The 230,686-nt window shown below is 38.4% G+C and carries 180 protein-coding genes, 12 tRNA genes and 1 pseudogene (2 of these 193 only partly in view); 73 read left to right on the top strand and 120 right to left on the bottom strand.

Annotated features, from left to right (window positions below):
- The 25 genes from pepN to yceD all read right to left on the bottom strand — a co-directional run.
- On the bottom strand, window positions 1–1,427 hold the 5' portion of the coding sequence (pepN, locus tag H4J61_RS15465) for an aminopeptidase N (protein WP_404852070.1). 1,135 nt of this gene lie to the left of the window's left edge; the window shows 1,427 of its 2,562 coding nt (coding positions 1–1,427); it begins with the start codon at window positions 1,425–1,427; its stop codon lies off the left edge, out of view.
- 107 nt (window positions 1,428–1,534) lie between these two features.
- The gene (gene nhaC / locus H4J61_RS15460) at window positions 1,535–2,992 is read right to left on the bottom strand and encodes a Na+/H+ antiporter NhaC (RefSeq protein WP_182185977.1); all 1,458 of its coding nucleotides are present in this window, start codon (window positions 2,990–2,992) and stop codon (window positions 1,535–1,537) included.
- A 237-nt stretch (window positions 2,993–3,229) separates the two neighbouring features.
- A complete protein-coding gene (prc, locus tag H4J61_RS15455) occupies window positions 3,230–5,266 on the bottom strand; it encodes a carboxy terminal-processing peptidase (protein ID WP_182185975.1) in 2,037 nt (678 codons plus the stop codon).
- 15 nt (window positions 5,267–5,281) lie between these two features.
- Window positions 5,282–6,067 (bottom strand): RNA chaperone ProQ, encoded by a 786-nt coding sequence (proQ, locus tag H4J61_RS15450; RefSeq protein WP_182137794.1) that lies wholly within the window; start codon window positions 6,065–6,067, stop codon window positions 5,282–5,284.
- A 20-nt stretch (window positions 6,068–6,087) separates the two neighbouring features.
- Complete coding sequence (locus H4J61_RS15445) at window positions 6,088–6,375, bottom strand: hypothetical protein (RefSeq protein WP_182137793.1); 288 nt, start codon at window positions 6,373–6,375, stop codon at window positions 6,088–6,090.
- Window positions 6,375–6,851, bottom strand: coding sequence for a GAF domain-containing protein (locus H4J61_RS15440; protein WP_182137792.1), 477 nt, complete (start codon window positions 6,849–6,851; stop codon window positions 6,375–6,377). Before H4J61_RS15440 ends, H4J61_RS15445 begins: the two co-directional genes overlap by 1 nt.
- A gap of 542 nt (window positions 6,852–7,393) precedes the next feature.
- Window positions 7,394–8,587, bottom strand: a complete 1,194-nt coding sequence (gene prpF / locus H4J61_RS15435) for a 2-methylaconitate cis-trans isomerase PrpF (RefSeq protein WP_182185972.1) — start codon at window positions 8,585–8,587, stop codon at window positions 7,394–7,396.
- Window positions 8,588–8,963: 376 nt separating this feature from the next.
- Window positions 8,964–11,606 carry a Fe/S-dependent 2-methylisocitrate dehydratase AcnD gene (gene acnD / locus H4J61_RS15430; protein ID WP_182185969.1) on the bottom strand — a complete coding sequence of 881 codons (2,643 nt, stop codon included), beginning with the start codon at window positions 11,604–11,606 and terminating at the stop codon, window positions 8,964–8,966.
- Window positions 11,607–11,758: 152 nt separating this feature from the next.
- Window positions 11,759–12,883, bottom strand: coding sequence for a 2-methylcitrate synthase (gene prpC / locus H4J61_RS15425; protein ID WP_182137789.1), 1,125 nt, complete (start codon window positions 12,881–12,883; stop codon window positions 11,759–11,761).
- A 124-nt stretch (window positions 12,884–13,007) separates the two neighbouring features.
- Window positions 13,008–13,898, bottom strand: coding sequence for a methylisocitrate lyase (prpB, locus tag H4J61_RS15420; RefSeq protein WP_182137788.1), 891 nt, complete (start codon window positions 13,896–13,898; stop codon window positions 13,008–13,010).
- Between the two features lie 57 nt (window positions 13,899–13,955).
- Window positions 13,956–14,636 carry a GntR family transcriptional regulator gene (locus H4J61_RS15415; protein WP_182137787.1) on the bottom strand — a complete coding sequence of 227 codons (681 nt, stop codon included), beginning with the start codon at window positions 14,634–14,636 and terminating at the stop codon, window positions 13,956–13,958.
- Window positions 14,637–14,912: 276 nt separating this feature from the next.
- The gene (locus H4J61_RS15410) at window positions 14,913–16,142 is read right to left on the bottom strand and encodes a nucleoside recognition domain-containing protein (RefSeq protein WP_182137786.1); all 1,230 of its coding nucleotides are present in this window, start codon (window positions 16,140–16,142) and stop codon (window positions 14,913–14,915) included.
- A gap of 123 nt (window positions 16,143–16,265) precedes the next feature.
- Window positions 16,266–17,048, bottom strand: coding sequence for a TatD family hydrolase (locus H4J61_RS15405; protein WP_182137785.1), 783 nt, complete (start codon window positions 17,046–17,048; stop codon window positions 16,266–16,268).
- A gap of 143 nt (window positions 17,049–17,191) precedes the next feature.
- Complete coding sequence (locus tag H4J61_RS15400; RefSeq protein ID WP_259365560.1) at window positions 17,192–17,518, bottom strand: PilZ domain-containing protein; 327 nt, start codon at window positions 17,516–17,518, stop codon at window positions 17,192–17,194.
- Between the two features lie 40 nt (window positions 17,519–17,558).
- Window positions 17,559–18,590 (bottom strand): DNA polymerase III subunit, encoded by a 1,032-nt coding sequence (locus H4J61_RS15395; RefSeq protein WP_182185967.1) that lies wholly within the window; start codon window positions 18,588–18,590, stop codon window positions 17,559–17,561.
- A 3-nt stretch (window positions 18,591–18,593) separates the two neighbouring features.
- Entirely contained in the window at window positions 18,594–19,229 is a 636-nt protein-coding gene (tmk, locus tag H4J61_RS15390) for a dTMP kinase (RefSeq protein WP_182185964.1), read from the bottom strand.
- A gap of 38 nt (window positions 19,230–19,267) precedes the next feature.
- Entirely contained in the window at window positions 19,268–20,305 is a 1,038-nt protein-coding gene (gene mltG, locus H4J61_RS15385) for an endolytic transglycosylase MltG (RefSeq protein ID WP_259363375.1), read from the bottom strand.
- A 9-nt stretch (window positions 20,306–20,314) separates the two neighbouring features.
- Window positions 20,315–21,127 (bottom strand): aminodeoxychorismate lyase, encoded by an 813-nt coding sequence (gene pabC / locus H4J61_RS15380; RefSeq protein ID WP_182185962.1) that lies wholly within the window; start codon window positions 21,125–21,127, stop codon window positions 20,315–20,317.
- Between the two features lie 110 nt (window positions 21,128–21,237).
- Window positions 21,238–22,470 carry a beta-ketoacyl-ACP synthase II gene (fabF, locus tag H4J61_RS15375; protein ID WP_182137781.1) on the bottom strand — a complete coding sequence of 411 codons (1,233 nt, stop codon included), beginning with the start codon at window positions 22,468–22,470 and terminating at the stop codon, window positions 21,238–21,240.
- A gap of 165 nt (window positions 22,471–22,635) precedes the next feature.
- Entirely contained in the window at window positions 22,636–22,869 is a 234-nt protein-coding gene (gene acpP / locus H4J61_RS15370) for an acyl carrier protein (RefSeq protein ID WP_077286054.1), read from the bottom strand.
- A 164-nt stretch (window positions 22,870–23,033) separates the two neighbouring features.
- On the bottom strand, window positions 23,034–23,768 hold the full coding sequence (fabG, locus tag H4J61_RS15365) for a 3-oxoacyl-ACP reductase FabG (protein ID WP_182185960.1): 735 nt from the start codon (window positions 23,766–23,768) through the stop codon (window positions 23,034–23,036).
- 6 nt (window positions 23,769–23,774) lie between these two features.
- Window positions 23,775–24,710 (bottom strand): ACP S-malonyltransferase, encoded by a 936-nt coding sequence (fabD, locus tag H4J61_RS15360; protein ID WP_182185958.1) that lies wholly within the window; start codon window positions 24,708–24,710, stop codon window positions 23,775–23,777.
- Window positions 24,711–24,830: 120 nt separating this feature from the next.
- A complete protein-coding gene (gene plsX / locus H4J61_RS15355; RefSeq protein ID WP_220461285.1) occupies window positions 24,831–25,856 on the bottom strand; it encodes a phosphate acyltransferase PlsX in 1,026 nt (341 codons plus the stop codon).
- A gap of 15 nt (window positions 25,857–25,871) precedes the next feature.
- Window positions 25,872–26,042 carry a 50S ribosomal protein L32 gene (gene rpmF / locus H4J61_RS15350; protein ID WP_077286058.1) on the bottom strand — a complete coding sequence of 57 codons (171 nt, stop codon included), beginning with the start codon at window positions 26,040–26,042 and terminating at the stop codon, window positions 25,872–25,874.
- 39 nt (window positions 26,043–26,081) lie between these two features.
- The gene (yceD, locus tag H4J61_RS15345) at window positions 26,082–26,594 is read right to left on the bottom strand and encodes a 23S rRNA accumulation protein YceD (RefSeq protein ID WP_182137778.1); all 513 of its coding nucleotides are present in this window, start codon (window positions 26,592–26,594) and stop codon (window positions 26,082–26,084) included.
- A 119-nt stretch (window positions 26,595–26,713) separates the two neighbouring features.
- On the opposite strand from yceD, the gene H4J61_RS15340 reads away from it, so the two are divergent.
- The gene (locus H4J61_RS15340) at window positions 26,714–27,310 is read left to right on the top strand and encodes a nucleoside triphosphate pyrophosphatase (RefSeq protein WP_182185955.1); all 597 of its coding nucleotides are present in this window, start codon (window positions 26,714–26,716) and stop codon (window positions 27,308–27,310) included.
- 764 nt (window positions 27,311–28,074) lie between these two features.
- On the opposite strand, the gene H4J61_RS15335 is transcribed toward H4J61_RS15340, so the two are convergent.
- A complete protein-coding gene (locus tag H4J61_RS15335; protein WP_182185953.1) occupies window positions 28,075–28,317 on the bottom strand; it encodes a hypothetical protein in 243 nt (80 codons plus the stop codon).
- Between the two features lie 290 nt (window positions 28,318–28,607).
- On the opposite strand from H4J61_RS15335, the gene H4J61_RS15330 reads away from it, so the two are divergent.
- A complete protein-coding gene (locus H4J61_RS15330; protein WP_182137776.1) occupies window positions 28,608–29,183 on the top strand; it encodes a CBS domain-containing protein in 576 nt (191 codons plus the stop codon).
- Window positions 29,184–29,705: 522 nt separating this feature from the next.
- Here the strand turns inward: H4J61_RS15330 and rluC are convergent.
- A complete protein-coding gene (rluC, locus tag H4J61_RS15325) occupies window positions 29,706–30,704 on the bottom strand; it encodes a 23S rRNA pseudouridine(955/2504/2580) synthase RluC (RefSeq protein WP_182185951.1) in 999 nt (332 codons plus the stop codon).
- A 640-nt stretch (window positions 30,705–31,344) separates the two neighbouring features.
- Between rluC and rne the strand changes: the two genes are divergently transcribed.
- Window positions 31,345–34,554: a ribonuclease E gene (gene rne / locus H4J61_RS15320; RefSeq protein WP_182185949.1), complete on the top strand. Its 3,210-nt coding sequence runs from the start codon at window positions 31,345–31,347 to the stop codon at window positions 34,552–34,554.
- A gap of 344 nt (window positions 34,555–34,898) precedes the next feature.
- Here the strand turns inward: rne and H4J61_RS15315 are convergent, their stop codons facing one another.
- Window positions 34,899–35,384 carry a low molecular weight protein-tyrosine-phosphatase gene (locus tag H4J61_RS15315; RefSeq protein WP_259363371.1) on the bottom strand — a complete coding sequence of 162 codons (486 nt, stop codon included), beginning with the start codon at window positions 35,382–35,384 and terminating at the stop codon, window positions 34,899–34,901.
- A gap of 1,362 nt (window positions 35,385–36,746) precedes the next feature.
- On the opposite strand from H4J61_RS15315, the gene htpX reads away from it, so the two are divergent.
- Window positions 36,747–37,646 (top strand): protease HtpX, encoded by a 900-nt coding sequence (gene htpX / locus H4J61_RS15310; RefSeq protein ID WP_220461284.1) that lies wholly within the window; start codon window positions 36,747–36,749, stop codon window positions 37,644–37,646.
- Window positions 37,647–37,980: 334 nt separating this feature from the next.
- On the opposite strand, the gene glpD is transcribed toward htpX, so the two are convergent.
- Together glpD and H4J61_RS15300 are read right to left on the bottom strand one after the other, a co-directional pair.
- Window positions 37,981–39,519, bottom strand: coding sequence for a glycerol-3-phosphate dehydrogenase (glpD, locus tag H4J61_RS15305; protein ID WP_182185946.1), 1,539 nt, complete (start codon window positions 39,517–39,519; stop codon window positions 37,981–37,983).
- A gap of 664 nt (window positions 39,520–40,183) precedes the next feature.
- A complete protein-coding gene (locus tag H4J61_RS15300; protein ID WP_182137772.1) occupies window positions 40,184–40,942 on the bottom strand; it encodes a DeoR/GlpR family transcriptional regulator in 759 nt (252 codons plus the stop codon).
- A 262-nt stretch (window positions 40,943–41,204) separates the two neighbouring features.
- On the opposite strand from H4J61_RS15300, the gene H4J61_RS15295 reads away from it, so the two are divergent.
- Both H4J61_RS15295 and H4J61_RS15290 read left to right on the top strand, forming a co-directional pair.
- On the top strand, window positions 41,205–41,468 hold the full coding sequence (locus H4J61_RS15295) for an FGGY family carbohydrate kinase (protein ID WP_182185944.1): 264 nt from the start codon (window positions 41,205–41,207) through the stop codon (window positions 41,466–41,468).
- Window positions 41,469–41,630: 162 nt separating this feature from the next.
- Window positions 41,631–41,951: an FGGY family carbohydrate kinase gene (locus tag H4J61_RS15290; protein WP_182186068.1), complete on the top strand. Its 321-nt coding sequence runs from the start codon at window positions 41,631–41,633 to the stop codon at window positions 41,949–41,951.
- A 439-nt stretch (window positions 41,952–42,390) separates the two neighbouring features.
- Here the strand turns inward: H4J61_RS15290 and ilvD are convergent, their stop codons facing one another.
- The 7 genes from ilvD to H4J61_RS15255 all read right to left on the bottom strand — a co-directional run bounded on the left by ilvD (window position 42,391) and on the right by H4J61_RS15255 (window position 49,965).
- Window positions 42,391–44,070: a dihydroxy-acid dehydratase gene (gene ilvD, locus H4J61_RS15285; protein ID WP_182185941.1), complete on the bottom strand. Its 1,680-nt coding sequence runs from the start codon at window positions 44,068–44,070 to the stop codon at window positions 42,391–42,393.
- Window positions 44,071–44,816: 746 nt separating this feature from the next.
- On the bottom strand, window positions 44,817–45,179 hold the full coding sequence (locus H4J61_RS15280; RefSeq protein ID WP_182185939.1) for an antibiotic biosynthesis monooxygenase: 363 nt from the start codon (window positions 45,177–45,179) through the stop codon (window positions 44,817–44,819).
- 219 nt (window positions 45,180–45,398) lie between these two features.
- Window positions 45,399–46,289 (bottom strand): dienelactone hydrolase family protein, encoded by an 891-nt coding sequence (locus H4J61_RS15275; RefSeq protein WP_182185936.1) that lies wholly within the window; start codon window positions 46,287–46,289, stop codon window positions 45,399–45,401.
- 356 nt (window positions 46,290–46,645) lie between these two features.
- The gene (locus H4J61_RS15270) at window positions 46,646–46,975 is read right to left on the bottom strand and encodes a YnfA family protein (RefSeq protein ID WP_182185934.1); all 330 of its coding nucleotides are present in this window, start codon (window positions 46,973–46,975) and stop codon (window positions 46,646–46,648) included.
- 109 nt (window positions 46,976–47,084) lie between these two features.
- On the bottom strand, window positions 47,085–47,666 hold the full coding sequence (locus tag H4J61_RS15265; RefSeq protein WP_182185932.1) for an antibiotic biosynthesis monooxygenase: 582 nt from the start codon (window positions 47,664–47,666) through the stop codon (window positions 47,085–47,087).
- Between the two features lie 440 nt (window positions 47,667–48,106).
- Complete coding sequence (locus tag H4J61_RS15260; protein WP_182185930.1) at window positions 48,107–48,637, bottom strand: TetR/AcrR family transcriptional regulator; 531 nt, start codon at window positions 48,635–48,637, stop codon at window positions 48,107–48,109.
- A gap of 197 nt (window positions 48,638–48,834) precedes the next feature.
- The gene (locus H4J61_RS15255) at window positions 48,835–49,965 is read right to left on the bottom strand and encodes an FAD-dependent oxidoreductase (protein ID WP_182185927.1); all 1,131 of its coding nucleotides are present in this window, start codon (window positions 49,963–49,965) and stop codon (window positions 48,835–48,837) included.
- Between the two features lie 240 nt (window positions 49,966–50,205).
- Between H4J61_RS15255 and H4J61_RS15250 the strand changes: the two genes are divergently transcribed.
- Together H4J61_RS15250 and H4J61_RS15245 are read left to right on the top strand one after the other, a co-directional pair.
- A complete protein-coding gene (locus H4J61_RS15250; RefSeq protein WP_182185925.1) occupies window positions 50,206–50,823 on the top strand; it encodes a glutathione S-transferase in 618 nt (205 codons plus the stop codon).
- Between the two features lie 81 nt (window positions 50,824–50,904).
- Window positions 50,905–51,597 carry a cupin domain-containing protein gene (locus H4J61_RS15245; RefSeq protein ID WP_182185922.1) on the top strand — a complete coding sequence of 231 codons (693 nt, stop codon included), beginning with the start codon at window positions 50,905–50,907 and terminating at the stop codon, window positions 51,595–51,597.
- A 726-nt stretch (window positions 51,598–52,323) separates the two neighbouring features.
- On the opposite strand, the gene H4J61_RS15240 is transcribed toward H4J61_RS15245, so the two are convergent.
- Window positions 52,324–52,710: a YkvA family protein gene (locus H4J61_RS15240; protein ID WP_182185920.1), complete on the bottom strand. Its 387-nt coding sequence runs from the start codon at window positions 52,708–52,710 to the stop codon at window positions 52,324–52,326.
- A gap of 434 nt (window positions 52,711–53,144) precedes the next feature.
- On the opposite strand from H4J61_RS15240, the gene H4J61_RS15235 reads away from it, so the two are divergent.
- Window positions 53,145–53,720 carry a DNA-J related domain-containing protein gene (locus H4J61_RS15235; protein WP_182185918.1) on the top strand — a complete coding sequence of 192 codons (576 nt, stop codon included), beginning with the start codon at window positions 53,145–53,147 and terminating at the stop codon, window positions 53,718–53,720.
- A 366-nt stretch (window positions 53,721–54,086) separates the two neighbouring features.
- On the opposite strand, the gene H4J61_RS15230 is transcribed toward H4J61_RS15235, so the two are convergent.
- Complete coding sequence (locus H4J61_RS15230) at window positions 54,087–54,779, bottom strand: SOS response-associated peptidase family protein (RefSeq protein ID WP_182185915.1); 693 nt, start codon at window positions 54,777–54,779, stop codon at window positions 54,087–54,089.
- Window positions 54,780–55,324: 545 nt separating this feature from the next.
- On the opposite strand from H4J61_RS15230, the gene H4J61_RS15225 reads away from it, so the two are divergent.
- From H4J61_RS15225 to H4J61_RS15200, 6 genes are all read left to right on the top strand, one after another.
- Window positions 55,325–56,044, top strand: a complete 720-nt coding sequence (locus H4J61_RS15225) for a glycosyltransferase family 2 protein (protein WP_182185913.1) — start codon at window positions 55,325–55,327, stop codon at window positions 56,042–56,044.
- 12 nt (window positions 56,045–56,056) lie between these two features.
- The gene (locus tag H4J61_RS15220) at window positions 56,057–56,719 is read left to right on the top strand and encodes a TVP38/TMEM64 family protein (RefSeq protein ID WP_182185911.1); all 663 of its coding nucleotides are present in this window, start codon (window positions 56,057–56,059) and stop codon (window positions 56,717–56,719) included.
- Window positions 56,720–56,787: 68 nt separating this feature from the next.
- Complete coding sequence (locus tag H4J61_RS15215; RefSeq protein WP_182185908.1) at window positions 56,788–58,134, top strand: UDP-glucose/GDP-mannose dehydrogenase family protein; 1,347 nt, start codon at window positions 56,788–56,790, stop codon at window positions 58,132–58,134.
- A complete protein-coding gene (locus H4J61_RS15210) occupies window positions 58,131–59,117 on the top strand; it encodes an NAD-dependent epimerase (RefSeq protein ID WP_182185906.1) in 987 nt (328 codons plus the stop codon). The genes H4J61_RS15215 and H4J61_RS15210 overlap by 4 nt, the downstream gene beginning before the upstream one ends.
- Before the next feature lie 65 nt (window positions 59,118–59,182).
- Window positions 59,183–60,922, top strand: a complete 1,740-nt coding sequence (locus H4J61_RS15205; protein ID WP_182186065.1) for a glycosyltransferase family 39 protein — start codon at window positions 59,183–59,185, stop codon at window positions 60,920–60,922.
- A gap of 912 nt (window positions 60,923–61,834) precedes the next feature.
- A complete protein-coding gene (locus tag H4J61_RS15200) occupies window positions 61,835–64,447 on the top strand; it encodes an EAL domain-containing protein (RefSeq protein ID WP_182185903.1) in 2,613 nt (870 codons plus the stop codon).
- Between the two features lie 252 nt (window positions 64,448–64,699).
- Here the strand turns inward: H4J61_RS15200 and H4J61_RS15195 are convergent, their stop codons facing one another.
- A complete protein-coding gene (locus H4J61_RS15195) occupies window positions 64,700–65,599 on the bottom strand; it encodes an ABC transporter ATP-binding protein (RefSeq protein WP_182185901.1) in 900 nt (299 codons plus the stop codon).
- Window positions 65,596–66,411, bottom strand: a complete 816-nt coding sequence (locus H4J61_RS15190) for a hypothetical protein (RefSeq protein WP_182185899.1) — start codon at window positions 66,409–66,411, stop codon at window positions 65,596–65,598. The genes H4J61_RS15195 and H4J61_RS15190 overlap by 4 nt, the downstream gene beginning before the upstream one ends.
- A gap of 233 nt (window positions 66,412–66,644) precedes the next feature.
- Here H4J61_RS15190 and xdp1 point away from each other — a divergent pair, with 233 nt between their 5' ends.
- Together xdp1 and H4J61_RS15180 are read left to right on the top strand one after the other, a co-directional pair.
- Window positions 66,645–67,448, top strand: a complete 804-nt coding sequence (gene xdp1, locus H4J61_RS15185; RefSeq protein WP_182185897.1) for an exosortase-dependent surface protein XDP1 — start codon at window positions 66,645–66,647, stop codon at window positions 67,446–67,448.
- A 126-nt stretch (window positions 67,449–67,574) separates the two neighbouring features.
- A complete protein-coding gene (locus H4J61_RS15180; RefSeq protein ID WP_182185895.1) occupies window positions 67,575–70,382 on the top strand; it encodes a tetratricopeptide repeat protein in 2,808 nt (935 codons plus the stop codon).
- Window positions 70,383–70,685: 303 nt separating this feature from the next.
- Here the strand turns inward: H4J61_RS15180 and H4J61_RS15175 are convergent, their stop codons facing one another.
- The 6 genes from H4J61_RS15175 to H4J61_RS15150 form a co-directional block, all read right to left on the bottom strand.
- Window positions 70,686–73,094, bottom strand: coding sequence for a DUF748 domain-containing protein (locus tag H4J61_RS15175; RefSeq protein ID WP_182185893.1), 2,409 nt, complete (start codon window positions 73,092–73,094; stop codon window positions 70,686–70,688).
- A 154-nt stretch (window positions 73,095–73,248) separates the two neighbouring features.
- On the bottom strand, window positions 73,249–73,920 hold the full coding sequence (locus tag H4J61_RS15170) for a DUF2959 domain-containing protein (protein ID WP_259363366.1): 672 nt from the start codon (window positions 73,918–73,920) through the stop codon (window positions 73,249–73,251).
- Window positions 73,917–74,147 (bottom strand): hypothetical protein, encoded by a 231-nt coding sequence (locus H4J61_RS15165; protein WP_182137753.1) that lies wholly within the window; start codon window positions 74,145–74,147, stop codon window positions 73,917–73,919. The genes H4J61_RS15170 and H4J61_RS15165 overlap by 4 nt, the downstream gene beginning before the upstream one ends.
- 403 nt (window positions 74,148–74,550) lie before the next feature.
- Window positions 74,551–75,867 (bottom strand): outer membrane protein transport protein, encoded by a 1,317-nt coding sequence (locus H4J61_RS15160; RefSeq protein WP_182185890.1) that lies wholly within the window; start codon window positions 75,865–75,867, stop codon window positions 74,551–74,553.
- A gap of 408 nt (window positions 75,868–76,275) precedes the next feature.
- The gene (locus H4J61_RS15155) at window positions 76,276–78,075 is read right to left on the bottom strand and encodes an alpha-amylase family glycosyl hydrolase (protein WP_182185888.1); all 1,800 of its coding nucleotides are present in this window, start codon (window positions 78,073–78,075) and stop codon (window positions 76,276–76,278) included.
- A 19-nt stretch (window positions 78,076–78,094) separates the two neighbouring features.
- A complete protein-coding gene (locus H4J61_RS15150) occupies window positions 78,095–79,756 on the bottom strand; it encodes an alpha-glucosidase (RefSeq protein WP_182185886.1) in 1,662 nt (553 codons plus the stop codon).
- 523 nt (window positions 79,757–80,279) lie between these two features.
- Between H4J61_RS15150 and H4J61_RS15145 the strand changes: the two genes are divergently transcribed.
- Both H4J61_RS15145 and H4J61_RS15140 read left to right on the top strand, forming a co-directional pair.
- A complete protein-coding gene (locus tag H4J61_RS15145) occupies window positions 80,280–82,781 on the top strand; it encodes a TIM-barrel domain-containing protein (protein WP_182185883.1) in 2,502 nt (833 codons plus the stop codon).
- A 150-nt stretch (window positions 82,782–82,931) separates the two neighbouring features.
- Window positions 82,932–84,464 carry an MFS transporter gene (locus H4J61_RS15140; RefSeq protein WP_182185881.1) on the top strand — a complete coding sequence of 511 codons (1,533 nt, stop codon included), beginning with the start codon at window positions 82,932–82,934 and terminating at the stop codon, window positions 84,462–84,464.
- Window positions 84,465–84,529: 65 nt separating this feature from the next.
- Here H4J61_RS15140 and H4J61_RS15135 read toward each other — a convergent pair whose 3' ends face one another.
- Entirely contained in the window at window positions 84,530–85,552 is a 1,023-nt protein-coding gene (locus H4J61_RS15135; protein ID WP_182185879.1) for a LacI family DNA-binding transcriptional regulator, read from the bottom strand.
- An 857-nt stretch (window positions 85,553–86,409) separates the two neighbouring features.
- On the opposite strand from H4J61_RS15135, the gene H4J61_RS15130 reads away from it, so the two are divergent.
- The 6 genes from H4J61_RS15130 (at window position 86,410) to H4J61_RS15105 (ending at window position 90,042) form a co-directional block, all read left to right on the top strand.
- Window positions 86,410–87,552 (top strand): serine hydrolase, encoded by a 1,143-nt coding sequence (locus tag H4J61_RS15130; protein WP_182185877.1) that lies wholly within the window; start codon window positions 86,410–86,412, stop codon window positions 87,550–87,552.
- Between the two features lie 210 nt (window positions 87,553–87,762).
- Window positions 87,763–88,038 carry a hypothetical protein gene (locus H4J61_RS15125; protein ID WP_182185875.1) on the top strand — a complete coding sequence of 92 codons (276 nt, stop codon included), beginning with the start codon at window positions 87,763–87,765 and terminating at the stop codon, window positions 88,036–88,038.
- A 121-nt stretch (window positions 88,039–88,159) separates the two neighbouring features.
- Window positions 88,160–88,429 carry a hypothetical protein gene (locus tag H4J61_RS15120; RefSeq protein WP_259363364.1) on the top strand — a complete coding sequence of 90 codons (270 nt, stop codon included), beginning with the start codon at window positions 88,160–88,162 and terminating at the stop codon, window positions 88,427–88,429.
- A 39-nt stretch (window positions 88,430–88,468) separates the two neighbouring features.
- Window positions 88,469–88,855 (top strand): hypothetical protein, encoded by a 387-nt coding sequence (locus H4J61_RS15115; RefSeq protein ID WP_182185870.1) that lies wholly within the window; start codon window positions 88,469–88,471, stop codon window positions 88,853–88,855.
- Window positions 88,856–88,934: 79 nt separating this feature from the next.
- Window positions 88,935–89,393: a DUF4440 domain-containing protein gene (locus H4J61_RS15110; RefSeq protein ID WP_182185868.1), complete on the top strand. Its 459-nt coding sequence runs from the start codon at window positions 88,935–88,937 to the stop codon at window positions 89,391–89,393.
- A gap of 97 nt (window positions 89,394–89,490) precedes the next feature.
- Entirely contained in the window at window positions 89,491–90,042 is a 552-nt protein-coding gene (locus H4J61_RS15105) for a GNAT family N-acetyltransferase (RefSeq protein WP_182185866.1), read from the top strand.
- Between the two features lie 153 nt (window positions 90,043–90,195).
- Here H4J61_RS15105 and H4J61_RS15100 read toward each other — a convergent pair whose 3' ends face one another.
- The 16 genes from H4J61_RS15100 to H4J61_RS15025 all read right to left on the bottom strand — a co-directional run bounded on the left by H4J61_RS15100 (window position 90,196) and on the right by H4J61_RS15025 (window position 102,631).
- Window positions 90,196–90,885 (bottom strand): glycerophosphodiester phosphodiesterase family protein, encoded by a 690-nt coding sequence (locus tag H4J61_RS15100; RefSeq protein WP_220461283.1) that lies wholly within the window; start codon window positions 90,883–90,885, stop codon window positions 90,196–90,198.
- 156 nt (window positions 90,886–91,041) lie between these two features.
- Complete coding sequence (locus H4J61_RS15095) at window positions 91,042–93,018, bottom strand: tetratricopeptide repeat-containing sulfotransferase family protein (protein WP_182185864.1); 1,977 nt, start codon at window positions 93,016–93,018, stop codon at window positions 91,042–91,044.
- Window positions 93,019–93,169: 151 nt separating this feature from the next.
- On the bottom strand, window positions 93,170–95,569 hold the full coding sequence (locus H4J61_RS15090; protein ID WP_182185862.1) for a TonB-dependent receptor: 2,400 nt from the start codon (window positions 95,567–95,569) through the stop codon (window positions 93,170–93,172).
- Window positions 95,570–95,957: 388 nt separating this feature from the next.
- Entirely contained in the window at window positions 95,958–97,307 is a 1,350-nt protein-coding gene (locus H4J61_RS15085; protein ID WP_182137738.1) for an MFS transporter, read from the bottom strand.
- Window positions 97,308–97,925: 618 nt separating this feature from the next.
- Window positions 97,926–98,012, bottom strand: a tRNA-Leu gene (locus H4J61_RS15080).
- Window positions 98,013–98,074: 62 nt separating this feature from the next.
- Window positions 98,075–98,150, bottom strand: a tRNA-Gly gene (locus tag H4J61_RS15075).
- 40 nt (window positions 98,151–98,190) lie between these two features.
- Window positions 98,191–98,277, bottom strand: a tRNA-Leu gene (locus H4J61_RS15070).
- A 62-nt stretch (window positions 98,278–98,339) separates the two neighbouring features.
- Window positions 98,340–98,415, bottom strand: a tRNA-Gly gene (locus H4J61_RS15065).
- Window positions 98,416–98,484: 69 nt separating this feature from the next.
- Window positions 98,485–98,560, bottom strand: a tRNA-Gly gene (locus H4J61_RS15060).
- A gap of 64 nt (window positions 98,561–98,624) precedes the next feature.
- Window positions 98,625–98,711, bottom strand: a tRNA-Leu gene (locus H4J61_RS15055).
- Window positions 98,712–98,715: 4 nt separating this feature from the next.
- A tRNA-Cys gene (locus H4J61_RS15050) sits at window positions 98,716–98,789 on the bottom strand.
- Window positions 98,790–98,860: 71 nt separating this feature from the next.
- Window positions 98,861–98,936, bottom strand: a tRNA-Gly gene (locus tag H4J61_RS15045).
- A 142-nt stretch (window positions 98,937–99,078) separates the two neighbouring features.
- Window positions 99,079–99,663, bottom strand: a complete 585-nt coding sequence (gene pgsA, locus H4J61_RS15040; RefSeq protein WP_182137737.1) for a CDP-diacylglycerol--glycerol-3-phosphate 3-phosphatidyltransferase — start codon at window positions 99,661–99,663, stop codon at window positions 99,079–99,081.
- A gap of 74 nt (window positions 99,664–99,737) precedes the next feature.
- Window positions 99,738–101,591, bottom strand: a complete 1,854-nt coding sequence (uvrC, locus tag H4J61_RS15035) for an excinuclease ABC subunit UvrC (protein ID WP_259363361.1) — start codon at window positions 101,589–101,591, stop codon at window positions 99,738–99,740.
- Window positions 101,592–101,593: 2 nt separating this feature from the next.
- Complete coding sequence (gene uvrY, locus H4J61_RS15030; protein ID WP_182137736.1) at window positions 101,594–102,238, bottom strand: UvrY/SirA/GacA family response regulator transcription factor; 645 nt, start codon at window positions 102,236–102,238, stop codon at window positions 101,594–101,596.
- Between the two features lie 138 nt (window positions 102,239–102,376).
- Window positions 102,377–102,631 (bottom strand): hypothetical protein, encoded by a 255-nt coding sequence (locus H4J61_RS15025; protein WP_182137735.1) that lies wholly within the window; start codon window positions 102,629–102,631, stop codon window positions 102,377–102,379.
- A gap of 176 nt (window positions 102,632–102,807) precedes the next feature.
- Here H4J61_RS15025 and fabA point away from each other — a divergent pair, with 176 nt between their 5' ends.
- Window positions 102,808–103,323: a 3-hydroxyacyl-[acyl-carrier-protein] dehydratase FabA gene (gene fabA / locus H4J61_RS15020; protein ID WP_182137993.1), complete on the top strand. Its 516-nt coding sequence runs from the start codon at window positions 102,808–102,810 to the stop codon at window positions 103,321–103,323.
- A gap of 105 nt (window positions 103,324–103,428) precedes the next feature.
- Here fabA and gltX read toward each other — a convergent pair whose 3' ends face one another.
- Window positions 103,429–104,841 (bottom strand): glutamate--tRNA ligase, encoded by a 1,413-nt coding sequence (gltX, locus tag H4J61_RS15015; RefSeq protein ID WP_182137734.1) that lies wholly within the window; start codon window positions 104,839–104,841, stop codon window positions 103,429–103,431.
- Between the two features lie 277 nt (window positions 104,842–105,118).
- Here gltX and H4J61_RS15010 point away from each other — a divergent pair.
- From H4J61_RS15010 to H4J61_RS14995, 4 genes are all read left to right on the top strand, one after another.
- Window positions 105,119–105,194, top strand: a tRNA-Val gene (locus H4J61_RS15010).
- Between the two features lie 43 nt (window positions 105,195–105,237).
- Window positions 105,238–105,313 (top strand) — tRNA-Val (locus H4J61_RS15005).
- A 32-nt stretch (window positions 105,314–105,345) separates the two neighbouring features.
- Window positions 105,346–105,421 (top strand) — tRNA-Val (locus tag H4J61_RS15000).
- 32 nt (window positions 105,422–105,453) lie between these two features.
- Window positions 105,454–105,529, top strand: a tRNA-Val gene (locus H4J61_RS14995).
- A 372-nt stretch (window positions 105,530–105,901) separates the two neighbouring features.
- Here the strand turns inward: H4J61_RS14995 and H4J61_RS14990 are convergent.
- Both H4J61_RS14990 and H4J61_RS14985 read right to left on the bottom strand, forming a co-directional pair.
- Complete coding sequence (locus tag H4J61_RS14990; protein ID WP_182185860.1) at window positions 105,902–107,473, bottom strand: sulfotransferase; 1,572 nt, start codon at window positions 107,471–107,473, stop codon at window positions 105,902–105,904.
- A gap of 387 nt (window positions 107,474–107,860) precedes the next feature.
- Window positions 107,861–110,350, bottom strand: coding sequence for a TonB-dependent receptor (locus H4J61_RS14985; protein WP_182185857.1), 2,490 nt, complete (start codon window positions 110,348–110,350; stop codon window positions 107,861–107,863).
- 508 nt (window positions 110,351–110,858) lie between these two features.
- Here H4J61_RS14985 and H4J61_RS14980 point away from each other — a divergent pair.
- Window positions 110,859–111,254 (top strand): RNA-binding S4 domain-containing protein, encoded by a 396-nt coding sequence (locus H4J61_RS14980; protein ID WP_182185855.1) that lies wholly within the window; start codon window positions 110,859–110,861, stop codon window positions 111,252–111,254.
- A gap of 350 nt (window positions 111,255–111,604) precedes the next feature.
- Here H4J61_RS14980 and H4J61_RS14975 read toward each other — a convergent pair whose 3' ends face one another.
- Complete coding sequence (locus H4J61_RS14975; RefSeq protein ID WP_182185852.1) at window positions 111,605–114,505, bottom strand: TonB-dependent receptor domain-containing protein; 2,901 nt, start codon at window positions 114,503–114,505, stop codon at window positions 111,605–111,607.
- Between the two features lie 400 nt (window positions 114,506–114,905).
- Between H4J61_RS14975 and H4J61_RS14970 the strand changes: the two genes are divergently transcribed.
- From H4J61_RS14970 to H4J61_RS14945, 6 genes are all read left to right on the top strand, one after another.
- Window positions 114,906–115,988, top strand: a complete 1,083-nt coding sequence (locus H4J61_RS14970; protein ID WP_182185850.1) for a kelch repeat-containing protein — start codon at window positions 114,906–114,908, stop codon at window positions 115,986–115,988.
- A 117-nt stretch (window positions 115,989–116,105) separates the two neighbouring features.
- A complete protein-coding gene (locus tag H4J61_RS14965; RefSeq protein WP_182185848.1) occupies window positions 116,106–117,815 on the top strand; it encodes a proline--tRNA ligase in 1,710 nt (569 codons plus the stop codon).
- A 642-nt stretch (window positions 117,816–118,457) separates the two neighbouring features.
- On the top strand, window positions 118,458–119,684 hold the full coding sequence (locus H4J61_RS14960) for a pyridoxal phosphate-dependent aminotransferase (protein WP_182185845.1): 1,227 nt from the start codon (window positions 118,458–118,460) through the stop codon (window positions 119,682–119,684).
- 9 nt (window positions 119,685–119,693) lie between these two features.
- The gene (yfbR, locus tag H4J61_RS14955) at window positions 119,694–120,299 is read left to right on the top strand and encodes a 5'-deoxynucleotidase (protein ID WP_182185843.1); all 606 of its coding nucleotides are present in this window, start codon (window positions 119,694–119,696) and stop codon (window positions 120,297–120,299) included.
- A gap of 84 nt (window positions 120,300–120,383) precedes the next feature.
- On the top strand, window positions 120,384–120,992 hold the full coding sequence (locus tag H4J61_RS14950; RefSeq protein WP_220461291.1) for a paraquat-inducible protein A: 609 nt from the start codon (window positions 120,384–120,386) through the stop codon (window positions 120,990–120,992).
- Between the two features lie 69 nt (window positions 120,993–121,061).
- Window positions 121,062–121,295 (top strand): DUF2789 domain-containing protein, encoded by a 234-nt coding sequence (locus H4J61_RS14945; RefSeq protein ID WP_182185840.1) that lies wholly within the window; start codon window positions 121,062–121,064, stop codon window positions 121,293–121,295.
- A gap of 447 nt (window positions 121,296–121,742) precedes the next feature.
- On the opposite strand, the gene H4J61_RS14940 is transcribed toward H4J61_RS14945, so the two are convergent.
- From H4J61_RS14940 to H4J61_RS14925, 4 genes are all read right to left on the bottom strand, one after another.
- Entirely contained in the window at window positions 121,743–122,069 is a 327-nt protein-coding gene (locus H4J61_RS14940; protein WP_182185838.1) for a hypothetical protein, read from the bottom strand.
- Window positions 122,070–122,289: 220 nt separating this feature from the next.
- Window positions 122,290–123,180 (bottom strand): cation diffusion facilitator family transporter, encoded by an 891-nt coding sequence (locus tag H4J61_RS14935; protein WP_182137717.1) that lies wholly within the window; start codon window positions 123,178–123,180, stop codon window positions 122,290–122,292.
- A gap of 161 nt (window positions 123,181–123,341) precedes the next feature.
- On the bottom strand, window positions 123,342–124,646 hold the full coding sequence (locus H4J61_RS14930) for an inosine/guanosine kinase (RefSeq protein ID WP_182185836.1): 1,305 nt from the start codon (window positions 124,644–124,646) through the stop codon (window positions 123,342–123,344).
- 213 nt (window positions 124,647–124,859) lie between these two features.
- Window positions 124,860–125,036, bottom strand: coding sequence for a DUF3545 family protein (locus H4J61_RS14925; RefSeq protein WP_182137715.1), 177 nt, complete (start codon window positions 125,034–125,036; stop codon window positions 124,860–124,862).
- A gap of 388 nt (window positions 125,037–125,424) precedes the next feature.
- Between H4J61_RS14925 and H4J61_RS14920 the strand changes: the two genes are divergently transcribed.
- Complete coding sequence (locus H4J61_RS14920) at window positions 125,425–125,583, top strand: hypothetical protein (protein WP_182185834.1); 159 nt, start codon at window positions 125,425–125,427, stop codon at window positions 125,581–125,583.
- Window positions 125,584–125,847: 264 nt separating this feature from the next.
- Here the strand turns inward: H4J61_RS14920 and H4J61_RS14915 are convergent, their stop codons facing one another.
- The gene (locus H4J61_RS14915; RefSeq protein WP_182185832.1) at window positions 125,848–126,339 is read right to left on the bottom strand and encodes an EF-hand domain-containing protein; all 492 of its coding nucleotides are present in this window, start codon (window positions 126,337–126,339) and stop codon (window positions 125,848–125,850) included.
- A 469-nt stretch (window positions 126,340–126,808) separates the two neighbouring features.
- On the opposite strand from H4J61_RS14915, the pseudogene H4J61_RS17995 reads away from it, so the two are divergent.
- Both H4J61_RS17995 and H4J61_RS14910 read left to right on the top strand, forming a co-directional pair.
- A pseudogene (locus H4J61_RS17995) lies at window positions 126,809–127,044 on the top strand (exopolyphosphatase); the annotation flags it as partial.
- 20 nt (window positions 127,045–127,064) lie between these two features.
- Complete coding sequence (locus tag H4J61_RS14910) at window positions 127,065–127,238, top strand: hypothetical protein (RefSeq protein ID WP_182185829.1); 174 nt, start codon at window positions 127,065–127,067, stop codon at window positions 127,236–127,238.
- Window positions 127,239–127,747: 509 nt separating this feature from the next.
- On the opposite strand, the gene H4J61_RS14905 is transcribed toward H4J61_RS14910, so the two are convergent.
- Complete coding sequence (locus H4J61_RS14905; protein ID WP_182185827.1) at window positions 127,748–128,071, bottom strand: ribonuclease E inhibitor RraB; 324 nt, start codon at window positions 128,069–128,071, stop codon at window positions 127,748–127,750.
- 961 nt (window positions 128,072–129,032) lie between these two features.
- On the opposite strand from H4J61_RS14905, the gene H4J61_RS14900 reads away from it, so the two are divergent.
- On the top strand, window positions 129,033–129,593 hold the full coding sequence (locus tag H4J61_RS14900) for a DUF2971 domain-containing protein (RefSeq protein ID WP_182185824.1): 561 nt from the start codon (window positions 129,033–129,035) through the stop codon (window positions 129,591–129,593).
- A gap of 334 nt (window positions 129,594–129,927) precedes the next feature.
- On the opposite strand, the gene sucD is transcribed toward H4J61_RS14900, so the two are convergent.
- From sucD to sdhC, 8 genes are all read right to left on the bottom strand, one after another.
- The gene (sucD, locus tag H4J61_RS14895; protein WP_182137711.1) at window positions 129,928–130,800 is read right to left on the bottom strand and encodes a succinate--CoA ligase subunit alpha; all 873 of its coding nucleotides are present in this window, start codon (window positions 130,798–130,800) and stop codon (window positions 129,928–129,930) included.
- Window positions 130,800–131,966: an ADP-forming succinate--CoA ligase subunit beta gene (gene sucC, locus H4J61_RS14890; RefSeq protein WP_182137710.1), complete on the bottom strand. Its 1,167-nt coding sequence runs from the start codon at window positions 131,964–131,966 to the stop codon at window positions 130,800–130,802. Before sucC ends, sucD begins: the two co-directional genes overlap by 1 nt.
- A gap of 162 nt (window positions 131,967–132,128) precedes the next feature.
- Window positions 132,129–133,646 carry a 2-oxoglutarate dehydrogenase complex dihydrolipoyllysine-residue succinyltransferase gene (odhB, locus tag H4J61_RS14885; protein WP_182185821.1) on the bottom strand — a complete coding sequence of 506 codons (1,518 nt, stop codon included), beginning with the start codon at window positions 133,644–133,646 and terminating at the stop codon, window positions 132,129–132,131.
- A gap of 51 nt (window positions 133,647–133,697) precedes the next feature.
- Window positions 133,698–136,502, bottom strand: coding sequence for a 2-oxoglutarate dehydrogenase E1 component (locus H4J61_RS14880; protein ID WP_182185818.1), 2,805 nt, complete (start codon window positions 136,500–136,502; stop codon window positions 133,698–133,700).
- Between the two features lie 92 nt (window positions 136,503–136,594).
- Window positions 136,595–137,305: a succinate dehydrogenase iron-sulfur subunit gene (locus H4J61_RS14875; RefSeq protein ID WP_182137706.1), complete on the bottom strand. Its 711-nt coding sequence runs from the start codon at window positions 137,303–137,305 to the stop codon at window positions 136,595–136,597.
- A 12-nt stretch (window positions 137,306–137,317) separates the two neighbouring features.
- A complete protein-coding gene (sdhA, locus tag H4J61_RS14870) occupies window positions 137,318–139,087 on the bottom strand; it encodes a succinate dehydrogenase flavoprotein subunit (RefSeq protein WP_182137704.1) in 1,770 nt (589 codons plus the stop codon).
- Window positions 139,088–139,435: a succinate dehydrogenase, hydrophobic membrane anchor protein gene (gene sdhD / locus H4J61_RS14865; RefSeq protein WP_182137703.1), complete on the bottom strand. Its 348-nt coding sequence runs from the start codon at window positions 139,433–139,435 to the stop codon at window positions 139,088–139,090.
- The gene (gene sdhC / locus H4J61_RS14860; RefSeq protein ID WP_182137702.1) at window positions 139,429–139,803 is read right to left on the bottom strand and encodes a succinate dehydrogenase, cytochrome b556 subunit; all 375 of its coding nucleotides are present in this window, start codon (window positions 139,801–139,803) and stop codon (window positions 139,429–139,431) included. The genes sdhD and sdhC overlap by 7 nt, the downstream gene beginning before the upstream one ends.
- Before the next feature lie 421 nt (window positions 139,804–140,224).
- Here sdhC and H4J61_RS14855 point away from each other — a divergent pair, with 421 nt between their 5' ends.
- From H4J61_RS14855 to tcdA, 3 genes are all read left to right on the top strand, one after another.
- Complete coding sequence (locus tag H4J61_RS14855) at window positions 140,225–141,511, top strand: citrate synthase (protein ID WP_182137700.1); 1,287 nt, start codon at window positions 140,225–140,227, stop codon at window positions 141,509–141,511.
- A gap of 210 nt (window positions 141,512–141,721) precedes the next feature.
- Window positions 141,722–143,272, top strand: coding sequence for a hybrid sensor histidine kinase/response regulator (locus H4J61_RS14850; protein WP_182185816.1), 1,551 nt, complete (start codon window positions 141,722–141,724; stop codon window positions 143,270–143,272).
- Window positions 143,273–144,021: 749 nt separating this feature from the next.
- Window positions 144,022–144,807 (top strand): tRNA cyclic N6-threonylcarbamoyladenosine(37) synthase TcdA, encoded by a 786-nt coding sequence (tcdA, locus tag H4J61_RS14845; protein ID WP_182185814.1) that lies wholly within the window; start codon window positions 144,022–144,024, stop codon window positions 144,805–144,807.
- 37 nt (window positions 144,808–144,844) lie between these two features.
- On the opposite strand, the gene H4J61_RS14840 is transcribed toward tcdA, so the two are convergent.
- Window positions 144,845–146,536, bottom strand: coding sequence for a SufS family cysteine desulfurase (locus H4J61_RS14840; protein ID WP_182185811.1), 1,692 nt, complete (start codon window positions 146,534–146,536; stop codon window positions 144,845–144,847).
- 169 nt (window positions 146,537–146,705) lie between these two features.
- Between H4J61_RS14840 and H4J61_RS14835 the strand changes: the two genes are divergently transcribed.
- A complete protein-coding gene (locus H4J61_RS14835) occupies window positions 146,706–146,948 on the top strand; it encodes a hypothetical protein (protein WP_182185809.1) in 243 nt (80 codons plus the stop codon).
- A 150-nt stretch (window positions 146,949–147,098) separates the two neighbouring features.
- Here H4J61_RS14835 and H4J61_RS14830 read toward each other — a convergent pair whose 3' ends face one another.
- The 10 genes from H4J61_RS14830 to rimP form a co-directional block, all read right to left on the bottom strand.
- On the bottom strand, window positions 147,099–148,523 hold the full coding sequence (locus tag H4J61_RS14830) for a lipopolysaccharide assembly protein LapB (protein WP_182185807.1): 1,425 nt from the start codon (window positions 148,521–148,523) through the stop codon (window positions 147,099–147,101).
- Window positions 148,524–148,543: 20 nt separating this feature from the next.
- Window positions 148,544–149,461 carry a lipoprotein NlpI gene (gene nlpI, locus H4J61_RS14825; protein WP_182185804.1) on the bottom strand — a complete coding sequence of 306 codons (918 nt, stop codon included), beginning with the start codon at window positions 149,459–149,461 and terminating at the stop codon, window positions 148,544–148,546.
- A 134-nt stretch (window positions 149,462–149,595) separates the two neighbouring features.
- Window positions 149,596–151,716 (bottom strand): polyribonucleotide nucleotidyltransferase, encoded by a 2,121-nt coding sequence (gene pnp, locus H4J61_RS14820; protein WP_182137689.1) that lies wholly within the window; start codon window positions 151,714–151,716, stop codon window positions 149,596–149,598.
- Window positions 151,717–152,256: 540 nt separating this feature from the next.
- The gene (locus H4J61_RS14815; RefSeq protein ID WP_259363359.1) at window positions 152,257–153,174 is read right to left on the bottom strand and encodes an alpha/beta fold hydrolase; all 918 of its coding nucleotides are present in this window, start codon (window positions 153,172–153,174) and stop codon (window positions 152,257–152,259) included.
- Between the two features lie 534 nt (window positions 153,175–153,708).
- Window positions 153,709–153,978 carry a 30S ribosomal protein S15 gene (gene rpsO, locus H4J61_RS14810; RefSeq protein WP_182185802.1) on the bottom strand — a complete coding sequence of 90 codons (270 nt, stop codon included), beginning with the start codon at window positions 153,976–153,978 and terminating at the stop codon, window positions 153,709–153,711.
- Window positions 153,979–154,103: 125 nt separating this feature from the next.
- The gene (truB, locus tag H4J61_RS14805) at window positions 154,104–155,048 is read right to left on the bottom strand and encodes a tRNA pseudouridine(55) synthase TruB (RefSeq protein WP_182137686.1); all 945 of its coding nucleotides are present in this window, start codon (window positions 155,046–155,048) and stop codon (window positions 154,104–154,106) included.
- Window positions 155,049–155,050: 2 nt separating this feature from the next.
- Complete coding sequence (gene rbfA, locus H4J61_RS14800; protein ID WP_182185793.1) at window positions 155,051–155,458, bottom strand: 30S ribosome-binding factor RbfA; 408 nt, start codon at window positions 155,456–155,458, stop codon at window positions 155,051–155,053.
- 134 nt (window positions 155,459–155,592) lie between these two features.
- Window positions 155,593–158,280 carry a translation initiation factor IF-2 gene (gene infB, locus H4J61_RS14795; protein WP_182137683.1) on the bottom strand — a complete coding sequence of 896 codons (2,688 nt, stop codon included), beginning with the start codon at window positions 158,278–158,280 and terminating at the stop codon, window positions 155,593–155,595.
- Between the two features lie 21 nt (window positions 158,281–158,301).
- Entirely contained in the window at window positions 158,302–159,798 is a 1,497-nt protein-coding gene (gene nusA / locus H4J61_RS14790) for a transcription termination factor NusA (protein ID WP_182137681.1), read from the bottom strand.
- Between the two features lie 29 nt (window positions 159,799–159,827).
- Window positions 159,828–160,289 carry a ribosome maturation factor RimP gene (rimP, locus tag H4J61_RS14785; RefSeq protein ID WP_146878039.1) on the bottom strand — a complete coding sequence of 154 codons (462 nt, stop codon included), beginning with the start codon at window positions 160,287–160,289 and terminating at the stop codon, window positions 159,828–159,830.
- A 487-nt stretch (window positions 160,290–160,776) separates the two neighbouring features.
- On the opposite strand from rimP, the gene H4J61_RS14780 reads away from it, so the two are divergent.
- The 8 genes from H4J61_RS14780 to nth all read left to right on the top strand — a co-directional run bounded on the left by H4J61_RS14780 (window position 160,777) and on the right by nth (window position 169,416).
- Window positions 160,777–162,663 carry an EAL domain-containing protein gene (locus tag H4J61_RS14780; protein ID WP_182185791.1) on the top strand — a complete coding sequence of 629 codons (1,887 nt, stop codon included), beginning with the start codon at window positions 160,777–160,779 and terminating at the stop codon, window positions 162,661–162,663.
- Between the two features lie 227 nt (window positions 162,664–162,890).
- Window positions 162,891–163,472 (top strand): electron transport complex subunit RsxA, encoded by a 582-nt coding sequence (gene rsxA / locus H4J61_RS14775; RefSeq protein ID WP_081153075.1) that lies wholly within the window; start codon window positions 162,891–162,893, stop codon window positions 163,470–163,472.
- The gene (rsxB, locus tag H4J61_RS14770; RefSeq protein ID WP_182137679.1) at window positions 163,472–164,026 is read left to right on the top strand and encodes an electron transport complex subunit RsxB; all 555 of its coding nucleotides are present in this window, start codon (window positions 163,472–163,474) and stop codon (window positions 164,024–164,026) included. Before rsxA ends, rsxB begins: the two co-directional genes overlap by 1 nt.
- A 12-nt stretch (window positions 164,027–164,038) precedes the next feature.
- Entirely contained in the window at window positions 164,039–166,270 is a 2,232-nt protein-coding gene (gene rsxC, locus H4J61_RS14765) for an electron transport complex subunit RsxC (protein ID WP_182185788.1), read from the top strand.
- 9 nt (window positions 166,271–166,279) lie between these two features.
- Window positions 166,280–167,344 (top strand): electron transport complex subunit RsxD, encoded by a 1,065-nt coding sequence (gene rsxD, locus H4J61_RS14760; protein ID WP_182185786.1) that lies wholly within the window; start codon window positions 166,280–166,282, stop codon window positions 167,342–167,344.
- Window positions 167,344–167,985 (top strand): electron transport complex subunit RsxG, encoded by a 642-nt coding sequence (rsxG, locus tag H4J61_RS14755; RefSeq protein ID WP_182185784.1) that lies wholly within the window; start codon window positions 167,344–167,346, stop codon window positions 167,983–167,985. Before rsxD ends, rsxG begins: the two co-directional genes overlap by 1 nt.
- Complete coding sequence (locus H4J61_RS14750; RefSeq protein WP_182185782.1) at window positions 167,982–168,686, top strand: electron transport complex subunit E; 705 nt, start codon at window positions 167,982–167,984, stop codon at window positions 168,684–168,686. Before rsxG ends, H4J61_RS14750 begins: the two co-directional genes overlap by 4 nt.
- 67 nt (window positions 168,687–168,753) lie before the next feature.
- The gene (gene nth, locus H4J61_RS14745; RefSeq protein ID WP_182185780.1) at window positions 168,754–169,416 is read left to right on the top strand and encodes an endonuclease III; all 663 of its coding nucleotides are present in this window, start codon (window positions 168,754–168,756) and stop codon (window positions 169,414–169,416) included.
- Between the two features lie 188 nt (window positions 169,417–169,604).
- Here the strand turns inward: nth and H4J61_RS14740 are convergent, their stop codons facing one another.
- Window positions 169,605–170,531 carry a LysR family transcriptional regulator gene (locus H4J61_RS14740; protein WP_182185778.1) on the bottom strand — a complete coding sequence of 309 codons (927 nt, stop codon included), beginning with the start codon at window positions 170,529–170,531 and terminating at the stop codon, window positions 169,605–169,607.
- Window positions 170,532–170,646: 115 nt separating this feature from the next.
- Here H4J61_RS14740 and H4J61_RS14735 point away from each other — a divergent pair, with 115 nt between their 5' ends.
- Entirely contained in the window at window positions 170,647–171,288 is a 642-nt protein-coding gene (locus H4J61_RS14735; RefSeq protein ID WP_182185776.1) for a LysE family translocator, read from the top strand.
- A gap of 206 nt (window positions 171,289–171,494) precedes the next feature.
- On the opposite strand, the gene H4J61_RS14730 is transcribed toward H4J61_RS14735, so the two are convergent.
- Complete coding sequence (locus H4J61_RS14730; RefSeq protein WP_182185773.1) at window positions 171,495–172,403, bottom strand: homocysteine S-methyltransferase family protein; 909 nt, start codon at window positions 172,401–172,403, stop codon at window positions 171,495–171,497.
- 358 nt (window positions 172,404–172,761) lie between these two features.
- Here H4J61_RS14730 and H4J61_RS14725 point away from each other — a divergent pair, with 358 nt between their 5' ends.
- From H4J61_RS14725 to H4J61_RS18165, 9 genes are all read left to right on the top strand, one after another.
- Window positions 172,762–174,114: a GH1 family beta-glucosidase gene (locus H4J61_RS14725; protein ID WP_182185771.1), complete on the top strand. Its 1,353-nt coding sequence runs from the start codon at window positions 172,762–172,764 to the stop codon at window positions 174,112–174,114.
- A 68-nt stretch (window positions 174,115–174,182) separates the two neighbouring features.
- Window positions 174,183–175,511 (top strand): glycoside-pentoside-hexuronide (GPH):cation symporter, encoded by a 1,329-nt coding sequence (locus tag H4J61_RS14720; RefSeq protein ID WP_182185769.1) that lies wholly within the window; start codon window positions 174,183–174,185, stop codon window positions 175,509–175,511.
- 306 nt (window positions 175,512–175,817) lie between these two features.
- On the top strand, window positions 175,818–178,847 hold the full coding sequence (locus H4J61_RS14715; RefSeq protein WP_182185767.1) for a TonB-dependent receptor: 3,030 nt from the start codon (window positions 175,818–175,820) through the stop codon (window positions 178,845–178,847).
- Window positions 178,848–179,083: 236 nt separating this feature from the next.
- Window positions 179,084–180,640 carry a tryptophan halogenase family protein gene (locus tag H4J61_RS14710; RefSeq protein WP_182185764.1) on the top strand — a complete coding sequence of 519 codons (1,557 nt, stop codon included), beginning with the start codon at window positions 179,084–179,086 and terminating at the stop codon, window positions 180,638–180,640.
- A 63-nt stretch (window positions 180,641–180,703) separates the two neighbouring features.
- Window positions 180,704–181,432 (top strand): SapC family protein, encoded by a 729-nt coding sequence (locus tag H4J61_RS14705; protein ID WP_182185762.1) that lies wholly within the window; start codon window positions 180,704–180,706, stop codon window positions 181,430–181,432.
- 51 nt (window positions 181,433–181,483) lie between these two features.
- Window positions 181,484–182,500, top strand: a complete 1,017-nt coding sequence (locus H4J61_RS14700; RefSeq protein ID WP_182185760.1) for a cupin-like domain-containing protein — start codon at window positions 181,484–181,486, stop codon at window positions 182,498–182,500.
- A 53-nt stretch (window positions 182,501–182,553) separates the two neighbouring features.
- On the top strand, window positions 182,554–184,038 hold the full coding sequence (locus H4J61_RS14695) for a tryptophan halogenase family protein (protein ID WP_182185757.1): 1,485 nt from the start codon (window positions 182,554–182,556) through the stop codon (window positions 184,036–184,038).
- A gap of 436 nt (window positions 184,039–184,474) precedes the next feature.
- On the top strand, window positions 184,475–185,644 hold the full coding sequence (locus H4J61_RS14690; RefSeq protein ID WP_182185755.1) for a carbohydrate binding domain-containing protein: 1,170 nt from the start codon (window positions 184,475–184,477) through the stop codon (window positions 185,642–185,644).
- Window positions 185,645–186,186: 542 nt separating this feature from the next.
- Window positions 186,187–186,447: a polysaccharide deacetylase family protein gene (locus H4J61_RS18165; protein WP_182186050.1), complete on the top strand. Its 261-nt coding sequence runs from the start codon at window positions 186,187–186,189 to the stop codon at window positions 186,445–186,447.
- Between the two features lie 488 nt (window positions 186,448–186,935).
- On the opposite strand, the gene H4J61_RS14680 is transcribed toward H4J61_RS18165, so the two are convergent.
- The 3 genes from H4J61_RS14680 to H4J61_RS14670 form a co-directional block, all read right to left on the bottom strand.
- On the bottom strand, window positions 186,936–188,054 hold the full coding sequence (locus H4J61_RS14680) for a glycoside hydrolase family 16 protein (protein ID WP_259363357.1): 1,119 nt from the start codon (window positions 188,052–188,054) through the stop codon (window positions 186,936–186,938).
- A gap of 105 nt (window positions 188,055–188,159) precedes the next feature.
- Entirely contained in the window at window positions 188,160–190,754 is a 2,595-nt protein-coding gene (locus H4J61_RS14675; RefSeq protein WP_259363356.1) for an exo 1,3/1,4-beta-D-glucan glucohydrolase, read from the bottom strand.
- 8 nt (window positions 190,755–190,762) lie between these two features.
- Entirely contained in the window at window positions 190,763–192,025 is a 1,263-nt protein-coding gene (locus tag H4J61_RS14670; protein ID WP_182185753.1) for a sugar MFS transporter, read from the bottom strand.
- Window positions 192,026–192,331: 306 nt separating this feature from the next.
- Here H4J61_RS14670 and H4J61_RS14665 point away from each other — a divergent pair, with 306 nt between their 5' ends.
- The 4 genes from H4J61_RS14665 to H4J61_RS14650 all read left to right on the top strand — a co-directional run bounded on the left by H4J61_RS14665 (window position 192,332) and on the right by H4J61_RS14650 (window position 196,279).
- On the top strand, window positions 192,332–193,330 hold the full coding sequence (locus H4J61_RS14665; protein ID WP_182185751.1) for a LacI family DNA-binding transcriptional regulator: 999 nt from the start codon (window positions 192,332–192,334) through the stop codon (window positions 193,328–193,330).
- Window positions 193,331–193,690: 360 nt separating this feature from the next.
- Complete coding sequence (locus H4J61_RS14660; RefSeq protein WP_182185749.1) at window positions 193,691–194,110, top strand: VOC family protein; 420 nt, start codon at window positions 193,691–193,693, stop codon at window positions 194,108–194,110.
- Window positions 194,111–194,226: 116 nt separating this feature from the next.
- On the top strand, window positions 194,227–194,760 hold the full coding sequence (locus H4J61_RS14655) for a YaeQ family protein (protein ID WP_182185746.1): 534 nt from the start codon (window positions 194,227–194,229) through the stop codon (window positions 194,758–194,760).
- A 103-nt stretch (window positions 194,761–194,863) separates the two neighbouring features.
- Window positions 194,864–196,279 (top strand): M28 family metallopeptidase, encoded by a 1,416-nt coding sequence (locus H4J61_RS14650; protein WP_182185744.1) that lies wholly within the window; start codon window positions 194,864–194,866, stop codon window positions 196,277–196,279.
- Window positions 196,280–196,507: 228 nt separating this feature from the next.
- Here the strand turns inward: H4J61_RS14650 and H4J61_RS14645 are convergent, their stop codons facing one another.
- The gene (locus H4J61_RS14645; protein WP_259363354.1) at window positions 196,508–196,876 is read right to left on the bottom strand and encodes a GNAT family N-acetyltransferase; all 369 of its coding nucleotides are present in this window, start codon (window positions 196,874–196,876) and stop codon (window positions 196,508–196,510) included.
- Window positions 196,877–197,193: 317 nt separating this feature from the next.
- Between H4J61_RS14645 and H4J61_RS14640 the strand changes: the two genes are divergently transcribed.
- Window positions 197,194–199,053, top strand: a complete 1,860-nt coding sequence (locus tag H4J61_RS14640) for a DUF885 family protein (RefSeq protein WP_182185740.1) — start codon at window positions 197,194–197,196, stop codon at window positions 199,051–199,053.
- Window positions 199,054–199,280: 227 nt separating this feature from the next.
- Here H4J61_RS14640 and H4J61_RS14635 read toward each other — a convergent pair whose 3' ends face one another.
- From H4J61_RS14635 to rpsB, 21 genes are all read right to left on the bottom strand, one after another.
- Window positions 199,281–199,424 (bottom strand): hypothetical protein, encoded by a 144-nt coding sequence (locus H4J61_RS14635; RefSeq protein WP_182185738.1) that lies wholly within the window; start codon window positions 199,422–199,424, stop codon window positions 199,281–199,283.
- Between the two features lie 248 nt (window positions 199,425–199,672).
- Window positions 199,673–200,242: a PhnA domain-containing protein gene (locus tag H4J61_RS14630; protein WP_182185736.1), complete on the bottom strand. Its 570-nt coding sequence runs from the start codon at window positions 200,240–200,242 to the stop codon at window positions 199,673–199,675.
- A 271-nt stretch (window positions 200,243–200,513) separates the two neighbouring features.
- Window positions 200,514–201,749, bottom strand: a complete 1,236-nt coding sequence (gene sstT / locus H4J61_RS14625) for a serine/threonine transporter SstT (protein ID WP_182137654.1) — start codon at window positions 201,747–201,749, stop codon at window positions 200,514–200,516.
- Window positions 201,750–201,876: 127 nt separating this feature from the next.
- Complete coding sequence (gene tilS, locus H4J61_RS14620) at window positions 201,877–203,253, bottom strand: tRNA lysidine(34) synthetase TilS (protein ID WP_182185734.1); 1,377 nt, start codon at window positions 203,251–203,253, stop codon at window positions 201,877–201,879.
- A 95-nt stretch (window positions 203,254–203,348) separates the two neighbouring features.
- Window positions 203,349–204,305 (bottom strand): acetyl-CoA carboxylase carboxyl transferase subunit alpha, encoded by a 957-nt coding sequence (gene accA, locus H4J61_RS14615; protein WP_182137652.1) that lies wholly within the window; start codon window positions 204,303–204,305, stop codon window positions 203,349–203,351.
- A 52-nt stretch (window positions 204,306–204,357) separates the two neighbouring features.
- Window positions 204,358–207,912 (bottom strand): DNA polymerase III subunit alpha, encoded by a 3,555-nt coding sequence (gene dnaE, locus H4J61_RS14610; RefSeq protein WP_182185725.1) that lies wholly within the window; start codon window positions 207,910–207,912, stop codon window positions 204,358–204,360.
- Between the two features lie 8 nt (window positions 207,913–207,920).
- Window positions 207,921–208,571: a ribonuclease HII gene (gene rnhB / locus H4J61_RS14605; RefSeq protein WP_182185723.1), complete on the bottom strand. Its 651-nt coding sequence runs from the start codon at window positions 208,569–208,571 to the stop codon at window positions 207,921–207,923.
- Between the two features lie 18 nt (window positions 208,572–208,589).
- Window positions 208,590–209,738 (bottom strand): lipid-A-disaccharide synthase, encoded by a 1,149-nt coding sequence (gene lpxB / locus H4J61_RS14600; protein ID WP_182186043.1) that lies wholly within the window; start codon window positions 209,736–209,738, stop codon window positions 208,590–208,592.
- A 64-nt stretch (window positions 209,739–209,802) separates the two neighbouring features.
- Window positions 209,803–210,591 (bottom strand): acyl-ACP--UDP-N-acetylglucosamine O-acyltransferase, encoded by a 789-nt coding sequence (gene lpxA / locus H4J61_RS14595; RefSeq protein WP_182137649.1) that lies wholly within the window; start codon window positions 210,589–210,591, stop codon window positions 209,803–209,805.
- A 1-nt stretch (window position 210,592) separates the two neighbouring features.
- The gene (fabZ, locus tag H4J61_RS14590) at window positions 210,593–211,045 is read right to left on the bottom strand and encodes a 3-hydroxyacyl-ACP dehydratase FabZ (protein WP_182137648.1); all 453 of its coding nucleotides are present in this window, start codon (window positions 211,043–211,045) and stop codon (window positions 210,593–210,595) included.
- A 91-nt stretch (window positions 211,046–211,136) separates the two neighbouring features.
- Window positions 211,137–212,159, bottom strand: a complete 1,023-nt coding sequence (gene lpxD / locus H4J61_RS14585) for a UDP-3-O-(3-hydroxymyristoyl)glucosamine N-acyltransferase (RefSeq protein WP_182185720.1) — start codon at window positions 212,157–212,159, stop codon at window positions 211,137–211,139.
- 450 nt (window positions 212,160–212,609) lie between these two features.
- Entirely contained in the window at window positions 212,610–213,128 is a 519-nt protein-coding gene (locus H4J61_RS14580) for an OmpH family outer membrane protein (protein WP_182137646.1), read from the bottom strand.
- 141 nt (window positions 213,129–213,269) lie between these two features.
- Window positions 213,270–215,744: an outer membrane protein assembly factor BamA gene (bamA, locus tag H4J61_RS14575; RefSeq protein ID WP_182185718.1), complete on the bottom strand. Its 2,475-nt coding sequence runs from the start codon at window positions 215,742–215,744 to the stop codon at window positions 213,270–213,272.
- A 29-nt stretch (window positions 215,745–215,773) separates the two neighbouring features.
- Window positions 215,774–217,129 (bottom strand): sigma E protease regulator RseP, encoded by a 1,356-nt coding sequence (gene rseP / locus H4J61_RS14570; RefSeq protein ID WP_182185715.1) that lies wholly within the window; start codon window positions 217,127–217,129, stop codon window positions 215,774–215,776.
- Window positions 217,130–217,149: 20 nt separating this feature from the next.
- A complete protein-coding gene (gene ispC, locus H4J61_RS14565) occupies window positions 217,150–218,349 on the bottom strand; it encodes a 1-deoxy-D-xylulose-5-phosphate reductoisomerase (protein WP_182185712.1) in 1,200 nt (399 codons plus the stop codon).
- Between the two features lie 5 nt (window positions 218,350–218,354).
- Window positions 218,355–219,221 (bottom strand): phosphatidate cytidylyltransferase, encoded by an 867-nt coding sequence (locus tag H4J61_RS14560; protein WP_182137642.1) that lies wholly within the window; start codon window positions 219,219–219,221, stop codon window positions 218,355–218,357.
- 193 nt (window positions 219,222–219,414) lie between these two features.
- Window positions 219,415–220,182 (bottom strand): isoprenyl transferase, encoded by a 768-nt coding sequence (locus H4J61_RS14555; protein WP_182185710.1) that lies wholly within the window; start codon window positions 220,180–220,182, stop codon window positions 219,415–219,417.
- Between the two features lie 98 nt (window positions 220,183–220,280).
- Complete coding sequence (frr, locus tag H4J61_RS14550) at window positions 220,281–220,838, bottom strand: ribosome recycling factor (protein ID WP_182137640.1); 558 nt, start codon at window positions 220,836–220,838, stop codon at window positions 220,281–220,283.
- A 19-nt stretch (window positions 220,839–220,857) separates the two neighbouring features.
- A complete protein-coding gene (gene pyrH / locus H4J61_RS14545; protein WP_182137639.1) occupies window positions 220,858–221,598 on the bottom strand; it encodes a UMP kinase in 741 nt (246 codons plus the stop codon).
- Window positions 221,599–221,894: 296 nt separating this feature from the next.
- Complete coding sequence (tsf, locus tag H4J61_RS14540; RefSeq protein ID WP_182185707.1) at window positions 221,895–222,767, bottom strand: translation elongation factor Ts; 873 nt, start codon at window positions 222,765–222,767, stop codon at window positions 221,895–221,897.
- Between the two features lie 94 nt (window positions 222,768–222,861).
- Complete coding sequence (gene rpsB / locus H4J61_RS14535; protein WP_182137637.1) at window positions 222,862–223,590, bottom strand: 30S ribosomal protein S2; 729 nt, start codon at window positions 223,588–223,590, stop codon at window positions 222,862–222,864.
- Between the two features lie 373 nt (window positions 223,591–223,963).
- On the opposite strand from rpsB, the gene H4J61_RS14530 reads away from it, so the two are divergent.
- From H4J61_RS14530 to H4J61_RS14510, 5 genes are all read left to right on the top strand, one after another.
- Window positions 223,964–224,590 (top strand): hypothetical protein, encoded by a 627-nt coding sequence (locus tag H4J61_RS14530; RefSeq protein ID WP_182185705.1) that lies wholly within the window; start codon window positions 223,964–223,966, stop codon window positions 224,588–224,590.
- 371 nt (window positions 224,591–224,961) lie between these two features.
- Window positions 224,962–225,750: a type I methionyl aminopeptidase gene (gene map, locus H4J61_RS14525; protein ID WP_182185703.1), complete on the top strand. Its 789-nt coding sequence runs from the start codon at window positions 224,962–224,964 to the stop codon at window positions 225,748–225,750.
- Between the two features lie 112 nt (window positions 225,751–225,862).
- On the top strand, window positions 225,863–228,487 hold the full coding sequence (gene glnD, locus H4J61_RS14520; protein WP_259363351.1) for a [protein-PII] uridylyltransferase: 2,625 nt from the start codon (window positions 225,863–225,865) through the stop codon (window positions 228,485–228,487).
- 30 nt (window positions 228,488–228,517) lie between these two features.
- A complete protein-coding gene (gene dapD / locus H4J61_RS14515; protein ID WP_182137633.1) occupies window positions 228,518–229,348 on the top strand; it encodes a 2,3,4,5-tetrahydropyridine-2,6-dicarboxylate N-succinyltransferase in 831 nt (276 codons plus the stop codon).
- A 672-nt stretch (window positions 229,349–230,020) separates the two neighbouring features.
- Window positions 230,021–230,686 carry the start of a methyl-accepting chemotaxis protein gene (locus tag H4J61_RS14510; RefSeq protein ID WP_182185701.1) on the top strand. The gene runs 1,245 nt beyond the window's last position, so only the first 666 of its 1,911 coding nucleotides appear in the window; the start codon lies at window positions 230,021–230,023; its stop codon lies beyond the right edge, outside the window.

The raw sequence follows: 230,686 nt of genomic DNA, 5'->3' as shown, positions 1-230,686 counted from the left end.
GGATTTTCGCCATTAGTTTGCGCTATGGTTAAGTGATATTCAGACAAGTCTTCGTCAAAGCTTTCGCTAATCTGTAATACAGGCGTTCCTGCTTGGGTGTACCAGCGCTTAAATTGGCTAAAATCAACACCCGATGCATCTGCCATAGCACTAATAAAGTCATCACATGTCACCGCCATACCATCAAAGCGTTGAAAGTATAGGTCTAAACCTTTTCTAAATTTATCCACGCCAAGCAAGGTATGAATCATACGAATAACTTCAGCACCTTTTTCGTAAACCGTTAAGGTGTAAAAGTTATTCATTTCGATAACTTTTTCTGGTCGAATCGGATGGGCCATTGGGCCAGCATCTTCGGCAAATTGCAGCGAACGTAACACCCGCACATTTTGAATACGGTTAACTGAAGCTGAATGCATATCAGCACTAAATTGCTGATCTCTAAATACTGTCAGCCCTTCTTTTAAGCTCAGTTGAAACCAATCTCGGCAAGTAACGCGGTTACCGGTCCAGTTATGAAAATATTCATGGGCAATAACTGCCTCAACATTAAAGTAATCAACATCGGTCGCGCTAGCTTCATCGGCTAAAACGAATTTACTGTTAAATACATTCAGACCTTTGTTTTCCATCGCGCCCATATTGAAAAAATCAACAGCGACTATCATGTAAATATCAAGATCATATTCAAGCCCAAAGGTTTCTTCATCCCAGTTCATCGCATGTTTTAACGACGCCATAGCATGATGCGCTTTATGAATATTGCCTTTATCAACAAATATTTCCAAGGCAACGTCACGACCAGAACTGGTGTTATAAACATCTTTTAAAACATCAAAATCACCGGCAACTAAGGCGAATAGGTAACAGGGTTTAGGAAAGGGGTCGTGCCATTGCACAAAATGCTGACCACTGGCTAAGTCGCCTGCAGCGATCTTATTACCATTGGACAACAAATAAGGAAACTGCGCTTTGTTGGCAATAACTTTGGTGGTAAACGTTGCCATGATATCGGGACGGTCGAGGTAATAGCTAATGCGCCTGAAACCTTCCGCTTCACACTGAGTGCAGTAGGCCTCGCCTGACTTAAACAAGCCTTCAAGTGCGGTATTTTCAATAGGATTAATTTCAGTAACGATTTCTAGCGTAAATTCGTTGCGATCAATAGCAAGGGTTAAACTGGTATCACTGACGAGATAATCATCACTTGAGAGCGGTTCATCATCAATCAAAACTGATAATAAAGTTAAGTGCTCGCCATCGAGTATCAAGGGTTGATTATCTGCCACCTTTCGAGTCATGTGCATGCGATTAGTAACGTGAGTTTTATATTCATCAAGTTTAAAGGTTAACTCAACGGTAGAAATAGAAAAGTTTGCTTCGCTATAGTCAGCTAAATAGCGTGGGGTAAAATCACTCATGCGCATCCTTAATAGAGTACATTGTATCTTGGTTAGAAGTTAACGCCTGTAATAGACATTAAAAAGCCTGTATTAAACAGGCTTTGTGAATATTTATTAATTTTGTAAATTTTTTAGTTCTTTGTCACTAGTCTTTTTATCTTAAAGCCCATATAACCATATGTCACGGCTAAAATAGGGTTAATTAAATTAAAGAAACAATAAAAGATATAATCATAAGATGTTAATGCCATAGCGCCAAACATAAATGCACCACAGGTATTCCAAGGGATTAATGGTGAAGTAATAGTGCCCGAATCTTCTAATGTTCGGCTTAATACTACTGGGTCTAAGCCTCTTTTTTCATATTCTTCTTTGTACATTCTTCCCGGCATCACTATAGCCATATATTGGTCGGCTGTGATCAAGTTAGTGCCTATACAAGTCGCTACGGTACTGGCAATTAAGCTACCTGTTGATTTTGCCTTCGCTAAGATTGACTCAACAAATTTTTTCAACATACCTAAATGCTCTAAAATTGCACCAAAGCTTAATGCGGTAACCACTAGCCAGATAGTATTTAACATGCCCGACATGCCGCCACGGCTTAATAGTTGATCAATTTCCGCGTTACCTGTGTCGACAACTACGCCGTCAAAAAATGCCGTCCATACTACCATAATAGTGGCTTTAGTTGAATCTACACCTTCTTGAGCCATGCTAGAAATCAAGTCTTGTTGAAAAATCACCGCCCAAATAGCGCCTAATACCGCACCGATAGCAACCGCTGGAAATGCTGGCATTTTTTTATAAGCCATTATTAATAGTAGCAGTAAGGGGATTAAGTTCAAGGCTGATATATTATAGGTATTTTCCAAGGTACTGGTTAATGACACAATACTATCTGTGTTCCCCACCCCTGAAGTAGAATGATTAAAGCCAATAATAAGAAATAAAATTAGCGCTATGGTAATTGAAGGAATCGTTGTCCATAGCATGTAGCGAATATGAGCAAATAATTCACTACCGGCTACCGCAGGGGCTAAATTAGTCGTTTCGGATAATGGCGATAATTTATCACCAAAATAGGCGCCTGATATGACGGCACCAGCAGTAACCGATGGCGATAATTCAAATCCGCCAGCAATACCAATAAATGCAACACCTACTGTCGCGGCAGTGGTCCAAGAGCTGCCTATGCTCATCGCTACAACACCACACACTAGGCAGGTTGCGGCATAAAACCAACTGGGGTCTATAATTTTCAAGCCATAATAAACCATCGTAGGCACAGTACCTGATAACAACCATGTACCAATTAATGACCCTACTGCTAATAAAATTAGCACCGCGCCTAAAGAAATTGATATGCCATGGATAATCGATTTTTCCATCTCATGCCATTTATGACCATTTTTTAGCCCAATCACCGCAGCTACGCCCGTCGCTAAAAACAAGGCTATTTGGTTAGGTCCTGATGATGAACTATCACCAAAAAAAGTTACCGCGGCAATTAATAAACAAATAAGGACAACTATTGGAATAAGAGAGTCCAACATAGAAGGTTGTCGCGAAGATTGAGGGTCAGACATAGATAAATTTACACCTTATTATCTTAATTATTATAGTGGTTAAATTATTTGTGCTAGTAAGATGCCGACTGTTCGCAGATAGTGCAAGCTATTTTTGACAATAATCTGCTAACTAGCCCTTTGTTTATAAGGATTTAAAGAATAATTATGCAGTTATTTCAGGTAAAAATCAGTCGAAGAAACCTGGCACTAAAAAGCCACCCTAAGGTGGCTTTCATTATTGTATCAGTAAAGCAGCTATTTTTTGGCGACTTTACCCAGTGACACTAAGTCAAAGGTAATTCTTGCTGTTTCGTCTAAAAACGGGTCTAGTGCTTCTAAATCTTCTGGTAAGTCATCTAAGTCAGCTACGTTTTCTTTACCCATAACGGTAAGTCGTTCATTCGCACGCTTTAATTGCTTAGCCTTACGACTTTCTCTTTTTTCTTTGCGCTTGGCTAAGTTTAATGAGATATTTTTATCATCTTTTTCAGCTTTATATTCTGCAATATCAGAGAGTAAATAATTAAACTCTTGATTTTTTTCAACACGTGAACTGTACAATGAAATTAAATATGATACATCTTTGCTAATATCATCAAGCTTATTATATTGCGCTTTTGGGATTTGGTCCCAAGGCAAGGCGTTTTCTTCTTTACTTTCGCCCCAATCAGCTGGATCTATCGCCGATGGAAATTCAATATCGGGTAATACACCCCGGTGTTGGGTGCTACCACCATTAATGCGATAAAACTTGGCAATGGTAAATTGAATGCTGCCAAACGGTTTTTCGTACAAATCATAGACACGGCCTAGACCTCTATGTTGCTGGACAGTGCCTTTGCCAAAAGTGTGTTCACCAACAATAATGCCTCGTCCATAATCCTGAATGGCTGCTGAGAATATCTCTGACGCTGAAGCACTGTAGCGATCGACCATAACAGTCAATGGCCCGTCATAAAAACTAATACCGTCTTTATCACTGTTAACTTGTACGCGGTTAGCACCATCACGCACTTGTACTACGGGGCCTTTATCAATAAATAGCCCGGTAAGTAAAGTTGCCTCTGTTAACGAGCCACCACCATTGCCACGAAGGTCAACAATGATACCAGCCACGTTCTCCTCTTTAAGTTTAGCTATTTCAAGCTTAACATCGCGAGAAAGATGGTTGTAAAAGCTGGGGATAGTGATCACACCCAGTTTTTTAGTGTTCTCATCCCCTTCTTTTTCAAAATAGACTTCTGATTTTGCCGCGCGATCTTCAAGTTTTATGGTATCTCTAACAATAGAAACCACTTTAATGCTGCTGTCATCTTCTGATTCTGCGCCTAAAACTTGTAACCTAACCTTGCTGCCTTTAGGACCTTTGATCAGTTCAACAACATCGTCTAAACGCCAACCAATAACGTCGACAAACTCTTTATCATCTTGTGCAACACCGACAATACGATCTTTAGGGTTTAATTCGTTAGATTTATCAGCCGGGCCACCAGAAACCACACTTTGAATAACGGTATAGTCTTCTTCTGCACGTAAAACTGCACCAATACCTTCCAGTGATAAATTCATTTCCATTTGAAAACGTTCAGCATTACGGGGAGATAAATATGAAGTGTGTGGTTCAACTACGCGGGCAAAGCTGTTCATGACGACTTGAAACACATCTTCACTTTCACTTTGCTTTAAGCGTTTAATCGCGTAACGATAACGTTTGCCTAATACTTCTTGAATTTTTTCCCACTCTTTACCGGCTAACGTTAAATTTAATGCATCATATTTAACTTTTTTACGCCATAACTCGTCTAATTCATCAACAGAGTTAGGCCATTGAGCATCTTCCCGATCAAAGTCGTAGGATTCATCAAGGTCAAAATCAAAAGGTTTTTCGCTTGCTAAAAGGCTTAGTGCATATTGATAGCGTTCTAATCGGCGTTGTAAATTAAGGTTGTAGATTTCATAGGCAACATCAAGTTTACCGCGGGCAATAACCGTATCAAATTCATCACGATACTGCTCAAAGCCTTTAACGTCAGCAGCCAGAAATACGTTACGAGCGTAATCTAATTGCTTAATATAACGATCAAAAATTTGCTCTGAAAGTAAGTCATCAATTTTTATTTTTTTGTAGTGTGCACGCGTAAACTGTGCCGTAATTCGCTTTGTAGAGGCAGCATGTTGACTTTCTGGCGCCAGTATCAATAAGCTTTCATTGTCTACCTTAGTCTCAGCAAAAACTGAGATGCTGGCAAGTGACAATGATACCGCTATAGCTATACAACAAAATTTATGCATTCACATACTCCAAATTTATTCTGTAAAAATATTTTTAACTTGTGTTTTCACAACCATACCTGAGTTTAATTGTACGCTAACATCTTTGCCAGAAACTTCTGTAATAACAGCGTCCATTGAAGATTGTCCCAATTGCACTTTGATATTTTTGCCAACAACAACATTACTTGTTTCAACCGGTTTAAGTGTAACGGTTGGTTTTGCAACTACACGCTTGGTTGATTTGACCGTATTGAATTTTTCTTTACGGCTACCATCTGTAGAGTCTTTAGCAACCGGCTTAGTTCCCTTAGCAGCATTACCTTTATAAGGTTTTTTAGCCACTTTGTCTTTAGGTTTTTTGGTACCAAACTTTTCTTGGCTTTCTTTTAATGTTTTGCTGGCATAATCTGCTTGTTCTTGATCAATCTCTGCAGAGTCATTACCGTCAATATCAATTCGAAAACAGCCTAATTTAATCGCTTTCAAATAACGCCAGCTACTTGTGTAATGTCTAAGTGCTTGACGTAGGCGAGTTTTACTTACCGTTTCATCACCAATCAGCTTTTCTGCTAAATCTTGAAAAATGCCAATTTTTAATGGTTTTGCAGCACCTTCGATAGAAAAACATGCTGGAAATTTTTCCGCCAAATAGCCAATAATTTCTTTTGTGCTAATACGCTTAACTTCAGCATCAACATTTGGCGTTGTTTCAACCACCGCATCTACTACTGGTGTTGTTTCAACTGCTGCGTCTGCTACTGTTGTTTCAACTGCCGCGTCTGCTACCACTTTTACTTCACTTTCTATTTTAGTTTCCATAAATACAACTTTTCAAAATTTTAATTCTGCTCTGCTAGATATTGTTCACGATTTTCCAACAAATGTCGGCACCAATCATAAATATCTTCACTTTCGATTTCAGCTAAGGCTTCTTGCCCTATCCACGTGTCCCACACCAAAGAAAGCAACTGCTCTAAAACCTCTGGTGCAATATCTTCTTCTGCTAAGTCATAAACGGTATGATAAATCTCGTTAATACGCTCAGCAACTATCTCTTCATCACCTTCCCAATCGCCAACAACGGCTTCTGAAACTAGGTAGTCATGAATAACAATAAATTCTTTCATTAGTTTACCACGCCATGGTTAATCATAACATTTTCAAACAAACTAATTATTTTTTCTAATCCTGCTTGATCATCACTATCAAAACGATTGAATGCTATGCTGTCAATATCAAGCACAGCTATCACTTTCTCGTTCAACCTTAAAGGTAATACTATTTCAGCATTACTGCTAGCGTCACAAGCAATATGACCGTCAAACGCATGCACATCAGCAACACGTTGTACTGCATTTTTACTTGCCGCTGTTCCACAAACCCCACGACCTAAAGGGATACGGATACAAGCCACTTTACCTTGAAATGGACCAAGGACAAGTTCGTCATTGATCAAACGGTAAAAACCAACCCAATTAACATCTGCTAGTTGCTCAAATAACAAAGCACTGACGTTGGCCATATTAGCAATCACATCAGTTTCATCACTGATCAAGGCTTCAACTTGCTTATATAAGTCACGATAAAAGGTGTTTTTTGTCATTAATGAAGATGCCTACAATAAAAACGCATAACATACCCTGATAGCGCAGAAAACTAAAGCGCTATCAGCAGCAATTCGCAATTATCTAGCAATTTTATGATAAATATTAACTTTAATGGCGCATTTATCATTTTTTCATCGTTAAATCGTCTACTACTCGCTTTTTGATATATTTCTTTAAGCTTTTATTTTGCCAACCTTGATGATTATTTATTTGCGGTTTAACAACCATCTCTTTATATAAATAGTGTCATATTGCTCAACAGCCATAGGTTTTATTTTTGCCATAGCCAATAGATAAATCATGCATGCTTACATAACTCTCAGTCAATAGCACAATATAGCAGCATAGAGTCGAACAATAGCGAGCTATTGTAATGACGCATAGCAATTAATTAGTCTCACGTAAATGCCTTGAAAATTTTTACAGATAACAATTTTTATAATATAAAAATCTTGTGCATTAACAAAAAGCACTATCAAAAGCATTACTGATAGTGCTTGATTAAAGCCTTTATCGCTGTTCAAAGCCAGTTAGGAGCTTAAAATGAATCCGCAGGAATACGCACCCAACCTTCCATTAATACCCGAGCACTGCGGCTCATAATGGCTTTATTTACCGTCCACATATCATCAACCTTTGACGCTTGAGCACCTACTTTAAGGGTGCCCGATGGGTGACCAAAAACAACAGCGTCACGTTCGCCACCACCAGCGGCTAAATTCACTAAGGTGCCTGGAATTGCTGCTGCAGTGCCAATCGCCACGGCTGCTGTTCCCATCATTGCATGATGTAACTTACCCATAGATAAAGCACGAACATGTAGGTCTATATCCGCAGCGCAAACCGCTTTACCACTTGATGTTACATAGTCTTTAGCGGCACTAACAAAAGCAACCTTTGGGGTATGTTGGCGTGCAACGGCTTCAGATACATCATTTATCAGACCCATTTTAATTGCGCCAGCAGCACGAATAGTTTCAAAACGTGCTAATGCCGCTTCATCATTATTAATCGCCTCTTGTAATTCCGTACCTGTGTAGCCAATATCTTCAGCATTTAAGAAAATAGTGGGAATACCAGCACTGATCATAGTGACTTTAACTGTAGCTGCTTTAAAAGTACCTATCGCGGGAACTGCTAGCTCATCAACTACATTACCTGTCGGAAACATAGCTTCACTAGGGTCAACAGGCGCTATAAATTCTACTGGTACTTCTGCAGCAGGAAAGGTTACGCCGTCAAGTTCAAAGTCACCAGTTTCTTGTACTTGCCCATGCGTAATAGGCACGCGAGCAATAATCGTTTTGCTAATGTTTTTTTGCCAAATACGTACCGTACAAATACCATTTTCCGGAATACGGCTAGCAGCAACTAAACCCGACATAATGGCAAATGAGCCCACTGCAGCGGTCAAATTCCCACAATTACCACTCCAATCAACAAACGCTTTATCTATCGCCACTTGACCAAATAAATAGTCAACGTCGTGATCTACCACAGCACTTTTAGCCAAAATAACGGTTTTACTGGTACTTGATGTAGCCCCACCCATACCATCGGTTTGTTTACCGTAGGGATCTGGACTACCAATAACTCGAAGTAGCATATTGTCACGAGCTTGCCCCGCTATTTGGCAACGCTCTGGCAAGTCAGTAAGATTAAAAAACACACCTTTTGACGTACCACCTCGCATATAGGTTGCGGGGATTTTTACTTGAGAAACTGAAGACATTTAACACCTCTAAATTTTATCAATATGAGCCACTTTACTCACCTTCCATGTGAGAAATTTAGTGTTCGTTGATCGCATCGACGTTGCTTCACATCCATGTGATCACGTCAAAACGCTCGTTGATTGCATCGACATTCCTTCACATCCATGTGATCACGTCATACCGTTCGTTGATTACATCGACGCTCCTTCACATCCATGTGATCACGTCATACCGTTCGTCCTGAACATAAAAAGCAGCAATTAAATTGCTGCTCATATTTTTCATTAACCTTTACTATCTAAAGCCATTATTTTTATTGACCACAAGACAGCTGTACACCCGCTATATTCATAGCTCAGTACAGATAACGCCACTATCATCAAAAATAAGCCTTTAGCCATTAGACTCTAAAAAATCGTTGGCAAACTTTTGTAAAACACCACCGGCTGCATAAACAGACACTTCTTCAGCTGTATCTAAACGACATTTTACTGGAATCTCAACGACTTCGTCCTGACCATTATCTGAGCGTCGCGTCATGACTACCGTCATCACTCCACCTGACGTTGGCGTACCCACTACATCGTAAGTTTCTGAACCATCAATATGATAAGTATGACGGGTTTCACCGTTAATAAACTCTAACGGTAACACGCCCATACCCACTAAGTTAGTACGGTGAATACGCTCAAAACCTTCAGCAATAATCACTTCAACACCCGCTAAACGAACACCTTTCGCCGCCCAATCGCGTGATGAACCTTGACCATAATCAGCACCGGCAATAATAATAAGCGGCTGCTTGCGTTCCATATAAGTTTCAATGGCTTCCCACATCCGAGATTCAGTACCTTCGGGCTCAATACGCGTGAGTGAGCCTTGCTTAACTTCACCTTTGTCATCACGACACATTTCGTTAAATAATTTAGGGTTAGCAAATGTTGCACGTTGCGCGGTTAAATGGTCACCACGATGAGTTGCATACGAGTTAAAGTCTTCTTCTGGCAAGCCCATTTTATGTAAGTAAGCACCCGCAGCACTGTCCAATTGAATAGCATTTGAAGGTGATAAATGATCGGTGGTAATGTTGTCACCCAATACCGCTAATGGCCGCATACCTTTCATGGTACGTTCACCGGCTAATGCGCCTTGTCCCTCTGTATCCCAGTAAGGAGGACGACGAATATAAGTACTGGTTTCATCCCAAGCGTATAACGGACTTTCAGCGGGCTCAAAAGCGCCTAAATCAAACATTGGTGTGTAGATTTTTTTGAATTGCTCAGGTTTGACACATGAGGCAACAATCGCATCAATTTCTTCATCACTTGGCCAGATGTCTTTCAGCGTAATGTCGTTACCGTTTTGATCTTGACCTAAAATGTCTTTTTCAATATCAAAACGAATAGTACCGGCAATAGCGTAAGCAACCACTAACGGGGGTGACGCTAAAAAGGCTTGTTTTGCATACGGATGAATGCGGCCATCAAAGTTACGATTACCTGATAATACGGCGGTTGCATATAAATCACGGTCAATCACTTCTTGTTGAATCTTTGGATCTAACGCGCCACTCATGCCGTTACACGTTGTACAGGCGTAACCTACAATACCAAAACCTAGTTTTTCCATTTCAACCAATAAGCCCGCTTCTTCTAAATAAAGCTTGGCTACTTTTGAACCTGGCGCAAATGAAGATTTAACCCAAGGTTTACGTACTAAGCCTAGCTCATTTGCACGTTTAGCAATCAGGCCTGCAGCGACAACATTGCGCGGATTAGAGGTATTTGTACAAGAGGTAATAGCGGCAATAATGACCGCACCATCAGGCATTTGGCCATTAGCTTCTTGCACTTTACAAGCAGCAAGATCTTTAGCGATATTTTTTGAGGCTAAATCAGCTGTCGCTAAACGACGATGTGGATTAGAAGGACCGGCTAAGTTACGACCTACGCTTGATAAATCAAATTCGATCACCCGTGGATATTGCGCCTCTACTAAATCATCAGCCCACAGGCCAGTGTGCTTAGCATAAGTTTCAACCAGTGCTATTTGCTCTGGTTCACGCCCGGTAATTTTCAAATAATCAATGGTTTGTTCATCGATGTAGAACATAGCGGCTGATGCACCATATTCTGGAGTCATGTTTGAGATAGTCGCTCGATCACCAATAGTTAAGCTTCTAGTGCCTTCGCCAAAGAATTCTAAGTAAGCAGACACCACTTTTTCATTACGTAAAAATTCAGTGATCGCTAATACTATATCTGTTGCTGTGATGCCCGGTTGACGTTTACCGGTCAGCTTTACACCGATAATATCGGGTAAGCGCATCATAGATGGACGACCCAGCATAACGGTTTCGGCTTCTAAACCACCAACACCAATAGCAATAACACCTAAGGCATCAATGTGTGGTGTGTGAGAATCAGTACCAACACAAGTATCAGGAAAAGCGACACCGTCACGCGCTTGAATAACCGGCGACATTTTCTCTAAATTAATTTGGTGCATAATGCCGTTACCCGCGGGGATAACATCAACATTTTTAAAAGCAGTTTTGGTCCACTCGATAAAATGAAAGCGGTGTTCGTTACGACGGTCTTCGATTGCCCGATTTTTCTCAAAGGCTTCACTATCAAAGCCAGCAGCTTCTACGGCCAGGGAATGGTCGACAATTAATTGTGTGGGTACAACAGGGTTAACTTTAGCTGGGTCACCACCTTGATCCGCAATAGCATCTCGAAGGCCGGCTAAATCAACTAAAGCGGTTTGACCAAGAATGTCATGACAAACCACACGTGCTGGATACCAAGGAAAGTCTAAATCTTGCTTGCTTTCAATAATTTGCTTTAGCGAATCAGTTAAGGTTGCAGGGTCACACCGGCGAACTAATTGTTCAGCGAGCACACGTGAAGTGTAAGGTAGTGTTTTATAAGCACCGGGCTTGATTGTTTCAATCGCTTCTCGTGTATCGAAAAAATCTATTGTTACACCATTGTGTTTATAACCTGGCAAAGGTTTGCGGTAATCGTAATTCATAACTTACTCCACATAGTAAAAAAGAGTACAACAGACTCTTTTTAAGTAATTTAATTAATGACACGGCATTATCACTAGCAGCTTACAGCAGCCCTATCAGCATAGATAAGGCTTTTATTTATATTGATGCTAAGTAATAACTACCTGTTAGCTTACCTAGTAGCGATAGGTTGCACTTTACGAGGCTCTGCACCAATGTAGTCAGCAGACGGGCGAATAATACGGTTGTTTTCACGTTGCTCCATAACATGAGCCGCCCAACCCGTTAAACGAGAACAAACAAAAATAGGGGTAAATAATTTCGTTGGAATGCCCATATAATTGTAGGTTGAGGCATGAAAAAAATCAGCATTACAAAATAACTTTTTGCTGTCCCACATAAACTCTTCACAGGCTACTGAAATATCGTATAACGAAGTATCACCATTTTCAGCGGCCAGCTTTTCAGACCATGCTTTGATGATGACATTACGTGGATCAGATGTGCTGTAAATCGCATGTCCAAAACCCATGATTTTTTCTTTACGCTCAAGCATACCAGCCATTTGTACTTTGGCATCAGCAGGAGAGTTAAACTTTTCAATCATGTCCATTGCAGCTTCGTTAGCACCGCCGTGAAGTGGCCCACGTAGCGTACCAATAGCACCGGTCACACATGAGAACATATCTGATAGCGTTGAAGCACAAACACGTGCCGTAAACGTAGAGGCATTAAATTCATGCTCAGCGTATAGAATTAATGATACATCCATCACGCGCTCATGCTGTTTAGACGGACTTTTACCATTTAATAGACGTAAAAAATGTCCACCTAGCGACGCTTCATCTGAAGTACAGTCAATTTCTATACCCTCATGTGAAAATTTATACCAATAACACATAATGGCAGGAAAAGCCGATAACAAGCGGTTTGCAGCTTTATTTTGTTCGCTAAAATCATTTTCTGGTTCTAAATTACCTAAAAATGAACAACCCGTGCGCATAACATCCATTGGATGTGCTTCTTTTGGGATCAGCTTAAGTACAGCTTTTAAAGCTTGCGGTAAATCACGCATCGCCAATAAATCAGTTTTATAGCTAGCTAGCTCTGTTTCATTAGGGAGTTCACCGTTGAAGAGTAAGTAAGCCACTTCTTCAAAAGTTGAATTTTCAGCTAAATCAGCAATATCGTAACCACAATAAGTTAAGCCCGAACCTGATTTTCCTACCGTACATAAAGCTGTGTCGCCAGCACTTTGTCCACGTAAGCCAGCACCTGATAATTTTTTATCTTTCATCATTTTTTCCCCTAGTACTTAACAGTGATTAATTTACTGTTAAGGGTTAAATTTAGTTTCTTATTGATGTATTTTAATGCTTATAGCCGTTCCACTTTAAGGTGTTGAAGTAGAACAGATATAACTACTTGTTTTTACCTTCAGAGAACAAAGCATCAAGCTTTTGCTCATAATCGTGGTAACCCAGGTAATCATATAAATCCATACGTGTTTGCATGTTATCTATTTCTGTTTTTTGGTCACCATCTGCAAGCAAGGTTTTATAAACAGACTCTGCTGCTTTATTCATCGCTCTAAATGCTGATAACGGATAAAGCACCATGGCGCAGCCCCACTCGCCTAACTGGGCTTTATTCCACAGTTCTGTTTGGCCAAATTCAGTAATATTGGCCAATACCGGCACATCAAGCGCTTCAGTAAAAGCTCTGTAATGCGCTTCAGTTTGAATAGCTTCAGCAAAAATACCATCTGCACCAGCAGCAACATAGGCTTTAGCACGTTCAAGCGCGGCTTCTAAACCTTCCTGAGCAAACGCGTCAGTGCGAGCCATAATGAAAAAGTCGCTATCAATACGCGCGTCAACAGCAGCTTTAATTCGATCCGCCATTTCTTCTGTAGAAACAATTTCTTTATTCGGACGATGGCCACAACGCTTTTGTGCTACTTGATCTTCAATGTGAACTGCAGCAGCGCCGGCTTTTTCCATATCACGAATAGTTTTAGCAATATTAAATGCACCGCCCCAGCCGGTATCAATATCCACTAAAAGCGGTAAGCTACAAGCTGAAGTAATACGTGATACATCGGCAATAACGTCATTTAATGATGTCATGCCTAAATCGGGTAAGCCATAAGAGGCATTCGCAACACCACCACCAGATAAGTAAATAGCTTGGTGACCTAATTGTTCAGCCATCATGGCACAATAAGCGTTAACGGTACCTACAACCTGCAAGGGTTTATTATTTGCTAAAGCCTGGCGAAATTTAGCACCAGGAGATAATTGTTTAGACATTGCTTTATCCTTTTTTAGTCATGTATATGTTGTATTAAATTAACTTTACAGCTGCCGCTATTGTTGCTGGGCAATTTTCTTTTCGATATTTTTGCGTGAAGCCGCAATATGACGCCTCATTAGCATTTCGGCTAATTCACCATCGCGATCAGCTATCGCTTCAATAATGCGAGAATGTTCATCAAACGCTTTAGTTGCTCGTGGACTATTCATCCCAAATTGGCAACGATACATACGAACAAGGTGATAAAGCTGACCACACAAGATATTAATGAGTTGTTGATTATGACTACCGAGTATCACTTTATAGTGAAAGTCTAAATCACCTTCTTCTTGATAGTAGGCAATACCGTCGCGCAATGCCTTGGCACTTGCATGCTGCTTAAGCATGACCTTCATTTCAATAATTTCATCTTCAGTCATATTTATCGCGGCTTGGCGACATGCCATGCCTTCGAGTGCTTCGCGAACGACATAAATTTCTAACAGCCCAGCAATTGAACATTCAACCACACGAGAGCCAACATTGGCTTTGCGTTCAATTAAATGACATTTTTCCAAACGATTTAGCGCTTCACGCAAGGTTGAACGACTAATTTGATAGTTTTTAGCTAGTTCTGGCTCACTAATTTTACTACCAGATTTGATGGTGCCATCAACAATGGCGTGTAGCATTTGCTCAAATACTTTATCTGCCGTAGTAACCGCGGCTTGAGTTGTAGGGTTGTTTAACGCCATTAATATTGTCGACAGATATAAAAACAAGGCGCTTATGATAACAACTCTTCAGCAATAGTCAATGTGAAACCTAGCGTATTGTCGACAATACTCATTAGGCATTAGTCGTAGACACTATGAAATAGTGTGAAGTGATATTACAATTACTCACCAATAAAAACAAACAAACCAATGTTAAATAAGCATATTTTTAAAATACACCCGCATTTACTCATCCGTTAATTCATCTTGTTATCATGTTTAACAATGCCCACCAAGTGTCGACAATAGACAGGGTTAGCCAAAAAACCAATAACAAACACCAATAGCAGCAGTAATGCCGGCAAGATCAGCAATAAGTCCACAAGCCAAGGCATGGCGACTATAACGAATACCAACAGAGCCAAAATAAACCGCTAAAACATAAAATGTAGTTTCAGTAGAGCCTTGCACAATAGAAGCTAAGCGACCAGCGAATGAATCAGCGCCATGAGTATTCATGGTTTCTATCATCATAGCACGAGCGCCAGAGCCACTTAAGGGCTTCATAAATGCCGTAGGTAGTGCATCAACAAAACGAGTATCACCATTAAAAAGCAACACTAACTGTCGTATGCCTTCAATCAAAATATCTAAAGCGCCACTGGCTCTAAATACCCCAATCGCACACAACATGGCCAACAGATAAGGAATGATTTTTATACTGGTTTCAAAACCTTGTTTAGCCCCTTCAATAAAGCTGTCATATACATTCACTTTGCGTTTTAAGGCGACGAATAAGAAACTAATTAGCGTGGAGAATATGAGTAAATTGCCCATCAAGGATGATTGTTGCGCTAACAACTCTGCACTCAAGGTAGTGAAATAAACCACAACACCACCGACCAGTGCGATGCCTGCGGCTAAATAAAGTAAAATAACTTGCTGATAAAGTTTTATTTTTTGCACAAATGCAACCGCAAACAATCCTGCGAGGGTTGAGGCAAATGTTGCCAATAAAATAGGGACAAAAACATCAGTCGGGTTTAGCGCTCCCTGTTGGGCACGATAAACAAAAACAGTAACAGGGAATAAGGTTACCGCGGAAGTATTCAACACCAAAAAGAGTATTTGCGCATCACTTGCCGTTTCTTTGTTTGGATTCAGCAATTGCAAGTCTTGCATGGCTTTTAAGCCTAAAGGCGTAGCCGCATTATCTAACCCTAAGAAATTTGCCGACAAGTTCATGGTCATTGAACCTATGGCCGGATGCCCTTTGGGTACCTCTGGCATAAGACGGACAAATAGTGGTGAAATAAACTGTGCAATTTTGTCGATAATACCGGCATGTTCCGCTATCTTCATCATGCCTAACCAAAAACTTAAAATGCCAATCAGGCCAATCGCAATCTCAACCGTTACCTTAGACATATCAAAAATGGCGTTAACAATTTCTTCAAAAATTAAAATTTGATCAAAAACCAGCCATTGCACTATGGCAGAAATAAAGGCAACAAAGAAAAATCCGCTCCAAATACGATTTAACAAACCTGCTCTCTTTTATTTTTATTTTTATTTTTATTCTTAGTATAAATATTATGACACACAAGACTAGCCTTAGTTTTATGGTTAGTTTTGACTCATAGTATTAAATAATTCTCTGAAGTAGCACTATTTGACAGGAATAGTTTCAGGAAACAAACGATGAAAGTTCTCACTCGATTGTCGGGCAATCTCTGCAACCGAAGTACCACGAATACTGGCTAAATGTTTTGCGACTTCAACTACGTAAGCGGGCTGATTTTGTTTACCACGATGGGGCACTGGTGCTAAATAAGGCGCATCCGTTTCAATTAAAAAACGGTCTGAGGGTACTTTTTTCGCCACTTCTTTTAAATCAGTCGCATTTTTAAAAGTAACAATGCCGGAAAAGGAGATATAAAAACCCATCGCTATTGCTTGTTCAGCCATCTCCCAACTTTCAGTAAAGCAATGTAAAATGCCGCCAACATTTTCCGCCTGCTCTGCTCTTAACATAGCTAAGGTATCTTCTTGAGCACCTCTAGTGTGGATAATCAGGGGTTTTTTTAGCTGATTAGCAACGCGTATATGTTTTCGAAAAGAGTCTAACTGCACTGGTTTTGTTTCGGGCGCATAAAAATAATCAAGGCCCGTTTCACCAATAGCGACAACACGTGGGTCGGTCGCTAAACGAGTTAATAGTGCCGGGTCAATTTCATCCGCTTGATTCAGCGGATGCGCACCACAGGTTAGCCAAACATTGTCATATTTAGCCGTTGCTTCTGCCATCGCTGGAAAGTCTTCTAAAGTAACGCTAACACACAATAAAGTATTAACCTTTTCTGCCAAGGCCGCATTAACAACATTATCTAAATTATTGTCAAAATCTTCGAGTTTTAAACGGTCTAAATGACAATGGGAATCTATGAACACAGGGTTACTCCGCACAAAGGTGCTAAAGGTTAGTTTGGGTATTTATCATAGCCATTGAATTAATGAGTTGCTGACATCACAAAAATATTCTCAATGGGCATAATATTCAATAGTGCTATTTTAATTAGATAAAAATAAGCATGTTACATTGATAAGGTCGGCTCAGATGAACTCAATAAATGCCCTATCGCTTTGTCAATTTGGCTACGCATATTGTCAGGATCTTCAAAAAAACTAACACCTATGCCTGCAGGTGTACCGTTTTGCGCGCCAATGGGGGTGATCCAAGAAACTTTGCCTTTAATTTTTGAAGGCTCTAAGGAGTCTGGTAATGTCACAAGCAAGTTCACATCAGTGGCTAATTCATAATGCTCTGTGGTGCGAACAAATAAACCACCATTTTTCATAAACGGCATATATGACTGATATAAATCACGATCTGACATAAAATCAAGTGTAATATTTTTCAAAATCATCCCTCTATTTTTGTTGGCTTCTTTATTAATGTTTTTATTGATTTTTTTGTTCAACGACAAGGCTAATATCGGCGAGTAATTTTTCACTTAAAAACTGCCGATTAACTTGCACTAATGTCTTTAACTTAATATTGGCCGCTTGGACTAAATTATATACCTGCCATAACTGTTGTTTATTGATGACACTTGCTTGTTGATTATCATGCCCTGCTGTTGGCCAGCCCCATTGATTACGCATCAAATTAACTAAGATTTTTTCCAACCAACGAAAGCTATCATGACGTTCAACCAATAAGGTTAATATCTCTGCACGGTGTTGATGAGCGCATAAATAGTCTTTGACCTTATCACGAAAAACGGTAAACGCAACGGCAGTTGCTTCGTCTGTTAATTCGCTTAGATGGCTAAGGTTTACAAAAGCATCATTATCCTGTTTTTTATATTCAGCCAAAAGTTTTTTGCCAACCGGTGGACGTATTTCAAATTTTTGACAACGACTGATAATAGTGGGTAACAGCACATCACTGCTATGCGTTGTTAACATAATGAAACTTTGAGATGTTGGCTCTTCTAACGTTTTTAATAACGCATTAGCTGCTGATACTGTCATGGTGTCAGCATGATTGACTAAGGCTGTTTTGGCGATGCCGATATGAGCAGTTTTCTCAAAAAATTGGCTCAGTTTCCGTATGGCATCTACGCCAATGGTATTCTTGTCATTAACGATAGTCAGATGATCCGGATAACTGCCATTGGCAGACAACTTGCACGTTTTGCAATAACCGCAAGGCTGAAAAATAAACGGCTGCACATTGGTCGTTTCTTCGCTTACTTGGCTTACTGGGCTTACTTGGCTTACTGGGCTTAAATTTTCTTCTTTTTCTGGTGGTCTGTTTTGTGGCAAGTCTTGTGTTAAGTCTTGACACAGCAGCACGTTAATCAGCCAGTGCGCTATTTCTTCTTGACCCGCGCCATCAACACCAGAAAATAACAAGGCATGAGGAAGCTTATTTTCGTGAATTTGTCGAGACAATTGCTGCTGAAGCCCAAATAACCAAGTTTTCATCTGTTAGCCTTGTTTACTATTAATAAAAGCTTCGACTGAGTTGACTACAGCTTTGTGCACCAGGTCCATCTCTTGGCTCGCATCTATAATATCTGTGCTGTCTGACGCTTGTGCCAAAGCTAGATATTTGTTGCGTACGCGCTGAAAAAAATCAATTTTTTCTTGTTCAATCCGATCTAATTCGCCTCGCGCTTGTGCTCGAGCTAAACCTAATTTTGGCGCAATATCTAAATAAACGGTTAAGTCGGGTGTAAAGCCCTTTAAGGTAACATCAGCTATAGCATTCATTATCGCATCGTCAAACTGTCGTCCACCACCTTGATAAGCCCGTGATGATAAGTCATGACGGTCGCCAATCACCCAGGTACCTTCTGCTAAGGCGGGTAAAATTCTATTCACTAGCAATTGACTACGACTGGCATACATCAACAAAAGTTCAGTTTCTTGCGTTAGCTTTTCATCATGACTGACTGATTTTACAATGTCTCGCAGAGCTTCGGCTAATGGCGTACCACCAGGCTCTCGAGTTTTTATAAAAGGGATATTATATTTATTTAACACAGCTTCAATAACGCTAATAGCCGATGACTTACCTGCGCCTTCTATGCCTTCGACAACAATAAACTTACCTTTCTTCATGCTGAAATCATCCAAAATACTTTATTAAAATGTGAACGTTAGTTTTTCTTGCGCTGATACTTGGTTACCGCACGGTTATGATCGGCTAGATTTTTAGAAAATATATGTTTGCCTGCGCCATTGCTGACAAAATACAAATAGTCACTCAACTCTGGATTTAATGCGGCTTGCAGCGCTTGAGCACCAGGTAACGCGATGGGTGTTGGCGGTAAGCCTTTTATTTTATAGGTATTATAAGCGGTTTTTTCCCGCAAGTGAGCGTAAGTGATATCGCCTTTGTAACGTTCACCTAAACCGTAAATTACCGTTGGGTCAGTTTGTAAACGCATTTTTTTATTTAAACGGTTAACAAATACCGACGATATACGAGGATGTTCAGTGTGCCGGCCACTTTCTTTTTCAATAATTGACGCCATGATAAGTGCTTGATATGGCGTTTTGTAGGGTAAATTTTCAGCTCTATTATGCCACTGCACTGCTAACGCGCTTTGCATTTTTTCATATGCACGTTTAATGATGCTCAAATCCGTTGTATCTTGGGTAAACGCATAGGTATCAGGAAACAGCCATCCTTCAGGATTATCTTGCGCTATGGATAATTTTTTCGCAATAGCCACTAGTGTTAAATTAGCAAGTTGATGGGTAATATGTTGATGTTGTGCTAACTGAGCCAAAACTTGCTTGAAGGTGCTACCTTCGATAAGGGTAATAGAAAATTGATGTTCTTTACCTGATACCACTAAATCAAGCAGTTCTATCGTACTTATGTTTGCCTGTACTTGATAGGTTCCTGACTTTATTTTGCTATCTTGAGGATTAAATTTCACATAACTGCGTAGCCAAAAACGCTCTTGCAACCAGCCTTTATCAACCAACTGCTTGGAAAAAGCATTAAATGAAGTACCGTGCTTAATCGTTAAAAACTCAGTTTGTTTAATAGCGAGTGGCTGCTGAACTTTCATTTCTGACATTATCATAACGCCAATAACAGCCAAAATACTGAGTAGTACACAAACCGCTAAAGTCATTAATGTTCTTCTAACCAACAACGACAGGCTTAAAAAAAATCTTTTCATCTTTATATCTTAGCTTTCAACGTTAAGGCATTGGCTTTGTATGCTTTTAACCTGTGAAATATCCAATTGTTGACCATTAAAAATCTTAACCGGCACTATACCTAAAATGGCGTTACTAATAAACATCGCATCGATATTATCTAATTGAGACAGTGGATAATTATCTTGTTGAATATTCGGGTTATTTAACAATATTTTCGCCCGCATTAAGCCAGCAACGCCGGCAGTGCTTAATATCGGTGTTTGCCATTGCCCCGCTTTTAACCAAAAGACATTAGCACTACAACATTCAATAATACTGCCATTGATATCACTAGCAACTATATCATCTTCTGTGCGTCTATCTAGCTCGGCTCTTAACATAACTTGCTCTAAACGGTTTAAGTGTTTTAAACCGGCCAGCATAGGGTTAATACCGAGCTTTTGTTCACTGATCCCTACGCAAATCCCCTGTTTTTGCCATTGAGGATAAAACTTAGGGTAATCACTAACGGAAATAATTACCCTAGCTTGCTCTGCACCAAGGCGCGAATAGCCACGACCGCCGCTACCACAAGTGATAATAACTTTGACGATGCCGATCTTAATTCCTACGCTGATTTTTCTTATACTTTCTGCTAGCACAGGTAAGGCTACTTTAGGTAAGCCTAGTTGCTGACTTTGCTGTGCCAAACGATTGAGGTGCTCTGGCAACATAACCACTTTACCATCAGTAATCAAAGCGGTAGTAAAGCAACCATCACCATAAGCTAGGCCACGATCATCAATTGATATCGAATTAGCTATTTTTCCGTCTACAAAACTTAATACCATAATTGCCATAAAAAAGCCTGAATACAGCAGTATTCAGGCTTAAGCTTTTAAATTCAAGCGCTAATGAAATTAAAAGTACATTTGATGTAATAACGTGACTTTTTAATCTCTACAGTTCACTAAATTCTCTTGAAGATCAACGAGCCATTTGTACCACCAAAACCAAATGAGTTACACAACACGTAATCTAAATTAGCATCTCGTGCAGTATGCGCAACATAATCAAGATCACAGCCTTCATCAGGGTTATCTAAATTAATGGTTGGAGGCACCGCATTATTAACTAATGCTTGAATGCTGAAAATTGCTTCAACAGCACCGGCAGCACCTAGTAAATGCCCTGTCATAGACTTAGTTGACCCTACCATGACATCAAAAGCTGAACTACCAAATACAGATTTAATCGCATTGGTTTCGGCAATATCGCCTGTCGGTGTTGAAGTGCCATGAGCATTAATATAACCAATTTTAGCAATATCAACTTTCGCATCATTGATGGCATTTTTCATTGCTAAAGCCGCACCTGCACCATCAGCCGGCGGTGAGGTCATATGATAGGCATCACCACTCATACCAAAACCTGCTAATTCAGCATAAATTTTTGCGCCACGGGCTTTCGCATGTTCATACTCTTCAAGTACAAGTACACCCGCACCATCACCCAGAACAAAACCATCGCGGTCTTTATCCCATGGTCGTGAAGCTTGTTGTGGTGCATCATTTCGCGTTGACATGGCACGTGCAGCACCAAAGCCCCCTAGACCTAATGTGGTTGATGCTTTTTCTGCACCACCAGCAACCATAGCATCAGCATCACCGTAGGCTATCATACGGGCTGCATGGCCAATATTATGTACACCACTAGTACAAGCGGTAACAATCGAGATATTGGGGCCTTTCAAGCCAAACATAATGGATAAATGACCCGCAATCATGTTGATAATGGTAGAAGGTACAAAAAATGGTGACAATTTACGTGGACCATTATTTAACAATTTAGCATGGTTTTCTTCAATAAGACCTAAGCCACCAATGCCAGAGCCAATAGCTACCCCTATACGTGGGGCATTTTCTTCGTTAATTTCTATACCAGAATCTTTAACGGCTTGCACACCTGCAGCAACGCCATATTGAATAAATAAATCCATTTTTCTGGCATCTTTACGAGCCATATAGTCTTCTGCATCAAACCCTTTAACTAAACCGGCAAAACGCGTTGGATACTCAGTGGTATCAAAATGCGTAATGTCAGCAATACCACTTTTACCAAGTAGTAGATTTGTCCAGGTTGATTCAGGGCTGTTGCCTAGAGGGCTAAGCATGCCAAGACCGGTTACTACAACGCGTCTCATGAGATGTGCTGCCTCCGATAGAATTGAATAAAAGCGGGAGTTTAATTTCAGCTCACTTAGCGCTTAATATGACTTAAGTTAAGTGTTTGCTGTAAATATTTTCAAACTATAAAAACAAATCAGGCGGTAATTAAACCGCCTGAAATTAATCACATTCGTTTATTATTACTGGTTAGCAGTAACGTAATCGATTGCGGCTTGAACTGTTGTAATTTTTTCAGCTTCTTCATCTGGAATTTCAGTATCGAATTCTTCTTCTAATGCCATTACTAATTCAACAGTGTCTAGAGAATCTGCACCTAAGTCGTCAACAAAAGAAGCTTCAACTTTAACTTCGTCTTCGCTTACACCAAGTTGCTCAATAGTAATTTTTTTTACGCGTTCTTCAATAGTGCTCATTTTTCTTCCTTTACTAGAAAATACAATTGTTCAGAATTGTATGTAGTTTATTCGTCAAAAGCCGACCATGCAAGCTTCTAATTTTACTTTTTTGCTGGTCTAATCTGTTGACAGTATATAATTTGTTCGAATTTAACATAAAATCGCCAAAAAGCAAACTTGTGTTAAACCATGTACATGCCACCATTTACGTGTAATGTTTCACCCGTAATATACGCCGCGCCATCAGATGCTAAGAAAGCAACAGCGTTAGCAATTTCTTCCGGCTTACCTAAACGGTTGGCCGGTACTTGGGCAAAAATGCCTTCTTTTTGCTCATCCGTTAATGTTTGGGTCATATCTGTATCAATAAAACCAGGTGAAACGGTATTAACGGTTATGCCACGAGAAGCAACTTCACGTGCTAAAGATTTAGTAAAACCAAGTAATCCGGCTTTCGCAGTCGCATAGTTAACCTGACCCGCGTTGCCCATTGTACCCACAACCGAGCCAATATTGATAATGCGGCCATGGCGTTTTTTCATCATAGCGCGTAATACCGCTTTGCTGATTTTAAAGACCGATGTTAGATTGGTCTCTATAATATCATTCCATTCATCATCTTTCATACGCATCAGTAAATTGTCACGCGTAATACCCGCATTATTGACTAAAACATCAACTGAACCATGTTTTTCTTTGATTAAATCAAACATAGCGCTGATTGAGGCATCGTCAGTGACATTTAACACCAACCCTTGGCCTTCACCTAAATACTCACTGATATTAGCCGCACCGTGTTCAGAGGTTGCCGTACCAATAACATTACCACCCAAAGCTTTAAGTTGTGTTGCAATAGCTTTACCTATACCACGACTTGCGCCCGTCACTAAAATGACTTTACCGTCTAATGAAAACATATAATTTTACTCTACTGATTCTAATGCTTTAGTTAACGACGCACTGTCATTAACAGATTGACAACTGATGGTTTTATCAATGCGTTTTAACAAGCCCTGTAATACTTTACCTGGTCCTGCTTCGATCGCAATTTCAATACCCTGTTGCGCTAAATATTGAATAGTTTCTGTCCAACGAACTGGGCTATATAATTGCTTAATCAGTGCTATTTTAATAGCTTCAACCGAGTTTTCAGCGGTAACGTCAACATTATTAACCACTGGGATAGTCGGTTCATTAAAGCTAACATTGTTAAATTCTTCTGCTAACTTTTCTGCCGCATCTTTCATTAATGCGCAATGTGATGGCACGCTTACCGGTAAAGGTAGCACGCGTTTTGCACCGGCTGCTTTACATAATATACCCGCTCGTTCAACGGCCGCCTTATGACCTGCAATAACCACCTGGCCAGGTGAATTAAAATTCACCGCTGAAACAACTTCATCATTTGCCGCTTTTGCACAGGCATCAATAATAATTTTATCATCAAGACCAATAATGGCAGCCATAGCACCAACACCTTCAGGCACAGATGCTTGCATGAACTCACCACGCTTCTCTACGAGCTTAACAGCATCCGCCAACGATAACACCCCTGCGCACACTAGCGCGGAGTATTCACCTAAACTATGACCTGCTAATAGTTTAGGTGTTATTGATGAATTAGCATGCCATACACGCCAAATGGCAACACTAGCCGTTAATAACGCAGGTTGGGTAAAGTTTGTTTGGTTTAACTTTTCAACTGGCCCTTGTTGCACCAAGTGCCATAAATTGTAACCGAGTGCTGCAGATGCTTCCGCAAAAGTACTTTGTACTACTTCATTTTCAGCAAAATCCGCCAACATAGCTAGAGATTGTGAACCTTGACCGGGAAAGACAAACGCTAAATTATTTTGCATTATTAGACCTAATTAAATTTAATTTTTCACTGTATCAAGGTAAATCATTGCCTGATCTACCTTGTCTGTAATTGCTCAAGCTTATATTCACCTGTTACGCGGCTATATAGCCACAAAATATTATTTGTGGCATAAACTATGTTCAAGCTTATCTTTGATTTTTGTCGGTACTTGCCGATCAACCTCGGTAATAGCTTCAGTAATCGCCGTATAAAATGCGGTTACATTGGCGTTACCATGGCTTTTCACCACAATACCGCGCAATCCTATCAAACTTGCACCGTTGTACTGGTCGGGGTTCATGGGTTTAAAGAGTTTTTTTAAGGTCTTAGACAATAATTTGCCCATAATTCGCGCTAAAAAGTGTTTTTTGATGATTTCTTGTAGTTGTGTGTAGACCATTTTGGCCACACCTTCACAAGTTTTCAACGCAACATTGCCAACAAAACCGTCACAAACAATAACATCAGCTTTATTAGTAAAAATATCATTACCTTCTATAAAGCCAATATAATTAATATCATCATTGGCCTGTAAATAGCTGGCAGTTTGTTTGATATGATCGCTGCCTTTATTTTCTTCTTCACCCATGTTTAATAACGCGACTTTCGGATTTTCAATACCATCAACCTCTTTTGCCATGACTGAACCCATAATGGCAAATTGATATAATACGTTTGAGTCACAAAAAACATTCGCCCCTAAATCCAACATAAAAACATGTTGCTCAGGCTTGTTGCTAGGTAATGCAGAAATGAGTGCTGGGCGCTCTACTCCAGGTAAGGTTTTTAAGACAAAGTGCGCCATTGAAAAAAGTGCCCCTGTATTACCCGCGCTCACGCAAGCTTGTGCTTGGCCGCCGTGAACTAAATCTAAGGTCTTGCGCATGGATGATTGCTTTTTATTACGCAAGGCAAAAATAGGTTTATCGTTCATCTCAACAACTTGGGTTGTTGGGTATAAGGTTATTCTTGGATGAGGGTAAAATTGTTTTTTTGAAAGTATTTCAATAATGACGGATTCGTCACCACACAATAATAAGTGAAGATTGGGGAAATTTTCTATTGCGAGCATTGCTGCAGGAAGTGTTACGTGGGGGCCTTGATCGCCCCCCATAACATCTAACGCTATGGTTAGATTAATCAAGGTAATCGTTACAGATTACTTATTGATTACTTTAACACCTTTGTAAAAGCCATCAGCTGTTACATGGTGACGACGGTGAGTTTCACCAGATACTGGATCTGTTGATAAATGCGTTGCCGTTACTGCGTCATGTGAACGGCGCATGCCACGTCTTGAACGAGACTTTTTGCTCTTTTGAACTGCCATTGCCTACTCCTAAAAATTCGGTTATTAGCTAAAAATTAACTATTTAAGTTTTTTCAATACATCAAATGGACTCGGTTTTTCAAGCTCTTCAGGCAATTTACCCCAAACACTATCAGCCGGAGACTGACAATCTTTGATCGAATGCCTTGGAATTAATGGAATCGCGAGTAAAAACTCATCCTCCACTAACTCAAGCAAGTTAACTTCACCATTTTCATCTAATTCAATTGCGTCATAATATGACGGCAACTCAGCTTCAGCTTCAACGTCTTTCACTGGGCTAAAAGTAAAACTTACTTCTAGTTCCAATTCGAACTCTTCAGTACATCGCTGACAAGTTAATGCAACTGTTGCCGATGAGGAGCCTGATATTACTATCAAGCCAACTTCATCCACATCAAAAGTGGCATTTACTTGGACCTGCTCAGACCGTGTTTGACACACAGCTAGCAATCTATTCATCCCAGATACTTCAAAGTATCCGTCACACACTAACTTTCGCTGTGCGCTTCTGGATGGGTCTATCGTTATCGGGAGTTTAAGATTTTTCATAAGGCGCGCATAATAAGGTGCCAATCACCTAGTGTCAAAAGAAAAATAGCTAAATTTGTTTAAAAACTCAAGATAGGCCATATATTAACAGCAATCTGTTTATATTTTGAGTGATATTAATGAAAAAACTTGTTTTAGGCTCCACCTCCCCTTTTCGTAAAGAAATTTTAGAAAAACTTAATATTCCCTTTGTCTGTGCTAAACCTAATATTGATGAAAGCGCGTTTGACAACGAGTCACCCGTCGAGTTAGTTGAACGTTTAGCCATTGAAAAAGCTAAAGCAGTTGCCGGCGAATTTCCTGATGCTTTAATTATAGGCTCAGATCAGGTAGCGATGTGTGACGGTGAAATACTTGGCAAGCCACATAACTTTGAAAATGCCGTTAAGCAACTAGAAAAATTTAGTAATAAAACTGTCGTTTTTTACACCGGCTTATGTGTCTATGACAGCGGTTTAGATTACACAACCGCTTTAATAGAGCCTTTTTTAGTGCATTTTAATCAGCTTTCGCTAAGCGACATTGAAAATTACCTGCACGCAGAGCAACCCTATAACTGTGCCGGTAGTTTTAAAAGTGAAGGATTAGGCATTTGTTTGTTCAAAAAGTTAGAAGGTGATGATCCCAACACTTTAATCGGTTTACCGCTTATCAAACTGGTTGAGTTATTAAAGCAACATGATGTGAATGTGTTAGCTGAACAAGTCAGTGTTTAAATAAACTCACTGTGCTGCTTAAATTAGCGCTTAATTTGACGTTGAATCGTATCAAATAGCACAGAAAAATATTATCTGTTCTTATAACCGCTTAAGATCCAGCAGCTTAAAATCCAGTATAAATAACTTAACTAGCCAAAAAAAGAGATACATTGATTGTTCAACATGGCGTGTATCTCTTTTAGTTTCCATTCACAAATTGTTTTATACCTATTTAACTCATTAAGTGTTCTACTTTTTCATCAGTAAAAATGGCTAAATATAAGGCGTGAAATTTAGTCAGTCGTTATGCAACTTTGTAATCCTGTAGTTTTTCATTTCAACCATGAAAATGAGCAGATAATTAATCAACTGGGTATTACAGTGCGTTATTTATCACCGTATTCATCACACCCAGGCTTACATTCTGCTAGTTGAGCGATTAACTTTTGGTAATTAATGAGCTATTTTTATATTTTTTAACTTGAATTATGGCTATCACCACTCCATCACTTAAAGCATAACTATACATAACTATAATTTACCTTAAATTTACCTAGGCAATGTTTAAAAAAATGTTTAAAGCGATGTTTAAATTTCTTTTCATTATAAGCATGTTATCACCTGCTGTTTCAGCGAATGAAATAGACTTAACCGCTTTAGGTGATTTAAGTTTTACAAAATCGAATCTTGCTGAAATTGAACAAGTTGACAATCTAGATTTTGATGACCCTTCAATGTTATACCGATCCATTGTGCAGCTTCAAAATTGTAACTATATTAATTTAAGTGATTTTAGTCCCTTTATTCTGCAGTATTATTTTCATAATTTTCACTCTAGAGCTCCCCCAGCTTTTATTTTTCACCATACGCTTATCACATAATATTAAGGTTTTATCTTCTTGATGAGTCGTGCTCTCGCTCCTATAAGTTAAGCACGGCAATATCTTGCTAAGACCAAAAACTGACTTTGAGATAAATGAAATGCCTGAAAAGCTTATTTTTATAGCTGTGTATTTTTCTTGCATTGTGTCTGCCGTGTTTTTTCATGCAAAATTTAAAACAGTGAATTTTGGCTCAGCAGTCTATATTTAATCAAACGAGTTCGTTTCGATAAGCACCAAGTTATTAACGTTGAGAAATAAAAAGTATTCAATAACGCCCCATAACAGCAAGTTATTGATCATTAATTTAATATTTATATTGCCGGCCATTATTCTAATGTCAGGTTAAATAAATAGTTAAAAGCATTTGTTTAGATATCAATCGACCCGTCGATATTATTGGCAACAAATGCAGCAAACATTCAGAGGTAAATATGAAAAAATTACATTTAGTTAACTTAGAAGATACCGATAATATTGTCTCACCAGAGCAGTTTGAAGAAATTAACTTACAATCACCTGCGGTAAAAATATTTACTGATTTTAAAGTTCATAAAGCTATTATGATCGACGGCGATACTATGGCCGTTACCGCATTAGAATTAATGTTAAAAACCCACGTTAGAATGAACATTGTGGTATCAGAAGAAAATAACTTTATTGGCCTGATCAGCACCAATGAATTGTCAGAGCAACATATTGTGGCAAAGCTATCTAAAGGGGTTTGTCGAGAAGATGTGTTAGTGAAAGATTTAATGATTCCAAAGTCGGATTTTCACGCTTTTGATTATCGTGAATTATTAGATGCATCGGTGAGTGATGTAGTGTCAACGTTAGAAAATTATCAACTTCGTCACTGCCTAGTGCTAGATAGAAAAAGTCATCATATACGAGGGGTTATATCATCTAGTGATATAGCAAGAAAACTCCATATAAATATGGACCTGAATGTAAAACAATCATTTGGCTCGATCTATGATGTTGTGCATCAAAAAGCACGTTCAATGTAAACAAGTTACGCTATTGGCTTACAGGGATTTAAGCCAATAGAACCGTGCTAGAAGCCTATTGTCGGACAAGATACGCTATTAGACTGACAACTGGGTTGAGATTAAAAAAGATAAGTACTCATACTTTAGGTGCTTCATCTCTAATAGCAATTTGATTCATTAAGTGTTCCACTTTTTCATCAAAAAAAATGGATAGATACCAGGCATAAAAGATGGTGACTTTAAGTATGGTCGAGCCACTAGATACTCTAAAAGTTACCAACAATGTTTTAGCAATGGCATTTAGCTTGTTTGGTGTATTAGATCCATAAGGTTTTATTATGCTCACCCTAAATAAAGCTAATAAAGCTATTATTCATTGCACCCTAAAAATAAAAAGCTCATCGTCTTAGCAAAACTTAAAACCCTAGAACAAAATTTATTGAAGAGTTTTAAGTTTAAACAATGATATTTTTATTTATGCCATAACTGGCACATTAATACTGAGCTTTCACGCAACAGCTCAGTATTTTTTAGGTACTTTTATTGAACATCCGCTTTAGTTAATTTTTTTAACAATTTTTCTAGCGATGGTTCTAACGGTGCTTCAATTTTTATACGTTCATTACTTAATGGGTGAATGAATTCGATACTCGCCGCATGGAGAAATAAGCGTTTCAAACCTAAGTTTTTCATTTCGTGATCGAAATCTTCATGGCCGTATTTTGCATCGCAAGCAATCGAGTGGCCTTTGGTTTGACAATGCACACGAATTTGATGAGTTCGCCCTGTGACTGGAAAGGCTCTAACAAGCGTGGCATTTTTATAATGTTGGATTACTTTAAAACGGGTTTCTGACTCTTTACCATTAATATTATCTACCACCACCACACGTTCACCAGACTTTAAGTCATTTTTCTTTAACCCTTCCGCAACACGGGTTAATTTACTCGACCAACGGCCTTTAACCAAAGCGTGATAATACTTTTGTACGGTTTTATTTCTAAGTTGTTCATGCAAGTGTCGTAGTGCTGAACGTTTTTTTGCGACAACTAAACAACCGGAAGTATCTCGGTCAAGTCGATGCACTAGTTCTAACATTCGCGCATCTGGTCGCAAAGCTCGAAGTGCTTCAATTAAACCAAAACTTAATCCACTACCACCATGTACTGCCATACCAGAAGGTTTATTGATAACAATTAAACGCTCGTCTTCAAAGAGTATTTGTTTCTCTAAGTTAGCAACAACATTTAATTGTGTAGACACTGTATTAGTATTTTCCGACACACGAATAGGAGCAACGCGAATAATGTCTTCATCAACTAACTTGTACTCAGGCTTGGTACGCTTTTTATTAACACGTATTTCGCCTTTTCGTAACAGGCGATAAAACATACTTTTTGGCACACCTTTTAATGTTTTCATTAAAAAGTTGTCGATACGCTGACCCGCATCTTCACTGTCTACAGTGAAAAATCTAACTTGAGGTTTTGGGGTATCTGTTATATCTATTTTGCTAGGCGCTTTTGGGCTATCAGTCATATCTGTTTTACTAGGAACCATAATTGTTCGCAGTTTAACATATTTTTTTCTAAGTACAGGCAATTAAAACGAGGATTTAATTGCCTTATCCATAAATAAAGTGTGATAATAAGATGGTTATTGCTACATATTAGCAGTAACAAGTAAAAAGGATGCTTTAAGCGAGACGTAAGAGGCAAGTATGCGGCCACGTTAGTATGAAACAATTTTATCAAACATCATTGTTGAGATATTAAAAGTAAGGCCTATTGCGAATTTGACGCGTGTAACTTGTCAAAAATAACGCATAAACATATTGTCCAGCGCAATTAAAGCAATTATGTAATTAAACAGAAAAAATAAGTCACATTTTCAACCGTTAAATTATTAGAAAACACGATAATAATATCGAACTAAAATTAACGAAGCACTTAATTTTCTGTTGCGCACAGCACACAGGCTGAGCACATAAAGAATCAATTTTATTGCGGTGTCAAACACCTCAGTTATATTAGACAATCAGAATTTTTAACAGCTTGCTACGTAATATGGCGTAGTAAGATTGACACCCGTGAGGCTGACAAGTTGCTGTTACCATAGCGATAGGTTACTTTGTGTTCTAAGCAATGGTGTGTTGTGACTAAAATGAGTCACACAAACTATGAAACGTATGTTAATTAATGCTACACAATCAGAAGAATTGCGTGTAGCGCTTGTCGATGGTCAACAACTTTATGATTTAGATATCGAAAGTCCTGGTCACGAACAAAAAAAATCAAATATCTATAAAGCCAAAATCACCCGTATTGAACCGTCATTAGAAGCGGCGTTTGTCGACTACGGCGCTGATCGTCACGGTTTCTTACCTATGAAAGAAATCGCGCGTGAATACTTCCCTAAAGGTTACAGCTTTCAAGGCCGTCCTAATATCAAAGAAGTATTGCGTGAAGGCCAAGAAGTTATCGTGCAAATTGATAAAGAAGAACGTGGCCAAAAAGGCGCTGCGTTAACTACTTTTATTAGTCTTGCCGGTAGTTATTTAGTACTGATGCCAAACAACCCTCGCGCTGGCGGTATTTCACGTCGCATTGAAGGTGATGAGCGCACAGACTTAAAAACCTCATTAAGTAAGCTTACTCTACCTAAGGGCATGGGCTTAATTGTTCGTACCGCAGGTGTCGGTAAAGAATATGATGAACTTGAATGGGATTTAAACGTTCTATTACACCATTGGAATGCTATTTCAGAAGCCGGCGCAAGCCGTCCTGCACCGTTTTTAATCCATCAAGAAACTAACGTTATTTTACGTGCTATTCGCGATTATTTACGTCGTGATATTGGCGAAGTATTGATTGATCGCCCTAAAATATTTGAAAGTGTTAAAAAACACATTGAAGTTGTGCGTCCAGACTTTTTGAGTAAAGTTAAGCTTTACAGCAATGACGTACCTTTATTTACCCATTATCAAATTGAAACGCAAATAGAAACAGCTTTTCAACGCGAAGTGCGTTTACCTTCTGGTGGTTCAATCGTTATTGACCCAACAGAAGCAATGACCTCAATTGATATTAACTCTGCCCGAGCAACTAAAGGCAGTGATATCGAAGAAACAGCATTCAATACTAACTTAGAAGCCGCTGAAGAAATTGCTCGCCAATTACGCTTACGTGACTTAGGTGGTTTAGTGGTTATCGATTTTATCGATATGACCCCAGTTCGTCATCAACGTGAAGTTGAAAATAGAATGCGCGATGCAGTGAAACAAGACAGAGCTCGCATTCAGTTAGGTCGCATATCTCGTTTTGGCTTGCTTGAAATGTCACGTCAGCGTTTACGTCCTTCTATTGGTGAAATTAGCCAAAGTGTATGTCCTCGTTGTAGTGGTACTGGTCATGTTCGTGGCGTTGAGTCATTGGCATTATCAATATTACGTTTAATGGAAGAAGAAGCCATTAAAGACAACACACAACAAGTGCAAGCACAAGTTCCTGTACCTGTTGCAACCTATTTATTAAATGAAAAACGCCGCTCAGTATTTCATATTGAAAAACAACACAGCGTCAATATTCTTATTATCCCAAATCCGAATATGGTCACGCCACAATATGAAGTTATTCGTGTAAGAAATGACGAAGGTATCGAAGAAGCCAGCTACGATGTAATGATTAGACAAGCAGCATCTGAAGAAGCTGTGATGCCTAAATTTGATAAAGAAGTCAACAAACGTGATGAACCGCTACTTCAAGGTATGTCTTCACCTAAACAAGCCCCGAAAAAGCAAGAGCCTGCAGAGCCTGTTGTAGTAAAACAAGCTGAAACAAAAAGCTTACTTGCTGGTATTGTGTCTTGGGCTAAGTCTCTTTTTGCCGCAGAAGAAAAAGAAGAAATTAAACCTGAACCGAAAAAACCTCAAGAGAGCAACACTAAAAGTAGTGAACGTCGCCCTCAAAGAGCTCGTCAAGGTCAGCGCCGCAATAATCGTAACGATTCTCGCAACGAAAACCGTAATGAAGGACGTAACGAAAACCGTAACGAAAGCCATAATGACTCTCGTAATGAAGGTCGCAACGATTCTCGCAATGACAAACGTAAATCTCAAGAGGCCAATGACAATAATGCAAATAGCCAAAGCAATGTAACACTTACATCGCCTGTGGCACCTGCAACAACAGCTAAGCCTCAAAAAGAACGCGTACAAAAACCTAAAGAAGACAAACTAACTGAGCGTCGTCAACGTCGTAATATTCGCCAAAAAGTGCGGGTTAATAGTGATGTTAAAAACAATACGCATGTTGAGAATATTGCAGCTGATGTTAGCCTAGTTCAAGACACGACACCTAAACACAATACTGTTGAAACTAGTAAAGTTGAGACTAGTAAAGTTGAGACTAGTAAAGTTGATAACTCAACCGTAGCAGATGCGACTGATAATGTTGATAACGCCACTGTCGAACAAGCAACTAACAATGTAAAAGAAGAACAACGCCCAAGAAGCCGACGTTCTCCTCGCCATATGCGTGCCCACGGCCAACGTCGTAGACAAAATGCAGAGGCAAGCGATGTTAAGAGTGAAATTACTGAAGATCCAGTAACGGCTCGTTATCCAGAACAAAAATCTGTTGAGTCTAGTAGTAATGTTAATGACGCTAATGCTACGGCTGAAGTATCTGAGACAGCACCTAGTGTTGAGCAAGTTCAAAAGGTACAAGCAGACGCATTAACACAAGTGATTAATGACACAGAAAATGAAGTTCAGCAAAACTTACCTTTTGATGAGCCTGAAACAGTCGTTATTAAAGCTGATGTAACTGTTAATACGCAAACAGCAAACGTAGCGGACGAAGCAGCAACATCAACCGTTAATGAAGTAGCGTCAACCGCTGAAGTACAAGTAGAAAATACTGACACTACTGAAGAAGTTAACAGCCAAAAAGCTGAGGCACCTGTAGTAGAGGCTAAGATAGAAGAACAAGTTTCTATCGAACAACCTGCAACAATAGCACCAGAGCCTTTAGTAGCAAAAACTGAAGTAGAAACGCCAGCAATTGTAAATGCTGTTGCAGCAACTGTTGAAGATAGCGTTGCAGCCTCTACTGAAGATAAGCCAGTAACCCTTGATGAAAAACCTAAGAAAGTACGTGCTAAAGTAAAAAACATTAAACGTAAAGTTAAAGCGGCAGCAAGTAAAACATCAGGTAAAGCATCGGCGCCAATGACTAAGCCAGAAACTGTTGTTAGTGATGGCACTATTCCTCGTGACTTTGTAGCGAATGAGCAGAGAACAGTGCATATTAAGTCAGGAAAATCAGCACTTTTTTCTAATGTTACTAGCCGAAATTCAGCGGGTCCAACTAAACCAACACTTAGTTAAGTTACCCACTAATCTTCAGGATAAATATCTGAAGGGCTAAAAAAAAGCCAATTGCATTACGCAATTGGCTTTTTAATTTCTGTATTTTAGTATTTTGGTTTTCTATTTTAGCTAGTTATCTCTAGTTATCTGTCTGCAAATTACTTAATGCCAATGTCATTAAGTTTGTGATCTTGTTGTACGAAGTGAAAATAAATCAAGGCAAAAGAAATAGCTGCCTATTGTGATTGAGAGCAGCGCTGCCGTGGTGTAGCTTAACCAGCACAAGTAGGCAATATTTTATAACATAGGCATAACACAGCTATTAATACTTAAAGGTTATTCAAGCTCAGCTTAAAATGCCTTTATGCACTTATCAGGCGTTTAATTAGTCCGTCACTGGCATCTTCTACTAAATCTAAAACAAACTGGAAGCCTTTAGCACCACCGTAGTAAGGATCTGGTACCTCTTGATCCTCAACATTTTCCGCATAATCTAAAAATAACTGTACTTTATACTGAAGACCTTCAGGCGCGACTTTCATTAAATCTTGAACGTTTTTTTTATCCATCGCTAATATCAAGTCAAAATTTTCAAAATCTTGTTCAGTAACTTTACGCGCCTTAATTTTATCAAAGGAATATCCTCGTGCAATACCCGCTTTTTGTGCTCGGTGATCAGGTTTTTCACGGGCATGTGAACCAAGGATCCCAGCTGAATCTATGATTAATGAGAGCGCTTGTGATTTCTGACGAAAAACCGCTTCTGCACTTGGCGAACGACAAATATTGCCCATACAGACAAAGAGGATAGACTTTATTTCCTTTAAATTCAACATATTATAAGTCATTGTATTTTCCATTACCTATTCATTCTTGAGTATTTACACCCTAATAAAATCAACAACTTGTAGTTTTTTTTGGGGAATATATAAAGGGGTATTTACCCTATATTTCAAACGCTATGTTGAAATAATAACCCAATTAAGAAAATAAAAACATAGTTTAATATAGCAATGTAAAGTCAACAAAACTGAACTTAAACTAACCATTGATTCGATGCGTACCCAACTATATTTTTTTAAATAAATCGCTGTAAAGAAAAAGAATACTAGCTCTATTCCAATTCAGCTGGCTAAATATAAATAGAGTTAGCCACACATTTCTTACCTCGATTGAATCACTTTATTTAAATACACTTTTTTACATAGCCTCATTATATGAGAAGGCTAATATAGTCATATCTTTCATTTATTATGATTGTTCTTATATTCCATAATTTTTACTCTCGTTGTTGGTTTAGAAGTTCATTAAGGACACTAAGTCTAAAAACTGATTTTTCGCTAGTGTCTGTGGTCCAATATTTCATACTAACCGTACTTTTGAAAAAGTAAATGTCAGTACATTTTTGCTTGTCTATAGTAGTTGCTAGTTTATATTTGTCATTTGACCCGTATTTATTGCGGATACTAATATCTTCCACCAAAAGTGACTGCTCACCTAATTCTAGTTTTCTCTGATAGCATCTGATTCTAATTTAATTTTGTGATTATTAATTTCAGCCACAAAATACTTTCTATTTTTTTTGGTTATATGTATTCCTACAGTTTTGTAATTCATAATCATCACTTTATTTATTTAAGTTGATTCATAGGATACTAACCATAAAAATAACAGCCAATACAGGTTTAGTTTAAATATATGATATTGTTATTATTTAAAAGTAAACAACAATCAAATGAGACTAATTATCAACTGTCACCGACCCTTTTATTCTTTTAAAGCCAAGGCGCTCTAGATCTAAGTTATCGACAAATACGTCTATTACTCTGACCGGGGTTTCTTTAGAAAAAAAGTTATCAAGTATTTCAGAAGAAATATTACTTGGGAGCGAGATAAACCTTTAATATGACCTAACATAAATCTACTATAGAATCAATTAACTTACTGAATATTAGACTAAATATATAGTGGGTTATTGAATTGTATTGAGATTAATCATAAGTATTCTGTGCTTATTCGAAAAAGTGATCAAAACGTTTTTACACCGTCTGAGTTATGGTTTATTACAATTTTCATGGTCGATGTAAATATTCAAGTTAATCTTCTTTTACACATTCATCACCTGATTTAACACACAAATACTTGAGTAAATTTTCTCATCTCAGCATTGATACTATAATGTATCTGAACATTCAACTTTAGGAATTATAATGAAACGAATTTTTCTCTTTTTACTTACGAACATTGCTATTATGTTGGTATTAAGTGTCACATTAAGACTGCTAGGTGTTGATAGTATATTGGCAGAAAATGGCTCCGATTTAAATATCCAATCCTTAGTGATACTTTCAGGTGTTATTGGTTTTGGTGGTTCGTTTATCTCATTATTCATTTCTAAATGGATGGCGAAGCGAATGACGGGTGCAGTTGTTATTACAGCACCTACAACCAACATTAATAAATGGTTAATACAAACGGTAGAAAAGCAAGCCAATATTGTTGGTATAAAAATGCCTGAAGTCGCTATTTTTCCTTCAAATGAAATGAATGCTTTTGCTACAGGAGCAACTAAAAACAATGCATTAGTCGCTGTATCTCAAGGACTCCTTGATAATATGGCCCAGGGTGAAATTGAAGCAGTACTTGGTCATGAAATGAGCCATATTGCGAATGGTGACATGGTAACATTAACGTTAATTCAAGGGGTGGTGAATACCTTTGTTGTGTTTTTGTCTCGCCTTGTTGGCCATGTAGTTGACAGAGTTATCTTAAAAAATGATCGCGGACATGGTATTGGTTACTTTGTTACGGTTCTTATCTCGCAAGTTCTATTATCGATACTCGCCAGCGTTATTGTGATGTATTTCTCTAGAAAACGTGAATTTGTAGCAGATACAGGTGGTGCTGATTTAGCGGGTCATCAAAATATGATCAGTGCTTTAAAGCGTTTAGCTCAAAAAGAACCTGAAGCACTACCTGAGCAATTGGCCGCTTTTGGTATCGGTGAAAAAAAAAAGCAAGGCTTTACCCATTTATGGACTTCTCACCCACCAATAGAAGATAGAATTGATGCGTTAGAAAAAAGAGCGCTGACTGGTGTAAAACCGTAATGTTTTGTTAATGACAGTAGCCATGTAAAGACACTTTATCTGCAAATCATAATAATGTGATGCACTGTTAATATATTGGTGAAACTAAGATGATATTAAGGGATAACAGCTAACAGGAACAGAGCCTTTTATTTATTGCAAAACTATTAAGTATACAAAAGCAGTCTGATGTAAATCATCTGGACTGCAAACAAATGAAACAGCTAAATAATTTACATTAATCTCTGCTGTTAATTTTTAATTTTTAATTTTTAATTTTTAATTTTTATCACTGACCTTAGCTTACTGAAACAGCCAAGGTCAGTGATATCGTTTTAGATAGGAGGTAAAATAGCTATACTTTTTCTGATAGGGAATTTTGCTTTGACAAGACTTTCAAGCTGTCAGTAGAAGCTACAAGAAAGCTTGCTAATGTATCTTTTTCTACTTGGGTTAAGTGCAAACCTAATTTGCTGCGTCGCCAGATAATATCTTCAAGGTCAACGGCCCACTCTTGTGCTATTAAATACTCCACCTCACGTTGATAAAGGCCAGCACCAAAGTTTTGGCCCATTTCATCCATTGAGCTAATACCAGCACAAATTTCATGACTCAAGGTGCCATATGAGCGAACATAACGATTAATTATTTTTCGCGGCAGCCAATTATATTGACGTTTAAGGCTAGTTTGTAGGTTGTGTTGAGTGTCAAAATTACCACCTGGAAGTGCAGCATCGGCTGTCCAACTTTTACCCGCTTTAGGAAAATGACTAATAATGCCATCAACTGCCGCTTCAGATAATTTACGATAGGTTGTGATCTTGCCACCAAATACTGACAATAATGGTGCTTTACCGTCAGGAGCATCTACTTCAAAAGTATAATCACGTGTTACCTCGGCGGCTGAATCTGATTCATCATCAAGTAAAGGCCTTACGCCTGAATAGGTGGCAACAATATCTTCAGTGGTTATTTGATGCTTGAAATGAGCATTAACTATCGACACTAAGTAGTCACTCTCTTCTTTTGAAATACAAGCTGTTGCTGGGTCGCCAATATGCTCTATATCTGTCGTACCGACTAAAGAAAAGTCATCTTCATAAGGAATAACAAAAACGATGCGTTTATCTTCGTTCTGTAAAATATATGCCTGAGGTTCATTATGAATACGCGGCACAATGATATGGCTACCTTTGATCAAACGAATTTTTTTCGGAGAAGGTGTTTTCAATGCGTCATCAAAAAAGCTAGTCACCCATGGACCTGCCGCATTAACTAAAGCTTTAGCTTTAACAGTTTGCTGTTGCCCCGTTAAATTATCATGAAGGGTTACTTGCCAAATATTATTTACTCGCTTAGCATTAGAGCAACGAGTGCGTGTCATAATATTTGCGCCTTTATCTCTAGCGGCTATCGCGTTAAGCACCACCATACGAGCATCATCAACCCAAGCGTCAGAATATTCAAAGCCTTTAGTTATGCTGTCAATAACTGGGCTGTTTTTGCCAAACTTGATACCATGCGAGCCTTTCAAGGTAGCGCGTTTAGCTAAGTTATCATACATAAACAAACCAATTCTGATCATCCATGAAGGGCGTAAATGACGGCGATGAGGCAAGCGAAAACGTAAAGGCCATATAATATGAGGCGCATTTTTTAATAAGGTTTCACGCTCAGCAAGCGCTTCACGAACTAAGCGAAACTCGTAATGCTCAAGGTAGCGTAAGCCGCCATGAATAAGTTTACTGCTGTTTGATGAGGTTGATGAGGCAAGATCATTCATTTCACAAAGTAAAACATTTAGACCTCTACCACTTGCATCAGCAGCAATGCCTGTTCCATTGATTCCACCACCAATAACGAGTAAGTCATAAATAACACTTTGATCTTTCATATTGTCCTCTTTAATTGCCGCAAGGAAGAATCTGACGTAGCTTCTAACTTTCTTATTGCTAAATTCACTGGCTAAATCCACTGATAATACAATGTTGTTTTGTTGACAATACCTTTAAAAAGAAATAATATCAACACAAAGCGAACATTTACGAACATTTATTATTGCTTCTTTTAATAACTACTTGATAATTAATAAAAGAAGTAAAGCTAATGTTAGATCATCTGTTTGTTCGATAGGTTTTATAAAACAAGAGATTAATAATAGAGACAGGCTGTTATCTAGATAATGGCTTATTAAATGAAGTTTTTCTTGTTGGCCTTAATATATTTCAACACTATCTGCCTATTAAATTATGCTAATTAAAGACTAATGTTATATTGAACTATATAAAAGTGAGGGGAAAATATCAGTAAAGTAGCGGTAATTGGATTGGAAAATATTGACTTTTAAATGAATAATGCAATTTCTTAAATAATGATATTACTCAAGAAATTGCAGTAAAAATTTCCTCAGTAGTTAATCATTAAAATAGTTGTTGAATATTTCTCAGCTCAACTGACATAGACCCTTGTTAAAAATAAACTTTCTTACTTTGACAACACTTAATGGAAAAATTTATACCCTAATTAATGATCTCAGGTAGCATAAATTAAATGCAAAACTATACTAAGTGCAAAGTGACTTTATGGTCGACAAGAATTTGTTTTATTTCATCCGGTGGTGTCGCATCAGTAAAAAAATGATCTACTTGGCTAATGTTACCTAAGCGTACCATAGCGTTGCGACCAAATTTTGATTGATCAGCCGCTAACAGTACTTGACGTGAATTCTCGATAATGGCTTGAGCTACCCTGACTTCTCTATAATCAAAATCTAATAATGAACCATCTAAATCGATACCACTGATACCAATAATACCAAAATCCATCCGGAATTTTTTAATGAAGTCTTCTGTGGCCTCCCCCATAACACCACCATCTCTGTGTCTAACTTCGCCACCGGCAATAACTACTGTAAAGTCTTCTTTAGCGCCAAGTATTGAGGCAACATTTAAATTATTGGTTACAACCTGCAAACCTTTATGGTTTAGTAACGCTCGGGCAATAGTTTCGATTGTGGTACCAATATTAATAAAAAGCGATGCGCCATTAGGAATCATTTGCACCAACTCAGCAGCAATTTTTTCTTTTGAGTGAAGATCGGTAATTTTTCGTGTTTGATAATCAGTATTCACCGTACTCGATTCAGTACCCGCACCACCATGATGACGTGAAATTTTCTGTGCTTTAGCAAGTTGATTAAGATCACGGCGCACTGTTTGAGGTGTTACTTTAAAATGTTCAACCAGCTCGTCAATGGTTACAAAACCATGCTCTTGAATCTTCTCAATAATTAACGCTTGGCGTTGTTGTTGGTTCATTTAATTTATACTTTTGGATTATTTGATTCGTTTGAATTAAAGCAACTATGTTAATTTTAATCAAAACTTAAGTTAACGTAACAATTAGTCACTATTCTGACAGGATGAATGACATTAGCAAATAAATTTAGCTGATAATATTATTTATCCTGTTGTAAATAATGGATAAAACATATACGGCTAATATAAATGAACATTAACGAACATAAGTTAACGTTTTTTAACATCATTTAACACCGAACAATAACATCACTGGATTTGCATGACTGACTATATTCTATCAATTGATCAAGGCACTACCAGCTCTCGGGCTATATTATTTAACCGTGATGGCCGAAGTGAACATTCTGCTCAAAAGGAGTTTTACAACATTTTCCCAATGATGGCTGGATTGAAGGTTGGACATGACCCTGATGATATTTGGCGCACAGTAGAAAATACCTGTAAAAATGTTATTGCTGCCCTTGATAATAGCACTGATACGATTAAAGCGATTGGCATTACAAATCACCTAAAACTACATTGATATGAAATCGCAACACTGGCATACCCATTTATCTAGCTATAGTTTAGCAAGATCGTTGCCTCAGTGATTACTGTCAACAACTCAAAAGCGATAATATAGAAACATTAATCTCTGAAAAACTGGCTTGTTAATTGATCCTTATTTTTCGGCCGCTAAAATACGCTGGATTTTAGACAATGTAGCAGGTTCCCAGCTCGTGCTGAAAACGATGAATTAGCATTTGATACCCTTGATAGTTATATATTATCAAAATTAACCAACAAAAAAGAACACCGCACTGAAGCAATAAAGCCATCGCGTACCGTGTTGTTTAATATACACAGCCAAGAATGGGATGAAGAGTTATTAACTACATTCAATATTTCTCGCTTGTTATTGCTTGAAGTTATGGACTCGTCTGATAATTTTGGTGTCTCAAATAAAAATATTTTTGGCGTTGAAATTCCTATTTTAAGTATTGCTGGTGATCAACAGGGTAAATAATCTAACTTCTTGCCAAAATTAGTTAAACACGTTTGACCTCAACGGACAGTAAAACCTCATAATTTTACGTTAAAAGTATGAGGTTCAGATAAATCGTCGATAAGTTCAAAGCAATGTATGAGGATGATATTTTAACCACATTGATATCTAGTATAATCAATGCAGTTATCAGGCAAGTTATTCAATAGCAAATAAAATCTTCAGACACCGCCTACCCTATGGTTTATCTTGACTATTTAGTGGTTAAAACTAGACAGACTGAGGTGCTTTTGCATTCAGGTAAACGCAGCGCGGGCACTATACAGCCTAGTGTGTCGACTAAACAGTCACGTATAGTGTCGGGAGATTTTTCGCTGGAAACTTAATCTCAGAACTTTGACCGCTTTGATAGCATCACAACAGAATGCAAAATCAAAGCGGGCTCTGAAAACGGGCTCTGTTAGTCTATTTCGTCGGTAACACACCCTAGCGATGCAGATTTTACCGTGGCAATATACTTTCGTAATACACCATTGGTAGCTCTATAAGCCGGTTTTATCCATGCGGCTTTACGCTGGGCAATTTCAGCCTCGTCTACTTTCAGTTCCAACTTGTTCGTCACTGCATCAATACGGATAATGTCGCCATTTTGCACCAAAGCAATCAATCCGCCTTCTGAAGCCTCAGGGGTAACGTGTCCAACAACAAAGCCGTGAGAACCTCCAGAGAATCTACCATCAGTGATTAGTGCTACGTCTTTGCCAAGACCCGCCCCCATTACTGCTGACGTTGGTTTTAGCATTTCAGGCATTCCAGGCGCTCCCTTGGGCCCAGAATAACGGATAACGATAACCTCTCCTTTTTGTACTTCGTCTTCAATACCTTTTATTGCCGCGAATTCATCTTCATAAACTCTTGCTGGACCTTCGAATACTTCGCCTTCTTTGCCTGTAATTTTGGCAACTGAGCCTTCAGAAGCCAAGTTTCCATAAAGAATTTGTAAGTGACCCGTTGCTTTTAATGGGTTACTTAAAGGTCTGATAATATCTTGAACTGCTGGCAGGCCAGGTAAATCAGCTAAGTTTTCTGCAATGGTTTGCCCTGTAACGGTCAAACAATCACCATGCAACAAACCTTCAGCCAATAAATACTTCATTACCGCAGGGATCCCGCCTATGGCATGTAAGTCTTGCATTAAGTATTCACCTGAGGGCTTTAAGTTTGCCAACAATGGCGTTTTGTCAGCCATAGCTTGGAAATCATCTAAACCTAAATCAACACCACAGGCTCGCGCCATGGCTATCATATGCAAAGTTGCGTTAGTAGAGCCGCCTAAAACCATGATCATTCTTAAAGCATTTTCAAACGCTTTTTTGGTCATAATATCTTGTGGTTTTATGTCTTTTTCCAGTAGATTTTTAATGGCATCACCCACTTTGGTCACTTCTATCTTTTTCTCCTCACTCACCGCTAGATTAGACGAAGAGTAAGGCAGGCTCATCCCTAAAGCCTCAATCGCTGAAGACATAGTGTTTGCGGTGTACATTCCACCACAAGCGCCCGCTCCTGGGATCGCATTTTGAATCACACCTTTATAGTCTTCATCAGAGATAACGCCCTGTAATTTTTTTCCATAAGCTTCGAAAGCAGAGACAATATTCAAGTCTTCACCTTTCCATTTTCCCGCTTTAACAGAGCCGCCATAAACCAATATACCTGGACGATTAACACGCGCCAAGGCCATCATTGCCCCGGGCATGTTTTTATCACAGCCAACGATTGCCACCATAGCATCATAATATTGAGCACCGGCAACCGTTTCAATAGAATCAGCAATTACATCACGAGAAACTAAGGAATACTTCATGCCTGCCGTTCCGTTTGAAATACCGTCACTCACCCCTATGGTGTGAAAGATTAATCCCACCAAATCAGCAGCAATGACACTTTTTTTGACTTCTTTAGCAAGATCATTTAAATGCATATTGCAGGGGTTGCCTTCCCATCCTGTAGAAACGATACCCACTTGTGCTTTTTTCATGTCCTCTTCTGTCAAACCAATAGCATAAAGCATGGCTTGTGAAGCAGGTTGTGATTCGTCTAAAGTGACTGTTTTTGAAAACTTATTTATTTCTGACATTATTATTTTCTCCGAAACCATCATTGAATAACTTTTATTAGAACAGATCGCAAAAAAATAATTTTTGAAACCAACCCAACGCTGCTCTTTCTCCGCATGCATTGCATTTTCTGCTCTATTACTATATTTTTATATTTTTATATTTTTATATTTTTATACCGAAACTACTTGAAGATGCAGGGATCAGTAAATTAGAGGTGCCATATATTAATAGCAACGCCTTTACATACACAATTGAATAATGAGTATCCCTATTTATAAACCTCACCTTTTCATTTTTGCACGTCAATAGGATTAAATAATCCCTACTTGGCGTAAGGTAAAGCTGTTGGTCAAAAGAAATTAGGAAACATATCTGCTATCACTATGATACAAATATAGTTAACTACTGGGTGTCCACTATAGGCTTAGATATAACCCAGTATAAAATACATGCTCTGTGAAGAGCTAAAGCATCACTAATTTACGCTCAAGCAAAAATTTTAGCCGCGAGCCAACTATTGCTTAGACATTCAAATTTAGAAAGCACAATTGAATATTTCGCTGTTGAAATAGACCATGCTTTATCTATATCAGAAAGCACTGAAACTTAATGCCGATTTTAAATGTCTCAAAACCTGAGGCAATTTCGCTGCCTTTGGAGGGAGAGTTAACCATAACTATTGCGATAAAGCAGTCGTTTTTTGGTGTTCAAAATCGTCCCAACAATGACTCTCTTGAGCGCTTTGCAGACGTTAGCAGAAAAATTATGACTGCGATATTAATACTTTAATTTTTTCGTCTTGTATTAGCATTAAAATAATCGCCTTATTAACTTCACGACGTGTTTTTGACTTATGCCAACGATTCCAACAAGCCACATTATCCCAGTTGGTGATAATCGTTCTAATATTAGGATTATTAATGTTGCGGTATGATGCGCCGGAAATATAACCTTTTGCCGTCATTATTGCGGTTAAACTTTTACGAATTTCAGAATCGTATGTGCTTTCCATATCGTCAGCGAGTACACGCTCAATAAGTACTTTTATCATTTTTATTTCAGTTACCCAATAGTTAAATTTACAAACATCATATTTTACCATCACTAGCCTATAGATATAACGCATTTACCCCATCATTGTAAGTGGAAAATAGCTGATGTTATCTTGATGTAGAGGTCTATTATGCTGTTAAATTATCTGAGGCTATAGTTATTTAAGTTATAAAGAGCTGAGTAAAATCAACGTTGGCTGTCAAAAACACCCCAAAGTGATCATTTACGCCCTTATTAATCACCCAAAAAACTGACGTTATCCCTTACTTTTGTATCCTCCAACGAAGCATTTTTAAACTAGTTTTTCAGCAAAAAATGCTAATGTACGATCCCATGCAAGGTCTGCACTTTCTTTATCATAGCGCCCAGTAGAGTCATTATGAAAACCATGTTGGGCATTTTTATACATGTGCATTTGATAAGGGGCTCCTACCTTTTTTAAGTCGTTCTCATATTCAGGCCAATATTTGTTAACTCTTTCATCAAGTTCAGCAAGCTGAATAAGTAACGAAGCCTTAATATTTTTCCTTAACTCACTTTGTGCAGGTGTGCCATAAAAAGGTACTCCAGCAATAATAAGATCAGACTCAATCGCAGCTAAATAATTAACTATGTAGCCGCCAAAACAAAAGCCAACAGCACCGAGTTTCCCGTTACTTCTGTCATGCTTCTTGATGAATTTTGCTGCTGCAACAAAATCTTGTTGTATTTTAGAACGCTCCATGGTTTTTTGCATTGCTCTACCCTCATCGTCATTCCCAGGATATCCTCCTAGTGTAAACAGAGCATCTGGAGCAAAGGCAAGATAACCCGCTTTAGCCAGCCGACGAGTGACATCTTTTACGTATGGGTTCAGTCCCCTATTTTCATGAATAACTAAAACAACGGGTAAAGTGCCTGTTTTATTGGTTGGCGTGACTAAATAGCCAGCGCCTTTGCCGTAACCATTTGGGGAATCAAAGGTCTCATAGGTTGCTTTTATTTCAGCGTCATTAAAAGAGACTTGTTCGGCTAAGACATAATTAGGCATCAGTGTGGATGTTAATAAGGCCATGGAATAACCAACAGCAACCAAAGTACCTAATTTTGCCATAAAGGCTCTGCGATCCATTCCTCCATGAGCATATTCGTCGTACCAGTCAAATGCTTCTTGAGGGATATCACTATCTAATTTTTTTGACATGTTTATCTCACTTGTAAATTTTTCATTTTTAAAACAAAATGAAGACTTATAACAGACTTATAAAATAGAATAATTTTTAAGGCTTCACAAATTTTAAAATCACAATTTAACTATATTAATTAGGTTACTATTTCTACAGAAAATTAAATACCAAATAACGTTAACTATTTGATGGTGATACTTTAGCCACTGTAAAGCCTAAGTCGTAGTCATTTTTGGATTGTATTTAGTCTCTAAAAACGTTTATTTTCAAGTGGCTGTATCTGGGGTAAACCTTTTTTAGACACCCTAATAACGTTAAGATTTTCTCGCTATATCAGCGCTGAAACAGCCGCACAGTTTACATTTTTTAATTGTTATGACGTGCGGGGGGCAAACATAATAATAGCCATACCCAGAAGTGCTACTCCTGAACCCACTAAATCCCATGCTGTTGGGCGAATTCCTTCTATAACCCATAACCATAAAATAGCCATAAAAATATAAACACCACCATAGGCTGCATAAACTCTACCAGCGGCCTCAGGATGCAGAGAAAGCAACCACGAAAATGCGGCCAAGCTCAGAGCCGCTGGAACCAATAACCAAATTGACTTATCTTCACGCAACCAAAGATACGGTAAATAACAACCCATAATTTCAGTTAAAGCTGTAATGATAAAAAGACCGAATATTTTAAATTCCATCAAAAAAATCTCTCTTAGTAGTGAAAAAATCCCATTTCAGCCGCGATTTGCCGAAGAAAGCGTAGAAAAAACTATTATCTGCACGTTGTTGTTGGGCTACAAGTGTGCCTCAACTGAATAGCCATCGCTGGATAAATCGTGTGTAACGAGGCATGATCCAATAAACCATGAGAAAAACGATGACACCTGTTACTGCAAGCGTAGTTATAAAGTGATTATCGGGAAAGTGTAATAGTTGCAGCACGGGTGCAATGACTATCGGCACACCAAGCACTAAAGGGTAAATGGCAGACCATGTCACTATGCACTGTTTCCAGCGTACGGGTACTTTAGCTTTAGCTCTTTCTGGGGTAAACCAGAAGTCTAGTCCACTACTGATAAAAAAATCATCGCCAGTGACTAATAACGGCTGAACCTTGTCAATCAGACGAGAGCGAGTCGGCGACTCCATCCAGTCTTGTAAATGTGCTCGAGTGTCAAATCGGATAATAATTGTGTAGGTTCCGGTCAGTCCAGAAATTGGACGGACGATGTGCCAGTCCAGATTCCCTTTTGAGGCTTTGCAAAGCGGCGCAATTTCATTAGACCAACTTTCGTAATCGGCATGCTTGCCCTCACGCACTCTATGCGTAATAACAACCGTTGCCCCTTCTATATCGCTAAAATTCTCAGCAACTTTATCTGTCTTCATATCTGCGTCCTTATATTGCTCAACACCTAAATAGCAGGCTAAGTTATCGTTGGCTAAGTTATAGTTGACTAAAATTGTCTAGCTAAACGAAACCTAGCCAACTATTACCTGTGTGTTTGAGTAAATTAGAGACTCACTGTCTGCGACTGCCAAATGTGTTTACACAAGCATTGGCTGAATTATTTTTGTTTCGCTTTGACCCTGTTTTTTGGGATTAATTTTATATAGATTTAGCTTCGTCTAGGCTATTCATGGGCTTATGTCAGTGGACTTATTTGATCGGACTAATGTGATCGAACATAAAAATGAGATTTAGGTGTTTTTCTAATATGGCTTAATGCGATAACCATTCCACAATAATGGCACAACAATGACACATAGCTTAGGTAAATATTGTCTAACAACTTCGCCTAAACAGCATAGTTTGTAAGAATACGCGGTTAAAGATAATCTTGAATATTATCAAAAGCCGTTTTATCATCTAATACTTTAGATAAAATCATCATACCCTCTAAAGAGGCTAATAACTGAATAGCTTTAGCTTTGGCACTTGCTACTGTCATGTCTTTTTCTTCAATATATCTTTGTTGTAACCAGTTTATATTCAATTCAAAAAAACGTTTAATTTCACTTTTTACTTGCTCTGGTAAGGCGTCTAACTGTGCGCCTAATAAACCACATAAGCACATTTGGTTATCTTTTTCCAATGCCGCTTTGAACATATTAATATAGAGCTTAATCGCACTACTCTCTGGTTGCTTTGCTTTCTCATCATTTAGTGATGCTAAAAACACATCGGTATACTGATGGGCTAATTCTGCAGCTAAATCAGCTTTCGTGCGAAAATAATAATGCACACTTGAGCTTTTAATGCCGATTTCATCGGCAAGCTCTCTAAAGCTAAAATTACCGTAGCCGCCAGACCTTACTTTGTTTTCAGCTAATGTGAGTATTTGAGATTTTTTATTCATAAATAAATGCTATCTGAGAGGTTAAGTAAATAATGAAGTTATTGAGTAACTTTAAGGCCCATATTAGCGATATAAGCAGACAAGGTTGCTGCTGGTGTTAATTACTCAATAATCTCAGCCATTATCAATGACTAAGTCATTTTATTCAAATACTTAATAATTTCGCTAAATTGATACCACTAAGATGCTTGTCCATTTTAGTGACTTGTAAACAAGACTTCTTTTTTCAATAAACTAATCGCTGTATCAGCGGCGTTAATCGCGCCTTCAAGGTAACCCGCGTCTTGCTCAGAAAACTCACTACCTGCCAAATATAAATTTAATGACGATAACTCCTGAGAAAATTGCTTTATATGAAAATCAGGATGCGCCGGTGGCTCTGTTCTGTCGTTATCTGTGGCAACATGGACATCGTTACCCCAACTTTTTAAATAACACTGTTCATAGTCCTCGGCTGCTTCGCCAAACAATAACTTAAGCTGATTAACGCACTGGGCTTTTAAATGTTCAATAGAAACACTTTTTATGGCTTGGGATGAAAGTCCAATAAAACCAAACAATGCAAAACCCTGCTGATCTGCTGCTGAGGCATCATGAATTTCTATCATAGGTCCAACGCGACTAAATGCTTGTCCTGCCAAGCCATTGTTTCGCCAAAAAGGTTTATTATAAGTCGCTATAAACTTTGCTTGGTTTGCCATCCAAGTGGGTACAGCCACTAACGCTTTTGTTAACGCTTCACTCGCCCAATGAGCAGGCATTAAGTATTCATGAATAAGTCTGGGTGGTAAGGCTAATATTAAATTGTCGGTTTCGTGAATAACCACCGAAGCATCTTTTGTATTTTTCACTGTCACTTGCCAAGTGTCATTGATCTTTATTAAACTATCCACTTGAGAACTAAGCTGATAGTTACTTTTTGATAACTTAGCTTGCAAAGCCAAAATGAGTTTATATAGCCCCCCTTCTAAACGATGCAATAAAGGCCCTTGGCCATTTTTAATGATTTTAGGTGCTATATTCGTATGTTCATGATAAACAACCGCGCCAGCAATATGTTGATGAAATAAATTTTGCTGCAAATTAGCCGCCAATGCTTTCATACGATAATGATGCGGAAATATCCATGTTGGGCCAAGATCATGAAATAATGACTCATCATTATTTACCTTAGGCTGTTCGCTATGAATGCGCCCACCAAAAACATCTTTCGCTTCAAAAAGCACATAGGGAATATTTAACTGTTCTAACTGAAACGCTGTGTACAAACCAGCTAATCCACCACCAACAATAATTACGCGCTTTTTATTCATCAATACCTCATTCATCAACACCTCTAACCTACCTACTGATAGATAAATATTAACTGACGTGCAATTTAAAAGCAATTTATTTTACAACGCACTAGCAGCTACATTTAGCTATAAGTTAACATTTGACAATTGATATAAAAACAACCAAGCTACCTACCAATAGATAGACAGCTTGGTTGTTAGATATAAAACTAAGTAAATTGGTAGTAAATAAAATAATGCTTATTTAAATACACTCATTAATTGGAAATAAAAATGAAAATATATGATGTTGAAGGTTTTCCTAATCCACTTCGTGTTCGAATGGCTTTAGCTGAAAAAAATGCGCTAGACCAGGTTACTTTTGTTCCTGTTGACGTAATGAACGCTGAGCATAGAAGTGATGCTTTCCTAGTAAAAAATCCAGCTGCTGGTGTTCCAGTACTCGAATTAGATGATGGTACTTATCTTTCTGAATGTTCAGCTATTATTGAATATATCGATCACACATTTGCCGGCATTTCATTAACAGGAACGTCTGCTAAAGAGCGTGCTGTTATTAGCATGATGCAACGCAGAGCTGAATTTATGGTACTTGATGCTGCCGCTACTTATTTTCATCATGCAACTGATGGTTTAGGACCCGATCTTGAAATAGACCAAAATAAAGCATGGGGCAATAAACAAGCTAAAAATGTATTGGCCGGTTTTAAATATTTTAATACCGTATTAAGTACCACGCCGTATGTCGCCGGTAACGAATTTACGATGGCTGATATCACCTTATTCGCAGGTCTTGCTTTTGCTGATTTTGGTAAACTAACCGTGCCAAGTCAATATACACATTTACTTGCATGGCGTGCAAAGATACAAGACCGACCAAGCCTTAAATAAAACTATATCGCGAGTTGTTTAACCGCTTTAATGGCATTAACGACTCGCTCCCCTTTACTCTTTTTTAACTAGGATTTACTGATGGGAATTTTTGATGATTTTACGCAAAGAGCCGTTGTTCATAGTGCCTCATTAGACTGGTTAGCCTCACCCATGCCAGGCGTTGAAAGAAAACCTCTAGATAGAGTGGGTGGCGAGGTAGCTAGAGCAACCAGCATAGTAAGATACGCAAAAGGCAGTAAATTTTCTCCTCATGTTCATACCGGCGGCGAAGAGTTTGTTGTACTTGACGGTGTATTTCAAGATGAAAGTGGAGATTTCCCTATCGGCTCGTATGTTCGAAATCCTCCGCAATCTAGTCATACGCCACGCTCTGATAACGGCTGTATTATTTTTGTAAAATTGTGGCAGTTTCAACCTGAAGATAGAACCCATGTTCGCCTCCAGATAAATAAAATGTCAGCGATTCCTTCGCAAACAGTTGGCGTATCTATTACCCCTTTATACAAAGACAAACATGAAGAAGTGTCGGTTTATTATTTTGAACCGAATACAAAAATAAGTTTATCAGTTCCTGAAGGTGCAGAGGTATTAGTATTAGCCGGGGAATTACAAGCACAAAATGATTTACTGCAAAAGCATAGCTGGATGCGTTTACCGTTAGGCGACACACTAGCAGTAACGGCAAGAAGTAATGGCGCAAAAGTTTGGATTAAAACAGGAAATTTATCTGATGTAAACAACCAGATAAAACGGATTCAAGCGGTAAGTTGATTTTTAAGCAAAGAATAAACAGGGAGTAACTAAAGGGGTATGCTATCCCTTTAGTTGAGTTTCACTCAAAAAACTTTCTATATTCAAATAAATAATCTTACATGAATAGTTAAGCTTTTTTAGTGCTCTACGCAAATACCCCAAGAAATCATGTTCGTTTGCATGAATAATTTTTTCCTCCATACTCGAACATCTGGTTTAGCATCATAATCATCTGGTGAATAAACTATGCCCGCTATTTTTGGACCATCCATATAACACTCTCTTAGCGCGCTAAGAGAGTTAACTTCATCAATTAGAACTGAATTTTTTGCCCCGTGGCTGCCTGAAATTTATCCACGCTTGTCTTCTCTAGTACTTTCATAAAGTGATGAAGCTTGTATTCCATTACCTCACTTGAGTAAATAATTCGACTTAGCACCTTTAACAGGAGAGTATTTAAAACAACCCACACAGTTTAATTACGCTGCTTCTTAAAGATTTAATCACTCTTCAAATTCTTCTTCTGTTTCACCTGAAAAAACTACCACTGACCACTATATTAGACGTAGAAGTGGCCATTACAGCCATTAAACGTAATGTGGGCTTCTCGCTATTAGTGGACATTTTTAGCTGTGTTAAAAAAGCAGGCTACTACCATATTGCACTCATGACTCATTCTTATGATATCGTGGATTTAGATTATATCTAATATGCTTGCGCTCTAAAACGTCACGTTTAATTAGTTTAATTGTTTGATATTAAGTGATAAAACCAACGCCCAAATATATATAGGATGGTAAGCCAAATAATAATGAATACAACAGCGGCTGTGTAACTTATTGGCCTTTTTTCTGCGTATTCAGCCTGTCGCTTTGCATTGTCGATGATATGTGAAGGCGTAAGTTTTATTATTAAAGCCAAACCAAGAGGAATAATAATAATGTCGTCTAATAAGCCTATTATGGGTATAAAATCTGGGATAAGATCGATAGGACTTAATGCGTAAGCTGCAATTAATATTGCTAATATTTTAATATGCACAGGTAGTCGTGGATCACGAGAAACATAATACACTATAATAGTCTGCTTTTTAAGCAGGTTAGCTTTTATTCTAATATCAGTCAGATTCATAATGATTACTTATTAATTACTTACTTATTGATTACAAATAAAAATTTATAATCACGCCACTCTTGATATTAACGCTTACTTGAAGACTTAATAAGTTAACTCAAAATCTATAGCTATCACAGCATTTATTAATGTATGGCGTGTGTATAAGTGTTGTTGAAAATTTTTTATTGTTTAAATAAAGCATGTCATTAGAAAGTATATTAAGCGCTCTTTTATATGTTGATAAAATAGTCTTCTATTGGCTAACAGCGGATATTTTGGCTGAGCTGAAAAGCTTAAGAGTTAGTACTATTTTGACCTGACATCCTCATAATTGCTATGGTTTGCTTAAGAGCGAGCATGATACTCTTGACTCTAACCAGTAAACGCTAGCTTGTACTGTGCCAGCTGACAGTCATATGTGTGCAATAAATAGAAAAGGAACTAAAACTATGACCAATCCTTTAATTATTTCGATACTGAGATATTTAAGAGAGCAGAAAAGTTCCTGCTCTCTGCTTGATTTGGTGAAGCTTTGTGAACAAGACTTTCTTTCGCTTATTCTAACGGATGTCGCTCCTCAGATAGCCATTTTCCAAAAGAATTTTTTTGTTATGAATGCGCTGTATCAAATTCAACATGATATTCAAACAGAGGGTTTTTCACTGACAATTTTTCCTTTAGAAATTTGTCTGATGCCACATTGCGCTGGCGTTAAAAATTCCCTGACCACGCGCGATAATGATCTGGCCCACTACTATTTGGACTGGTCTAATTTGAATAACATCACTGTTGAAGAGGTTGAATCACTTTTTGATAGTTTTTGGCAAAAATATCAGGCAGTAGATAAGGTTGGCGATGCTCTGACGACTTTAGGACTAAATCAAGGTGTGGATTGGTCTAAGATACGTCAGGCTTACCAAAAAAAAGTTTTCATTAATCACCCTGATAAAGGCGGCTGTGCAGATGACTTTATCAAAACCCGAGAAGCCTATGAAATTTTAAGGTTTTGTTATTATAAAATTTAACGCCAATTTTTTATTTATCTCTAATTCGTTAAGGGCCATATTAAGCGTTAGAAAATGACGCATTAAACGTTAAACAAGTCTGACGCAAAGTTCATTTTTCACATCATGACTAAGACCAACTATGATAGATCACAGCTCTACTTTGCTACCAAAGCCAATAATCCTAGTCTGTTCATATTTAAACGTCTACTTTTTGTGCTAAGTTTACAATAGCTTATCAACGTCAATAATGGGTAATGTTTGTTCCTTACCTGCATCTGCTGGAGTGTCATATTTGTATCAAAATGCGTATTAAACGAACGGTTTTTTTGCCCAATGATGACAGCTGGCTCTGGTTTGATTGAACGTTAAGGCCACCATATCGAATCAATCATGGTTAATAAGCTGTGACTCTGAGATCGTTTTATAAGTCATAGGTTTATCAATCTGGTGAGCAATAAGATTTTGTGGAATATGGGGTTTTAGCAAGTGTTCAAATTGCTCAACCTCATTAAATTGAGTATTTAGCCACCTATCTACTAATAGTGATTCTTGCGGTAGGATTAGCGGCATTGCTTTGCTGTGAATTTTCATCAGCTTTGGGTGTGGTGGCAAGGTAATAACCGAGCAGCTAAGTTTTATTTCACCTGTTGTTTGGTGCTTCCATTCACGACACAAACCGCCAAGTATTAAACCACCAGACTCTGCTGCCATATCGTAATAATGTATAGGTTTTTTATTCACAAATTCAGTTTCACCAAAACCTTTAACCGCAATAACACATCGTGAACTACGGTACGCTTGATAACCTGCACTTCTTGGGGTATTTAACTTATCATATCGTGTATTAAATGAAGTGAATTTAGACGGTTTAAAATCATTTTCCGTTTGGTCTAACAATAACCACCAAGTAGCATTTTCCACACGCCGTTGTTCACCTACATTCCTGACAATGGAAATGGTATCCGCCGCTTTTACACAACGGCTATCAATAGGATTATCAATTACCTTGTTAATTTTTAAGCTGGTATAAAGTTTTTTAACACCCTTATCAAAGGTCATATTGAACCGACCGCACATGTTTTTTATTCCTCATAAATTACAGGCTATCTTAGCAACGAACTTTAGCTATATCTCGCCAATTAGCGGTGAACTGCAAGCTTAAACAATAACGCTTTATTGACCAATTTTTCCGTTTGCCCTGCTACACCTAGCTTTAACATGCCTTGACCATAGCAATTATTAATGGACTAATTTTAAAGAGTGTTGGTATTTAAAAACAGAGAATATTGCGTACTTACAAAGACACTAAGCAACTTTTTTTTGCTCTTTTTCGCTCTATGAGTTGGCCTATGTGTATGTTAATCAAAATCAGTTCAATCATCAAAGAGCGCCATAATATAACAAGCATCCAATCTGTTGTCACAAGAATAGGCCTGTCTGCTGACATTACAAAGACACTCTCACTCAGCCATGACAAACTTTTTGCTTCCAAGTTACTATAAAAGTTAGTGAAAAAAGTTAGTGAAAAATTTTAAAATCACAAGTTTTTGAAGATATGTTCTACACTATTTAGTTAAGTTAACTTAACTAAAATTCTGATACTTTCAAGGAAATAACTACTAATGCTTTCTGTCGTGATCCCCGCTAAGAATGAAATTGAAAATATTCAGCCTTTAGTTGAAGAAATATATAACGCCATCGGTGATTTAGCTGACTTTGAAATAATTTATGTTGATGATGGCAGTACTGATGGCACTTATGAAGAAATTAAGCGACTTAAGGACAATGGTTATGCTGTCCTTCGCATATTAAAACATGCTGAAAGTGTCGGACAAAGCACTGCTGTTTATAATGGTATTCAAGCGGCATCAGGAGAGCTAATTGTTACACTCGATGCCGACGGCCAAAATAATCCCGCGAATATTCCAGCATTGCTTTGTAAAGCAGCTGAATTTAACCATGGTGAGCATTTTTGTATTGCCGGCTATCGCAAGAACAGGAAAGATACCCCATGGAAACGATTTCAGTCACGTGTAGCAAATCGAGTCCGTTCAGCCATACTCAATGACGGCACTCCAGATACGGGTTGTGGCTTAAAAATTTTCCCAAAACATACCTTCCAGTTATTACCTTATTTTGATCATATGCACCGTTTTATTCCTGCACTTATTCATCGCTTGCATGGAAAAATTGTTGTCGTGGAAGTTGATCACAGAGACCGTCAAGCGGGTATTTCTAAATACAATATGTGGAACCGCTTGTGGGTAGGTATTATAGATATGTTTGCCGTTTGTTGGCTTCAACGCCGACATAAACAAACCACTATCATTGAAAAGTTATAGTAGAGAGATTTTATGCTTTCGATAACAAGTTTAGGAACAAAAACAATTGTTTTTGTTTTATTTCTTTTCACTGCGTTAGCGATAAGTACCGGGTTATTGTCGGAGTATATAAATGAGTTATGGATAGATAATGAAATAGCCAATAACGGCATTAACGGTTTTTTGTACTTCCTTATTATAGGTGTATTAACAACCGCTTGTGGATTTCCTCGCCAAATGGTTGCTTTCCTAGGTGGTTACGCATTTGGTTTTACCTATGGCACCTTAGTAGCAACTGTTGCGACAACACTTGGCTGTTTACTTAGTTTCTATATAGCTCGCTTTATTATTCGGCCATTTATCATTAAAAAACATCCTGTTCGACTTGATGCAGTTTATCATTTCTTAAACCAGTACACCTTTAGTAAAACCATTATTATAAGGTCATTGCCTGTCGGTAGTAATTTACTCACTAACTCAGTAGCTGGTGCAGCCAAGATCAAGCTCAAACCATTCATCGCAGGATCATTCATTGGCTATTTACCGCAAATGATCGTTTTTTCCTTAGCGGGTAGTGGTGTACAAGTTCTCTCCTATTGGAAGATAAGCTTGAGTATCATACTGTTTATTATTTCCACTTTGCTCAGTGCTTTACTATACAAACAACATAAAAAACGCTCTTGCAGAATAGTGTAACCGAATAATATTCTTCACTTTATTCACAAAATTCAATCAGCTTGTCTGTCAAATAAATAAGGAAATTTATGAAGGTAACGATATATGGTATTGGTTACGTTGGCTTAGTACAAGCAGCTGCATTAGCATCTGTTGGCCATAATGTGATGTGTGTTGATATCGATGAAATAAAAATTAGTGATTTAAGATCGGGGATTATTCCAATTCACGAACCAGGTTTATCTACCCTGATAAATAAAGCGCACAAACAAAATTTAATAACGTTTACAACACATGCTCAAATAGGCGTTAAACACTCATCTATTCAAATAATTGCTGTTGGCACTCCGGCAAAGTCTACTGGGGAAGCTGACTTACAGTATGTGCTTTCAGTAGCTCAGTCTATTGCATTGTATATGGAATCACCTCAAATTATTGTCAATAAATCAACTGTGCCAGTAGGCACAACCGATAAGATACATAATACAATATCTACTGTATTACTTGCACGAGAACAGTCTTTTAATTTTCAGGTGGTATCTAATCCAGAATTTTTAAAAGAAGGAGCGGCAGTTAATGATTGTTTACGACCTGAAAGAATTATTTTAGGCACATGCGATCAAGAAAGCATAACCACTTTAAGCGCATTATATGCACCTTTTAATCGTAGCCGAAATCGCATTATTACTATGGACGTACGTTCAGCTGAATTAACCAAATATGCAGCAAATTGTATGTTAGCGACAAAAATTAGCTTTATGAATGAAATGGCCAACATTGCAGAACGAATGGGAGCTGATATAGAGTCTGTGCGACAAGGTATAGGTGCTGACTCCCGTATTGGTTATCAATTTATCTATCCAGGTTGTGGTTATGGTGGATCATGTTTTCCAAAGGACATAAAAGCATTAATTCACAGTGCCCATAACCTTGACTATCAACCACATATACTTGAAGCCGTTGAAGCAATAAATGAGCAACAAAAACAGAAACTTTTTTCTTATTTAGCTCTCCACTTTAGCCACGACTTAATGGGCAAAACTGTTGCCATATGGGGACTAGCTTTTAAGCCTGAAACAGATGATGTGCGTGAAGCACCTGCCATTACTTTAATTCGCTCATTATTAAAGGCCGGGGCAAAAATACAAGCCTACGACCCTGAAGCCAATGCAGCATGTCATAAAATTTTTGGTCTCTGTGAAAATTTAAATTTAGTAAACAATGCAGAGCAAGCATTAAACGATGCCGATGCTTTGGTTATTTGTACCGAGTGGGGCCAATTCAGGACGCCTGATTTTGACTTGATTAAACAAAAATTAAATTATAGCGTCATTATTGATGGGAGAAATTTATACGATGATAAGTTACTGACTCAAAAAGGATTCTCTTATTACGCAATAGGCAGAGGAGACAGTATTAAGAGGAATATGGTATGAAGATACTCGTTACTGGGGCCGCGGGATTTATTGGTTTTCATGTTGTTAATAAACTGTGTCAACAAGGTATAAGTGTTGTCGGTATTGATAACATAAATGACTACTACGATGTTAAATTGAAGTATGCTCGCTTAAAGGAGCTTGACAAAAACTCTAACTTTCATTTTATTAAATTAGATATTGCCGACAGAGATGGTGTAGCAAGCCTATTTAAAGAGGGAAAATTCAACCGTGTCATTCATCTTGCAGCGCAGGCAGGGGTAAGGTATTCCATAGATAATCCGATGGCGTATGCCGATGCCAATTTAGTTGGGCACCTTACGATTCTTGAAGGGTGTCGCCGTACAAATGTTGAGCACTTGATTTATGCTTCATCTAGTTCAGTTTACGGACTCAATAACAAAGTACCTTATAGTACAAAAAATTCAGTAGACACCCCAATTTCACTTTATGCTGCCACTAAAAAATCAAATGAGTTGATGGCACATAGCTACTCACATTTATATAAGATTCCAACAACAGGGTTAAGGTTTTTTACAGTATACGGACCGTGGGGAAGGCCTGACATGGCACTTTTCAAGTTCACTAAAGCAATAATAAATAATGAAGCGATTGATCTTTATAATAACGGTAACATGTGGAGAGACTTTACTTATGTTGATGATATTGTTGAAGGTATTTTTCGCATACAGGATGTGATACCAAAATCAGAAAAAGCCCCTTATAAAATATATAACATAGGCAACGGCCAACCAGTTAACCTACTTTCTTTTGTCGAATCATTAGAAAGCACACTAGGAGTAAAAGCACATAAAAACATGTTACCTATACAACCCGGTGATGTTTATCAAACTTATGCTGAAGTAGATGAGCTATTTCAAATCACAGGTTTTAAACCCCAAGTAACTGTTACGGTTGGCGTTGAGCGATTTGTAAAGTGGTATAAAGCCTTCTATGCCAAAAACTTAATGAATGCTGGCTAGCGTGAAAGGTTATTGCTATTCAATGAAATTTTCATAAAAATTAACATAAAAAGATTACGCCCTTGATGATTAACTCAGCTTATTGGTTCAACAAACAGCACTTTAAAACAGGACAAGAACACCAGTTTAACTTGATTTGGCTTTTTATTATTGCGCTGAGCATTATTCTTGTCGGTATCGGCTTGCGTGACCCCTGGCCAGCTGATGAACCTAGGTTCGCACAAGTTGCACGTGAAATGGTTGAAACAGGCCAATGGTTTTTCCCCATGCGTGGTGGCGAGCTGTATCCCGACAAACCTCCTGTTTTTATGTGGAGTATCGCTATTCTTTATTGGTTAACCGATTCGATTACCGTTTCGTTTTTACTTCCATCAGCAATTTGCTCTATTGTAACTTGCTTTCTTGTTTACGATTTAGGACGTAGATTATGGTCTAGCCAAATAGGTTGGTATGCCTCCTTGCTATTGCTGTCTACCATACAGTTTGTCCTGCAAGCAAAAGCGGCACAAATTGATGCCATGGTTTGTTGTTGGATCACCATAGGCTGCTATGGCTTGGCCCGCCATTTATTACTGGGTGAAAATTGGCGATGGTACTTTACCGCCTGCTTTTTTATGGGAATTGGCATCATCACAAAAGGTGTTGGTTTTTTACCTATATTCATGCTTATTCCCTATGTCGCATTACGAATTATTGCCCCACAAGAATCTGAAATTAAAGGAGAATGGCGTTGGTTAACAGGCCTACTAGTATTACTAGGGACTACCTTACTATGGTTAATCCCAATGCTTTATTGGGTGGAGCAATCGCAAAATCCACTTTTAGAACAATACCGAGATAACATTTTATTTAAACAAACTGGGGAGCGTTATGCCAATGCTTGGCACCACCTTAAGCCTTTTTGGTATTACCTGATTGAGGTTATTCCTATTTTTTGGCTGCCTACGTGTCTTTTATTACCTTGGCTAATCAAACACTGGTACCGTGCAATATTACAACTGGATCGCAGAATTATTCTGCTATTAGGCTGGGTAGTGCTTGTTGTTATTTTTTTTAGTTATAGTCCAGGAAAGCGCGGGGTATATTTATTACCAGCCTTACCCATGCTGTCATTGGTAGTAGCACCCTATTTGTCCTCGATACTTTCTAAAAAATGGCCAAAATTACTGATTTGGTCCTTTGTGTTTATCAGTTCATTGTGCGCTTTACTTACTGGTATTGTAGGAATAGTTGAAATAAAATCAACATTGAAATTAACTGAAAAATACCATATTACGCCGTGGTTTTACTTGTTTACACTTGGTGCTATTGGGCAAATAACAGCGTGGTTGACTTATCGAAACCATAGGTGGTTAAGTTGGCCTATTGCCTCGTCAATGGTCTGGATACTCTATAGCACTTGGGGATATCAATTATTAAATCCGGTTAAAACACCTAAAAATGTCTATTTGGAAATAACAAAAAAAATCCCAAAAAATAGTGAATTAGCCATAATAGGATTAAAGGAGCAATTAATTTATTTTAGCCCCTATACTTTTTCTCATTTTGGGTATCATACAAAAGATGAACTTTCATATCGAGCTGCGTGGAAATGGCAGGGTGAGAACCAAAAACGTTTTGTGTTAACCTATAAAAGAGCAATGCATGTTTGTTATGATCTCAACAAGGCACTACCTGTCGGCTATGCGCATCGAAGGGAGTGGTTATTACTACCCAGTACTAGCCGCTTAGCTCAATGTGAACCCAACAAAAAACAAATTAATCGCTATACTTTTTCTCCACGTATGACTTCATTAATAGATTAAAGAGCATTAAAACACTATTCATTATCATCAAAGATCTAAATATCACTATGTAGTCAAATAATTGCAATACCTTTATTGCCAATATTAATCTTAATAATAACAATAAAGGTGTTGTTCACTTAACCCGCAGTCTACAGCCATCGACACTAAAAGCTGCGTGTACAAAGCCTTTAGGATTACAAAAAATAACTACCCGCTGGGATAACGACAGTCTCATCAGAATAAGTCCCTAAAAGAACAAAGTTGTCCTCGCCTAAAGGTTAATTATCTCGAGCAAAATTTGCCCCCGCTTTATATTCAACCACACGGATTACATAGCCAATTTCATGCTTTTTACGCGCTAATGGCTTGCACTACACGCCAGATAAAAAGCTTGCCTGCTAAGCTTGTATTTTTTTTGATAACAACACCCTTAGTGAAATCCATATTTATCAAGTTAATTCCACTTACCGCTAATTATTTGCGTATTTTTGATTTGATCAATAAAATAGACCAGCAAAAGCTTTATATCTGACAAGCTTATTTTACGCCCTAGTCGTTGAATTTTATTCATAAATTATTTCATTAATACTAAAACAGTGACTTGATAGTCATATTTCTGTTACATTGTTGGTAATCGAAATATTAAATTTTTTAGCGACTATTGAACTGACGATTTTTTTACTGCTTATTTTTACTGGCTATAGCGTTAGTTGTACTTTTTTGTTATTTGTACAATGTAGCACCTTTAACGTGCAATTATTCTGTATAGCAAGGTAATATAATCTAGTAAAAATATCTAATAAGCTAAGCATTAGACTACAAGCTGTTGAGCGAAATGATGTGTGCCGTAACGAAAATGTGGTGAGTCTTGAAAGTTAACCGCAAGGCCAACATTTTGAATTATCATTCACTTAGATGAGTATGTATTTCTTGATATTTTCCGAATTCAGCAAAAGAATTTCCACCGCTTTAATTGCCATCATTTTACTTGCTATTGTTGTAAGCTTTGCTGGCCTTATTCATAATATTGACCAAAAAAACATCAGCGGACTAAATAGTGACGTTACTATTAATAGCAGCTATTACATTGATAAAACTAACAATACTGATCTTAATAATGTCTTAAGTAATACTGACTTTATCGCTAGTAAATTAAATAGTATTCCTTATACATTAGCACAGCAAAGTTATTGGATAAAACTATCCCTGCATTATCCTATTAATAAAACATCGATAACTGCCAGCGCGCCAGAAAGCTTTATTCAAGATAGTGGCAACAAGCAACTAATATTGATGGCCGAACATAGTATGCTTGATGTTTTTATCGTTTATCAACTAAACGCCTTAACTGCGCCAGAAGAAATTTATCATAAACGCGCCAACTCAAAAGCGTTAAGCCAAAATGTTTACCCTTATGCAAGACTACAACTGAATCAATTCGGCCATAGTGAATACCTGATAAAAGTGAAAAACTCTGGTCCTCCTAATATTCCTCTGCTGTTATTTACCCCGCAAGACTTCGAACAAAGAGTAATGCTATCTCAATTAATATATGGCGCATTTATCGGCATATTACTCATCATGGCAATATATAACTTAGTATTATTTTTTGCTGACAAAGATAAAGTTTATTTATTGTATATTGGTTACTTATTATCTGCTTTTGCAGCACTGTCCTCATTAACAGGTTATGGATATTTTCTTTTCTCCGACCAGGTAATGCAGTTACTCAATAAATATATTATCTTTACACATTTTTTACTCATTATTTTCTTACTGTTATTTACGGTTTATTTTTTACGTTATGACCGTTTAAAACATTGGGCTTACAAATATTCAATTGTATTTAGTATTGTTCTAAGTTTATTAGGGCTATATTCTCTTTCACTCGACGAATTAACACAAATTAAACTTTTTTTCTCTCTGCAGCCAATATTTTACATTGTCACACTCTTCTTAATTCTTAACCGCCTGAAAAGAGATTTTTTATGGGCACGTTTTTACTTCTTGTCCTGGTTGCCCTTATTAATTGGCGGTGTTATTCAACCTATGGTACTGCTTAATCAGCTTGAATATAGCTTTTTAACGGGTAATGCACTCCTATTTGCCATCATGATTGAAGTAACTTTTATGTCATTTGCCTTAGCTGAGCGTATTCGCCGCAATGAGCAAGAAAAGCTAACTATGGTTGCCTACCACCAAAGTAACCATTTACCGAGACAAACAAATTTAGACCATAAAATCAGTCAGCTAATAGAAGAAGGTAAGCAAGACTTTACTGTAATAGTGATCAAACCAGAGCAATTTCACCGTATCGAACTGTATATCAATGAACAAATATGCATCCAATTCTTTCAACAGGTCTATCTAAAATTATCTTCATTGTTCAGGTTTAATGATGCTGTACTTAATATCACTGAGCAATTTGAGAAACTCTGCTATCTCGAAAATAGCAGCTTGGCTATCGTCATTGACAATTCACCTAACGAGCAAGATATAGCACTATTTGTTAACTCAATTCAGCAAGCCGTTCGTGATGTTTTTTATATTAAAGATCTCAAACTGCCATTATCCGCGTATGTTGGTTTAGCAAACTTTTCTGCTCATGATAGCTCAAGTACAAGTATGATCAATAACGCGTCAATTGCCGCAAATAAAGCTGAGTTAACGCAAAATAAATGGGCTTACTTCACGCCAAAAGATAACCAAAGTAGTCCTTCATCAATACAGTTGGCCATTGACCTACAACAAGCAATAACAACGCAAGGATTTGAGTTATTTCATCAACCGCAGATCGATTTAAAAACCAATAAAGTCTGTGGTAGTGAATGTTTAATTCGCTGGCAGCATCCAACGCTTGGTCATGTTTCACCTGACATTTTTATTCCTGTCGCGGAAGACTTTGGTTTAATACCCTCATTAACCTTATGGGTAGTAGAAACAGCTTTGAGTCAACAAGCAGCGCTAACCCAACATACGGGTCTCAATCACATGGTGTCTATCAACATCAGTGGTAAAGACCTTATTCAAGAAAATTTTATTGATGACATCACCAAGATAATTAATCTCAGTGATATTAAAGCAGAAAAAATCATTTTCGAATTAACAGAATCTGTTTCTTTTGCACAAAATAACATCGCAATAGAAACCATAGAAAACCTTATTAAATTAGGTATTACGATTAGTCTTGACGACTTTGGTACTGGCTATGCTTCCATGTCGCAAATTAATCAGTTGCCGTTCCAAGAGTTAAAAGTAGACCGAGAATTTGTTGAAAATGTTTGTAGCAATAATAAACGTAAAGTTATTGCGGAAACTGCAGTAAAAATGGCAAAAGGGCTAGGCTTAGAAGTGGTCGCAGAAGGTATCAATAGCAGCTTAGATGAAGAAACTTTACGCAGTTTTGGTTGCGATATTGGCCAAGGTTATTACTATGCTAAACCTATGTCTTATGAGCAGTATCTAAGCTGGCTTAATAATTTATCTAATGGCCAAATACCAGCGAGCTTAGAGGGAGAATATATACCCGCTCCTCTTAAATAGGCAACTTTTTGCAAATCAATAAAAGATTAGCTAAAAGGCATGGATAATGAAGGTAGAGCGAGATAGGGTTGCACCGCCAAGAAGAGTTATTCTCTACGGCTGCACCCTGTATTAACTTAATCACCGACAGCGATATAGACATATGGTTGAAATCCATAACGCAGGAAATGGTCTTTATCTATTTACCCTTAACGAGGTAAGTGAGTAGTACAACAGTGATATTCCCATCAAAAAATTTCAGATGTTTTTTCGTTAAAACAATTGGTTTTCAAGTGTTTTACCATTAATAAGTTGAGTATAAGACCAATTATTGCTTGCTAAAGCCGTTAATAAATTCATTTCAATACTTAGCTTACCTTGCTCATTACTGATGGTAAGTAAGTATTCTTTATCTTGTGTCATAGCCACCTGACTAACCCCAGGAATTTGTAATATTACCGGTATAATTTCTGGATAAATTTGTTTCATTCTCAGCGTTAAAAATCCAGCACTGTCATTATTATTCAGCGTTTGATGCTGTTTTAACTGACCATTATCGAGATAAAGCACCTGATCACATAGTCGCTCAAGTTCACTCAGATCATGAGAGCTTAAAATAAAGTTAACGTCGCTGGCATGCTCACTAACAATAGCGCGTATCTCTCTAGCATTAGCAGGGTCAAGCCCAGCGGTTGCTTCATCTAACATGACAATTTCCGGGCTACCTAATAAGGCTTGCGCTATGGTTGCGCGTTTTCGCATACCGTGCGATAACTCACTTGGTAGGCTAGTTAATGCATCCGACAAACCTACCATGTCTAAAACCCTAGCCGTATCTTTTTTAGCCAACTTGTTGCTCATACCTTGTAAGCGAGCATAAAAGTTTAATTGCATCGCAATCGTAAACCTAGGGTCTAATTGGGCATCTTGGGGCAAGGCTGACAAACGCCCAAACAGCGCTGAATTTCCAGGGGCATGTCCTAATATACTAATCTTGCCTGATGATGGCTGAATATAGCCACATAACAAGCTGAACAAAGTGGTTTTACCTGCACCATTAGGGCCCACTAAAGCCACTGGCGCACCTTTTTCTAAGGAAAACTCAACCTTGTTTAGGGCTGTTTTATCTCCATATCGTTTCGTGACTTGTTGAACATCGATAATTAAACTCATAGTGATGCCCTCTTCATCAGGAAATGGCTGGTCATTAATAACAAAGTGGTCTGTATTAAAGGTAATAAATATTGGCTAGTTACCATGTTATTTTGCGATAAAATACTGCTTATTTGCTCACCTGGAAACAGCCAGTTTAGATAAAAAACTTGGCCAAATTGATATTGAATAAAAGCAAGCACCAAGGGGCCTAAAGCAAAAAATAATGTGGCGGCAACTATCGCCAGTCGCGCTGAATTAACCAAGTTATTAAGCAATGCCATTAAGGCAATAAACGGCATAACAACAATTAATAATTCTAAAGATAATTTAGCACCTATCTGTAGGCTGGCCGATAAAAGTGTTACATCTCGCACACTGGCTAATACAGTTGTCGCTATTGAGGTCAGCAATATTAATATCGCTATAATAAGCAGCTGACCTAAATAACGCCCTAATACTAACTCGGCTCGGGTTGTTCTTAGGGTGATAAACCTTAATGTGCCACGATGCTTATCTGAACAAAACTGATCGCTACAGACCAATAAAGCAAAGCTTGGGAAAAAATATACCGCCACCAACCAATAAATAGCGTATTCAGCGACCGGCCAATCTAACAGTGCCGTTAGTCCCAGAGCACCAAACAGTTGCGACGCCATGCTTTCAAATGAAGGCGAAATAACCATTGAAGACGCAGAGCCAACAAAATAATACAAGATAATAAACCAGATTGTGGCAAAGGCTGATAACGCCAATAAGCCACGCTTAGTGGTAAACAAACGTAAAAGTTCAAAAGTAACTAAGCACCAAATTCTCGAGCAACTTATCTTCACATCACACCATAATAACTGTTATTTTTTAATAGATTAAAGTTAAAAGCAGTGAAATGCGAGTCATTAGTATAAATACCTTAAAATATTGTCAGCTTTTTTTACAGTTCAAAAAAAACATAAACATAACTAACTGTAAGTAAAGAACAAAGTATATCGGCCTGCTTTTTGCTTAACGCGTTGTATATGTCGAAAATATTAATATACATTTAATAAAGAATTATAGGAGTAGATTAATGAGGTATTCGTTCACAAGGCTAATGATGGCAGGATTGTTATTACTCTCTGGGTCTGCATTAGCAAGTACCACAACCGCAGGTTTTGGTCACGTAAATGAAACAAGAAGTAACTTTAATCAGTTTGATGTTAACGTCGATGGCGTAACTATTAATGTCTCTGGCTGGTCTGATACCGCTAATTTATCAACCGATCGTAGTCAAGACAGTGCAATTAAACGCGCTGTAGATTTTGATAAATTTAATGGTGGTTGGTCTATGCAAAATCAAGACGAACAACATGGTGGTTACTGCAATACATACAGCCATTCTGCAGATAATTTTGGTACTTGTGGTTATAAAGACTATGACTTCTTTCTATTGTCTTTTTCTGAAGCAGTATCATTAGTCAGTGCAAGCTATAGCTGGATAGCAAAAAGTGCAAGCCAAACCCAAGTCAGTGTAGCAGCGTTAGATAATTCAGTGTTGACTAATTTTAACAGTTTAAATAACAAAACTTGGGCTGGCTTAGCAAGTGGCCATACCCTAAAGTCAGATTATGCTCAAGTCGAAAATGCTAGTGGTTATTACTCAAATTTTCATGGTAATACTCAGGACCAGTATTCAACTATGTGGTTAATTGGCGCATTAAATTCTGTATTTGGTGGTAATGCCGCATGGGAAGGTAATGATGGAATGAAGCTATCTGGTGTTTCTTTCAGCAAATCAGCTAGTGATCCAGCGCAAGTACCTGAGCCTAATACGATAGTCATGTTTTTAATCGCGTTAATCTGCTTAGTGCGTTTTGGTAAACGCCGCACTTAACCCTGATCAATAAAAAAGATGGCTTTGACCATCTTTTTTTCATTTCTGCTCGCGTATTATTTTTACTAAAAATTCTATTATAAAATTTTCAATATCAACACTACTTTTAAAGAAACCCGAGGTACTATGCGCTATACCGTTTTAATATTGTCAATGATGGTCATTCCTTTTAGTTATGCAAGTTATGCCAGTTATGACTATGAAAAAGCCCACATCGCATTTAATGCCAGTGAAATAGAAGCGGCTTATATACATCTAAAAAATGCTTTAAAAAATACGCCTGATGACTTACCCAGCCAATTATTAATGGCAAAAATACTACTACAAAAGCATCATTACACTGACAGCGCAAGCTTATATCAAGAAGCGTTAAGCAATGGTGCCGACATCAATTTAATATTAAATGAATTAGCTAACGCATTGATGTTATCTAAACAATACCAACAAGTGGTTGCATTAAACGATTTAGGAAAGTTAGATAACAACAACCACTTACAATGGTTATTATTAGCTGCTAATGCCTATAGTGCTTTAGGCGAAATAGAAAAAACCAACTTATATGTACAACAAGCCTATGTGATAGCGCCAGATAACATTAAGGTACTACAAAGCCTCTCCACTCATTTTTTAGCGCAAAAAAAACACCTCCAAGCAAATGAAAAAATAACCCACCTGTTATCTTTATTTCCTGAAGATGCAAAAGGTTGGTATTTGCAAGGGCAATTACACATAGCCAAATTTGAATATAAGCAGGCCTTAATCGCATTGGAAAAAGCCTATCAGCTTGCGCCATTAGACCCCTTTATTCAACGTACACTTGCTAATGTATATACCGGTGAAAATCGTATAAATGATGCCTTAAGCATTATTAATTTAGTGCTAAAAAATAGCCCTGAAGACCCCTTCGCACTCTTACTAAAAAGCCGACTGCTATCAAATAACCATCAAGAAGCAGAGTCTCGCTTAATTTTAGACGACATCAGCAATCGCTTATCTTTACTGAGTGATGAAGACAAGCAAAGTAATCAGTCGTTGCTCTATGTCGCTAGTGTCAGTGCTTATGTCAAAGGGGATTTTGAGCTAGCACAAACACAACTGCAAGCTTATCTAAAGGATAATTCAGACGACTTATTTGCCATTAATTTACTAGTCTCTATCTATATAAGCCAAGGGCAGTGGTCTAAAGCACAAACGACACTTGAAAATAAGCCAGCGTTAATTAAAAATGATCTAAAATTATCACTGCAGTTAGTAGAAATATACCTGAAAAAAAATAAACTCTTTAAAGCTGAACAAATGTTAAATAATTTGCCTGTTCACTTTCAAAAAACAGCTGACTATCTTAGTGCAGAAGCGCTATTGTTAACTCGTCTTAACCAATCAACTAGCGCTTTAGCCTTACTTGATAGTGCGCTCGACCTAGATGCACATCCAAAATTACTGATCACCAAAGCGCTAATTTTAAAAGAAAATAATAATATTGCTGCTGCAATGCTTATCGCAGATAACTTACTGATAACTGATGTAAACAATAGTGATTACTTAAAATTGAAATCTACACTGCTTTTAGCACAAAACAAATGGCTTGAAGCATTAACCATTATTGAACAAATTTTAGTGATAAAACCCAATGATTATACCAGCCTTTTCAATAAAGCTTCTGCCCTTGCCTTAGTGAATCAACTCGCGCCAGCGTTAACTATTTGTCATGACTTATTAGCACGCACCCCCAATGCAAGTCAGGTATTAATATTGCAAGCAAAAATCAATCGAGATTTGGGCGAAGTTGACCACGCCATTGCAACACTTGTTCAGCTGTTACAAAAAGAACAAAGCAACATCTCTGCATTGGAGACTTTGCTGTATATTTATATTAGCCAGCAAAAGAACATAGCGGCAATGAGTTTATTGGATCAATTAACCAAGTTAAGTTTTTTAAATCCTAAATATGTACGCTTAAAAGCGCAAGTTTACTTAGCCTTAAAAGAACAAGACAACAGCAACAAGCAAATAGATATATTATCGAGTTTGGCAAAGTCTTCACAAGACTTTTATGCGTTAGCCGAACTTCAAGCTAAAGCAAACATGTTAGTCGCAAGTAAGGTGAGTCTTGAGCAAGCTCTTTCTACCCTAGAGGGTAACTCAGCTGATAAACTTAACATTGAATTTGCGCTGGTTAATATAAATTTAATTTTGCAAGATTATGTTGTAAGCAACAAGCTTTTAAATAGCATTGAACAACAACATCCAAAAAATAGTCTTACGGCACTACTTCGTGGCCATTATTATTATGCCCAACAACAATTTCTACCCGCTCAAGCGTATTACTTTAAAACCTTAATACTTGATAAGAAAAATACCCAAGCATTAATCAAACTCTATCAACTCGCGCAGCTAAATATAAAAAATGATGAATTTATTCAGCTGGTAACTGCACTGCTGGAAGATTTTCCTGACTACCATTTAGCGCGCAATTTACTTGCTGATCATTATTTAAATAATGTCAATTTATTAGCCGCTAAGCCACACTACGAAAAACTGGCTAGCGTTAAATCGCTAGAAAATCAGGCGGCGATATTAAATAATTTAGCCAATATTTTACAATTTGAAGATTTGGAATCAGCTAGGTTTTACGCAAAGCAAGCCGTTGAGATTAACTCGACGTCAGCCGCATTTTCAGATACTTATGCTTGGATCATCGCTCAACAAGGCGATTATGACTTAGCCTTAAACCTACTACGAAATGCTTATGCTATGGACTCAAACAACCCAAGTATTACTTATCATTTAGCCTTCATATTGACCAAGCTTGAACGTAACAAAGAAGCATTAACCGTACTTAAAAAAAGCTTAGATAACACATCAATATTTAGTGAAAGAGTACAAGCTGAAAAACTTTTTCAACGTTTAACTCAAGCCACAAGTCAATCGTAAGCATTAATTAAAAGCAAAAAATTCGGCGTATTAGCCGAATTTTTAACACACAAGTACGAGAGATTTCGCTCTGTTGCAGCAACTGTTGTAGCAGTTATTGTCGTATCAATTTAAGCTGGTCTTGCCTTATACTTGTGTTGTATGCGAAGAAACTAACCATAGAATAACTATGGCACTTCTTGCTATCCCTTTATACTTGATGCTTGATGCTGTTATAAAATAACAGCCCTACTTTTTTTATAAACACTAAAGTTAGACTCATTTGATTAATTAAGTGAACGACTTATTAAGCAAGTAAATAACCTAAATAACAAACTTTATACGTGGTTTAGCCCCGTTTGAAGTGTCTATTTGTGGCGTACAAAACAAAAGCCGTGCTGAAGGAACTTTTAATTGCTCAACCATGTGCGCTTTAAATATCTCCACACGTTGTTGCGATAGTATATTTAAGCGCGCTATGTTTTCTGGCTGATGCGCTTGTGAAGCATCAGTCAATGCAATATCGCTCGCGGTTGCTACAGCACAAAGCTTAACATTAACCTTGTCTCTATCGGCAAGCATCACAGACATTTGGCGACTAAATTCCAGTTGTTCCGTATTCAATTCAGTTGCGCTGGCCGGATAAGTTAAGTCGTTTATTCTTAGTTTAAGGGCAAATTCACCTGCTGCCATGGCAACTTTCATCACACTGGCATAAGGGACAAACGTGGTGATCAAATAATCTTTTGCCGCTGACATCGTCGCCTGTTTAACCAATAACGTTAACAAGCCTGACAAGCCAAATGAAGGTGAACTGGTATCGCCAGTGAGTGGTAGCGACAAGGCTACATTACCATCAGAGTCTTTTAACATACCCAAAGCAACATTAAATGGCACACTAAATTGCTCTTTTATCACACCTCTTTCATGATCATCCGCTGAAGTGAACTCTATACCTCGAAGTAATAAATCAATATCACCATTCAGTTGCTTACCCGTCAAGGCGGCTTTAAGCGTTATATCAAGTTGGCCACTTTCAATCTCGTATTGTAAAGCCTCTTTAATATAGCTAGAAATACCCGGTAAACTCACCTCTTTAACCACAGCATCTAGCGTGAACTTCTGCTGGGGAGCAAAGGGTAAGCCTCGCCCTTTTAGGTCAAAACTAGCATATTTATCGCTTTTTCCTTGTATATTAAGCACAACTTCCTGCTCAGGCTTGCCACTATCAACATCTGACAAAAGCAAATGAGTAATGTTAACCTTGCGCTCATAATACGGCATAACACTAGTATCTTTAAAGTCTATCTGTGCGCCATCAAGCAAGCTAAACTGCCCTAGTCTAAATATAGGCTTAACAGGTTTATTCGTTTCATCAACTACCAGCTCTTGTGTAACAAGCTCATTATCAGCCGTTTTACTTTCTTGCTCAGTGCCAAGTGTTTTTGTATCCTCGTTATTTGCAAGCGCAACCAGTGTCGCCAATTGCTTTTCTTTATCTAATAAAACATTAGCCACAAGTCCGGATAACGTCATATTATTAACGGCGATAAGCTCAGGCGTATACTCAATATTATTTACCGACAAGCTATTAAAGGCGGCTAATGCTGGCATATTTTGTTGCCTATTTTTTGAAAACTCACTGTTAGCCACTTGCACATTTTCAATCGTTACTTTAGCCATGTTTTGCTGGTATTGAAGGGCAATATTATTGGCTGATACATTTGCTATTTCAGCTAAGAGCGCATTATTCTCTTTCGATTTTGCCGCAAGCCCTTCAATAACATAATTCAACATGACATCAACATTGATGGGTTTATTTGGCTGTAATAACACCGCTAAATCTTGCACTTGAATTTTTTGACGCTTAATAGCTAGAGCAATATTATTTTGCTCGACATGCAGATCATCAACTGAGGCTATTAGGTCACTAGTATTGACTGATGTTTGCTCATTGCTGATAACAATATCCATTTTACTGGCAAAACTTACTTTGCCATCAAATGCTGATATAGAACTAGGCAAAAAAGTTTTTGCTGAACTTAAGGCAATATTTTTCGCATTCAAATCTATACTAATTTGGCCTTGTTGTTTCAACAAACGACCATCTAAAGCAACTTCTATCAGTGCGCCATTTAAATGGCTGACTAAATTTAATTTAATCTCTTGTTCATTTTGTGCAAGTAAAATGTTCTGTAAAGAAAAGGAATCTAATTGAATGTTATGTGTTTGTGAAAAATGCACTAATTCGATGTGAGCATCGGTCAAAGTAAATTCAGGGATAATAACTTGATAAGGAAAGTCAGTGCTTGCTTGCTCTGTTTCTGCTTCTGTTGCTAACGGCGGTGAATTTTCGCTACGTAATTCAATACCAGCAACATTGAGTGACGACTCATTGACCGTAACAGGAATAAATAGGCCATTGACCGTAAATTCGGCAACATAAATTTTATCAAACAATAACTGATGTAAATGTAATTCTGCGTTCAGACTTTGCAGTTTAAGTGCGCTGCTTTGCTGATTAGTCTTAACTTCTAAATGACTAATAGTTAAATGAGCTGTAAATGGGTTATAGCGAATACTAGATGCAGAAGTTAGCAATAAAGGCTTTGGCAGTCCATAGGTATTGAGAGCATAACGAATTATAATCGGTGAGAGTAACCAAATAAGACCATAAAGGAGAATAAAGCTAATAACTAAAATTTGACTAAGGCGTTTAAAATAACGACCCATGTTGGATTCCTATACGTTGAAGAAATAACACAGAGCTATACACAAAGTAGTTTGCTTATGCTCCTGTTTTACATGATTAATTATATATAATAAAAAGACAAAAAAACTATCGCAATGTGAGTACCATGGTCGGTAAAATAAAAAGCTTCACAAGCTATTCTGCTTTTAACAAATTGATGAATTGCTGTGATTGCGCTATCGCTTTACTCATTTCTGACACTAAAGATTCAACATCGCGTTTAATAGTTTTATACTCGCCTTGTAAGGCGCCAATAGCCTGCGCATTTAAATTATGTTTGAGATATAAACTATTATCTTTTAAGGCTGATAACACAGGTGCCATTCCGTCTTTAGCTCGGTACATCGACTTAATTAAACTTTGGTAATTACGCTCGGTTTTTCTCAGTTTTTGCTGGCTTTTTTGCTTTAAGCTATTACTTGAATATTGTTGAATTTCTTCATTCCATTCAGCAAACAGCGCATCGGCAACGCTTTCAATAGCATCAATACGAGAAGCCACTTCTTCAGCCGAAGCTTTACTGGCTTGATATTGGTCATTGACCAATTCATATTGCGTAGTTAAATCACCACCGTCGTAATTTATCAATTGAGATAGCTGCTCTAATGCCGATTGGAACTGTTGCTGAGCATCTTCTTGAGCGCCTTGGGCGTTTTCAACTCGATCGAGCATAATATCGCGCTTATGCACACCCACTTTTTCCATGGCAGAATAATAAGCCGATTGACAACCAACCAGCAACACTAGGGCAATAACAACCAAGTATAATCTTGATACTGCGCTATTTTGCGTTTTTAATGTTTTCAAAATCTGTTACCGCTGGAGAATTTTGCCGCGTCAATAATTGCCCACAAGTGTGTAATAAGTGCGAAGGCAATCGGAAAGATTAACCATGAAAGTGCCCAGAAAATACTGGCGAAAACAAAAAACAAAATAGCAGGCAGTAAACGCCCTTGCACCAATTGGCCTAAACCTGGAATAAAAAAACTGCATATCGCTGCTAAAACATTACCGCCAGAACCTTGTTGTGCCATAAAAACCTCTTAAATGTAGAATATTTGTCACTGGAATATCGTGTTATTGTCAAAAGTATAGCATTACATTAATCTGTAAGCTGCTGTTATTAAGTCGACATAATGTAAATAAATAAGATCGAACGTTTAGCCAAAACAGCGAATATTTTAGGTCAACGTCCAACTGTTATTGAAAGTTTATTTTAAATCAAAGTAATAGCATAAAGCTATTTTACTCATACCAGCATCAAAGGTTAGAACCCGTATCAATAATGGAGACTTACCTTAAGTATAAAAAAACCAATCGTCTACACGATTGGCTTTAACTGAAGCACTGTTTAGCTGATATAAAGCTAAAAAAACGCTTTAAACTACCGGTAAATAAGGTGAATGTTTAATTAACTGCGCAAAACACCTTATCACCTTAAAAGCTTTTGTTGTACTGCACGGCCAACAGCAAGGCGTTACCTTCTGAGCTAAAGCTCCAGTCTTTATTACCAACAAATGCACTAAGTGATTCAGGTAATTGACCTAATAAAGCATCTTCTTCAGTGACCACGACATTATCGCCGTTAATATATGAAATACCAAAATCGATGCTCTCAGTGCTACTTAACTGATATGTAGCGCCAGCGCTGTACCATAATCGGTCACTATCAGGTATTGAAATTGAACGATAGTCTTCAGCAGCAGATTGGTCAAACGCAACACCAAGTCTTAACGCGAGTACTGGATTAACATCATAGGTTGCGCCTAAAGCAAAGCGATAGCTATCTTCAAAATTCTCTTGCTTTTCAAACGCTAGTTCATTGCCGGCATAGGCTTCAAGTTTTTCAAAACTCGACCATTGCGTATACATAATGCTGTAATGTGTAGCCCATTGCGGTGTAACTTGATGAAAACCTGAAAACTCTGACACGGCTGGCATATCTACCGATAAGCTAGCAGCAGTTTCCGGTACTGCAAGTCCAGAAAATTCGCCTTCAAATGCAAGCTCTACTTTACTACGATAAGAAAGCGCAAATCGGTGATCTTCATTGATTTCATAAACAACACCGGCATTCCAACCATAACCAAAATCATCACCTGCCATATTAACAATTTCAGTACTGGTTGGTACTGGTGCAACAAGAGTACCAACGCCAGGAATGGTAACACCCGCTTTTAACACGCTGCCTGCATGCCTAATTAATTCAGCCTCACCGTAGACTAGGTTCATACCTAAACCTAGACTAAGCTGTGCATTGACACGGTATGAGCCACTGATATTAGCGTTGACCGTTTTCAGGTCGGTTTTACCACCAATCGAGCCAGCAGCATAATCGTTGTCGTATTCACTTTTAAGGCCAAAATTTGAATTAATGCCAATACCATAAGCAAAAGTATCATTGACCGGGTTAATAAAATACATGGCTGGAATAATAGCGGTTGGTACCACGCCATCTTGGTCAAGTTGACTAACATCGTAGTCTGCGCCAAGCATATCGGGTGCATCCATACCTTTAATATTGACACCGGGATCGATATACGTGGCTGCTAATGAAAAAGAGCTTTTGTCGAATAAGGCCATGGCTGCTGGGTTGCGCGCTAAAACAGCCGCGTCGTCGGCGATCACTGAATCACCAGCAAATGCACGACCTAAGCCAGAAGCACTGGTTTCATTTAACTGAAAAGAAGCTGAATAGCTGTTAAACGTTGCCAATGTGATGGCAGCGGCAAGTATTGATTTTTGTAATGTCATATTAGTTCTCGGAAATTATGGGGAATAAAATATTTATCGTGTTGTAAAGAGTGGATTAAATACTGAGGAAACACACGATAATACCCGAAAAAAAGTATTCGCCTTGTTAAGAAGTGTAACGCGATGATCAAAAAAAAATTTCATAAGCTGTGTTCAAGATGATAGTGAAAATACTGAAAACATAAATAACAGCACTATAATCGCCGAATTGAACCGCTAATTGGATTGTGAGAAGAGAACCACGAATATCGTGATCCCTATTGTAGCGTTAATCATTCAGATACCTGCCTTGTTAATGCATGCCTGGTTAAAGGCATAAACAACCGTCGGTTTAGTTATCGGCTGTCTAAGGTATCGTCAGTAAGGTCAGTAAAAGGTTGAGATAAAAGTTGCTAACCTGATGGTAGGTTATGGCAACTGATAAATAGCAAAGCTTAATGGGGCTATTTTATCATCGCCTTGGCTATCGGCTGATAAATAAAGCCGCTTCGCATGCTTATCGTTATAAATACCGCTATTAAGTACCTTAAGTGATTTAACCTGATCGGCGGTATTAAAAACAATCAGTAAAGTTTGCTCTTTTTCTTGTTCATTTAACGAAAAGGTATGTGAGCGCGTAATAGCAAAAACACCGGGTTTACCTTGCGCGTATACCGTACTTTGTTTGCCAAAACGTAACGCCGGGTATTGCTGGTATAACTCGGCATACTGAGAAAATTTCTGATAAAACAAGTGGCTGGTATCAAAATTATCATCTGCAGTCGTATGATTGCTTGCCAGTAAATCATCATTATTATAACTCACCACTTGAGATGGCATCATGTCTTGGCGTGAGGCTTGATCACCACCATCGCCAACAAAACCTTGCTCATCACCATAATAAATAACCGGCACACCACGACTAAAATACAACATGGCGTGGGCTAACAAATTTCGTTGAATTTGCTCTGCTTCGCTGTAGTTATAGTCACTTTCTTTTAAGGTATAAGCAAAGCGCCCCATGTCGTGATTACCAGTAAAGTTAACCAGTTGGTTTGCATTAGTATTTTCAATATCCTGATGCGACGTTTGGTATAAATAATCTTGAGCAAATAATTTTGCGAGCACGTCAGTACCTTTTTGCTCAACCAAGGTTTGTTGAAGTGCACCTTGTAGCGCAAAATCTAAAACTGATTGCAGCTTTCCCTCTACGGTAAAAGGGCTTAGCAGCTCAGGCTCAAAGCTATAGACTTCGCCATACATAAAAAAGTTATCAATACCTTGTGTTTTGGCATGTGCTATTAAGGCAGGTGAAAACGTTTGCCAAAAAGCCATATTAACGTGTTTTACTGTATCAATACGAAAGCCGTCAGGTTTAAACTCATCAATAATAGCCGTGTAAATATCAATCATGCCTTTAACCACTTTCTCACTATTGGTATCAACATCATCAAGACCGGCAAAGTCACCACGAATGGCGCTTTCACCTACCCAATTAGAATCACCTTGATTATGGTAAACATCAACACGATTAAGCCATGCTGGTGTTTTAAGGTTTTCACTACCTGTTGGAATAAACGCTGTATAGGTATCGCCTTGTGCAAGTTGTGCTAGTGACTTAAACGGGCAGTTTTTATCTTCAAGCAGCCAAGTTAAGCCATCACTGCTGTGACATTCTTTATACTTAATAACATCAGCTGTGTGGTTGGTAATAATATCGAAAAATACTTTAATATTGCGCTCGTGGGCTTTATCAATAAAGTTTTTTAATGCTGCATTCGTGCCTAAATGCGGGTCTATCTCACTAAAATCTACAATCCAATAACCGTGATAACCTGAACTGCCGTTTTGCACCGCCTGATTGCGTAATACCGGTGTTAACCAAATAGCGCTTATGCCCATATTATCAAGGTAAGGTAATTTCTCTGTAAGCCCGGCTAAATCACCACCGTGATACATACCTTTATTTTTTTTATCAAAGCCACCACGTGATATAGCACGTTTATTATCATTTGCTGCTGCGCCTAAATCATTACTTTTATCGCCATTGTAAAATCGGTCTGGTAAGACAAAGTAAAAAATTTCATCCTGAAATTCTCGTTGTTGATAAGGCGCTAATTTAACTGCTTTTGCCGTAAATTTTTCACTGACTTCGCCAGCATATACTTTTACATTAACCACTAAGGTTAGCGCGCATAAACTGCAAAGGGATAACAATTTTATCATCATTTATATTCTCTATATCACGTTATAACGAAGCATAAAAACAGCCAAAAGCAGGTAAAATTATTCTGCTATCAAGCGTTTTACCGTCAACAGTTTTGCCCTTAATAACCTGAGCGGTTGTTAAGTTATGATCGCTTAGCGCTAAGAGTTCATCGCTGAATAAATCAAGTGAGAACGCTTGAGTTTGATCGCTAAAATTAAAACACACCAAGAGTTTTTCAACGCTATCTTGTCGGATAAAAGCCAGTATCGGCTCTGGCGAATCAACAAAAGTAATATCACCATAAAGCAATGCACTGTGTTGTTTACGCCACTGGGTAAAATGACGATAACTATTGAGCACTGAGTCTGCTGAACTGTCTTGTAAATTCACCGATTTTTCTTGATGTTCAACCGCCACAGGTAACCAAGGCTTAGCTTGGCTAAAACCGGCATTAATTTCATCATGTTGCCATGGATGCGGCGTACGACAACCATCACGTCCTTTAAATTGCGGCCAAAAAGTAATACCGTAAGGGTCTTGAATATCTTCAAAAGCAATATCAGCTTCAGTTAAGCCAAGCTCTTCCCCTTGAAAACTACAGACACTACCGCGTAAAGAGGAAATCATGGCGAATAGCATTTTAGCTAAATCAGCATTTTGCGCTGCATTTTGGCTTTTTCCCCAACGACTGATCACCCGTTGCACGTCATGATTTGAAATCGCCCAACAAGGCCAACCATCAGACACACGCTCTTCAAGCGTTTGTACAACTTGCTTAATGTAAGTAGCGGAAAATTCATCGGTCAGTAAATCAAAACTGTAGCCCATATGTAATCTATGATCACCTTGGGTATATTCTGCCATGGTTTTTAATGAGTCTTCTGAAGATATTTCACCTAAAGTGACGGTGCCAGGGTATTGATCTAATAAGGTTCGAATAGATTCAATAAAAACTAAGTTTTCATCTTGGGTGTTATTAAAATAATGATATTGATAAGCATAAGGATTTTTTTCATCAAAGCCGATACTTTGTCTTAACGCTTTTGGTTTAGCCGGATTGTCACGCAGTTGAGCATCATGAAAACAAAAGTTTATCGCATCTAACCTAAAACCATCAACACCGCGCTTTAACCAAAATTCAACATTATCAAGCACAGCTTTTCGCACTTTTGGCTGATGAAAATTAAGATCTGGCTGGCTAGTTAAAAAGTTATGCAAATAATATTGCTGACGACGAGGCTCCCATGTCCAACCGCTACCACCAAAAATAGATAACCAATTATTAGGCGCGGTACCGTCTTCTTTAGCATCAGCCCAAACATACCAGTCAGATTTATCATTGCTTTGGTCTTCACGGCTATCAATAAACCATTGATGCTGATCTGATGTATGGCTCAACACTTGATCTATCATGATTTTAATATTGCGTTCATGTGCTTTAGCAATTAATTCATCAAAATCGGCTAAAGTACCAAAAATAGCATCAACATCACGATAATCACTAATATCATAGCCAAAGTCTTTCATGGGTGATTTAAAAAATGGCGAGATCCAAATAGCATCAACGCCTAAACTAGCAATGTAATCTAACTTACTGATTATACCAGGTAAATCACCGATACCATCTTGATTACTATCATAGAAGCTGCGCGGATAAATTTGATAAATTACTGCACCACGCCACCACATTTGTTCACTCATTATAAAACTCCAGGCTGTATTTTGAATTCATTTAAGACACTAAAAATAGGGTTATTACTTGCTCTTGAATTCTCTCTTTATTATTACAGCATAAGAATACGCAATTCATTTGGTGGGGAATAGCCTTTGCATACGTATGCATTGATTTTCCTTAATTTTGCATACGTATGTAGTAGATTGTGGGGGGAATATTTACCCATGACTTATACCCGACCTGCTCGACATAAAGTGATCAGCTAAAACTTACGAGCTAAACTTTACGAGCTGAACTTTACTAGCTGAACTTTACTAGCTGAAAATATAGCCCGACATAACACCATGTCTTTGCCTATTAACCTAGTGATGACTAATAACATAATATAACTAACACAAGCTTGCATACGTATTCAAAGTGCTGTGTTAGCTTGAGTCAGGTTATTATCCTTGTTATTAGATAAAAAATTCAATAAAGGGCTTTATCTTGCGTTCACTTTTACTGATAAAAAGTACTTGTCTATTTGTACTCTTATTCGCGCTCCAAACCATGGCAAGCGAAAAAAATAGCTACCTAAACCATCAACTAAAAGATCAAAGCTTAGTGATCACCACAACACTAGGACCCTTGACCTTAAGTGCCTATAGCGACTATGCGATTGAAGCACATTATCAATATAAAAATAAACGCAATGATGCCGCATTTTTACCTTCGTTCGCCATTAAAGAACAGGCCCGAAAGCAAAGTTTTTTGGTCAGCGAAAATCCACAGCAACTGATACTCTCTGCTGGAAAACTTAACGCGGTCATTAATAAATCGCCTTTTAGCATTAGTTATTATCAAGGCGACAAACTATTAGTTTCAGAAGAAGCCGGATTTTTTCTCAGTACGGCGGCAGAAGATAATCAAGCGTATAATGTGCAAGGCTTTCGTTTTAAGTTAAGTGAAAACGAAAAGCTCTTGGGTGGTGGTGAACGGGTATTAGGTATGGATAGGCGTGGTCATCGTATGCCGTTATATAATCGCGCACATTACGGTTATGAAACCCAATCAAACCAAATGAATTTCAGTTTACCTGCCGTATTCTCGAGTAATAAATACATTTTGTTATTTGATAACTCAGCAAAAGGTTGGATGGATTTAGGCAAGTCAGAACAAAACATTATGCAATTTGAAGCGGTATCAGGTCGCATGTCTTATCTGGTTTTTGCTGGCAAGACTTATCCTGAACTTATCAATAATTATGTTGATGTTGCCGGTAAGCAACCCATGCCACCACGCTGGGCGCTAGGTAACTATGCCTCGCGTTTTGGCTATCGCACTGAACAAGAAGTACGAGATACGGTTAATAAATTTATCGACTTAGACTTTCCTCTTGATGCGTTAATACTCGATTTATACTGGTTTGGTAAAGACATTCAAGGCCACATGGGTAACTTAGCATGGGATAAAGCCGCCTTTCCCACCCCAACAAAAATGATCAGTGACCTTAAAGCGCAAGGTGTGAACACCATACTAATCACCGAGCCGTTTGTACTGACCAGCTCGAAAAAATGGGCTGATGCCGAAAAAAGTCAGGCTTTAGCTAAAAACATTGACGGTAACGCCAAGCGTTTTGACTTTTACTTTGGCAATACCGGCTTAGTCGATGTCTTTAGCGATAAAGGAAAAACCTGGTTCAATAGCATATATAAAACCTTATATCAGCAAGGTGTAACGGGTTGGTGGGGTGATTTAGGTGAGCCAGAGGTTCACCCTAGTGACATTTTACATACCTTAAGCGACGGTAACGTGGTAAATGGCGATGCTATTCATAATGTTTATGGTCATCAGTGGGCTAAAATGGTTTTTGAAAATCAGCTCAGCTTAGCGCCCAACGAGCGGCCATTTATTTTGATGCGTTCAGGTTTTGCCGGTTCACAACGCTATGGCATGATCCCATGGACTGGTGATGTCAGTCGCGCTTGGGGCGGATTAAAACCCCAAGTAGAGCTTAGCCTACAAATGGGTGTGTTAGGCATGGGTTATACCCATTCAGATTTAGGTGGCTTTGCCGGTGGTGAAACTTTTAATAAAGAGCTGTATATTCGCTGGTTACAATACGGCGTATTTCAACCGATTTACCGTCCACATGCACAAGATAATATAGCGCCAGAAGTCGTATTTCATGATAATGAAACCCAAGATATTTTGCGAAAATTTATCAAGCTCAGATATAACTTACTGCCTTACAATTACACCTTAGCCTATCAAAATAGCACCACAGGTATGCCATTAATGCGCCCGCTATTTTTTGCTAATGAGCTTAATGAAACGACTGTATATAAGCGTGATGGCGCGCTTAAAGATAAGTCTGAAAATGAGCTTGAAAACGAAAGAAGCCTAAGCTTAATGGACAATGCGACCAGTTATTTTTGGGGCGATGCTTTTTTAGTAACACCCATTGTAGATGCTGGCGTAAAATCAGTATTAATACCTTTACCCAAAGGCGTTTGGTTTGATTACTTCACCGATAAAAAGTATCAAGGCGAGCAGACCATTTCTTTAGCCACTAACCTAGACACCCTGCCTGTATTGGTTCGCGCGGGTGCGTTTATTCCCATGATTGACGATATTCAATCAACCCAAGATTACGATAGCAGCCAACTAAAGCTACATTATTACGCCGATGATTCAGTTAAGCGTAGTGCAGGAGAAATGTATGAAGATGATGGTAAAAGCTTCCAGTCATTATCAAAAAAACAGTATGAAATATTACATTTTAGCGCCAAGCAGAATAATCTCAACAAGCATGACTCAGGAGAAAAAAATATCGTATTTTCCTTTAATCGCACCGGTGAAGGTTACCCTAACATGCCAGAAAACAGGCAGATGTCATTAATCATTCATCATTGGCTTACTATGCCTAAAAACATCACGCTTGCAGGTAAAAAATTGCCAATAGGCCCTAATACAGAAGAGTCTGAGGTTTATTGGCATAAAACAGCAAAGACACTAACAGTGAAATTTAATTGGCAACACCAACCATTAACGCTCCGTATAGATAATTAAGTAAAATACAACTAAATGGTAACGTTAATACAAAAAACACCATTTTATTATACCGCTGAATACGTATGTAGGAGATAGCTGTTCAGCATTATTATGAGTATATTTAGATTATTAAACTCGCTAAAATCATTAATTATAAGAGTCCGCTACATGACCACAACTGATGCCGATACTAATAAAAGTATCAATGAACATATAAATAAAAATAAAAACACCCCTACCGCTCATCAAAAACCCCGCCTTAATTTTTGGCAAATATGGAACGTAAGTTTTGGTTTTTTAGGCGTGCAGTTTGGCTTTGCTTTACAAAATGCCAATGCCAGCCGAATACTTTCAGACTTAGGGGCTGATCTACACTCTTTATCGTTATTTTGGTTAGTCGCGCCCATTATGGGATTGTTAATTCAACCCATAGTAGGCGCCGCATCAGACAAAACCTGGAATCGTCTAGGTCGACGTAATCCTTACATTTTAGCGGGCGGATTTGCGGCGGCTATTGGCATGCTATTAATGCCAAATTCAGCAACCTTAGCTAGCTTTATTACGCCCTTATTTTTTGGCGCTATGATGCTAGCCTTAATGGATGCGTCGTTCAATTTAGCCTTTCAGCCGTTCCGCGCTTTGGTATCTGACATGGTGCCCGCTGAGCAGCGTAATATTGGCTATTCAATCCAATCTTTTTTAATTAATATTGGTGCCGTTTTTGGCTCCATACTGCCCTTCGTGCTGACCAATGTTGTTGGCCTAGAAAACACTGCTACCAGCGCAGGGTCAGTTGCCCCTTCCGTTATTTGGGCCTTTTATATTGGCGCCTCAGTCATGCTAGGATCAGTATTGTGGACAGTATTTAGAACCAAAGAATATGCCCCGGGCACTCATGGCTTAGCCCCATTAGAACAAAGCGATACTGAGCAGACTCTTAGCGATAAATTGACTGAATTTTTTGGCCTAATGAAAACCATGCCAAGTACCATGAAGCAATTAGCCTTGGTACAATTTTTCTCTTGGTTTGCATTATTTATTATGTGGGTTTATACCATGCCAGCTATCGCTCAGCATATTTGGGGTATTGAGGCCAAATGGTTTGACCCAGATTATTTAGCGTCTATCGGTACCATACCTGCACATATTGCTAACGCAAAAGGCAGCGCTGGAGATTGGGTGGGCATCATTTTCGCTGCTTACTCTTTTTTTGCCGCGATAGCCTCATTATTTATGGCTAAAGTAGCCAGTAAAATTGGTCGTAAGCTAACATACTCGGTCTCGTTACTTGCCGGTGGTATAGGTTACTTAAGTATTATGCTGATGCAAAATCCTGAGTTAATCATGGTCAACTTAGGGATCACTCAAATTGAAGTGCCACAAGGCGCAGTAGACTTGTTCTTACCTATGGTAGGTATTGGTATTGCTTGGGCGGCAATACTAGCCATGCCATACGCCATTTTAGCTGGCTCATTACCCGTGAAACAAACAGGCGTTTATATGGGAATATTTAACTTCACCATTGCTGCGCCTCAAATTGTTTCAGGTATTTTTGCTGGCTGGATATTAACCGCCGTTTTTGATAACCAAGCGGTTTACATTATAATGATGGCGGGTGTCTCAATGATATTAGCGGCTCTGTCGGTCTATTTTGTCAAAGATGGTACCGAGGATAAAATAGCAAGCCAAAATGCTGACTAACCATTTAAGCGCAGCGTTACGGATATTAACTATTAGGCTTTATGCTAATAGTTAATATCCAGTAGTTAATAGCCAGAGGATTTTCTAATCACTAATTCTGGCGTTATTAAGGTCGTTGAAGTCTCTTTACCATTAATTGAGTCAAGCAAGGTGTTTACTAATAGTTCGCCGGCTATTTGAGTATCTTGCTTAACCGTTGTTAAAGGTGGAAAGGTAAAACTAGCAATGGCAATATCATCAAAGCCAACAACAGCCACTTGCTCAGGTATGTTGATATCACGTTCTTTAAGTGCTCTCATCGCGCCAATGGCAATTAAATCGCTAGCCGCACAAATTGCATCAAATTCTTGCCCACTTGCTATCAATTCACAAGCCGCCTTGTAACCTGCCTCTTCAGTGTAAAAGGCATTAAACTGCATGTTAGTGTTCACTACTAAGTTATTATCTTTTAGTGCTTGGCAATGGCCTTTATAGCGATCGAAAAATTCAGGCGCATGACTAGAGGCACTGCCTAAAAAAGCAAAGTGTTTTCTTCCTTGCTTAATCACATGCTCAGTAATCTCTCTGCCACCAAGAAAATTATCACAACCTATAGAGACCACAGGTAAGTTTTTAACTTCTGCACCCCAGCGCACAAAGTGTGTTCCTTGTTCGCTCAATTTAATTAACTTTTCTTCATAATCAACGTAATCGCCATAGCCCAATAATATCAGGCCGTCTGCTTTATTACTGTCTTCAAAATCTGCGTGCCAGTCATTACTCGATTGTTGAAAAGAGACTAATAAATCATAACCTTTATGTGCGCAAGCTCTCGTTATGCTACCTAACATAGAAAGGAAAAAAGGATTAATCGCTGAATTGTCATTGGTGGGGTCTTCAAATAATAACAAGGCAATAGTGTCACAATGCTGTGAGCGTAAGTTGCTGGCATTTTTATCTACTTTGTAATTTAATGCTTTAGCAATAGCCTGAATTTTTTGTCGAGTTTCTGCATTAACTAAAGGACTATTGCGTAGTGCTCTAGAAACTGTTGACTGAGAAACACCGGCTTGATAGGCGATATCAAAAGAAGTAGCTTTTTCTTTCACTTGGATAATCTCTAAAAAATATGTTTAAAAAACAATGTCTTTAAAGGGATATTTAAAGGTGTATTTAAAAACGAAGATAATGAGAATATACCTGAGCAAGTAACAGATGTATATAGTGTATTTAGCGCGCAAACGTCATAACCAGATCATTATAAATTCTGCCTATGATTGATAATAATATCCCTGTAAAAATGTTAATACCATGGCAAGCATGATGGCTTTTCTCAATAGTATTAATACTAAGAAAACAACAAAGCTCATCAGCAAATTATTGATTTAATTGCGCCTGTAACAGATTTTGTTACAGGCTCATTAACTTATACAGACAATATTGCTTCAATAGTAAAAATAACATCTTTGATGATACCGCAGCGCTAATGGATGATAAATAAATTCTCTATGGCGTTTTGTACACAAAGCAGCATAAAAGAATAACAATTTTTGTCACCATTAAAAGTCGATACAAGCATCAATTAAGCATAATTTAGCTAGGTAAAAGGTCGTTCATCATAAAACTGCTAATGCTAATTTGTCTGCATTACTGACATTGCAGTTAAAAATTTTGCCATATATTTTTTTTGAATTATCTATTAGCGTAAACGATGTAATGCCCTTTTATATGGAAGTCAGTATGATTTTTTCGAGGTGTGTTGCTAAGGCGTCTTAGTAACACACCCTAATATACATGTGATTTAGCATTACTAGTTTCTAATGCTTTGAAAGTACCGGACATTAATGTTAATTTAATGTTACTTTTGGCGAGTGTGATGCTTAAACGCATACATACATATATAAGCTGTTATGCAGAAAATTAAGATTTGGCAATAGTCGCCAACTTTACTAAAACGAGATAAATCATGATAAAAAAGTTAGCTTTCCTTTCTTTATTCCTTATTCCACCAGTATTCGCTCAGACTACTCTAGTAGATAAGCTTAAAATCGAACAACAAGTTAAAAGCTTTATGGCTAAGGAAAATATTCCGGCAATAGCTGTTGGCATTATTCAACAAGGAAAAGTTGTGTTTACATCTGGACTAGGTGTAAGAGATAGAGAAACTAAGCAAGCAATAAACTCCAAAACGTTATTTCAAATTGGCTCTCAGTCGAAAGTATTAACCAGTATTATTACATTGGAGCTCATTGATAAGGGGGAGCTTAAGCTAACTGACCGTGTTATTGACCTTTTACCCGATGCTTTCCCAAAAAACTCTCTGTCAAAGTTTGAATCATTAACGATTGAACATTTATTGACACATCGTTCTGGTTTACCAAATTATCCCAAAAACGTCACTAGGATTGATGGTGATGCATTTTTAGGTGGTTATGATGAAAAAATGCTATTAAGTGCATTAAAAGTGATGAAATTAAGCTTTAAAGTGAATGAAAAATGGGACTATTCAAACTTTAATTACGCCCTACTTGGATATGTCTTGAGCAAAGTGACAAATAAAAATTATGCTCAATTAGTTAAATATTATATTTCTGATAAATATGAGCTTCCAAACACACTGGTAAATTTATCTGAAAGCCAAAAGAACACTCAACAAGCTTTTCCTTACAGAAAAGATGATCGCCAAGTTCTGACTAAGCCATGGGATATGGGATTGTTAACGCCACATGGCGGTGTTTACTCAAGCATTGATGATATGGCTCATCTTATGGTGTTACAAATGAAGGCATACTCGTTATTTAGTAAAAGTGGAGAGAACTCACCGCTCGTTTCAACTCAAATAAAATATGATACGAAATTTACTCAGGGTGGTGAGAAATACCCTGGATTAAGCTATGGCCTTGGAATGTTTGAAGCAAGTAATCAGTTTCCTCTGTTTTCTGAAACAGTATTGTTTCACGGTGGCGATTTAGATGGTTATGGCTGTGAGTATTTATTTTCTCCAGAATATGGTGTTGGAGTAGTTATGTTAACTTCAAGTGGTGGAGGTAAGTTTGTCAACTTTGGCAGACAAATGATGAGAGAATTATTAGAGATAAGCGTTAAATAATAAAAGATTAACATTGAAAATAATTGTCTAAATAACCTCAAATATTTTCTAGCATAACGAGTTAAATGAAAAGAAGTATTTACGTTTACTTTTTACATAACAAGGTATTACAGTAAGACAAATAACAGTTGGCTGTTTGCTCCTGCGTCGCTTATTTTAGCCAACATAGTATTTGCCTCTTAATGAGGCGTTAGTGCACATGGAGTTTGTATGTTCTCGAAAGTTTCAGTAAAAATTATCATAATCTCATGTTTAGTTTCTTTAGGTGGTTGCTCAACAACTAAGCCAACGAATGTTGCATGTGATTTTGTTGTCGGTGCGGGTGATAATGCAATCGAAAGACATGAGAATAAAAACAAGAGTGGCACTCACGGAAACAAGATTAAAAACAATCGAAATTCAGATACTCTTGAAGGCATTTTAAATATTTTTGGTGGCATGCTTACACGAAGCTTAAACAATGACTCAAGTAAGAAGTGCACATAAGCAATTCAACCGGACTAAAAACAGTGGGCTGTTCGCTTCGCTTTCATTTTAGATCACAATTTTTAGCCTATTAATGCTTAATGGGGCGTTATGTGTCATTCAAATATGGACGTTAAATCAAATGAAAGATGATCAATTTAAAGTTTGGGAATCAACGCGAACAAAAGGGAAATTAAATTTTGTGCTATTTACCGGTGTCTTATCTTGGGGCTTACCAATGTTTATTTTTATGGCTTTTATGAATAAGCCTTTTTCTGATGGCTTCACATCGAAATCCGCCATTATTCATTATATAGTTTGGCCATTAGCTGGAGTGTTGTTTGGTGTATTAACTTGGTTTATGTCGGAACGAAAGTATAAAAAAGAACTAGCCAGTCGAAGTATCACTTAGTATCACTTAGTATCAAGGTGCTTAAACGGATAGAGTTGAATGAATCCAGATTATACGAAATATACTCTTGTAGAGTTGTACGATGTTAAAGATAACATTGATAAAGAGTGTTATCCCGAACGATACGATTTATTATTAAATGAAATAAGAAAGCGAGAAAAAAATCCTGAGAATAAACCTGAACCTCGGAAACTTATTAATAAAAAAGATAAAGCTTACCTTAAAATTTTTTTAATGTTTCTTTGTATTCCTTTTTTTTCATGGCAATTAATTAATGCATATAAATATGGTGTAATTCATTCCAAAAATGATCATGTTTTACACCTTAATTCAGACCCTATAGGGTTTTATGTGGTTGTTTTAATTCATGCTAGTTGTCTTGTGATAGCTTTGAACACTGTGTTTAAAGGCTTGAGCGCTAAGTAGTAGCTAAGAAATTAAACAGGGAAAAAAACAGTTGGCTGTAATTTAGGCGTTATACGTATGCTGTAGGAATCGAGGTTATATGAAAAAATTAAATATATTTTTATTTGTATTTTTATCAATGCAATCATTGGCTAATGAAGCTCCTTTGGAGGACAGAATGAAAGTTCTTGATACAGAGCTTTTTGAATTTTTTAACAACTGTCAGAGCCCTAGAGAGTTAAAAAAATATGCTAGTTATTTCTCTCCAGATTTAGAGTTTTATCACGATAACGGTGGTGTTACTTGGGATCGGAAAAGTATGATCTCAAATACTAAAAAAAACGCATGCGGTAACTACACTCGTAAACTTGTAGCAGGTTCCTTCAAAGCCTATCCAATTAATCAGTTTGGTGCAATCACTGAAGGTGTTCACATTTTTTGTGAAACTAAAACTAAAAAATGCGAAGGAAAATCTGATTTTGTTATGGTTTGGCGTAATCTAAATAATAAATGGGAAATTACTCGAGCATTGAGTTACGGGCACCGTGAAAATAAATAAAATACGTATAACAAAATATAGTTGGCTTTTTGTTCACTACGCTCACTAATATTAGCCAACTATATTATTGCCCGTTAACAGGCGTTGAGTATTACATTTGAGCATTAATCTCCGACCACTAAATCAAAATGACGATAACTACTCGAAGGTTATCGATCTGTATAAGAAAGCGTTTACCACCGCTCAACGTATTCCCACCTGGATCCTTAAATTTAAACTGAGAAAAGATAAGGTAGGCTTTAACGTTCTTTATGCAGATGATACTTGGATAGGTCTCATTTACACCACTGAGTTTAAAGACATTATATTGGTACACTTTTTAGCTATATCGGAATCTTTTCGCTCAGGTGGGTATGGCAGTAAAGTGATGGATTCAATGAAAGTTATGCACTCAGGAAAAAGAATTGTACTCAACATTGAGAAACTTGATAAGCAAGAAAAAAACTTCGAACAAAGGATCAAGCGTAAAGCTTTTTATGAAAAAAACGGATTCAGTTCATCAGGGTATTTTGTGAAAGAACCAGGAGAAAAACTTGAGATGCTTATCTTTGGCGGCAGTATCAGTAAAGAAGAGATAGAAGCAATGTACAAGAATCTCTTTGGTAGCATTATTGGCTTCTTGCTTAGACCTAAAATAATAAATACATGATGCATCCCTTTGTTGCCACGTACTCATAACAAGCGACCCAAGCAGGACAAAAAAACAACTGGTTTTGCTCCTGCATTGCTTATTTTAGCCAACAATTTTTTGCCTCTTAACGAGGCGCTATCGATACTGGTATCACATGTAATATTGTCTTCATTATAATCTTTCTGGAAAATTACAAAAAATACCATCAATATTCAGTTTTTCCATTTCGGCAATATCATCATAATCATTAACCGTATACACATAAACTTTTAAACCGTTGTTATGTGCGTGATTGACAAAGTCCTGGTTAATAAAATCTACACTTAAATTAATCGACTGCGCATTAAGTTCAACCGCACAATCGGAATAAGAAAGTGGTATGCCGTCAAGTAAGGCACCAATAGGTATTTCGGGAGCTAGCTGTTTAAATTTATTTAATTCATGATGGTCGAATGAAGAGACCATAAAATCAAGCGCTGACCAAGCATGTTTTTTAATATATTTATCTATGACTTGATACGTTGCAATGGCTGTGTTTCTGCCCTTTAACTCTATGTTTACCATCACTCTTTTATCAACAAAGTCTAAGACCTCTTCGAGTGTTGGGATAAGTTCACCTTTACCCGCATCTAGTTGTCTTAATTCTGCAAACGTTTTATCTTGGGTATAGCCAACACCATTAGTGGTTCTGTCTACTTTATCGTCATGGATAACGACAAGCTCACCTGTCTTGCATACGTATACATCTAACTCTATCGCATCAACATTTAATTCTATTGCTTTTTTAAAAGACCTTATCGTGTTTTCTGGCTCATGTCCCATGGCACCACGATGTCCAATTTTTAGTATTTTTTTAGCCAAGATTGATTCCTTTATATTTTAGATCTAATAATAGTTAACGGGTGCTAAAAACTGCTGATTAATTGCAGACACCGCGGCTTCTTGATTGACCGTTAATGCCAATAAAGAACATGCAGCGTTTACTTATTCAAGGCTTATTTAAGGCTTATTTGAGGCTTACTTAGCATTGCTTAATGCTTTTTTCAGTGGCCCTAGATGTGATTCATAGTTGCGCCACTGTTCAAGACCACTTTGATAAATAGGTTGGCGAACCTGCTCAGAACTTGGTGTGCGAACAGCACGTTTATTGGTGTGAAAATCAATACAGGCCTGTTCAAAAGGCAGACCACAGTAGTCCAATATACGCCGAACTTGAGTGTCTAAATCAGCCACCACATCTTCATATTGTACCCGTAAAATTTTGCCTGGTAATGCTTGGTCCCAGTGGTCCATTATTTCAACATAGTTGCGATAATAATTCCCAATGTCCTCAAGATCATAGGAAAACTGTTGGCCTTCGCCAAATAGTTGTTTATAACCGCTAAAACAACAAGATAAGGCGTCACGTCTGGCATCAATAATTTTAGCGTTAGGGAGGATCAGATTGATAAGAGCGATATGTCTAAAATTGTTTGGCATCTTGTCGATGAAAAAAATCGCTCCTTGGCGATGATGCTGAGTGTCTTCAATATAACGTTCGCCCATTTTAGTCAGCTCATCAGCTGATAACTCTTTTAGGATACTGGGATATCTCGGCTCATCCTGCTTGGCTTGTCGTCCATTCAAGCGGTGTGCTAATCCGATGATATTGGCCAATTCCATCGTGCCATCAACCTGTGAGTGTGAAGCAAGAATTTGTTCTAAAAGTGTTGAACCCGCGCGTGGTAGTCCAACAATAAATATCGGATCAGGGGCAGAACAACCGGCCAGTTTATTACGTTCAAAAAAGGCAGCATCAAAATTATTTTTCTGAAATTCAAACGATAATTCTAGAGATTTACTATCAAATTGGTCTTGTTCGCTTTTTAGCTTATTGCCACGATGGTAAAAAAAGAAGGCTTCATCAAAGTGTTCGCTATCTTCCAAATCTTTACCTAGAGCAAAGCAGAAGTGAATTTTATCATTTATCGCGGTTGTCGGGCTTGCTTCCTGATCCCGCATTTGCTGACGTTCATCGGCAGTAAATCGGTAAGTTTTTAAATTGGCCAAACTCCAGAACGCATCGCCAAAGTCAGGTTTGATACTATAGCTTTTACGGTACGCTGTAATAGCGTCGTCAACACGGCCCATTGTTTTTAAAGCATGGCCAAGGGTTAGGTAGATTGAATTATTGGCGGCGTTGTTATGCAATACACTTTCAAAGGTGCTAATAGCCGCTTCAAAATCTCCGGTTGCCTGTTGCGCATTACCAAGGCCAATCTTAAAATTTGAATTTTTTGGGTCTGAATCTAACAGAATTTTTGCTTGCTCAAGTGCCTTTTGAAATTTTTGGCGCTTATGCAACACATGAACATAGTCCAAACGGGCCCTTTTATAATTTGGTTCAAATTCAAGGCAGCTAGCTAATAAGAATTCTGCGTCATCAAGAATTTGAAACTTCGTCCCTAACTCAGCCAGTAAGCGCATAGCTTCTGGTTGATGTGGATTGTCTTTGAGAAAGTGACGACAGAGCCATTCTGCGCGATGTAATTGTTTTTGGTATATTAGGCTGGAAACAGAAACTAATGCCGGTGGCAGGCTAGAGAGCCATTCAACACGCTGCTTAGCTTCTTCACGCATTGGATAGTCAGGCTCCGCAGCAAGTACACGCCAACTGCCAAACAATGCTGGATTTAAGGTAACGGCTTTTTCAAAAGACGCTATGGCTTGGCTGGTGTTTGCCATTGCTTTGTGAATATAACCTTGCTCTTGATGAGCTCTGCCGTGCTCAGGCATTTTTACTAGAATTTGATCAAGACTTGCCATGGCTTGGCTATGCTTTTGTTGTTTACGCTGACAAACGGCAAGACAATAAACACCTTCAATATGTCCTGGATTTTCCACCAGCATATCTTCAAGATTTGCAGATGCTTGGCTTAAGTGGCCTTTCTTAATCAAGAGTTGACACTGTTTAATCACTTGGTCAGGTTGGAGGTTTTTCAATTGATTTGGCAAAATAATCTCTCGCTAAATATCAAGATACAATTGATATTATCTATAAAGGTCCAGAAAAAAGGTCTAGAAAAAAGATCCAGAAAGAAATAGGTCGGCGTGATTAAACGCCGACCCTAACCTATCTTAAAATACTTTAAAATAAGGTCAAATGCTAATAATCATAGCTTATTCTAAAGCCAATAGTACGAGGTCTTGTCGGTGAAACCCTATAAACATTATCGGCTGAACCTGCGGCAACTTGTCCAAGAGAGTCGGTAGCATTGTCAACAAAGAGCGTTGCTTTCCAGTCGTCTTTGCCAATAGAGGCTGACAGGTTAACCTGAGTATAAGACGGTAACTCGACGCGATCAGCATCAACTAGACTATTAAAACGTGAGTCTGTCCATTTGAATACGCCTTGGAAAACAGCAGAGAAATCGCCGATTTCTTGATAGTAACGTCCGCCAATAACGCCTTCACTTTCTGGTGCGTAAGGCAGGTTTGACCCTACAGGTGTTATATTCACTAGCGTATTTGGAATATCGGTCAATTCTGAATCGATATAGCTCAATGAGCCAAAAAGGTCGACATTTTCGGTCGCCGCCCAATTAAGTTCAAATTCAAGACCATTGATTTCAGACGAGCCAACATTGTCAAAAAATGAGTTATTGGCGATACTAAGATCTAGAACACCTTGTTGCATATCACTGAAGTCAACATGATATATAGCGCCGTTAAAACGTAAGGTATTGTCAAGCCAAGCTGTTTTCCAGCCAAATTCAACACTGACAACAGTATCGGTATCAAAGGTCGCTGGAATGCCACCTGTGCCCGCTGAACGATTGAATCCACCGCCTCTAAAGCCTTCTGAATACGTGCCATAAAACATCGCGTCAGCATTCATTTTCCAGCGTATATTGGCTTTGTAAATAGTTCCTGATATCGTTGCAGGAGTCAAACCAGCCAGTCTTGAATCGACATTTGTTCCGTTAGCAGCTTCTGGTCCAGATGCTCTTTGGCCATTAGACGAATGTCCCATCAAGCCCATTTCAATCTCGTAGTGACGAGCACCTAGGGTTACGGTGACATCGTCAGTAACATCGTAAGCAAGTTCACCAAATACCGATAGCTCTTCACGATCTGTTTGGTAATCATTGAAGTAGGTTACGCCAGGAGGTCGAGCACTACCATCTGTATTAGTAAAAGCGCCTGGTATTGGGAAGTTTGGTGAGAAACCTGCGGCAATAGACCCAGCATAGTTGAAGTCAGTTAAGGTGTTAAGTTGCTGATCATCATAGAAAACACCACCAATCGCTCGAAAACGATCTTCCGCATTGGTTGCCACACGAATTTCGTGCACAACACGCTCTGTTTCGAATTGTTCAGAAGTCGTCATCACAGGACTAAAACATTCATCATAACCTGGGTAACTACAAGTGTAGTAAGGAACATATGGGCCTATTTCAATGTAAGCCGTATAATCAGTATTACCTTGGAACGTTCGGTTGGTGAACGAGCCGTTATAGATAACTTCAAGTCCGCCAAGCATACCATTTAGCGTCCATTGTGTGAGGTCGACCTGATCATCACCTTCAGTGGGAGAGAAAGTCGAAGCATTCAAGTCATCTTCAGTACTAATAGCCGGGTCGTATTCGAAAGAGCCTTCAGTATCAAGCTGTTGGTTTGTGTGTTGTATTAACAAATCCCAATCGTTATCGATTTGCCATAATGCACTAACTCTCATGCCTCTATGTGTCGCTTCATTGTAATCATCTTTTGCAAGCGTAGCGTTACTTACCACTTGTCGAGATGAAGGAACGCTGCCACCTAATCCTGGATTAGTCAATGGTAATTGAGTCGTGCTAAGGGCATTATCAATAAAGCCAGCATCGGTAGAATTATAAGCCGCAATACGTAGTGCAAATGTATCGTCTACAATGGGAATATTAAGATAACCCTCAGTTTTATTACTGATGCCACCACTCTTAGTAGATGACATACCTACCTCACCACCGGCCCTGAATTCGTCCAATACCGGTTTATTGGTAATAAGACGTACAGTACCTGCCTGTGAACTAGCGCCAAATAATGTACCTTGAGGACCTTTTAAAACTTCAATGCGTTGTAGATCAACTGCATATAAATCTATATTACGACCAGGCGTGGTGATTGGTGCTTCGTCGAGATAAAAGGCAACACTTGGCTCGCCGCCAATGCCAGCAAGTCTGACATCAGAACGACCCGCGGATACACCACGGATATATGTTTCTTGTTTACCGGGCCCTTGACCTTCAGAGCTAACACCTGGTAGCAATGCAATGTAGTCTTCAAAGCTATCAATGCCTAGTTCTTGAAGTTTTGCACCACTCATTGCCTGCACAGCCAGCGGTACAGTTTGTTGGTTCTCTGCTCTTCGAGTTGAAGTAACAACGATAGTTTCGACCTGACGTTCAGTCTCAACTTTTTTGTCTTCTACTGTACTATTTTCTTGAGCTTGTACTGTGCCATTGCTCAATGCCAGAGCGATCGCCATAGTCAATGCTGTTTTAGCGGGTCGGTTTATTTGATACATGTATATCCTCGTTGATTATCTTCGTTGATTATCTTACTGCGACTTAGCCAATTTTAATTGCTACTAAGTAAATTAATATCTTAATTGTGAAGCAAAGCGCTTATCAACAGCGACATCCTTTTGCCTCTTAGCGACAAACCGTTAACAATAATTAGAAAACGGCTGTAGCCTAGAAGTTATCTGGTTTATAACTTCATTATTTAATATGGCAGAAATTTTGACGCTGTAGCATACTACAATATTTAAAATATTACTGGATATAGAGGAAATAAACAGTAATCTTCGGTGAAAAGGGTCTATTTAGAAGAAGTTGTTTTTTGAACCACCCGCCAATATTACTTAGGCGGATGGCGTTAAAATATTTATAAACATTAAGCAATTGACGTGATCAGCGCTTAATTAACACTTCCCCTGACTTTGCCGCTTTATATTCTGCATGCATAAATGCCCAAACAGATATAATACCAACCGCTGAAATCAATATAAGCATATTCATAAAACTAGACCAACCGCCCGCACTATCGGCCAATCTTCCACCAATAAAAGCAAATGTTGCACTGGCCGCAAAGCCAAAAGCATCAATGAAGCTCACTAGTTTTGCGCTATGGGGGCCACCATATTCGATGGAGAATATTGACATAGGTAAGTAATAAGCGGGAGAAATTGAAAAAGCGAATAAGAAAATTGCACTCAAAGCCACCATGTAGTTCACCTCAACACTGAGATTAAACCAAGATAAATATTTCAAGGTCAGTACACTCAATAAACTCAGTGTCATGGCTATAGTTAAAACTGTCCGGATGCCCTTTTTGGAAAAACGGTCGTAAAATGCGATCGAAGCTAACAGTCCGGCTAAAGAACCGACGGGAAATATAGTAGAGGCCATTGCTGCCTGTGAGGGCGATAATTGGTAAGTTTCCATAAGATAAACCGCAACAAAATCTAAAAAGGCCATCATACAAGTAAGCATCATTAGCATGAGCACGACCAACCAGACTCTAGGGCTTTTAACAAATGCCAGCATACCCGCCAGCATACTTGTGCCTTGAAGGGGGTGATTATATTTGTTATCAATCGCCTGTTTTGATGCTTTCGCCAACTCTATACCTTCGGCACTAGTGTCGGTATTATCACCTTCATTTTCTCTGAAAAAATTTGGGTTTTCAGGTTTTTCTTTCAGGAAAAAATAACAACCAATAAATATAACCAAGGCAAAAGCCGCAGCGATGAAGCCTACTGAACGCCAATGCATAAAGCTCAACAACCAACCAAAAAATAAAGTCGCCAACACCACACTAAATCTAGAACTGGTAGAGATAATACTCCACACCCGTCCGTAATGATGAGGGTGATACCATTCTCCAACCAGTTTAGTCATACCTGGCCAGCCTGAAGACTTTGTGCAGTAAAGCAAGAATGAAAAGACAGTAAAAGCCATTACATTAGGCGAAAGTCCAAAGGCGATAACAAACAGTGCGGTAAGAAAAATTCCAATTAAAAAAGTAAAGCGCCCACCAATCACATCAGCAAGAGGCCCCCAGATGAGTTTACCCACAAGTGCACCTAGGGTGCCATAAGCCGCGAAGTCTCCAATATTTGTTTTTGTTAAGCCTAAGGTATCATCGGCAAGCATGGCAGGACTTAGAATAGTAATCATTTGACGGCAGATCATCATGGCAGCATAACCAAGATACATGGCGATAATAATGTTTAATTGCTTTGGGGGTCGGATAGACATAATTTCTCTGTGAACTGTTGCAATATAGTTGACGGGGCTACTATAGAACTAGGGTTCAATTGGGGGTTAATTGTTATTATTATTGTTTAGACGAGACTATGTTGCTCAGTAGCTTACGTCAAATTAACGCATAAACAGTCAGCGTTGAATGATACTAGACTTAAGTAAAATAAGGAAATTTCTGTCAGTACTATTTCTATTAGTCAGATTTTGGTAAAAAAACTTAAATTTTTAGTATCAATAATGTTAAAAATATTGTCATCGGTAGTCATAAATTCAAATGGCGTAAATGAAAATAGCGGTTAAATTTTTATGGAGGTGTTCAAGAGGTAGTATTGAAGGCTTATGCTAATAGTCATGATACAAGTATTAGTGAACTTATCCGTGATGAACTTGTGCGTGGTAAATTTAAACAAGGGTTTAAGCCGTTAAAAGCATAAAAACTTTGAAAAAATATAAATATTAATACAAAACATCAAGTCTAGTTAGCAACTATTACAGAGAGGTAGTTAAAAATATTTGTATAGAAGATATTGGCAAGGATTTGATTATATTGGGAAAAAATTTAATTACTATAGAATTTTTTTAATTTACTCAACAGAACGTAAAGTAAAAAGATGGTACCCGAGGCCGGACTTGAACCGGCACACTCTTACAAGCGAGGGATTTTAAATCCCTTGTGTCTACCAATTCCACCACTCGGGCATCGAGAGTTTTTTTTATAGTAGAGATTGGGACCCTACTTTGACAGTAATAACTGTCATATTTGGAGCGGCTGACGAGACTCGAACTCGTGACATTCACGTTGGCAACGTGATGCTCTACCAGCTGAGCTACAGCCGCTTCGGTATTCTACAATACATCCAACTGATATAATCAGTAATGGTACCCGAGGCCGGACTTGAACCGGCACACTCTTACAAGCGAGGGATTTTAAATCCCTTGTGTCTACCAATTCCACCACTCGGGCATCGAGAGTATTTTTTATAGTAGAGATTGGGACCCTACTTTGACAGTAATAACTGTCAGATTTGGAGCGGCTGACGAGACTCGAACTCGTGACATTCACGTTGGCAACGTGATGCTCTACCAGCTGAGCTACAGCCGCTTCATGGTCTTAATTTATAACCAGTAAACTTATAACTAGCAAACTAAGATTTTTAACACGTTTAAAATTTGGAGCGGCTGACGAGACTCGAACTCGTGACATTCACGTTGGCAACGTGATGCTCTACCAGCTGAGCTACAGCCGCTTCATTATTTTAAACTTTCCCATACATACGCCAATATGTATTAATTCTTACTGCACAAATGAAATGGTACCCGAGGCCGGACTTGAACCGGCACACTCTTACAAGCGAGGGATTTTAAATCCCTTGTGTCTACCAATTCCACCACTCGGGCAATGTGGAGGCGGGTCCCGGAGTCGAACCGAGGTACACGGATTTGCAATCCGCTGCATAGCCACTCTGCCAACCCGCCACTTACATCAAAACTATTTTCATTTACTACCCATAAGGTAGTCTTCCCTGTACATTCTCTTAAAGAGAAATTGGAGCGGCTGACGAGACTCGAACTCGTGACATTCACGTTGGCAACGTGATGCTCTACCAGCTGAGCTACAGCCGCTTCATGTGCTGACTCCCTGTCAACTGGAAACGCATTCTACATTGAAAAACTTATGAGTCAACCCTTTAATATCAATTTTATTTTGACTGCTCAAAAAGCGACTAATGTGGTGTTTTTTTAACTAAAAACAAGCTATTTAACACTAATTAATCTTAGTTAACTCTGGCCAAGCCGCTTTGAAATAAATCACCATAGACCAAAAAGTAAGCACAGTGGCAATGGCATAAAAACTAAAAGCGGCAAAAAGTAATATTTCATGCGGAAATTCAAACAAAATTAATGGGATATCATAAGTTGGATACCAAATTAATCCCATAATACCTAACATTTGTGTGGCCGTTTTATATTTACCCATTTGTGAAACAGCGATTATTTCTCTTTTACCTCGTGAAGACATAAACTCACGTAAAGCACTAATAAATATTTCGCGCGCGATCATTAATATCGCTGATATTGATATCCACCACACTTGTAAGTCTTGAATCAAAATTACCAGCGCAGCAACCACCATTAACTTATCAGCAACGGGGTCAATAAAAGCACCAAAGGCAGACGACTGATTAAGTTTTCTTGCTAAGTAGCCATCAAGCGCATCACTCACAGCGGCAAACCAAAAAACAACAAAGGCACCAAAATGATTCCAAGACACGGGCAAATAAAACACCACGATAAAAACCGGGATTAAAACAATTCTAAATAAAGTAATTTGGTTGGGGATTGTCCACATAATATGTCTTATATTCTTATCGTTAACTAATTAAAATTGTATCGAAGTAAAAGACATTTTACACAGATTGTGAGTTAATTGTCATGCAAGGCGTCATAAATATTTTCTGCCAATACTTTACTGATACCCGGCACTTTTTCTAGCGCGGTTCTGTCTGCCTTTAAAACTTCTTGTAAGCCACCTAAATATTGTAAAAGCGCTTGTCTTTTTTTAGCCCCTATTCCTGGAATATCTTCTAATGTAGATTTTTTACTAGCTTTTTGTCGTTTTGCTCTGTGGCCCGTGATGGCAAACCGATGCGACTCATCTCGTATATGTTGTACAAGGTGCAGTGCCGGTGACGTAGCAGGTAATGATATTAATTGATGACTACCAGCTAATATTAAGGTTTCTAGCCCAGGTTTTCTTGACTCACCTTTCGCAACCCCGACCAATAACGGAGTTTTTACTTTATCTACGCCGGCAAAAAATTCTTCCGCTTTTGCCAACTGCCCTTTACCACCATCGATAAAAATAATGTCTGGCATTTTTTCTTCACTGGTGACTTTGCTATAGCGTTTGTCTAAAGCAAATGCCATAGCGGCATAGTCATCACCTGGCGTAATGCCATACACGTTGTAACGTCGATAATCACTTTTTAATGGCCCTTCTTGATTAAACACCACATTTGACGCGACGGTTTGTTGTCCCATAGTATGGCTAATATCAAAACATTCAATGCGTGATATGCCATTGGTTAGCTCAAACACTTCATTTAATGCGACAAATCTTGCCTGCATTGATTCTTTATGAGAGTTTCTCGTCATTAAAGCTGTTGCAGCATTAGTGCAAGCTAATTTAAGGTATTGCGCGCGCTCGGTGCGAACATTGTGTGATATTTTTACTTCATGCTCTGCTTGGGCGCTAATGACCTGAACGATGTCTTGCTGGTTATCAATGGCCTCAGGGATAATAATTTCTTTTGGGATAGCCCCTAAGTTAAGTTCATTACCAATATAATGTTGGCTAATAAAAGCCGCCATTATTTCCGCATCGCTGGTATCAACGGGCACAGTTGGAAAATAACTTTTACTGCCTAATATTTTATGTTCTCGAACAAATAATAAGTGGATACAAGCTTGCGACTTATGACGATGAAGCCCGATAACATCCATTTCCGCGGCAGAGCCACTGACAAACTGTTGCTGCTGAACTTTTCTTAAGGTCGCAATTTGATCTCGGTATTTTGCCGCATGTTCAAAATTGAGCGTTTTACTGGCGTTTTCCATATTATCTACTAGGTGCTCAATCACAATCGAACTTTTGCCTTTGAGAAACAATTTGGCTAACTGCACTTGCTTTTGATAATCCGTTGGCGATATTTTATCTACACAAGGTGCTGAACATCGGCCCAATTGGTGCTGTAAGCATGGCCGACTTCGGGCCCGATAGTAGCTGTCTTCACACTGTCTAAGTGGAAAAATCTTTTGCATTAAGCGCAAACTCTCCCAGACAGCACCTACCGTTGGATATGGACCAAAGTAATCACCTTTAACTTTTTTACCGCCACGGTGTAAACCTAATTTTGGATGTTTGTGGTCAGTGATCAGTAAATAGGGATAGGTTTTATCGTCGCGCAGTAAAATATTATATTTTGGTTGATACTTTTTAATATAATTATTTTCGAGGATCAGCGCTTCGCCTTCCGTATGGGTTACGGTAACGTCAATAGCAGAAATTTGTTTAACCAGTGCGCGAGTTTTATTACTGCCCACATCTTTGCGAAAATAACTCGCTAAACGTTTTTTTAGTTGCTTCGCTTTACCAACATAGATCACCGTTTGGGCTATGTTGTACATGCGATAAACGCCAGCTTGTTCAGAAACGGCCGCTAGGAAGGCTTTATGATCAAATGAGCTTTCATCATTTGATAAAATTTTATCAGACAATGCTATAGCACTTCAGTTTTTAACATACCATGGCGAATAGCCAAATGCGTTAGCTCAACGTCATTACCGACATTAAGCTTATCAAACATACGATAGCGGTAGCTATTAATGGTTTTAGTACTTAGCACTAATTGTTGTGAGATATCAGGTACTTTTTCGCCACGCGTGATCATTAACATGATTTGCAATTCACGTTCAGACAAACTACTAAAAGGATTTTCATCTGGGGATTTGAATTGGCTTAACGCCATTTGCTGGGCAATCTCGGGTGTTATATAACGTTGGCCGCTATGAACAGCACGAATCGCATTGATCATTTCATCAGGACCGGCACCTTTGGTTAAATAGCCTGCCGCGCCAATCTGCATAACTTTTGTCGGAATGGGGTCAGTGCAATAAACGGTTAACACAATAACTTTTACATCAGGCGCATAACGAATAATTTTTTTTGTTGCCTCTAAGCCGCCAATGCCTGGCATGTTCATGTCCATAAGGACAACATTAGGCTCGACTTTACGACAAAATTGTACGGCTTCCTCGCCTGTTTTAGCTTCACCAATCACCTTAAGTCCTTTTACTTCGTCTAGGATTTTTCGTATTCCAGTACGAACCAACTCATGGTCATCAACTAACAAAACATTTATCAACGTAGAATTACCTTATTTATCACTTTATAAAAAGCAGCAGAATTAATAAAAAGAATATAGCGAATTGGTCTCTAACACAATATAAATTCTTGCTTTTTCTCTAATTCATTTCCTTAATCAAGGTCGTTTAAGTCATTATTACAGCTCGTTTTTATTTAGCCAGTTATTTAACAAGTGAATTTGGCCATTTTTATATGCCGCATAAGTCAAACGCACTGCATTACTTAAAATGATACTGTCATTCCATTTTGTTTGCTCGGCAATTAGTTCGTAACATTTTTGTGCTTCTGGTGTCAGATAACCGCGCATTTCTTTTTTACCGCGATCTTTTTGCCGTTCACGATAACGTTTTTGTTTTTCCGCATTAGTTAATGCTTTCTTTTTTATATTCATCAATACCTTACCTATTAAAAGTTTAAAACCTTAGTAGTTATGTATAACCAATTCTTACAAAATATTGTGAATTTGTTAAGTCATATATAAATTTATTTAACTGTTCGGAGTTGTTTAGCGTACAAGTGTTAGCTAAAGTATGGTCTTTGAAATTATTAATAAACGTAAGTGATGACATGGAACAACAAAATTCGTTCTCAAAAGAAGACCTAGTAAAAGCAGGTACTGGTGAAATGTTTGGCCCTGGCAACAGCCAGTTACCATCTGACAATATGTTAATGATGGATAGAATTGTTAGCATTAATGATGATGGCGGCGAACATGGCAAAGGCGAAATTATCGCTGAATTAGACATAAATCCAGATCTTTGGTTTTTTGATTGTCATTTTAAAGGTGACCCTGTTATGCCGGGTTGTCTTGGCTTAGATGCAATGTGGCAATTAACAGGTTTTTTCTTAGCATGGTCAGGTGGTCCAGGTCATGGTAGAGCTTTGGGTGTAGGTGAAGTTAAATTTACTGGCCAAATTTTGCCAACAGCGAAAAAAGTCACTTATAAGATTACCTTAAAACGCGTTATTAAGCGTAAATTATTTATGGGTATTGCTGACGGTACGGTTTCTGTTGATGGTCGTGTTATCTACACAGCGAAAGATTTAAAAGTGGGCTTGTTTACCGATACTACTAAGTTTTAATCACTATTTAACTAAGTGTTATCAGTAACATCGTCCTGAACATAAAAAGCCAGCAATTACGCTGGCTTTTGTTTATCTTTTTTCACAAAACGTTAATTTTATAAATTAACTATTTGCGATACGCGCATCAACCACGGCAATAGCTTGATCAATTCTAGCCAAAACTTTTTGCTGATCTAACAATGCTAAGGTAATGTCTAATGAGGGTGAATTGCCACCACCTGTGGCAGCAACACGTAAAGGCATGCCCACTTTACCCATGCCTACTTCAAGCTCTGTTGCTGTGTCGTTAATCGCAGCATGAATGGGTGCAGCTGACCAATCAGTCAAAGCCGCTAATTTCTCTTTTACTAACAACAGAGGTGCTTTTACTACCGGGCGTAAATGTTTTTTCACCGCACCCGCATCAAGTTCAGTAAAATCTTCATAAAAGTATCGGCTAATTTGTGCCATTTCTTTTAATGTTTTTACTCGGTCCGCTTGTATTTTTACAATTTCTTCAAGGGCTGGGCCATTTTCAACATTGATACCCTGCTCTTTCATATGCCACGCAAGATGAGAGGCAACATAAACCGGATCGAGTGTTTTCATGTAATGCTGATTAACCCAGATAAGTTTGTCAGTATTAAAGCCTGAAGCTGCTCGGTTACAGTCCTTAAGATCAAATAACTCAATCATTTCTTCACGAGAAAAAATTTCTTTATCACCATGTGACCAGCCTAAACGCACTAAATAATTCAATAGTGCTTCTGGCAAGAAACCGTCATCACGATATTGCATTACACTTACAGCGCCATGACGTTTTGACAAACGTTTACCGTCATCACCTAATATCATCGGGATATGGGCATATTCAGGTACGGTTGCACCTAATGCTTTTAAGATATTAATTTGTTTTGGCGTATTGCTGATGTGGTCATCACCGCGAACTACATGTGATACTTTCATATCCCAGTCATCAACAACAACTGTTAAGTTATAAGTGGGTGTACCATCTGAGCGAGCAATGATTAAATCATCCAGTTGCTCATTACTAATAGTAATATCGCCTTTAACCATATCTTTAATAACAACATCGCCGCCTAATGGATTTTTAAAACGAATCGCATAAGGCTTATCTGTTGGATAATCGGTGCGTTCACGCCATAAACCATTGTATTTCTCAATTTCACCTTTCTCTTTCGCTTCTGCACGCATAGCATCAACTTCTTCAGCAGTGCTGTAACAACGATAAGCGTTACCAGAAGTGAGTAGTTGCTCAATCACTTCTTTGTAGCGATCAAAGCGTTGAGTTTGAAAATAAGGCCCATGAGTCCATGGTAGGTTTAACCAATTCATGCCGTCCATAATGGCGTCAACGGATGCCTGTGTTGAACGCTCTAAATCCGTGTCTTCTATTCTAAGAATAAAGTCACCACCATTTTTTTGCGCATAGAGCCAACTATATAAAGCAGTACGAGCACCACCAACATGTAAATATCCCGTAGGGCTAGGGGCGAATCGAGTTGTTAAAGTCATAAAAGTCTCAATGAAATATCTATTTGCTTAAGTCAGCAAATAAAACAAAGGTTATTAAAAAAGTTGCGCCATTTTATCAGGCAAGTGCATGAAATACACCTTTTAGCGCGTTAAATTTCCTGACGACCTGAGACAACAAATAAAAATAAAGTTCACAAAACCATCAGTCTGTCCAAATTTAAAGCATTCAAGCTCAATAGTGAAAATAAATATAAATAATTACTGAGTTTTGGTTGACAGCTTTTATGATCTCCCTATAATACGCCCCCACAGAGAAGGACGATTAGCTCAGTTGGGAGAGCACCGCCCTTACAAGGCGGGGGTCACTGGTTCAAGCCCAGTATCGTCCACCACTTCTCTGTTAGTACTGTTAAATAGTATGTGTAAATTTATATCGGACGATTAGCTCAGTTGGGAGAGCACCGCCCTTACAAGGCGGGGGTCACTGGTTCAAGCCCAGTATCGTCCACCACTTCTTTTACCATAAAGAAGCAAAACTAAAATGGACGATTAGCTCAGTTGGGAGAGCACCGCCCTTACAAGGCGGGGGTCACTGGTTCAAGCCCAGTATCGTCCACCACTTCTTTTGCCATAAAGAAGTAAAACTTAAATGGACGATTAGCTCAGTTGGGAGAGCACCGCCCTTACAAGGCGGGGGTCACTGGTTCAAGCCCAGTATCGTCCACCATCTTTATTTCCAGTTAAAATTTCCATACCATTAATATTCCTCTTAAAGTAAAACTAAAAGCACATTCACCTCTTTATTATCCGCGCCAAATCACTAGTTCAAGCACAGTATCGTCCACCATCTTTATTGCTTATTTAATTTCCTTATTATTAATATAAATAAGAAATTAAAGTCATATCTGCTCTTTTGAATTATCACCTTCATCGTTAGCCAGATGGCTCAAGAAAGACTTTAGGCTGATATTCAGCTATCGACACAAAGTGATTGATCGATCAAAAACATGTGTATTTTCTAGCTTTAGTGCTAATGCATACTATTAATTTCTTTTACAAATTCGCCAGAGTTTTCTAAAAATCAATCTAGATGAAAATACTAAGTTTGCTCTCTGCTGGCTAATATCGCTTTTACGCCATCTAGATAAGCGTCATATTTTTTCCAGTTACCCACTGAACTATTATTAATTGGACTACGAACTTGCATTGCACTGGCTGTAGCGACAGGCGCAGAATTTTGCTCAATATCAACACATTGCTCTTGCCAAGAAAGATTACAAAATTCAATCAGCTGCTTGGCTTCATTTACTGGGTCATTAACCAACTTCTCATAATTAATAAAATAAAAATTTTCTGGAAAAAGTGCTAACCATAACGCCGCTAACTGTTTAAATAGTAAATAAAATTCTGTGGTGCTTTCTAAATCATATGAATAACTATAATACGATTGATTAACCGCAAAAAGCTGTCGAAAATTACTCACAATGGTATCCAGTGGATTTCTATCTAAGCAGACAATTTTAGCTTTTGGTAATGCTTTTAAAATAAAGCCAACATAAAGTACATTTAATGGCATTTTATCAACAAATTTTGCTGTTTTACCGGTTATTGCCCGCGTACTTTCAATATAATCTTCGCCTAACTTGGCAAAATTTATATTTTCTGTCGCTGCTATTGTTTCTGCATCAATCACACGCTTACTGGTGGTTTTAGCCATTTTTTTAAGTAGCAAACCAAAGTGCTGCAATTCACCTGCACTTGTTACTTCGCTGTGCTGTGAAATAATTCGTTCAACCAGCGTTGTGCCTGATCTTGGCATACCAACGACAAATATTGGCTCATCAGTGTCGAAACCTTGAACCTTTGAGCTATCAACATTTTTAAAGTGACTTTCAATACGGTTAAACAGCGCTTTATCTTCATCAAAATGGTAGTTAAATTGTTTGAGTTTACATTTTTTTGCCGTATCTAAGTAGAAAAATGCTTTATCAAAATCTTTTAGTGCTTCATATTCTCGGGCAAGAGCATGGCCTATATATAAGCTGTCGTCTGCATGTTGCGTTTGTGAAAACAATTGTTCAAGTAGAGGTATATGGTTTGATGTTGCCGATATGCCGCCTAAACCCGTTAAGGCGGCATGAGCTTTGTAATGATTTGGAGCCATTGCGATAGTTTTTTCATAGGCTTTTTTAGCGCCGTCAAAATCACCAACAAACTTGAGTGCTGCGCCTAAATTAAAGAAATAATTAGGATTTTTATCGTTAATGGCCACGGCTTGTTGAAAAAAAATCACCGCTTTTTCGTGTAAGCCAATTTTACTATAGGCCACACCAAGCGTATCTAGCGTTAATGATGATTTTGAGGCAAGTTGAGCCGTAAGTTCAGCAAAGTACACCGCCTGCACATGATTATTTTCCAGTGCATAGTGCTTGGCCAGTTGTGATAAGTATTCGGCATTGTTAGGAGCAAGCTTGTTGGCCTGTTCAATTAGCTCAATAGCTTTAAGAAAATTATGATGCGCACTAGCAATCATGGCTAGCAAAAAATAAGCATCCGAAAAATATTTATCTTGTTGTAAAATAGCGATTAGTTTTTGATGGGCTTGTTGATACAAACCTTGATTTAAAGCTTGTTGCGCCTGCTGATGCAATATTTTTGTTGTGTTAGACATACTTCAACTACTCAAATTTAGTTATTTTAAATCACACTTGTTGATATACTTTGCCAGCTTTTATCACAAAAAAATATCTACAAGGGTATTAATTCTTTCTATTGGATTATCATTAACCACAATAATATCCACAAAATTTCCCGTTTTTATTTATGCCACTTTTTTTACCCATTTAATCATCGCGCACTGTTAATAAGTCACTGCTTGCATCGCTTGTAATGGTGTCATAACAAACTGTGTTATACAGTTTAAAGCTTCGGCGTTGGCGTTATGGGGATAAATCGCTAAAAAAATGCTAAAAAGGCACAGTATCATTTAAACGTTTAAATGATACTGTGCCTTTGTTTTTTTATACTTTTGATTTAAGTAAAAATTATACTTAAATCATTACAAATCGAATAAATATTCGAAACGTACTCCTACTTTGCGTGGCGTGATTAAGTAATGTCCATAGTTACGCTGAAGGCTCGCATCGTTCGAGTTCATCACAGGAAACTTTGCTAAGCCAATATCACCTTGATCACGACGTACCGAGCTATAGGCATATTTATCAAACATATTATCCACGTATAAGGTGACCGACCAAGAACCTTCTGTTAATTTTGCTGACACATTACTTATCGCATAGCCGGCTAAAGCCTCACCATCTGCGCGTAAACCGACCTTAGAGTAAACATCACTTTGATAAGTTAAGCCGTAATTGATATCTAAACCTGTGCGACCAAAAATCTCGGTAGAATAGCTTGCGCCTAATGAAAACTGCTGTTCAGGTGAGCCGGGTAAACGATCACCATTTTTACCATCATAAAAACTTTGCTCTACACCTGCATCAAGCTGATCTTCAGTTAAGACTTGAAATAGAAAAGGGGCGTCACTGGTTAATTCTGCATTGGTATAAGCGTAAGTAGCATAGGCGGTAATATTATCACTTAGCATGGCGCGAGTTGATATTTCAACCCCTTTTGATTCTGCTGCTGCGGCATTGCTGGTAATAGGTTGCTGACCATAGAAAGTAGCACCCGCGACTTGAGCATTGTCCCACTCAACCATAAATACCGCGGCATTAAAATGTAATTGGTTACTCCACCAAGTACTCTTAAAACCTAATTCATAGTTAGTTGTGGTATCTGCTTCGTAAAGAGCTTCATCGGGTAAGGCACAAACATTTTGAAAGCCCGATTCTTCGACGTCATCAGGGCAGGCAGCAACACCATTAGAGCCACCAATTCTGAAGCCTTCACTTAACGTGGCATAAGCCATCACATCATCACTAAATTGATAACTGGCATTAACTTTCAATAAGTTGCCATCACCATCAGCAGGCGGAGTGCTTTCAAGATCTAAATTGATTTCACTTGCTGCATAATTATCAAATAAGGTGTTATACAAAGGTAAGTCTACTGCTGAAGACGAGTTAACTTCATAGTCATAAAAACGAGCACCAATCATCAGCGTTAATTTATCGGTTACGCTATAAGTTAACTCACCAAACAAAGCTGATTCAGTGATGTCAGTATTACCCACCGAAATATACTCTAATGAATCAGGACGTAATTGATTGCCACCCCAGTTATCAACAGCATATTGATCGAAGCCAGGCGCATATTCACGGCTATCACCAAAACTTTCGAATTGGTTGTAATAAGCACCTACAATCCAAGAAAGTGCTGAATCTCCTGTTGATACTAAACGAATTTCTTGGGTAAAGTTTTCAGCTTCATCCACTTCTCGAGTAAAAGTGGAAAAACCTGGAAATTCTTCATAGCTGTAATCTAAACGGATAAGTAAGTCGGTTTGATCACGTTGCCCCAGTGCTTCAAATTCTGAATAACCGGTAGCAGAAGTCAGTTCAGCAAAACCTAAATCAAGGGTGATTTCTAAACTCAGTAAAGTGTCTTCTTTTTCTCTTGGTTCTTGATAGCGATAACCTGAGTCATATTCTCCTATAACTGTCGTTAAAGGATTTGTCTCGCTTAAGCTACTATTATGAACAATAGAGCGACCGCCAATGTCTTGTTTTTGATAAAAATACGACAAAGTTGCATCAAAAACTTCATTCGGCTGCCAGCGGATCATCGCTTTAGCTGTACTCGTTTTTTCATCGTTAGCATCTTTCACCTGTTTTAGGTTAGCGCTAACTGCATCAGCATCTGACCAATCTGGATCAGGTAATGAAACACCTCCCTCGCGCACCACATAATTGTAATCAATATAGCCAGGTTCATTTAAATAATTAAAAGCAAAACGCACGGCTAATTCATCTTGAATTAATGGCGTGTTAAAAACAAAACCTGCTTCACCACCGGTATCATCACTTTCAGATAAAGTGAAAATGTCACCATAGAGCGAACCAGAGGTTACATCAAGCACAGGTTTATTCGGTAAATAGCGAATAGCGCCACCTAAAGTGCCGGCACCATATAAGGTCCCTTGTGGACCAATTAATATTTCAACTCGTTCAACATCAATGAGTTTCATGTCAACGACTAGGGGAATTTCACCAATGTAAGTGGCCACAGTGCCACCATCAGAGCCAGGGCCTGATGAGTTAGTATTTAAACCGCGGACAACAATCGGAGAGCCCGTACGACCCCCTTGATCAGCAACACTTAAACCTGGTACCCAACGAGCAACATCTGATAATTGTGTAATGTTTTGATCTTTCATCACATCACTATCAAGTGCGGTGATATTTAAAGGAGCCTCTTGCACAGTCGATGCACGACGTGAGGCCGTAACTTGAATGCGTTCAATGCCTTCAACAGCAAGTTTTCCGGCAACTGCTTCAGCGTAACTATAGGTGGTTACAGATAATGCGGAACTGAGTGCTAAACATAAAACAGATTTTTTAAAGGTTTGCGAATTTTTTACATACATGGGTGGGTTCTCTTCCTCAGAGTTATTTATATAGCTTGTTACTATTTTTATATTGAATTTTTTATATTAAGTGTTTTTATGATTGGTTTTTATTCGTTCAAATCTCGTTATTCATAAGTTATAAAGCGTTACAATTAATGCTTTGATAAAAATTAACCACCAAACTTGTCAAATAAAAATATCGTTTAAAATGAAAAAACCTAATATTTTAATATCTTACAGAATTTAGGCATCAAAAAAGCGGACAACAGCCCGCTTGTTTACATTAATAAATGCAATAATACTTTAATTTAACCATTAATTTAACCATTAATGCATTTATTGCCGCTGTGGTTAATGCTGGTGAAATAATGGTTGCTAACGGGGTTTTATCCTATTATCTAGACATTGATAATTGACGCTACTCTAGTTATTAACTTTACTTGCCCTTCTCGCTAATACGACAACGACATCACAAAACAACTAAGATATAATCAGTTTTTTCGTTAACTACAAGAATAGACCTTACATGCCTTCAAACTTTCCACTTATTGATGTTTCTATACAACCTATTGAACTTTGCAAATTATTAAAAATAGCGAATATGGTCAGTGGTGGCGGTGAAGCTAAAATAGTGATCAGTGAGGGATATGTATTATTGAATAACGAAGTAGAATTACAAAAGCGCAAAAAAGTTTATCACGCTGATATTATAGAATTTAACAGTGAAATTATTCAGGTTAATGTGGTTAAACTAGGTAAAGACGAATTACCCCTAACAACAAAAAAACAAGCAGAGGCCACCTTAACTAAACAAAACGCGTTTAAAAAAGCTAAAAAGAAAAAATCCAGTAATAATGACAAAGCACAAAGTGTTCAAGTCACTGACAAGACTCGCTCAAAGCGTAAACCAATTTCTTTTTAATTTCGCTTAGTATGCGATTGTCGCCAGTAAGCGTGTAAACTGAACCTAGTCTGTTAAGTTGACTACATAAAGTTGACTACATAAATTCCATCCTACAGGTAATATTGTGCCTATAAACGGCTTTACTCATTCAAGTACTTAGCGCAAAACGCTATAACTTAATTTTATATCCGTTGGTCGCCAAAAATTTAGCAAGCCGAACTGTATTAAACAACTGAATGCATTGATTACCTTTAAATAAGCTAAATTTTTTTGATAACCTGAGTTAAATTACTCAAAAAAAAGCAATAATACCTAAGTATTATTGCTTTTATAATAAATTGGCTATGTGCCAATTTATTAGTCAGTTATTAGAATCTTACGTTAACACCGGCAAATGCTCTACGACCAACTAAGTCATAAATAGCGTTTGCTGTATAGCCTGGCGCTAATTTGTCTGTTAGGTTTCGAATACCGGCACTTACTGATACGTTATCATTTACTAGGTAATTAAATGATACGTCATGTGTCGTTATAGAGCCAATGTACGCAGGAGATGTATCTTCTGCTGTATCGCCAGTAGGAGAAATATCTAACGTAAAACTACGCTCGATAAAACGAGTTGACCAGCTTACAACTAAATCATCAATTTCATAATCTAAACCAAAGCGCAGTTGAAGTCCTGGATCACCTACTTCACCATCTTCAACGTTTATTTCGTCTGGGCGGTCTTGGAATTCAAATTGTTCCAACTCTAGTAACTTACTCACCATTAGGGTGGTTTTTAACTCACCAGGAAGCTCAAAAGCGCCTAGATCTGTAGTGTATCTAAATACAGCTTCAACACCCTTAGTGTTTAACGCCGCAGCATTTAAATAACCAGAACGAACAAGTTCAATGTCATTTGTTGTTGGGTTACGATCAATTTGACTACAGAAACCAGCATCTGGGCTGCCGGTCGCATCTACACAGTTATCAGCAACATTTTGTGCTGCAACGAATGTAATGGCATCAGTGATTTCAATATCATAATAATCAACTGTAACAGAGAAGTCCTCAACAAACGAAGGAGTCCAAACAAAACCAGCAGTCATAGACTCTGAGTCTTCCGATTGTAAATCAGGGTTACCGCCTGAAAGTAGATCTACCGATACATTATCGTTTGCTTGGAAATCAGCAGGAACACCTAAAGCAGCACAGTTTCCTGCGCGATCTGGATCATCTGAAATATTATCAGCATCACATGGATCGCTTACACGTGCAAAACCAGGAGAAACTGGATCAAATGCTTCTGCGATATTTGGAGCACGTACCGCTTCGCCAATTGTACCGCGAATACGCAAATCTTCGAATGGCGCGTACATCAAACCAACTTTCCATGCTTCTGCCTTACCTGCATGAGAATAGTCAGCGGTACGAAACGCTGCATCTACAGTGAGTTCATGTGCGAATTTCATACCAGCAAGTAGAGGTAAACTTACTTCAACAAAAAATTCACTTACATCGTATTCACCGTATGTGTCTGGTGAAGCAGCACTCGTTAAAAAACCACGCTTAGTAAATTCATCTGTAATTGACTCTGAAGATTCTTCACGATATTCAAAGCCCGCAGCAAAACCGATACCACCACCTTGTAATTCCATAAACTCTGCTGTATCAAACGAGATTGCACCACCAACAAATTCTTGCTTAATAGTATCCGATATCGTTACATCTGCAGATACATAGTCACGAGCTTCTTGTGAAGAACTTTGACCAAATGGATTGAATGCAACACAATTATTACCATTTACAGAGGCTGGATCTTCGTAATCATCACCCTGAGCACTAGCTACTTGGCTACGACATGCTGCTTGGCCAGTATCAGGATCGATTACTGAGTCAACAGCTGCAACAAAGTTATCTGGTATTAAGTCATTAAGTGTTTTACGTACGTTAGTTGTTTCACCGTTAACGTAATATAATTCCCAATCCATGGCAGTGTTACTAACTGAAAATTGCCCTTCAAAACCTGCTGTATATCTGAATAAATCACGGCGATTAGCTGCAGAGCGGTTACCAAGCTCATCAAAAAACTTCGCCATACCTACATTAGTTTGACCCGCGTCTAATAATGTTTGACGCAAACCCGCATCTAGAAAGGCATTCTCTTCTACATCAATAGCAATGCTACCAAATCTAAATGAAGGCTGAAATTGTTGTACTACATCAGAACGAACGTATTTAAAATCACTGTTAAAAGAAATATTATTGGTAAGATCAAATCTTAATGTTGAACCTACGTTAATCTTCTTAACACCCGGTGAATAGTTTTCGTAATCTTCACCATTGAAACAGTACTGACAACCATCAGGAAAGTTACCAAATGCAAAGCTGTTACTAAATTCACGATCTGTTTGAACTATAGGGGAACCAGCATTGTCGAAAACAAAACGTCCCGCAGCACCGCCAAAAGGGTTAATAACACCATTTGCATGGATCATTTCTGATGATACGTTACGTCTTCTAAGTTTATCAGGAATACCGTCATCTTCGCCGCCGTCATCTGGGTTTATTACTGTACCCCAACCTTCAAATTGGCGAATATCTGCAGACATCACCTCACCAACACGCTCAATACCAGTAAAGAATGTTAAGTTACCTTTACCATCAGCAAAGTCTGTACCCGCTAAAATATTGAAAGTGTGATTTCTGTCATTCACACCTTCAGTAGATTTTGTTCCGGTTAAGTTTGCCGAAAAACCTTCAAAATCTTTTTTCAATATAACGTTAATTACACCCGAAACAGCATCTGAACCATAGATAGCAGAAGCACCACCCGTGATAATTTCAACTCGTTGAATAAGCGCCGCAGGAATTGTTGATAAATCAACCGTTGATTCTCCAGGTGTGCCAGCTACATGGCGTTTACCATCGATTAAAACTAATGTTCTAGCTGAACCCAGACGACGTAAATCTGCAGAGCTTGTTCCTGCAGCTGCATTACTATTATTGTTACCGATTAAAGTGTCTGTTGAACCAATAGCTGGCAATTCACTTAAAATACTACCTAAGTCTGGTGAACCAAACTTAGCGATATCTTTAGCGTCAAGTACGATAATTGGCGTTGGTTGGGAAAGCTCTGAACGAGCAATACGTGAACCTGTAACCGCAATACGCTCTACTTCACTGACTGCTTGCTCTTGCTCTTCAAAAGCTAAAGCAGGCATGGTAATTATGCTGCCAAAAATAGCTAATGAAATAGCTTTTTTTATTTTTGTAAATTCTCTCATAGTTCTCTCTTAGGTTTAAAAAACTAACCTTCAAATTTATTAGTGTATTTAGATGAAGGACTAAAAAATATTAATATAAATCAGCATGAAACTGATGATTTATATTAAAAGTCGCTAGCGATACTAACATCAGAATTAACACCTTTAAAACCTTTAATTACAATTAATTGACAAAAAATTACAAGTTATGACATCACCTATTTACAACAAACTGATACTGGTACTCTAAGTCACATTTGATAAAATAATATCAATTAATGAGTTACTAAGCATATAAAAATCAAGCGCTTAAGTAATTTAAAATCATTTAAATGCTTAATTTAGTAGGAAGTATTCTGCTCATTATATTCCATGGTAGGATTACTGCTTAAATCGCTTAAATTAATTACATGAGTCACCCATGCCAAAAGTACTACCTTTTATCTTGTTAGCCTTCTGTTTCTCTCTACCTACTGTGATTTTTCAAGTAATAGCCAAAGCCAGTGAGCACAGCCAACTACCGCAAGCCGTTAGCAATAATGCCGTTGCGCAAGTGAAAATTAATAATAAAGACTACATCATTTCGTTTTCCGGACTAGCAAACGGCAAAGGCTACCAAGATGTTCATAATCGCAGCTTTGTTTATAATGTGACTAAAAATCAATGGCGTGAGAAATCTGCTGTACCAATAAAAGAAACAGTCAATGGCTTGGTTGGTCGCTTAGCAAGTGTTGCTACTGCCATTAATGAGGTAGCTTATGTTTTTGGTGGTTATACCCTTGCTAAAGATCATAGTGAAGTGTCGGTGCCTGACGTTTATGCTTATCATGTTTTAGAAGATCACTATCAAGCATTAACCCCTATGCCCATACCCGTTGATGACAGTATTGCGCTGCCTTATCAAAGCCGTTATATCTACTTAATCAGTGGTTGGCATAATGACGGTAACGTTAATTTAGTGCAATTGTATGATACAAAAACCAACCAATGGCAGCAGGCATCACCCTTTCCAGGTAAAGCGGTATTTGGCCAAGCCGGTGGTATTATTGATAATAAAATACTGGTTTGCGATGGTGTTGGTATTGAAGTTCACTTTAATAAACGTCGAAGCTATGCGGCACAAACTGCCTGCTATCGCGGGGAAATAAACCCGCAAAGTCCAAGTAAAATTTCGTGGTTTAAAGTCAAGCACCCAACGGGGCAGTCACGATACCGTATGGCGGCAAAAGGTACGATAAATACCACATCGAACACAAAAGAAATTGTTTTTATTGGTGGTAGTAATAATCCTTATAATTACAACGGCATAGGTTATAACGGCGAACCATCAAAGCCAAGCAATGAAGTCTGGCGCTATAATTTCGACACTAATAAATGGCAAGTTACCTATAGCAAAACCGCCACTATGGACCATCGTGGCCTATTAGAACTCAACGGAAAATTACTGACCATTGGCGGTATGGGCGAAAACCAACAAGTGCTTAAGGGTATTAACTACTATTAATCTCCATTTATAGGCAAATTTTATCTATTGGCACGATTTAAACCTTTTGTGGCTGAAACTGCCCTGCTAGAATAAGCGTCATATTTTATACTTGTTTATTAATGGAATTTTTTCTCAATGCGTACAAGCCAATATTTACTTTCAACTTTGAAAGAAACCCCTGCTAGTGCTGAAGTTATCAGTCATCAATTAATGTTACGTGCTGGTTTAGTGCGTAATGTCGCATCAGGTTTATATACTTGGTTGCCGACAGGCTTAAAGGTACTTCGTAAAGTTGAAAACATTGTGCGTGAAGAAATGGAACGAGCTGGCGCATTAGAAGTACTAATGCCGATGGTTCAGCCGGCTGACTTATGGGAAGAGTCAGGACGCTGGGAAGATTACGGCCCAGAGTTATTACGTTTAAATGACCGCCATAATCGTGCTTTTGTTTTAGGCCCAACGCATGAAGAAGTGATCACTAAGCTGGTTAGTAACGAAATTAGTAGTTATAAACAACTGCCATTAAACTTGTTTCAAATTCAAACAAAATTCCGTGATGAAATTCGTCCTCGTTTTGGCGTAATGCGTGGACGTGAATTTTTAATGAAAGATGCTTACTCTTTTCATTTAGGCGAAGAGTGTTTGAAGAAAACATATCAGACGATGTTCGATGCCTATTGTCGTATTTTCGACCGTTTAGGCCTAGATTATCGCCCAGTTATTGCTGATACCGGCTCTATTGGTGGTGAAGCCTCACATGAATTTCACGTTTTAGCCGACTCAGGCGAAGATGACATCGCCTTTAGTGATGTTAGCGATTTCGCTGCTAACGTTGAAAAAGCAGAAGCGCTAGCGCCAACGGGTGAACGACCTGCAGCAACAGAAAGTTTAGCAAAGGTTTCAACGCCTAACGTGCGTACAATAGAAGATCTTGCCAAGTGCTTATCTGTTGATGCCAGCCATACGGTTAAAACATTATTGATTGCTGGCGTAGCGACAAAAGAAAATAAAGCCCCTATTGTTGCTTTAGTCTTGCGCGGTGATCATCAGTTAAATGAAGTTAAAGCTGAAAATTTAGCACAAATTGCCTCACCATTAACTTTTGCTACTGACGAACAAATTTTAGCCTCCGCTGGTTGTAATGCAGGCTCAATTGGTCCGGTTGGTTTAAGTATTGAGGTTATTGTTGACCGAAGTGCGGCGCATTTAGCTGACTTTGTTTGTGGCGCAAATACAAATGACATGCACTTAACCGGCGTAAACTGGGATCGTGACGCACAAAACTATAGCGTTGCCGACTTACGTAATGTAGTAGCGGGTGACCCTAGTCCTTGTGGTCAAGGTAGCATTGTTATTAAACGTGGTATTGAAGTAGGTCATATTTTCCAACTAGGTGAAAAGTACGCTCAAACAATGAACTGTGGCGTGTTAACAGAAAATGGTAAAAATCAAATTTTGACTATGGGTTGTTACGGTATTGGCGTTTCACGCATTGTTGCCGCTGCCATTGAACAAAACCACGATAAATATGGTATTAAATGGCCGGCAGCAATTGCACCTTATCAAGTTGCCATTGTACCAATGAACATGGCAAAGTCAGCTCGTGTTAAAGAAACTGCCGAAGCCTTATACCAACAATTACAAACAGCAGGTATAGAAGTTATATTTGATGATCGCAAGGAGCGCCCTGGGGTTATGTTTGCCGATCATGAATTAATTGGCACACCATTATTGCTTATTATTGGTGAACGTAATCTCGACAACCAAGAAATTGAAGTAAAAAATCGTATTTCTGGTGAAAAGTCTATGTTGGCAATAAGCGATGTTATGTCTTTGTTTGCCTAATCACGACTCTTTGCAAGTTTGGTCCTAAAGGTCAAACCAAGCTAAATATAATAACGGCTTTGCAGTTTGTGCACAGCCGTTTTTTTATCTCATTTTTTATCTCATTATGTTACTTACTATGCCACAAACAATGGCAGCTATCCCATCCCAGTAAAGCACTCGGTCAACCTATTGGCTAATTCTCCTGAGTAAAACTTATTATACCAAGTTGAATAAATGGTTGAACAATCAATCATAATAACAAGATGATATAGTTATTAGCGATTTATTATAAAAAAGTTGCAAGTAACTGTTTCAAAGTTAAGCAATATTAGCAACAATGGACGCAAGCAAATTAATGAAATACCACTGCCATTAAGTTTGTGAACTTGTTGTGTGCAGAAAAATAAATTAAGGTACGGCGCTTTATTGATCCATCACAAGCTATTGGGGTTGAGGACACAGGTTTTTAGTGCCCGACAACACCTAACTATTCACATATATGTGAGCAGTACCTTAAGCTATTTTAATTAGCGAAAGTGGGTAATAACTGAATGAAATTATTATAAAATACGCTCACACAATGACTATAGCTTTATACTTAGCTTAATTTTCTTTTAACGATAACGTTAATTCACTTTTATCATTTATAAGACTGCCATTATGAAAACTATCACCAAATCTTCAAAATTAAAAAACGTCTACTACGAAATTCGTGGACAAGTTGCCGCAGAAGCCAAACGTTTAGAAGATGAAGGCTATAAAATTTTAAAACTTAATATTGGCAACCCTGCTCCCTTTGGCTTTGAAGCCCCTGATGATATTTTAAAAGATGTTATTCGTAACCTGCCAACAGCTCAGGGTTACTGTGAGTCAAAAGGTATCTACCCTGCACGCGTAGCCGTAATGCAGTATTTTCAACAACAAGGCATTTTAGATGTCAGTATTGATGATATTTATATCGGTAACGGTGTTAGCGAACTCATTGTTATGGCGATGCAAGGTTTGTTAGATAATGGTGATGAAGTGCTCATTCCAGCACCTGATTACCCATTATGGACTGCCGCTGTTGCTCTGTCTGGCGGAAAACCTGTGCATTATCGCTGTGATGAAGAAAACCAGTGGTTTCCAGATCTGGAGGATATCGCCAGCAAAATATCGTCAAAAACCAAAGCTCTTGTTTTGATCAACCCTAATAATCCTACGGGTGCAGTTTATAGCGAAGAAGTGCTTCAGGGCATTATCACACTTGCGCGTGAACATAACTTGATCATATTCAGTGATGAAATATACGATAAAATTCTTTATGACCAAGCACAACATATTCCAACGGCAAGATTAGCAAACGATGTTTTAATCATTACTATGGGTGGTTTGTCTAAAAACTATCGTATCGCCGGCTTTCGTGCCGGTTGGATGGTAATTACTGGCCCTAAAATACATGCCGAAGATTATTTAAAAGGCTTAGATATTCTCTCTTCAATGCGTTTGTGTGCCAATGTGCCTGCCCAACATGCTATTCAAACCGCACTCGGTGGCTATCAAAGCATTAATGAACTAATTAAAAATGATGGCCGTTTATTAAAACAGCGCAACCTTGCACATAAAATGATCAATGAAATTGATGGTTTATCATGTAACCCAGCTATGGGCGCTTTATATTTGTTTGTTAAAGTAGACCAAGAAAAATTTAACATCCATGATGATGAAAAAATGGTTTTAGACTTACTCAAGCAAGAGAAAATACTCTTGGTACACGGTCGCGCCTTTAATATTAAGCAAGACAATTACTTTCGCTTAGTGTTTCTACCGCATGTCGACGAACTAAAACCTGCATTGGAAAAACTAGCCAAATTTTTCCGTACTTACCGTCAGTCAACCAGTGAATAAGGTTATATAATGCAAAGTACTTTTCTCGCCTGGATGTTCAGAATGCCACTGATTAAACGTTGGTCATTGATGTTTTGTGTTAAACCAGAAAATGTTGCTGAGCATTCTCACCAAGTGGCTATTGTCGCCCACTTGCTGGCGGTGATTAGAAATCAAAAATTTTCGGGCAACATTAATGCGGATAAAGTAGCTACTGTTGCACTTTATCATGAAGCCAGTGAAACCCGTTTTGGTGATATTGTTAGCCCAACAAAATATGCGAATCCTGAAATTGCTCGAGAGTTTAAAAAAATTGAATATATAGCTGAAAAGCAATGTCTTCAGTCTTTACCTGAAGAGTTTCAAGCCATGTTTTCTGATATTATTGTGCAAGATAACGTGGATGAACAATACAAAAAAATTGTCAAAGCGGCTGATATTTTAGTAGCTTATATTAAAGCGCTGGATGAATTAAATCATCAAAACCATGAGTTTGACCATGTAAAAGAACGCTTAGAATTGAAGCTAGACACCATTAAACAGCAAATGCCTGAAGTCGGCTATTTTATGGATGTTTTTCTGCAATCATGCTCAGCAACTGTTGATAAACTGACCGAAGTTCAAGTTAAAAAATAGTTCTAGATCACCAGCGATGCTTGCTAGAGATGCTAATAAGATTATATACCTGCTCGACTTCATTTTGGAAAATTTTATAACATGATGATTAAAAAACATTTAGGTTTTTTCTTTAACCTTATTGCCATCGCATTATTTATTCCGGGTATATTATTGCCAATGTTTTCTCTCAATATGGCCATGACAGCTAATGTGAGTGGTGCAAAAATCACTAATACAATCATTGATAAAAACTTGTCATTGTTGCAAACCATACAAGAACTTTGGCAAGATGATCGCCTGTTAGTGGCGTTATTAATTTTTGCTTTTTCTATTTCAATACCGGTATTGAAATTTATTTTACTCAGTATTGCTTACGCAAATAAAAACTCTAGATTAGAGATTACCGTTTATAAGTTTATTAGCCAAATTGGCAAATGGTCAATGGCTGACGTTTTTGTTGTCGCCATTTTTCTTGCGGTACTATCAACTAATCACGCTGAAACCGCAACACAACAACAATTCGCGGTATTTGGTTTTAAGTTAGATTTTATTGTCAGCAGTGAAACATTGTCCGCATTAGGACCAGGCTTTTATTTCTTTACTGGCTATTGCCTATTATCTTTATTAGGGTCAAGTATTAGTAACAGTAGTATTAACACCAAGGCCAAAAAGCTATCACCATCAACATCAGTTAACACTTTGATAGATTAAAACTATTGATAATATAGAGTAAGTTCTTCTATAGTTACTATACTTAAGCACTTAATAAGGGAGTATTTTATGGATCTTTCAAAACACAATATGACAAGTTTGTTCGCTCAATTGGGTCTTAAGAATAGTGATGAGGAAATAGAACGTTTTATTGCGTCTAACCTTGGTATCCCAGTAAATCAGGCACTTGCTGATGCTGATTTTTGGAGCAATGGCCAAGCGCAATTTTTACAAGAAGCTATTGTGCTTGATTCTGACTGGAGTGAAGTTGTTGATAGCTTAGACGCTTTATTAAGAAGCTAAACTTAAGAGACTAAACCATTAAAAAAGGCTTAGGTTCTACTAAGCCGGTACGTTAAAAAATTACCTATTATAATTCTTCGACAGTTTCTTATAATTTATTAACAGATTATTCATAAATATTTCACTACCAAGTTATATTTATCTTACTGGACATTAGTGCTTTATTTATTAAGCTTCACTAACAATCACCTATATAGGTGATATAACTTATATAGGTGATATCCATTAACTGAATTTGATATTGTCCTCTACTTTTTATTTTGAAATACATAACATCAGGTAGTTTATTTAATGGTTATTTGAACTAAGCACTTTATTCATATAAATAATTGATTTAACTAAGTTTCTGATTTAATGATGTCATATAAAAATTGTTCTTGATTTAAAGAAAAACCTTCGGAGTCAAGCCAATTAATGGCATCATTTAAATTGTCAAAGACAGCGCGTTCATAGCCCAACTGTGTGTGGTATCATTTTTTCTAATTGCATTTCTTTAACTGCACTAGGTCGGTAAACATGGCAGTCTTTAATACAACCCTGTGCTTTAAACCATTCACAATGCTCAACCACATGTTGTTCTATTTCTGGTACACCTAACTCCCACTGCTCAAAAATAGAAATTATTGCCCAATCACTACCCATCAAGGGTGCTGCCGCTGCTTTAAACTCTTTTACGTAAGCAATAATTGCTTCTTCATTCCATGAATCTGCAAACCACTGCATAAGTACTTTATCAGTAACCTTTATTTTCCAGCGACCGTGAATTTCTAACATAAAAAGTCCAAATGAAATAAAAGCTATTTACAATATAGCGTTTACGGCGGTCATAAGCTAACTCTGTTTCAAAAGACCACAAAAATCAATCATGTCATAAAGGACATTATAATAACCTAATGGCCAACTACTTAATTGGATCACTGAGTGGTTTTGAAAAAATTTCTTATAAGCAATCGTATCTTAAGTCTGATTTTTTTAGTGCTAACATCAAAGCTGATTAACTGTGCTTACAACCACTCGCTTCAATTTGCAGTACGCTGGTATTAACATCGAATTGTTCTTTTAGCACACGCTCGATTTGAAAGCGGCATACTTCATCATGCTTTTCTAAAGTACATTGGTGTTTTAGTACGATATGAGCACCCACCACTACTTGGCCGTTGTCACTTTTAACAATTAAATTGTGCACATTGTCTATATGCTCTAAACCTTGCAGGGCCGTTTCAATTTTCTTCAATGCCGGTAAGCGAACGCCATTAAAAAATAAACCTTTAATGCATTTATAAAGTAGTTTAGAGCCGGTATATAGTACAAATACAGAAATAAGTATGCTCGACAACGAATCGACAATTGTCCAACCCGTAACATGAATGACAATGCTGGTGACGAATGTGACTATGGTAGATAGTAGATCAAAAAAGGTATGTAAAAATACCGCATAAACGTTAACACTATCTTTACGGCCTTTATATAAAACATAAGCTGACGCGCCGTGAAATAGAAAGCCTAACGAGGCAACCGCCGACATAACAAAGGTGTTTATTTCATGTTCATCATGATGCTCGTGGCCAAATAATCGCTCGGCCCCTTGCAGTAAAATCCAACAACTGATCAGTAAATATAAGGTACCGTTGATCAAACCACCTGAAAGCTCTAAACGACGATAACCATCACTAAACGTTCGACCAAATTTTATCGCTAAGGTCGACGCTATTAAGGCGATAAATAGTGAACTATTATGCACAAACAAGTGCCCTGCATCTGCATATACCGCCAAAGAATTTGCATAGGCGGCGCCAACAAGTTGCAGCAACATAAATACACTGGTAATAGCCAGTGCAATTAGTAAGCGTCGTTGTGATGATTTATGTGTTGTTAGAGTAGTCATGCAAAAAAGTAATGTCTCATTAAAGGAATTAAATAGTATGTACCATGTGCTTTCATCAGTTAGAAAAGCGTCGTTATTGTAGTTTTAATTTAGCTAATTAAATAGTTGCCACCATAACAATGGCAAACGCTACTGGATTTTATCCGCCGGTTTACCGTTAACTACTGCGACCAATAGGCTTGGTCTAAGCTGTCTTCTCGCTCCGGTAAACCACGCGACAAACGCGGAGAATGTTGTACCAATACCTCATAACTGACTCTGTTGGCGTATTTACTCATTTGCGATAACGACGAGTAAGTTAAGGCTAATTGCTCATGCTTACTTGAGTTTGCCACCGTATTTTTATGATAAACATTGGCACTTAAGTCATGTAATATAGCCGCAAGCGCAGCATCTCCAGCACCATTGGTATTTTTTATACTTTCAGGGCCGCCCATATAAGGGGCAGAATGGGTATATATTCGCATTGGTTGATGGCAATCTTTCAATAACATAGGACGAGAATATTCATAACGATTAAACTCATCTATCTCACCCGATAATAATGGGTATTCACTTTCTCGTTTAAAGGTTTCATCAACATAGCCCGCCATATATAAGCCGTGTTTACCAGCGGTGCAAATAACCATATCAACCCAATCCAAGCATTTATTCGCAGCGAGTAGTGGTTCTTCAATACCCGTTATGGCTAATGCTTCTTCTTCGTTCATGGTCAGTATGTTGACATGCTTTTGGACAAAATCACGCCAAAACTCAGGTTCTTCTTCAATTAAAAATTTAGTACCTAAGGTCAGCACCACAGGTACGCCAGCAGCATTTGCACATTTTACCGCTTTAATTGCTGCTTCGGTCATGGTGTCGCCAGCTTGTGTGCGCATCAAATAAGAGCTAATAACCAGTGCTGAGGCCCCGGCAATTAATGACTCGTCAATAGAGTCAGGATGTAGACGATTGATTAAGCCGGCATTAATACCAAAAGTGCGCTCACCGTGATCATCAATTAAGGTAAAACAACGACCAATAGGGCCGTCGACAGGCTGAAGATAGTTAAGATCAACACGTGAAGAGGTGTTACTTATAAACCGGTAAGCATAGTCACCAACATGTATGTTTTTGGACATAACACCCAATAAAACTGAACGGTCATCCGCTAGCACAGAGTAATTATGCATAGTATTGCCAATAGTGCCGCCGGCAAATTCGTAATTGATCAGCGATTCATCTTTCAAACGTTGATAAAGGCGCTGAGTAACTTCGTCTGAGATAACCTGTGACATACCAAGTTTTAAATCAAATTCATTCAAAAATGCTTGATCAACTTTAGCTTCAATATCCACTAAAACCTGATCTATACCAACAATATAGTTTTGAGCCGCTTGAGCGCTAGGATTTACTTGGTTTGTTAATGGGTTTTTATGGTCGACAGGAAAATAATGTCGATGTTGACGGCGTCCGGGAAACTTCATGAAGTAATACACGGTTAATGACAAAAAACGGATTATAGCGCAATGCCATTTGGTTTGACCAGAACCATCACCTAAATTATGGAGAAATGTCTATAATCGCTGGTTTGGATACCATGATCAGTACAAATTAAATTAAAGAACGCAAACTACGACAAAAAAATGTCAATCATTTGCGCTCCAACATAATATAGCTGAGTATTAATACATTCCATATTAATGTGTTACATAATCATCATAAGATGCCATTTCTCGCTGCATTCTTTGTTTTTCCTTAAAAGCTTCTATTTCTTGCCACTTACGCTTAGCCTGTTTACTATTTTTTTTCTTCTGATTATCGAAGTAAGCATCGATATCATTAAGGTTTTCTTCTTGCCATTCTTTAGATTGCATCACAAATTCTCCTATTGATTGTTTCCTCTAAACTAATCAATTTATATGACAGTTATTTGAATGAAATATGACAATTTGGTTAACTCTATAGGTTAACTTGGTTAGTTTTATTTGATAGCAACAAAAGCTTAGCAGCTTGCACTTAAGTATGGCGTAGTAATGTTAGTCGTTTTATTATCTATTTAGGTCTAAAGCTTTAAAGCAACTTTTAGTCAAGACAGTTATGACATGACTAATACTTGTCACCTGTTCATCACAAAAATTTTGCTAAATTGCCATACTTTTGATCTAGCATGATATTTCTCTGAACTATATTGTCAGAGAAATTAGTTAGTTTGACACAGACTAATACAGGGAAGAAACATGAAAACTTACCGTTGGAAACATCTTGGGTTTAATCGTTTTAACCGCTTCAGTTCTTCAAATAGGTTGTAACAATAATGATGATAGCGCTGTTGAAGTCCCAGAATCCAGTGTAATAATTGAGGCTGGAGCAGTGGCTAAAGTAGGAGTGAAACTGTTATTTTTAATTAAAAATACAAATTAATAATGAAGCCTTCTGTGTGTTGAATACCTATTAAGTTATGCTAAAGAAAGAAATAAATTCCCCAAAGGTACTGGCTTTTAAAAGCGTTTATCAAGTACAACATAAAAATAACTAGCCGTTACTTATTGCGTTATTTGTACTAGTAAAGTGCACTAGTGAAGTGCAATAAAATTTATTTTTATTGCACTGCTAACTTAGCTAAATTATTGAGCTCATGTCATTAAAAATTCAACGAGGTTATAAACCCCACCCTAGAGTCAGCATTTACTTTTTCATCATATTTTTTCGTTGATTAACATGATACTGAGCAAACTCTTCCGACAATATTTTTCCGTTACCATCGCTGTCAATATCTTCAAAGCTAGGGGCATTAGCGAGATTGCGCATAGGATAGCCTTGTTTGACACCCGCTTTTTTTCTTGCAGCTCTAGCATCAGAGAATTCCTGTTTTAAGATAACACCATCACCATTTAAATCGAATTTGGTGAAGCTAGCCATATTTCTGCCTTTACTCATACCATCGGCTTTTCTGCGTCCTGGTTCCATGCTGTGACCTTTGCCAGATTTTTTCGTTGCCATACGCTCACTTCTGACTTGGTCAAACTCTTGCTCACTAATGACCCCGTCACCATTACTATCATAGGTAGCAAAAGTAATAGGGCCATGCACTGGCAAGTCAGCTGAGAGCGAAGATAGCGATATAACACTCAAAAAAGGGACTAAAATTAGGGGCATTACCTTGAATAGTTTTTTCATTATTACTTTCCTATAGACTGCCAATGAACTGTTTAAAGCTCTGATTTGTTAAAAGTATAATAGACCAATTACACAGGAAAAACTAATCTAAATTAAGCCTTATAGTACATTTAATATCCGTGTAAATAGCCCGGTTTTCGTAAGCTATATTAGCTTAAATTTAAATTTTTCATTGAGCTACTTCAACTCAATAAGTCTTAGAAAACTTAATTAACAGGCATTACAGATAATCATGAAAACAACAATATAGTACCTTGATTATGTCCTAACTTTGAGTATTTAACACTAAGCTACTTAGCACATTTAATTTTTCTTTGTAAGCAGTTACTAACTACAGGTAAATTGCTTTTACTCTCAAAACAGACAAAAAACACACAATGTAACCAGCTCGATTAAGACTGTGAATAAAATTATGGTGATAAGCCAGTCCTGAAAATAATACATATATATCTTGTTAGTTAGCATTCAGCTCGCTTTTGATCAGCACACAGTGAAACGCTGCGTAATGAAAAACTTGATAATCATGTCATTGACCCTGATGCGCCTTGTGCTGCTCGTGTTGTTTATGATTACTATGGCGAATTAGAAACCTTCCCTGCAAGCTGAACAAGCATGATAGTAGCAGTTGATAAAGGCGATTCTGCGCAATTTAATATGGAAGAAGTTATACATGCTAAGCGCTGGGAATTACTTAATTTCATTATGACTCTCGCACCGGCTTCAGTGTGGTAATTATTTCACATACCATACATCACCTGCTAAACACCGATACCATGGTTTATTTAGCAACAGAAAAGCTTGAGTTTGAATCTATTTTTGGCGTTACAGCGGGAATAAACACAGAATTTTCTTTGCATTGCCCAATGTGGCAACACTTAGTGAGAGTGAATAAAGCTTAAAGACATTACACAAAAAATTCAAGCAACCTTGACCCCATTGATTTCCATTAATTTAAATAAGTGAAAAGATAATTACGAACGATAAATTAGACGCCAAGTGTGCTTCATTAAACGCCGAAATGATGACCAATATTCACGTTTCACAGGCATGGATGCCCATGAAAGCGCTGTAATGCATAGATTATCTTCAGGATGAACGGTAAAGCGCGTTGCTATGGATGGCAAGGAGCGCAGTGCGTTCAGTGCTAGTACGTCAAGGAAGTATTGGCCATTACGGAGGAAACACGTTTAATGCAGCAGCGCCGAGGGTGTCCAGAGCTAAAGAAGTATGATCGGCGTTAACCTCCCTGCTCTTTTCTGGGTCTAGTCGGCACCCCAACGCCAAACAATTAAAAAAATTCCAAAGCATTAATTAAAAATCAAGAACCACCTAATCCCTAGTTTGCTAACCTACATATGACAAAGTTATTATCGGTGGCTTGATAAGTTTCAGCTAAAACATGAGTAATTTAAGCTTCAATTCCCCAGCCATCCGTATAACCATTAAACTGAGTTACTATTTGTTCAAACTGAGCTTCTTGAGCAATAATTACATCATAAAGAGGGATCACTTTTATTGCACAATCTAAATCCCATGCTTTTGGATCTTCATTAATGTGAACATCACAAATAATATCAGGTGCTATTTCAGCAAGATGAGCTGCCATAGCCTCCGCTTGTTCTTGTGTTTCAAATAAGTGAAAAAAAACAATAGTATGCATTACGGTTAAATCGATATCCGCTTTTTGCATTTCAAACAATACTTTACCGGTTTCATCTTTTGGGAAGTTCATATTACTCTTCAAAGCTATAAAATTAATGCGGCATTATAAACGGCAATGTTTTAAATAAATAGAATAGAAATAAACAAAAGTAAATGAAATCTATTTAATGGTTGTAACGAGACCAATGTAAGCCTAATTGTAAACTCGACAGCATTTGTTGTTTATTTTAGATTAGTACTTAACGGCTTGGCGCTCTGTATGTCTTCTTGGCGCCGCAGTGGCGTCAACACCCAGAGGGGCGTTACACGCTGCTCATATTAAACTCGGCCTCTGGACTCCCCATGGCGCCCGACTCAGCAGAGTACTCCAACTCACTTTTATTTAAACATAAGCGGCGCAATGTTTATTCCTGCCGAAAATCGTCCCTTCGGACGGCAGTCTACGCCATCCATAGCTCCGATAAACATCGCACTTTTCTAAATTCAGCTTCCGTTGCTGATATGGGATCTAGCGATCGTTGAAGTTTTATTTTCTAGATGAACAAATGGAGAATTACGAACGATAAACCACACACCAAGTCTGCTTCATTAAACGCCAGAATGATGACCAATATTCACGTTTTCACTGGCATGGATGCCAGTGAAAGCGCTGTAGTGCATGGATGTACATTCAACGCTGGTACGTCGAAGAATATTGGACAGCATGGAGGAAACACGTTTAATGTTGCAGCGCCGAGGGAGTCTAGAGGGAGGTCGGCGCTAGCTTCCCTCTGGGTGTAATAGGCACTCCGACACCGAACCCGTAAGCAAACTCAAAACCATTAATTTAGAAACAGCAGCGACCTGACCCTATGCTTACTAAGTTAGATATAATACAGTCATCATGGGAGGCCTAATAAGTTCATATCAGCCTCCCTTTGGGTGTCGTTGTCTCCGCGACAATATTACTGTTAACAAGATACATTCAGCTATATTTACTAAAACAATAAATTTATTAAAAATAAGTAAAATATAATGATTAGGACTGAAAATTGAAATTATATAAGTATATGTCTGAAGAAGTCGCTTTAGAGTTTATTAAACAACCTCTTCTACGAATAACGCCACGACAATCTCTTAATGACCCTTTTGAATGTTTACCATCAATATCAGTTAAAGATAAAATAGAAACTTATATCAATGAGCAAATAATCCCTGGGCTAAAAAAAAATCAGGTACTGACAATTGAAGAATTAGATTCGTTTATGGATCTACATGGAATCATTTCTTTATCTGAATCTCCTGATAATCTTCTAATGTGGAGTCATTACGGAGATGATCATAAAGGGATGGTAGTTGAATTTGATATAGATGAAAGTGATCCCTTTGCGCTATTTAATACATGGGAAGTACCTAGAGAATCAGATGGAAAATTTGGAAGAGTGTCTTACAGGAAATCAAGAGAATATCCATACAATATTACAACAGAGTCCATCAGCGATATAAGGAACTATTATTATTTAAGTAAAGCAGATGAGTGGATATATGAAAAGGAGTACAGATATATTACTCCATTCTCATTAGCTAATTATATTAAAAATATAAAAAATTAACTATGCCATTAGGTACAGCGTTTAAAGCTAATTGGATAAATTCTCATAAAACAGGTGAAATATTTCTAGTGAATATAAATCATTCTAAGATCGGAAATATTTTTATAGGTGCTAATGCAAATATGGATAAATATACTGAGGCACTTCAAGAGTCCGAAGTCGGTGATAGCCGAAAAAGTTACTACAGCTCGTTCACATCAAATTATATAAGAGTAATGAAATCTGAGATCCACTTCGATAAATATGAATTAAAATTTAATGATTTAAACAAAAACAAAAAACCCGCTATCTAGCGGGTTTTTATTAGATAAAACAGTTTGCAATCAACAGCTGATTACCAACCTGTTTTCTCTTTAAGTGCTGAGCCAATTTCAGCTAAAGAACGTACAGTTTTAACACCAGCCGCTTCTAGTGCTGCAAATTTCTCATCAGCTGTACCTTTACCACCGGCGATAATCGCGCCAGCGTGACCCATACGCTTACCTTCTGGTGCAGTAACACCAGCAATGTAAGATACTACAGGTTTAGTAACATGAGCTTTGATATATTCCGCAGCTTCTTCTTCAGCAGTTCCGCCAATTTCACCAATCATTACGATTGCTTCAGTTTGTGGATCGTTTTGGAACATTTCCAATACGTCGATGAAGTTAGTGCCTGGGATAGGGTCGCCACCAATACCTACACAAGTAGATTGGCCAAAACCAGCATCAGTTGTTTGTTTAACGGCTTCGTACGTTAATGTACCAGAACGTGAAACAATACCAACTTTACCTGGTAAATGGATGTGACCTGGCATGATACCAATCTTAGTTTCGCCCGGAGTGATAACACCTGGACAGTTAGGACCGATCATACGAACGCCAGATTGATCAAGCTTAGCTTTAACGTCAACCATATCTAAAGTTGGAATACCTTCAGTGATAGTAACGATAAGCTCGATGCCTGCATCAATAGCTTCTAAAATTGCATCTTTACAAAACGGAGCTGGAACGTAGATAACTGTTGCTGTTGCGCCAGTTGCTTCTACTGCTTCACGTACTGTATTAAATACTGGTAGGCCTAAATGCGTTTGACCGCCTTTACCTGGGCTTACGCCACCAACCATTTGTGTACCGTACTCAAGTGCTTGTTCTGAATGGAATGTACCTTGACCACCAGTGAAACCTTGACAGATTACTTTAGTATCTTTGTTAATTAAGACAGACATTATTTGCCCTCCGCAGCTGCTACAACTTTAGTCGCTGCATCAGTTAATGACTCAGCAGCAATGATATCTAAGCCAGAGTTTTTAAGAACTTCACGACCTAGTTCAGCATTAGTACCTTCTAAACGTACTACAACAGGTACTTTAACGCCTACTTCTTTAACCGCGCCAATAATACCTTCAGCGATCATGTCACAACGAACGATGCCACCAAAGATGTTAACTAAAACAGCTTTAACGTTGTCGTCAGAAAGAATGATTTTGAATGCTTCAGAAACACGTTCTTTAGTCGCCCCGCCGCCAACATCTAGGAAGTTAGCTGGCTTGCCGCCGTGTAAGTTAACGATATCCATAGTACCCATTGCTAGGCCTGCACCGTTAACCATACAACCAACGTTACCGTCTAAGGCTACGTAGTTTAATTCAAAGCGTGCTGCATGAGCTTCACGTTCATCTTCTTGAGATGGATCGTGGAACGCGCGCATTTTAGGTTGACGGTATAAAGCATTACCATCGATACCAATTTTACCATCTAAACAGTGAAGATTACCTTCGTCAGTAATAACTAACGGGTTGATTTCTAATAAGGCAAAATCGAAATCTTCAAACATTTTTGCAAGACCTAAAAAGATCTTAACAAATTGCTTCATTTGCGTTGGGTTTAAACCTAACTTGAAGCCTAATTCACGTGCTTGGTACGGTTGAGCGCCAACAAGTGGATCGATTTCAGCTTGATGAATTAACTCAGGAGTCTCTTCAGCAATCTTCTCGATATCAACACCGCCTTCAGTAGAGGCCATGAATACTACTCTACGACTTGCGCGGTCAACAACAGCACCAAGGTATAATTCGTTAGCAATATCTGTACAGCTTTCTACTAAAATTTTAGCTACTGGCTGACCGTTTGCGTCAGTTTGGTAAGTAACTAAGTTCTTACCTAACCAGTTTTGGGCGAAATCTTTGATTTCTTGTTTTGTTTTAACTAGCTTAACACCGCCAGCTTTACCACGGCCACCGGCGTGTACTTGAGTTTTAACAACCCACATTGTGCCGCCGATTTTATCAGCCGCTTCTGCCGCTTCCTGAGGAGTATCGCAAGCGAACCCTTCAGAAACTGGTAAACCATATTCAGCGAATAATTGTTTCGCTTGATATTCATGCAAATTCATGGTGTTTTATCCATTTATCTGTAGATGAAAATGGCAATAATCATTAAATTACTACCATCGAAAAAAGTCGAAAGAGTATAGTACAAAAGCTCTAAAGAACATAGTCCTTAGAGCCTAATACTATAGTCTAGATCGAACAATAGATTTTATTATTACTACTTACTATATGTTTAGCAACAAGCGTGTTGGGTCTTCCAACAGCTCTTTAATTGTTACTAAGAAACCTACTGATTCTTTACCATCGACTAAACGATGGTCATAAGAAAGTGCTAGGTACATCATAGGTAAAATTTCAACTTTTCCGTCAACAGCCATTGGGCGGTCTTGGATTTTGTGCATACCTAAAATTGCCGCTTGTGGCAAGTTAAGTATAGGTGTTGAAATTAATGAACCAAAAACGCCGCCATTAGTGATAGTAAAATTACCACCTTGCATTTCGTCCATGGTTAGCTTTCCGTCACGACCTTTAATTGCTAAGGCGCGAATACCGTTCTCGATGCCCGCCATGCTGAGTTGATCTGCATCACGTAATACCGGTGTAACTAAGCCACGTGGCGTAGATACGGCAATCGATATATCAAAAAAGTTATGATAAACAATATCATCACCATCAATTGAGGCATTAATTGCTGGGTAGCGCTTAAGTGCTTCAGTGACCGCTTTAACGTAGAACGACATAAAACCTAAACGGGTATCATGCGTTTTCTCGAACACGTCTTTATATTGCGTACGAAGATCCATAATTGGCTTCATGTTAACTTCGTTAAACGTGGTTAACATAGCCGTAGAATTTTTCGCTTCGAGTAAACGTGTCGCGATTGTTTTACGCAAACGTGTCATAGGTACACGTTTTTGTGTGCGCTCACCTAATGCGGCAGAAGCTGGTGCAGTTGGCGCTGGCGCCGCTGCTTTAGCTGGTGCTGCTTTTGGCGCACTTTTAGCTGCAAGGGCAGCTGATTCTACGTCTTCTTTAGAAATACGACCGCCTTTACCTGTGCCAGTAACATTACTAGCCGTTAGACCTTTCTCGGTCATTAAACGACGTACTGATGGGCTAGCTAGTTCGTCAGAACCAATAGCTTCTTCAGCTGAAGCAACTGGCGCTGAACTTGCTGTTGCACCGGCGTTAAGCTCACCAAGTTTTTGACTGCCTAAGACGGTATCACCTTCAACATGGATTATTTTACCAATAACACCATTTTCTTGGGCGACAACTTCTAAAACGACTTTATCAGTTTCAATATCAACTAAATTTTGGTCAACAGTAACTGTATCGCCTTCAGCAACATGCCAAGAAGCTACAGTTGCATCAGCAACTGATTCTGGCAATACCGGCACAACGATATCAATCACTTTAACTGCACTGTCTGATGCTTTAGGAGCACTTGCGGTGGCTGTGGCTTCTTCGCTCTTACTTTCAGATGTTTTACCTTCAGATGCTTTACCTTCAGACAAAATAGCAATAACTTGCTCGCCTAAAACCGTAGCACCTTCAGCTTGAGATATTTCAGTAATAACGCCATCTGATGTTGCTGGTACTTCAAGTACCACCTTGTCAGTTTCGATATCTACTAATACTTGATCGCGAGTTACTTTATCGCCTACTTGTACATGCCAAGTCGCTATTGTTGCATCTGCAACTGATTCAGGTAAAACGGGAACCTTGATTTCGGTTGTCATTTATATAATTCCTTACACACTCTTAATTAATCTCTTTATAAAAAAGAGGGTCTATTCCACATTAAGCGCGTCATAAACTAGCGCCTGTTGTTCTTTTACATGTACTGACATATAACCTACAGCTGGTGCTGCAGAGGCATTACGACCTGCATATGTCAAATAGCCTTTCTCAGGGATAGCCGCTCTAAAGTGATGCTGTGAACAGTACCAAGCACCCTGATTTTGCGGTTCTTCCTGACACCAAACGAATTGCTTAACGTGCTGATATTTTGCAATTTCAACTTTTAGCTCATCTTCTGGGAACGGGTATAATTGTTCGACACGAATGATGGCAACATTAGTTTGCTCATTCTTACGGCGTTGATCCAGTAGTTCGTAGTAAACTTTACCACTACAGAACACTACGCGTTCAACACTGTCAGCATCAAGCTCATCAACTTCACCAATAACATTATGGAAAACACCGGTAGAAAGCTCCTCTAATGAAGAAACGGCCATCGGGTGACGCAATAATGATTTAGGTGACATAACCACCAATGGACGACGCATAGGGCGAACCACTTGGCGTCGTAACATATTAAACACTTGTGCAGGTGTTGTAGGTACACAAACTTGCATGTTGTGATCAGCACACAGTTGTAAAAAGCGTTCTAAACGTGCAGATGAATGCTCTGGGCCTTGACCTTCATAGCCATGAGGTAACAACATAGTTAAGCCACATAAACGACCCCACTTTTGTTCACCTGAACTGATAAATTGATCAAATACCACTTGTGCACAGTTAGCGAAATCTCCAAATTGTGCTTCCCAAAGGGTTAAGCCACTTGGCTCTGCTGTAGTATAACCATATTCAAATGCTAGTACTGATACTTCTGATAATACTGAGTCATTGACATTAAATGGGCCTTGACCTTCTCTAATGTGTTGCAATGGTAAATGACAACTAGCATCGTCTTGATTATGTAAAACGGCATGACGATGGAAAAACGTACCACGACCTGAGTCTTGACCGGTCAAACGAACACGCTTGCCTAAATCAACAATTGAGGCATATGCTAAGTTTTCTGCCATGCCCCAATCTAGTAATTTTTCGCCACTGGCCATTTTCACACGATCATCGTAAATTTTATTTACGCGATTGTGTACTGGAAAACCTTCCGGGATAGTCGAAATTTTATTCGCAAGCTCTTTTAACTTCTCAAGCGAAATTTCTTTATCGTAGTCGTCATCCCAGTTATGACCAATATAAGGTGACCAATCAACAGAGTGTTCTGTCATCGGACGCCACTGTTCTACAGTACATTGGCCTTCATCAAGCAATTTACGATAATAAGCGGTTAACTCATCAGTTCTCGCTTTGTTAAGCGAGTTTTCAGCATTAAGCTTATCAGCGTAAAGTTGACGGGGAGTAGCATGCTTTTTAATTTTTTTGTACATAACTGGCTGAGTGGCACTAGGCTCATCGGCTTCGTTATGACCATGACGGCGGTAACAAACTAGATCGATTACCACATCACGTTTAAATTCATTACGATAATCAAGGGCGATTTGTGTTGCTAAGATCACCGCTTCAGGGTCATCACCATTGACGTGAAGAATCGGTGCTGAAACCATTTTTGCCACTTCAGTACAGTATTCACCACTGCGGGTATCTTCTGAACTTGATGTCGTAAAGCCTACTTGGTTATTCACCACGATACGAATAGTACCGCCAACTTTAAATGCCCTTGCTTGCGACATATTAAAGGTTTCTTGCACGACACCTTGGCCAGCAATTGCCGAGTCACCATGAATGGTGATGGGTAATACTAAATCACCCTCATTGCAATCACGACGGTCTAATCGTGCACGCACAGAACCGATAACCACAGGGTTAACAATTTCAAGATGCGATGGATTAAAGGCGAGTGCTAAATGAACATTGCCACCTGGGGTAACAAAGTCAGACGAGTAACCTTGGTGATATTTAACATCACCAGAAGATAATATTTCGTCATGCTTACCGGCAAACTCGTCAAATAGCTTAGAGGGGTTCTTACCCATCACATTAACTAACACATTTAAACGACCACGGTGGGCCATACCCATGACGACTTCTTTAGCGCCTTGTGTACCGGCACGAGTGATGAGTTGTTTCAACATGGGGACTAGCGCATCAGCACCTTCAAGAGAAAAGCGTTTTGCACCTGGGAATTTTGCCCCTAAGTACTTTTCAAGTCCATCAGCCGCAACTAATCCCTTAAATATTTCTTCTTTCTCTTCAACGCTAAGTACAGCTTGTGACTGCACTGATTCCAAACGTTGTTGTAACCAACGCTTCTCATCAGTGGAGTTAATGTGCATATATTCTGCACCAATAGAGCCACAATAAGTCGTTTTAAGGGTTTTATATAAGTCACCAAGTTTCATTGAGTCATGGCCAGTCGCCAAAGAACCAATTTTAAACTCACGATCAAAATCATTTTCTGATAGATCATGGTGAGATAATTGCAGGTCACGTACTTTGTCACGTTTCCATAACCCTAAAGGGTCAAGGTTAGCATTTTGATGTCCGCGAAAACGAAAAGCATTGATCAGCTGTAAAACTTTTACTTGCTTAGCGTCACTGCCACCTGAAACAACCACGGTTTTCTGTGTTTGCTGGGCCAGCTCTTTAAACTCATCGCGGATTTCAGAATGCCGATATTCAACGTCAGCACCTTCAATTTTAGGAAGTTGTTGGAAAATACCTCGCCACTCTGCAGTAACAGATTGTGAGTTATTAAGATAAGATTCGTATAATTCTTCAATATAAGCAGCGTTTGCACCACTTAAATGGGAAGACTCTATCCAAGCCTTCATAGCACCTTCGGGCATTGCCTGTTCCTTTATGGGATAAAAGCAATCAAAACATATGGTTAAAATAAAATATCCGAGCACATTCGCTAGAAAGCACTCGGATGATTAAATTAAACCGCTCTGGTTAGCAACATTGACTTAATATGGCCAATGGCTTTGGTTGGGTTTAATCCTTTCGGACAAACGTCAACACAATTCATGATACCGTGGCAGCGAAATACACTGTAGGCATCTTGTAGATCATCTAAACGTTCTTCTGTCGCGGTATCACGGCTATCGATAAGAAAACGATAAGCATGTAATAAACCCGCTGGACCGATAAATTTATCAGGATTCCACCAGAAAGAAGGACAAGATGATGAGCAACACGCGCATAAAATACATTCATAAAGCCCGTCTAATTTTTCACGTTCTTCAATAGATTGCAAGTGCTCACGTGCAGGTGGCGCTTTACCATCATTAATAAGGTAAGGTCTGATTTTTTCATATTGATTATAGAACTGGGTCATATCAATAACTAAATCACGTATCACCGGTAAACCAGGTAATGGGCGTAAAACAATCTTCTTTGCTGGAACAGCAGATAAAGGTGTTATACAAGCCAAACCATTTTTACCATTAATATTCATACCATCAGAGCCACAAACACCTTCACGACATGATCGACGAAATGATAATGATGGATCTTTTTCTTTTAATAACGTGATAGCGTCAAGTACCATCATGTCTGAGCCTTCTGGAATTTCCAGCTCATAGTCTTTCATGTAAGGCTTGTTATCAACATCAGGGTTGTAACGGTATATCGAAAAAATTTGTTTCATCGATAGTTCTCCTTAGTAAGTTCTTGCTTTCGGAGGGAAAGCTTCACGGTGGACCGGTGCCATATTTACTTGACGCTTAGACATAGATTGTGTCTCTGGCGTATAAATACTATGGCATAACCAATTTTCATCATCACGAACAGAAAAATCTGCACGCGCATGCGCACCGCGTGATTCAGTACGGAAATTCGAAGCTTTTGCCGTACAAAAAGCAGTTTCCATCAAGTTGTCTAATTCTAAACACTCGATACGCGCAGTGTTAAATTCTGAAGACTTGTCATCAAGGCTGGCATGTTGAATACGTTCACGAATTTCTGTTAATTCTTTCATACCTTCAGCCATGGCATCGCCTTCACGAAACACTGAGAAGTTATATTGCATGCACTTTTGTAGATCTTTACGGATCTGGAATGGACTTTCACCTTTAGTAGATGACTCCCAACGATTTGTACGCGCTAATGAAGCCTCTAAGTCAGACTCAGATGCATCTGTACCTGCTTGGGTATCATTTAGGTAAGTCCCTAAGAAATTACCTGCAGAACGACCAAATACTACTAAATCAAGTAAAGAGTTACCGCCTAAACGGTTTGCACCATGAACTGATACACAAGCAATTTCACCAACAGCAAATAAGCCTTCTACAATCGTCTCTTTACCCGTTTCTGGGTTGAAGTTAATTGCTTGACCATTGACGTTACAAGGTATACCACCCATTTGGTAATGACATGTTGGTATAACTGGAATAGGCTCTACCGCTGGATCAACATGAGCGAATGTTTTAGATAAATCACAAACACCTGGCAAACGTTTTTCTAACGTTTCACGACCTAAATGATCAAGTTTAAGCTTAAGATGTGGACCCATAGGACCGTCAAAACCACGACCTTCACGGATTTCTGTCATCATAGATCGAGCTACAACATCGCGTCCTGCTAAATCTTTAGCATTTGGCGCGTAACGTTCCATGAAACGTTCACCGTCTTTGTTAAGCAGGTAACCACCTTCGCCACGACAACCTTCAGTTACTAGCGTACCTGCACCAGCAATACCTGTTGGATGGAACTGCCACATTTCCATGTCTTGCATTTGTATGCCTGCACGAACCGCCATGCCAACGCCGTCACCAGTGTTGATATGGGCATTAGTGGTTGATGCATAAATACGACCAGCACCACCAGTAGCAAGTACTGTTGCACGGGCTTTAAAGTAAACTATTTCACCTGTTTCAATGCAAATAGCCGTACTACCAACAATGGCACCGTCACTATTTTTAACTAAATCTAAAGCGTACCATTCTGAGTAGACGTTAGTTTTGTTTTTAACATTTTGTTGATACAAGCAATGTAACAATGCATGACCGGTACGGTCAGCTGCTGCTGCTGTACGTGCGGCCTGTTCGCCACCAAAGTTTTTAGATTGACCACCGAATGGACGTTGGTAAATTTTACCTTCTTCGGTACGAGAAAAAGGTAAGCCCATTTTCTCTAATTCGATAATGGATTCTGGACCCGTTTTACACATATATTCGATAGCGTCTTGGTCACCGATATAATCAGAACCTTTAACCGTATCGTACATATGTTGTTCCCAATGATCTTCATGAGCATTACCCAAGGCTACGGTAATACCGCCTTGCGCTGATACCGTATGAGAACGAGTAGGAAATACTTTTGAAATCAAAGCACAAGATTTGCCTGATTCCGATATTGCTAAGGCAGCGCGCATACCTGCACCACCTGCGCCAATAACAATGGCGTCGAATTCACGAATTGGAACGTTCACTTACACACCCCACACAGTTAATAAGCCTGCTACAAGATATACTAGCAACAGAACAGAAAAGAAAAATTGCAAACCACCACGTAAAAGCGCTGGTTTAATGTAATCGGAAAGTACTTGCCAGACACCAATCCACGCATGCACTAGTAACGCAATAAGTGCTAAGATTGTAAATATTTTAGTGCCAAAACCACTAAAAAATGACTGCCAGATTTCAAAAGTTACATCTGGGGTTATAACGAAAAAACCGACAAGATATAAAGTATAAAATGCTAAAATTATTGCACTTGCACGAACAAGTACATAGTCATGTACGCCACTACGGCCTACTGTTGCTGCATTGTTTACCATAATTTAACTCCTACCACTACAGTAAGCACTAACCAAAGTGCGATAACAAATTTTGCTGTAGCATTACCCGAAGCTAACTCTTCAAAATAACCTAAATCCATAATTAAATGACGAATACCGCCAAGTAGATGATAGATAAGAGCAGAAAGCGTACCAAGGATAATTATTTTGAAGAATACACCACTAAGTAGTGCCTCTATTTGGCTGAAACCTTCAGCAGAAGATAGGGATAAAGAAAGCGTCCACAATAAAATACCAATAGCAAACACCATGATTACACCTGATACTCGGTGTAATATAGAAGCATTAGCTGCTGCATGCATTTTAATTGTTGACAAATCTAAGTTTACAGGACGTTGTTTTTTCACGATTGTCGCCTAAGGAGCTCTTGGAGCATTCAACTTATTTGTTTTTTACGCTACCTAACTAATTTACTCGGTTAGATAACCCCCTTTCGATTCAAATTATATTTCTACACTTAATAATTGAATGCAAAAAAAAGAATTTAGATCGGCCCGATTATATAGGTGAAATCCATTAATTACAATTCTCTTGCCGACAAATTAGCGCCTATTTTCAAGGCTTGCGACTAATGGCTAACCTTAGTTTACAAATATTTATTGGCGCATCTGACTTTAGTCTAAGTGTTCAACAAACGAATTGACTTATAGGGGGTGATCTGAAGTAGAATGGTGTTAGTTTTATATTAACAAAAATTGTCTAAGCGCTTAATTTTAACGTTTTAACAATTTTCAAGATAAGCAATTTATTATAATGGGGACGAAACATATGGCTGATTCAAAAGCCTCTCTTAGTATCGACGGTAATGTAATTGCAGAATTGCCAATTCATAAAGGTAGTGCGGGTAACGATGTAATAGACATCCGTACTCTAGGTGCTGCAGGCTACTTTACCTATGACCCAGGCTTTATGGCAACAGCGTCTTGTGAGTCTGCGATCACTTTCATTGACGGTGATAAAGGTATCTTACAACACCGCGGTTATGCGATAGATAATCTTGCTAAGCAAGCAGATTACTTAGAAGTTTGTTATATTTTATTGCACGGCGAAGCGCCAAATAGAACGCAATACGATGAATTTAAAAGCATTATCAATAATCACACCATGGTACATGAAAAATTAGTACACTTTTTTCATGGTTTTCTCCCTGATGCGCATCCTATGGCGATGCTATGTGGTGTGGTTGGCGCGCTATCTTCGTTTTATCATAGTGACTTAGATATCCACGCACCTGATCAACGTATGCGTAGTGCACATCGCTTAATTGCCAAAATGCCCACTATTGCGGCAATGGCATACAAATATAGTATTGGACAACCATTCGTTTACCCACGTAACGATTTAAATTATGCAGAAAACTTTTTGCATATGATGTTCTCTGTTCCAGCAGAACCCTATGTTGTTAGCCCAACAGTTGCGCGTGCGATGGACAGAATTTTTACGTTACACGCTGACCATGAGCAAAATGCCTCTACGTCTACTGTACGTTTAGCTGGTTCTTCTGGCGCTAATCCATATGCCTGTATTGCTGCGGGTGTTGCATCATTATGGGGCCCTGCACACGGCGGCGCAAATGAAGCATGTTTAACTATGCTTACAGAAATTGGTTCTTTAGACCGTGTTGACGAATATGTTGCTAAAGCAAAAGATAAATCTGACCCGTTCCGTTTAATGGGCTTTGGTCATCGTGTTTATAAAAACTTCGATCCTCGTGCTACGGTAATGCGTGACACTTGTCACGAAGTGTTAAAAGAATTAGGTATTCAAGATCCGTTGCTTGACGTAGCAATGGCGTTAGAAAAAGTAGCGCTTGAAGACCCTTATTTCATTGAGAAAAAATTATACCCAAATGTTGATTTTTATTCAGGCATCATTCTAAAAGCTATTGGTATTCCAACGAATATGTTCACGGTAATCTTTGCCATGTCACGTAACGTTGGTTGGATTGCTCATTGGGATGAAATGCTAGGTCAACCTGGACAAAAAATTGGTCGTCCTCGTCAAAAATATACTGGCGAAATCAACCGTACATTTATTCCTCTAAGTGAAAGATAACAAAGGCTAAATCTCATTAGCTAACTCTTCACCTTAGATAAAAAAGGCAACCTCTTGGTTGCCTTTTTCGATTTATAATTTTGTTCAGTCCTGAAATAAGTTATTGCTCAACTAATAGCCTAATATATTAGGTAGACAAACTTCTGTACATTGTTGTTTCAAACACTATATTGTTACAGCAATTTTTATAATTTAAACGGTATCGTATTTGTGCTTGACCATATTTTAATCGTCGATGAAAGTCGCTTAGTACGCGAAGCTCTTGCTAAAATATTACTCTCCTGTGGTATTAGTAAAAATGCCATTGCTTGTATCGAAAATGCTGAAGACGCAATAGAATATGCGCAATTTTCAGCTATAAGCTTGTTGATTTGTGCAGATAATTTAACCAATAAAAACAGCTTAAATTTTCGTGACGAATTAGCAAAAGCATCAAAGATAAAACAGCTGCCTTTAATGGTACTCTTGCATCAAATTGACAAAAAAAATTCAGCACTAAATTTAGACAAAGCCCATAATATAAAATGCACATTAACAAATAGCATCTCTCTATTTCCCCCCTTTAGAAAACAATATGTGATCGAAGCATTATTTGCATTAACACAAAACGCTATATTTACTGCTCAAACTTATCAAGAAGATGATAATGATAGTGGTGTGTTATCAAAGCCTGCTAATAACACAGCACCTGTGTTATTAGCACAAAAGCCAACTATCCTTGTCGTTGACGATGAAAGCAGTAACATTGATGTAGCAGCCGGAAACTTGCGTGATCTTTACCGCGTAATGGCGGCAAAATCAGGTGAACATGCACTGAAAATAGTGGCCAATAATAAGTATAATATCAGATTGATTTTACTTGATATTATGATGCCAAAAATGGATGGCTATCAAGTTTGTAAAAGCCTTAAAGACAATGAGGCAAGCGCTAATATCCCGGTAATATTCCTCAGCGCTAAAGCACTCGTTGAAGATATAAAATATGGTTTTGATTTAGGTGCTGTTGATTATATTACCAAACCATTAAATGGTGATTTGCTGCGTGCTCGTGTTGCTACACACATCCGCTTACAGCAGCAAAAGCTAGATCTGTCTGCGCAAGTAGCTACTCTTAAAGAAAATGCCAAGTTACGTGAAGATATTGAAAAAATAACTCATCACGATTTAAAAGCGCCTTTGAACAATATTTTATTTGAAACATATCGATTAGCTGATAAAAAAGCAGCAAAATCAATTAATCGCGCAGTAAATAATGTTGTAAACATGGTTAATAACTCACTCAATGTCTACAAAATTGAGCAAGGTATTTATACACTAATGCCGCAGGCAACCAACTTAAACCTGTTAATTGACGATGCCATCAATGCGATATCCAGTATTAGCCATGATAAAAAAGTCCACTTTGTATTAAATGGCTTTGATAGTGAATATGCCATTATGGTTGAGCCATTACTTTGTTTGTCAATTTTCAATAATTTGATCAAAAATGCAGTAGAGGCCTCACCTGTAAATCACGCGATAACGATAGCATTAACCCATGATAATAATGATATATGCTTTAAACTCACCAACCACGGGATTATTGCTAAGCACTTACGCTCATCGTTATTTGAGAAGTACACCAGCTCAAACCATAGTACTGGCACAGGATTGGGCACCTATTCAGCTAAACTAATGACTGAAGTACAACATGGTGAAATATCGTTTACTATTATCAATGAACAGCAAACACAGTTTATCGTCAAACTGCCTGCGGCTTAACAGTATTGTTATAGGTATTATTTAGCGATAGCACGAACAGCGCTTATAAAATGGCTAAAAATTAAGGCTATATTCATATTACGGTGGCCAAAAATACCCTTAATTAATAGCCTGATTTTTAATGGCATCTAACTCAAAGACTTGGTAAATGACTAATGAGCACCTGATAGAACACTTAGTTAGAACACTTAGTTAAACCGCTTTAACTATCCTATGCAAAAGCCAATAATGTGGCTAAACCATCAAGCAATAACCCTTAACAAAAATCAGCATATGACTAATATAGCTAATACCGCTTGAATATTTTGCTATTTTTAGCCATAAAAATAGCAAAAAAACCTAATTTTATGGCGATTAAAAAGTAGTAGAGTGATATTTCGATAAATATCAGCGTTAATTAAGTAAATTATTTTATAAAAATGAGTCTAAATTAGCTAAAAAATGACATATTCACCTACATTTACAGCTATATTTATCACAATTTTTTACACTCTGACTAAATCAAGCTTGATTTATGGTTAAAAAACCAACACCTCTGATTATTTATCATCAAGATAGGGCTATTTTTCTATCAATACCATAAATATTCATTATAAGGCTAATAAATACTAAATAGAGCAATAGGGTAAAAATTGCAGCTAAAAAAACTAAAATGATGTCTTTACTGAGCACTATATTACCTGCGCTCGTAGCTTTACTGAAAGGTACTGCTATAATGCGCAGCGAATTTTCAAGCGAGTAGATAAATAATGTCAGATTATCAATTAAGGTTCGGTGGTATTGCCAGGTTATATGGTAACAGTCAAAGTGCAGCGCTACAGCAGGCACACTTTTGTGTGATCGGCATCGGCGGTGTTGGTTCATGGATCGCAGAAGCCTTAGCGCGTAATGGCATTGGGCAGATCACATTAATTGACCTAGATGATTTATGCGTCACCAATATTAATCGCCAAATTCATGCCTTAACCGATACCGTAGGTTTAAGTAAAGTTGACGTTATGCGCGATAGAATAAAGCAAATTAATCCTGAGTGTTTGGTTAGCACCATAGAAGACTTCGTAACGCTGGAAAATGTCGGTGATTTACTGTCAAATTCGTTTGATTACGTTATCGATGCTATCGACTCTGTTAATGTTAAAACGGCGATTATTGCTCATTGTAAACGAAATAAATTACCGATTATTACCATTGGTGGTGCTGGTGGTCAAATTGATCCCAGTAAAATTGCCATTGCCGATTTAAGCCAAACATTTCAAGATCCTCTGCTAGCGAAAGTACGTAACCAACTGCGCAGAGAGTACAATTTTTCACGGAATGTGAAACGAAAGTTTTCAATTGATGCGATATTTTCCACTGAACAACTACGTTACCCAGACTCCGAAGGTAATGTTTGCCATGCTAAGCAGTCAGGCGATGGATCAATGCGTTTAGATTGTAGTGGTGGCTTTGGCGCAGCAACTCACGTTACCGCTTGTTTTGCTTTTTTTGCGGTTGCCAAGGCAATGGATAAATATTTGAAAAAGGCGCTTAGTTAGCCTTTATATATTCGACATAAAGGCTAACAGGTTACTCTTATTGGGCTATCGAGTGCTGTATTTTCTGCACAATAGCTCGAAGTCCATTACCACGTGAAGGGCTTAAGTGTTGTAATAAGCCTAACTTAGCGAAATAACTGTCCATATCAAAAGCGCTTATTTGTGCTGCCGTTTTGTTATCAACCGCGGCCAATATAATGGCAAATAGGCCCCTGATAACTTTGGCGTCACTATCACCTTTAAAGCGAAACGAATTATCTGCCTCTTGATAACACAACAACCATGCCTGACTTTCACAGCCAGAAATTAATGACAGCTCGGTTTTATCTTCATCAGGTAAGCGTAATTGCTTTTTACCCAACATCATAATTTCACGATGTTTACTGTCCCAACTTTTTGCTTTAGCGAACATAGCTAATATGTCATCAACGGCTAAATTACTGTTGGCAAGCGCATCAACGCTAATAATGTCATCAGGTTTTGAAGCACTTAAATCATCATTAACATTCGATATTGACTCATTCAAGCTTCGTAATTGCTGCACCGTAAAGTCTATCTCTTGAAAGCTATTATATGCCGACAAAGATAAGCGGATGCAGCCATCAATATTGAGATATTGCATTAAAGGCATAGCACAATGATGCCCCGAGCGAACCGCAATCCCTACGCTGTCTAGCGCAGTAGCAACATCATGATTATGTTGCCCTGCAAGAGTAAATGAAAATACCGGAATATCAGGCACTTCATCAACAATAAAGTTTAACCCTTGTACGCTTGATAACTGCTCAAAGCAATATTGTGTTAATTGTCTTTCGTAGGCAAATATCCCGCTATGCCCTTGTTTTTCAATAAAACTAATCGCCGCACCTAAGGCTACAACACCAGCAATATTAGGGGTACCGGCCTCAAACTTATACGGTAATTCATTAAATGTTGTTTGCTCAAAGCTCACCGCTTTGATCATTTCGCCACCGGCTTGATATGGTGGCATTTCCTCTAATAATTCCTGCTTCCCATACAGCACACCAACACCCGTTGGGCCATACATTTTATGAGCAGAAAAAACATAAAAGTCGCAGCCTAATGCCCTGACATCAACACTTAAATGAGCAATGGCCTGAGCGCCATCAACTAAGGTTAATGCCTGGTACTTATTCGCTACACGAATGATCTCTTCAATTGGATTAATTCGGCCAACAACATTAGAGATATGACCAAAACAAACAATTTTGGTGCGTTCGCCAATAATCCCCTCTAATTGAGCAACATCTATTTCACCGGTTTGCGTTAGTGGCAATACTTTAATTTTAGCACCCGTTTGCTTTGCAACAATTTGCCAAGGCACAATATTAGCGTGATGCTCGCTATAGCTTAAAACAATTTCGTCATTGGGTTGTAATCTTGTTCGTCCCCAACTCTGCGCAACTAAATTAATACTTTCAGTACAACCTTTGGTCCAGATAATTTCTTTGCTGGTTTTAGCATTAATAAATTTCTGTGCTTTTTCTCTAACGCTTTCATAAGCCACAGTGGCTCTGGCGCTTAAGGCATGAGAAGAGCGATGCACATTGGCATTATTCGATTGATAATAATTTTTATGGCTGTCAATAACACAGTTTGGTTTCTGAGTTGTGGCCGCATTGTCAAAATAAATTAACGCTTTGCCATTAACTTTGCCGGCAAGAATAGGAAATTGTTGACGAAAGGAAGTAAAAGAAAATTTTTCCATAAAAATGTAATAGTAATTTCATTAAGTTGCCACAATTATATCTTAACTTGTTGGTTAAAATCTTTATAAGCGCGATAAAATCTTCATATAGATAAAATATTAAATATCGTTCAGCAAAAAGAAATAATTTACGCTATACCTTAAGTGAGTAATTGGAGGGATAAATACTATGGCATTATTTTCATGGTTTCTTAGAAGGAAAAAAGTTAGCTCCACCAAAAATAGTAAAGCGTTAATAGAGGAAGAACTATCAGTATTTAACAACAACACCATGTGGCCGATAGCTAAAGTAAGAATAAAAACTGCATTACAGCAGGAATACGTAAATTCGGCAGCACATTTAAAAAAAGTAAATAAGTTCAATTCACTAAAGGAATCTAAGATTAATGTACTTAAAGAACATATTAGCTGACATCAAGTTAACTAATGAAACGAAAAACATAACCATATAGCCAATAAGTATAATGTTTAAGTTGGCTGTATTTTAAGTTGTTAAGTTGCTAAGTGTTAATTAATCAAAGTACTTAGCCTTTACTATACCTACCACCTTGGCATGATTCTCTTAATGAGCTAAATCTCGCTTCAGATTAAAATGATAATTTGGCATTAAAAAAAGCTTGGGTGCTAACTCAATAATATTTAGATATATTTCTGGAAAATACAATTCAAAATACTCCAGCTTTGTACGCGAGGCTAAGGGTTTAAACGCTTGCGTTTTACGCTGTTTATTACAAGAAGCTGTGGTAAACAGCCCTATTTCGTTTTGATATGTTACTGGTGTGGCTAACGTCCAGCCTTGCTTATACTTCGACAATATTGGTGTTGAGTGTTTAATTAAATTTCGCCATGGCACCTGAGACAGTATGCTTGCTCGCAACTTTTCACGCTGCCCTTGATAAAAATCAGGTAAAACAACCAAATTATGTGCAAAGGGGCTTTGCTGAACTTGCTGACACTTTTGATGTTGTTTTGGCAGCGGATATTCATCAACAAAGCCAATGAAATGACTAAGCTCATGAATTAAAACATCTAGGTTGTCATCCTGGTCTATATACATAATACCATGATCGACATTAGCACCACCTTGCTCAACAATAACACCAAGATAACGAGTATTAATGTCATTGCGTGTGGTCCAAACGCTGGTATTACAGCTTATATTTTCACTAACGCCATGCAGGCAATTAATGGCTTCGGCAGGAATATATTTAGGTGTTCGCAAACAAATATATTTTGCCAACTTGTGCTGCCCAAAGGCTGACATTAACTGTTGGCCATGTCGTAAACCTTTTAAGCTTGTGGCAAACAGTTGTACATCTACCGAGCAAGCTGAATTTTGTTTTATATTTTTTTTTATATTATGGTATGTATTTTGTTCTGTATTGTACTCGAGTTTTTCTTCACTCTTCGTTTGTTCTTGGCTTTCACTAAACACAGAAAACTGTTCAAGCTCATTGTACAAGCCAATATTTACACCTTGCGCTAGCCTGTTTTTATGCGCTGCAATAAAGGCTAGATCACCTTGATATAAGGCTATTTTATATAACATGGCTAGCGCATTGTCATTGCCCACAATAGGCGATAATAATGGCTTAATGTCATTATATTGTTGTTGCTTAAAATAAATATTTGCCAAGGCTATTCGCGCCGCAACATGCTGCTGACGTATTGCTACTCGATACCATAGTTCAGCTGATGTTATTTGCTTATCGCGACGATAATATTCAGCTAATTGATAAGCCGTATTGGCGTTGGAATCGCCATGGAGTTTTGCTAGGTGTAGCCATGCCTTATTATTACCTTTTGCTAACAGCTGAACTAATCGTTCATCGGTATTAATAAATAGGTCTAAGGTTTCTAATATCGATAGTTGTTGACGGGTGATCTCGGCGTTAGAAATTTTTTCGCGATAATCAGTGATTAAAAAAAATAAACTTAGCGATGTAAAGACAACTAAGCTTATTAGAATTTTTTTAATTATCATCACATTTTGTCTGTAAATGCAGATTAAGGTTCACTACTTTCTAGTGCTGTTTCGCGCATTAAGTCTAATTCAAGTTTGGCATACCTGTGCTCAACAAATTCATATACGTTGGTACTGAGCGCCAGTTTAAAAAAGTTAATAGCGGCATTAACATCACCTTGCAGTTGACTGTACTTACCTAAATAAAAATAGGCTTCACATAAGCGCTCTGTCAGTGCTTCATTTGAAGTAACATCTTCTGCCATCCGAGCAATAAAAGTACCTTGGCTCATTTCGCCTAAGTAAAGTTTAATAACATTTTTTGCCCACACCCTTTCATCTATCTGTTGCGCATAAACTACTAAGTCTTGATTGGCTTTTTGCTGATCTAATTCTACGTCCGCCAAATATTGCCACAACAGGCGATAAGGATCGTTCTGCTGGTATTGTCTAAATACCTTAAAGTCATCTGCAGCTAAATTTGGCCGGCCACCATAATATAGCGCAATGCCACGATTTAAATAAGCATATTCATGATCGGGAGCCAATTCTATCGCGGAATCAAAGGCATCGTATGCCTGATTAAACTCTCGTAACTGAGTAAAATGAATACCTAAGAAATTGTAGGCGTCTGACATATCAGGTTTTAGATTAAGCGCTTGGTTAAAATCAAAACGAGCTAAAGCACGTAAACCCACCTTGTCGTATTCAACCCCGCGCTGATAAAACAATTCTGCTCTTTGGCCATCGCTGATTTCAGCGCGTTGTAACACTTGTGTTAATCGTGCCAGCGCTATTTCATTTTTATAACTAATGGCAATGGGTTCAGCAATAATCAAGTCGCCAATAACTGATTGCTCAGGGCTTGTTGATAGGCAACCTTGAGTGAGCAATAAACCTGAAATAAGTAACACTTTAGAAAATAAAGCTTGAGAAAGTTGAGTTTTAGAAAGTAAGCGCACGAAAAGCAGTATCCTAGTAAGTATTTATACTATTGAGTATATAAAAAAGGGAGCAATTAAGCTCCCTTTTTGTGTACAAGATGTCAGGTCGGTTTTACAAACGCACCTGATATACTTGATTTATAACAAAATAATTATTCTGCTGCGTCAGTTGTAGGCGCTACAACAGGTTTTTCCATTGCTTCTTTCATGCTTAAACGTACGCGACCTTGACGGTCAACTTCTAATACTTTAACCGTTACGTCTTGGCCTTCTGTCAATACGTCGCTAACAGCGTTAACACGTTCTTCAGAGATTTGAGAAATATGTACTAAACCATCTTTACCTGGCAATACGTTAACAAACGCACCAAAATCAACGATACGTACAACTTTACCTGTGTAAATAGTACCCACTTCAATTTCAGCAGTTAATGCAGTAATACGTGCAATAGCATCTTTAGCTTGCTCGCCATCAGTCGCCGCAATTCTAACTGTACCATCGTCTTCAATTTCAATGGTCGTGCCGGTTTCTTCAGTTAACTGACGAATAGTCGCGCCACCTTTACCGATAATGTCACGAATTTTATCTTGAGGAACTTTCATGGTATGAATACGTGGAGCAAATTGAGAGATATCATCACGATGTCCGCCAATAGCTTCATCCATAACAGCTAAGATGTGATTACGCGCTGCTTTTGCTTGGTTTAAAGCAAGTTGCATGATTTCTTGCGTAATACCTTCAATTTTAATGTCCATTTGAAGTGCAGTAATACCACCGGTAGTACCCGCTACTTTAAAGTCCATATCGCCTAAGTGATCTTCATCACCTAAAATGTCAGAAAGTACAACAAAGTCATCGCCTTCTTTAACTAGGCCCATAGCAATACCAGCAACTGAAGCTTTGATTGGTACACCAGCATCCATAAGTGCTAATGAAGTACCACAAACAGAAGCCATTGAAGATGAACCGTTTGACTCAGTAATTTCAGACACTACGCGAACTGAATACGGGAATTCTTCAGCAGAAGGCATAACAGCCAACATACCGCGTTTTGCAAGACGACCATGGCCGATTTCACGACGCTTAGGAGAACCAACAAAACCTGTTTCACCAACACAGTATGGAGGGAAGTTATAATGTAGCATGAAGCTATCAGTTTTCTCACCCATAATAGTGTCAAGACGTTGTGCATCACGTTGTGTACCTAAAGTAGCAACAACTAAGGCTTGAGTTTCACCACGAGTAAACACAGCAGAGCCATGAGTACGTGGTAATACGCCTGTCATTACGTCTAGTGCGCGGATCATTTCAGGATCACGACCATCGATACGAGGCATGCCTTTTGTAATACGACCACGAACGACTGTTTTCTCTAAGTCGTGGAATAAATCTTTGGCTTCTTGCACATCAAGCGCAGGATCAGCGGCTAATAATGTTTCGATAACACCATTGCGAATTTCTTTAATTTTTTCGTAACGAACTGCTTTTTCGGTAATTTGATAAGCTTCGTTTACTTGGCTTTCAGAAAGCTCTGTAATTTTAGCAATAACATCAGCGTTCTTAACCGGTGCAACCCAATCCCATTTAGGATTGTTAACTTCTGCAGCCATTTCTTTAATAGCCGTGATAGCTGTTTGCATTTGCTCATGACCAAACATAACAGCGCCAAGCATAACTTCTTCAGAAAGCACGTCAGCTTCTGACTCAACCATTAATACGGCAGAGTCTGTACCAGAAACAACTAAGTTTAACTGAGAAGCTTCTAATTCAGATTGTAATGGGTTAAGAATGTATTTCCCGTCAGTATAACCAACGCGCGCTGCACCAACAGGTCCGCTAAAAGGCATGCCTGAAATGGCTAATGCAGCAGAAGTACCTAATAAAGCAATAATATCTGGAGAAATTTCTGGGTTAGCAGAAACTACAGTGATAACGACTTGAACTTCGTTAGTAAACCCTGCAGGGAATAGTGGACGAATTGGACGGTCAATTAAACGACAGATTAATGTTTCTTCTTCTGAAGGACGGCCTTCACGTTTAAAGAAACCACCTGGGATTTTACCAGCAGCGTAAGTACGCTCTTGATAGTTAACCGTTAATGGGAAAAAGTCTTGTCCTGGTTTTGCTTCTTTTTTACCAACAACAGAGACTAATACTGAGGTATCGTCCATGCTAGCCATAACGGCACAAGTGGCTTGACGAGCAATAACGCCCGTTTCTAGAGTTACGGTATGTTGACCGAACTCAAATGTTTTAGTAACTGGATTAAACATTTAGTTAGTTCCTTAGATATTTTTGATTTTAATCAATCTGTACAATTATTTATTCACTTAGTTAATCATTAAATATTAAGGCGTTACCGATAAGTTACGCACTAAGCTGAACAAAAAATTATACAGTTTGATTGATTAGTTTTTTACAAATACGAAATTTGCACGCACATTATACTTAACACCTATGTTTTTACTAGCCTGAAAGCATAAATGATGGGTTTAAAAGAGTAAAACCTGAAGATTTTCGCCTATATTCGCTATTTTGACAATTTGCATACATGTTATATCGGCTCAACTTCAAGATGCAGATTTGGGTAAGTTGAGCAAAAGTTACTGGCATGGCTTGAAGACAACACTAAGAATGGTAAAAGATAGTAAAGTTGAGCGCATCAGGATGGCAGAACAGAGCATAGTTGTGCTCGGTAACCTAACTGCCTCAAGTGTTATTCTAATAACTTAGCTATAAGTAAGACTAGTGTCTAAAATCACAATGCAGGCAACAACCCTTTATCAACTTACCAGTAAGAGGCTAAGTTGGCCTTAGTTAACCTGTAAAAATTTTATCACTGCCGACACTGTTGCTTGGGGATCTTCCTCATGTGGTACATGGCCTAATTTATCAAAAACAATCAATTGACTATTAGGGATTTCTTGCGCAAATTGCACGCCAAGTTTTACCGGTATTAGCTGATCTTTTTTACCCCAGAGTAAAAGTGTAGGCTGTTTTATTGTTTGAATTTTTTTTGCTAGCGGCCCGGGTAATGTTTGCTCAAAACGTGCTTTTAAAGCACTACGGTTACCTTCACGAAGAGATAGTTGATAGTATCGCTCAACTAATTCATCGCTGACCAAATCAGGATTTCCATAAACATTTTTAACACTGCGTGCTACCAAGGATTTTGGTAAAACATTATTTAATAAGAGACTTGTGACCGGATTTTTTGACAATTTAAAAGCAAGTGGCATGGATGTAGACTCGTAAGGATACCCACTGGCATCAACTAGAATCAATTTTGAGACTCTATCGGGGTGTAATACAGCTGTTGCCCAAGCAATATAACCGCCTAAAGAGTTACCAGCTAAGACACTTTTATTGATTTGCAATTTATCTAACACGGCAATAACTACTTCAGCGTAATGTTCAATTTTATAGTTGTTTTGTGGATCGGGGCCTGTCAAACCAAAAGCGGGTAAGTCAAAACGAATAACTCTACGTTGCTCTTTTAAGACCTCAACCCAACCGTCCCACGTATGCAATGACGCACTCGTGCCGTGGATTAACACAATAGGCTCTTGATCAGATGTTGGCCCTTCATCTCTGAGATGAATATTCATGCCGGCAATATTTAAAAATTGTGAGGGTTCAGCTGCCCAACGTTGACTAAGTTCTGCAACAGATCTGTCAGGCGCTTTATTTACATAGAGATAAATGGCAAGGGAAACTATTGCTATTAGCAATAGGTAGAAACTGCTCTTTAAAATTATCAACGTTTTTGACGCCTTATTTTTATTTTTATTTTTATTTTTTACCATATTAATCATTGCAGCTATCTATATCAAATTAACTAATACTGACTTTATTAATTTCGTTGTTACTCAAAAAAATCATTACTATGGGTATGACTAAAATGTATGTTCACTTATATCTAACTTCTGACTTTAACAGCTAATATCTGATTTTAACGCTAAGAATACCTGATAATTTTCAGTTTATTAGATCAACGCCATAGACGACATAGGCATTATATTTTTGCATAAACCTTAGCGGTCATAACGATAAAGTACGAGCAATTTCACTTATCTATCAGGCTTAAATTTAGATTTTATGTCCGATAATAGTTAAGTAGCTACATTATGATGCTGATCGCTATAAAAACAGCGTAGGACACAGTTTCATATCTCTCAAACTTAAGTGGGTAAATTCAAGGGATAAAAAAAGGAGCCATTAGGCTCCTTTTTATGATTTTTGCTTATTTTATAATAAAGCGCGTCTTAACGACGTATACCTAATTTACCGATTAAAGCAGTATAACGTTCAACGTTTTTGCCTTTTAAGTAATCAAGTAATTTACGACGTTGGCTTACCATGCGTAATAAACCACGACGTGAATGGTGATCATGGATGTGCTCTTTGAAGTGACCTTGTAAGTGGTTGATTTGTATAGCTAACAAAGCAACTTGTACTTCTGGAGAACCAGTATCACCTTCAGATTGTCCGTATTCTGCAACGATAGCAGCTTTTTCAGCAGCATTTAAAGACATAATATTTACCTTAATTTTTAGTGTTTAAAATCGCGTCGAGCCGAACACTAAGTCAGCAAGACGTTCTAAGAGCGCACAGTCTATCAATAACGGCTGTAATTGCAACCTAAACCTAAGGTATAAAGTTATCCAACAACAGTGATACGTTTAGGATTAACTAAACCATCATCATCAATTTCACCAACGCCAATAAACTCACCCGTATCAACATCATCGCCAATGAATACTTGTACTAGACCATTTGCCGGCGCATTTGAGCACTGTACAGGGTTACCGTGGCGTAAAAAGTTTGCTGACATATCATCAACAAAAACCGCAGGAATACCATCACAAGCGGTTGTCATCGGTAATAATAAGTCATCTAAATACACCGATGGCGGAACATCTTCAGCGACGGCTTGTGCTAACAGGGTTTCTAATGTTTTGATTGTCACCATTTTCTCTGTCGGGTAATTACCCACAGCACTGCGACGTAAATGAGCAACATGAGCACCACAGCCCAAAAGCTCGCCTAAATCGTCAATAATGGTGCGAATGTAAGTACCTTTAGAAACATGAATATCTAAATCAACTTCATCACCTTCAAAACGTAATAAGTCCAAGCGAAATACCGTAATGTCACGTGACTCTCTAGGTACTTCAATACCTTCACGAGCATATTTATATAAAGGTTGCCCTTGATACTTTAACGCTGAATACATTGATGGGATCTGTTGAGTTGTACCGCGAAATGAGTCTAATGCTATGGCTAATTGCTCAGCACTGACATCAACAGACTTTTCACTAACAACCTCACCATCCGCATCGCTAGTGGTAGTACGCACACCTAATTTAGCAGTAACTTGGTAAGTTTTATCGGTATCAAGTAAGAACTGAGAGAACTTAGTTCCTTCACCCAAACATATCGGTAACATACCAGTGGCTAATGGATCTAAAGCGCCGGTATGACCTGCTTTTTGCGCGAAATAAATGTGTTTAACTCGCTGTAGCGCATTGTTAGACGACATATCATAGGGTTTATCAAGTAATAAAACGCCGTTAATAGCACGGCCTTTTCTTTTCTTCGCCATGGTTATTCGCTCTCTGGGGCCGGGGCTTCGTCTATTTCACCTTCGTGATTCTTCACGTCTTCAGCAACCGCTTTATCAACTAGGTTACCCATGCGAACACCTTCAACCATAGAGCTATCATAAATAAATCGTAGCTCTGGCATAATGCGGGCATTAATACGCTTAGCTAACAAAGTGCGAATGTAACTTGCCGCTTCATTTAATACCTCGATTGAAACATCAACATTTTGACCTTCCAAAGTGAAGAAGGTAACAAATATTTTTGCATAAGCTAAATCACGGGTAATTTCTACCGCATTTACCGTCACCATACCTAAACGTGGATCTTTTACTTCGCGCTGAATAATCATCGCGATTTCTTTTTGAATTTCTTGTGCAACTCGATCAGTACGAGCAAATTCTCTGGCCATAAATAATTCCTACAACGTAATGAGTTAATATTAATAACAGTATACCTGCATCAATATTAAGTATTACGTATATTTTGTAAATGAAAATGGAGGCTAAGCCCCCATTTTAACTAAACCATGAAAACTAAACGCGATTAAAGTGTGCGTTTAATCTCAATCGTTTCAAATACTTCGATTTGGTCACCAACACGAACATCATTATAGTTCTTAACACCGATACCACATTCAGTAGCGTTACGAACTTCTGCTACATCATCTTTAAAGCGACGTAAAGATTCTAACTCACCTTCGTAAATAACTATGTTTTCACGCAATACACGAATCGGTGCTGAACGTTTGATAATACCTTCAGTAACCATACAACCAGCAATTGCGCCAATTTTTGGTGACTTAAATACATCACGTACTTGTGCTAAACCAATGATCTCTTGCTTAAACTCAGGAGCAAGCATACCGCTCATTGCTGCTTTAACTTCGTCGATTAAGGCGTAAATAACGCTGTAGTAACGTAAGTCAATTTTCTCAATTTCAATGACTTTACGCGCTGCTGCATCGGCACGAACATTAAAACCAATCACAATAGCGTTAGAAGCCGAAGCTAAGGTTGCATCTGTTTCAGTAATAGCACCAACGCCACTACCAATAATGCGTACTTTAACTTCATCAGTAGAAAGCTTAGTCAATGAATCTGAAATGGCTTCAAGTGAACCTTGAACATCAGATTTAAGTACTACATTAACTTCAGAAACTTCACCAGTAGCCATGCTCGCAAACATATTTTCAAGTTTAGCTTTCTGTTGACGAGCAAGTTTCACATCGCGGAACTTGCCTTGACGGAATAAAGCAACTTCACGCGCTTTCTTCTCATCTTTAACAACAGTTGCTTCATCACCTGAGATTGGAACACCACTTAAGCCAATAATTTCTACTGGAATAGATGGACCGGCAGATTGAATAGCGTTGCCGTTTTCATCACGCATAGCACGAACACGACCGTATTCTAAACCACAAAGTACGATATCACCTTGGTTCAATGTACCTTCTTGAACAAGTACTGTAGCCACTGGGCCACGGCCTTTATCAAGTTTAGACTCAACAACAACACCATTAGCCATTTTATCAACAACAGCCGTAAGTTCTAGAACTTCTGACTGTACTAATATAGCGTCAAGTAATTCGTCAATACCTAAACCAGTTTTAGCTGATACATGACAGAACTGAACGTCACCGCCCCACTCTTCAGAAAGTACGCCGTGTTGTGATAATTCACTCTTAACACGGTCAGTATCTACACCTTCTTTATCCATTTTGTTGACAGCGATGATAATTGGCGCGTCAGATGCTTTAGCATGCTGAATAGCTTCAATTGTTTGTGGCATTACACCATCATCTGCGGCAACAACAATAATAATAATATCTGTTGCTTTAGCACCACGTGAACGCATGGCTGTAAAGGCCGCGTGGCCAGGAGTATCAAGGAATGTGATCATTCCGTGCCCTGTTTCTACATGGTAAGCACCGATATGCTGGGTAATACCACCCGCTTCGCCATCAGCTACTTTAGCTTTACGAATGTAATCAAGTAATGACGTTTTACCATGGTCAACATGACCCATAATAGTCACAACAGGTGCACGTGTAATAGCTTCACCGGTATGATCACGATCTGAAAGTACCGCTTCTTCTAAGGCATTTTCTTTCACTAACACAACTTCACGACCCATTTCTTCAGCAACTAATGCTGCAGTTTCTTGGTCAATTACTTGGTTAATGGTTGCCATAGCACCCATTTTAAACATGGCTTTAACGACTTCAGCGCCTTTAACAGACATTTTGTTCGCTAACTCTGCTACCGAAATTGTTTCGCCGATGCGAACTTCGTTCAGCTTAATTTCAACTGGCTTAGTGAAACCATGCTTTAAGCTTTGAGGTGAAGATAAGCCTAACTTGCCTTTGCCTCTGGCATTACGACCACGGTTATTTCTGTCTTGGCCAGCAGGTTTTTTCTTCTTACGGCGACGACCACTTTCATCTGCCGAGTCACTTTTGTCTTCAGCTTCTTGCGCGTATTTAGAAGAAGTTAAATGCACTACTTCTTTTTCTTTCGCTTTACGCTCTGCTTCTTGCTCTTTCCAACGTGATTCGTTTTCTTCAGCAAGTTTACGTGCTACTTCTGCAGACAAGCGGGCTTCTTCTTCAACTTTAGCGGCTAATTCAGCATCTTGCTGTAAGCGTAATTTTTTCGCTTCTTCAGTTTCAGCTACCACTGGTGCTGGTTTAGCAGCCGACTCTTCAATATTCTTTGCTTTCACTACAGCAGCTTGCTTAGCTTTAGCGTCTGCTTCAACTTTTGCTTCGGCTTTAGCTTCTGCCTGCACTTCTGCTTTTACTGCCGCTACTGCAAGCGCGTTTACTACTTCTTTAGCATCAGCTTCTGCTTTAGCTTTCAAGTCGACTTCTGCTTGAATGCGTGCTTCTTCAGCCGCTTTCGAATCAACTTCAGCTTGTTGTTGCTCTTCTAAATCGCTACGTTTTACGTAGGTACGTTTTTTACGTACTTCTACTTGAACCGACTTAGCTTTACTGCCGTGACCTAACACCAAAGTAGACTTTTGCTTACGGCTAAGGGTCATTTTGCTTGGGTTAGCGGTTGAGTCATCACCATGTTGCTTTTTCAAGTGGTCAAGTAATGCTTCTTTTTCTTCTTGCGAAACAGAATCAGTTGCCGATTTATTCACGCCAGAGTCAGCCAATTGGCTAACTAAACGCTCCACCGGTGTACCGATCTCTGTGGCAAGTTGTTCTACTGTTACGTTTGCCATCTATATAATTCTCCCGGTGAGTTATTCTTCGTTAAACCAACAAATATTACGTGCAGCCATAATTAGCTCGCCCGCTTTGGTTTCATCTAATTCTTCAATGTCTGATATTTCATCAACACCTTGTTCAGCAAGATGTTCTAATGTTGTAATACCACGACTCGCTAATACAAACGCTAAATGACGTTCTAAACCGGCAAGATTTAATAAATCTTCTGCTGGCTCTGAACCTTCAAGTGTTTCTTCACTGGCTAATGCTTGCGTAGTAATTGCTGCTTTTGCACGTTCGCGCAATTCTTCAACCATGTCTTCATCCATGCCGTCAATATCAAGCATTTCAGCAACAGGTACGTAAGCAATTTCTTCTAACGATGTGAAGCCTTCTTCTACTAACATCAAGGCAAAGTCTTCATCAAGGTCTAGCTTGTCAATAAATAGCGTTAATACTTTATCGTTTTCAGCTTGGTGCTTTTCGTTCATGTCTGCAACGGTCATGACGTTTAGTTCCCAGCCTGTTAATTGGCTAGCTAAACGTATATTTTGACCACTTCGACCAATCGCCATGGCTAAGTTGCCTTCTTCAACAGCGATATCCATGGTATTTTTGTCTTCGTCAACAATGATAGAGGCAACTTCTGCCGGTGCCATTGCATTGATAACATATTGTGCCGGGTTGTCATCATATAAAACGATATCAACACGTTCACCGCCTAACTCACTTGAAACGGCTTGTACGCGTGAACCACGCATACCAACACAAGCACCCACTGGATCGATGCGTTTGTCGTTACTTTTTACAGAAATTTTTGCACGAGAACCTGGGTCGCGAGCTGCGCCTTTGATCTCAAGCATTTCTTCGCCAATTTCTGGTACTTCAACACGGAAAAGTTCAATTAACATTTCTGGTTTTGTACGGCTCACAAATAACTGCGCACCACGTGCTTCTGGTTTAATTTCATAAAGTAAACCACGAACACGATCGCCTGGACGGAAACTTTCACGCGGTAACATGTCATCGCGGTAAATAATCGCTTCTGCATTATTTCCTAAGTCTAAAATAACACTGTCACGGCTGGCTTTTTTCACCACACCTGTGATAATTTCGCCAATTTGCTCTTGGTAAGCATCAACAATAAGACCACGTTCTGCTTCACGTATTTTTTGTACAATAACTTGTTTTGCCGTTTGCGTTGTTACACGGTCAAACTTAACAGATTCGATTTGATCTTCAACATAATCACCAACGTTTAATTCTGGTTCATCATATTGTGCTGCTGCCAAACTAATTTCAGCATACGGGTTTTCCATTGGTGTATCGCTTTCTTCAACGATTAACCAACGACGAAAAGTATCAAATTCACCCGTTGTACGGTCTATACTGACACGAACTAAAATGTCGCCTTCGTATTTCTTTTTTGTCGCTGTTTCTAAAGCGGTTTCCATCGCTTCAAAAATGCTTTCTCGTGGTAATGCCTTTTCATTAGAAACAGCATCTACAACCAGTAATATTTCTTTACTCATGCTAGTTAGCCTTTCTCAGTATTTTAAATTTATTTACGATGGTTATAAACAAGGTGAGCCTTATCTATGTTACTGATAACAAGTTCATATTCTTCGTTATCAACCATGACAATTAAACTGTCGTTTTCAACAGTAACTAATTTACCTTTGAATTTCCGACGGCCATTCAATGGCATTGAAATTTTTACTTCTACCGTTTCATCAACAACCGCTTCGAAGTGCGCTTTATCAAAAAGCGGGCGATCAAGCCCGGGTGATGAAACTTCTAAGCTATATTCACTACTGATTGGGTCTTCTACGTCTAGCATAGCCCCTACTTGACGACTGACTTCAGCACAGTCATCAACATCGATACCATTTTCATGGTCGATAAATATTCGTAAAACCGAGTGGTTACCCGCGCTATGAAATTCAACGCCTAATAACTCCTTACCCGTTTCTTCAACGGCAGGACGTAACATTGCGGTGAGTTTGTGTTCAAATTTAGCCAATCATTTTCTCCAATTTGGAAGAGTCCAGAAACAAAAAAAGGGCATAAAGCCCAGCGATATACCTTGCTGCTATTGCACCTTTTCACATAGTTAAGATACAAAAAAGCCCCATTACGCGGGGCTTATTCACTGAACCCACGATGTAAACCAAGCAATAACTCTCTTGGTTCTGTATAACAATATCTTAGAAGTTTTACCTAATTGCGATAAAAATCTATTCAGTGAAATATTGCTACATTCAAGCTGCGCGTATTATATAGAATAGCTATTTTGATAGCAAGTTAATTTTCTTAAACACTATAAGGCTAAAGTAGTAAGCTAAGCGCGCCCTAGCGAAAAAAATTACTACAAACTTCACCGAGATGAGTATAATAATTATTGCGGCATAATCAGATAGTTAGTAAATTACTCTAATTCATGTTAAAAATCATTCGCAACACTTAACTTGTGATCATTACAGCGGCACATACCGGCATTCTGGAATTATATGTATAGATATTCTCAATTACTTTTAAGAAATTTTCTCTTTGCTTTGGGCTTCATTGCTAGCATAGCAATTAGCTGTACTTTGCTATTGGCCTTTCAAATTTCTGAGCAACAAATTCAACACCAGCAGACATTACTCACTGTAGACCAAGAGATAAAACCTGGCGACAGTGCAACCTTTGCCAAGCAAGTATCAAGGTTCAACCGTTACCAATTTATCAATATTGCTAATAATGAGGGTGCCATCATTATTAATCAGCAACAAGAGCCTATGCAGTTTGCCGACTTGATACTGGCGCCTATTAGCCAAGTGAAATTGCCTAATTCAGCGTTAACGATACGATATCAATTAGATGCCAATCATGCGGTAGTCTTTTTACGTAAAGCGGTATTATCGGTGTTTGTATTAAGTATTTTATTCATTTTTATTGCAACCTCATTTAGCCTTGCACGCTATCGTCGATTAACTCAAAATATTTGTGAGCAAATAAAGCAAGACCTTAACCTTATCATTTCCGGTCAAGATGACCCTGATGAGGTTAAAGATAATATAATTGATTTACCTGAAATTCAGCAAAATTTAACTGAACTCAAAACACTGCTTGCTAAAAAAACTAGCGCAACAGCCTTATTAGAAAAAGATGCCTACATCGACCCAGTAACTAAATTAGAAAATCGTAACTGTTTTATTCAATTTTTTGAAAATGCAGATAGCCGTTCTGATTTCGGGGTTTTGTCGATTACTCGTTGCTCTGAATTACAAACCATTAATCAAGTGCACGGTTATCATGAAGGTGATAATTATATCCGCAAGGTGGCTGACATAATGAAAAATGCCATCAGTCGATATAGAGGTGCGCAAGTTTTTCGTTTAAATAGTTCTGACTTTGCGACATTAATCCCCAATGTGAGCTTAAAAAGCGCAGAAACATTTGCGGCAGACCTAACGGCAAGTTTTAATGAATATCAACATACGTCAGATTTAGACTCTATTGGCTATACAGGTTTGGTTTATTTTAATGATAACAAACCTGTAGGTGAACTTTTAGCGTTAGCTGATACTGGCATTAGTGTCGCCCAAACCAAAAGCGTTAATGCTTGGTATGCCCAAGCTGACAGTAGCATTTTATACAACATCAGCGCGAGTTATGGCAATCAACATTGGCGGCAAGAAATTGATAGTGTTATTGAAAACCAAAGAGTTAATTTACTTGTCCAGTCGATTAAGCCCAGCAGCCCTAACAACCGGGTATACTCAGAAGTTTTGGCTCGTTTTTTAAATAGTAATGACGATATGCTTCCCACGGCTTCTTTCTTCGCTATGGCTGAAAAGCTCGACAAAATTGCTGCTGTTGACCAGATGATTATAGAGACTGTAATAAAAGAAATTGAGGATAGAAATATGCAAAATCATTTCTTTGGTATTAATATTAGTGCTCGTTCGATAAACGACGGTCATTTCGTTATTTGGCTAGAAAGACGGCTTTTGCGCGATACCGCCATTGCCTCAAAACTGGTGTTTGAAATTACTGAAAGTGGCTTACAACAAAATATAAAAACCAGCAAAAAATTTATTGATATGATCCACCGAGTTGGCGCCAGAATTACCGTTGAACGTTTTGGTATTGGCTTAACTTCATTTAAATTTTTTAGAGATTTAAAGCCTGACTTTATTAAAATGGATAGCACTTACACTCGAGATATTGACGAAGACAAAAATAATCAATATTTTATGCGTTTGATGGTAGATTTAGCACACAGATTAAGTGTTAGTGTATTGGCAGAAAGCGTTGAAACCCAAGAAGAAAAATTTATGCTTGAAAAACTATTTGTTGATGGCTGTCAGGGTTTCTATATTGGTAAGCCCAGAGCTATTTCTTTGGTGTAGTGGATTAAGCAACCTTAACTAGAGCCACTGAAATACTGTGGCTTTTTATTTTTTCATCTAATTTTAAAAGCCATTAACTTGTGGCTTCATTGTTTAACTTTACTCGGTTTTTTTCACCACAAGTAATTAACCACACATTAAAATGAATATCCTTACGGTTCGTATGTTGTTTATTGCCAGATAAACACGGATAATAGCGCGAATTTCCACAGTAATATATTGATCAAATGACTGATTATCTCTTGCTACTTGTTGGCACAGTATTAGTAAATAACTTTGTTTTGGTTAAATTCCTAGGCTTATGCCCATTTATGGGCGTGTCGTCTCGCACTGAAACTGCCATAGGTATGTCGTTTGCGACAACATTTGTTATGACGCTAGCTTCGTTACTGAGCTACATCGTCAATAGTTATATTCTAGCGCCCTTAGGTTTAGAATATTTAACCACAATGACCTTTATTTTAGTGATTGCCGTTGTCGTGCAATTTACTGAAATGGTTGTGCATAAAACCAGTGCAAACTTATATCGCTTGTTAGGTATTTTTCTGCCACTGATCACCACTAACTGCGCCGTACTTGGTGTTGCGCTATTAAATCTTTATGAGCAACATAATTTTTTCGAATCTATCATTTATGGTTTTGGCGCCGCTGTCGGCTTTTCTTTAGTATTAATCATGTTTTCAGCTATGCGGGAAAAACTGGCTAATGCCGATGTACCAGCGCCATTTAAAGGCTCAGCTATTGCCATGATCACCGCAGGTTTAATGTCATTAGCATTTATGGGTTTTACAGGATTGGTTAAGTTTTAATGAATACAATCATCGCAATATTAGTACTGGGTGTTCTTGCCGCCTTATTTGGTGCCTTGTTAGGTTTCGCTTCAGTGCGGTTTAAAGTACAAGGTGATCCACTGGCTGAACAGTTAGATGCACTGCTGCCACAAACACAATGTGGCCAATGTGGTTACCCTGGTTGTAAACCATATGCAGAAGCCGTTGCTAATGGTGAAGCTATAAACAAATGCGCGCCAGGTGGTGAAGACACCATTAAAAAAATTGCTGATTTAATGGGGGTGGAAGTTCAGCCTTTAGATGAGAATCATGAAGCAGATAACTCCCCTAAAGTCGCTTTTATTATTGAAGAAGACTGTATTGGCTGTACCAAGTGCATTCAAGCCTGTCCGGTTGATGCCATTATAGGCACAACCAAACAAATGCACACTATCATTGCTGATGAGTGCACCGGTTGCGACTTATGTGTTGCACCGTGCCCAGTAGATTGTATAGAGATGATCTCAGTTGCCACAACAACACAAAACTGGCAATGGGATTTAGATAGTATACCTGTAGTACAAATAAATTAAGACGAGGTTTGGGTGGAATCGGTAATTGAACGTATAAAACGAGGAAATTTTTCGCAGTTTCATGGCGGCATACATCCGCCTGAGCAAAAATTTCTCACCTGCTCCAAACCCATTGCCAGTGCGCAAATTCCTGAACAGTTGATTATCCCTATTCGTCAACATATTGGCCAGGCAGGTAATGTCATGGTCAAAGTCGGCGACAAGGTGCTTAAAGGGCAAATATTAAGTGATTGTGATAGCCCAATGTCGGTGCCGATTCACGCCCCTACGAGTGGTACAATCACGGCCATTAAGTCAATGGCGATCCCTCACCCTTCTGGTTTAAGTGAAGCTTGCATTATATTAACACCTGACGGAGAAGACACTTGGAAACAGCGTCATATTTGTCCTGATTTTCACTCATTAAGCAAAACGCAAATATTAGAGAAAATAGCTAATGCAGGTATTTCTGGTATGGGAGGCGCAGGCTTTCCAACACAGGTCAAAGTAAGCACCTTAGCTAAAATAGATTACTTAATTATCAATGCTGCTGAGTGTGAGCCTTATATCACTGCTGATGATTTATTGCTTCAAGAACATAGCCCAACCATTCTAGATGGCATTAAAATTCTTGACCATTTATTAACTCCAAAAAACATTCTTATCGGTATCGAAGAAAATAAAACTAAGGCCATTGCAGCCTTAAAAAAAGCCACGGCAGATATTGACCATATCGACGTTTGTGTTATTCCAACGAAATACCCAAGTGGTGGTGAAAAACAACTGATACAAATATTAACCGGTCAAGAAGTCCCTAGTGGCGTTTTACCAAGCTCGTTGGGTATAGTGATGCAGAACGTTGCCACCTGCTTTGCTATTGCTGACGCCGTTATCAATGACACACCACTGATCAAACGCGTTGTTACCGTTAGCGGCCAAGCGCTAGAAAAACCACAAAATATTTGGGCACTTATTGGCACTCCCGTTGGTTTTTTAACGGATCAATGTGGCTACAAAAATAGTCAAAATAGGCATTTAATCATGGGTGGCCCTATGATGGGTTTTAGTTTACCTCATGATCAAGTTCCGGTGATAAAAACCACCAACTGTATTTTAGCGCCTAGTGAAATTGAAATAGCCTCACCCTTTTCGTCAACGAGTAGTAAAGAGGTTGAGTGTATTCGTTGTGGTCAATGTGCCGATGTATGCCCTGCACAATTGCTACCACAAGAATTACTATGGAGTGCGAAAGCAAAAGATCAGGCACAACTGACAAAGCTTAATCTATTTGACTGTATTGAATGTGGTGCTTGTGCTTACGTTTGCCCAAGCCAAATACCTTTAGTGCATTATTATCGTGTTGCCAAAGCTGAAATACGTCAACAAAAATTACTCGATATCAAAGCTGAAAAAGCCAAAGTTAGATTTGAAGCGCGTAAGCAAAGACTTGAACGCGAAAAAGTTGCCCGAGTAGAAAAACATAAAAAAGCTGCCGAGGCGCGCAAAGCCAGAATGAATACAGATACAAGTGCAGCAAAATCAGAGAAATCTGCAGTAGCAGACGCACTTGCTCGGGTAAAAGCAAAAAAAGCTCAAGCCAGCCTAAAGCAAAATACTGCAGAAGGTTCTGTTACCAGTACTGTCGAGATGACTGCTGAATCAGTTGTACCAGTTGACGAGAGTAAAAGCCAAGTGGCCAATGCTATTGCAAGAGCAAAAGCGAAAAAAATAGCACAGAAAAACCAAGCACAAATAGAGTCGTTAGATACGCTGCAAAACAACGAGTCACCAAGCTCATCGCAAGCAGCGCCGGTTGTCATTGATAAAAAAGCTAAGGTTGACGTAGCTATTGCAAAAGCAAAAGCAAACGAAAATAAACCTCAAGCAGAAACAATATCAGACAGCCCTATTGCTCAGGTTGACGCAACAACAAAAGCACTTCCCCTTGAGGTAGTTAACTTAGCATCAGATTCAGATGACAAAGCCACTCAAGCACTAAATAAAAAGGCGAAAGTGGCCGCTGCAATCGCGAAAGCAAAGGCTAAAGCTAAAGCTAAAACAGCAGCAAGTTTAGCGGCTGAAACATCGTTTGACCGTGCCGAGCCATCAACAACGCCCGCTAACATTGATGTTATGCAAGACAGTAATACAGCAGCACAAGCGGATATTGCGGCAACTAAAAAAGCGCGCGTAGCGGCAGTAGTGGCTAAAGCAAAGGCGAAAAAACTAGCCGCTTCATCCAACAAATCAACAACTTCAGAGTAATTAAGTACCATGGCCTTTTGGATAGCAAGTTCACCGCACAATCATCAACAAAATGAAACATCAAGCCTAATGAGGCTGGTGATTTATGCCACCATTCCAGGGATATTTGCGCAATGGTACTTCTTTGGCTGGGGTAACTTAATTCATATTTCTTTAGCAGTAGCCGCCGCAATTATCGCTGAGTTTACGGTACTATCATTAAGAAATAAAAAAATAACGCCCCAGTTATTTGATGGTAGCGCCATATTAACCGCTGTTTTACTGGGTATAAGTTTACCTGCCTTAGCCCCTTGGTGGATATCAGTTATTGGTAGCGTTTTTGCGATTGCACTGGTTAAACAACTCTATGGTGGTTTAGGACATAACCCTTTCAATCCAGCCATGGCGGCCTATGTAATGCTGCTGATTTCATTTCCGCTGCAAATGACTCAGTGGCAACCACCACTATCATTACTGGCCATGGATATACAATTAACTGACACGCTTTCCGTTATTTTTTCTGGCTATACACCACAAGGTTACTCAGTTGAGCAAATTCGTACGCACATCGATGGTTTTACCATGGCGACCCCACTAGATACGGTTAAAACTAATATGACTTTAGGGTTAACGGTAGTTGAGAGTATGCAAGCGCCAACTATAGGTAAACATTTTGGCGTGGGTTGGGAATGGATCAATGCCGGCTTTTTACTTGGTGGCTTATTCTTATTGAGTAAAAAAGCCATTCCTTGGAGCACACCCGTAAGTTTTCTATTAAGTTTATTTGTTTGTAGTTTCATTGCCTTTATGATTAGTCCTGATAGCAATGCCTCAACTATGTTTCACTGGTTTACTGGCGCAACCATGCTAGGGGCATTTTTCATTCTGACCGACCCTGTTTCTGGTGCAACGAGCGTTAAAGGTCGACTCGTCTTTGGCGCACTGGCTGGCTTATTAGTTTTTCTGATCAGAAAGTTTGGTGGCTATCCTGATGCTGTCGCCTTTGCGGTTTTACTCTGTAATATGTCTGCGCCTTTAATTGATCAATACACCCGCCCTCGCACTTATGGCCACGACTTAGGAGTGAAAAAATAATGTCTGAGTTAACGCCTGCAATAAGTAAAAACTCAAAAATATTAGCCTTATTCGCGGTAGCCTGTACGGCGACCGTTGCTTTAGTGCAGCTACTGACAGAAGATCGCATTGAACTTCAGTCTCAACAACAATTAATTCAGCAATTAAACCAAGTTATTCAAAAAGATAGCCATGATAATGAAATGTTCCGTGACTGTATTATAGCGCCTACGGGCAAGGACACAGAGTTGTTAATCGATGTAATTTACCGGGCGCGATTAAATAACATGCCGACAGCTGCTGCCATTAAAACAGTGGCACCCGACGGCTACAGTGGCAATATTGAATTGTTAATTGCGCTCAACATTGATGGCAGTGTGAGTGGCGTTAGAACATTATTACATAAAGAAACACCCGGTTTAGGTGATAAAATAGAACTCAGAAAAAGTGACTGGATAACAACATTTGCTGGAAAAAAAGTCTTAGAGAAAAACGATAATCGCTGGGCGGTTAAAAAAGACGGTGGTATGTTTGACCAGTTTACCGGAGCTACCATTACCCCCAGAGCTGTAGTAAAAACAGTTAGAAAAACCATTGACTACTTTCAAGCTAATCAAAAAGTCATTTTTAATACCGCCAGTAACTGTGGAGTGGACCAATGAAAATAAATCCAGAATATAAAGCATTAGCTTGGCAAGGTTTATGGAAAAACAACCCGGGCTTGGTACAGTTGCTTGGCCTTTGTCCCTTATTGGCGGTAACCTCAACGGTTGTTAACGCTTTAGGCTTAGGCATAGCAACCATGTTTGTCCTGATTTGTTCAAACGTCACCGTCTCAGCCATCAGACAATGGGTGCCCAAAGAAATCCGTATTCCAATTTTCGTGCTTATTATTGCCACTTTTGTTACCTGTGTGCAGTTGCTGATGAACGCGTTTACTTACGACTTATACCAGTCGTTAGGCATTTTTCTGCCGCTCATCGTCACTAATTGCGCTATTATTGGTCGGGCAGAAGCCTACGCCTCTAAAAATCCCATTAAGCAATCTAGTTTTGATGGCTTAATGATGGGGCTTGGTTTCTTAGCCGTATTAGTTGTCTTAGGGGCAATACGTGAAGTTTTAGGTCAAGGTACATTATTTGATGGCGCAAACCTGCTTTTAGGGCAATGGGCCACAGGATTGAGAGTAGAGATTTACCAGCTTGATAGCCAGTTTCTATTGATGATATTACCGCCAGGTGCCTTTATTGCCATGGGCTTTTTAATCGCAGGGAAAAATGTTATTGATCATAAAGTAGCACAAGCAAAGCCTAAAAAATTAGAACAAGCGATTGAACGTGTTCGTGTAAACTTTGAAAATTAACTAAGCACACTTAAATAAGAATACCTAAATAAGCATACCTAAATGAAAACAATAAAAAATATCTCTGATGAATAAAGCAACACGATTAACCATGTTAACGCGGTTGCGAGACAACGACCCAAGCCCAACCACAGAGCTTAATTTCTCCAGTGCTTTTGAGTTATTAATTGCGGTGTTATTATCCGCTCAAGCCACTGATGTCAGTGTCAACAAAGCCACTGACAAACTTTATCCTGTCGCTAATACACCACAAGCACTACTTGACCTTGGTCTTGACGGCTTGAAGTCTTACATCAAAACCATAGGTTTATTTAACACCAAAGCGGTAAATACCCTTAAAACCTGTCAAATGATAATCGATTTGCATAATGGTGAAGTGCCTGAAAATAGAGCGGCCCTTGAAGCCCTACCCGGCGTTGGCAGAAAAACCGCTAATGTTGTACTCAACACAGGGTTTGGTTGGCTAAAAGATAATGAGGGTAAATACTTTATTGCCGTTGATACCCATATCCAACGCGTCGCTAACCGCACTGGCTACGCCAAAGGCAAGACAGTAGAAGAAACAGAAAAAAACATCATCAAACACACGCCAAGAAAAACAGAATTTTTCTTTAATTTACATCATTGGCTAATTCTTCATGGCCGCTACACCTGCATAGCTCGCAAACCAAAATGCGGTTCATGTATTATTGAAGACTTATGCGACTTTAAAGACAAGACTGAAGACTAAAAGTTTACTTAACTTATTTAAGACCAGTACAAGTGCAATATTAACCATTGAGCTTAAGTGTTTATCGTTAACACCAGCAGCGAAAGTAAATGAAAACCACCTTGTTAATCCTTCTATGTCTTTTCAACACTTTACTGATAACTTAGCCGTTTTTACTGACAAACTGGCTGTGTGTTAATGACAATCACTTAGCCGTCTGATTTAATTATCTGTAACTTTTTTTTCATAAAATCGATAAACATGCGGTTTTTATTGGGCATACATTTACTTTGCACATACTGCAAACAAATGTCACCGTGATAACTACATTGTAACTGCCAGTCTTTCAATAACGGGATCAGCCTTCCCGCTTCAAGCCCTTGCTGCGCAGTGTAATCGGGTAAAGAGCCAATACCAAAACCTTGTTCAATCGCGTCTCGACGCATTTCACTATGGTTAAGTAAATATGATCCCGTGACTTCTACTGTGGTTTTATGATTTTCATTGCTAAATCGCCATCGGTTGTCGGTCATATTTTCGCCTAAGCAAATGCAAGGTAAATCTTTTAAATCATCGGGATGTTTTGGCAGAGCATGCTTGGCTAAAAAATCAGGACTGGCACATAACACCTGTTCAACACGGCCAATGTTAACATTGACCAAAGCTTCAATAGGATAGTCATTAATATGAATCAAAAAATCGACACCGTCATGGATCGGATCTAAAATACGGTCGGTTACTTTTAAATGTAACTGAATGTCTGGATAGCGTTTTAAAAACTCAACAAAAAGTGGCCGTAATACCTGATTGGCCAATGATTTTGGTGCTGCCACTCTCAATAACCCACTCACCGTCGATGTGATAGAACGACTGGCATTAACCGCTTTTTCTGCCGACTCAACCATCTGTTTACAGTAATCAAACGTTATTTTCCCTGACTCAGTTAACGCCAGTTGTCGTGTTGTACGCTGCAATAGTTTGATACCTAATGCATCTTCTAATCTGCTTATTTGACGGCTCACTGCTGAGGGTGTTACGCCAAGTTTTTTTGCCGCTTTACTAAAATTCCCCTGCTCAACCACAGTGACTAAAATAGCCATATCAGACAATAAAGGCATGAGTTTATTTGTGTCCACTAGGCACAAGTCTTTATATAAATATGTGTATTGTTTTAAATATCTCATAGATTAACATAGATCCGCAGTCATGAGTTGGCTGCTGTGAGCATATGTTAAATGATGAGAGGTAAATATGGAGTTGTTAATAAATACGTATATGGCAGAAATTATCGCGGTGAGCACCATCGCTATTTTTATGGCTATGTTACCTGGGGCTGATTTTGTGTTAGTGACCCGCACGAGTATCTACAATGGTCGTTTGGCCGGTTTATATATGAGCTTAGGCATGTGTTTATCTGTTTGTATTCATGCCAGTTATTCAATTGCAGGCTTAGTCGTGGTGATTGCAAGTTCAGCCTGGTTATTTTCTGCAATCAAATATTTAGGCGCGGCTTATCTTATCTATATTGCTTGGCAGTTGTTAACAACACCCGAGCCTTTACATAATGACCAAAAACATCAAACAGCAGATATTTCGGCCTTTATCGCGCTGCGTCGTGGCTTTACTTGCAACATATTAAACCCTAAAACCTCTATCTTCTTCTTAAGTATTTTTACCCAAGTAGTGTCGGTAGATACCCCATTAATAATGCAAATAAGCTATGGGTTGATCATTATGTTGGCACATTTTATCTGGTACAGCGGTGTTGCTTTACTATTATCACACACCAGTATATTGCCTCGCTTTAATCGCCAAAAACAAAAAATTGATAAGGTAGCAGGATTTATCCTGATGCTCATTGCTATCAAGCTCAGCCTAATCAGTGCTATTTAAGTAAGAGCTACAATTAGCGATCTCAAAACCTAGCTAATTGTAGGCTTTCAGCCTTAGTTTTATCAGGATATGACCAAAAAACTTCAGTTTTCAGTTTTCTTTTTGCTCAATGCTGATTGTTATACAAAGACTAATAGTACCTCGGCAGATATTAAGTATTAATATTCAATATTCCACATTTAATATGTGTCTTCCAAATGATGACATTATTTAAGTGCAGCTAATTTTTTGATATGTGCCGGTGAAACCCCACAACAGCCACCGATAATAGAGGCACCAGATTTAAGCCAAGATGAGGCAAATTCGCTATACTTTTCTGGTGGAACATCATCTCTGATACCAGAAATACCATTACTTTTATTCGCTTCGTGTAGTTCACCAATTACTGAAAAATTATTAGCGTACACACCTAACTGAACTTGGTGTTCAATGCCTTGATCTAATAGCGCCTGTTTAGCGGTGATAAGTGCGGTCTGCATTACTTCGACACAGCTACAATTAAATAATATTGCCGAAACATTTTGCCCTGCAATTTCGCTAACGGCATCATAAACTGACTCGCCTGAACGTAGAGTCGACTCGGTAGATATTTCATCTTTAACAGTAAAGGCAATCCAGGTAGGTTTGCCAGTAACAAGAGTGCGAGCCTTGATCATTGCCGCTTCTGCGATAGATGATATCGTTTCGGCTAGCCATAAATCTACATCAACCTTCTGATTTTTTATTAATAACTCAAGCAAGGGCTGCGCTTGAGCCACTGAAAAAAGATCTGGTCGGTAAGAGCCTAACAATGGCGGAATACAACCCGCGACTAACAAATTTGAATTATCTTTAACGCACTCTCGTGCTAACCTAGCGGCTAGTTTAATAAGCTCAGCCCCTTGTTCGTTAAAGCGTTTCTCACCAATATGAAAAGGCACTAACGCGTAGGTATTGGTGGTAATGATATCAGCACCGGCCTTAATAAAGCTACGATGCACTTGAGAGATAAAATGAGGCGCTTCAATTAACGCTTGAGCTGACCATTCTGGTTGTTGAAAAGGGGCACCAATACGTTGCAGTTCACGGCCCATACCACCGTCAAGAATTATCGGAAATGTAAAGGGTAATTTCATACTCATTCTTTCATCTGTTATCTATAAAAATAAGAGCAGAATAACCATGCGGTTGGCGTAAAGCAAGCGTAAATAGGACATTGATAAAATTGAACTAGGCTTTGCGTTTTTGGATATTGATCTCTAGTAGCAAGCTACTGACCTAGTCAACTAAAAAACATGCCCTTTGCTACTTAAATCACATAAAAATCATTATATCAGGCATTAGTTACCCTACTATTTACCGAAAACAGATTGACCTTTAATATCAATCGAGCTAAATTGAAAGCGCTTCCAAATACCATGAAAAACTGAAAGATCTAAAAATAATTAACGCTAACTAAAACCACTAACAATAAATCATTAAGAATAAATAACTATGAAATTGACTTTACCTTATAACTCAAAAATGAATTCAACAGATTTTATTTATGGTGTTGCTACTGCCTCATTCCAAATCGAGGGCGGTATCGAGCAACGATTGCCCTGTATCTGGGATACATTTTGCTCTTTAGAAAACACTATTGTCGATGGTTCAAATGGAGACGTTGCCTGTGATCATTACCATAAATGGCCTCAAGACATCGAAATGATTGAATCTCTCGGCGTTGATGCTTATCGTTTATCTATTTCGTGGGGAAGAGTTGTTAATGAAGATGGCAGTATCAATGCAACAGGTATCGCATTTTATATTGCCTTGTTAGATAAATTAATTGAGAAAAACATTAAATCCTTTGTTACGCTTTATCACTGGGATTTACCTCAACACCTTGAAGATAAAGGTGGTTGGTTAAACAGAGAAACGGCTTACGAATTTCAAAAATATACCGAAATAGTGATTAAAGCATTTGGCAATAGAGTGCATTCGTATGCTACGTTAAATGAGCCTTTTTGTAGCGCTTATTTAGGCTATGAAATTGGCATTCATGCACCAGGTATTAAAGGTAAAGAGTTTGGCAAAAAGGCAGCTCATCATTTATTACTTGCTCATGGTTTAGCGATGCAATCACTTAAAAAATTAAGCCCGAACACACTTAATGGCATAGTACTTAATTTTAGCCCTAGCTACCCTGCTTCCCAAAACCCAGCGGATATAGCCGCAACTCAGTTCGCTGATGATTATTTTAATCAATGGTATATAAAGCCTATTTTTGATGCTCAATATCCAGAAATACTTTCACAACTGCCATTATCACAACAGCCTGATATTATTGCAGGTGATATGGACATCATTGCAGAATCTGTTGATTTTTTAGGTATTAATTATTATACACGTGCAATATATCAAGCTGATGAAAATGAAATATTCGCTCAAATTACCCTTAAAGATGTTCCATTAACCGATATGGGTTGGGAAATATATCCATCAGGGTTTTCTGATTTATTGATTTCTTTAAATGCCAAATACACCTTACCTCCTATTTATATCACTGAAAATGGTGCCGCAATGCCTGACAGCATCAAAGATGGCAAAGTAGAAGATGCTCACCGAGTCGCTTATTACCAAAGCCACCTTAACGCGGTAAATACAGCCATTGAATCAGGTGTCGACATAAGAGGTTACTTTGCTTGGAGTTTAATGGATAATTTTGAATGGGCTGAAGGCTATTTAAAAAGGTTTGGTATTGTCTATGTCGATTATCAAAGCCAAGAAAGAACAATAAAAGCCAGTGGTTATGCCTATCGTGATTTAATCCATCAACGAAATAGCAATTATTTATCAAATAGTTAATTGAACAACGTAAAGTGTCATTGTATATAAAATAAGAAGAATATTAATTTAAAAAAAAAGAGATTCACATGCTGAAAATTAAAGAAAAAATAGCTTACGGTTTAGGCGACACAGCCAGTAATATCATCTTCCAAACCGTGATGATGTTTTTACTTATTTATTATACCGATGTGGTTGGTCTTTCTCCTGCACTTGTTGGCACTCTTTTTCTTGTGGTTAGAATATTTGATGCAATCACTGATCCCTTAATGGGGGCGATGGCTGATAGAACGAAAACTAAGTGGGGACAATTCAGACCTTATTTATTATGGCTAGCCCTGCCTTTTTGCCTGATCAGTATTTTAGCTTTTACCACCTTTGATTTATCTGACAATGGTAAAATCGTTTATGCATTTGCTACTTATACTTTGTTAATGATCGCTTATACCGCGATAAACATTCCTTATTCAGCGCTAGGTGGTGTACTGACCGCTGACCCTGAAGAACGGGTATCAGTACAATCATATCGATTTGTTTTTGGTATGTTAGGTGGTCTAATCGTTGCAGCAGGCACTATGCCATTAGTAGAGTGGTTTGGTGCTGGAGATAAAGCACAAGGCTATCAGTACACTATGATAGCCATGAGCTTGCTAGGCTTAATGCTTTTTCTGCTTTGTTTTGCCGGTACTAAAGAAAGAGTCAGCCCGCCAAAAGATCAAAATTCAAGCTTTAAAGAAGATTTGTCTGCCTTATGGAAAAATGATCAATGGCGAATTCTTTGCTTAGCTGGATTATTGTTATTAAGTGGCCAAGTACTGCGCGGCACACTGGCGGTTTATTATGTGAAATATTATTTAGGTCGCGCTGACCTGATCACCTTGTTTATGACTTTAGGGATGATAGGTAGCATTCTAGGTTGTGCACTGGCGTTACCACTATCTAAAAAAGTATGTAAAATTAAAGCCTATATTTGTTTACAATCAATCGCTGCTTTTATTTGTATTATCAGTTATTTTGTTGGCAGTGAACAAACCGTTATGGCCTTCACTTTATTCTTTCTTTGGAGTTTTTTCCTGCAGATGGCCACCCCCTTACTTTGGGCAAAAATGGCTGATACTATCGATTATGGACACTGGAAAACTGGCGTTAGAATAACGGGTATGGTTTATTCAGCTATCGTTTTTTTCATCAAACTTGGCGTTGCCATTGGCGGTGCATTAGCGGGTTGGTTATTGGCCTATTATGGCTACCAAGCTGATGTAGAACAAAGCACTAACACGCAACAAGGCATATTAGCTGCTTTCACTATTTTTCCTGCTGTAGGGTCGATATTAGTTGCCTGGGTAATGCGCTGGTACATACTTGATGCAAAAAAAGTGCAATTTATTCACCAAGCTTTAAAAAACACATCAAGTTAGTTAATTTGAAAAATGTAAATCGCTAGCCTAAAATAATATAGTTAGCGTTTTATTAGCGAGTTAACGTCACCTCTATCAAATAAATAAATGCATGCTAAATCTAACAACTAAACAACATTTAAACTTAAATTTAACGAGTAAAAGCTCTAAAATAGTTAACTTTATTTATTAAAATACGGTTGACCTTATTAGTAAAATATTTTAAATTGTGGAAGCGCTTCCTGATTGCAATTTGTTTTTTTTAATTAAACTGGAAGCGCTTCCAAAAATATAACCATTATAATATGAAATGCCTAGGGGAGATACATGAAGAAATCTACTTTTAAAAAAACTCAACTTGCTACAAGTTTATCTATAATTTTAGGCGTAACGGCAATAACGCCAGTTTTTGCTGCTGAAGAAGTTACAAAAGATAAAACTGAAGTGATCGAAGTTACGGGGATCCGTAGCAGTATGATCAAATCAATGGATATTAAGCGCTCTGCAAGTGGTATTGTCGATGCGATTAATGCGGAAGATATAGGTAAATTCCCAGACTCTAACTTAGCAGAATCATTACAACGTATTACGGGTGTTTCAATTGACCGTTCTAATGGTGAGGGCAGTAAAGTAAGTGTTCGTGGCTTTAGTGCAGACCGCAACTTAATTTTGTTAAATGGCCGTCAAATGCCTAATACAACAGGTGATCGCTCTTTTGACTTCTCAAACGTTGCAGCGGAAGGCATCAGTGGTGTTGAAGTTTACAAAACATCGATGGCAAAAATGTCTACGGGTGGCATTGGTGCAACACTTAACATTAAAACGAATAAACCACTAAACAACCCTGGCATGCACGCAGTTGTTAGTGTACAAGCTTTAAATGATACCTCAGCACAGACAGGTGGTACGACTCCTGAGTTATCAGGTTTATATTCAAATACCTTTGCCGATGATACTTTTGGAATTTCTCTTTCAGCCAGTTATTCGGAACGTGAAAGTGGTAATCAACAAGCAGGTGTAAGTACTGGTTGGAGAAGTTATGACCCTGATGGTCAAGACATCAACGGCAATAATCGTTTTGGTCCTATAGAAAACGGTCAAAGTGATCAATTTAACCGTGCTGAAAATCCAGACGTTTATTCTGTTCCACAAACCACTTTTTATACTTTTGAAGAAGTACAACGTGAGAGAACTAACGCTCAATTAGTATTGCAGTACAGCCCGATGGAAAACATCACGGCAACATTAGATTATACTTACATCCAAAAAGAACAAGATACACAAGTAGCTAATGTTTCAGCTTGGTATGCCTCTCCTGGAAATGCTGTTGATGTATGGACACCAGGTAATGTTGCCTCACCATTATTACATTCTGAAGTTTATGATGATCCAACAGATTTAGCGATGGGCTCTGGGGATTATGGGATACGTGATAAAACCTCTTCAATAGGTTTTAACCTTGATTGGCAAGTTAACAATAGTTTGAGCTTATCATACGATTATCACGATTCTGATGCTGAAAATACACCAAATAATCAGTATGGCTCTAATAACAACTTAGCGGCACGAGCACTTATTCGTACGGCATCAGCTACTGACTTCACGGGTGTTTTACCTACGCTTGCAGTACGTGGTGGTAATGCGGTAATGGCGTCAGATATGCAAGTAACAGGTAGTTCTTTTAGTAATGAGCAAGATCATTCTCACATTGAGCAACATCAGTTTGATGGTGCTTATATTTTTGAAGAGTCGGGCAGTATTGACTTTGGCATAGCCATGACAACAGCTGAAAATCGTGATCAAAGAAGAACAGTACAACGTAATAACTGGGGTGGTGAAGGTGAACCTGGATCATTTGGAGATGAAAACTTTACACGTAGAACTATTCTAGATCAGTTTGACGAAAGTGGTGGAAATTTTAGTGATTTTGTAGACGTTACTGGCACTGATTGGGCGCCGGATATTTTAAATACTTATTTTGAATTTAACTTTCTTGACGTAAGACAAATTGCTGAAGATACGTTATCCATACAACCAGGTATTATTGGTGATTGTGGCTCATCTTTTTGTCCTTCAACAGATTATGCTCTTGGTGTCGATCAATATACCAAAGAAGAAATGACCGCAGTATACTTCCAGTATAATTATGAGGGTGAGATAGGCGACATGCCATTTGATGTGCATTTAGGTGTGCGTTACGAAGAAACAGAAGTTGCAACCACATCAAATGTTCCTGGTTTTAACGCAACAACTTGGGTTGGTGATACTGAATTACCGTTAACTCTATCCGGTGGCACTGAGTTTCAGACCAAAACGGGTAAATATGATCATGTATTACCAAGCATTAACTTTAATATAGAAGTAACCGACGATATTATACTTCGTGCCGCTTTCAGCGAAACGATAGGTCGCCCAAGTTATGGTCAAATGATTGGCGGCACATCATTAGGTGGCTTAGCTCGAGTAAATAGTCCTGGTGCAGGTAACTCAGGTGATGCAGGTTTATTACCGCTTGAAGCTAAAAATTTCGACCTGTCGGCAGAATGGTATTATGGCGAAGGTAGCTATATTTCATTAGGTTATTTCCAAAAAGATATTACTAACGAAAGTATCCGAACAGAATCAGTTTATACCCAAGATAATCTTACTAACCCTGGTGCTTTAACAAGTCCGTTTGTACAACAGGCTCTTGCAGCCGGTATTGACCCTAACGATCGTCCGGCTCAACGCTTGTGGATTTCTGAAAACATTATTGACCCAGCGGTAAATGTTGTGGGTGGTAATGTAGAAATAAATGGTCGTCCGGTTGATCCATTAGTGCAATTTAATATTGCATCATTTGCTAACTCTACCGAAGAGTCAGGTTTTGACGGTGTTGAATTTGCCGTACAACATTTATTTGGTGATACAGGTTTTGGTACGATTGTTAACTATACCTATGTTAACTCTGATAATTCGTATGATAATGCCTCTATTGGTAGCTCAATTAATGGTAATGGCGTTAACTATGACTCTGATCAAGTCGCTGAAACTGGCATTAGTGACACGGCTAACGTGGTAGGTTTCTACGAGAAGCATGGCTTTTCTATACGTATTGCTTACAACTGGCGTGATGAATACCTAGCATCTCATTTCCAAGGAGATGTAGGGGCTTCGCCAGTTTATGTAGAAAAGTACAGCCAAGTTGATTTAGCGGTAAATTATGATGTGCCACAAGTTGAAGGCTTAACTGTTTTCTTCAACGGTATTAACATTACTGATGAAAAGAGACGTACACGCGGTCGTAGTAGCTATGAAGTATTAAATTACACTCAAACGGGTGCTCGTTTTGCTTTAGGCGCTCGTTATACGTTCTAATAATGACCTTGGTTAATTAGAAATAATAAAGCCGCTAAATTAATAATTTATGCGGCTTTATTATTTACAACAAACAGAAATAAATTTTTCACAAATACTTGGGTGTTATATTAACTATTTTTTAAAACCTGTAGCTGTCTCAATATCATGTAAATAGCATTTGTTAGACCGATTAAGGCACGATATAGTTTAGTAAATCTAACCCAACTTTTAATGAGCAATTTAAGAAAAAATTTATGAATCAACCATTAAAAAAAATAGTAATTGTTGGTGGCGGCTCTGCGGGCTGGCTAACAGCAGGTATTATCGCTGCAGAACATGCTACCAACCAAGATTCAGGGGTAGAAATTACACTGGTTGAATCAGCAGATGTTGCACCTATAGGTGTTGGTGAAGGTACTTGGCCATCAATGCGTAGTACATTGCAAAAAATGGGCATTTCTGAAACTGAATTTTTACTAGAATGTGATGCAAGCTTTAAACAAGGTTCGAAATTTACGAACTGGATGAACAATACTAATGAGCACTATTACCACCCTTTCACCTTGCCAAATGGTTTTAATGAGATAAATCTTTCATCATATTGGCAACCCTTCAGTGATAAAATTAGTTTTGCCGATGCCGTTTCTGAGCAAAGTCATTTAGGTGCTCACGGTTTAGCGCCAAAACAAATAACGACCCCTGAATATTCATTTGTAGCCAATTATGGTTACCATTTAGATGCAGGTAAATTTGGTCAGTTTTTACAAAAACATTGCACAGTTAAATTAGGTGTAAAACACGTTATTGACCATGTCACTAAAATAAATTCATCTGCAACAGGTGATATAGCGTCAATTACCACAAAAAAGCAAGGTGATATATTCGGCGATTTGTTTATTGACTGCACTGGGACATCATCATTATTATTAGCTCAACATTATAAAATTCCCTTTATTAGTAAAAAAAATATTTTATTTAATGATTCTGCAATGGCCGTACATGTGCCTTACGAGAATAGTGATAGTCCTATTGCATCATTTACTTCATCTACAGCCCAAACCGCAGGTTGGGTTTGGGATATAGGACTACCAACACGACGAGGTGTTGGCTATACATATTCCAGTGCACATATATCACATGATCTAGCAGAACAAGAATTACGTAATTACTTAGTCCCTTCAATGGGAAAAGATGCTGCTCATTCAGTAATGATACGAAAAATACCTTTGAATCCTGGACACAGAGAAAAATTTTGGCATAAAAACTGTGTTGCAATTGGTTTGGCTGCAGGTTTCATTGAACCCTTAGAAGCCTCTGCTTTAGCATTAGTTGAACTATCAGCAAAAATGATCAGTGAACAGTTGCCTGCGAATCGCCAGACCATGGATATTATCGCCAAACGTTTTAATGACAAATTTTTGCATCGTTGGGAAAACGTAGTTGATTTTTTAAAGTTACATTATGTCTTAAGTCAGCGAACTGATTCAGCTTATTGGCTAGATAATAAAAATGAAAAAAGTATACCTAAAAGTTTACAAGAACTTATAAGCCTATGGCGTTATCAACCACCCTATCATTATGATGCAACGCACACTGAAGAAATGTTTCCGCCTGCTAGTTTTCAATATATTTTATATGGTATGAACTTCGTCACTGAGCCATTAGCACACAAAAAAAGGGTGAGTCATGCTGAAAAAGCAGATAAATTATTTAATGATAATATAAAAAAAACACATAAAATTTTATCTATTTTACCAACAAACCGTGAAATCATTAACAAAATTAAAAAGTATGGTTTACCCAAAATTTAGCGTTACAAAAATACGGTAACTCTCTTTAACTGAAATAAATGTAAACAATGTGTGGAATTAAAAATGACAAATTCTGTTTTACTAAACAACATCGATCACCAAAACTTAAAAATAATCACTGAACGATCAGCCACCTATGGTGACAACCTATGGTATGCACAAACTTTTCCGATGGAATTTAAAAGTGTACAAGCCTATTACCCCATTTTTTTTAATAAGAATCCAGATACAGGTAAATTCTTTCCACTTGCTTTGTTTGGTTTTGAAAATAAAGAGAACTTATTCCTCTCTGACAATAAGTGGACTGCGGATTATATTCCAGCAATGGTTGCTAGACAGCCGTTTTTAATCGGTATACAAGCACTAAATGAAGGAGGCATTGAAAAGCAACAGAGAATGTTGAATATTGATCTTGATAATCCCCGTGTTAATCAAGAACAAGGTGAATCTATCTTTTTAGAACATGGTGGCAATAGTCCTTATTTAGATAAAGTTGCAGATCTACTTGAAGCCATTCACCATGGGCTAAACGATAGTAATGATTTTATCGATGCTTTAAATGAACATCAATTATTAGAATCAGTAACTTTAGATATCACTCTTAATGATCACTCAAAAAACCAAATGCTTGGTTTTTATACTATTAACGAAGAAAAACTAGCTGGATTAAGTAGTGATGTTTTAACGTTACTGCATAAAAAAGGATATTTACAAGCAATCTATATGACCATTGCATCACAAGCGAATGTTAGAAAATTAATCAGTAAGAAAAATGAAAGACTTAGTCTTTAATCTGTTTAGTATCACCCTTTTTCATTATAAATTTAAACTTGGTATCTGCAAATGTTGGCAATAACAAATAAAGTTAAAGAGATAAGCAATTGTCAACCAGGTGATATACCTGAATTTGTTTTATCATCAACACAACCACTTATTTTGAGGGGTTTTGGTGATAAATGGCCCATGGTGATTGAAAGTAAAAAGTCGCCTGAACATTCGGCGAATTATTTGCGTAAATTATATAATAATAAGCCTGTATTTAGTGCTTACGGCGAACCAGAAACTCAAGGACGTGTTTTTTACAATGATGATATGAGTGGTTTTAACTTTAAAAACATTCGTGCTGATCTGAATATAGTCTTAGATAAATTATTAGCACACGCTGCAGATAATAAACCACCTACAATCTATGTTGCCTCAACAGAAATTAATGCTTGGCTTCCTAGTTATAATGATGAAAATAATGCTTCAATTGACCATCTAAAACCATTCACCAGTATTTGGATTGGTAATCAAAGTAAAATAGCCGCACATTATGATTTCCCAAATAACCTCGCATGTTGTGTTGCAGGTAAAAGAAGATTTACTTTATTCCCACCAGAGCAGATAGCTAACCTGTATGTTGGCCCAATAGAAATGTCACCAGGTGGTCGTGAAATTAGTTTAATTGATTTTGAACAACCTGATTTTAAAAAATTCCCTAAATTTAAACAAGCATTAGAAGCCGCTCAAGTTGCAGAGTTGGAAGCTGGCGATGCCTTATTTCTTCCGGCTATGTGGTGGCATCATGTCAAAGCATTAAGTGCCTTTAATGTACTGGTAACTCATTGGTGGCGAGACAGTCCTGCGTTTATGGGACAACCAGAAAATGCATTGAAATTAGCGATATTAAGTTTGAGAAATCTTCCTCCAGCACAAAGACAGGCATGGAAAGCTATTTTTGATTATTATATTTTTGATTATCAAGAAAACGATTTAGATCATATTCCTGATTTTGTTAAGGGAATGTTATCTCAACCGTTAGACGTAAATTCAGCAAAAAAAATCAGGGCTGACTTACTTAATAAACTGAAAATATAAACTGAATATATCTTTTTAAAACTAATAATTATATTTGTAAGGATAATTTAAATATGAACAACAAAGCCATAAAAAAAGTTGTTATTGCCGGCGGTGGTACTGCGGGCTGGATGACAGCAGCGGCATTATCAAAGCTGTTTGGTAAAAATTTAGACCTTGTCCTTGTTGAATCTGATGACATCCCTACTGTTGGAGTTGGTGAGGCGACGATACCTACTTTGCATATTTTTCACCGATTATTAGGCATTAATGAACAAGAGTTTATGGCCGCGACGAATGCTACTTTCAAGTTGGGTATTTCATTTGAAAATTGGCGTGATGTTAATAAAGACTATATTCACTCCTTTGGATTTTTAGGTCAAAATTGCTGGGCAGCTGATTTTCAACATTTTTGGTTAAAGGGAAAACAGCGAGGTATAGTTTCAGACATAGGTGATTACGTGCCTGAACACTTAGGCGCTAGAGCAGGAAAGTTTGCCGTAGACGCAGATCAAGCCTCTAACTATGCCTATCACCTTGATGCTGGTTTATATGCTGTGTTTCTACAAAAAATAGCAGAAAAGCATGGTTTAAAGCGAATTGAAGGCCGTATTAATAATGTTGTTCTAGATAAAGATAATGGCTTTATTAGTTCTCTTGAATTAACCAACGGTAAAGTAGTTGAAGGTGACCTATTTATTGATTGTACTGGTTCTAGAGCTTTGTTAATTGAGCAAGCACTACATACCGGGTATGAGGATTGGTCACACATATTACCTTGTGATAGCGCTATAGCGGTACAAACTAAAACTGTTACTAAACCGGTGCCTTATACACGTTCTATTGCGAGGGATGCTGGTTGGCAGTGGAAAATTCCCTTGCAAAATCGAACAGGCAATGGATTTGTTTTTTGTAGTAAATACATGTCCAACGAAGAAGCTACACAAACTTTATTAAATAATATTGAAGGTGAACTGCTAAATGAACCTCGCGTTATTAAATATAAAACAGGTACTCGTCGTAAACATTGGAATAAAAACTGTGTAGCCATAGGTTTATCTTCCGGTTTTATTGAACCGCTAGAATCTACTGGTATTCATTTATTTCAAAAAGCGATTATACGCTTAATGCAGATGTTTCCATCACAAGGGATTAAACAATCTGATGTTGATGAGTTTAATACACAAACTAAAACCGAAGTTGACAGCATTAAAGACTTTATTATTTTACATTATAATTTAACCGATCGTAAAGACACCCCTTTTTGGCGGTACTGCAGCAATATGGATATCCCTGAAACGTTAAAACACCGTATGTTGTTATTTAAAGAAAGCGCCAATGTATTTAAAAAAGAAGAAGAGCTTTTTGGAGAAACATCTTGGGTACAAGTAATGATGGGACAGGGTCTAATGCCTGAACATTATCACCCTATTGTTGATTTAATGGATGACAATGAATTACAAAGATTTTTAGATAATATTAAGCTAACGGTTAAGCGTAAAGTTGATAATTGGCCTAATCATTTAGATTTTATTGAGCAATATTGTAAAGCAAAATAGCCTGCGGTATCTTAAATTTGCAATTAATAATTATGTAGAAGAAATATAATATTCATACCAGATCGAATTAAATTACTGCTAATGAACGGACAGATTCAATAGCCGGTTGAGTTTATTACTTTATATATTGTTACCCTTAAAAATTTACAGTCACTATATTGTTGTAAATTTAAAAAAGTGTAAAAAAACCTTTGTTATAAGCATTACTGGTGGTATAACTGGAAGCGTTTACAGAATAAGAACGTGTGTTAAAAAATAAATCAGCAGCATCTATAAAAAAAATTGGTAGCGCTTCCAGCAGGACTGATGGCGATACCCATATAAATGAACTCGCTGCATTAGACGTTGTAATTGGACTAACAACATATTGTTTTTTCCTCTTTTAAGCCGTTTGAGTGTGCAGTTCTAATAATATAATATCTAGGGGAACAACTACATGATGAAAATTAAACATTTAAATATTAAGCTATCAACTTTGGCTTTAGCTATTGCACTTACTGGCTGTGGTGCTGATTTGGAGCCAGTAGATGGTGACTCTATTGGACCAAGATTTGCGGCTCCAGAGTTTACTAGTGCCGCTGCTGGAACAGCTGCTGGAGTAGGGGAAGAATATAGTCATACCTTTACAGCAACCGATGCTGATGGTGATGCCTTAACTTTCTCAGCAATTCTCCCAGATGGTTCTTGGTTAAACTTTGATGCCAGTACCGGTGTTTTATCAGGCACTCCGGCTTCAGGTGATAAGGGTCTTAGTTCTGTAACCGTAAACGTAACAGATGGTATGTTTACTACGTCTGAGAATGTCATTATTTCAGCAGGGAGTGGTGGTAAGCCAGATACAGCAGGTAACTTATTAACAAATAGTACCTTTGATGCTGGACTTACCGACTGGTCGGACGCTCCCGGTGTGTATGTATATGAAAATCTTGTTCCAGAGCCTACGACCAATGTATATGATACGGGAATCAGCCATCCATTAACTTTAGTTACAGGTGAAGTTTATACTCTAAGTTATGATGCTAAAGCCTCTGCAGCTCGTCCTATGACTGCTGGTTTTGGTTTATTTCATGACCCATGGACCAATAACACACATACAGTTGAGTTAACAACTGAATGGGAGACATATACATTTATGGAAGCAGCTTCTGCAGGTGATGACAATAGTCGTACTATATTCGATATGGGTGGTGCAATTGCAGGAGACATTTCATTACGTAACATCTCACTTGTCAACTCTGCTGGCACTGATATATTTGCTACAACTGATCCCGTAGGAAGCTATTACGAAGCCTATGTAGCAACTGCTGGTGACGCATATGCTGTCAATTTAAGCCAAATTATGACTATCATTCCTGATGCAATTTATGTGGTAGAATTTAAAGCAAAAGCTTCTGTCGCTCGAGATATTATTGTTGGTGTTGGTTTAAACCATGCCCCGTGGAATAATACTACAGAATCTGTTGCTATAACGACTGAATGGGTGACATATTTTGTTGTTGTTCCTGCTACAGGTTTTGGTGATGACAATAGCCGTGTATTATTTGATATGGGTGCTCAAGTCGGTGATGTTTCTCTAGACGAAATAACTGTAGGCATTGCTCAGTAATTCATTGGAATCATTTAGCTGGAGAGTAGCGGTTAACTCAAGCTTTATATAATGATACATTACTTCAATATTGATGATATCTCTTTAGATATCATCAATATCTTTATTAATATACTTCAATTAAATTAACTAAAAAAGCTAAAAAATATTTACGCATCAAGCCTTGATACCATACCTTCAGTTAAGACAAACACACCTATAATCTTTATAACTACCTAATACATTTTAAGTAAGCACCAGCCAATGGTCATATAAGGAATAATTTCATGACTAAGAATCTGAAAAACATACTTTTGTATAAATAATTAATACCAACTTAAGCAAATCATCTAACCACGATAGACATCGGAGTGAGAGTAGCTATATGCGCAGATTTATGAAAATATTGGTGGATTTCTTGACCCTAGAGAGAATTCATTCGCCGAACTTCAAGGTTGTGTATCCATTTGATATATAGCTTCATATTCAATATTTAAAACAATATTATAAATAGAAGATTAAACAGCTGTAAGTCTTGACTATGATGATGCCTTAAACAGTCAATTTATCCTTCTTTACCCGCCCTTAATAAGCTCAACCTTAAGGCCACTTTCTATTTAATACTTAATTCATCTACCGTGGAAGATCATATAACGGATCGGCGAAAAACTGCTCAACAGAGCCATAAATTAGCCAGTCATTCTATTAATCATACTTGTCGAGGATCATTGCCCAATAGAGCATGGGTGCCAGAATATAATGATTTAGATAAAAAGTACTTTGCTGAAATTATTAAGAAGTGCCCACAGCCAACTCATTTTTAAAAGCAGTGGACGGTGAACCATACGAAGCTTTACTGTACCTTGTGTTGTTCAAATCGGTAGAGCATTAAAACTACGTAGACGCTCTTCTTGTCACTTTGGTTGCTATTAAATCCCATGTAAGAAAACTTCCAAAAAATCACCATTCAATAAATATTATGAATCTGCCAGTTTGGTCGCCGTTAGGAAAATCATGCGCTGAACTAATCGCTTATCTACAAACAGTGGCTCTTCAGGTGCCCTATCGCTAATTTTACTTTTGATGGCGTTGATGGCGTTGATGGCGATCATATTTTGGTATCAAAAGATGCTCGTCAAGGATTATTAGATTACCAAGTTAATAATGAAGCTACTTATTGGCTAGATACTTATCGTAATGTTAATTTATACGTAAAAAAATGCTAACTAATACTTTTTAAAGTCTTAGTTAGCATTTAACTGTTCTATATATCCCTTATCAATCAATAAGCATTTTCAGGGTACTTAAACAATTACAGCGCCGGTGCTTGCTTACCATCAACTAAAGCGGCGTCATCACCGATTGTTGCGCAGCCAGCACCTGTGAGAGGTGACACTGAGCATTCATACACTCGGACATAATCTATTTCTAATGATTGTGGAAATACACTGTCATTAATGCCTTTGTCGTTAACCGAAGCGGACCAATTCCCGCCAACAGCAAAATTTAATAATAAATGAAATTTTTGATCAAAAGGTGCACCACCCGCACCGTTTACCAATAAACCCTCATCATTCATATATTGGCTATACCAGCCGGTATCACGCTGGGTAGCAAAATGAATATCATCAACATACCAACGAATTTCCCCTGCTTGCCATTCAACAGCGTATTCGTGGAAACCATCTGCGGGGTTTACACCATCAGGTAAGTTAAATCCTTTACCCGAATAAACATTCTCAGGCCAGGCACGGCCATAATGAAGCGTGCCATGCACACGTGATTCTTCTTCTCCTGAGCTCGCACCCGCTTCATCTGATTGTGTTTTTAAGTTCACCGCTTCCATAATATCAATTTCACCCGAGCCAGCCCATCCACCATAAGCCCAGTCAGTAGGCAGCATCCAAATGGCTGGCCAAGTGCCTTGTCCTTGCGGTAATTTAGCGCTAATTTCAAAGCGCCCAAAAGTCCAGTCACCTTTGTTTTTGCTGCGTAAACGTGCTGATGTATAAGGTAGAGTGCGGGTATTCATAGCGTTGTAATTAGTATCATCGTCATGTGCCGCAGGACCGGTAAAATTTTCTTTTAATGCCACTATTTTCAAAATACCTTGTTCAATAAAAGCATTATCTTCTCGGTCGGTATAACATTGTTGTTCATCATTACCCCCACCAAAACAATTGACCTCAAAACTCCATTTGTTTAAATCAATATTGTTATCATTAAATTCATCCTGCCAAATTAACTGCCATTGATTATTCACTACAGAAGCAGTTGTTGGGTCTTTACTCTCTTCACTCGCATGATCAGAAGATATATCTGTAGCTGGCGTAGTTGATATATTAGTCGTGTTCGTGTTGTTACCCGATCCACCACCACATCCGAGTAAAGTCATTGAACAGGCTATGAGTAATAATGTTAAATGCTGCATAGAAAAGTCCTTGTTATATATATGTTTTTATTAATAAATTGCAATCAGTAGTTACCGCCGTAATTCTAGTAATACGGCGGTTTAATTTAACGCGTCAATAATAGTTTAATCACAGCTCATTGTTGCTTTATCAATACCTTGTGGCGTTAAGTTTATATCAGCGAAGCTTAATGAAACTTTGCCTTGAGTAGACAAGTTAAAAGGCGACATAATTTTGGAGAAATCTGTACCTGCTTCTTTAAAGCAAGCTAAGTCGATCGTCACGTTATGCCATTCATTTAAACTCTGGTTAATTAACAATGAGGTAATATCAAGAGAGCCTTTGCAATCCCCTTCACAACTCATAGCTAAATTAATCGGTGCTACTGGTGTAGTTTCTAAACGTACGCTAAAACTTAATACCGAGTCAGCCTCGATATATGCCCGCAAATCTTCCGGAAAGTTACTAAAGATATTAACACTTGCTAGTTCACTGCCATCAAAGGTTATTGTTCTAGCATCTTCTTGTACCACTTTGTCCATAGTTCTTAAGGTAATAGCCCCTAATGACTGCGTATTTGAAATAACAGGAGATGACTGTTCACCTGATTGCAACGCAACACTCCATGGCTGCTTAACCGCTAAGTCAAATATTTTAAAAGTGGCTAACTCATCAGAAGATATTTTAGAGACTTCACTTAACTGATCAGACAATAGGGTCATTTTTTTATTATCTTGCTGCTGATAGGTTAAACCAAAACCATAAGGTAATAGGGGGTGATAGTTTTCATCAAATCTATTAACAGAGGTTTGATCCGCACTAGCAGGCCATGAATATGAAAGCTTACCCTTAAAGTCATAACGTAAACTGCTATCCGCTTTACTAAATAAAACGTCAGCGACACCATTGCCTTCTGAACCCGGCAACCAAGCAGCAACAAAAGCATTTGACGCATTAAGTTCCGCATTTACCCACATTGGTCGTCCGCTAATAAAAACAGAAACAACAGGTATCCCTTGTGCTTTTAAACGTTTGAGTAAAGCTAAATCGGTTTTATTACCGCGTTGATACTCAAGGTTATCTAAGTCGCCATTACCCTCGGCATAAGGTTCCTCACCAAAAACAACAATAGCAACATCTGGCTTTTCAGTGAACTCACCTGTAGGGCTTAATTGCACTTTACCGCCAGCCGCATTAACAACTTGCTCTATACCGTCATAAATCGAAGACCCACCCGGAAAATCAGCGTTAGTGTTACCTGTACCTTGCCAAGTAATACTCCATCCTCCTGACTGCTTACCAATATTGTCAGCGCCATCTCCTGCAACTAATACATTTGCACTCGGCGTTAAGGGTAATAAATTAGCTTTATTTTTAAGCAAAACTAAAGATTCACGTACGGCTTGACGAGCAACTAAACGATGCTCTGCTGAGCCAATTAAGTCAGTTTTACCTGATAATGGACGATTTTTTGGACTGGGTTTAGTGAATAAACCTGCACGAATTTTTACTCTTAAAATACGGCTCACCGCATCATCTATTCTTGATAAGCTAATTTCACCCTTGTTAACTTGTTTAATGGTATTTTCATACAAAGGTTTCCAAGCAGCTGTTGGCACCATATAGATGTCTAAGCCCGCATTGACTGCTTGTGGACAGCTTTCATTAGTACAGCCTTTTACTTGGCCATGACCATTCCAGTCACCAACAACAAAGCCGTCAAAGCCCATACGATCTTTTAAAACATCGGTCATTAAATACTTGTTGCCGTGCGTTTTAGCGCCATGCCAGCTATTGAATGATGCCATGACCGATTGCGCGCCAGCCGTTAAGCCACCAACATAACCTTGGGCATGATGTTTAAAAAGATCTCTTTCACTATCTAAGTTATCCCCTTGGTCATCACCACCTTTTGTGCCACCGTCACCAATAAAGTGCTTAACTGTACTGATAACGCGAGTGTCGCCTAAAAAGTCATCGCCGACAGCACCTTGCAGCCCTTTTACAATAGCGGCGGAATATAAGCCAACTATTTCAGGGTCTTCAGAGTAACCTTCATAGGTTCTGCCCCAACGATCATCTCTAACAACAGCAACCGTAGGAGCAAACACCCAATCAATACCGGTTACCATCACTTCTTTAGCCGTGATACTGGCGATACTTTCCATAAGTTCAGCATTATTTGCCGCGCCTAAGCCAATGTTATGAGGGAATAATGTTGCGCCAATCACATTGTTATGACCATGTACTGCATCAGTACCCCACATAGTTGGAATATTTGTCCCATCTACTGAGTCATCGATTGATGCTTGATAGAGAGATTCAGCCAATTTTATCCAATCAGCAGGTGTTGCGTGCTTATTATTATCAGGAAAAGCACCACCACCATTTAAATATGAGCCAAAACCATATTTACGCATATCTTCAACCGTAATGTCTCGGATTTCAGGTTGGATCATCTGGGCAACTTTTTGCTCTAACGTCATAGTCGCTAAAATTTTCGCGACTTTAGTTTCAACGTTACTGTCTTTTTTAACTTCAATATCAAGTACCGGCCAAATGGCTATATTGTTTTCGCCATAAGGGGCAACATCAACCTGAGCTATATCCGAGTTAGCGTTAGAGTTAGCGTTATCAGTACAAGCAAAAAGTGACATGGCAACAGCAATCCCCATAAAGGGTTTAGCAACGCTTTTAAGTGAATTTATTTGAATAGACATAACAATATTTATACCTTTACTGATACAGGTTTACTACCTGACAAGCCATAATAAGCAATGAATGCATAGCAAATAATGGGTAAGAAAAATGAGTTTTGTAGGCCAATACTGTCGGCTAAAACACCTTGAATCAGTGGTAAAATAGCACCACCAACAATCGCCAAACATAAAATACCTGAGCCTTGGCTGGTATGCTGGCCTAGGCCATTAATGGCCAAACTAAAGATGGTAGGGAACATAATTGAATTACATAAACCTACTAACAGAATGGCCAACATCGCTATTTGACCAGATGCAAAGATAGTAATAATAATAAATACTACTGCCATAAAAGCGTTGAAGGCTAATACTTTTCCTGCGGCTAATTTTTGCATAACCGCGGCACCAATAAATCGTCCCACCATCGCACCACCCCAATAATAGGCAATATATTTTGCTGCTTGGGATTCTTCTAAACCAGCAATGTTCGGATCATTAAAAAAGCTGACTAAAAAGCTGCCAATAGAAACCTCAGCCCCCACATAAACAAAAATACCAATGGCACCTAAAACTAAATGACGATATTCCCAAGCGCTACCTGCTATCGGTTTTTCAGCCACTGACTCTTCAATATGCTCAATGACAGGTAATTTTATATAAGAAAAAATAGCCGCCAGTATTAATAATAAACCGGCGAGTAAAACATAAGGTAATTGCACTGATTCTGCTTGTTGAGCGACCGACATTGATTCTGCTACTTGATCTAAGATCAAATAAGCACCAAAAAATGGCGCGACCGTGGTGCCAAGTGAATTAAATGCCTGTGTCATCGTCAGACGTGAAGAGGCTGTTTCAGGATTGCCTAAAATACTGACATAAGGATTAGCTGACACTTGTAATATCGTAATACCACTGGCTAATATAAATAGTGCCATTAAAAATACCGGGTAGCTGTGCATGGCTGCTGCTGGGTAAAAAGCAAAACAACCAATGGCAGCAACAATCAATCCAAGCACAATGCCTTTTTGAAAACCTACTTTTTTAACTATTTTTCCTGCAGGAATAGAAACGAGAAAGTACGCACTAAAAAAACAAAACTGTACTAGCATTGCTTGGCTATAAGATAAATCGAAAATAGCTTTCAAATGAGGAATTAAAATATCATTTAAGCAGGTAATGAATCCCCACATAAAAAAGAGTGATGTTAATGATGTAAGTGCAAAAGTATAATTTTGGTTTTCAGTGTTTGATGAAAACCTATTCACATTTGATTGAACCGGTGTACTAGCCATATAATTCCCCTAATAATTATGAACAACAGGTCATTGCTGCTGTTGTTATTTTTATAATTTTCCACTTTAATACACTCAGGCAGTCCTTAAGTAAGTATTTTTAAAATAAACTGGAAGCGCTTCCATATTGAATGTCATTAAGATAAAAAGCAACTATTATTTACAGTCATAGGAAGCGCTTCTAAAATAGAAATTATTTGTGTATCTTATAACAGTTATAACTATAGGTTCAGTATTGGGTTTAGCTAAGACCTTTTATGTTTAAGTCCTCAAAAGCAGCATTAATAAAAAAGATGAAGGAATAAAATGGCGACTATATACGAAGTTTCCGCATTAGCGGGAGTCTCATTATCATCTGTATCTCGCGTACTGAATGATCATGAACATGTCAGTAAAAAAACTAAAGAAAAAGTCGTGGCAGCCATGAACGAGTTAAACTATCGCCCAAATACCATTGCCCGATCATTAGCTTCTAATCGTTCAAACAGTGTTGGTGTACTAGTTTCTGAGTTACATGGTCCCTTTTTTGGTGCCATGTTGAGCAGCATTGAATTAGAGCTCAGAAATGCAGGTAAACATGCGGTTATTACTGCAGGTCATAGTGATGAAAAAAGTGAAATAAATGGCTTAGACTTTTTAATTGATCGAAAATGTGACGCACTTATTTTACTGGTTGACGCCATTTCAGATGACTATTTAATTAAATTAAGCAAAGGTAATACCCCTTTTGTTATTTTAAACCGCAATATCTCAGAAATTAGTGACCATTGCTTTTATTTAGATAACGAACTAGGGGGTTATTTAGCTGCAAAATATCTAATTGAACAAGGACATAAGGAAATTGCTTATATTTCTGGGCCTTTAACAAAACAAGATTCTACTGAACGCTTAGCTGGCCATAAAAAAGCGTTAGCTGAAGCCAATATCCCCTTTAAAGAAAGTTTACTCTATGAAGGTGATTATTTAACAAAAAGCGGTCGAGATGGTATCAATTTCTTCATCAAGCATAAAACCACATTTACGGCTGTTGCTTGTTCAAATGATGAAATGGCATCTGGAGCCATGCGAGGAGCCAGGGATCATAAATTGTTAATCCCTGAACAATGTTCATTTATTGGTTTTGATAATGCTTTTTTCACTGAATATCTCTACCCTCAATTAACCACTATTAATTTTCCAATTAACGATATGGCGAAAATGTCTACTCAATGGATCCTGAAAAATGTCTATAAGCAAAAAGAGTTAGACATCACCAACATGTTTATTCCTGAACTTATTGAACGACAATCAGTACAGCAAAATTAACATTAGATGTCATCATCCATGAGCCTAACTGATGCGATTTAAATTGATGCGATTATTGAGCTAATTAAGCTTTCAGCATCAAGAATTCTCTTCAGTAAAAGATACCAAGAGGTAAAACACGACGGTAAATAAACGCTAGTATAAGTATGGTGCTTAAACTTTAACTCAATAATTTTTACCTGTTAGCAAAGCAAAAAACCAATACTTTCATTAGGGGAAGTGGAAACTGAGCGATATGTTTTTACCATAAATAACTTAAAAACCTCCCCCAAATAATATTATCAAAGACTAATAATGATAAGGTTATCAATTTTATCATTAAATATTTTTATCATTAAATAGAAAATGGATGAGTAAACTATGAAATTTTTACATACTATGATTCGTATTACGGACTTAGATAAGTCACTAGATTTTTTTATTAAGCATTTAGGCTTAATAGAAACCCGCCGTTTTGACGTTCCTGCAGGTAAATTCAGCTTAATATTTTTAGCAACAGAGCCCGGTGCCGCTGAAATAGAACTTACCCACAACTGGCATTCAGCAGAAGAATATACTGTGGGTAGAAACTTTGGCCATTTAGCCTTTGAGGTTGACGATATCTATGCCTTATGTGAAAAGCTAATGGCCGCAGGCATTACTATTAACCGACCACCACGCTGTGGCCACATGGCATTTGTTAAATCACCTGATAATATTTCAATCGAATTATTGCAAAAAGGTGAGCGATTAGCGCCACAAGAACCTTGGTTAAGTATGGAAAATTCAGGTAGCTGGTAAAATAGCACATACCAGCTGAATATTAATTAATTCACTTGTTATAAGTTGCTATCACAAGGACTTAATACGCGTTAATATACTGAATTAATTAATCAAAAATAATACTCAGAATCTTCATGGCCTTAAAAGCAACCATCAAAAAAGCGACGATCCATCTCTCTGATATGGATCGTCACTATTATGACACCATACAATTAACCATAGCACAGCACCCTTCTGAGAATGACCGTCGTATGATGATCAGACTCATTGCCTATGTCCTCAATGCCAGTGAAAACCTACAATTTGGTAAAGGTGTTAGTGATGAGGACGAAGCAGCCATTTGGCGAGTTAATTACAGTGATGTCATTGAACTATGGATTGAACTAGGCCAACTCGATGAAAAAAGACTGAAAAAAGCCTGTAATCGCGCTCAACAAGTGAAGCTTTATTGTTATGGCAGCAGCGTAGACACCTGGTGGCAACAATCTAAAAGTAAACTAAATCAACTCAATAAACTATCGGTAGAAAGCTTTAGTGAAGAAACATCACAAGCTTTGGAGCTACTCGCCAATCGCTCGATGGAGTTTCAAGTGAGTATACAAGATGGCCAGTGCTGGCTTACCTGTGGTGAACAGTCACTATTAATTGAACTCAATAAACTTAAATGACCTTAAATGACCTTAAATAACCTTAGCCTAATATGCGCTAATTGAATAACAACACTTAGCGTTAGCACTTGATTATTTTGCAATAATAAAATATTTAAATACTATGGCAACACCAATAACTATGATGCGCATATTTAACTCTTCACTAGAGAAAAACACTGATTATAAACTCAAAATATTATCGGTTGTGTTAGCGATTACCTGCTCATTTTCTAGCGTTGCAGCAACAATACCCTTAAAACAAGTGGTCAAAGATATTACCTATTTAGCCGCTGACAATTTAAAAGGTCGGGCAAGTTTTAGCCCTGAAATTGACCAAGCGGCAAATTATATTGCTCAGCGCTTTGCTAATATTGGCCTAAAGCCCCTGCAAACCAATCTCCCGTTAAGTAAAGCAGCCATTAATGCGACTCTTGACGCCAAAGATAAACCTGCGCTGTTCTTACAAACTTTTACTGTCAATCAAATTCAAGCTCAAACGCTTAACGTGGTGTTAAATAGTAAAAAAATTAGTCCTGAATACTTGGCTATAGCGACAACGATGGAACAAGTAAATTGGCAGTTCGGTAATGCACAAAGCCATAGGGTTGATAGAACCGATGATTTACGTAAAATCTTAACTGAGTTAAACCAAGTAGGTGGTCAACACTTAGTTATTATCAATAGCGCACATGCCAAAAGCTTTAAGGCTTATCAAAATTATTTTAATCGTGGCTTAACTAAGCTTTCACTTGAACATCCTGGTGCTATTGTCATGGTATTAAGTGACGAAAATAAAATTGAAAACTATAGCGTTAACGCCAGTGCAATAATCACTAAACAATCGCTAACCAATGTAGTGGGTGTCTTACCCGGTATTGAAAGCCCTAAAGAAATCGTTTTATACTCATCACATTACGACCACTTGGGTATCACAGAAGATGGTAAACAAATCTATAATGGCGCTGATGACGATGCGTCGGGTACGACAGCGGTATTAAATTTAGCGCAATATTACGCTCAAAAAGGTGATAACAAACGTACGTTAATGTTTAGTGCTTTTACGGCTGAAGAGATTGGCGGCTTTGGCTCTAGCTATTTTTCACAGCAGCTTAACCCTGATAACGTGGTTGCCATGATCAATATTGAAATGATTGGCAAACCATCAAAATTTGGCGCAGGAACCGTTTGGATGACGGGTATGGAACGCTCTAATTTAGGCGCATTACTCAATGAAAAACTCATCGCGCTTAACACACAAATATACCAAGACCCCTACCCAAAACAAGGGCTATTTTATCGCTCAGACAATGCAACTTTGGCGCGTTTAGGTGTACCTGCACACAGTTTTAGCAGTACACAACTCGATAAGGACCAACATTATCATCAAGTTAGCGACGACATTAGTAGCTTAGACTTATCATCGATGCATAAAGTCATTGAATCGTTAGCCACAGCAACACAGTCGCTTGTTGACGGCGCAGTAACACCAACGCGTATTGATAAAGCGCAAGTAGCCACTGAAGGTAAAATTTACTAAACTGATTATGCTTTTTAGTTTTAAAGTCAGTGTTAGCCTTCAAAAATAATATTGACCTTTACGCCTAACCTTAGGTCTAACTTAAGACTAATTTTAATGGGCGAGCCTTTAATAAGAGCGCCCTTAATTAGAGAAAAGTTAATCCGGCGTATGATAACCAAAAGCACTAAATTTTTAAGCGGCTATTTTTAAGCGGTTACAGCTCAGCTATTTGCTGATTATTGCTGATTATTGCTGACATTGCCAGCGCATTTGATACTCGAGTTTATTGCTATCCATCACCACAAAATCATGGCGTAAATATAACTGCTTAGCCGGATTTTTTAACAATACATTTAAGGTAATAGCGAGCTGTTTTTCTTGAGCTTTACGCTTAACTAACTCAAGCACCCTGCTGCCGATTCCTAGACCTTGATATTGCGGTAATAACTGAAATTGACGCAGGTGAATTTTATCAGCAAACAAGCCTAATTTTAATAATCCAATCGCTTTATTTTGGTATGAAATAATATACGAATCAGAAAAATACTCATCAATGCGCAGCATATGCGCCGTATCGTCAAGATACAGTCCAGCATATTGTAAATGCTTGTTCATCGTTACTTTTCGTAAGCTTAACAGAAAAGCTCTATCGTTTATTATTGCCTGTCGAAAGCTAACCATAGCTGCACGCTTTTGGCTAAGGTTATTACTGGCCAATACTTTATTTATTTGTCACCTCGATGGCGAATAATTTATCCATCTATGACACTACTATAGCAAGTTGATTCATGAGGTAAACCATAAATTTCTGCTTTGAACTATGAGTGAAGAACTGAAAGTCATCGCAAAAAAACCACCATTGAGCGCGGCATGCTTGATCGCTAACGAAAGATAACGGCAATATAGCGCATAAACTAAAATAGGACTCCAACATGACCTTCAATAAATCACTTATTGTTATATCTATTACCGCGGTACTATCCGTTGCTTGCAGTAATGAAACTATAACACCCGTTGTTAAAGGCAATAATGCGCTTGCAATGCCATCTACATCAGCACAACTTAATAGCACAGCTGAGGCTTCTCAAGCAGCAAATGAGTTATTTGACACTATTTTTATGGAAGGCGTTAATCGTAATCCTGTTAGACAAACCTATCTTGGCATTAAAACTGACTACGATAAGTGGCAAGATCTATCAGAGGAAAATAGTGCTCAAGAGCTAGAATTTGCTAAACAAGCGCTGCAACGAATTCAAGTCATTGACATCAATAATGTCGATAAACAAACCCAGTTGAGCTACCAGCTACTTTCACAAAAATTAACACAAAAAATTGCTGACTATCCTTGGCGTCACCATAACTACCCTGTTAACCAAATGTTTGGGGTGCACTCACAAATACCCGCATTACTGATTAACCAACATAGTATTCAAGACACTAAGCAAGCCCATGACTATATTGCCCGTGTAAAAAACTCGAAACTGTTACTGGAGCAATTGGTTGATCAACTTAAAATCAGAGCTGATAAAGGTATTATTGCCCCCAAATTTGTTTTTGCTCATGTCATACGCGATGCAAGCAATTTACTGGTAGGTGCCCCATTTGATAATCAAGCTGACAGTACTTTATTTACAGACTTTAATAAAAAAATAGCACAATTAGAACTCTCTGATGAAGAGAAACAGTCCTTAACTGATGAGCTAGCAAGCGCCTTAACAACAGAGTTTAAGACCGGCTATCAAGCATTAGTCAGCTACTTAACTGAACTTGAACAACAAGCTGATGATAACTACGGTGCCTGGAAATTTCCACAAGGCGATAAATTTTATAATAATGCCCTAAACCGAACAACCACCACTGAATTAACCGCAGATGAAATTCATAAAATTGGTGTAGATGAAGTTGCACGCATACATGATGAAATGCGCGTGATCATGAAAAAGGTTAACTTTGAAGGCTCATTAAACGAGTTCTTCAAATTTATGCGCCACGACCCACAATTTTATTATGCTGGCGATGAAGCTGGCCGTCAGCGTTATTTAACTGAAGCAACGGACATCATTAATACTATGAAAGATGAGCTAGATCAGTTATTTATTACTAAACCAAAAGCAGACTTAAAAGTTAAACAAGTTGAAGCGTTTAGAGAGAAATCTGCGGGTAAAGCCTTTTACCAACAACCCGCTCCTGATGGCTCACGCCCTGGTATTTACTACGCTAACCTTTACGATATGACAGCCATGCCAACGTATCAAATGGAAGCACTCGCTTACCATGAAGGCATTCCTGGCCATCATATGCAAATAGCGCTAAAACAAGAACTTGAAGGTATTCCAAAGTTTAGAAAGTTTGGTGGTTACACAGCTTATAGTGAAGGTTGGGGTTTATATTCAGAGATGATCCCAAAAGAAATTGGCTTTTATCAAGACCCTTACGCTGACTTTGGCCGTTTGGCAATGGAGCTATGGCGCGCCTGCCGTTTAGTGGTCGATACTGGCATGCACAATAAAAAATGGGATCGTACAAAAAGCCTAGCGTATTACATGAATAATACGCCAAATGCAGAGTCTGATGCGATAAAAATGGTTGAACGTCATGCCGTTATGCCTTCACAAGCCACAGCATATAAAATTGGTATGTTGAAAATTGTGCAGTTGCGAGCCAAAGCAAAACAACAGTTAGGCGATAAGTTTGATATCCGCCAATTTCATGATGTTGTATTAACCAATGGCGCAGTACCGCTTAACGTATTAGAAGATATGGTTAATGACTACATCGCATTAAATCGTTAACGCTATGGTGAGTTAGGCTTATAATAGCTTAAGTATCGCCACTCTTTCACATTCATGTGATCCTGTCATTGCTGGGATGGATGTCGGTACTTAGCTTTTGTTGAAAACATAAAAGCTGACCATTCATCCTGAATATAAAAAACGCCAAGTGCATAAGCATTTGGCGTTTTTATTTTAACGGTAATTATGCTTAAGCTGACCATTAAGCGGGTTTTATTTTTCGCCGCTTATTTTTCGCCATTCAGTTTTCCCGCCCCACGACACCATGCTAAACCACACATAACCAGTAATGCCCCAAAAACTAAAGATAAACTTACGGGGTCATTATTTAACCTTGCCCCTAAATACAAAGCAAAAACAGGTGTCATCATAGTAATCAGCGCAACAGTACTCGCCCTCCTAATCATTGTAAGATGAAAAAACAGGCTAAAAATCCAACCAGTGAGCCAAATATGTCCAGATATGTTCAGATATGTCCAGATATAAGATCGCCCAAATTGAGCGTACTTGTCACTGCTGATAAGGCAAACTACCATCAAATAAAAAAAGCACTAAGCAGAGGTTAGGCTGATAGTGCTTTCGTCGTTATTTATTGGCTTATAATAGCGCTGTTTTAACGTTAGGCTTTCTTTAAATAGCTAGCCACTAGCACAATACGCGTTCCGTTAACTTTACCTTCGATATGCTCTGGATTATCCGTTAAGCTAATGCCACGCACCATAGTGCCTTGTTTAGCGGTAAAGTTTGCGCCTTTAACTTTTAGATCTTTAATCAAGGTGACATTATCGCCATCTTGCAATTCAGCGCCATTGCTATCGCGTGTTGGCCCTTCGCGCTCAGCGGCAGCTATACCCTGCTCTGCCCATGTTTTTACCGCATCTTCTAGATAAATCATATCTAGCGCATCTTGCGCCCAGCTTTCTGCTGACAATTTATGTAGCAGACGATAAGCCATGACTTGCACTGCAGGTTCTTGATTCCACATCGCGTCAGTTAAACAACGTAAATGATTAATATCAAGCTCAGCATTGCCTTCGACTTGTGCTAAACAAACGTTACACAAATAAATGCTTTGCTGGGCACTTAAATCACTGGTTGGCGGCACAGGAAATACCGTTAAGTTGTCAGTTGAAGTACAAAGTTCACAACTTGAGTTACTACGTTGCTTTAATGCCTGTTCGGTTACCATGATAATATATCCACAAAAATTTTGGCGTTATTATGCTCTTAATTAAGCGATTTAAGAAGTGCTGATTATTGCCACGGTAGAAATTAAGCCGCACAATTTATTTAATGACAGTGTTTTACTCTATTTTTCCTAAAGCAGTTTTAAAGCTTTACTGCTTTAGGCAGTAAAATTGCAATAAAGCCATCGAGCTGAATGTATTTCAGGACGATGGCTTTTTTCAGTATATTCCGTAGGACAGTAACAAAGCACACTAAAATTTAAGTTAAATGTCTTATAAATTTTTAGTAATATGATGTGAGGCCGCTGCCGTAAAAACAACATCTGTAGAGCTATTCAGTGCTGTTTCTGCTGAGTCTTGAATAACACCAATAATAAAACCTATCGCCACCACTTGCATAGCAATGTCATTATCAATACCAAACAAACCACAAGCCAGTGGAATAAGTAATAATGAACCACCCGCAACGCCTGAAGCACCACAAGCTGAAACCGCCGCAATAACACTCAATAAAATAGCGGTAGCAAAATCAACTTCAATATTTAAAGTGTTCGCTGCCGCCAGGGTTAATACGGTAATCGTGATGGCCGCTCCAGCCATGTTAATAGTGGCACCTAAAGGGATAGAGACCGAATAAGTATCCTCATGTAAATCAAGTTTTTCACATAATTCCATATTTACAGGAATATTTGCTGCCGAACTACGCGTGAAAAATGCAGTAATACCTGACTCTTTTAAACACCTTAGCACTAACGGATAAGGGTTTTTACGCATAACAAAGTAAACAATGACGGGATTAACGATCAATGCCATGATCAGCATTGAGCCTAAAAGTACCAGCACTAAGTGGCTAAATTCACCTAAGGTATCAAAGCCTGTTGTCGCTACTGTATTGGCGACTAAACCCATGATGCCTAAGGGTGCGAAACGAATAACTAACTTAACAATACTTGAAATAGCTTCAGCAAAATCATGCACCATCACCTTGGTTGAATCACTGCCTTTTTTCAACGCGAAGCCTAAACCTAAGCCCCAAGCTAAAATACCAATAAAATTACCAGTAACAACGGCATTGAAAGGGTTATCAACAATTTTAAAAGCTAATGTTGATAATACTTCACCTAAACCTTGTGGGGGATTAGCGCTGGCGCCAACTAAATCTAAGGTTAATTGCACAGGAAAAATAAAACTTAATACCACCGCCACTAATGCCGCACTTATAGTGCCAATTAAATAAAGCCCGACAATAGGCTTCAAATTCGCATCACTATTCGGTTTTTGATTCGCAATAGATGACGCGACTAAAGCTAAGACCAAAATAGGCGCAACCGCTTTCAATGCACTGACAAATAAACTGCCCAGCATGGAAAATGACTGAGCAATAGCAGGTGCAACAAGTGCTAAAGCAATGCCCAAAATAATAGCAATAATGATTTGGTTAACAATATTAATCGCTTTTAGTTTGCTAAAAAGTGACTGACTTTCTAAAGGAGTATTTTCTGTTGTCATAGTTGCTCTTATTTAAGTTATTATTATTTGAATTATTGTTATTTAAGTTATTAAGATAACGTATTGATGAAATATTTTTTACCACTTATGCACCAGAACTGTCTAGTTTATTCGTTACACGGTAACTTTAAAAAGACAGTTCACCCTGCCATAAAATAGCCAACGCTGAATTTTTGTTATCAGCGACATAGTCCTGACAAACAAACTGCCCTGCTACAGCGACTAGTTCATGATCATAATATATAAAAGGTAATCTTTTTCTCTGCCATGGCGGGATAGCAAGCTCTTGTAATACTTTTTTTACCGGGCGTGAATGCTGTCGGTATTGCGGTAAACAGATAGGATTTTCGTGAGAAAAACGTATCGTGACTATTTGATTATTATTTGGTTTTTTGATCAAGGCTTGCCAATGACTTATATCTTGCTCTTGTGTGAGTAAACTCGAAAAGCTCAACACGCCTAATTTATCTGGAAGACAAACCTGGAAGGATTTTTCATCGGCTAAAACCGCTACATCTAAACTCTGTTGCCATTTTGAAAGATCCTGATAAATAGGTGTTAAGTACAGCGCTGTTTTATATCGCCTTATGCAACACGCGGCTAACTGAACAACCGGCGACTTATCAGCTTGTGCATTTAATTGTTGGCATATTTGCATTAGTTGTTGACGACTTGGCATCAAAAAATCATGGCTAGATAAAAAATAGCGTAACAGGTTTTTAAGCCTTGGCTCACTCAGTGCATTCAATTTAGCAACAGATAACTGACAAGACGAATATTGGCAATCCGCTAAGTCTTTCTGCGCTAATTCATCTAGCAGTTGCTGCGCTTCCAAGCAATGCTCAGCACTGCGCGCTATCGTCTTATTGATACTTGGCCAACGCGCATCCAATGTTGGTAAAATTTGATGACGCAAAAAATTTCGCTCAAAGCGCTCATCGCTATTAGACTCATCTTCAATCCAACTCAGTTGCTGCTGATTGGCATAGGCAACAATATCGGTACGAGATATCGATAACAGCGGCCGAGCAAGCGTATGCTGCGCTAACGGTAAGCTTGCCTGCATAGCCGATAAACCTTTTAATCCCGAGCCACGTTTTAAGGCCAATAAAAATGTTTCTGCTTGATCATTGAGATGATGACCGGTAACAATAAAAGCAGGTTCAGTGCTTGCTTGCACTAAAACTTTATAGCGTGCATCACGCGCAATCGCTTCTAAGCTTTGCTGTGCTAGCTTTTTTAAATTTAATTTATGACTGATAAAAGTTAAAGATAGTCTATCGCATTCTTGTTGTGCAAACGTTTGCCACGCATCGGCATCAGGACTTAAACCGTGGTTAACATGACAAACAACAATAGCATTGGGCAGTTGTTGCTGTTGTTTTAATTTTGCCAAGGCAACAAGTAGTACTTGGGAGTCTACACCACCGCTATAGGCAATAATAATAGGTTTTTCTGGTGTAGGTTTAAAGAAACTCACCAGTGCTAATTCAATTATATTCACAGTTCTAAAACAACATCGCGTATAAAATATGATGACTAAGGGAAGTGTTACCAAGCATATAAAAAGCGACCCTTTGTCGGTCGCTTTTTATGGTTTTAACAGTAGCCGAATGACATTAATTTATCATAACGACTTTCAATTAATTCATCGCTGGAAAGTTTATCAAGTTCAGCAAGATCAGACTTTAACGCTTGCTTAAGAAATGCCGCCATTTGATCCATATCACGATGAGCACCACCTAAGGGTTCTTCAACAATACTATCGATAAGCCCTAACTCTTTAATACGTTTAGCCGTAATACCCATAGCTTCTGCTGCTGTCGGTGCTTTATCAGCCGTTTTCCACAAAATAGAGGCACAGCCTTCTGGAGAAATCACTGAGTAAGTTGAATATTGCAGCATATTCACTTTATCACCAACACCAATAGCGAGTGCACCACCTGAGCCACCTTCACCGATAACAGTACAAATAATCGGTACATTTAAACGTGACATCGCTTTTAAATTCGTCGCAATCGCTTCACTTTGGCCACGTTCTTCAGCGCCAATACCAGGATATGCACCCGGGGTGTCAATAAAAGTGATAATTGGCATTTTAAAGCGCTCTGCCATTTTCATTAAACGCAAGGCTTTACGGTAACCTTCTGGACGAGGCATACCAAAATTACGTTTAACTTTTTCATTAGTTGAACGACCTTTTTGATGACCAATAATCATCACAGGTCGACCGTCTAAACGCGCCGTGCCACCAACAATAGCTCTATCATCAGCATAGGCTCTATCGCCAGCCAATTCGTCGAATTCAGTAAAAATACGTGGCAGATAATCTAAGGTATATGGGCGCTGAGGATGACGTGCAACTCGCGCCGTTTGCCAAGGATCTAAACCAGAGAAAATCTTTTGAGTGAGTTCGTTATTTTTCTCTCGCAACTGAGAAATTTGATCTTCTAAATCAAGATCTAATCCTTGGCCATTATTGACCAATTGCAATTCTTCAATTTTTGCTTCAAGTTCCGCAATGGGGAGCTCAAAATCTAAAAAATTTAGTGACATATGATTATTCTTACCTATGTTGGCTTTGAGTACCGTTGTTAATAAACGCTACCTATTTAAATTTTAACTCGACTTGCTCTTCACCCAATAGGGTTTTCAAATCGTATAATAGCGTGTCGCTTGGCGATACGCGCCACTGTACTCCCAACTCTAGCATACCTTGCGCTTCATCTCTTTGATAAAAAACACGAACTGGGCAAATACCATCTTTATAAGGCGTTAACACCTCCGTAAACTGATCGATAAATCGTCCTGACAGATGATTTTTATCGATTTGCAAATCTAATGACGTGACATAGTTTTCCCGTGCATCAGCAATGGTCATAATATCTCGAGCGGTCATTGTAATACCCCCAGAGTAATCATCAAAGCTGACCTGTCCACTACAGACCAAAATTGCATCAGATATGAGTAATTCAGCGAACCTATCGTAGTCATCTGGAAATAATCGGATATCCATACGCGCACTTTTATCGTCTAGCGTAACTAAGGCCCAGCGCCGTCCACGTTTGTTGACTAATACCCGCACCGCTAAAACCAAGCCTACGGCTATACTAGTTTTATCTTTATTGGTTGGCTGTAAGCTGACTAAACGCCCGGTTGCATAACGTTTAATTTCATTTAGATAACGATTTATTGGGTGACCGGTTAAATATAAACCTAATGTTTCTTTTTCGCCATCTAGCCAGCGTTGTTCAGGCCACTTTGCAACCGTTTTAAATGCTTGTCGATTGTCTTCTGGCTCTTCATTAATCAAACCAAATAAGTCGTTTTGCCCAATAGCTTGTGCCTTGGCATGTTGCTCAGCCGCTTTTAGCGCTTCGGGTAAAGTCTCAAACAAGGCAGCGCGATGTGGCCCGTCTTTGGCATTAGGGCCAAGCGCATCCATGGCACCAGACTTAATTAGTTTTTCTAATATGCGTTTATTAATTTTTTTCAAATCAACTCGAGCACAAAAATCAAACAAATCAATAAACTCACCATCACTTTCACGTGCGGCGATTATGGCTGCTATCGGGCCCTCACCAACACCTTTGACCGCGCCAATACCATAGATAATTTGGTCGGCGTCATTAACAGTGAACTTATAGTGGCCACGGTTAACATCTGGTGGTAATAAATCAAGTCCCATGTTGCCGCATTCATCAACTAAGGTAACAATTTTATCTGTGTTATCCATATCGGCTGACATTACTGCCGCCATAAAAGGTGCTGGAAAATGGGTTTTCATCCACAGCGTTTGATAAGATACTAAAGCATAGGCGGCAGAATGTGATTTGTTAAAACCATAGCCGGCAAATTTTTCAACTAAATCAAAAATCTTTATCGCCAACTCACCATCAACGCCACGGCCAACAGCACCGGCTTCAAAACCCTCACGCTGTTTGGCCATTTCTTCTGGCTTTTTCTTACCCATTGCACGACGTAACATATCTGCGCCACCCAGCGAGTAACCCGCTAGCACCTGGGCAATTTGCATAACCTGTTCTTGGTAAAGAATAATGCCGTAAGTGGGCTCAAGGATAGGTTTTAAGTCAAGATGTTGCCAAGTTGCATCAGGATAACTTATCGCTTCACGGCCATGTTTACGTTCAATAAAGTTATCAACCATGCCTGATTGCAAAGGCCCAGGTCTAAACAGTGCTACCAAGGCAATGATATCTTCAAAGCAATCTGGCTTAAGTTTGGCGATAAGTGACTTCATACCGCTGGATTCAAGTTGGAAAACAGCCGTTGTTTCCGACCTTAATAACACTTTAAAACTGGCTTTATCTTCGAGATTGATAGTCGCTAAATCAATCCGCTCTTTACCCTGTTTCAACAGTTTTTCATCAGCCATTTCTATGGCCCACTGCAAAATGGTTAAGGTACGTAAACCAAGAAAATCAAATTTAACTAAACCGGCGTCCTCAACATCATTTTTGTCAAATTGGGTGACCGGATTTTTACCGTCTTCATCACAATAAAGGGGGGCAAAGTCAGTAATCGTAGTAGGCGAAATAACCACACCACCGGCATGTTTACCGGCATTTCGTGTTGTACCCTCTAAGATTCGGCACATATCAATAAGATCTTTTACGTCACTGTCTTGAGCATACATCTCTGGCAGTTTTGGCTCTTCTTCAAACGCTTTTGCTAAGGTCATGCCCGGAGTGGGTGGGATCAACTTTGAAATACGGTCAACAAAACCATAAGGATGACCAAGCACTCGACCAACATCACGAATAACCGCTTTTGCGGCCATAGTACCAAAGGTAATAATTTGCGATACCGCATCACGGCCATATAACTCGGCAACGTGGTCAATCACCTCATCGCGTCTGTCCATGCAAAAATCAATATCGAAATCAGGCATAGAGACACGTTCAGGGTTGAGAAAACGCTCAAAAAGTAAATCATATTCAAGGGGATCAAGGTCGGTGATTTTTTGAGCATAAGCCACTAACGAACCTGCCCCTGAACCACGTCCAGGTCCGACCGGAATATTATTATCTTTGCTCCACTGAATGAACTCCATCACGATCAGGAAATAACCCGGAAACCCCATGTTATTAACCACTTTTAGCTCAATAGCTAAGCGTTCGTCATAAGGTTTACGTTTCTCGGCATAATCAGGGGCGTTTTTGTCAAATAAAAATTCTAATCTTTCTTCTAAACCTTCTTCTGATACTTTAACCAAAAAGTCTTCAATCGATAAGCCCTCAGTAGGAAAATCAGGTAAGAAATATTCCCCTAAGCGCACGGTAACATTACAGCGTTTGGCAATTTCGACTGAGTTGGCTAGTGCTTCGGGGATATCAGCAAAAAGGGCTAACATTTCCTCTTCAGTGCGAAGGTATTGCTCTTTAGAATATTTTTTTGGCCGACGTTTATCGTCTAAAGTGTAACCGTCATGTATAGCAACGCGAATTTCGTGAGCATCAAAGTTATCCGGACTCAAAAACATCACTTCATTGGTGGCAACAACAGGAAGCTCATAACGAGAGGCAAGATCTACAGCAAGATGAAGGTAATTCTCTTCATCGTTACGACCGGTTCTAATCAGCTCAATATAATAACAATTAGGAAAATATTCTTGATAAAAACCGAGCATTTCATCAACAAGTTCATTATTACCTTTTAGTAATGCTTTACCAATATCGCCTTCTCGGCCACCCGAAAGTAAAATCAAGCCTTCTGCGCGCTCAATTAGCCAATCGCGGTCTAGTACCGCTTTACCTTGAATATGGCCACGTAAATAGGCTTGAGAGATTAATTCTGTTAAGTTTTTATAGCCTACATTGTTACTGGCTAAAATCACTAAACGTGATAGTTCATCTTCAAGCGCAGCGCTTTTAACCCAAAAGTCACAGCCTATAATAGGTTTCATGCCAGCGTTGTGTGCGGCATGGTAGTACTTAACTAAACCACATAAATTAGTTTGGTCGGTTAATGCCATCGCTGGCATATTTAACTCGGCTGCTCTGGCAATAATGGGTTTAACTTTTTTTAAACCATCAGATAGAGAATAGTCACTATGCACTCTTAGATGAATAAACTTGGGATCATTAGCGCTGACTAATTGACCCGATAGTGCGGCAGATATTGGGAACTCAGATTCAGACATCTAGTGCTCTAATTATTGGTAATATGGGCTGGTGTATTAGCAAGTACATTGGCGACAGGTTTAAAACTTCTGCGATAACAATCTAATACCCCATGCTCAATGATTTTTTCTAAATGTGCTTTTGTTGGATAACCCTTGTGTTGTGCAAAACCATAGTAAGGGTATAGCTTGTCTAAGGCGACCATCTCGCCATCTCTGGCTACTTTCGCTAAAATTGAGGCGGCACTAATTTCTGCTACACGCGCATCGCCTTTAACTACACTTTGCCCGGTAATATGACCACTTTCATGAGCAAACGTTGGACAACGGTTACCGTCGACTAAGACGTAATCAGGTGTCACGTTTAAGCCTTGCACAGCACGTTGCATCGCCAACATGGTAGCGTGGAGAATATTAAGGCTGTCAATTTCTTCTGGCGACGCACGGCCTATTGACCAAGCAATAGCACGTTGCTTAATTTCTCCTGACAAATGCTGTCTTTTTTTTTCTGAGAGCTTTTTTGAGTCCATTAATCCTTCAATAGGATTATCGGGGTCTAATATCACCGCAGCCGTCACGACATCGCCGACCAATGGCCCACGACCCACTTCATCAACACCGGCAATGCAGTAGGCTAAGGGATATTCAAAAGGTGGAAAAACTTTTTTAACTGCAGGCATAATTACTCTAGTTCACTATTATAATAAGTCGATAACCGCTTTAGCCGCTTGCTTGCTAGCATTTTGCTTAAGCGTTAAGTGGATATCAGTATAAGCTTGATTCAACGCAGACTGATCTTCAAACAAACGCTCTGTAACTAAAGGGAGAATATTTTCTACACTAACCTCTGCTTGCAACAGCTCAGGCACTAAGCTTTTGTTAGCAAGTAGATTGGGTAATGAAAACCACTTCAATTTCACAAAACCTTTAAACATATGATAAGTCAACGGGTTAAACTTGTAACAAATCACCATTGGGCGTTTTACTAAGGCCGCTTCTAACGTGACCGTACCTGATGCGGTTAATAAGCAGTCACTGGCAGCCATGACTTGTTGAGTTTTTCCAACAATAACCTGTACCGAAAGCTCTGGCGCAATTTTATGATGTAGTTGATGAAATTGTTGCGCCCTTTGCTCACTGATCATAGGCACAACAAAGATAACTTCAGCGCTACTTGCCTGCTCAGTACTCAAGAGTTTTTTTGCTGTCAATAAAAATGGCTCAACTAGTCGTGCCAGCTCTCCTGAACGACTACCTGGCATCAGTGCCAGTATTTTTGCTGACTCAGATAAACCCAGCGCTTCTCGCGCCATACCTTTGTCACTCACCAGCGGAATATCATCAGCAAGTGAATGGCCAACAAAAGTACAAGGTATTTGATGTTTGTCGTAAAAAGCTTTTTCAAAAGGTAATAAAGACAGCACCATATTGGTTGCTTTGGCAATTTTGAAAACGCGTTTTTCACGCCAAGCCCAAACTGAAGGGCTGACATAATGTACGGTTTTTATCGCTTGTGTTTTTAGCCGTGCTTCCAAGCTAATATTAAAGTCAGGCGCATCAATACCGATAAAAACGTTAGGTTTATTGGCAATAAAATAATCGCTTAAAGTTTTTCGAATATGCAATAACCGCCGTAAGCGACCAAGCACTTCAAAAACCCCCATTACCGATAATTCTTCCATATCAAATAGGCTTTCAAAGCCCAACGCCAACATCTTAGGGCCGCCAATACCGATAAACTTGGCCTTAGGGTAACTCAGTTGCAGTTGTTGCATTAAGCTCGCCCCTAAGGTATCGCCAGAATGCTCACCAACCACCATAGCAAAAGTTACTACAGCATCATTCATCGTTGCACTACTCGGTAAGTTATTGTCAGTTAACGATTTTGAATTCACTTTAATCACAGGAAAATCAACGGATAATACCGCGACTTGAATTTTTAATAAAGTCAGTGAAGAAGGTTAATTCAGCTAGACTTGCATCCCCTTCAGCAATTTTTTTCATGGCTTCATCAACCGTTAAGCCTTGGCGATAAACCGCTTTATAAGCACGTTTAATATGCAAGATAACCTCTTTATCAAAACCACGGCGTTTTAAGCCTTCACTATTTAAACCAAAAGGTTTTGCCGGTTGGCCTGAGGCCATAACATAAGGAGGAATATCTTTAAGAATTAAAGAATTGGCGCCAACAAAACAATGCGCGCCAATATGACAGAACTGATGCACACCGGTCATACCGCCAATAATGGCATGGTCGCCAACGTGAACATGGCCTGCAATTGACGCACCGTTTGCCAAAATACAGTGGCTGCCAACCATACAGTCATGCGCAACATGGGTGTAAGCCATAAATAAATTGTTGCTACCAATTTGCGTGAGATTATTGTCTTGAATAGTACCGCGATGCACGGTGCAGTATTCACGAAAAACATTGTTGTCCCCGATCACCAATTCTGTTGGCTCACCGGCATATTTCAAATCTTGGCAATCTTCACCAATCGAAGCAAATTGGAAAATACGATTGCCATTACCAATAGTCGTTGGGCCATTAATAACTACGTGTGAACTTATCTGACAATTATCCCCAATAACAACATTCGCTGCGATATGAGTCCATGGTCCAATGTTAACATTTTTGCCAATAACGGCCCCAGCTTCAATAATAGCCTGCGGATGGATCAATGACGTTGAATTTATCATATTATATTGCTCTTCTTGCGCACATTAAATCCGCAGAACATACCACTTTGCCATCAACTTTAGCTTCGCCGTAAAACTTCCACATGCCACGGCGCTCTTTAATAAGTTCTAAATGCAAATGCATGGTATCTCCAGGATGAACGGGCTTTTTAAATTTTGCTTTATCAATTGAGGCAAATAAAAACAATTCACCATCGACTTTATCTGCAACTGATTTAAAGCCTAGAATACCGCTAGCCTGCGCCAGCGCCTCAAGAATAAGTACGCCTGGAAAGATAGAATAGCTTGGAAAATGTCCCATAAATGCAGGCTCATTGACTGTGACGTTTTTTATCGCATGGATTGACTTTCCAGGCGTATAATCAAGTACACGATCAACTAATAAAAACGGGTAACGATGTGGAATGATCTGTTTAATTCCTTCAACATCGATAATATTATTTTGCGATTCCAAAATTTATTCCTTTATGTATTTAATTATGACGTTTAAGTGCAAGTTTTTTACTCATCGTCATTAACTTAATGAATTCTTTCGTTAGCGAGAATTATTTCAATTGAGATAATTCTTTTTCTACTGTACTTAAGCGTTTAGTTAACGATTCAAGTTTTTTAATTCTTGCGTTATTTTTATGCCATTCTTTATTGGGTTGACATGGCATGCCAGATGAATAAACCCCTGGCTCAGATATCGCTTTTGTTACCATGGTCATACCGGTAAATACACAGTTATCAGCGATGCTAATATGACCATTTATACCAACAAGGCCAGCAATAACGCAATTTTTTCCAACCTCAGTACTGCCAGCAATAACACTACAAGCCGCCATGGCGGTATTCTCACCGATTACCACATTATGAGCAATCTGTATTTGATTATCTAAAATAACGCCATTATTAATAATAGTGTCACCTAAAGCGCCACGATCTATTGTTGTGCTCGCCCCTATTTCGACATTATCGCCAATAATAACTGTGCCTAATTGCGGTATCTTCACCCAACTGCCATTATTATTTGCATAACCAAAACCGTCGGAACCAATAACGGTATTAGCATGCACTGAGCAATTTTTACCGATAACCACGCCATGATAAATACTAACGTTAGACCAAATACTAGAGTTAGCACCTATTTGAGCGCCAATACCAATAAAAGTCCCTGCACCTATACTGACGCCGTTTGCAATATTCACACCGGCTTCAATCACCGCATTAGCACCAATAGTCACGCCTTCACCAATAATAGCGCCATCATCGATAGCAGCACTGGCGTGAATGCTGTGGGCAGGTTTTGGTGTTGTATCAAGTAACTGCGCAACTAAAGCATAGCCCATGTAAGGGTTACCCATGACCAAGGCATTAGTTTGACATTTTTCCGCGTCAGCTTCGGTGACAATAACGGCACTGGCATGAGTTGTTACTAATTGATCACTGTATTTACTGTTCGCTAAAAAAGCGATTTGTCCGGATGATGCCCCAGCTAAGGTGGCAATACTCAATATTTCACATTGTCCATCGCCTTGAACAACAGCCCCTATTTTTTCTGCAATGTCTGCAAGAATGTAACTCATAAGCATCAACTTTTTATATGTTGTCTAAGGTAAAGTTTAAAGTAGCCGTTATAACAGGCAGGTAAATTAATTGTTCAGCTTCAAATCGTCTAAGTAGCACACTGTTTCGTTGTGCACTATCACATCCGTTAACTATTTCAACAATGTGCTGCGACTTTTTTCTATTGGCTTACATCGACGTACAAGTATTGACTTATACTCTAGAGCCATCTTCTTACATGGGTGTAAGTCATCAGCGTATGTAGCAGCAATTATCCGTATTGAACATGACTCTTTGTCTCATTGAATGTAGTCAATTATTTAATCCATTTCGACTTAAAGAAAAGTGCTAGCCATCTTAGGGCTAAACGCAATATTCCGAATCAACTTGATTCGGAATATTAAATAGGCGAGAAAGCAAAGAATAAAGAACTGTATTAGTTTTTATTCAAACTGCCTGACAATAAATTATTACTTCAGTACACTAACTTGCTTAACCACTTCTGCTGTGATGGCAGAGTCTGGTTTTGAATAAACTACGGCACTTTGCTCAAGTACTAAATCATAATCACCTTTTGCAGCAATATTGTCTATTGCTTGGCGAACCAATGCGATGATTTTATTAGTTTCTTCGTTTTTACGCGCACCAGTTTTTTCCTGAAACTCTTTGCCTTTCGCTTGATAATCTTGATAAAGCGTACCAATTTGAGCTTCTAAATCTGCAATATCTTTAGCACTCATCAAAGAACTATCGCGTTTGCGCTTTTCTTGAAGGTACTTAATATCTGTCTCAAGTTTTGATAACACAGCTTGTTCGTCTTTAAACTCTTCGCCTAGACTTTTCATTATTGCTGCAGTTTGTGGAATTTTACCCATAACTTCTTGAAAGTTAACTACACCAATTTTTTGCTCTGCTGCCATAGCTGAACTTGCTAATAAAAACCCTGATGCTGCAGTAGCCATAGCGATAGATTTAATCAAATTTTTCAATTTTCACTCCTAAAATATTGTTCAATATTTTTATTTAATTTTGTTATGCGGTAGTTATACCGCCTCAGTTAATTTGGTTCAAGCCTATTTATTTAAAGGAAGCTAAATTATGTCAATTAACAGCCTTTATTTAAGCAAAACTTAAAACGTTTGGCCGATATTAAAGCTAAAGAATTCGGTATCATCGCTTTCAATTTCTTTCAATGTTTTAGCAAAACTAAAAATCATTGGCCCCATGGGTGATAACCACTGTACAGATAATCCTGCCGACGCACGATAGCGACCTGCATCTGAGTAGTCATCAATTTTTTCACGCTCAATGCTATTCAAGTCTTTGTAGCTGTTTAAATCAAATTCGGTATCCCAAACATTACCGGCATCAATAAATATACTTGTGCGAACACTGTTGCTAAAGCCTTCATCTAAAAATGGCGTTGGTACAATAAGTTCAAGACCTGCAATAGCAATAGCATTACCACCAACAGAACGTCTAGAGGTTTGAATGAAATCGTGATCAGGACCTAAACAACAGCCACCATTAGAGCCAACTGAATCCGGTGTTCCTGGAATTGAAGTTGGTCGGCGATATATGGCACGTGGTCCAACAATATTTGACTCAAAGCCTCTTAAAGTGCCAGAGCCACCCGCTCTAAAGTTTTCCCAAAATGGTAAAACTTGATCGTTGCCTTCGACAGAACCATAACCATTACCATAACCTAGCTGAAACTTAGCTAAAACAGTCCAGCGTTGGTCCTGGGTTAACGGAAAATACCATTTAGTATCTAAGTTAATTTTAAAATAATTCACGTCTGAGTTAGGCGTGGTCATCTTATAAGATAAACTTTGTTGCGAGCCGGCAGTAGGAAATGTTCCGCGATTCAGCGTTGAACGTGATATGGCGGCATTAACATCAAAGTTCTCAAAATTTAACCCACCATCAGGATCATTAGGATCTGAATATAATTCATAAAACTTCTGAATTTGTTCGTAAGATTCTAAGCGAGTAATACCATTATTCTTATAACCTGCACCAAAACTTAAGCGCACATACTCGTTAATAGGAAAACCTAAGGTAATACCTGCACCGTAAGTTTTATTATTATACTCAACTAAGTTGGCATTACCGGCGTCAAACTCTTGATAGAAAAGATTACCGCCTAACGAAACACCGTCAACCGTAAAATAAGGGTCGGTGTAAGAAACATTGGCACTTTTTGAATAGCTTGAGGTATTAATACTAAAACCTAAGCGATTACCCGTACCTAAAAAGTTATTTTGCTGGATACCCGCGTTTAAACTTAACTGTGTCGTTGAGCCATAACCAATACCGGCGGTAAATGAACCTGATGGTTGTTCTTTCACTTCAAAGTCAATATCAACGAGGTCGTCTTCACCAGGTAATTGGTTAGTTTGAAATTCAACCGTTTCCATATAAGGCAAACGTTGTAACCAAGCTTTTGAGCCTTCAACGAGATTGTTAGATAACCAAGCACCTTCCATTTGACGCATTTCACGGCGTAAAACGCTCTCAGAGGTGACATTATTGCCTTTAAAGTTAATGCGATTAACATAAACTCGTTTACCCGGATCGACAGACAACACCAGTTTCACGGTTTTGTTTTCTTCATCAATTTCAGGAATAGTCACCACTTTTGGATAGGCATAACCATAGCGACCTAAAAACTTGCTGACTAACTCTTCTGAGTAAGTCACCAGCGCACCATTATAAAGTTCTTCCGTTTTAATCGGGGTAATGGCACGAATAGTTTTTTCAAAGCCGGCCATATCACCAATAAAGTCAACTTCACTAACGGTATAAATCTCGCCCTCAGTAACATTAAGCGTGATGTATACCGCTTCTTTATTCGGTGTCATTGATACTTGCGTTGAATCAACTTTATATTGCAAATAACCTCGGTCGAGGTAGTAGCTTTTAATGGTTTCCATATCACCTTGCAAGGTTTGCTTTTGATAGCGATCTTGCGCCATAAAGTCCCACCAAGGTGAATCATAAGTTAATTCAATGCGCTCGAGCAACTCGGTATCTGAAAACTTTTCATTACCAACAATATTGATTTGCTCTATTGCAGCAGCATCACCTTCTTTAAAAACAAAGTCGATGTTAACGCGGTTACGCGGCAAGTGAGTGACATTGGCTTTAACATCAGCGTTGTATTTACCCACACTGTGATAAAAATCTTCTAAACCGACCTCAAGACCTGAAATAACGGTCATATCTAGCGTTTCACCAACACGAATATCACTGCCGTCAAGGCTTTCGGTTAATTGCTCTTCTTTGAGATCTTTATTACCATCAAAAGTAATAGCACTAATCGTTGCTCTTTCTCGGACCCGATAAATAACAGCATTAGCATCTCTTGAGACCACAACGTCACTGAAGTGGCCAGACTTATAAAGTGCCTTAATTGATTGTGATACACGAAACTCGTTTAAGTTATCACCAACATTGAATGGGATATGAGTTAAGGCCGCTCCTAGCGCAACACGCTGTAGGCCTTTAACTTGAATATCTTCTACTTGAAAATCGTCAGTCGCTTGCACTGATGTTCCCAAACTACCTAATAATACCGCCAGGGCAAGTTTTTTAATAATCATAAAATATTAACTTTATATACTTCTTTTAGTTATAATCGCGATAAATCGTTAAATATGGCGATACTCATTAAGCTTAGTAACGCTATAGTACCAAATTTAAAACCTATTTCTTGTATTTTTTCTGGCACGGGTTTCCCCGTTAAAAGCTCGATAAAATAGTAAAACAAATGTCCTCCATCTAAAACAGGTAAAGGTAAAAGATTAATTATGCCAAGGTTGATACTAATAAGCGCTAAAAAGCCCAGAAAGTAGACAAAGCCATAACTAGCGCTATTACCTGCACCTTGTGCAATTGATATTGGGCCACTTAAATTTTTAACTGATACGTCACCGGTAATTAGCTTACCAATCATATCAAAACTTAATGTTACTAAATTCCATGTTTTTACCACACTTTGTTCAAGTGCAGATATTGGACCATAAGCTTGTTCAAATAAATATTCTTTTGGATAGGGATCCGATATCGGCTGTACACCTAAATAACCAATCACCTTACCTTGCTGCATTTTTGCCTCAGGTTGAACGTTAAGCGTTAATTCTTTACCATCTCGTAATACCCTAACCGGAATGTTTTTGTCTGGATAGAGTTTAATTTGATCAGAAAACTTCTGCCACTGACCATTAATGTTTTCATCCGCAATCGAAAGTAATTCATCACCTACGGCTAATCCTGCTTTTGCTGCTGGGCTACCTGCTGCAACAACGGCTAACTTTGCTTGCACATTAGCCCGATATGGCATAAAACCTAAACTGGCTATCGAGGATTCTTTTTCCGGAGCAAATGTCCAGTTTTTGGTATTTAAGTTAAAGTCTTGACTTGATGTTCTATCCGCGGTCTTTACCGTAAAGATAATATTGTTGTCGCCTATTGCACTGACTAACGCCAAATTAACCGCTTGCCAGTCTAAGGTTTCCTGCCCTGAAATAGCAATTATTTCACTATTTCTCGGTAAGTTAGCCTCACTAGCAATTGAACCCGCAGTTACCTCACCAATAATAGGCTTTACGCTTGGCACACCAATTAAAAACATTAAATAGAAAGCAACAATAGCAAAGCCAAAATTAGCAAAAGGCCCCGCGGCTATAATGGCAATGCGTTGATACACTGACTTAGCATTAAAGGTGCGACTTATTTGTGCTTCGCTTACGTCATCGACTCGACTATCGAGCATTTTTACGTATCCGCCCAGTGGTATCATGGCGATAACAAACTCAGTGCCGTGACGGTCGACTTTACGCCAAATGGCTTTACCAAAACCGATAGAAAAGCGGTCTACTTGCACACCGTTTTTACGTGCGACCCAAAAATGACCGTATTCGTGAACGGTAATTAAAATACCTAGTGCAACAACAAAAGACACAAGATTCCATATAAACTCTAACATGCTACTACTCTTTAATTACGCTAATGCTTGGCTTGAGTTATCAGTGATTGTGCGAAGACTCTAACATTTTTATCCAAAGCAACAACCTCTTCAATTGAAGTCACCTTTTCTGAGACAAATTTATTGACAGAAGTTTCATTTATTTTCGCAATATCAGTAAATTTAATTTTTTCGTTTAAAAAAGCATCAACGGCAATTTCATTGGCGGCATTCAGTGCCGTACATGCACCTTGGCCACTTTTACAGGCATCAATGGCTAACTTTAAATTTGGATACTTGATGAGGTCGACTGCTTGAAATTCTAATGATTTAGCTGCGAAAAAATCAAAGGGTGCGACGCCAGATTCAATGCGTTGTGGAAAACTTAATGCATGCGCAATCGGTGTACGCATATCAGGATTACCCATTTGAGCAATAACAGAGCCATCTTTATATTGCACCATAGAGTGAATAGTACTTTGCGGGTGCAGCACAACTTGAATATCATTAGGGTCAAGATTAAACAGCCATTTGGCCTCAATAAACTCTAGGCCTTTATTCATCATAGTAGCTGAATCAACCGATATTTTACGGCCCATATCCCAATTAGGATGTGCACAAGCCTGTGCAGGAGTCACATGCTCTAACTCATGACTCTCCCAGGTTCTAAACGGCCCACCTGAGCCTGTTAATAAGACTTTACTCACCCCGTTATCAGCTAGGTCACAATAACCTGGTTGTTGTTGTGCCCTTAAGGGTAAACACTGAAATATTGCATTGTGTTCGCTATCAATCGGCAAAAGCTGGGCGCCAAATTCTTTTACGGCTTCAATAAATATGGCGCCAGAAGTCACTAAAGCTTCCTTATTAGCGAGCAACACTTTTTTACCGGCTTTTACTGCCGCTAATGTCGGCAACAGGCCTGAAGCACCGACAATAGCGGCCATCACCGTATCAGTAATCGGGTCTTGTGCGATGGTTTCAAGCGCAGAAGTACCTGAGGTCACCTCAATGTGACCAAGTTTTGCGACAATCAGTTTTTTAACCAGCAGTTCGGCATGTATTTCAGAGACCATAACGACTTTATTAGGTTGAAACTCTAGGCATTGATTGAACATATCATCAACGCTTGAATAGGCCGACAAACTCACAATATCAAATTTTTCAGGATGCAATCGCACAACATCTAAGGTGCTTTTGCCAATGGATCCGGTAGAGCCTAGAATACACAATTTTTGCATTTATGCTACCAACCCAAATATACGTAACATAACGCATAGATAGGTGCTGTTGCGGTTAAACTGTCAATACGGTCAAGTACCCCACCGTGCCCTGGCAATATGGTACCACTATCTTTTACACCCGCTTGACGTTTAAACATACTTTCATTTAAATCACCCAAGACAGAAATAGTGGTAATTAAAATCGTTACGGGTATTACAACGCGATACTGCGCTATAGACCAATCAATAATATAACCGGCAACTGCCACCATAACACAGGCAAAAATAACCCCGCCTAAAAAACCCTCTAAGGTTTTACCTGGGCTGACATTAGGTAAAAGTTTGCGCTTGCCAATAGACTTGCCGACAAAGTAAGCACCAACGTCAGCACTCCATACCATGAGAAGCAGGAACATCAACAATTGCGCGCCATGGTAACTGTCTACTTGATAATCGCTACTTCTAAGCACCATAAAAGCCAACCACGTAGGAATTAACGTTAAACAGCCAAAAATTCCGCGCACCGAGCGATGACTTGACCAAAATGCGCTATAGCGTGGGTATAAAAAGGTTAAGCCTGCAGACAACAACCACCAAGCAACAGCTAACCATAACACTATATTGGCTTGCTCAAGTAAAAGCTTTGGCGCATGCCACAATTGCTCAAGCGGTAAAAAATGCCATAATGTTGCTATTAATATACTGGTGATCGCCACAAAAGCTAATCGGCGACGCTTGTTGGCAAAACCCATTAAGGGTCCCCATTCCCAAGCACCAATAGCCATAACAACTAGCATTACTGCTGCAAAGTTAATTAGAGATAAATAAAAAATCGCCCAAATCGCAGCGGGTGCGAGTATTAATGCAGTTATAATGCGTTGTTTTAACAAACGATATTCCTTAAATTGTGTTATAGCAACTTGATTAATGACCGGTTAATTTTTACTGGTTAAAATGAAAAAATACGGCGTTATAAAACTTATCAGTAGAATAACTACTCACTAAATTTTATGCCTGGTATTCATCCATTTTTCCTCATTAAAAAGTAGATCATTTGGTTAATCAAATTGTTATTAAGTATTTTTAGTTTTTATTAGTTACTTGTTCACCCGTTTGACCAAAACGTCGTTCTCGTTGGTCAAACACAGTAATCGCTTTTATAAACTCTTTTTCATTGAAGTCTGGCCATAAGACATCGGTAAAATATAACTCTGCATAGGCGGCTTGCCAAAGCAAAAAATTACTTATGCGATAATCGCCACCTGTTCTGATCAATAAATCTAATTCAGGTAACTGCGCCAAACTTGTTTGTTCGTGTAGTGCGGCTTCGGTAATCTCATCAGCGATGATTTCTTGACGTGCTACTTTTTCTGCCAATTTTTTTGCTGCGTGAGTGATATCCCAACGACCGCCATAGTTAGCGGCGATTGATAATACCATACCAGTATTTTCAGCCGTTAAAGCTTCTGAGTCTTGGATCATTTTCTGCAATTTGCTGGAAAACTTACTCAAGTCACCAATCACATTAAATTTAATACCATTTTTATGCAATCGTTTAACTTCTCGAGTTAACACAAACATAAACAGATCCATCAAAACGCCAACTTCACTTTCGGGCCGTTGCCAGTTTTCGCTACTAAAGGCGAATAAGGTCAACGCTTTAACACCACTTTTTGCTGCCGTAGCGACTGAAGATCTCACTGACTCAACACCAGACTTATGCCCTGCTGCGCGTTTTTTCCCTCTTAACTGCGCCCAACGGCCATTACCATCCATAATAATAGCAATATGCTGAGGTATTTTTGCCTCTACTGCTAGCAAGGGGTTAATTTGGTTATCTGTTTTACTCACATACTCTCCATAGTAAGCTTAACGCTGAGTATTAAATTGGTCTATGCAAAAACGCCGTAGTCATTATCTACGGCGTTATGGATTAAGCAATGAAAATTTTAAATTTCCATTAATTCCTTCTCTTTAACGGTCAAAATATCATCAACTTGTTTAATAAACGTGTCAGTAATCTTTTGTATGTCATCTTCCGCTTGATGCATTTCGTCTTCACTGACTTCTTTTTCTTTATTCAATGATTTAATGTCAGTATTTGCATCACGACGGATATTACGTACCGCAACTTTACCGCCTTCTGCCTCAGCACGAACGACTTTAACTAAGTCTTTACGTCGCTCCTCGGTTAGCGCCGGTAAAGGAATACGAATTAACGTACCTTGTGATGACGGGTTAAGCCCTAAGTCAGACTTTAAAATGGCTTTTTCAACTGCACCAATCATACCTTTGTCAAATACGGTAATAGCTAGAGTACGTGCGTCTGGCACAGCGATATTACCCACTTGGTTAAGCGGTGTGTCCATACCGTAATATGAGACAACAATATTATCGAGTAATGAACGATGTGCTCGCCCAGTACGTACTTTGTTCAAACTAATTTTTAATGACTCGATACTTTTCGCCATTCTTTCTTGAGCGTCTTGTTTTATTTCGTTTATCACTATTTTATTCCTGCACTAATTAATTTAAATTTTTGGCGTGATCTATCGTTGTACCTTCATCACCACCCATAATGACGGACTTTAATGCGCCAGGTTTATTCATATTAAACACACGTAGCGTCATACTGTGATCACGCGCTAGCGTAAAAGCAGCTAAATCCATCACTTGTAATTCTTTTTCTAAAACGTCTTGATAGGTTAAATGGCTATATAAGGTTGCATCTGGATTGGCAACAGGATCTTCTGAGTAAATGCCATCAACCTTGGTCGCTTTTAACACCACGTCAGCTTCAATTTCAATACCACGTAAACACGCTGCTGAATCAGTGGTAAAAAATGGGTTGCCTGTGCCAGCACTAAAAATAACTACACGGCCAGATTTTAATAAGCTAATAGCTTCAGCCCAATTATAGCGGTCACAAACACCAGCTAAATCGATTGCTGACATTAAACGCGTATTAACAAAAGCACGATGTAAAGCGTCACGCATGGCTAAGCCATTCATCACGGTTGCCAACATGCCCATTTGGTCACCCACAACACGATTCATGCCGGCTTCAGCCAGGCCTTTACCACGGAACAGATTACCACCGCCAATAACTAAGCCAACCTGAATGCCCATTTCGATTAATTCTTTTATTTCTTGTGCCATGCGATCCAATACTTTCGGATCTATGCCAAAACCTTCTTCGCCCATTAGGGCTTCACCACTAAGTTTTAAAAGAATTCGACGATACATTGGTTTGGGGTTGATGCTCATGTAATAAACATTCCTTAAGAATTTTTAAATTAAAATAGACTAGGTCTGATCGACCGCGACTATTTTAATACGTTTAGCCACGGTTCGAAAGTCAAATATGAAAAAAGTCTACCCTAGAAGCTATTTATCGTTTTTCACTGATAAAATAGTATGATATTTGAACAATAACTACACATTATCCAAAGTAGCTGACTTATTGTCGCCTAGATTACCTGCAAAATTTTGTCATAAAAAAAGCGCCAATTGGCGCTTTTTCAAGAAATTTGCTTTAACTCATATCAATTCACCAAGGTGAATTAAGCTTTAGCCGCAGCGATTTGTGCTTCAACTTCAGCAGCGAAATCTTCTTGTTTCTTCTCAATACCTTCACCAACTTCTAAACGAACAAAGTTAGCAACTGAAATGCCTTTCTCTTTTAAGATAACGCCGACAGTTTTCTTAGGTTCCATGATGAAAGGTTGACCGGTTAAAGACACTTCACCAGTGAATTTTTTCATACGACCAATAATTATTTTTTCAAGCAATTCTACAGGCTTTTTCTTGTTTTCTTCAAGCTTGTCATTTTCAATTTTTAAGATATCTAATTGAATCGCTTTTTCTTTTTCAACAACATCAGCAGGAACATCTTCAGGATTGATGTAATCAGGCTTGCTTGCAGCAACGTGCATAGCGATGTGCTTAAGTGCTTCTGCATCACCTTCACCAGCAACAACAACACCGATAGTAGCGCCGTGACTGTATGTCGCTAATGTAGTACCTTCAATGTATTCTACGCGACGAACATTGATGTTTTCACCAATTTTTGTCACTAGCGTAATGCGCTTTTCTTCGAATTGAGCTTGTAACTCTTCGATAGTTGCTTTAGCAGCAAGAGCGGCATCAGCAACTTCATTAGCAAAAGCTAGGAAGTTATTATCTTTTGCTACGAAATCAGTTTGGCAGTTAACTTCAACTAAAGCAGCAAGGCCACCTTCAGTTTTAATTAAGATTGTACCTTCAGCAGCGATATTACCCGCTTTTTTAGCCGCTTTCGCTTGGCCAGACTTACGCATATTTTCAATCGCAAGTTCCATATCGCCGTTAGCTTCTTGTAAAGCTTTTTTACAATCCATCATGCCCGCAGCTGTGCGTTGACGTAATTCTTTAACTTGTGCAGCAGTAATTGTCATGAAATTTTCCTCAATATAAAAAGTTATCAGTAATTACCACAACAACCAAAATTGTTGTGGTAATAACAGCATAAAACGTTACTTAAAACTGAATTTATTCAGTTTCAACAAAACCGTCTTTTTCAGCTTGTACTGCGATGTTTTGCTCGCGACCTGAAAGTACAGCGTTAGCTGCAGAATCTAAGTATAAGGTCACAGCGCGAATCGCATCATCGTTACCTGGAACGATGTAGTCAACGCCATCTGGATTTGAGTTTGTATCAACAACAGAAATTACTGGAATGCCTAAGTTGTTAGCTTCTTTAATAGAAATGTGCTCATGATCCGCATCAATAATAAATAAAACATCAGGTAAACCACCCATGTTTTTGATACCACCAAGGCTTTTCTCAAGTTTTTCCATTTCACGAGTACGCATTAAAGCTTCTTTTTTAGTAAGTGCTTCAAATGTACCGTCAGAACTTTGAGCTTCAAGATCTTTTAAACGTTTGATTGATTGACGTACTGTTTTCCAGTTAGTCAACATACCACCTAACCAACGGTGATTTACGTAAAATTGATCACATTTTATCGCTGCATCTTTTATAGCATCGCTTGCTGCGCGTTTAGTACCAACAAATAAAACTTTACCTTTCTTCGAAGAAACATTGCTTAATACAGCAAGAGCGTCGTTGAACATTGGTACAGTTTGTTCAAGGTTGATGATATGAACTTTATCACGAGCACCAAAAATGTATGATTTCATTTTTGGGTTCCAATAACGGGTTTTGTGACCGAAATGAACACCTGCTTTAAGCATATCGCGCATAGAAACGTTTGGCATGTTTTTTCCTTTGTGGGGTTAAGCGTTCATACATCCAATATACACGACCCTTATTGCGCTTTACTTATTGTAAATTCGCTGAGCACCCCGGTATATCTTTGCTAGATGTATGTGAGTTTAGTTTTAATGTACTGAATTTTTTCAATACCCTTTTTAGTGCTAAATATATTTGAAAAAATCAGCGAAGATTTAGACAAGCATCATCGACGACTCAGACAAACAATTTAACGGCGCACTTTATAACATATTCAAGAGCAATTAACTAGTTTTTAACTTGAAATTAAGCTTAATAATATTTTATTTTACTAAGGGCTAGGATCTTTAATAGCAGCAAGTTAAAATTAGGCCACTTTTTTATCAGGCTCGTTAACTTATGTCATTGAACACACCAAATGCAGAACTTTTTTATATTTATGATAGTCATTGTCCTTGGAGCTATGCCTCTGCAGTATTAGTTGAAAAAGTGTTAAGTGCTTTTCCAAACATTACGCTTAGAGCTATGCACATAGGTTATTACGATGGCGACAACAAAGTATCAGCCACTACCCTTGCTGATGTAGGCGAATTTAGTCAAGTAGTGTTTGGTGCTAACTACCTTGATACACTCAATTACACAAAAGACTCAACTTTAGCGGCTAACTTAATGGCTTGGGTGCAAAACAAATCAGCAAAGTCTGCCTTTGAATTGTTGACGAAATTGCAGCATGCACATTTTGTTTTAGGTAATGAATTGACTGACCAAGAAAGCGTTAGTGAAATTATTGACGAACTCAAGCTGTCACCACCGGCAAAGTGCCTGCAATCTAACAAGCTAACCAAAGATGCTGAATTTGCTATTCATGATATTATTGAAGTGCAGGAAATTATTGGCACACAAGCCATTCCAGCGATGTTACTAGCATGCAATGAGAGTTTGGTATTGTTAAATCACAACCTTTATTTAGAGAATCCTGAAGCCATAATAGAAGCCGTTAACATTGAATTAGAGAATTTATCTTAATGCTAAGTGATGACAACTTCGCGTTGTCATCAATGTTTTTTAAAGGGTATTACCCTATAAAAATAGCTCAATATGTAGAAAAAAGAGCGCTAAAATTATTTTTACTGCTGCACAGTACTTTTTTCCATCGTTAATATTTACACCCTATACCTAGCAAACATCCGCTATTTGTCATTTAATTATTCACTCTAGCGTTTTACGATTGGGAATAAGTAACAAAAGCAGGTAAAATCACCCATAATTATTATTTACCTACGACCTAATTTTATTGCAATACAGTTTTTTGCAAGACTGTTTATTTCAATAAACAGTCTAAGTAGCTAATTAATTTATCCTATTCACATTATTTACAGAGTCACGTTTGAGGTTTTATGACAATAACGATTAAAGATCAGCAAGAAATTCAAAAAATGAAAATTGCGGGAAAACTTGCTGCAGATGTATTGGAAATGATCGAACCTCACGTTCAGGCTGGCGTAACAACCGACCAGCTTAATACCTTATGTGCTGAATTTACTGAGAAAGTACAAAATGCCATTTCGGCACCTTTAAATTACCATCATTTTCCAAAGTCCATTTGTACTTCAGTTAACCACGTGGTTTGCCACGGCATTCCCAATGACACGCCTTTAGTTGATGGCGATATACTCAACATTGATATTACCGTAATAAAAGATGGCTACCACGGTGACACCAGTAAAATGTTTTTAATTGGTGAAACGTCTGCTGAAGATAATCGTCTTTGTCGTATTACCCAAGAAGCACTTTATATCGGCATTAAAAAAGTTAAGCCCGGCAATACCTTTGGTGAAATAGGCACGGCTATTCAAAAATTCATCAAAAAATCGGGGCGTTATTCGATAGTCAAAGAATATTGTGGCCATGGTATAGGCACAGAATTCCATGAAGAACCGCAAATTGTTCATTATAAAAATAATGACAACGAAAAGATGCAAGAAGGCATGTGTTTTACCATCGAACCTATGATCAATTTAGGTCGTGCTAATACCCTGCTCGACAAAGAAGATAAATGGACGGTATATACCTTAGATGGTAAAAAATCAGCACAATGGGAACACACCCTTGTAGTGACCAAAACGGGTTGCGAAATATTAACCTTACGCAAAGATGACACCATTGCCCGAATATTACATAATTAAATGGTTAAATGGTTAAATGGTTAATAACTCAGTAACCATTAGTAATATTATAAATTAAAAGCTAATGGCAATATTAATAAAAAATATGAGAGCTAAATATGAGAGCTAATTGTTGAATACATCATCATTAATTCCAGATAAGTACATTGAGGCTCTCTCCGTTAGTGCCCCTTCATTAAATAGTTCACAAATATGTTTACTGAGTAATGAATTTCTTCAGTGGCAAAAAGAGCAATTTCCCATTAGTGAAGTTACCTCACTTGTTGCTGCTAGAGCTTTTTATGTTGATCTGATTTTAACCAAACTTTGGTGTCAGCACCATTTGGATGAATTTCAAATCAGTTTGGTTGCTGTTGGCGGTTATGGTCGCAAAGAGCTTCATCCCTATTCAGATGTTGACATTTTATTAATTACCCAAAATGTCGTAGCCGATGACTTAGCCGAAAAAATATCCGCTTTTATTACCCAACTTTGGGATGTAAAACTGGATATAGGTCATAGCGTTCGCAACATAAAAGAATGTCTAAATCAAGCAATTGACGATGTTACCATCGCGACAAACTTGATGGAATTGCGACAAATTTGCGGTAATAATGCCTTAGTGTCTCAATTACAACCCTTGTTGATTGAAGACATTTTTTGGACCTCTGAAAAGTTTTTTCTTGCCAAGCGTAATGAACAGTATCAACGTCATCAACAATACCATGGCGCATCTTATACCCTCGAACCTAACTTGAAAGCTAACCCTGGTGGTTTACGCGACATTCAAACTATTGGCTGGGTCGCCAAACGTCATTTTATGGCAGATACGCTTGAGCAATTGATTGACCATAACTACCTCACCACTAATGAATTTTTTGAACTGCTTGAGTGTCAAGATTATTTATGGCGCATGCGCTGTGCATTGCACTTTATCGCTGGACGTAATGAAAACCGCTTACTGTTTGACTACCAGGCTGATGTTGCTGAGTTAATGGGTTTTGGCGATGGTGGCAAGCTTGCTATCGAACGGATGATGAAACGATTTTTCCGTATTATATCGCGTGTTTCAGAGTTAAATAGAATGCTATTGCAGCATTTTGAATACGCGATATTAAACGAAAAAAAACACAGTAAGAAAATAGTGCTTAATGATGACTTTGTCATTATTGATGGTCAAATCAAGGTCTGTGATAAACGAGTTTTTACCCGTTCAACCATGATCATGGAAATGTTTTTACTGATTGCCCAACATAAAGAGATTACTGACTTACATCCAGAGACTTTACGCTTAATGCGTAATGCGCGCCGGCGATTAGTATCAGGTATGATTGACTATGCTCGCTGCCGGGAAATCTTTATCGCGTTAATTAAACACCCTCGCGGTTTAGGCCTAGCGTTTACACTTATGCACCGCCATTCTATTATTGGTGCTTACTTACCGCTATGGCGAAATATAGTTGGCCAAATGCAGTTTGATTTATTTCATGCCTATTCTGTCGACGAGCACAGTTATCGTTTATTAAAAAACTTGTACCGTTTTAGCCAAGTAAAACATAATAATGAATACCCTTTGTGCAGCAAAATTGTTCAACGTGTTCGTAAACCTGAGCTATTATATCTTGCCGGTATATTTCATGATATTGCTAAAGGTCGTGGTGGTGATCATGCAAAACTTGGCGCGATTGACGCGTTAAATTTTGCTAAAATCCATAAATTAGGTGATCACGACGGTCGAATGATCGCTTGGCTAGTAGAAAAACATTTATTAATGTCAGTTACCGCTCAGCGCAGAGATATTTCTGACCCTGAAGTCATTAAAACTTTTGGCACGATTGTACGAGACGAAGCTCACTTAGACTACTTATACTGTTTAACTGTCGCTGACATGCGTGCCACCAACGAAAGTTTATGGAATAGTTGGAAAGCTAATCTACTGGAAGATTTATATTATAGTACTAAACGAGCCTTTAGACGTGGTCTTGAAAAGCCAGTTGATTTAAGAGCAAAAATTAGAGAAAATCAACAACAAGCTATTGAAATTTTAAAAGTAGAATCACTTGATCAAGAGCGCTTAAAACAATTATGGAAAGAGTTTAAAGCCGACTACTTTTTACGTTATTCTCCTGAACAAATTGCTTGGCACTCTAAGCATATTTTGTCGCACAACAAAGTTAAGCCCTTGGTCATTATTAGTCCAAAACCTTATCGTGGTGGCACAGAAGTATTTGTTTATACAAAGGATAAACCTAATATATTTTTCAATATTGTTTCATTACTTGGCGCAAAAAAACTGTCCATACATGATGCAAAAATAACTACTAATAAGTCTGGCTTCACTGCTAACACCTTTGTGGTCTTAGATAACCGTAATAAAGCCATTAATGATAGTGCTAGAGCCCTGACCATAGCGCGTTCGTTAAGCGTTAAATTAGCGTCAAAAGAAATCCGTATCAAGCCTAAGCCTTTAGCGAAACGCTTTCGCCAATTTAAAGTACCAACACATGTCAGTTTTATCGACGGTACAGCAAAAAACCGGACGATATTAGATATAGTGGCTTTAGATCATCCCGGTTTATTGGCTAATATTGCTACTATTTTTCAAAAATGTAACATACAAATACATTCAGCTAAAATCACCACATTCGGCGAAAAAGCTGAGGATGTTTTTACCATTTCAAATAATGACAATAAAATACTAACCACAGAGCAAAAAAACGTATTAGAAGCGATGCTTTGCGCTGATAGTCACCGATAAACTTTAGCAAATTAATCTTAGGAATTTTTGATGTTAGCATTACAAACAATTATTGAACAAGCGTTTGAAGAGCGTATGAACATTACGCCTGCCACTGTCTCTACTGAAGTAAAACAAGCGGTATTAGATGCATTAGCGGCATTAAACAATGGCTCAGCGCGCGTTGCAGAAAAAATTGCGGGTGAATGGGTTGTACACCAGTGGCTTAAAAAAGCTGTGTTACTCTCATTTAGAATTTGGGATAACGAAGTTATCGACGGCGCAGAAAGCACATTTTTCGATAAAGTGCCGATGAAATATACTGATTATAGCCATGCCGATTTTGTTGCTGATGGTGTCAGAGTTGTACCGGGTGCGTCAGTGCGTACCGGTAGTTTTATTGGTAAAAATGTTGTGGTAATGCCAAGTTTCGTTAACATTGGTGCCTATGTAGATGAAGGCTGTATGGTAGACGCTTGGGCAACGGTTGGCTCTTGTGCACAAATTGGTAAAAACGTGCATCTATCAGGTGGCGTTGGCATTGGCGGCGTACTTGAACCGCTACAAGCCGGACCAACCATCATTGAAGACAATTGCTTTATTGGCGCTCGTTCAGAAATTGTTGAAGGCGTTGTGGTTGAAGAAGGTGCCGTAATTTCAATGGGCGTTTATATCGGTCAAAGTACGCGTATTTATGACCGAGAAACTGGTGAAGTGCATTACGGTCGAGTACCAGCAGGTTCAGTTGTTGTGCCAGGTAACCTTCCCTCTAAATGTGGTACCTATAGCTTATATGCAGCGATAATCGTTAAAAAAGTTGATGCAAAAACACGTGCTAAAGTAGGTATTAATGCCCTACTTCGCTCGGTATCTGAAGAGTAATTTTCTGCTTTAACTGTTAACCTTAACTTGTGTAGTGTTGTTAAGTACACTGCACAAGTTTAATTAAAACATTATACCTCTTAAATAAAACCCTGTTTGTTAACACCTTGCTTCTCATCTAGATTGACTAAATAAATTTTCTAAATATCTGCTCATCACCATGCTCAGCACCATAAACCCAATGCTTAAAAAGCGCTTTAAATCAAAAGTTCATCAACAAGTCAAAGCACTATAATATTAAGCGAGAAGGTCAAATAATCTAACTTAGTCAAATTTATAATTGCTCTAAGCTTTGCCGCTATAACGCTTACCACTATCACCTTTGCAATCATCAAGCTAAGTACACTTTATTATCAAAAAAAACATTATAATTTACTGCTACAAATAGAGATAAAAACGCCATTAAGTAACCTATCTATTAAACTGCTCTCTGTTAATGCCTAGCGGCTTGTAGGCAGTTAATCAGCCTAATTAGCGGTAGACAAAAAATAATAGATTTTTGCTGGTGCTAATTAGATAAAGATTGTTTTTTTAATGGTGAGAATACAAGCATATGTTAAACTAGAAAAAATTTATAGCGAACACTTGTTATACCCCCGTTATAACAGAGTTTTATTGTCAAATCGCCGTAACAGCAAAGTCTACAGAAAACTTACCCATAGGAACTCTTTGATGAGATTTTTCACCACCCTTTCTATCCGATCTAAACTAGTGATTGCCATGTTAATGGCTGTCGTAATATCTACTAGCATCGTCGGATTTGTCGGTCACTCAAAAGCTAAAGAGCTACTTATTTCTCGACTGCAGCATTCCGACTTACCTAACCTTTTGCTGCGCGTTCGCAATGCTGTGGATGGAGAGATTTCAGAAATGAAAGTGCTGACAAAATCCATTGCAACAAACCCCTTTTTGCTTGATTGGATAAAGTCTGGTGCAAGTGCAGACAATGACGCTAACGTTATAAAAATGTTAGATAAAATAGCTAAAGATAACAACTTGAGTAATGCATCCTTTGCCGATCGTAAAACAGCTAAATATTGGAACCAAGATGGTTTTCTTCGTGTACTTAAAGATGACAATATTGACGGTTGGTTTTTTGCGTTCACCAATGGAAACAAAGAAGAGTCCGCAAGTACCTACGAATACCCTAATGGTAATGTCGATGTGTTTATCAACTACCAGCAGCTGAACGGAAGAGGTATATCCGGATTGTCAAAGTCATTTAATGACATGGTGAGTTATTTAAATAGCTTTAAAATTGAAGAGTCTGGCTTTGTTTATCTTGTGAATGATTCAGGGTTAGTGAAAATTCATAAAGATAAGGAAAAAAGTGACAAA

The organism is Colwellia sp. MB3u-4 (genome assembly GCF_014077065.1).
Taxonomy (GTDB): Bacteria; Pseudomonadota; Gammaproteobacteria; order Enterobacterales; family Alteromonadaceae; genus Cognaticolwellia.
Note: the sequence above shows the minus strand (reverse complement) of the source record. Positions and strands in the feature narration are given on the sequence as shown.

Coding starts and splice junctions, on each gene's coding strand:
- H4J61_RS14725 (WP_182185771.1), top strand. CDS start 172,762: ATGAAATTGACTTTACCTTATAACTCAAAAATGAATTCAACAGATTTT.
- H4J61_RS14940 (WP_182185838.1), bottom strand. CDS start 122,069: ATGTTAGAAATTCACGGTCGCTGGAAAATAAAGGTTACTGATAAAGTA.
- H4J61_RS14630 (WP_182185736.1), bottom strand. CDS start 200,242: ATGGTAACCGAACAGGCATTAAAGCAACGTAGTAACTCAAGTTGTGAA.
- H4J61_RS14905 (WP_182185827.1), bottom strand. CDS start 128,071: ATGAACTTCCCAAAAGATGAAACCGGTAAAGTATTGTTTGAAATGCAA.
- H4J61_RS14990 (WP_182185860.1), bottom strand. CDS start 107,473: ATGTCTAACACAACAAAAATATTGCATCAGCAGGCGCAACAAGCTTTA.
- H4J61_RS15265 (WP_182185932.1), bottom strand. CDS start 47,666: ATGAAGACAGATAAAGTTGCTGAGAATTTTAGCGATATAGAAGGGGCA.
- H4J61_RS15180 (WP_182185895.1), top strand. CDS start 67,575: ATGCGCTATACCGTTTTAATATTGTCAATGATGGTCATTCCTTTTAGT.
- H4J61_RS15120 (WP_259363364.1), top strand. CDS start 88,160: ATGAAAGATGATCAATTTAAAGTTTGGGAATCAACGCGAACAAAAGGG.
- H4J61_RS15250 (WP_182185925.1), top strand. CDS start 50,206: ATGAAAATATATGATGTTGAAGGTTTTCCTAATCCACTTCGTGTTCGA.
- nth (WP_182185780.1), top strand. CDS start 168,754: ATGAATAAAGCAACACGATTAACCATGTTAACGCGGTTGCGAGACAAC.
- prpF (WP_182185972.1), bottom strand. CDS start 8,587: ATGTCTTCAGTTTCTCAAGTAAAAATCCCCGCAACCTATATGCGAGGT.
- H4J61_RS15210 (WP_182185906.1), top strand. CDS start 58,131: ATGAAGATACTCGTTACTGGGGCCGCGGGATTTATTGGTTTTCATGTT.
- H4J61_RS15115 (WP_182185870.1), top strand. CDS start 88,469: ATGAATCCAGATTATACGAAATATACTCTTGTAGAGTTGTACGATGTT.
- proQ (WP_182137794.1), bottom strand. CDS start 6,067: ATGGAAACTAAAATAGAAAGTGAAGTAAAAGTGGTAGCAGACGCGGCA.
- rbfA (WP_182185793.1), bottom strand. CDS start 155,458: ATGGCCAGAGAATTTGCTCGTACTGATCGAGTTGCACAAGAAATTCAA.
- H4J61_RS14695 (WP_182185757.1), top strand. CDS start 182,554: ATGAACAACAAAGCCATAAAAAAAGTTGTTATTGCCGGCGGTGGTACT.
- H4J61_RS15330 (WP_182137776.1), top strand. CDS start 28,608: ATGAAAAAATTACATTTAGTTAACTTAGAAGATACCGATAATATTGTC.
- H4J61_RS14970 (WP_182185850.1), top strand. CDS start 114,906: ATGCCAAAAGTACTACCTTTTATCTTGTTAGCCTTCTGTTTCTCTCTA.
- H4J61_RS15140 (WP_182185881.1), top strand. CDS start 82,932: ATGACCACAACTGATGCCGATACTAATAAAAGTATCAATGAACATATA.
- yfbR (WP_182185843.1), top strand. CDS start 119,694: ATGCAAAGTACTTTTCTCGCCTGGATGTTCAGAATGCCACTGATTAAA.
- H4J61_RS14530 (WP_182185705.1), top strand. CDS start 223,964: ATGTCATTGAACACACCAAATGCAGAACTTTTTTATATTTATGATAGT.
- H4J61_RS14720 (WP_182185769.1), top strand. CDS start 174,183: ATGCTGAAAATTAAAGAAAAAATAGCTTACGGTTTAGGCGACACAGCC.
- H4J61_RS15260 (WP_182185930.1), bottom strand. CDS start 48,637: ATGAATAAAAAATCTCAAATACTCACATTAGCTGAAAACAAAGTAAGG.
- H4J61_RS15155 (WP_182185888.1), bottom strand. CDS start 78,075: ATGATGATAAAATTGTTATCCCTTTGCAGTTTATGCGCGCTAACCTTA.
- map (WP_182185703.1), top strand. CDS start 224,962: ATGACAATAACGATTAAAGATCAGCAAGAAATTCAAAAAATGAAAATT.
- H4J61_RS15090 (WP_182185862.1), bottom strand. CDS start 95,569: ATGTATCAAATAAACCGACCCGCTAAAACAGCATTGACTATGGCGATC.
- H4J61_RS14985 (WP_182185857.1), bottom strand. CDS start 110,350: ATGTATGTAAAAAATTCGCAAACCTTTAAAAAATCTGTTTTATGTTTA.
- H4J61_RS14880 (WP_182185818.1), bottom strand. CDS start 136,502: ATGCCCGAAGGTGCTATGAAGGCTTGGATAGAGTCTTCCCATTTAAGT.
- H4J61_RS14690 (WP_182185755.1), top strand. CDS start 184,475: ATGATGAAAATTAAACATTTAAATATTAAGCTATCAACTTTGGCTTTA.
- H4J61_RS14640 (WP_182185740.1), top strand. CDS start 197,194: ATGACCTTCAATAAATCACTTATTGTTATATCTATTACCGCGGTACTA.
- rsxD (WP_182185786.1), top strand. CDS start 166,280: ATGGCCTTTTGGATAGCAAGTTCACCGCACAATCATCAACAAAATGAA.
- truB (WP_182137686.1), bottom strand. CDS start 155,048: ATGGCGAAGAAAAGAAAAGGCCGTGCTATTAACGGCGTTTTATTACTT.
- ilvD (WP_182185941.1), bottom strand. CDS start 44,070: ATGTCAGAAATAAATAAGTTTTCAAAAACAGTCACTTTAGACGAATCA.
- acpP (WP_077286054.1), bottom strand. CDS start 22,869: ATGAGCACTATTGAAGAACGCGTAAAAAAAATTACTATTGAGCAACTT.
- pyrH (WP_182137639.1), bottom strand. CDS start 221,598: ATGAGCATCAACCCCAAACCAATGTATCGTCGAATTCTTTTAAAACTT.
- rseP (WP_182185715.1), bottom strand. CDS start 217,129: ATGTTAGAGTTTATATGGAATCTTGTGTCTTTTGTTGTTGCACTAGGT.
- fabA (WP_182137993.1), top strand. CDS start 102,808: ATGGAACAACAAAATTCGTTCTCAAAAGAAGACCTAGTAAAAGCAGGT.
- pnp (WP_182137689.1), bottom strand. CDS start 151,716: ATGTTTAATCCAGTTACTAAAACATTTGAGTTCGGTCAACATACCGTA.
- H4J61_RS15150 (WP_182185886.1), bottom strand. CDS start 79,756: ATGAGTGAACAAATGTGGTGGCGTGGTGCAGTAATTTATCAAATTTAT.
- tsf (WP_182185707.1), bottom strand. CDS start 222,767: ATGACAATTACTGCTGCACAAGTTAAAGAATTACGTCAACGCACAGCT.
- H4J61_RS14960 (WP_182185845.1), top strand. CDS start 118,458: ATGAAAACTATCACCAAATCTTCAAAATTAAAAAACGTCTACTACGAA.
- H4J61_RS15335 (WP_182185953.1), bottom strand. CDS start 28,317: ATGCAAGAAAAATACACAGCTATAAAAATAAGCTTTTCAGGCATTTCA.
- tcdA (WP_182185814.1), top strand. CDS start 144,022: ATGTCAGATTATCAATTAAGGTTCGGTGGTATTGCCAGGTTATATGGT.
- H4J61_RS14915 (WP_182185832.1), bottom strand. CDS start 126,339: ATGAAAAAACTATTCAAGGTAATGCCCCTAATTTTAGTCCCTTTTTTG.
- rpmF (WP_077286058.1), bottom strand. CDS start 26,042: ATGGCAGTTCAAAAGAGCAAAAAGTCTCGTTCAAGACGTGGCATGCGC.
- acnD (WP_182185969.1), bottom strand. CDS start 11,606: ATGAATTACGATTACCGCAAACCTTTGCCAGGTTATAAACACAATGGT.
- H4J61_RS15195 (WP_182185901.1), bottom strand. CDS start 65,599: ATGAGTTTAATTATCGATGTTCAACAAGTCACGAAACGATATGGAGAT.
- H4J61_RS14700 (WP_182185760.1), top strand. CDS start 181,484: ATGTTGGCAATAACAAATAAAGTTAAAGAGATAAGCAATTGTCAACCA.
- H4J61_RS14715 (WP_182185767.1), top strand. CDS start 175,818: ATGAAGAAATCTACTTTTAAAAAAACTCAACTTGCTACAAGTTTATCT.
- prc (WP_182185975.1), bottom strand. CDS start 5,266: ATGCATAAATTTTGTTGTATAGCTATAGCGGTATCATTGTCACTTGCC.
- H4J61_RS15230 (WP_182185915.1), bottom strand. CDS start 54,779: ATGTGCGGTCGGTTCAATATGACCTTTGATAAGGGTGTTAAAAAACTT.
- xdp1 (WP_182185897.1), top strand. CDS start 66,645: ATGAGGTATTCGTTCACAAGGCTAATGATGGCAGGATTGTTATTACTC.
- H4J61_RS15220 (WP_182185911.1), top strand. CDS start 56,057: ATGCTTTCGATAACAAGTTTAGGAACAAAAACAATTGTTTTTGTTTTA.
- H4J61_RS15025 (WP_182137735.1), bottom strand. CDS start 102,631: ATGAATATAAAAAAGAAAGCATTAACTAATGCGGAAAAACAAAAACGT.
- H4J61_RS14635 (WP_182185738.1), bottom strand. CDS start 199,424: ATGATGACACCTGTTTTTGCTTTGTATTTAGGGGCAAGGTTAAATAAT.
- H4J61_RS15085 (WP_182137738.1), bottom strand. CDS start 97,307: ATGTCTATCCGACCCCCAAAGCAATTAAACATTATTATCGCCATGTAT.
- dapD (WP_182137633.1), top strand. CDS start 228,518: ATGTTAGCATTACAAACAATTATTGAACAAGCGTTTGAAGAGCGTATG.
- rpsO (WP_182185802.1), bottom strand. CDS start 153,978: ATGTCTTTAAATGCTGCTGAAAAAGCTGCTATCGTTGCAGAATACGGA.
- H4J61_RS15415 (WP_182137787.1), bottom strand. CDS start 14,636: ATGGCGTTAAACAACCCTACAACTCAAGCCGCGGTTACTACGGCAGAT.
- rsxA (WP_081153075.1), top strand. CDS start 162,891: ATGACTGATTATCTCTTGCTACTTGTTGGCACAGTATTAGTAAATAAC.
- prpC (WP_182137789.1), bottom strand. CDS start 12,883: ATGAAAGATAAAAAATTATCAGGTGCTGGCTTACGTGGACAAAGTGCT.
- H4J61_RS14975 (WP_182185852.1), bottom strand. CDS start 114,505: ATGAGAGAATTTACAAAAATAAAAAAAGCTATTTCATTAGCTATTTTT.
- pgsA (WP_182137737.1), bottom strand. CDS start 99,663: ATGTGGACAATCCCCAACCAAATTACTTTATTTAGAATTGTTTTAATC.
- H4J61_RS15175 (WP_182185893.1), bottom strand. CDS start 73,094: ATGGGTCGTTATTTTAAACGCCTTAGTCAAATTTTAGTTATTAGCTTT.
- tmk (WP_182185964.1), bottom strand. CDS start 19,229: ATGAAGAAAGGTAAGTTTATTGTTGTCGAAGGCATAGAAGGCGCAGGT.
- H4J61_RS15205 (WP_182186065.1), top strand. CDS start 59,183: ATGATTAACTCAGCTTATTGGTTCAACAAACAGCACTTTAAAACAGGA.
- H4J61_RS15160 (WP_182185890.1), bottom strand. CDS start 75,867: ATGACATTACAAAAATCAATACTTGCCGCTGCCATCACATTGGCAACG.
- fabF (WP_182137781.1), bottom strand. CDS start 22,470: ATGAGACGCGTTGTAGTAACCGGTCTTGGCATGCTTAGCCCTCTAGGC.
- H4J61_RS15145 (WP_182185883.1), top strand. CDS start 80,280: ATGGCAAGCGAAAAAAATAGCTACCTAAACCATCAACTAAAAGATCAA.
- lpxA (WP_182137649.1), bottom strand. CDS start 210,591: ATGATAAATTCAACGTCATTGATCCATCCGCAGGCTATTATTGAAGCT.
- H4J61_RS15165 (WP_182137753.1), bottom strand. CDS start 74,147: ATGGCACAACAAGGTTCTGGCGGTAATGTTTTAGCAGCGATATGCAGT.
- H4J61_RS15130 (WP_182185877.1), top strand. CDS start 86,410: ATGATAAAAAAGTTAGCTTTCCTTTCTTTATTCCTTATTCCACCAGTA.
- pabC (WP_182185962.1), bottom strand. CDS start 21,127: ATGGCAATTATGGTATTAAGTTTTGTAGACGGAAAAATAGCTAATTCG.
- H4J61_RS15225 (WP_182185913.1), top strand. CDS start 55,325: ATGCTTTCTGTCGTGATCCCCGCTAAGAATGAAATTGAAAATATTCAG.
- H4J61_RS14650 (WP_182185744.1), top strand. CDS start 194,864: ATGGCAACACCAATAACTATGATGCGCATATTTAACTCTTCACTAGAG.
- sstT (WP_182137654.1), bottom strand. CDS start 201,749: ATGACAACAGAAAATACTCCTTTAGAAAGTCAGTCACTTTTTAGCAAA.
- ispC (WP_182185712.1), bottom strand. CDS start 218,349: ATGCAAAAATTGTGTATTCTAGGCTCTACCGGATCCATTGGCAAAAGC.
- H4J61_RS14705 (WP_182185762.1), top strand. CDS start 180,704: ATGACAAATTCTGTTTTACTAAACAACATCGATCACCAAAACTTAAAA.
- H4J61_RS15125 (WP_182185875.1), top strand. CDS start 87,763: ATGTTCTCGAAAGTTTCAGTAAAAATTATCATAATCTCATGTTTAGTT.
- H4J61_RS14645 (WP_259363354.1), bottom strand. CDS start 196,876: ATGAACAAGCATTTACAATATGCTGGACTGTATCTTGACGATACGGCG.
- H4J61_RS15110 (WP_182185868.1), top strand. CDS start 88,935: ATGAAAAAATTAAATATATTTTTATTTGTATTTTTATCAATGCAATCA.
- H4J61_RS14875 (WP_182137706.1), bottom strand. CDS start 137,305: ATGAAACAAATTTTTTCGATATACCGTTACAACCCTGATGTTGATAAC.
- odhB (WP_182185821.1), bottom strand. CDS start 133,646: ATGACAACCGAAATCAAGGTTCCCGTTTTACCTGAATCAGTTGCAGAT.
- rsxB (WP_182137679.1), top strand. CDS start 163,472: ATGAATACAATCATCGCAATATTAGTACTGGGTGTTCTTGCCGCCTTA.
- H4J61_RS15270 (WP_182185934.1), bottom strand. CDS start 46,975: ATGGAATTTAAAATATTCGGTCTTTTTATCATTACAGCTTTAACTGAA.
- rne (WP_182185949.1), top strand. CDS start 31,345: ATGAAACGTATGTTAATTAATGCTACACAATCAGAAGAATTGCGTGTA.
- H4J61_RS14925 (WP_182137715.1), bottom strand. CDS start 125,036: ATGCAATCTAAAGAATGGCAAGAAGAAAACCTTAATGATATCGATGCT.
- nusA (WP_182137681.1), bottom strand. CDS start 159,798: ATGAGTAAAGAAATATTACTGGTTGTAGATGCTGTTTCTAATGAAAAG.
- H4J61_RS15340 (WP_182185955.1), top strand. CDS start 26,714: ATGAAAAAACTTGTTTTAGGCTCCACCTCCCCTTTTCGTAAAGAAATT.
- H4J61_RS15440 (WP_182137792.1), bottom strand. CDS start 6,851: ATGACAAAAAACACCTTTTATCGTGACTTATATAAGCAAGTTGAAGCC.
- H4J61_RS15255 (WP_182185927.1), bottom strand. CDS start 49,965: ATGAATGAGGTATTGATGAATAAAAAGCGCGTAATTATTGTTGGTGGT.
- yceD (WP_182137778.1), bottom strand. CDS start 26,594: ATGAAAAATCTTAAACTCCCGATAACGATAGACCCATCCAGAAGCGCA.
- H4J61_RS14735 (WP_182185776.1), top strand. CDS start 170,647: ATGGAGTTGTTAATAAATACGTATATGGCAGAAATTATCGCGGTGAGC.
- H4J61_RS14680 (WP_259363357.1), bottom strand. CDS start 188,054: ATGCAGCATTTAACATTATTACTCATAGCCTGTTCAATGACTTTACTC.
- H4J61_RS14660 (WP_182185749.1), top strand. CDS start 193,691: ATGAAATTTTTACATACTATGATTCGTATTACGGACTTAGATAAGTCA.
- H4J61_RS14935 (WP_182137717.1), bottom strand. CDS start 123,180: ATGACTACTCTAACAACACATAAATCATCACAACGACGCTTACTAATT.
- fabG (WP_182185960.1), bottom strand. CDS start 23,768: ATGTTTTCATTAGACGGTAAAGTCATTTTAGTGACGGGCGCAAGTCGT.
- sucD (WP_182137711.1), bottom strand. CDS start 130,800: ATGTCTGTCTTAATTAACAAAGATACTAAAGTAATCTGTCAAGGTTTC.
- nhaC (WP_182185977.1), bottom strand. CDS start 2,992: ATGTCTGACCCTCAATCTTCGCGACAACCTTCTATGTTGGACTCTCTT.
- H4J61_RS14930 (WP_182185836.1), bottom strand. CDS start 124,646: ATGAAGTTTCCCGGACGCCGTCAACATCGACATTATTTTCCTGTCGAC.
- H4J61_RS14945 (WP_182185840.1), top strand. CDS start 121,062: ATGGATCTTTCAAAACACAATATGACAAGTTTGTTCGCTCAATTGGGT.
- H4J61_RS14835 (WP_182185809.1), top strand. CDS start 146,706: ATGGCATTATTTTCATGGTTTCTTAGAAGGAAAAAAGTTAGCTCCACC.
- rpsB (WP_182137637.1), bottom strand. CDS start 223,590: ATGCCAAACGTTTCTATGCGCGATATGCTTAAAGCAGGTGTTCATTTC.
- H4J61_RS15280 (WP_182185939.1), bottom strand. CDS start 45,179: ATGCGTTATATCTATAGGCTAGTGATGGTAAAATATGATGTTTGTAAA.
- prpB (WP_182137788.1), bottom strand. CDS start 13,898: ATGTCTAAACAATTATCTCCTGGTGCTAAATTTCGCCAGGCTTTAGCA.
- H4J61_RS14670 (WP_182185753.1), bottom strand. CDS start 192,025: ATGGCTAGTACACCGGTTCAATCAAATGTGAATAGGTTTTCATCAAAC.
- H4J61_RS15235 (WP_182185918.1), top strand. CDS start 53,145: ATGACCAATCCTTTAATTATTTCGATACTGAGATATTTAAGAGAGCAG.
- H4J61_RS14840 (WP_182185811.1), bottom strand. CDS start 146,536: ATGGAAAAATTTTCTTTTACTTCCTTTCGTCAACAATTTCCTATTCTT.
- htpX (WP_220461284.1), top strand. CDS start 36,747: ATGAAACGAATTTTTCTCTTTTTACTTACGAACATTGCTATTATGTTG.
- H4J61_RS14980 (WP_182185855.1), top strand. CDS start 110,859: ATGCCTTCAAACTTTCCACTTATTGATGTTTCTATACAACCTATTGAA.
- lpxD (WP_182185720.1), bottom strand. CDS start 212,159: ATGAGTTACATTCTTGCAGACATTGCAGAAAAAATAGGGGCTGTTGTT.
- dnaE (WP_182185725.1), bottom strand. CDS start 207,912: ATGTCTGAATCTGAGTTCCCAATATCTGCCGCACTATCGGGTCAATTA.
- H4J61_RS14855 (WP_182137700.1), top strand. CDS start 140,225: ATGGCTGATTCAAAAGCCTCTCTTAGTATCGACGGTAATGTAATTGCA.
- rluC (WP_182185951.1), bottom strand. CDS start 30,704: ATGACTGATAGCCCAAAAGCGCCTAGCAAAATAGATATAACAGATACC.
- sucC (WP_182137710.1), bottom strand. CDS start 131,966: ATGAATTTGCATGAATATCAAGCGAAACAATTATTCGCTGAATATGGT.
- H4J61_RS15240 (WP_182185920.1), bottom strand. CDS start 52,710: ATGAATCTGACTGATATTAGAATAAAAGCTAACCTGCTTAAAAAGCAG.
- lpxB (WP_182186043.1), bottom strand. CDS start 209,738: ATGAATGATGCTGTAGTAACTTTTGCTATGGTGGTTGGTGAGCATTCT.
- H4J61_RS14710 (WP_182185764.1), top strand. CDS start 179,084: ATGAATCAACCATTAAAAAAAATAGTAATTGTTGGTGGCGGCTCTGCG.
- H4J61_RS14950 (WP_220461291.1), top strand. CDS start 120,384: ATGATTAAAAAACATTTAGGTTTTTTCTTTAACCTTATTGCCATCGCA.
- gltX (WP_182137734.1), bottom strand. CDS start 104,841: ATGACTTTAACAACTCGATTCGCCCCTAGCCCTACGGGATATTTACAT.
- H4J61_RS15275 (WP_182185936.1), bottom strand. CDS start 46,289: ATGTCAAAAAAATTAGATAGTGATATCCCTCAAGAAGCATTTGACTGG.
- rnhB (WP_182185723.1), bottom strand. CDS start 208,571: ATGCCTGCAGTTAAAAAAGTTTTTCCACCTTTTGAATATCCCTTAGCC.
- H4J61_RS15395 (WP_182185967.1), bottom strand. CDS start 18,590: ATGAAAACTTGGTTATTTGGGCTTCAGCAGCAATTGTCTCGACAAATT.
- H4J61_RS14750 (WP_182185782.1), top strand. CDS start 167,982: ATGAAAATAAATCCAGAATATAAAGCATTAGCTTGGCAAGGTTTATGG.
- glpD (WP_182185946.1), bottom strand. CDS start 39,519: ATGAAAGATCAAAGTGTTATTTATGACTTACTCGTTATTGGTGGTGGA.
- H4J61_RS14730 (WP_182185773.1), bottom strand. CDS start 172,403: ATGAAATTACCCTTTACATTTCCGATAATTCTTGACGGTGGTATGGGC.
- mltG (WP_259363375.1), bottom strand. CDS start 20,305: ATGAAAAGATTTTTTTTAAGCCTGTCGTTGTTGGTTAGAAGAACATTA.
- accA (WP_182137652.1), bottom strand. CDS start 204,305: ATGTCACTAAATTTTTTAGATTTTGAGCTCCCCATTGCGGAACTTGAA.
- rsxG (WP_182185784.1), top strand. CDS start 167,344: ATGTCTGAGTTAACGCCTGCAATAAGTAAAAACTCAAAAATATTAGCC.
- H4J61_RS15215 (WP_182185908.1), top strand. CDS start 56,788: ATGAAGGTAACGATATATGGTATTGGTTACGTTGGCTTAGTACAAGCA.
- infB (WP_182137683.1), bottom strand. CDS start 158,280: ATGGCAAACGTAACAGTAGAACAACTTGCCACAGAGATCGGTACACCG.
- H4J61_RS14655 (WP_182185746.1), top strand. CDS start 194,227: ATGGCCTTAAAAGCAACCATCAAAAAAGCGACGATCCATCTCTCTGAT.
- bamA (WP_182185718.1), bottom strand. CDS start 215,744: ATGATTATTAAAAAACTTGCCCTGGCGGTATTATTAGGTAGTTTGGGA.
- H4J61_RS15295 (WP_182185944.1), top strand. CDS start 41,205: ATGACTGACTATATTCTATCAATTGATCAAGGCACTACCAGCTCTCGG.
- H4J61_RS15245 (WP_182185922.1), top strand. CDS start 50,905: ATGGGAATTTTTGATGATTTTACGCAAAGAGCCGTTGTTCATAGTGCC.
- H4J61_RS14675 (WP_259363356.1), bottom strand. CDS start 190,754: ATGTCTATTCAAATAAATTCACTTAAAAGCGTTGCTAAACCCTTTATG.
- H4J61_RS15315 (WP_259363371.1), bottom strand. CDS start 35,384: ATGACTTATAATATGTTGAATTTAAAGGAAATAAAGTCTATCCTCTTT.
- H4J61_RS14965 (WP_182185848.1), top strand. CDS start 116,106: ATGCGTACAAGCCAATATTTACTTTCAACTTTGAAAGAAACCCCTGCT.
- fabD (WP_182185958.1), bottom strand. CDS start 24,710: ATGCAAAATAATTTAGCGTTTGTCTTTCCCGGTCAAGGTTCACAATCT.
- H4J61_RS14780 (WP_182185791.1), top strand. CDS start 160,777: ATGTATAGATATTCTCAATTACTTTTAAGAAATTTTCTCTTTGCTTTG.
- H4J61_RS15445 (WP_182137793.1), bottom strand. CDS start 6,375: ATGAAAGAATTTATTGTTATTCATGACTACCTAGTTTCAGAAGCCGTT.
- H4J61_RS14665 (WP_182185751.1), top strand. CDS start 192,332: ATGGCGACTATATACGAAGTTTCCGCATTAGCGGGAGTCTCATTATCA.
- H4J61_RS15300 (WP_182137772.1), bottom strand. CDS start 40,942: ATGAACCAACAACAACGCCAAGCGTTAATTATTGAGAAGATTCAAGAG.
- sdhD (WP_182137703.1), bottom strand. CDS start 139,435: ATGGTAAACAATGCAGCAACAGTAGGCCGTAGTGGCGTACATGACTAT.